Here is a 217,988-nt window from a genome sequence, read left to right on the forward strand (position 1 = left end):
TATCCCAGAGCCGGGGGCAGGTTGCCCACGTGTTACTCACCCGTTCGCCACTCATTCCCCACCGAAGCGGGTTCAGCGTTCGACTTGCATGTGTTAAGCACGCCGCCAGCGTTCGTCCTGAGCCAGGATCAAACTCTCCGTAGATGAATCGATCCGGGCGAGAACCGAGAACAGGCGCTCTCGAAATCCATCAACCCAAAGAAACCCACAAAGGGGTTACATACATGGCACTGACTTTCGGCACGCTGTTGAGTTCTCAAAGAGCGGACGCGCAGCGACTCGACCCTCTCGGGCTTCGTCTCTGGCGGCTTGTCCCACTGTACACCGCGCTCCGCATCGGTCGGACCTCGGGGTCCTACCGGCGGTTTCCCAGGCTTGCGGCCCGGTCCGTTCTCGCTCGGTGCAGCGAGAACAGTACACCAGCCTCAGGGGCCTCTGCAGGGGGGTCCCCGGAGGTCCCCTGAGCCGGCCGGTGACCGGGTCGCCCGGCCACCGGCACCCTCCCCGGGGCCATCGACCACGCGGGCCGCTGGGGTGGTCGCGACCCGGCCGACACCAGGCGGTGGGCGGCGGTCCCGCTCTGCGCGGTCGGCCCCCCGCGAGGCTCGACCGGCCGGGGCCGCACGGGCGACCCGCGCATCAGGCGACCCCGCGGGGCCGGAACTGGACGCTCACCCGGGGTCCTACCGGCTTGGCCGTCTTCGGGATGCAGTGCTCCCACGTGCGCTGGCACGACCCGCCCATGACCACCAGGTCACCGTGTCCCAGGGGGAACCGCAGGGCCTCCCCGCCGCCGACCGGGCGGAGCAGCAGCGGCCGCGGCGAACCGAAGGACACGATCGCGACCATCGTGTCGGCGCCGCGCCCACGGCCGAGCCGGTCCCCGTGCCAGGCGACGCTGTCACGGCCGTCGCGGTAGAGGCACATGCCGGCGCTGACGAACGGCTCGCCGAGCTCGGGGCCGTAGTGCGCGTTCAGCGCCTCCCGCGCCTCGGTCAGCGATGGGTGCGGCAGCGGTTCTCCGCCGCCGTACCACCGCAGCAGTCGAGGGACGGCGACCTCGCGCTCGTACATCTGCCGCCGGTCGGCCCGCCAGCCGATGTCCCCGAGCAGCACGTCGAGGACCTCGTCGGACCCCTGGACCCATCCGGGCAGGTGGTCGACCCAGGCACCGTGGCTGAGTGAGTGCCGCGTGAGCGACAGCGGTCCGAGCGTCGCCTCCTCGGCGAGGTCCCACATCGACGGCTGGTGCGCGAGCGACATGCGGGGAGGCTACGCGGGATCGAACGCGTGTACGAGTGGGAGCGTCGTCAGCCCCTCGGCCACGCCGTGACCCCGGCCCGAGCTCGCGAGTGGACGGGGACAGGGGGTCCCCTCACGAAGGGCGGGGAGGACGGGGTCCTTCCTCAGGCGGTCAGTGCCAGCGCGAAGGGCAGCACGCGGGAGGCGCCGGCCAGCCGCAGCTCCCGGCCGGCGACGGTCATCGTCCACCGCGAGTCGGCGAGGTCGTCGACGAGCAGCACCGGCACCGGGCCCAGCTCCTCCAGCCGCCGGCGCAGCTCCGGCCCGACGACGATCCGCTGCCACACCCCGGCGAGCCGGAAGGCGCTGTTGCCGCCGGGCTGCCCCGTCGGGCCGCCGTGCGCGAGGGACAGTTCCCCGAGGTAGGGCAGCCGGCCCAGTCCGGCCAGCCCCTGTGCCAGCCCGGTCACCAGTCGCGGCCGGCGTCGCGAGGGCACGGCGACGACCCCGGCCGGGCGCTCCGCCCAGTCCCAGGCGCCGAGCACCCGGGCGCACGCCCGCAGCAGCTCGTCGTCCGGCGGGACGTCCGACGGCGCCCGCCGCACCGGTACGTCGAAGGCGGCGTCCGGGTCCTCCTCCAGCCCTGGGGCCTCGAGGTCGACCACGCCGCCGACGCCGTCGTCCCCGAGCAGGGTGCGCAGCCGCTGACCCCAGCCCAGGTCGGTGAGCCGGGCGACGGACCGGCCCGGGTCGAGCTGCTCGCCGGGCGCGATCTTCCCCTTCACCTCGATGCCGAGGCGGTCGGCGCCGGTCGGCCACTGGGCGCGAGGGGCCAGCTCCACGCCGGGGCGGTCGAGCGCGGCGGAGGCGGCCTGGGCCGCGCCCTCCGGGACGTCGGTGGAGTACCAGGGGCCCGCGCAGACGTCGCAGCGGCCGCAGGGCGCGGCGGTCGGGTCGTCGAGGGCCTCCTGCAGGAAGGCCATGCGGCACTGCGCCTCGTCGACCGGGCGGGCGTAGGCGATCATCGCCCGCTGCTCGGCCTCGCGGGTGCGCGTCACGCGGGCGTACCGGTCGGCGTCGTACACCCACGGCCGGCCGGTGGACCGCCAGCCGCCCTGCACCCGCTCGACCGCACCGTCGACCGCGAGCACCTTGAGCAGCAGCTCCAGCCGGGAGCGGCGGACGTCGGCCACCGTCTCCAGCCGCGCCACCGACCACGCCTTCCCGTCGGCCATGGCCGACAGCACCGCGGCGGCGTGGTCCTCCCGCGGCATGGAGGAGGTGGCGAACCACTGCCAGATCGCGAGGTCCTCGGGGCCGGGGAGCAGCAGCACGTCGGCGTGCTCGACGGCGCGGCCGGCGCGGCCCACCTGCTGGTAGTAGCTGACCGGCGAGGACGGCGCCCCCAGGTGGACGACGAAGCCGAGGTCGGGCTTGTCGAAGCCCATGCCCAGCGCCGAGGTGGCCACCAGCGCCTTGACCCGGTTCTCCCGCAGCGCCTCCTCGGCGTCCTTGCGGTCGGCGTCGTCGAGCCGGCCCGTGTAGGCGCGCACCTCGTGGCCGGCGTCGCGCAGCAGCGCGGCGGTCTCCTCGGCGGCGGCCACGGTGAGCGTGTAGACGATCCCGCTGCCCGGCAGGTCGCCGAGGCGGGCGGCGAGCCAGGCCAGCCGCGCCCGGTCGGTGGGCAGCCGGAGCACGCCGAGGCGCAGCGAGTCGCGGGCCAGGGGGCCGCGCACCGCCGTCACGCTCACACCACCCGCGCCGAGCTGCTCGGCGACGTCGGCGACGACGCGCTCGTTGGCCGTCGCGGTGGTGGCGAGCACGGGCGTCCCGGCGGGGAGGGTGGCGAGCAGGTCGCGGATGCGGCGGTAGTCGGGACGGAAGTCGTGACCCCAGTCGGAGACGCAGTGCGCCTCGTCGACGACGAGCAGCCCGCAGCGGGCGACCAGCCCCGGCAGCTGCTCCTCGCGGAAGCGGGGGTTGGTCAGCCGCTCCGGGGAGACGAGCAGGACGTCGACCTCGTCGGCGGCCAGGGCCGCGGCTACGTCGTCCCACTCGGTGGCGTTCGCGCTGGAGATCTCGACGGCGCGGATGCCGGCGCGTGCGGCGGCGGCGACCTGGTCGCGCATCAGCGCGAGCAGCGGGCTGACCAGCAGGGTGGGACCGGCGCCGCGGCGGCGCAGCAGGGCGGTGGAGACGAAGTAGACCGCCGACTTGCCCCACCCGGTGCGCTGCACGACCAGGGCCCGCTCGGAGCGCTCGACCAATGCGGCGACGGCGGCGTCCTGCCCCTCGCGGAAGACCGCGTCGGGCCGGCCGGTCAGCTCGCGGAGGACGTCGAGGGCCTCGGTGGCCAGGTCGGCGGACGGCACGGCGGTGGTCATGGCACCCGACAGTAGGCAGCGACGACGACAGGACCGGCCGCCGCGCGGATCCTGGGGAGAGAGGGGGACAATCCACAGACCATGCGACCACCGGACAACCACGTGCACACCAGGTGGTCCTGGGACACCGCCGAGTCCTCCACGATGGTGCGCGCGTGCGAGCGGGCGGTGGCCCGGGGCCTGCCCGCCATCGCCTTCACCGAGCACCTCGACTTCACGACCTGGACACCGGAGGACCGGGCCACCGCCGACGGGCTGGTCGACCGGCACGCCTCCCGGCACCTGCCCATCGACGTCGAGGGCTACTCCGCCGAGCTCGAGGAGTGCCGCGAGCGATTCCCGGAGCTGCGGATCTGGTCGGGTGTGGAGACCGGCGAGCCGCACCTGTTCGCCGCCAGCGTCGCCGCCCACCTGCGGGACTCCCCCGTCGACCGGGTGCTCGGCTCGCTGCACTCGCTGAGCCAGGACGGCCGGCTCTACGGCATCGGCCGGCTGCTCTACCCCGACCCGGACAGCACGATGCGCCGCTACCTGGCCGAGGTCGTCGACATGGTCGAGAGCAGCGACGTCTTCGAGGTGCTCGCCCACGTCGACTTCCCGCGGCGGTACTGGCCCGGGGGCAGTGACCGGTACTCCGAGAAGGACTACGAGGAGGAGTACCGGGCGGTGTTCCGGGCGCTGGCCGGGACCGGCCGGGCGCTCGAGGTGAACACGACCAGCCCGCTGGCCTCGGTCGACCAGGTGCGCTGGTTCCACGAGGAGGGCGGCGCGGCGGTCAGCTTCGGCAGCGACGCACACCAGCCGGCCGGCGTCGGCCAGTACTTCGACCTCGCGGTGGACGTCGTCGAGGCGGCCGGCTTCCGGCCCGGGCGGGACGCCTTCGACTTCTGGCGCCGCTGAGCCGGGCGCTCAGGCTGCCATCCGATCCAGCGCCGAGCGCCAGGTCCGCGGGAACGCGAGGGGCCCGATCACACCCGGGGTCAGCAGCACGGCCCGGCCCCGCAGTCCCCGGTTGCCGCCGCCGTTCCGTGGCGCGATCAGGACCTCGCCGGTGACCCGGTCGGGAGCCGCCCACTCGTAGCGCAGCACCACCCAGAGGTGGACGCCGGCGCTGCCCTCCCGGACGACGGCCCAGCCCCCCCGGCTCGCGGACCTCGTACGTGGCCGGGTCGAGCGTCGTCGACCACACCTCGAGCCGCCGCTCGCTCACGTCGGTGAACGCCGCGAAGACCTGTTCCGGGCTCGCGTGCGTGTCCAGGCCGAAGTGGACGCGCATCGTCGTCTCCCCTCGGGACCCCGCTGCGGACAGATCCTCCTCTCCCGCCCTGATCGGAGGCGTGGACGAGCTCGTGCCAGGTACTTCACCGCTAAGAGAAAGGCGGATACGGTCGGTCGGTGACCTCCGGCCGCGTCGTGATCGCCCTCGGTGGCAACGCGATGACCGGCCCGGACGGCTCGGCCACCCCCGGCGCGCAGCGCGAGGCGATCGCCGCGGCCTCGCAGCGCGTGGCCGAGGTCGTGGCCACCGGCGTCCAGGTGGTGCTGACGCACGGCAACGGACCGCAGGTGGGCAACCTGCTGGTCAAGAACGAGCTGGCCGCGCACGAGGTCCCGCCGGTGCCGCTGGACTGGTGCGTCGCCCAGACCCAGGCGACCATCGGGTTCACGCTGGCCGACGAGCTCGACGCCGCCCTCGCCGCCCACGGGCTGCCGCAGCGCACCGCCGCCCTCGTCACCCGCACGCTCGTCGACGCCGACGACCCGCACTTCCGCGAGCCCTCCAAGCCGGTGGGGCGCTTCCGCCCGCGCGAGCAGGCCGAACGCTCGATGGCCCACGGGCAGGTGTGGGAGGACCGCGGCGAGCGCGGCTGGCGGCGGGTCGTCGCCTCGCCCGAGCCGCGACGGGTGGTCGACGTGCCGGGCGTCGAGGCGCTGCTCGCGGCCGGCTTCGCCGTAGTCTGCGCCGGCGGGGGCGGCGTCCCCGTGGTGGACGACGGGACCGGCGGGGCACTGCGTGGCGTCGAGGCCGTCATCGACAAGGACCTCACCGCCGCCCTGCTGGCCCGCGAGCTGGACGCCGGCACGCTGGTGATCGCGACCGACGTCCCCCACGTGCTCGTCGGGTACGGCACCCCCGCCGCCCGGCCGCTCGGGCGGGTCACCCCGGCCGAGCTGCGCGCGCACGCGGCCGCCGGGGAGTTCGCCCGCGGCTCCATGGCCCCCAAGGTCGAGGCCGCACTCCGCTTCGTCGAGTCGTCGGGCCCCGGCCACCCCGCCCGCGCCGTCGTCACGTCCCTCGAGCACATCGCCGACGCCGTCACGCGCGACGACGTCGGCACCGTCCTCCAGATGGGCCCTCCCGCCTCCGCGCACGAGGGCCACACCCGTCCCTAGAGAGAAGGAAGCCGTGCCCGCACCGATCGAGGTCCGCAAGATCCCGCTGCACAACGTCAGTGACGCCTCCGAGCTGGCGAAGCTGATCGACGACGGCGTGATGGAGGCCGACCGGGTGGTCGCCGTCATCGGCAAGACCGAGGGCAACGGCGGGGTGAACGACTACACGCGGATCATCGCCGACCGGGCCTTCCGCGAGGTGCTGCTCGAGAAGGGCAGCCGCTCCAAGGAGGAGGTCGCTCAGATCCCGATCGTGTGGTCGGGCGGCACGGACGGCGTCATCAGCCCGCACGCGACGGTCTTCGCCACGCTGCCCGAGGACGCCGTCGAGCGGACCGACGAGCCGCGGCTGACCGTCGGCTACGCGATGAGCGACGTCCTCCTGCCCGAGGACATCGGCCGGATCACCATGGTCGAGAAGGTCGCCGAGGGCGTGCGCCGCGCGATGGCGGAGGCCGGCATCGAGGACCCGGCCGACGTCCACTACGTGCAGACCAAGACGCCGCTGCTGACCATCGAGACCATCCGCGACGCCAAGTCGCGCGGCAAGGACACCTACTACGACGAGCCGCACGGCTCGATGGACCTGTCCAACGGGACGACGGCGCTGGGCATCGCGGTGGCGCTCGGCGAGATCGAGATGCCGCGCCAGGAGCAGGTCATGCGCGACCTGTCGCTGTACAGCGCGGTGGCCTCCTGCTCGTCCGGCGTCGAGCTGGACCGCGCGCAGATCGTCGTCGTCGGCAACGCCCGCGGGCACGGCGGCGCCTACCGGATCGGCCACTCGGTGATGCGCGACGCGCTCGACCAGGACGGCATCTGGAACGCCGTCCGGGACGCCGGGCTCGAGCTGCCCGAGCGGCCGCACCCCAGGGACCTCGGCGACCGGCTGGTCAACGTCTTCCTCAAGTGCGAGGCCGACCCGACCGGCTACGTCCGCGGCCGGCGCAACGCGATGCTCGACGACTCCGACGTCTTCTGGCACCGGCAGATCAAGGCGACGGTGGGTGGCGTGGCGGCGTCGGTGACCGGGGACCCGGCGGTGTTCGTGTCGGTGGCCGCGGTGCACCAGGGCCCGTCGGGCGGCGGACCGGTGGCCGCGATCGTCCGCGCGTGAGCCGCTCGGGTCACCCGGGGTGCGGCGCGCCTCAGTCCGCTCGGACCTCGAACTGCACCCGCGCGATCTCCTCGCAGACCGGGTCGAACTGCTCGCGCCGGATGCGGTTGTGCTCGGCCTCCGCGTCGTACGCGCGGTAGGCCTCGGCGTCGACGAAGTCGCTGGTGATGGCGAAGCTCCAGGCCCCGGGACGCAGGCCGGCGTCCAGGCCGACCCGCACGTCGACCAGCCCCGGCACGGGTAGGGCGACGATGGCGTCGAGCGCCTCTCGGACGTGGGCGAGGTCGGTGCCCGGGCGCACCCGGCCGACGACGACGTTGCGGATCACCGGGTCAGTCACCGCGACCGTCGGCGTCCGCGTTCCGGTCAGCCTGTCGGCACGAGATCTGCACAGTGGTGGCGATCAGGGCCCTGATGCCCGCCAGTGTGCAGATCTCGCGGGGAGGATCAGCGGGAGTAGTGCTCGACGACCAGTTGCTCCTCGCAGACCACCGGGACCTCGTCGCGGCCGGGCACGCGCTCGACGCGGGCGACCAGGTCGGCCAGCCGGACCTCGAGGTAGGCCGGCGCGGTGGCGTGCGCGCCGGACGCGGCGACGACGAACGGCTCCTTGCTCTTGGACTTCTCCGCGATCTGCACGAAGTCGCCGGGCCTGAGCCGGTAGGAGGGGCGGTCGACCCGCTTGCCGTTGACCAGCACGTGCTGGTGGGTGACGAACTGGCGCGCCTGGTAGATGGTTCGTGCGAAGCCGGCCCGCAGCACGGTCGCATCCAGGCGGGACTCGAGGTCCTGGATCAGCGTCTCGCCGGTCTTGCCGCCGGTCCGCCGGGCGCGGTCGAAGGCGGCGCGCAGCTGCGTCTCGCTGACGTCGTACTGGGCCCGCAGTCGCTGCTTCTCGCGCAGCCGGGTCGAGTAGTCGCTGTCCTTGCGGCGCTTGCGGCCGTGCTCGCCCGGCGGGTACGGACGGCGCTCGAAGTACTCGACGGCCTTCGGGGTGAGCGGGATGCCGAGCGCGCGGCTGATCCGGACCTTCGGACGAGGGGTGTTCACGGCGACCTCCAAGTTTGGTTAGGCTCACCTTATTCCATCGTCGAGCGTCATTGGGAGCCCCATGACCGCCGGTCCGACACCCCCGCCGGTGCCCGCCGCCCGCGACGCGGACGCCGCCGAGCGGGCGCGCACGGTCGCGACCCGGCCGGCCGCCTCGGTGCAGGCGCTGGGCCTGGGCACCAGCCGGCTGCTGGCCGCAGCCACGCTGGACGACGGGCGGGTGCTGGTCGTCGTCCCCCGGTCCGGTGGGCTGGCGACGGCGGTCCGCGACGCCCCCGAGGGTGACCTGCCGGCGCGGGTGAGCGTGACCTCGCGATCCGCCCAGCCGCTGCGCAACCCGCTGCGGGCCCGGCTGGAGCTGACCGGCTGGCTGACACCGGTGCCCGCCGGGGAGGAGGCCGGTCTGGTCCAGGCCTTCGCCGCCGTCCGCCCGGACGCCGTCCTGCTCGACGTGGGGCTCACCGCGACGCTGCTGCGCCTCGATCTCGCCGAGGTGGTGCTCCACGAGGGGGGTGGCTGGTCGGAGATCACACCCGAGGAGTACGCCGCCGCCCGTCCCGACCCGCTCGCCGCTGCCGAGGACGACCTGGTGGCCGAGCACGCCGGTCCGCTGGCCGCGCTCTGCGCCCGGGTGCAGGCGTGGACCGGCGACGACCCGGTGCACCTGCTCGGCCTCGACCGGCACGGGGTGCTGTTCCGGGTCGAGCCCCGCACCGGCTGCTACGACCTGCGGACGCCGTTCCCCGCCCCGCTCACCTCGACCGGGGAGCTGCCGGCCGCCGTCCGCACGCTGCTGGCCTGCACCCGTTGAGACGCCCGCCCCCCAGCCGGGCGAGATCGGCGATCTCGCACGGACACGGGAGCGCGAGCGTGCGAGATCGGCGATGTCGCACGCGAGCCGTGGCAGCTCAGCGCCGGGCGAACCAGCTGTCGTCGGGCAGGTCCGGCGGGGGCGGCGGCTCGCGGTGCGGGGGCTCCGGCTCCCAGGGCCACAACTCGACGACCTGCTCGGCGGCCCGCCGGATCGCGGTTCCGTCGAGCTCGGCCGACGTCTCCTCGATGCCGAGCTCGGGGCAGCGGACGACGACCCGCACCGGCCCCTCGGGCGGCAGCGGGGACAGCCACCACCTCTGATCGACCGAGGTCTCACCGCCCCCGCCGCCGCGGGAGTGGAGCAGGACACCCTCGCTGCTGCCCATGGGCAGGCTGCTGCCGCGCCGGCCGTCCGAGAACTCCACGCCCAGGAGGAAGCGGCCGCCGCGCGGGCCGTGGTTCCACACCAACTCGGTGAGGCGGTGGTCCACACGGCGCAGCGCAGCGGCGCGCGCCCGGACGGTCAGGTGGAACGACACCCCGGTCGAGAGGACGTGGAGATCCAGCAACGCCACCGCGACGTCGTCGGTTCGGGCCAGCAGCACGTTCTGCGGCAGGGCGACCGGGATCTCGTTCTCCGGTGGTTCGATCCGCCGGTGCAGCTCGTCGTCCGGCTCGCCGTACGGCCAGTGGCCCTCCATGTCCGCAGCCTGGCGGTTCGGCGTCCACCCCGGCAACCGACGGGTGCTCAGGCCGCGGCGCGCGCCTCCTGCGCCAGCGCGGCCAGCGCCTGCTCGAAGCACTCCTGCGGCGGCTGCACCAGCCCGGCGCCGACCTGCCCGGTGCCGGCCACCCGCCCGGCCATCCCGGTGTTGATCTGCGGCAGCCAGCCGGTGCGCGCCACGGCGAGGACGTCGATGCCGGTCGGCGAGCCCCGGAAGCCGAGGATCGGCACCTGCATCGCCGGGTTCTCGGCCAGGGTCAGCTGGTACATCCGCTCGGTGGTGGCCAGCGCGTCGGGCACGGTGCCGCCGACGAACCGGACGATCGCCGGGGCCGCCGCCATGGTGAAGCCGCCGACGCCGTAGGTCTCCATGATCGCGGAGTCGCCGATGTCGGGGTTGGCGTCGTCCGGGCCGTAGTCCCCGAGGAACAGACCCACCGGGGTGTTCGCCGGGCCGGTGAACCAGCGGTCGCCGGTGCCGGCGGTCTGGATGCCGAACTCGGTCCCGTTGCGGGACATCACGGTGACCATCGTCGAGCCGGGCACGTCCCGCGCGGCGTCGAGAGCCAGCTTCGCCGTCGGCATGCCGAGGTTGAGGAAGAAGTGCTCGTTGCCACCGATGAAGCGCAGCACCGCCGCGATGTCGGACGACGGCGCGTCGACCTCCACGATCGCCGGCGAGAGCTCGCGCAGGGTCATCAGCGAGCCGGCGCGGTTGCGGTTGTGCCCCTCGTCGCCCATCTGCAGCATCTGCGCGAGCACCGCCTTGACGTCCAACGGCTCGGCCGTCGAGCGCACCGCCGCCTGCAGCACCGGCCCCAGGACGTCGCGCATCCACCGCAGCCGCGTGAGCACCTCGTCGCCGTAGGCGCCCATCCGCAGCACCTTGCCGAGGCCCTCGTTGAGGTTGCAGAACGCCTGCCCGCCGGTGACCGGGTCCTCCAGGCAGTACACCCACATGGACGGCGAGGTCACCCCGGCCATCGGGCCGACCGTGCGGTGGTGGTGGCAGGGGTCGAGCGCCACCCCGCCGGAGGCCAGCAGCCCCTCGGCGTCCTCGACCGTGTCCGCCCAGCCCTCGAACAGGCAGGCGCCGATCAGCGCGCCGCGCAGCGGGCCGGACGCGTCGTCCCAGCCGATCGGCGGGCCGGCGTGCAGCAGCGTCCGGTCGGCGAGGCCGAGCACCTCGCGCGCGGGCCGGACGTCGACCAGCTGCGACCCGGCGGCCATCACCCGCTCGACCGCGGCGCGGTTGGCCGCGGCCCGGCGCCGGTCGAGCGCGAGGGTGGCGAGGTCGGCGGGGTCGCCGAAGCCGGGTGGGCGCCAGTCGACCTCGTGCACCTCGGCGCCCTGGGCGCGCAGCGCGGTGGAAAAGACGTCGACGCCCGCGGCGACGACGGTCGGCGGGCCGGAGAGCAGGTTCACCGGGCGGCTCCCAGCAGGTCGAGGGCGTGGCGCGTGGCGGCGGCGTCGGAGGAAGACGTCACTGCACCGCTCCCAACAGGCGCAGCGCATGCCGAGTGGCCTGGGCGTTGGACGCGAACACGTGGGCGCCGGCCGCGGCCAGCGCGTCGGCCTGGCGCGACCAGCACTGGGGGTCGGCCTCGGTGCCGATGAGGGCGACGACGGTGGGCAGGCCGGCGGCCCGCAGCGCCGCAGCCAGCGAGGCGGCCGGGTTCGGGTCGGCGCCGTACCCGAGGACGACGTCCAGCAGCAGCACCGCGGGCTCCCGCCGGGCGGCCAGGTCGCTGATCGCCTCGAGCCGCAGCGTCGGGTCGATCATCGGGTGCGCCCGGCCCACGGTCAGCGCGTCGTCCCCGAAGTCGACGACGACGTGGCCGCGGGCGGACAGGTCCGGGGCGGATGGGTCGAGGGCAGAGTCCAGCTCCGGCCGCAGCGGGGTGTTGGAGCGGATGTCGCCCAGCACGGGAGCGGCCAGCAGCATCGCCTCGTCGGCGAGGGTGCCACCGGAGTAGAGGCCCTTGAGAACGGCGCCCGGGGCGGCGGCGGTGCCGTCCCCCGGGCGCGAGGGCCAGGCCGGGACGGCGACCCCGAGGTCGCCCAGCACTCCCTCGACGGCGGCGGTGAGGTCCGGCGTCTCGGGCGAGAGCACCGCGGAGCGCACCGGCACCGGGAGCCCGCGGGCGGCCTCCGACACCGCGGCGGCCACCGCCGGCGCCGGCGGCTTGGAGACGACCACGATCCGCTCGGTCCCGTCGTCGGCGGCCAGCGCGGCCAGGGCGTCGAGCGTGGCCAGCCCGCCCACGGCCCCGGACAGGTCGCGGCCGCCCACGCCGAGCACGTGCGAGACCCCGACGCCGGCCGTGTCGAGCAGGCACGACACCTGCTGGGCACCGGTGCCCGAGGCGGCGACCAGCCCGACCGGGCCGCGGCGGACCACGTTGGCGAACCCGAGCGCCAGGCCGGAGACGATCGCCGTGCCGCAGTCCGGGCCCATGACGAGCACCCCGGCGTCGTGCGCGGCGCGCTTGAGCGCGACCTCGGCCTCCACCGGGACGCCGTCGGAGAAGACCAGCACGCTGCGGCCGGCGGCGACCGCGTCGGCGGCCTCGGCGACGGCGTACTGCCCCGGGACGCTGACGACGGCGAGCGCCGGGCCGTCGCCGTCCAGCGCGTCGAGACCCGCGCCGACGGTGCGCAGCGGCACGGCCTGCGCGGGGCCGGCGGCGCGCTCGCGGGCGGCCAGCGCGGCGTCGACGGCGGCGACCGCGGTGGCCAGCGTGTCGTCGTCCACGGCCTCGACGGCCACCAGGAGCTGGTCGGGCGAGGCGCCGTCCGCAGGGGCCAGGCCCATGCCTGCGGCGAGCTCGAGGTTCAGCGGCGTCCCCATCGCGACGAGCACCGCCGTGACCCCCTCGCGGGCGCCGACGTCCCGGCTGACCTGCATCAGCCGGACCGAGTCGGCGTACACGCCGCTGCGCAGGGAGACGTGCCGGACCGGCATCGCTGTCACCCGGCCGACCGTACAGCCGAGGTGTCTCAGCGGTAAGACACCGACGCAACGACGATTTAGCACTGAGGTACTTCCGCGCTGTCGGCCGGGCGTGTCAGATTGGCGCGTCCCTGGGTGCCGGAGACGTCCGTCGGGGGAACCGGCCAGGTGCCAGGGGCAGGTCGAGGAGGCGGTCATGGCGTTCGGCTGGAAGCTCTACGGGGACGGGAAGACCCCGCCGCTGGGCGAGGCGGTGGCTCCGGACGAACGACTCTCCTGGCCGCGGACGATCGGCATCGGCGGACAGCACGTGGTCGCCATGTTCGGGGCGACGTTCGTCTTCCCGCTGATCATGGGCCTCGACGCCAACCTCGCGATCATGATGAGCGGCGTCGCGACGATCATCTTCCTGCTCATCGTGAAGAACCGAGTGCCCAGCTACCTGGGCACCAGCGCAGCGTTCGTCGGGGGCGTGGCGGCGATCCGCGCCAACGGCGGCGACTCCAGCGACGTCGTCGGCGCCCTCCTGGTCGCCGGCGTCGTCCTCGCCCTCGTCGGCCTGCTCATCCACGTCGCCGGCCTGCGCGCGATCAACAAGGTGCTGCCGCCCGCCGTCACCGGCGCGGTGGTCATGCTCATCGGCTTCAACCTGGCCCCCGTCGCCGCCGCGGTGTACTGGCCGCAGGACCAGTGGGTGGCGCTCGCGACGATGGTCTTCGTCATCGTGGCCTCGCTGGCGTTGCGGGGCTTCCTCGCCCGCATCTCGATCCTGCTGGGGCTGGTCTTCGGCTACCTGCTGTCGGTCCTGCTGGACGTGACGGCCGGGCAGATCACCTCGCCCGACGCCACCGGTGACGTCGTCACCCGCGAGCGGATCAACTTCGACTCCGTCGCCGCCGCCGACTGGTTCGGCTTCCCCGAACCCACCTGGCCGAGCTTCTCGCTGAACTTCTCCCTGCTGGTCATCCCCGCCGTCATCGCCCTGGTCGCCGAGAACGTCGGCCACGTGAAGGCGGTCGCGGAGATGACCAAGCGCGATCTCGACCCGATGATGGGCCGCGCCGTGATGGCCGACGGCGTCGCCACGGTCGTCGCGACCTCGGTCGGCGGGTCCCCCACCACCACCTACGCCGAGAACATCGGTGTCATGGCCGCCACCCGCGTCTACTCGACGGCGGCCTACTACGTGGCGGCGATCGTGGCGATCCTGCTGGGGTTGGTGCCCAAGTTCGGCGCGCTGATCAACATCGTCCCCGGCGGTGTGCTGGGCGGCATCACCGTCGTCCTCTACGGGATGATCGGCCTGCTGGGCGCGAAGATCTGGAAGGAGAACCGGGTCGACTTCGCCAACCCGATCAACCTGGTGCCGCTCGCCGCCGGGATCATCATCGGCATCGGCCCGGTCAACCTGCAGATCACCGAGGACTTCTCGCTGTCGGGCATCGCGCTCGGCTCGATCGTCGCCGTCCTCGGCTGGCACGTCGCCCGGGCACTGGCCCCGGCGGAGATGAAGGGCGCGCTGCTCCGCGAGGGCACGCACCCGGCAGCGGGGACGACGTTCGGCCACGTGCACGGTGATGAGGTCAGCCCCGACCCCTCGTCGGTCGACGAGGTCGGCCGACCGGGCGCGACCGGCTCGGCGACGCCCGGGGAGACCCGCCGCCGGTGAAGCCCGCGCCCTTCCGGTACGCCGACCCCCGCTCGGTCTCCGAGGCCCTCGAGGTCCTCGCCGCCGAGGAGGGCGCCACGGTGCTCGCCGGCGGCCAGTCACTGCTGCCGCTGCTGTCCATGCGCCTGGCGGCGCCGACCACGCTGGTGGACCTCAACCGGGTGCCCGGCCTCGACGCCGTCGAGGTCACGGGGGACGGCGTGCGGGTCGGGGCGCTCGTCCGGCACGCCGGGCTGCTGGCGGACCGGGCCGCCGCGCGGGTGCAGCCGCTGCTCGCGCGGGCCACGGCGAACGTCGCCCACCCCGCGATCCGGAACCGGGGGACGACGGTCGGTTCGATCGCGCACGCCGACCCCTCGGGCGAGATGACGTCGGTGCTGGCGCTGACCGGTGGCTCGGTGGCGGTGGCCGCGCCGTCGGGCAGTGGCACCGTCGGCTGGCGGGACCTGTTCGTCGGCCCGCTGGAGACCTCGCTGCCGGCCGCTGCCGTCGTCACCTCCGCCTTCTTCCCGGCGCTGCCGCCGCGCTCGGGCACCGCCTTCGCCGAGGTGGCCCGCCGCAAGGGCGACTACGCGGTCTGCGGGGCGGGCGTCGTCGTCACCCTCGACGAGGACCGCCGCGTCGCCGCCGTCCGGGCCTCCTACGTCTCGGTCGGCCTGGTCCCGGAGGTCCACGACCTCACCGAGGCCGTCGCCGGCGCCCCGGTCGAGAAGGCCGACTGGGCCGCCGCCGGTGCGCTGGCCCGCACGCTGGTCGAGCCGGACGGCGACCTGCACGCCAGCGCCGACTACCGCCGGCTGCTGGTCGGCGTGCTGACCGAACGGACGTTGACCGAGGCCGCCGCCGAAGCCGCCGAGAGGACGCCATGACCAGCGTCGACACCGAGCGCACCGTCCGGCTGACCGTGAACGGTGTGCCACGTGAAACGACCGTGCCGGTGCGGCGGCTGCTGTCCGACGCACTGCGGCACGACCTCGGGCTGACCGGCACCCACGTCGGCTGCGAGCACGGCGTGTGCGGCGCCTGCACGGTGCTGGTGGACGGCGCACCGGTGCGCTCCTGCCTGGTGCTCGCCGTGCAGGCCGACGGCGCCGCGGTGACCACGGTCGAGGGGCTGGCCCGCGACGACGGCCGGGGCGGGCAGGTGCTGCACCCGGTCCAGGAGGCCTTCCGCGAGTGCCACGCCCTGCAGTGCGGCTTCTGCACGCCGGGCTTCCTGGTGACGATCGCCGCCGGACTGGAGGGGCGGGACCCGGCCGCGCAGATCACCGACGAGGAGGTCGACGACCTGGTCGGCGGCAACCTCTGCCGGTGCACCGGCTACGCGAACATCAAGGAGGCCGTGCGGCACGCGGCCGCCGCGATGGGGGACGCCGGATGACCACCAAGCTGTTCGGCGAGCCGGTCCGCCGGCGGGAGGACGCCCGGCTCATCACCGGCCGCGGCCGCTACCTCGACGACATCGGCGCCGGCGCGCTGGCCGCCGCCTTCGTGCGCAGCCCGCACGCCCACGCTCGCATCGTGGACGTCGACGTGGACGCCGCCCTCGACGTCGAGGGCCTGGTCGCCATCTACACCTACGAGGACCTCACCGGCCCGCTGGCCGAGCCGCTGCCCGTGCTCATCCCGCACCCGCAGCTGCACGCGCCGCGCACCGGCTACCCGCTGGCCAACGGCGAGGTGAACCACGTCGGCGAGCCGGTCGTGATGGTCGTGGCCACCGACCGGTACGTCGCCGAGGACGCCGCCGAGCGGATCGCCGTCACCTACGAGGAGCTGCCCGCCGTCGTCGGGGTGGACGCGGCGCGGGCCGCGCAGCACGCCGTCCACGAGGAGATCCCGGACAACGTGGCGGCCCGCCACCACCAGGAGACGGGGGACGTCGAGCCGGCGCTGGCCGCGTCGCCGCGCACGCTCTCGTTCACCCAGTACGTCGAGCGCAGCGCCTGCATGCCGCTGGAGGGCAAGGGCGTGCACGCGCGGTGGGACGCCGACGACCGCTCGCTGCGGGTGCACACGAGCACCCAGGCCTCGACGTCGGTGCGCGCCGCCATCGCCGCCAAGCTGCAGCTCTCGCTCGACGAGGTCGAGGTGGTCGCGCCCGACGTCGGCGGCGGCTTCGGCGTGAAGATCGTGCACCCGTGGCCGGAGGAGCTGCTGGTGCCGATGGCGGCGATCGCGCTGGGCCGGGAGGTGAAGTGGACCGAGGACCGCCGGGAGCACTTCATCTCCAGCGCGCACGAGCGGCAGCAGCGGCAGGAGGTCAGCGTCGGGTTCGACGACGACGGCCGGATCACCGCGCTCGACGTCCACGTCTGGCACGACAACGGCGCGTACACGCCGTACGGGATCATCGTGCCGATCGTGACCGCGACCCAGCTGGTCGGCCCCTACGTCATCCCCGTGTACCGGGTGGTCGTGGAGAGCGTCTACACGAACACGGTCATCGTGACGCCCTACCGCGGGGCCGGCCGGCCGCAGGGCTGCTTCGCGATGGAGCGGACGATGGACCGCATCGCCGACGCGCTCGGCCTGGATCGGGCCGTCGTCCGCGAGCGGAACCTCATCCAGCCCGACCAGTTCCCCTACGACCACCACCTGACGTTCCAGGACGGCCGCCCGGTCATCTACGACTCCGGCGACTACCCGGCGCTGCTCGGGAAGCTGACGGCGCTGGTCGGGTGGGACGGGGTCGACGCGCTGCGGGACGACGCCGAGGCGCGCGGGAAGCTGCTCGGCGTCGGGATGGCGCTGTACGTGGAGGGCACCGGGCCCGGCCCGTACGAGGGCGGGCACGTGCAGGTGCTGGGCAGCGGCAAGGTGCTGGTGTCGACCGGGCTGACGACGCAGGGCCAGGGGCACGAGACGTCGTTCGCGCAGATCGTCGCCTCCGAGCTCGGGGTGCCGATCGAGGACGTCGAGGTGACCACCGGGGACACCCGCCGCTTCCCGTACGCCGTCGGCACGTTCGCCTCGCGGGCCGCGGTGATGAGCGGCAACGCGATCGCGCTGGCCGCCCGTGGGGTGCGGGTGAAGGCGCTGCGGATCGCCGCCGACGTCCTCGAGGCCGATCCGGGTGACCTGGAGATCGAGGACGGCGTCGTGCAGGTCCGGGGGACGCCGGGCGCGTCGATCCCGCTGCGGACGGTGGCGGTGCTGTCCAACCCGTTGCGGTACGCGTTCGACGAGGCGGCCAAGCAGGCGACGCAGTTCGCGACGCACGACGACACCAAGCCGCCGGTGGCCGAGGGCGACGCCCCGGGGCTGGAGCACCGCGACTACTACTCGCCGCTGCGCTCAACGTTCGCGTCCGGTGCACACGCGGCGGTGGTGGAGATCGACCCGGCGACGTGGGAGATCGACGTCGTCACCTACGCGGTGGTGCACGACTGCGGCAACGTGGTGAACCCGATGATCGTCGAGGGCCAGGTGCACGGCGGGGTCGCGCAGGGTGTCGGTGGGGCGCTGTACGAGCGGATGGCCTACGACAGCGACGGGCAGCTGCAGAACGCGTCGTTCATGGACTTCCTGATGCCGTACGCCTCCGAGGTGCCCGACATCGTGATCGACCACCAGCAGACCCCCTCGCCGCTGAACCCGCTGGGCATCAAGGGCGCCGGCGAGGCCGGGGTGATCCCGGGGTCGGCGGCGCTGGCGTCGGCGATCGAGGACGCGGTGGGACGGCGGATCACCTCGATGCCGATCTCCCCCACCGAGCTGTACGACCTCATGCGTTCGGAGACGGCCGAGCGGACAGCGGCGTCGGGCCGCAGGACGGGAGTGGATGCGTGAACCTCGACGGCTCGGCGGTGCTGCACGGGTCGCCGGAGGACGTGTGGCGGGTGCTCACCGATCCGGCGGTGCTGGCGCGGACCATCCCCGGGTGCCTGGCGCTGGAGCGGGTCGGCGAGGACTCGTACCGGATGGACGTCTCCGTGGGCGTCGGTGCGGTGAAGGGGACGTACGCCGGCGAGGTGCACCTGACCGACCAGGAGCGGCCGACGTCGTACGTGATGCACGCGTCCGGGGCGGGGGCGCCGGGGCAGGTGCGGGCGACGGTGACGATCGAGCTGACGCCTTCCGAGAACTCGTCGACCGTGCTGACCTACTCGGCGGACGCCGTGGTGGGCGGTCCGGTGGCCGGCGTGGGCCAGCGGATGATCACCGGCGTCGCCAAGCGGATGGCCGCCCAGTTCTTCACCGCGGTGGACGCCGAACTGGCAGGTGCGGGCGTTGCCGCGGAGGCGCCCCAGGCGCCGGCGGCGGTGACCGGTCAGGCCACCGAGGCTCCCGCCGCTCCCCAGCCGCAGGTCTTCACCGGGCGTGCCGGCGTTCCCGCGGGAACGTCCGACCTCCGCACCCTCGCCCTCGGCGCCGCGGGCGGCAGCCTGCTCACCCTGCTCGGCGTCCTGGTCGGCTACCGCCTCGGCCGCCGATGAGGCCGTGCTCGAGGATGAGAAACCGCAGCAGACCGCCTGCGGTCCTCGACCACCGCTCTTCCCACCGCTCAGCCGCGAAGCGCTCGGAGCCCAGCGTCAGCCGGCGGTGGCCGGTCAGCCAGGCCAGCGAGCGCCAGAAGACCCGAGGGTGTCGGCCGAGCCTGGTGCGTCGGTGCCGATCCGGGCCGCAGCCGCCCGGGCGACGGGCACGTGTGCTTCGTCGTGGATGACCTGGCGACCGCCCGTCGACGGCTTCTGAGGGACGGCGCAGGGGAGGTCCTCGCCCTCGGTCCCGCTCCGGAGGAGGGGCCGGCTGGCACGGGTGCAGGAGCCGGAGGGAACCCGTTCGGGCTCGTCCCACCGCCACCCACCGGTCGATCTGCCCGGGACGGCGGTCACGTCGGTGGTCCTTGCCGCCGTCCGAGGACCGTTGTCACAGTGGCCGGGGCTGTGTCGATGCTCCGGCGCCGAACACGAGGAGAGACCGATGCCCGGTCGCCTGGACGGCAAGATCACGATCATCACCGGTGTCGGGGGGGCGGTCGGCCGCACCACGGCCCTGCTGTTCGCCGCCGAGGGCGCCACGGTCGTCGGCTGCGACCAGCAGGACGCGGCCGCTCAGGAGACGGTGGAGTCGGTACGTGCCGCCGGGGGACGGATGACCGCCGCGGTCGGTGTGGACCTCGGGGACGACGAGGCCGCAACAGCGTGGGTCGACTCCGTGGCCGACGAGCACGGCGGTGTCGACGTGCTGTTCAACAACCCGTCGGCACTCCGCTTCGGACCCGTGGACGAGCTGCCCGCAGAGGGCTGGCTGTTCACGATGCGCAACGAGCTGACCCTGGTCTTCTACACGATCCGGGCCGTCTGGCCGCACCTGCGGGCGCGCGGCGGCGGAGCGATCGTGAACGTCGGCTCCATCGCGGGCACCCGCGGATCGTGGTCCATGCCGCAGAGCGCCCACGCGGCGAGCAAGGGAGGGATCCTGGGACTGACCTACCAGCTCGCCGTCGAGGGCGGTCGCTTCGGCATCCGGGTCAACACGATCAGCTCCTCGCTGACCCGCACTCCGGCCACGGAGCACCTGCTCTCCAAGCCGGGCAGCCCCTTCGACCTGGAGAAGGCCCGGATCCCGCTGCGCCGCTTCGGCGAGCCCCAGGACATCGCCCGGGCTGCCCTCTTCCTCGCCAGTGACGACGCCTCCTACATCACCGGCGTCAACCTGCCCGTCGACGGTGGGACCGCGGCCGTCTTCTGAACGACGTGCCGGCGGTGGGTCCGCTCATCGGCGCGTGTGGAGACGGAGCCGCACCCGCAGCCGACACGAGACGCCTGGCCTCGCTGGCGGTCAGACGCCTCCGTCCACGTTGATGGTCTCGCCGCTGACGAACGCCGCGAGGTCGCTGGCGAGGAAGATGGCGACACCCGCCACGTCAGAGGCCCGCCCGAGCCGACGGAGGGCGACCCCGTGCTCGAACCTCTGGCGCGCCTCCGGCGGCATCGGCGCGTCGGACTCCATCGGCCCGGGAGCCAACACGTTCACCCGCAGCCCGCGCGGTCCGAGCTCCTTGGCCAGCGACCGGGCCAGACCGACCAGCCCGGCCTTCGACGCCGTGTAGTGCGCGCCCATCGGCAGGCCGACCGTGGCCACCCGCGAGCCGACGAACACGACGCTGCCCCCGGCGGACAACAGCGGCAGCGCCCTCTGGGTGACCGTGTACGCGGCACCGAGGTTGGTGTCCATGATCCGCTGCCACTCCTCGAGGAGGAGCTCGGGGAACGGCACACGACTGTTGACGCCCGCGTTGTGCACCAGGATGTCGAGCCCGCCGAGCGTCGCGCGACACTCGTCGACCAGGTGGTCGACCTCCTCGGCGTGCGTCACGTCCGCGATGAGCACGCGGTGCTGCCCACCGACGTCCTTCAGCTCGCGCGACAGCGACGTCAGCGCCTCGCTCGAGTGCCGACCACAGGTCACGACACTCGCGCCGGCCCGGGCGTACTCCAGCACGATCTCCCGACCGATGCCGCGCGATCCACCCGTCACCAGCGCCTTCTTGCTCTCGAGCAGCCCGTTCATGTCCCCTCCCCAGTTCGGGGCCCGGCCTACCTGTCCGTCGCGGCTCACGGCGGCGCCGCCACCGCCGGAAAGCCGCCAGCAGCGCTCCGTCGAGCCGCTGCGACACGCCGGCCCCAGGGCCACCCACCAGCCGCAGCCTGCAGGCTGCCCCAGAAGCGGCGTGCGCGGTGGCTGCAGGCCATCCCGATGATCCCGGCGCGCAACGCCCCTTGCCTGTCCTGACACCCCGTGAGCTCTCGTGTCCCCGACGTGTCACGGGCGCTCGCCTACGGCGACGCTGCCCGATCGAGCTCCGAGCAGCGGGAGCCCGACGGAGCTCACTGCGCACCGGTCCCGCTGAGGAGCCGGCACGTCGACGTCGCCCATCGTGCCTGCCGGCACGTGTGGAACTCATCGAGCGATCACGGGAGGGAACCCGCCGAGGCGACGTCCAACGGGATGCCGGTCTCGCGCTCGGAGACCTGCCACAGGACGTCGATCTGCTCCTGCAGGCCCCACCGCCGCAGGATCGGCCGGCGCACCGCTGGTCCGTGCGAGCCGTACCGCGGCGCGTACAGCTGTCCGCCCCGCGCCCGCGGGTCCGTTGCGGCCCGGAGCTGCGGCCGGGCCCCCTCGAACGGAGACATCCCCGACCGCGCGGTCAGCACCTCGAAGAACGCCCCCACCCGGCCGGCGCCGCCCTCCCGCACCGCGCGCGCCTGCAGGTCGGTGTTCGTCAACCCCGGGTGCGCCACCAGGCTCGACGCGCGGACACCGGCGCGGGCGAACCGCTGCTGCAGCCCCAGCCCGAAGTGCAGGTTGGCCATCTTCGACCGCGCGTACGCCGACCACGCCCCGTAACCCCGTTCGAGGTGGACGTCCGCCGGGTCCAGCCGCCCGGCCCGGTGCCGCGCCGTGCTCGTCACCGTCACCACCCGCGCCGCCGGTGCCCGCAGGAGCGCCGGCAGCAGGTGCGCGGTGAGCGCCCAGTGCCCCAGGTGGTTGACGCCGAACTGCACCTCGAACCCGTCGGCCGTCGTCCGCCGCGGCATCGCCATCACCCCGGCGTTGTCCACGAGCAGGTCCAGCTGCTCGTGCCGGGCCAGCACGGACCGCGCGGCAGCCGCCACCGACGACAGGTCGCCGAGGTCCAGCGACACCACCTCGAGCGATGCCGCGGGGTGGCTCACCCGGACCCGCTCCTCGGCAGCCGCCGTCTTCGCAAGGTCCCGGGCAGCCATCACCACGTGCGCACCCCCACCCGCCAGGACCAGCGCCGTCTGCAGACCCAGGCCACCGTTCGAGCCGGTCACCACCGCCGTCCGCCCGGTCAGGTCGGGGACGTCGCGCTCGGTCCAGGCCATGCACGAGTCCTACCCGCCGCGTGCCTCTGCCCGCATGGCGACCGCGGTGAGCAGCTCCCACCGGATGGCCGAGCTGCCCGGCCGGACGGCGAGCCAGTAGAGGCCGAAGCGCCGCCGCGTCCCCGCATCGGTGGCGGCCACCCGCGTCTCGCAGCTCAGCCGCGTGCCACCGATGGTCCGCGTCAGCCGGAACTCCATGCCGACCTTCACCCAGCCCGGCTCCGACCACTCCCGCACCCCGGCCGCGTCCAGCTCGGGCGGTCGCCGGCCACCGGTCAGCCGCCAGGCCTGCAGCACGCCGCCGAACACGACGTGCGAGGGCGGGTCGGAGGCCAGCTCCGGGATCGGCACCACGTCCAGGAAGGTCCGGTCGAGCCCGCGGCGGCGGCGTCCCCGGCCGGCCAGCAGCACCGGCAGCGCGCGTACCGCGCTGAACAGCAGGGTGACCGGCAGCGACGAGAGCCGCAGCCGGTGCAGCTCCTCCCACACCACGGACGGTGGCGCGTCGATCACCCGCGACTGCCGGGTCACGTGGTCGGCCACCGGGACGACGTCGTCGAGGTCCATGCCGCACTCCCCCCGAACCTCAGCCGAGCGCGGCGTACACCGCCCGGATGTAGGCCTCGCTGCGGTCCGACCCCAGGATCCCCGGTGCCATGCGGTTCATCAGGTAGCCGATGGTCAGCCGGCGGTCGAGGTCCATCACGATCATCGACCCGCCCCAGCCGCCCCAGAAGATGGTCCGCCCCTCGGGCACGTAGGGGATCAGCGGCGAGCCGAGGCAGTAGCCGATGCCGAAGCGGAACGGCGCCTCGAGCACCAGGTCCACGCCGTCGGACTGCTGGTCGAAGACGAGGTCGATCGTCGTCGGTGACAGCAGGTCGCCGCCGCCGAGGGACAGCACCCGCATGGCCCGCACCAGGCCGCGCGCGTTCGTGTGCCCGTTCAGCGCGCCGAGGTCCGCCCGGCGCCACTCCGGCGAGTTCGCCGCCTTCGCCGAGGCGACCGGGGCGGTGTAGGTCCTCACCATCACCGACCCCGGGTCCTGCTCCCGGGGGTCCTCCTCCGGCCGCGGCGGAGGGACGACGGGCGCGATGCGCTCCCAGTCCGACTCCCGTGCGCCGATCTGGAGGTCCGCGCCCAGCGGCCGGGCGATCTGGTCGGCCACGAACTGCTTGAAGGTGCGCCCGGTGATCCGCCGGATCAGCTCACCGACCAGGTGCCCCTGGTTGTTCGCGTGGTAGCCCGACGCCGTCCCCGGTTCCCACCACGGCGCCTGCGCGGCCAGCCGCTCGGTCGCGCTCTCCCAGTCGTACATGTCCCGGATCGAGAACGGCCGCTCCCAGCCCGAGACGCCCGACGTGTGCGACAGCAGGTGCCGCACCTCGACGTCCTTCTTGCCCTTGGCCGCGAACTCCGGCCAGTAGTCGGCGACCGGCGCGTGGACGTCGAGGTCCCCGCGATCGACCAGGAGCAGCGCGGCCAGCGCGAGCACCGTCTTCGTCGTCGACCAGCCGTTGACGATCGTGTCCTCGGTCCACGGGGTGGTCCGGTCGAGGTCGCGGTACCCGCCCCACAGGTCGACGACGGTCTCCCCGTCGAGGTCGACGGCGACCGACGCCCCCAGCTCGTCGGCGTCGAGCGCGCGCTCGAGCGCCTCCCGCACCCCGGTGAAGCGGTCGTCACACCTGCCGTGCACCTCGGCCATGGAGCCTCCTCGTCGCGGCGCGACCGCAGTGTCGCGCCGCGACGATCACATCACGGCCCGCTCAGGGAGCGGCGGCGCCGGCCGCTGCCACGAGCCCGACCGTCTGGTCGACGACGGCCCGGCGGTCGGCCTCGAACTCGGGACCGGTCAGCACCGCCGGGTCCTCCGGGTACACAAGCGCCGAGATGTGCAGGTGGCCGCCGGGGACGTCCTCCGCCTGCATGCCGATCCGCAGCCGGTTGGAGCGGTACATGCTCTCGTTGGAGAGGTAGTTGCCGCCCGGTCCGGACGCCGCCCGGGAGCCCTCGGACGGGTCGTCCTGGCAGCGCACCGCCGACGGGGCCGGGAAGGTCCCTGCGGGCCACTCGCAGATCCCGTCGTTGAGCACGACCGGCCAGGGGCCGGTCCCGGCGGCGATCATCGCCTCGTACGGCAGGGTCGTCTCGATCCACTCCGGGGAGTCGGCCGGCTGCGGCCAGTGCGACGGCCGGGAGATGGGCCCGAAGAGCGTGTTGCGGTTGTTGTCCGGGGAGCCACCGCGGGCGTTGGCGGCCCACTGCTCGACGTCCATCCGCCCCCGGCTCGTCTGACTGATGGTCATGATGAGGTCGGCGCGGTCCTCGTCCGGCCTCAGGACCTGGCCGAACGCGTCCTCGACGATGCCCTCGTCGAAGTCGGTCCAGTTGACGGGGAACACGACCGACTGGACGACGACCGGGCCCGCGTCGGTCTCGAGCGTGCGGCCGTCCAGCTGCAGGGCGGTGGCCCCGGAGGGGTTGGAGTTGCGCAGGCTCTGGTCGAGGCTGTAGGTGTCGAAGCCGCTGATCATCACGCGGGTCGCGTCGGCCGGGGCCTCCGGCCACTCGATGGTGGTGAGCCCCCGGGACGCGTGGTCGAGCAGGTGGACGAGCGCGTTGCGCTGGACGACGCTCACCTCGACCGGCGCCTCCCACTGGCGCACCGCACGCGTCATGTGCAGCCGGGCCCAGTACAGCGGCCGGTCGTCGTACCGGTCGATCGTGCCGGTGTCCCGCTCCCCCTGGGCCCGGGCCAGCGCCAGCTCCCACAGCGCCTCGCCGGAGCGGACGACGAGCTCCTCGGCCGCGGCCAGGTCCGGCGCCGCGCACAGGTCGGTGGCGAACTGCGCCACCGCCGCCTCGAAGCCGGCGGCCCGGAGGAACTGGGCCGCGGCCGACTCGCCGCCCTCGACCAGGGGCTGGCCGATGCGCTGCTCCTCCACCGTGAGCACCGCGTCCTCGGCGTAGCAGTCCGGGACGTCCGCGCCCACCGCGGCCCGCGAGACCGTCGACGACACCGCCCACAGCGCCGAGGAGGACAGCGCGATGGCGGCGGCGACACCGACCCGTGTGGCGAGCTCGGGGACCGACCTGGACCGTGACATTCCGACCTCCGGAGGTCGACGAGCGAGTGGTGACCCTTGTCACTGTCCCCGCGGGCCGCGCGCCGCGACACTCGGTCCCGGCGAGTCGTGCCCGGCCTCGGCGCGTCGGACGAGCAGCCGGACAAGATGGCGGTGCGCGGTCCTCCACCTACCCTGGGTGAGGAACGGATCGGTCCCGACCGAGGTGGTACCGCCTCGGGTGCAGGATGCCGATCACGAGGACGCGGGCGTCCGCTGGAGGGGTGCGTGCAACGCAGGAGGTCGGAGGCCGAGGCGCAGATCGCCCGGCTGCTGCGCACCGCGCGCCGCAAGCTGGACCTCAGCGTGGCGTTCCTCAGCCGCGTGGACGAGCGGGCGCGGACGATGCAGGTCGTCGACACGCTGCTGGCCGCCCCGGCCGACGGCTACAGCGGCCCGCGGGACAGCGGCTTCTGCCTCGCCGTCCTCGAGGGCCGGCTCCCCCGGGTCATGCCCGACGTCCGGCGCGTGCCCGAGGCGATGGCCCTGCACCCGGCCGACCTGCCGCAGATCCGCGGCCACGTCAGCGTCCCCGTCGTCCTCAGCGACGGCACCGTCTACGGCACCTTCTGCGCCTACGGCCTGGTCGGCGACCCCGAGGTCTCCCCCCGCGACCTGGCGCTGATGGAGGTCCTCGCCGACGCCGCGGCCCTGGTCATCGAGCCGCAGCTGCGGACCGAGCAGGAGCACGCCGAGATCCACCACCGCATCGACCCGGTGATCGACGCCGGCGGTCCCGTCGTCGTCCTGCAGCCCATCGTCAGCCTGTGCACCGGGGCGCGGGTCGGCGCCGAGGCGCTCAGCCGGTTCCCGGCCGCGTGGGGCGCAGCCCCGACGTCGTCTTCGGCGAGGCACACCGCATCGGCGCGGGCCACCGGCTGGAGCTGCTCGCCCTCGCCTGCGGCGCCGGGACCCTCGGCGACGTCGACGGCTACGTCTCGCTCAACGTCTCGGCGCAGACCCTGCTGACACCGCAGTGCGGCGAGCTGCTCGCGACCCTGCCGCTCGACCGGGTCGTGCTGGAGCTCTCCGAGCACGACCAGGTCGACGACTACCCCGCCCTCGAGGGGACCCTGGCCCCGCTCCGCCGCCGGGGGATGCGGCTGGCCATCGACGACGTCGGCGCCGGCTTCTCCAGCCTGCGGCACATCGTCATGGCCGACCCGGACGTGATCAAGATGGACCGCAGCATCGTCAGCGGCGTCGACTCCGACCCGATGCTGGCCCGGCTGGCCCAGTCGCTGGTCGAGTTCGCGCCCCCGGCGCCCGCCGCCGTCCTGGTGGGGACCGGCACCGTGCTGGCCCCCGCACCGCTCACCGCCTGACGACGCAGCAGAGCGGCCCCCTCCAGGCACCGCCGCGCGCCTGCGAGGGGTGGGGAGGAGGGGGTCCCTCCTCAGCCGGCCTTGAGCGTCGGGTAGTCGGTGTACCCCTCGGCACCGCTGGCGTAGAACAGGTGCGCCTTGGGCTCGTTCTCCGGGTGCTCGCCCCTCCAGCGCTCGACCAGGTCGGGGTTGGCGATGGCGGCCCGGCCCACGGCCACGGCGTCGGCGTGCGCGGCCTCGATCAGCCGCACCGCCTCCTCGCGCGTGGTGATCGAGCCGAAGCCGCTGTTGGCGACCAGGGGCCCGCCCAAGCGCTCGCGCAGCTCCTGCACGAGGTCACCGGCCGGCTCGGCGTGCAGCACCGACAGGTAGGCCAGGCCCAGCGGGCGGAGCTGGTCGATGAGCGCGCCGTAGGTGGCGCGGACGTCGTCCCGGTCGGTCTCGTAGGCGTCCTGGATGTCGTGCTCGGGCGAGATCCGCAGGCCGACCCTGCCGGCGCCGACGGCCGCGGCCACCGCCCGCACGACCTGGACGACGAAGCGCGCCCGGTTCTCCGGGGAGCCGCCGTACTCGTCGGTGCGCTGGTTGGACGCCGGGGAGAGGAACTCGTGCAGCAGGTAGCCGTTGGCGCCGTGGATCTCCACGCCGTCCAGGCCGGCGTCGATGGCGCGCGTGGAAGCGGAGACGAAGTCCTGCAAGGTCTGGCGCGCCTCCTCGACGGTCAGCGCGTGCGGCACCGGGTAGGGCTGCTTGCCCCGCTCGGTGTGGCCCTCGCCGTCGATCGCGATGGCGCTCGGGGCCACGACGCGGCGTCCGCCGTTGACGTCGGGGTGGGTCACCCGGCCGCCGTGCATCACCTGCAACACGACCTTGCCGCCGCGCGCGTGCACGGCCTCGGCGACGCGGCGCCAGCCCTCGACCTGATCGTCGGTCACGATGCCGGGCTGGCCGACGAAGGCCTGCCCCTCGTGGTCGGGGTAGGTCCCCTCGGTGATGACCAGCCCGAGCCCCGCGCGCTGGCGGTAGTGCTCGACGACGAGGTCTCCGGGGACGCCGCTGGCGCCGGAGCGCATCCGGGTCAGCGGGGCCATGACGACACGGTTGGCGATCTCAATGTCGCCCAGGGTCACAGGGGAGAACAGGTCCACGCCTGTGTCCATCGCCGGGATGACGGCGACCATTCCGGGCCGCGAGCGTCACGCCGCTCACAGTGACGCTCGGGTGCGCCGAGCCCCCTCCACTGTCGCGCTGTTCCACCTGCTCCCGCGCCGTTGCAGCCGCGCGGAGGCGTCAGGAACAGAGCGACAGTGGCCAGTGCCGGTGTTCCTTCAGGCGGCCGGTGAGCTCTCCCGGGTGACGAGGATGGCCAGCTCGGTCCGCGAGCGGATGCCGAGGCGGCGCATCGACGTCGTCAGGTGGCTCTTGACCGTGGCCAGGCTGAGGAACAGCCGGCCGGCGATCTCCTCGTTGCTGAGCCCCTGGGCCACCAGCTCGGCGACCTCGCGCTGCCGGTCGGTCAGCCGGTCGAGCGGCCGCAGCGTCGGGGCCGACGGCGGCTGCTGACCGGTGGTCAGGTGGTGCACCAGGTGGTTGGTGGCCGCCGGGTCGAGTGCGGACTCGTGCCGGGCCAGCGCCCGCACGCCGTCGACCAGCCGCTGCGCGCCCGAGCGCCGGGGCAGGTAGCCGCGGACGCCGGCCCGCAGGATCTCGACCAGCTCGTGATCGGACTCCGTCTCCGGCTCGGCGAGCACGAGGACCGACGTGTTCCGCCGGCACAGGGTGCGCAGCAGCGGCAGCGCGTCACCGGCGACCAGACCCTGCCGGACGACGACCACCACGGCCTCCTGGTCCCCGGTCGCCTCGAGGGCCTCGGGCAGGTGGGCGGTCTCGGCGACGACGGCCATGTCCGGCTCGGCCTCCAGGACGACGCGCAGCCCGGTGCGGAACACCTCGCGGTCCTCGCAGAGCAGGACGCACACCAGGCTCGTCGGCGGCCGGGTGGTGTGCGGTCGGGCGGGGACCGGCCCGCCGCACCGCGGAGCGGGTACCGAGCCCGCAGGGTGGAGTCGTGGGTCGCCCGGGCGCCCCGGTGCCGATCCGACATCGTGCTTGTCCATGTCGCCCCCTGTGCCCGGATCGACAGAGCTGTCGCCCCGCGAGCCGGCCTTCTCGACACGTGCCCGTTTCCTCCGGACTGGAGTGACTCTAGTGGCGGAGTGGCAGGTTGTGTCCAGAGGGTTCACAGCGCTTTCACAGGATCCTGCCCCAAGCTCCCGCACCCCGCCTCAGCAACCGGCGGGGAACACCCCCCGACCGTCGCCGAACTGCGGGTTCCGGTGCACGTGGATGGCGAGCTGGGTCCGGTCCCGCAGCCCCAGCCGGCGCAGCGCCACCGTGATGTGGCCCTTGACGGTGGCGCGGCTCAGCTGCAGGCGGTCGGCGATCTCCGCGTTGGTCAGGCCCTGGGCCACGAGCTCGGCCACCCCCTGCTGCCGGGCGGTCAGCGGACCGTGGCCGCGGGGCTCCCCGTCCTCGGAGCGCACCACGTCGTCGAGCCGGTGCAGCAGCTCGCCGGTGACGTCGGCGTCGAGGACGGTCTCCCCGCGGGCCACCGCGCGCACGCACTCGATGAGGCGCTGCGAGCTGACGGCCGCGTGCACGTAGCCACGAGCCCCCGCCCGCAGGACCTCCAGCAGGTCGCTCACGGCGCCGGACTCACCGAGCAGCAGGACGCGCGTTCCCGTCCCGGTCATCTCGCGCACCACGCCCGGGAGGGCCGCCCCCTGACCGTCGATACCCATCAAGGTGACGTCGGGGCGGGCGGTGGCGGCCAGCGGCAGCGCCTCGCCGACGGAGGCCGCCTCCGCGACGACGCTGAGGCCGGGGATGCGGCGGAGCACCGCCCGCAGACCGTGCCGGGTGACCTCGTGGTCGTCGCAGATGAGCACCCGGACCGGCCGCTCGGTGCCGGACACCGCGGAGGGGGGCACAGCGTCGTCCGGTTCGGCCATGCACCTCAACTCCGCTCCCCGTCCGGCCCCGCGGGGCGACCCCCAGCCTCCGGAAGCTAGGCCGCATTCGCGCAGGTCGCCACAGGGATCTGCGGGAGAGGCCCGATCCTGCGGCGAGTTCATACCCGGGTAGGGCCCCGGCTCCTCCGGCCGGGGGGTCGTACACCGTCGGGGTGGACGACCCTCCTCCGGCCGGAGGGGGACCCCTCGACGTCCGGACGCCCTCCCTGCTCCTCGGGGCGTGCCGGCCGGGTGCGCCTCCCCTCCTCCGGGTGTGCCGCTGAACTGGACCTGCGGCCGATGTGCCAGCCCCTGCCGCGTCCCTAATGTCGTCGTCCCGAGCCCCGCTGCGGGCCGCCGCGACGCTGGGAGACCCCGTGCACCAAACGATGATCATCGCGAAGATGGCGCCGGCCGACGCCGACAAGGTCGCTGACATCTTCGGCCGTTCCGACGCCACCTCGATGCCCCACGAGATCGGCGTGCGGTCCCGGTCCCTGTACCAGTTCCACGAGCTCTACGTGCACCTCATCGACTTCGACCGGCCCGCGTCGGAGGCGATGCGCATCGCGCAGTCGCTGCCGTCCTTCCGCGCCGTCAGCGACGAGCTCCGGCCGTTCATCGAGGCCTACGACCCGAACTGGCGCTCACCGCAGGACGCGATGGCTCGGCGCTTCTACCACTGGACGTCTTCCGCCGAGTGAGACCGCACGGGGGGACTGGGAGGCCGACATGACACGTTCCGCGCCGACTGCCACCGCGTCCGTCGCGGCCGCAGCGGACCAGGTGGGGTGGGTCAGCTGCCCCGACTGCGGGTGGCTGCTCTACCGCAAACGGCTCGACCGCAACCTGCACGTCTGCCCGGAGTGCGACCACCACCTCCGGCTCAGCGCGCGCGCCCGGATCGTGCTGCTCACCGACCCGGGCAGCTTCTCGGAGGTGGCGTTCCAGTTGGGCGCGCCCGACCCGCTGTCCTTCACCGACCTGCGGGACTACCCCGACCGGCTGGCCGACGCCGCGCGTCGCTCGGGCGAGTCGGAGGCCGTCGTGGTCGGCGTGGCCCGCATCGGCGGGTGCGAGACCGTCGTCGCGGTCATGGACTTCGCCTTCCTCGGCGGCAGCATGGGCGTCGAGGTCGGCCGCCGGGTGAGCGGCGCGGCCGAGCTGGCCCTCGAGCGCGGTCTGCCCCTGGTCACCGTGTGCGCCAGCGGGGGCGCCCGGATGCAGGAGGGCGTCTTCTCGCTGTTCCAGATGGCCCGCGTCAGCGAGGCGTTCGGCCGGCACCGCGAGGCCGGGCTGTTCTCGGTGTGCGTGCTGACCGACCCCACCTACGGCGGGGTGTCGGCCTCCTTCGCGACCCTCGCGTCGGTCCTGGTCGGCGAGCGCGGCGCGCACATCGGCTTCGCCGGGCCGCGCGTGGTGCAGGAGACCATCCGCGCCGAGCTGCCCGCCGACTTCCAGACCGCCGAGTTCCTCCTCGCGCACGGACTGGTCGACCGGGTGGAGAACCGGGCCGACCTGCGGCCGCTGCTCGCCCGCCTGCTCGCGCTGCACGGGCCCGGCATCCTGCCCGGGGAGCCGGACGACGACGCCGGGGACTACGAACTGCCGGCCGACGACGGCGTGGACGACGACCCGTGGGACGTCGTCCAGCGGGCGCGGGTCGTGGAGCGGCCCACCACCCTGGACTACCTGCGCACCGCGTTCGACGACTTCGTCGAGCTGCACGGCGACCGGGCCTTCGCCGACGACCCCGCGGTGGTCGGCGGGATCGCCGCCATCGGCGGCCGGACGGTCGTCGTCATCGGCCAGGAGAAGGGCCACACGGTCCGCGAGCGGGTCGCCCGCAACTTCGGGATGCCCCACCCGGAGGGCTACCGCAAGGCGCAGCGGCTGCTCGACCACGCCGAGGCCTTTGGACTCCCGGTCGTGACCCTCGTCGACACACCCGGGGCGCACCCCGGACCCGAGGCCGAGGAGCGCGGCCAGTCGCACGCGATCGCCGAGATCATCATGCGCAGCAGCCGGCTCCGGGTGCCCGTCGTGTCCGTGGTCACCGGGGAGGGCGGCAGCGGCGGCGCGCTCGCGCTGTGCACGTCCGACCGGCTGCTGGTCCTGCAGAACGCCTACCTGTCGGTGATCAGCCCCGAGGGGTGCGCCGCCATCCTCTGGCGGACGGCGGTGGCCGCACCGACCGCCGCCCGCGCCATGCGGCTGGGTGCGGCCCACCTCCGGTCGTCGGGCATCGCCACCTCGGTGGTGCCCGAGCCCCCCGGCGGCGCCCACACCGACCCCGCCGCGGCGGCCCGGCTGCTCCGCCGGGCGCTCATCCGCGAGCTCGACGAGATCTGCCGCCTCGACGTGGCCACGCTGCTGGACACCCGGTCCCGGCGGCTCGAGCGCATCGGCAGGGACGAGCGCCCCCTGCAGCCGGTGGAGGGATGACCGTGTCAGCCAGCGAGTTCCCCCCGCGGACGATCGCGACGACGCCCGCCCCCCGCCCGGACGACGAGGCTCCCGACCTGCGCGACGACGTCGTGGCGCTGGCCCGCGCCCTGCCCGGTGAGCTGCGCCGGCTCAGTGTCCGCGACGGCGACCGCGCCATCGAGGTCGAGTGGGCCGCACCGGCTCCCGCGGCCGCGCCCGCCGCGGCGCCGTCCCCGGTGTCCGCGGCCCCCGGCGACCGCGACGTCCGCCCGGCCGCCGGGCCCGACCCGGCGGCGGCCGCTCCGGAGGTGGCGGGGTCGGTCCGTTCGCCCCTCGTCGGCACCTTCTACACGGCGCCGTCGCCCGGGGCCGACCCGTTCGTCCGCGTCGGCGACGAGGTCGAGGCGGGCCAGACCGTCGGGATCGTCGAGGCGATGAAGCTGATGAACCCGATCGTCGTCGACGAGGCCGGCGTGATCGCCGAGATCCTGGTGGGCGACGCCGAGTCGGTCGAGTACGACCAGGTGCTCATGCGGCTGCGGCCCCCGGGACGGTCCCGGTGATCGGCCGGCTGCTCGTCGCCAACCGCGGCGAGATCGCCGTCCGGGTCACCCGGGCCTGCCGGGAGCTCGGCATCGAGGTCGTCGCCGTCTACTCGACCTCCGACCGCAACTCCGCCGTCGTGGACCTGGCCGACGAGGCGGTGCACATCGGGCCGGCCGCGCCCCGGCGCAGTTACCTGCACGTGGCCAACATCGTGGAGGCGGCCCTGCGCACCGGCGCCGACGCGATCCACCCCGGCTACGGCTTCCTCTCCGAGGACCCTGACTTCGCCGAGATCTGCGCCGCGGAGGGGCTGACCTTCGTCGGCCCGCCGCCGGCCGTGATGCAGCAGATGGGCAACAAGGCCACCGCGCGCCGGCTCATGGCCGAGGCCGGCCTGCCGCTGCTGCCGGGCGTCGTGGAGCCGGTCGGCAGCGTCGACGAGGCGCGGGAGGTCGCCGAGCGGATCGGCTACCCGCTGATCATCAAGGCGGCCGCGGGTGGCGGCGGGCGGGGCATGACCGTCGTCGGCGACCCCGCGGACCTGCCCGACGCGTTCACCGCCACCCGGGCCACCGCCCGCGCGGTGTTCCGGGACCCCGCCGTCTACATGGAGCGCCACCTCGCCCGCGCGCGGCACGTGGAGGTGCAGATCCTCTGCGACACCTACGGCAACGGCGTCTCCCTCGGCGAGCGGGACTGCTCGCTGCAGCGGCGCCACCAGAAGCTGCTCGAGGAGGGCCCGGCCGGCCACCTCAGCCCCGAGCAGCGCGCGGAGCTCGGCCGGCTGGCGGTGCACGGCGCCCTCTCGGTGGGCTACACCGGCGCCGGCACCATGGAGTTCCTGGTCGACGAGTCCGGGTCGGCCTACTTCATGGAGATGAACGCCCGGATCCAGGTCGAGCACCCGGTGACCGAGCTGCTCACCGGCATCGACCTGGTGCGCGAGCAGATCCTCGTCTCGGCCGGCCGGCGGCTGCAGCTGCACCAGTCCGACGTCGTGCCCCGCGGTGCGGCCATCGAGTGCCGGATCAACGCCGAGGACCCGGCGCGCGGCTTCGCCCCCGCCCCCGGCCGGCTCGACGTGCTGCAGGTGCCCGACGGGCCGTGGACCCGGTTCGACACCGGCTACCGGCAGGGCGACACGGTCAGCCCGGACTACGACTCGCTGCTGGGCAAGCTCGTCGTCTGGGCCCCCGACCGGGAGCAGGCGATCCGCCGGATGGACCGCGCGCTGGCCGAGCTACGGGTGGAGGGCCCCGGCGTGCACACCACCGTCGCGCTGCACCGGGCCCTGCTGCGGGACCCCGACGTCACCGCCGACCGCCACGACATCCAGTTCCTCGACCGGCAGCTGCCCGACGTGCTGGCCCGCGCGGCCGCGCTCGCCGACTCCCCCACCCCCGGGCTCCCCGCCTCCCGCGGCGCCCTCTCCCTCGTCCAGCCGGCCGCAGACGCGCAGCCGGACCCCGCCACCCCACCGGAAGGACCGACACCGTGCCCGACACGACCTTCACTCTCAGCGACCTCATGACCCTGCTCACCGAGAAGTCCGGGCTGCCCCCGTCGTCGCACACCACCGACCCCGACGCGCGCTTCTGCGACATCGGCCTGGACTCGCTGGCCTTCCTGAACCTGCAGACCGAGCTGCAGGACCGCTTCGGCACCGAGATGCCCGACGACAGCCCGGACCGCTACACGCTCGGCGAGATCGTCGACACGGTCAACGCGGCCCAGTCCTCGGCCGGCATGGCCTGAGAAAGGACCCCGCTGCCCCCGCCACTCGCAGGCTCGCGGCGGGCCCCTGCAGCGGGGCCGCCCGTCCTCCGCACCGCTCGCGAGCTCGTGGCGAGCCTCTGGACGGGGCCCACCGCCGTTCCATCTACCGACACCCCGAGGAGCTCCCATGAGCAGCAGCGTCGAGCCGGGCACCGCCACCGCCACCGCGGGGCACACGGACAACTCGATCCTCATCGACGCCCCCATCGACCACGTCTGGGCGATGACCAACGACCTGCCGTCGTGGCCGGACCTGTTCACCGAGTACAGCGAGGTGGAGATCCTGGCCGAGACGGAGACGTGGTTCCGGTTCCGGCTCAAGATGCACCCGGACGAGAGCGGACGCGTCTGGAGCTGGGTCTCCGAGCGCACGCTCGACCCGGCGACCCACGAGGTCCGCGCCCGGCGGGTCGAGCCGGGGCCCTTCGAGTTCATGGACATCTACTGGAGCTACGCCCCGGAGGGGTCCGGCACCCGGATGCGGTGGGTGCAGGACTTCCGGATGCGTCCGGAGGCCCCGATCGACACCGAGGGCATGACGCGGCGGATCGACGCGAACAGCAAGGTCCAGATGGCCGTCATCAAGGAGAAGGTGGAGGCGGCGGCCCCTGCCCCGACCGAGGAGCCAGAGAGGTGACCGGTCCCGCCGTCGTCCTCGCGGGCGAGGCCGGCGTCCGCGCCGGGGCCATCGACGCCTGGCTCGACGACGAGGCGGCCCGCGCGGTGGTCGACGAGGCCACCGCGGTGGTCGGGCGCGACGTGGCCTCCTGGTGGCGCGACCCGCTCAACCTGTGCTGCGACACCACCGCCGCGCACGTCGAGGTCGTGGTCAACGGGGTCGCCGGCTACCGGAGCCTGACCGCGCGCGGGCTGCGGCCGGTCGTCGTCGCCGGGCACGGGGTGGGTGAGTACGCCGCCCTGGTGGCCGCCGGCGCCCTGCCGCTCGACCAGGTCGTCGAGTTCGTCCACTGGCGGGCCGAGCTGCTGTCGCTGTCGCCGCGCCCGTCCTGTGCGGGCATGGCCGCGGTCGTCGGGCCCGGTGCCGGCGAGGTCGCCCGCGCGGTCGTCGCCGAGGTCGGCACCACCCGGGCGCTGACCGTCGCCGCGGTCGACGGTCCGGCGCAGGTCCTGCTGGCCGGCGACTGTGGGGCCATCGACCGGGCGCGGGAGGCCGTGCTCGCCGCCGGGCTGGACCTCGTCCGGCTCCCGGGGCGCAACGCCTGCCACGGCCCCCTGGTGGCGCCGGTCGCCCGGCACCTCACCGCCGCCCTGGCCGACCTCGAGTGGTCCGAGCCCGAGGTGCCCGTCGTCCCCAACGCCGACGGCCGGCCGACCCGCGACCCCGAGCAGCTGGCGCGCTGCCTGCGTGCCCACCTGACCTCGCCGGTGCAGTGGGAGGCGACCTCGCGCGCGCTGGTCGAGGCCGGCGCCACCTCGGTGGTCGAGGTGGCCGCCGTCCCCGTCCTGGGGCCGCTGGTCCGCCAGGTCCACCCGCACCTCCCGGTGCACCTGGCCTCCGGGCCCGGGACACCGCTCCCCCCCGACCCGCTCCAGCCCGCCCCCGCGGTGCCCGTCCCGACCCGAGGAGAGACATGACCACCATCCAGCACGCGCCGGCCACGCCGACGCGCTGCGGGCCGACCGTCCACCGCGCCGACACGCCCCCCAACCGCCGCCGCGGCGGGGACATCCGCGTCCTGCTCTCGCCGGCCAGCGTCGGCGCGACGGCCGGCTTCATGGGCACCCTCACCCTGGAGCCCGGCGAGATCGTCACCGAGCACTGGCACCCGTACTCGGAGGAGTACCTCTACTGCCACAGCGGCGACGTCCTGGTCACCCTGGACGGCGAGGAGCGCCGGCTGACCCCCGAGTCCGCCGTCCACATCCCGATCGGGGTGCGGCACCGCATCGTCAACGACTCCTCGACCACCGCGTTCTTCGTCTTCATGTGCGGCCCGCTGGCCCCGCGCCCGGAGCTGGGGCACGTGGACACCGAGCTCCCGCCGGGCGTGCGATGAGCGCCGACGGGCGGCGGGTCGTCGTCACCGGGATCGGGGTGGTCGCGCCCGGGTCGATGGGCCGCGAGGGCTTCTGGGACATGATCACCGCCGGACGGACCGCGACACGCCGGATCACCTTCTTCGACGCGAGCCGGTTCCGGTCCCAGGTCGCCGCCGAGGTCGACTTCGACGGCCGGCTCCTCGGGCTCACCGCCCAGGAGGTGCACCGCAACGACCGGTTCGTGCAGATGGCGATGGTGGCCGCCGACGAGGCCGTGGCCGACAGCGGCCTGCCCATCGGGTCGGACTCGCCCGACGCCCCGGACCCCGACCGGGTCGGGGTCACGCTGGGCAGCGCCGTCGGGGCCACCATGCGGCTGGAGCAGGAGTACGTGTCGGTCAGCGACGCCGGCCGGCACTGGCTGGTCGACCCCCGCTACGCCTCCCGCTTCCTCGCCCACGCCCTCGTGCCCAGCTGCGGTGCCACCGAGCTGGCCGTCCGCTTCGGCGCCCACGGCCCGGCCACGGTGGTCTCCACCGGCTGCACCTCGGGCATCGACTCGATCGGCTACGGCAGCCAGCTGATCGAGGACGGCGACGCCGACGTCGTGGTCGCGGGGGCCAGCGACGCCCCCATCTCGCCGATCTCGATGGCCTGCTTCGACACCATCCGGGCCACGACGGACAACAACGCCGACCCCGAGCACGCGTCGAAGCCCTTCGACGCCCGCCGCAACGGCTTCGTCATGGGTGAGGGCGCCGCCGTGCTCATCCTGGAGGAGCTCGAGCACGCCCGGCGGCGCGGCGCGGAGGTGTACTGCGAGGTCACCGGCTACGCCAGCCGGTGCAACGCCTTCCACATGACCGGCCTCAAGCCCGACGGCACCGAGATGGCCGAGGCCGTCGGCCAGGCGCTCGACCAGGGCCGCATCGACCCCAGCGAGGTCGGCTACGTCAACGCGCACGGCTCCGGGACCAAGCAGAACGACCGGCACGAGACCGCGGCGGTGCACAAGAGCCTCGGATCGGCGGCCGACCGCGTGGCGATGAGCTCGATCAAGTCGATGGTCGGCCACTCCCTGGGCGCGATCGGCTCGATCGAGGTCGCCGCGACGGCGCTGGCCGTGCAGCGCGGCGTCCTGCCGCCCACCGCCAACTACGAGGTGCCCGACCCCGAGTGCGACCTGGACTACGTGCCGAAGGTCGCCCGCGAGCAGAAGGTCGACGTCGCGGTCTCGGTCGGCAGCGGGTTCGGCGGCTTCCAGTCGGCCATCGTGCTGGCCGCCCCCTCGAGGAGGACCGAATGACCGGCCTGCTGGTCACCGGGATCGGGGTGGTCGCCCCGACCGGCATCGGCGTCGAGGCGCACTGGGAGGCGATGCTGCGCGGCGAGCCGGCGATCAGGCCGATCGAGGGCTTCGACCCCACGTCCTACGGCATCTCGCTGGCCGGCCAGGTCCGCGACTTCGACGTCGACGAGCACGTCGCGACGCAACTGAAGGTGCAGACCGATCGCTGGACCTGGATGTCGCTGGCCGCGGCCACCCTGGCAGCGGCCGACGCCCGCTACGAGCAGCCCGAGGACGTCTACGCCACCTCGGTGTTCCTCGCGTCGGGGTCGGGCGGCAACGAGTTCAGCCAGCACGAGATCCAGGGGCTGTGGGCCAAGGGCCCGCGCTCGGTGGGCGCCTACCAGTCCATCGCCTGGTTCTACGCGGCCAGCACCGGCCAGATCTCCATCCGCGACGGCTACAAGGGCCCCTCCGGCGTCGTCGTGAGCGAGGGCGCGGGCGGCCTGGACAGCATCGGGTGGGCGCGCCGCGTCGCGCGTCGCGGCACCCCGGCGGTGCTCGTCGGCGGCACCGAGGCCGGCCTGTGCCCGTACGCCCTGCTGTGCCAGGCGACCAGCGGCCGGCTCTCGACCGCCACCCGCCCCGAGGAGGCGTACCTGCCCTTCGACCGGCGGGCCAACGGGCACGTCGTCGGCGAGGGCGGCGCCATCCTGCTGCTCGAGGAGCCCGGCGCCGCCCGGGCCCGCGGGGCGGAGAAGGTGTGGGGCGAGGTCGCCGGCTACGGCGCCACGCACGACGCCCACCACCACGAGGACCCGGCACCCGACGCCACCCAGTACGCCCGGGCGATCCGGCTGGCCCTCGCCGACGCCCGCGTGTCGCCCGACGAGGTCGACCTCGTCGTCGCCGACGGGGCCGGGACGCCGGAGCTCGACGCGCTCGAGCTGCAGGCGATCGGCGCCGTATTCGGCGACCGGCGGACGCCGGTGCCGGTCACCGCGCCGTCGTCGTGGACCGGCCGGCTGATGGCCGGGGGATCGGCGCTCGCCGTCGCCACCGCGCTGCTCGCCGCCCGGGACGGCATCGTCCCGGGGACGGCGTTCCTCGAGCAGCCGATCGAGGCACCCGGCGTCGACCTGGTGCGGGACACCCGGGTGCAGGACGTGTCGACCGTGGTCGTCCTGGCCCGCGGCGCCGGCGGCTTCAACAGCGCCCTCGTGCTGCGCCGCACGCCGGGGGAGGCGCGGACGTGAGCGCCGGCGAGGAGCTCCCCGGCGTCCGGACGATGCTGCGGATGCGGACGCGCGAGGGCTGCGAGGCGGCGTTCGAGGCGGCCTGGCGGCGGGCGGCGGCGGAGATCGCCCGGGTGCCGGGCAACCTGCGCCAGGAGCTGGTGCGCGACGTCGAGGACCCCCGCACCTTCCTCATCACCAGCGACTGGACCGACCGCGCCGCGGTGGACGGGTTCGGGCGCAGCAGCGCCCGCGAGACGCTCACCGAGGCACTGCGCGACCTGCGCGAGGACGCCGCCCGCAACACCTACGAGGTGCTGGCCGTCGTCCCCGGCGCAGGGCGGTCGGTGGAGGTCCGCGCATGACGGCGGCGCCGGCGGACGGCGGCAGGGCGGCCGTGCGGACCCTCCTGCGGATGCGCGCGCGGGAGGGCTGCGAGGCCGAGTTCGAGGCCGCCTGGCACCGGGCCGCCGCGGAGATCGCCCGGGTGCCGGGCAACCTGCGCCAGGAGCTCATGCGCGACGAGGGCGACCCGCGCTGGTTCGGCATCGTCAGCGACTGGACCGACCGGGCGTCGGTGGACGCCTTCGGACGCAGTGCCGCCCGGGAGACGCTCACCGAGGCGCTGCGCGACCTGCGCGAGGACGCCACCCGCTCGACCTTCACCGTGCTGGCGACGGTGGCGGCCGAGCGGCCCCGGCCGGTGCGCATCGACTTCTCCACCAGCGTCAAGCCGGGCGAGCAGGTCGCCTTCGAGCGGGCGTACACCACGGTCACCCAGCGGATCGGGGACTCCCGCGGGTACGTGCGCGAGGAGCTGCTGCGCGACGAGTTCGGCCTGCGCTACCACATCTTCGCGGAGTGGGAGTCCGAGGACGACTTCGTGCAGTGGGTGGAGGACCCCTCGCACATGGACGCCGGCGCACCGCTGGCCCGGTGGCACTCGGTGGAGTTCCGGCGCGAGGTGCTGGAGATCCGCCAGCGACCGGACACGGACACGGACTTCACCCCGCTGGACTCGCCGGGCGGGGACGTCGAGGTGGAGCGGGTGCGCGTCGACACCGCCGTCGCCGTCGAGCCCTGGGAACAGGAGGCCTTCGAACTCGCCTACCTCGCCGCCGCGCAGCTCGCCCGCAGCGCCCCCGGCCACGCCCGCGAGGAGCTGCTGCGCGAGGCCGACGGGCGGCGCTACCACGTCGTCGCCGAGTGGGACTCCGAGCAGCGCTTCACCGACTGGGCGGCGGAGCCGGGCAACTGGACCACCGGACCGCTGGGCCGGTGGCTGGCCAGGGGCGAGGACCGCAGGGTCTTCGCGCTGCGCGCCCGACCGGCGACGCCCTCGGCCGCGGAGGCGACGCCCGGGCCCGCGCAGCAGCCGGCCGCCGTGGACGTCGGCGTGCCCGTGGCGCCGGAGCCGGACCTGGAGCTGGTGGCCGGGCCGCCGGTACGGGCGGCCGCGCCCAGCACGGTGCCCAGCGCCAGCGTGCAGGAGTTCGTGGAGAAGCCGGACGACGGGCACGCACCCGCCGCGGCGCTGCTGCCGGCCGACCTCGGGGAGGTCTCGCACACCCCCGGCCGGGCCGTCGAGGTGCTCGTCGTCGGCGCCGGACCGGCGGGCCTGACCCACGCCATCGAGCTGGCCCGCCGGGGCATCGCCGTCCGCGTCGTGGACAAGCGCCCCCAGGCGTCGACGCAGGCGGACAAGGCGATCGGCATCCATTGCCGGACGATGGAGATCTGGGAGGACCAGGGCATCGTCACCGAGGCGATGGACGCCGGGATCTGGCTGTACGGCCAGACGGTGTTCGTCAACGGCGTGCAGACCCACCAGGTCGACTGGGCCGGCCTCGACGAGCTGCCCTACGCCCACCTGGGGCTGCCGCAGTACGACACCGAGCGCATCCTCGGAGCCAAGCTGGCCTCCCTGGGCGTGGTCGTCGAGCGCGGGGTCGAGCTGGTCGGCTTCAGCCAGGACGACGAGGGCGTCACCGCGCAGCTGCGGCACGTCTCCGGCGAGGTCGAGACCACCCGGGCGCAGTACCTGGTCGGCTGCGACGGAGCGCACAGCGCCGTCCGCTCCGGGCTCGGGCTGGCCTTCGAGGGTGGGCTGTCGATGTTCCCGCAGCTGTTCATGCTCGGGGACGTCGACGTCGACTGGGACCTGCCGGCGGGGCACCTGGTGCGCTTCGTGCGCATCGAGAACGAGGACGACTTCACCGGGATGCTCGTCTGCGTTCCGCTCAAGGGCCGCAACCGCTACCGGATCGCGACCCTGGCCCCCCAGCGGTGGCAGGACGCAGTGGGCTCCGGCGTCGTCCCGCCCGGGTTCTGGCAGGAGTACGAGCCGCCGACGCTGGCCGACATGCAGGCCGCGATCGACGACCTCGGTCCCCCCGGGACGACGGCGAGCAACCTGCGCTGGTCATCGATCTTCCGGATCAAGCACGGCATCGTCGACCGCTACCGCGAGGGGCGGGTCTTCGTCGCCGGGGACGCCGCGCACCTGCACCCGCCGGCCGGCGGGCAGGGGATGAACACCGGCATCCAGGACGCCTGGAACCTCGGCTGGAAGCTCGCCCTCGCCGTCCGCGGGCTGGCCGCGCCCGGACTGCTGGACAGCTACGAGGCCGAGCGCCGTCCCGCCGGGAAGATGATCGTCGACCGGGCCGTGGCCATCGCGTTCACCGACGAGATGGACATGGCGGACGAGAAGGCGCAGTTCCTGCTCGAGATGCAGATGACCATGAACTACGCCGGCAGCCCCCTGGTCGGCGAGACGGCCCCCGGCGGCTTCCCCGCCGGACCGGAGTCCGGGCATCGTGCGCCGGACGTGCACGGGCTGCGGCGCTTCGGCGTCGCGCACCCGCTGCGGCTGTTCGACCTGACCCGCGGCACCCGCTCCACGCTGCTCCTGTCGGCCGACGCCACCGCATCGGAGGAGCAGGTGTCGGACCTGGAGAAGCTGGCCGTCGCCGTGCGGCAGCAGACCCGCGGCGAGGTGGGGGCCTACCTCGTCGCCGCGCCCGACGCCCGGGTGCCACTCCTCGTCGACCTGCCCGTCGTCCGCGATGCCGAGGGCACCTTCGCCGCCGCCTACGGCACCGCGGGCGCGGGGGCGGCCGCCTACCTGGTCCGTCCCGACGGCCACGTCGGCTTCCGCAGCCGCCCCCTGGACGAGGACGCCCTCCTCGACCACCTGGCGGGGGTGTTCGCGCAGTGACCGGCCCAGCCACGGCCCGCTCCCGATGGACCGCACCCGAGACCGTCCCACCCCTCAGGGAGACGACATGACCCAGACCGCACCATCGGCGTCTGCCGCACCCCCGGACGACGTCGTCCCCGGTCAGGAGATCTTCACGCCGGAGTTCCGCGCCGACCCCTACCCCGTCTACGCCCGGCTGCGCGCCGAGCGGCCGGTGGTGAAGGTGCGGACGCCGCGCTTCGACTCGTTCCTGGTCACCCGCTACGACGACGCGCGGCAGGCGCTGTCGGACCCGCGGCTGTCCAAGGACCTGTACCGCGCCGGAGACACCTACCTGGCGGTGTTCGGCGAGAAGGCGCGGCAGATCAACACCAACATGCTGAACTCCGACCCGCCCGAGCACAGCCGGCTGCGCCGGCTGGTGACCCAGGCGTTCACCCCGCGGCGGATCGAGGCGATGCGGCCGCGGGTGGAGGAGATCGTCGAGGGCCTCCTGGACCGCATGGCGCCGCACGGGCGGACCGAGTTCGTCGACGAGTTCGCGCTCCGGCTGCCGCTGGCGGTCATCGGCGACCTGCTCGGCATCCCCGAGGCCGACCACGAGGAGATCCTGGCCGGCACCCAGGTCATCCGGACCGTCGGCACCGGCGGGCGCAGCCCGCAGGAGGACCGGGCCGCCATCGGGCAGGCCCAGGAGCGGCTGCACGCCTACTTCACCGGTCTGGTCGCCGCCAAGCGCCAGGAGCCCGGCGAGGACCTGGTGAGTGCGCTCATCGCCGCGCGCGACGGCGACGGCCGGCTGTCGGAGGCGGAGCTGGTCAGCACCTGCTTCCTGCTGCTGTTCGCCGGCTACCAGACCACCTCGGACTTCCTGGGCAACGCCGTGGTCGCGCTGCTGACCCACCCCGAGGAGATGGCCAAGCTGCTGGCCGACCCGGACCTGCTGCCCGACGCCGTGGAGGAGCTGCTGCGCTTCGACGGGTCGGTGCCGGTGTCGAGCTTCCGGTTCGCGACCGAGGACCTGGAGATCGGCGGGGTGCCCATCCCGGCGGGCTCGATCGTCACGATCGTGCTCAGCTCCGCCAACCACGACCCGGCGCTGACCCAGGACCCCGACGCGCTCGACCTCACCCGCGGGGACACCCCGCACATGTCCTTCGGGCACGGCGTCCACTACTGCCTGGGCACCGCCCTGGCCCGCCTGGAGGCGACGACGGCGCTGCGCCGGATCCTCGTCCGCCTGCCCGACCTGCGCCTCGACGTCCCCGTCGAGGACCTGCAGTGGCTCCCGGCTGCCTCGGCCTTCCGAGGGCTGCTCGAGCTTCCGCTCCGCTTCACCCCCACTCCCACCGAAGGAGGCCCCCGATGACCCAGACGACACCCTCGGCCAACCCCGAGGCCACTCCCTCGGCCGACCCCGCGGCCGACGCCTCGACGACCCCCACGGAACCGCCCTGGGCGAACGACACCGTCGAGTTCGCGAACACCTCCTCGGCGCCTGCGACCTGGTACGGGGGCACCTGGCGCCCGTTCCGCAACGTCATCGTCTGCCGGATGGTCCCCGGCAGCGAGGACAAGGTCGGGCCGGTGTTCGCCTACTACGACCGGACCACCCGGCCGCAGGACCTCGGCGTCGTCGGCCGTGTCCTGCTCTCGTACGAGGGCCTCTACCTGCACGTCATCGAGCGCAAGGAGGACCCGGAGGTCTCCGGCCAGCGCCGCGGCCTGCCGGCGTTCCAGGCGATCGCCGAGGCCATCGCCCCCTACGTGACGCCCTACCCGAGCTACTGGCAGAACCCGTCGCACTCGGTGGCGAAGCACTTCTACACGTGGGTGCCCGAGGGCGAGGTCTCCCTCGACCGGGAGATGACCGTCATCGTCCAGCGGATGAAGCCGGGCACCGAGGAGGACATCGCCCGGGTGTTCGCCGAGTCCGACGCGGGTGGGCTGCCGACGGAGACCGGCGTCACCGGCCGTTGGCTGTACTCGATGGAGGACGTGTTCGTGCACCTCCTCGAGCAGGACCGGGTCAAGGCCGCGGCCGTGCGGGAGAACCACGAGTCGATGCGGCCGGCCTTCGCGAAGGTCATGGCGAACCTCGCCCCCTACGTCAGCCCGTACCGCCCGGAGACGTGGCAGAGCCCGCGCGACTCGGTGGCCCGGGTGTTCCACCGCTGGACGGCTCCGGACTGGAAGCCGGAGGCCTGACGGTGAGTCTGCGAGGGTTCTCGACGCTCATCTTCCTGGTGGACGACGTGGCCGCGGCCACGGACTGGTACACCGACCTTCTCGGCCACGCGCCCGTCTTCACCCGGCCCGGGCCGGGTGGAGGCGTCACGTACGCCAAGTTCCTCATCGGTGACCACCAGGGCGAGCTGGCCCTCGCAGACGGCACCCGGGCTCCCGTGGGTAGGGCGGCCGGGCCGGGCGGCGCGATCGCGCACTGGCGCGTCGATGACTTCGAGGCCACCTTCACGCGTCTGAAGGCGATGGGGGCGGAGGAGTACACGCCGGCCACGGCACACGGGCCGTTCGTCACCGCGGTCGTCGTCGACCCCTTCGGCAACCTGCTCGGCCTGCAGGGGCGCGCGGCCACACCGCACTTCACCGACGACTACCACGCCGTCACCACGGCGAACTGACCGCGGACGGTGGTGGCCGGCCCGGATGCATCCCGGGCCGGCCACCGGCTCGCGCATGCTGGCTACCGTGACGGCGTAGGTTGCAGCCACACGCGTCAACGCGGACACCATTCGTCACCGACTGGGGGGATCGAGCCGAGCGCGTCCCAACCGGAGCCTTAGTCCGCATGAGCCGGCGGAGAACCCCCGACGCGGCAAGGGGCGCCCCTGTCTTCCCCATCCGCAATTTTCTTTTGCGAGCACCTGCTAGTGCTCCGTCGCGGTGCTTCTTGATGTGATCTCACGGCCAGGGTGACCATTTCTCATGGCCGCGCTCGTGCGGGTGGTGCAGGTTCCCGACGCCGATCGGCGGGAGCTGCAGCGACGTGCTCGGGACAAGGGCGCACCGGCGCGGGTGGTGGAGCGGGCCCGGATCGTGCTGCTGGCCGCGGATGAGGTGCCGGGCAAGCAGATCGCCACGCTGGTCGGCTGCGCCGAGGGCACGGTGGTCACCTGGCGCGGCCGCTACGCCGAGCACGGGCTGGCCGGGCTGGAGGACCTGCCGCGGCCGGGCTCGCCCTCCCCGCTGCCGGAGGCCCTGCGGGATCGGGTGCTGGAGCTGACCCTCACCGCACCGCCGACCCAGTTCGGCGCCACCCACTGGTCCTCCCGCCTGCTGGCCGCGGCGCTGGCCGGCGAGGGGACGCCGATCTCGCACGCCACCATCGCTCGGATCTGGCATCGCTTCGGCGTGCAGCCGTGGCGGGCCGAGACGTTCAAGTTCTCCACCGACCCCGAACTGGAAGCCAAGATCCGCGACGTGGTCGGGCTGTATCTGGCTCCGCCGGAGCAGGCGGTGGTGCTCTGCGTCGACGAGAAGCCGCAGCTGCAGGCACTGGAGCGCACCGCGCCGACGCTGCCCGTGCGGCCGGGGCATCCGCAGGCGGCCAGCTTCGACTACGTCCGGCACGGCACCACCACGCTGTTCGCCGCGCTGGAGGTGGCCACCGGGCGGGTCACCGACGCCTGCACCGAGCGGCACCGCCACCAGGAGTTCCTCGGCTTCCTCAAGCAGGTCGCCGCCGCCTACCCCCGCCGGGAGCTGCACGTGGTGGTCGACAACTACGCCACCCACAAGCACCCGGCGGTGCGGGCCTGGCTCAAGGGTCATCCGCGGGTGACGCTGCATTTCACTCCGACCTCGGGGTCCTGGCTGAACCTGGTCGAGGCGTTCTTCTCGATCATCACCCGCCAGGCCCTGCGCCGCGGCAACTTCCCCACCGTCGCCGACCTCATCGCCGCCATCGGCCGGTTCATCGATGCCTGGAACGACCGCTGCGCGCCCTTCACCTGGACCAAGGACCCCGACACCGTCATCGCCGAAGCCATCGACCCGCGGCACCGCAAGGCGCCAACGACGTCAGATACGGAGCACTAGCACTACAACCGAGACCAGACAACGCACGACCCCGCCAGGCTAGCGGCGGGGTCGTGCCGTGCTGGCTAATCCATGCGCAACCGGTGGGGCTCTGCGCAGCGAATCAAAGTTCCACTAGCAACTCATCCCTTCATCTCGCCAGTTTGATGAGCCTTCACTTCTGCCCGCAGTTACTCCGGGTCTGCTCGGGAAGCGAAGTGCTTCACCAGTACGGCTATCAGCAAAGCTGCCACAGCGGGACTGGCAGCGACGCACAATGCAGAGATGACCGCAGATGACGATGCCAGGTTTATACCCGACAAGGCAACCGAAATGAGGTTGCCGTCGTAGCGGTAGGCCCAGCTGATGTCAGCAACTCAACGTAATTGACCGGCACCGCCGGCCGACCCCGGCGCTCGGATGCGGGCCGAGTCGCCGGCAGGTCGCAGACGCGAGGAAGCGGCCATGCGCATCGAGGACTGGGTCCTCGAGCGGGACGAGGTGGTGAGCCGGAGTCACGGGATCGAGCCCCGCGTCCCCTGCACCAACCGGGACAGCGAGCGTCCTGCGGCCCCGGTGGTCGCACACGGTGAGCTGACGAGCGCGCGTCCTGGCGTGTCGGCGGCCTGTCGCCGAGCAGTTGGAACCGAGTCGGCCGCGGCGATTGTCACGGAATGGTCACGGCCCTACGTTTCCCTGCGTCCGGCCGGTCGGCACCTCCCCGCCCGGGGAACCCGCGTCGGATGCCGCCGAGTCGCACCCCGCGTGGGTGCGAGCCGGGGACCCACCTTGTACCACCGGGGTGAGTCCCGCTCCCGGACACCTCCAGGGGCGGGTAGGGCCCTCCCAGCCCGAACCCGTCAGCTCACCCGGTAGGCGGCCAGGGGAGAACGGAGATCCACCGCGCCCGGGGCCTCGGAGCCCCGCGCCCGCAGGCCTGGGACGGCCGCGTTCCCGCCTGCCTTCCTGCCAGGACCAGCCACCGCACGACACCCGGCAGCCGGACCGAGCCCGTCGTCCGGCCGGTGCCGCGCGCCCGGCTGCCGACCCTGCACGTCCAGGCCTCGTGCCGCAGCTCGCCCCGTACGACCCGCCACCGGCGCCGCCGGCCATCGGCGCGCGCCCTCCGCAGATCGCACCCAGGAGGAACTGCCCTCATGCACGCACGCACCCGCCGCGCCCTGCACCTGCTGACCGCCACGGGCGCCATGACCCTCACGCTGACCTTCGCCGGGCAGTCGCTCGCCCAGGCCGACGAGCACGGACCGGACCGCGACCGCTCGTCGTCGTGGGACGGCCAGCGGGGGGACGGCGACCGCTCGCGGGACGACGCCGCGGCGCCGGCCCCCGCACCCCCACCCGCCCCCGCACCTGCACCTGCACCGGAGCCCGCGCCGGCCCCTGCGCCCGCACCCACCGGCACCGGGACGCAGGCCTACAAGGACTACGCGGCGGCCCAGGTCGGGGGCGGCGCCCAGTTCGACTGCCTCGACGCGCTGTGGCAGGCCGAGAGCGGTTGGCGGCCCACCGCGCAGAACCCGACGAGCACTGCCTACGGCATCGCCCAGTTCCTGAACGCGACCTGGGCCAGCACCGGCATCGCCAAGACGTCGGACCCGTTCCAGCAGATCGACGCAGGGCTGATCTACATCGAGGAGCGCTACGGCTCCCCGTGCGCGGCCTGGGCCTTCCACCAGGCCAACAACTGGTACTGACGCCTCCGCGCGCCCCGGCGTCCTGCAGCGCGCGGGACGCCGGGGCCCGCCCACCGGCAGCGCCGGTCACCGAGCGGCCCCCTCCAGGGCACCGCCCGAGCCCGCGAGGGGTGGGGAGGAGGGGGTCCTCCCTCAGGCGGCGACGGACTCCATGGCCTCCGCGGTGAGCTCGACCGACCGCAGCCGGCCCTCCTCCCCGGGGAACTGGTGGGCGACGATCAGCTCGTCGGCGTCGGCCTCGCGCGCGAAGCCGGTGAGGTACTCGCGCACCTCGGCCGCGGTGCCGACGGCGGTGTGGGTGAGCATCGTGTCGACGTGCAGCCCGGCGCCGCCGTCGAGCAGCAGCTGCGCCTCGTCGTCGGACAACTGCCGCCCCCGGCCGAACAGGCCGACGGCCAGCCGCCGCCGGGCCGCGGCGAACGCCTCCTCCGCCGCCTCGCGGGTGTCGGCCGCCACCGCGTTGACCCCGGCGATCACGTACGGCCGGTCGAGCTGCGCCGACGGCTGGAACTCTCGCCGGTAGGCCTCGACCGCGGGCTGCAGCATCGCCGGCGCGAAGTGCGAGGCGAACGCGTAGGGCAGGCCCAGCGCGGCGGCGAGCGTCGCGCCGAACATCGACGAGCCCAAGACGTACAGCGGCACGTCCGAGCCCTTGCCCGGGACGGCGTCGACGCCGGGCACCCGGGTCTCGCCGGTCAGGTAGCCCTGCAGCTCCAGCACGTCCTGCGGGAAGCGGTCGGCCGAGCGCGCGTCGCGGCGCAACGCGTACATCGTGTTCTGGTCCGAGCCCGGCGCGCGGCCCAGCCCCAGGTCGATCCGCCCGGGGTGCACCGCCTCGAGGGTGCCGAACTGCTCGGCGATGGTCAGCGGCGAGTGGTTGGGCAGCATGACCCCGCCGGCACCCAGCCGGATGGCCGACGTGTGCGCGCCGACGTGCGCGATCAGCACGCTCGTCGCCGACGAGGCGATCGACGGCATGTTGTGGTGCTCGGCGTACCAGACCCGGCGGTAGCCGGACTGCTCCGCGCGCTGGGCCAGCGCGACGCTCGCGGCGATGCTCTCGCCCGGCGTCTGACCTCTCGAGATCGGCGCCAGGTCGAGGACGGACAACGGGATGCTCATGTGCGCGATACCTCTCGACTGTGTTGTCCTGCGCAACCACCGACGTCCCGCCGTCCTTCCCTCCCCCCGACGGGTGAGGGGACTCCAACTCCCGTTCCGGACGGTCGATGACCGTCCGGGACGAGAGGAGGCCGCCCATGCGCAGGAAGCGAACGGCTGCCGACCAGCAGATCGCCGACCTGCTGGTGACCGCGAAGAAGTCGCTGGACCTCAGTGTCGCCTTCCTCAGCCGCCTGGACGGCACCACCCAACACCTGGAGGTCGTCGAGACCTCGGTGCCGGTGCTGGTCCAGGAGGGCGCCAAGGTGCGCCAGGACACCTCGTTCTGCCAGGCCATCCTCGACGGCAGGCTGCCCGCCGTCATCCCCGACGTGAAGAAGTACCCCGAGGCCATGAAGCTGCCCTCGGCGCGCATCCCGCGCATCCGCAGCTACGTTTCCACCCCGGTGCACCTGTCCGACGGCAGCCTCTACGGCACCTTCTGCGCGTTCGGATTCCGGTCGGACAAGGAGCTCGGCAAGCGCGACGAGGCGCTGATGAAGGTGCTCGCCTCCGCGGCGGCCGTCATCGTCGAGCCCGAGGTCCGCGACCAGGAACGGCGCACCGAGATCGAGGGCCGGCTCGACCCGGTCGTCGCCGACGGCGGCCCCGTCGTCCTGCTGCAGCCGATCGTCGACCTCGCCACCGGCGGCCGGGTGGGCGCCGAGGCGCTCTCCCGCTTCCCCGCCGAGTGGGGCCGCACGCCCGACGTCGTCTTCGCCGAGGCGCACAGCGTCGGCATGGGCCACGACCTGGAGCTGCAGGCCCTCGAGCGCGCCGCCGAGCACCTCGACCGCGTCGGCGGCTACGTGGCGATGAACGTCTCACCGGCCACCGTGCTCACCCCCGCGTGCGGGGAGCTGCTGGGCCGGCTGCCGCTGGAGCGCGTCGTCCTGGAGCTCACCGAGCACGACGAGGTCGAGGACTACGACGTCCTGCTCGCCACCCTGGCGCCGTTCCGCGCCGCCGGGCTGCGGCTGGCCATCGACGACGTCGGGGCCGGCTTCTCCAGCCTGCGGCACATCGTGGTGACCTCCCCCGACGTCATCAAGCTCGACCGCAGCATCGCCGCCGGCGTGGCCGACGACCACGTGCTCGCCACCCTGGTCGGCTCGCTGGTCACCTTCGCGCACGGCTCCGGCGCGCGGGTGGTCGCCGAGGGCGTGGAGACGGCGGACGACGCCGCGGCGCTGCGGGCGCTGGGTGTCGACTACGGCCAGGGCTGGCACTTCGGCCGGCCGGGCCCGCCCGAGGCGCTCGCCGTCCCGATGCCGCGGACGCCGGCCGACGACGCGGCCCCGGAGCCGGTGCTCAGCCGCTGACGGCGTCCTCGTACTCGGCGCCCATCGCGCCGGTCTCCACCTCGCCGCCCCGGCGGTAGGTGCACAGCAGCACGCCGGCCGGCGTGGTGGCCGACGAGGTCAGGCGCCACGACCGCGGAATCGCGCCGTCGCCGAACAGCCGCTTGCCCTCCCCCAGGACCACCGGCGCCACCACCAGGCGGAGCTCGTCGACAAGGTCGGCGCGCAGCAGCGTCTGCACCAGCCCGGGCGAGCCGTGCACCTGCAGCTCGCCACCGTCGCGGTCCCGCAGCTCGCGCACCGCTTCGACGACGTCCCCCTCCACGAGCCGCGCGCCGGACCAGTCGAGGGAGGTCAGCGTGCGCGAGGCGACGTGCTTGGTCCGCGTGTTCAACGCCTCCGCGACCGGGTCGTCCTCGGTCGGTGCCTGCGGCCACGCCGCGGCGAAGATCTCGTAGGTCCCGCGGCCGAGCAGGAAGTCCTCGACACCGGCGAACCAGGCGTCCATCTGGGCGCCCAGGGTCTCCTCGAAGAACGGCACCAGCCAGCCGCCGTGGGCGAAGCCGCCGGTGGTGTCCTCGTCGGGGCCGCCGGGCGCCTGCACCACCCCGTCGAGCGTCGTGAACTCGGTGACGACGAGCGGTCGCACGCTGCCTCCTCGGTGCCCGGCCGCCTCCGGTGGCGGCCACTGCCCCTATGACCGCGCCGGACCGCACTTCTCATCGGCCGACTCGGTCAACCCCCGGACCTGGGGGGACGAGGACTGCGGAGAGCACCCGTATCGCTCACCGTGGGTGATGACGCGAGGGACGGCCCCCTGTCCTGGGGGCCGCCCGAGATCGGAAACGGGGGGTGTCGGCCCCTTCGGCCGCCGGTCAGGGTCGGTCCAGCTCGACGGGGGCCGGGCCTGATCCGCCCCCGCACGTCCACTGACATCGGGGGTTGTCATGAAGCGCACCACCAGCCTGCTCACCACAGGGGCCCTGGGCCTCGGCTCGTTCGCCCTGATCAGCACGGTCGCACCCGGGATCGCCTCGGCCAACGGCTGCGGCGTCACCCCGCTCGACCTGGGGGGGCTGGAGGCCGCCTTCGACGGGCAGCTGACCGGCGTCGGCGGCGGCGCCACCGCCGAGATGCTGGCCGCGGGGCTGCACCTGACCATGCCGTCGGCCGAGGCCGACCCTGACGGCGCGGCGTACGCCTCGTACTTCATGGACGGGCTCGGGATCCCGCTGGCCGAGGCCACGGCCCAGTCGAACTTCGACCTCGACGCCACGCTCGCCGCGGGCCAGCCCGTCGCCAACCACCCGACCTACGAGCTGTACGTCGACCTCGACGGCCCGGCGAACGAGGACCCCGCGCAGGCCATCCTCGTGTACTGGGAGCCCGACGCCGGCGAGCCCACCGACCTGTGGTGGAGCGCGCTCGGCCCGCTGACGGAGCTCGAGTCGGAGAGCACCGAGGAGGCCAGCCTCGTCGAGGTCAGCGCGGCCTACCCCGACGCCGTCGTCACCAGCCTCGGGTTCCAGCTGCTCTACCAGCCGGGCGCCGACGTGGTCGTCCACGGCCTCACCTTCGGCTGCAACGAGTTCCGGCTGAGCTCCGGCTCGGGCGGCGGCCCCGGCGGCGACAACGGTGGCGACCCGGGTGGCGACCCGGGCGGGAACCCGGGTGGGAACCCGGCCAACCAGGCGCCGCTGGCCGCCGTCACGGCCACCAACACCGGCGCGACCTTCATCTTCTCGGCGGCCGGGTCGACCGACAGCGACGGCCGGATCACCGGCTACCGCTGGGACTTCGGCGACGGCTCCGCACCTGCCGAGGGCACCGACGTGACGCACCAGTACGCCGCCGCGGGCACCTACACCGTCACGCTGACCGTCACCGACGACGACGGCGCCACGACCACGGCCACCCGCCAGGTCGTCGTGCCCGCGGCCGACCAGGGCGGCCCGACCGACCCGGCCGAGCCCACCGAGTACGGCACCCCGCTGCCCGACACCGGAGCCGACGTGCTGGGGCTCGCCGCGATCGGCGGCCTGGTCCTCGTCGGCGGTGGCGCCGGGCTGGTCGTGAGCCGTCGCCGGAAGGCCGGCTCCGCGTCCTGACCGTCGTCCGTCGCGTCCCGCCCGCCGGCTCCCCGGCGGGCGGGGCGCCCTCGGTCAGGGGGACCGATGCTCCGCACGATCGTCCGCGGGCTCTCCGAGCTCGCCGTCACCGCCGGCGCGGTGCTGCTGCTGTTCGTCGTCTACGAGGTGTGGGTGACCGACCTGCTCAGCGACCGGGCGCAGGACCAGGTCGCCGAGGAGCTCCGCGAGGACTGGACGTCGGGCCCGCCGGAGGCGCAGCCCGACTTCGGGGAGGCCTTCGCCTTCGTCCACATCCCGCGCTTCGGCGCGGACTGGACCCGCGCCGTGGTCGAGGGGACCGACCCCGCGGAGCTCGAGGAGGGCCCCGGCCACTACGTCGGCTCGGCGATGCCCGGTGAGCAGGGGAACTTCGCCATGGCCGGCCACCGCGTCGGGCGGGGCAGCCCGTTCCTCGCCCTCGACGTCCTCGAGCCCGGCGACCCCGTCGTCGTGGAGACCGTGGACGCCTGGCACGTCTACCGGGTGACGACGACGACCGTCGTCGACCCGCGGGAGAGCAGTGTCGTCGCGCCCACGCCGGGCGGGTCGGCGAACGGGGCGGCGACCGGCGCCTTCCTGACGATGACGACCTGCCACCCGAAGTTCTCCACCCGCGAGCGGCTGGTCGTCCACGGCGAGCTGGAGTCCTCGGTCGGCAAGGCCGAGGCGCCGGACGGCCCCGCGGCCCTCGAGGAGGTCTGAGCCGTGTACCCCTGGATCTGGCGCCGCCTGCCCGGCCCGCTCCCGGTGCGGGTCGCGACGGCGGTCCTGCTGGTCCTCGCCGCGGCGGCGCTGCTGCTGTTCGTCGTCTTCCCGGCGCTGGACGGGCCCGGCGGGCTGTGGAGCCCGACGCTCTGAGCCCAGCTGCTCCGAGCCGGCTGCTCCGAGCCGGCTGCTCCGAGCCGGCTGGTCCGAGCCAGGCGGCGAGCGGGGCTACGCGGCCAGCGCGGGCTCCCGGTCGCCGGCGGCCACCAGCGCGGCGTACCGGCCGCCGCGGGCGACGAGCTCGTCGTGCGTGCCGCTCTCCACGACCCGGCCGGCGTCGAGGACGGCGATCCGGTCGGCGTGCCGCACGGTGGACAGCCGGTGCGCGATGGTGATCGTCGTCCGGCCCCGGCCGGCCTCGTCGAGCGCGGCCTGCACCGCCCGTTCGGTGCCGGTGTCCAGCGCGCTGGTGGCCTCGTCCAGCACCAGCACCCGCGGGTCGCGCAACAGCGTGCGGGCGATCGCCAGCCGCTGCTTCTCCCCGCCGGAGAACCGGTGCCCGCGCGCGCCGACGACGGTGTCGTAGCCGTCGGGCAGCGCGGCGATCACGTCGTGCACCCGGGCGCGGCGGGCGGCGTCCTCGAGTTCGGCGTCGGTGGCGTCGGGCCGGGCGTGCCGCAGGTTCTCCCGCACGGTCGTGTGCAGCAGGTAGGTCTCCTGCGCGACGACGCCGACCACCCGCGACAGCGTGGCCAGCGAGAGGTCGCGCAGGTCGACGCCGTCGATCGTCACCCGGCCGGCGGTCGGGTCGGCCAGTCGCGCGACCAGCGAGGCCAGCGTGCTCTTGCCCGAGCCGGTCTCCCCCACCAGCGCCAGGGTGCTGCCGGCGGGGACGGCGAGGTCGATGCCGTCCAGCGCCGGCCGGTGCCCGTCGGGGTAGGTGAACGAGACGCCCGCCAGCGCCACGTCGCCGTGCACGGCGGCCGGGTCCACCCGCACCGGGTCGGCCGGGTCGTCGACCTCCACCGGCAGGTCGAGGTACTCGAACACCCGGCTGAACAGCGCCATCGAGGCGGTCACCTGCACACCGACGTCCAGCAGCCCCATGAGCGGGCGGAACAGCGTGCCCTGCAGCGTGGTGAAGGCGACCAGCGTGCCGATCGTCATCCCGCCGGAGGTCGCCGGCAGGCCCGCGGCCAGGTAGATCAGCGCCGGGATGCCGGCGAAGACGATGCTCATCGTGGCCATCCGCCACCGCCCGGCCAGCTGCGCGCGCACCTCGAGGCCGACGAGGTCCTGCGAGGTCTCGGCGAACCGTCGCGACTGGGCCGGGCCGGCGCCGAGCGTCTTGCCGAGCAGCACCCCGCTGACGCTGAGGCCCTCCTCGACCTGCGCGTGCATGTCGGCCAGGTGCCGCTGGCGCTGCGCGGTGACCGTGCGGCGCATGCGGGCGACCCTGCGGGTCAGCGCGACGGCCGGCGGCAGGACGACCAGCGAGAGCAGCGACAGCCGCCAGGACAGCGCCACCATCGCGGCGACCGTGCCGACGACGGTGGTCGCGTTGGACGCCAGGGACGTCGCCGTCGAGGTCACCACCGACTGCATGCCGGCGATGTCGTGGGTCAGCCGCGACTGCACCTCGCCGCCGCGGGTGCGGGTGAAGAAGCCGAGCGACTGCCGCTGCAGGTGGCCGAACACCGCCGTCCGCAGGCCGTGCATGACCCGCTGGCCGACCGTCGTCGACAGCCAGGTCTGCACCACCCCGAGGACGGCGGTGGTCGCGGCGACGGCGAGCATCCCGAGGACCGCCCACACCAATAGCCGCACGTCCTGCCGCGGCAGCGCCTCGTCGATGACCAGCCGGACGAGGAACGGTGTCGCGAGCGCCACGAGGGACGAGGCGACGATGAGCACCACGACCGTGGCGACGGGCCGGCGGAAGGGCGCGAACAGCGCGGTCACCCGGCGCAGGGGCACCGGGTTGCGCTCGAGCTGGGCGCGGTCCGCGGGGTCGACCACGCGCCCCGAGCGCCCGCCGCCCGGTCCTCGGTTGTCGTCGATGGCGACCACCTCCCGTTCCTGAGGGTACCTCACCATGAGGCAACCGCGCGGTCACCGGTAGGATTCCCGGCATGCCGGACGACGACGCCGAGGCGCTGGGCGAGCTGCTCATGCGTGCCGCTCGTGGTCAGCGGCGGCGGTGGCGCGACACGCTGGCGCCCTGGGACCTCTCGCCGCACCACGCCCGCGCTCTGCGCGTGGTCACCGACCGCGCGGGCACCCGGCTGTCCGACCTCGCCGAGGCGCTGCACATCGCCCCCCGCTCGGCCACCGAGGTCGCCGACGCGCTGCAGACCCGCGGCCTCGTCGAGCGCCGTCCCGACCCCACCGACCGGCGGGCCGTGGTGCTCGCGCCGACGGAGGAGGGGCGCCGGGTGCAGGCCGAGATCGCCGCGGCCCGGGCCGCCGACACCCGCGACCTCTTCGGCCGGCTCGACGCCGCCGACCGCGCCGCGCTGGCCCGGATCCTCCGCAGCCTCGCCGCGGAGTGAGTCAGCGGCGGCCGCGCTCCGGCGCCGACCGGAGGGGCTGGGCCAGCATCGAGATGAAGGCCGCCAGCAGGCCGACGCCGGTGAGGATGAAGACGATCGTGAACAGCTGCCCCGGGGCGGTCGCCGGCGTGAGGTCGCCGAGCCCGACGGTGGCCAGGGTCGTCACGCAGAAGTAGAGGGCGTCGAGCCACGACCAGCCCTCCTGCAGCGTGTAGAAGACGGTCCCGCCGACGAGCTGGACGACCACCAGCAGCGCCAACGCACGCCCCTCCGGCTGCCGGACGAGCAGGACGACCGCCCGCACCAGCCGGTAGGTCTGGACGAGGAGTCCCAACATGCCTGCAGGGTCGTCCCGGCCGGCCGCCGAGGGCCAGCCCCAGCGCCGCGGGCACGGGCACCCTCCCGCGCGTCGCACCTCCCACGGCGGGCGGTCGCGGTGCCACGATCAGCGGGTGATCGAACCGGTGCACCCCGACGAATTGCGCGTGTCGGACGCCGAGCGGGCCGCCGTCCAGGAGAAGCTCCGCCGCTCCGTCGCGGCCGGGCAGCTGGACCTGCACGAGTTCGACACCCGCGTGCAGTCGGCCTGGGCCGCCCGCACCCGCGGCGAGCTGGGCCGGGTCACCCGCGACCTGCCCGAGCCGCCGTTCCCGCCGCCGCTGGGCCACCGGTTCTCCGACGACGACGCCGGCACCGCGATGCGGGTGCTCACGATCGTCTGGGCCAGCATCACCGCGGTGAACCTCGCGGTGTGGACCCTGGTCTCGATCACGACCGGGCAGTTCGTCTACCCCTGGTGGATCTGGCTATCGGTTCCCGGCGCCGCCCTGCTCGTCCTGTACGTCGTCGGCATCGGCCGGCCGCGGCGCTGACGTGGCCGACACGCTGACCCGCCGGCAGGTGCTCGACCTGCGGGTACACGCCCAGCAGCTCGGCCGCGCCGCGGGCGTCCTCGCGGCCACCGCCGTCCTCGACCTCGGCGTCCAGGACACCGGGCCGGACGGCGGGCTGTGGGCGCTCGCGCTGCGCGGCGTGGACACCGCGGCGCTGGACGGCGAGGCGCTCGCGACCGTGTGGACGGTCCGCGGCGCCCCGCACCTCTACCGGCGGGCCGACCTGCCCGGGGTCGCCGCGGCCACGGCGCCGTTCTCCGACGCCGACGCGGGCAAGCGCATCTTCGACGCGGCCAAGCCGCTCAAGGCCGCGGGGATCGGCAACCTCGAGGCGCTGGACGCCGTCGCCGCGGCCATGCGGTCGGTGGTCACCGCCCCGATGGTCAAGGGCGAGATGTCCGGCCGGCTGACCGCGCTCATGCCGGAGCCCTACCTGCGGCTCTGCCGGCCGTGCGACGCCACGCACATCCACGAGCAACCGTTCCGGCTGGCCGCGCTGCGCGCCGGGCTGGAGCTGGAGCCGGGCACCTCGCCGCCGGTGCTGCGCCCGGTGCCCGGCCTGGCCCCCGCGGCCACCGTGCCGCCGCACCTGGACGTCGTCCGCGGCTACCTGCGGCTGCTCGGCCCGGCCACGCCGAAGCTGGTCGCCGGCTACCTCGACGCCCCGGTCAAGGACGTGCAGGCCCGCTGGCCCGAGGACGCCGTCGAGGTGACGGTGGACGGCGAGCGGCGCTGGCTGCTGGCCGAGGACGCCGACCGGGTCGACGAGGTCCCGCCCGCGGCCGGGGTGTTTCTGCTCGGCCCGTTCGACCTGTTCCTGCAGGCCCGCGACCGGCCGATCCTGGTCGACGACCCGGCCCGGGCCAAGGCGCTGTGGCCGGTGCTCGGGCGTCCCGGCGCGGTGCTGGCCGACGGCGAGGTCGCGGGCACCTGGCGGCCGCGCAAGGCCGGCTCGTCGCTGACGGTGGCGGTCACGCTGTGGGCGCCGGTGCCGCGGGATGCGCTCACGGAGGCGGCCGAGCGGCTGGCCGCCTTCCGCGGGGTAGTGCTCAAGGACGTCCACACCGACTGAGGGAGAGCTCATGACCGGCCCCGACGACGCCTTCCTGGCTCCCGACGACGCGCTGCGCGGCTTCGACGACGACAGCGACGTCGAGTTCGGCACGGGCGGCGATGACCGCCCCGGGACCGAGGACGTCGAACGCCCCAACCCCGCCGGCGCCGCCGTCGAGGACGCCGGCCGCTCGACCGGCTCCCTGGACGGCGGGACCGAGGGCTAGCAGCCACCGGCGACACGGCCCGCCGTCCTGGCGGGTGCCCGCATGCCCGCGCCCCGGGACCCTGCCGCCGTCCGGCCGTGGACGCTGTGGACGCCGGTGGGCCTCGCCCTCGCCGTCGTGCTGTTCCTCGCGACCGTCGGCAGCCTGGGTGTCGGCTTCGGCGTGATGACGGACTGCACCGGCACCCACAGCTGCACGACGGCCGGGTGCGCGCCGTGCGCGACGTCCAGCGCCTGGCTCACGGCCGGGTGGGTCGGTCCGGGCGTGCTGCTGCCGGCCGCCGGAGTGCTCGTCCTCGCCGCCCGCCGCCGGCGGCCGCACGCCGTCCGGACGGGGCCCTCGTGCTCACCGCGCTCAGCGTCGCGCTCGTCGTGGGGACGACCGCGCCGGCGCTGACCGCCGGCTGACGCTTCCGCGGAGAGGTATCTCAGCCCTAAGGTATCCGCGTATGGAGCCGCGCCGCGTCCGCATCGGCATCGACACCGGCGGGACGTTCACCGACGTCGTCGCGCTCGACGAGGCGACCGGCCGGACGACGACCACCAAGACGCCGTCCACCCCGGCCGACCCGGCGGAGGGCTTCCTCACCGGCGTCCGCAGGGTGCTCGACCGGCTCGGGCTGGACGGCGACGCCATCACCGCGGTCAGCCACGGGACGACGGTCGCGACCAACCAGCTGCTCGAGGGGGAACTCGACCGGATCGGCTTCATCACCACCGAGGGCTACGAGTCGGTCCTGGAGATCGCCCGGCAGTCGGTGCCCGACGGCTACGGCAACAGCTACTTCTGGGTCAAGCCGCCGCGGATCGTGCCCGCCGACCTGGTGCGCACCGTGCGCGGCCGACTCGACCACCACGGGGCCGAGGTCCGTCCGCTCGACGAGGACGACGCCCGCGCCGCCGCCCGGTTCTTCCGGGCCTCCGGCGTCGGCACCGTCGGCGTCTGCCTGCTGCACTCCTACGCCGACGACGCCCACGAGCGCCGCGTCCTGGAGGTGCTGCGCGAGGAGCACCCCGGCGCGGTGGTCAGCATCAGCTCGCAGGTGCTGCGCGAGTACCGGGAGTACGAGCGGTCGGTGACCACGCTGGTCGACGCCGCGGTGAAGCCGCGCGTGGCCGCGTACGTGACGGCGATCCGCGAGCGGCTGGACGGCATCGCACCGGGCGTGCCGTTCTACGTGATGAAGAGCAACGGCGGCGTGCTGTCGGCCGAGGAGGTCGTGCACCAGCCGATCACCACGATGCTCTCCGGGCCGGCCGCGGGGGCTCTCGGCGCGGCCCTGGTCGCGGGCGCGGCCGGGTTCGACCGGGTGCTCACCTGCGACGGCGGCGGCACCTCCACCGACGTCACGGTCGTGGTCGACGGCGAGCCCGCGCTCACCACAGAGGGCTCGGTCGGCGCCTACCCGTCGAAGATCCCGATGATCGACGTCGTCACCGTCGGCGCGGGCGGCGGCTCGATCGCCTGGCTGTCGCCGGAGGGCACGCTCAAGGTCGGGCCGCGCTCGGCGGGCGCCGACCCGGGCCCGATGTGCTACCCCGGCGGCGGCTCGGAGCCGACCGTCACCGACGCCCACGTGGTGCTCGGCCGGATCCCGCCGCACCTGCTGGGCGGGGAGATCCCGCTGTCGGTGGACGCCGCGCGCGACGGGCTGGCGCAGCTCGGCGGCACGCTGGGCCTGGACCTGGAGCGCACCGCCACCGGCATCCTCGAGATCTCCGCGTGGAACCAGGCCAACGCGCTGCGCCAGGTCACGGTGGCCCGCGGCCTCGACGTCCGCGACTTCACGCTCACCACGTTCGGCGGCTCCGGGTCGCTGCTGGCCTGCCGGCTGATGGACGTCCTCGGCCTGCCCCGCACCCTCGTGCCGCCGGACCCGGGCAACCTCAGCGCCTTCGGCCTGCTCACCGTCGACGTCCGCAACGACCACGTGCAGACGGCGATCAGCCGGCACGCCGACCTCGACCTCGACCGGGTGCGCACCGTGTTCGGCGAGCTGGAGGCCCGGGCCCGCCGGGCGCTGGACGGCGAGGGCTTCCCCCGCGACCGGCAGCGGGTGCAGCGCAGCGCCGACCTGCGCTACGTGGGCCAGGCGTTCGAGGTGCGGGTCCCGGTGCCGGACGGCGACCTGGACGGCGTCGCCGCCGAGCACGTCGCCCAGGCCTTCCACGCCGGGCACCGCCTGCTCTACGGCTACGACTTCGCCGAGGACCCCCGGCAGGCCGTCGAGTGGGTCAACCTGCGGGTCAGCGGCATCGGGCCGATCCGCCGTCCCGACCTGGTGGAGCTGTCACCGGCCGACGCGCCCGTGACGGACCGGGCCGTCACGGGCACGCGGCCGGTGTTCTTCGACGACTGGACCGACACCCCGACGTACGACCGCCCCCGGCTGGCGCCCGACGACGTGGTCCACGGGCCGGCGGTGATCGAGGAGTTCGGCTCCACCGTGCCGGTGCACCCCAGCTTCGCCGCCACCGTCGACACCCACGGCAATCTGCTGATCGAGAGGACCGCCCGATGAGCACGGTGCAGACCGCCGACCCGGTGCTCGTGGAGATCGTGGCCGGCACGCTGGCCGCGATCGAGAAGGAGGTGGAGACCTCGATCGGGCGGACGTCGCGGTCGCCGATGATCCGCGACGCGCACGACTTCCGGGCCGGCATCCACGACCGGCAGCTGCGCAAGCTCACCGGCCGCTCGTACTCCGCGCTGGTGCACCCGGTGGTGCGCGACCACCCGATCGAGACGATGAACGTCGGCGACGTCTACTTCCACAACGACGTCTACCTCTCCGAGGGCGGCATCGGGCACCTGCCCGACCTGTGCGTCACCGTGCCGGTCTTCGCCGAGGTGGACGGCCCCGTCGGTCCAGAGGCGCGGGTCGTCGCGTTCGTGCAGGCCTTCGGCCATCACGACGACATCGGCGGCGCGGTCCCGGGCTCCATGCCGTCGGCGGCGACCAGCGTGTACGAGGAGGGCCTGATGGTCCCGCCGATCAAGCTGTGGGACCGCGGTGTCCGCAACGAGGCGGCCCTGGCCATCATGACCCGCAACTCCCGGATGCCCGACTCGCTGGCCGCCGACCTCGACGCCGAGTGCTCGGCCTGCCTGAACGGCGCGCGGCGGCTCGGCGAGCTGTTCGAGCGGTACGGGGTGGAGGCCGTCGAGGCCTGCTTCGACGCGATCCTGGCCAACTCCACCGAGGTCTACCGGCGGGAGGTGCTCTCGCAGATCCCCGACGGCACCTACGTCTGGGAGGACTACGCCGAGCACGACGGCGTGGAGCCGCCGAAGCTGCACCGGCAGCGGATCACGCTGACCATGGACGGCTCCGCCGACGTCCCGCTGGTCATCGACTTCACCGGTACCGGGCCGCAGGCCAAGGGTCCGATCAACCACTGCGGCGACTACGCCGACGGCAACTTCCTCAAGAAGTGGCTGGCGCCGATCCTGCGCAACCTCGCCGAGACGCCGCAGCGGATGGCCGAGCTCGACGTCAACGAGGGCGTCGTCCCGCTGATCGAGATGCGCTTCCCGGAGAAGGGCACGCTGCTCACGCCGGTCTTCCCGGCACCGACCAACGCGCGCACCTTCGTGATCCTGCGGCTGCTCGGGGTGCTGGCCGGGGTGCTGGCCAAGGCGACCGGCGGCCGGATGCCCGCCGACCAGGAGACGATCCGCTACACCGGCGTGTATGGCACCGACGCCGACGGCCAGCCCTACCTCATGCGCGAGGTGCTCGGCGGCGGCTCGGGCGGGCGGTACTACGCCGACGGCGAGGACACCATCCACGTCGTCCCCGACTCGCGGAACTTGCCGACGGAGTTCACCGAGTCCCGCTTCCCGCTGCGGGTGGAGCGGCTGGGCCTGGCGGTCGACTCGGGCGGGCCGGGCCGCTACCGCGGCGGGTGCGGCTACGAGAAGCACATCCGGGTGCTGCGCGACGCGCACTTCATGTCGATCGCCGACCGCTCGATCCTGTCCTGCTGGGGAGTCGCCGGGGGCCGCGCCGGGCGGCCGTTCCGAATCACCGTCGACCCCGGGGGGCCGGACGAGCACGACGTCGACGCCCTGGCCGACGCCGAGCCGCTGGCGGCCGGGACCGTCGTGCGCATCCGGACGACCGGCGGCGGCGGCTGGGGCGACCCGCTGGACCGGCCGGTCGAGGAGGTGCTCCGCGACCTCGCCTGGCGCAAGGTGAGCGTCGTCGGCGCCCGGGAGGACTACGGCGTGGTCCTGCTCGACGACGGCGCGGCCGATGTCGCCGCCACCGAGGCCCTGCGCACTGAGATGCGCGCGAAGCGCACCGGCGACGAGCCGTTCTTCGACCGCGGCCCGGGCTACGCGCGGCTGTCGGGCGGCGCGACGTCCAACGAGTTCGACGTCCTCTGAGGCCGGCGAGATCGGCGATCTCGCACGGCTGCACCCCCGCGTCCGTGCGAGATCGGCGATCTCGCCGGGGCGTCACTTCGCGTGAAGCCAGGCCAGCGTGGCGAGCACCCGGCGGTTGTCGTCCGGGTACGGGGCCAGGCCGAGCTCGGCGGCCGGGGGTCAGCGCGTGCCGAACTCGGTGCTCCCGGGCGGTGGCTTGACGTCGTCGCCGGTCTGGCCCTCGTCGCCGCCGTACGTCGGGTGATCCGTGTGGCGCGGGTCGTCGTCCCCCGCGTCCTCGACGTCCTCGGGGACCAGCGGCGTCTCGTGCAGGACGTTCTCGCGCGCCTCGTCGCGGTCGGTTCCCGGCACCTCGGTCATGGCGACCTCCTCATCTCGGGGTTGCTCACCTACCCGGCCCCCCGGGGCGGATGCGCCTGGCCGCTACGCCCGCGGCGAACGGCGGCGGCGCCACCAGCGGGCGCGCACCGGCACGGACGGCGGGGCCACCACCGGCCCGGCAGCCGACGGCGGCGGGCGGGTGGCGTGCCACAGCCGCACCAGCGCGTCCTCGTCGGCCAGCCCCGGGACGGCGTCGGGCCCGTCCGCCGGCCGCCGCCAGTGCTGCTCCACCCGCGCGTTGAACTCCGCCACCGTGGCGCGCACCGCGGCCTCGCTGGGCAGCTGCGGCACCCGCAGCGCGAGGTCCTCCCGCTCGCGGCGCAGCGCCATGCCCGGCGGCAGCAGGTCGCGCGGGTCGGCCTGCTGGCGACGCGCCCACTCCAGCGCCCACTCGTAGCTGGTCTGCTCCCTGTCCCGCCGCGGCAGTGGACGGCCGGCACCCTCGAGCCCCTCGAACGCCCCGCGCTGCTGCGCCTGGGTGATCTGGTGGTCGATCCAGGTCTCGAAGGCCATCCCCGGGGGCTTGCGCTCGGTCATCACCCTCCTTGGTACCCCGTCTCGTGCGGCCCCGTCAGCCGCTCGACGAGCCAGCCCGCCGCACGGTCGGCTGCCTGCCCCGGGGCGAGGAAGTGGACGAGCAGGAGGCCGTCGACGACCGCCAGCACACCCGCCGCGGCGTCCGCCCGCTCGCCGTCCGGCACGTCGAGCCGCGACCCCAACCAGGACGACCACCCCTCGGCCACCGCCGCCGCGACCGTCCGGTGCGGCTCCTGGCCGCGGGCCGCCAAGCCGCTGACCTCGACGTACAGCCGGAGCGAGGCCTCGGCGGCCGGCTCCTGCAGAGCCGTCGCGAGCCCGCGCAGCAGCGCCGCCGGGGACACCGGGTCGGCGGGCAGGGTCGCCGCGAACTGGGCCTGCAGCCGCTCCCCGACCGTGCCGAGGACGGCGGTCAGCAGCTGCTCCCGGGTGCCGAAGTAGTACAGCAGCATGCGGTCGCTGGTCCCGAGCGCCGCAGCGAGCGGGCGCAGCGACAGGGTGGCGACACCGTGGCGGAGCACGTGCTCCACCGCTCCCGAGAGGAATGCCTCGCGCTGCTCCGGCCGACCCCTTCCCCCTGTCATGTAGCAGACGCTACAGTCCCGGCCGTGTAGCACTCGCTACAAACGAGGAGGCGACCATGATCACGCAGCTCGAGATCCCGACCCGGGTGGGTCCCGTCCCGGTGCGGGTGACCGGCGACGGGCCGGCCGTGCTGGCCGTGCACGGGGCCCTCGTCGACGGCCGGCTGTGGGACGAGACGGCGCGACACCTCGCCCCGCACGCGCGGGTAGTAGTCCCCGACCTCCCGCTGGGCGCGCACCGGCGAGCGGTCCCCGACCGGTCCCGGCTGACACCGACCGAGGCCGCCGGCGCGGTCATCGACGTCCTCGACGGGCTGGGCCTGGACAGCGCCGTGCTGCTCGGCAACGACACCGGGGGCGCGCTGGCGCAGCTCGCCGCGGCTGCCGAGCCTGCGCGGGTCGCCGGCCTGGTGCTCGCCGGGTGCGACGCGTTCGAGCACTTCCCACCGCCGCTGCTCCGCCCGCTACCGGCCCTCGCGGCGATCCCGGGGACGACCCGGCTCCTGGTCCGCACCCTGGCCGTCCCGGCGCTGTTCGCCGACCCCGGCCGGCTCAACCCGTTCACCACGCGCGGCTTCGGCCGCGCGCTGGTCCACGACTGGCTGCGCCCGGCCCGCACCGACCCGGCGGTCCGCGCCGACCTGACCGCGTTCCTGCGCGCCATCCGGCCGGGACCGCTGCTGGCCGCCGCCGAGGCCCTCCCGGCACTGGCCGGACGGGCCGCCGTGGTGTGGGGACGCCACGACCGGGTCTTCCCGCCCCGCGACGCCGAGCGGCTCGCCGACCTCCTGGGCACGTCGGTCACCTGGCTGGACGACGCCCTGACGTTCGTCCCCCGGGACCGGCCGGACGCGGTCGCCGACGCCGTCGGGAGGGTGCTGACCACCGCCGCCCGCTGACCTGTCGCGCCGTTGCCGGATCGTGTCTTGACCTCCAGCACCGCTCGTGCGGGGACCCCGGCGTCCTCGCGGAGGGTGGCGACCTGCCACGAATGGGTGAACCAGCAGCTCAGCGACCTGTGCACGCGGCCGGGAGGCCCCACGCTGGCCGTCGTGCCGCTGTCCGTCCCCGGCTTGCCCGACGTGCCGCCCGAGCTGGCCGGACCGGTCGCGGTGGAGCTGGCCAAGCCGGTGCGCGACCTCCCGCGGGCCGACGCGCTGCCCGGCGGCGTGCTGTACGAGCCCAAGTGGGACGGCTACCGCCTGGTCGTCGTCCGCACCGGCGGCACCACCCGGGTCTGGTCCCGCCAGGGCCGCGACCTGTCGTCGCGCTTCCCGGACGTTGTCGCCGCGGCCGTCGCGCAGGTGCCGCCGGGCACCGTGCTCGACGGCGAGGTCGTCGTGTGGAACGGCTCGCGGCTGGACTTCGGGCTGCTCCAGCAGCGGATGGTCGCCCCGCGCGGCCGGGTCGGGACGCTCGCGGCCGCCGCGCCGGCCTCCTACGTCGCCTTCGACGTGCTCGCACTCGGCGGCGCCGACCTGCGCGGCCGCCGGCTGCGGGAGCGGCGGGCCGCCCTGGAGGAGCTCGCCGCCCGCTGGGCCCCGCCGATGCAGCTCTCACCGGTCACCACCGACCCCGCCGAGGCCCGGCAGTGGTCGGTCGACTTCCGCCCCGCCGGGGTTGAGGGCCTGGTCGCCAAGGGCGCCGGCAGCCGGTACGCGCCCGGCCGCCGCGAGTGGCTGAAGGTGAAGTCCTGGGAGTCGACCGAGGTGCTCGCCGGCGGCGTCATCGGGTCGCTCGAGCGGCCCAGCCAGCTGGTGGCCGGGCGGTACCGGGCCGGCGAGCTCGTCGTCGTCGGCCGGACCAGCCCGCTGGCGCCCGCGCAGTCCGCCGAGCTGGCCGCCGTCCTCGCGCCGGCCGGGCCGGACCACCCGTGGCCGGACCGGATCGGCACCGGCGCCTTCGGCGGCGGCCGGCTGTCGGTGCCGCTCACCCGCGTGCGCCCGGACGTCGTCGTCGAGGTCAGCGCGGACGCCGCGCTGCAGGCCGGCGTCTTCCGCCACCCGATGCGTTTCCTGCGGGTCCGCCCCGATCTCGCGCCTGACGACGTGCCCGGGGTCTGATCCCGGGCCTCTCGCGCCCCTCGACGGACGGCCGCGCCCCGATCAGCGCTGCCGGTCAGGGGCTCCGGCCCCCACCCATCGACGGCCACACCTCAGCTGGGCACGCGGCCGAGGGCGATCAGCAGCCGGCGCAGCAGGCCGGCGAGGGCGTCGAGGTCGTCGCCGGAGAGCCCGGCCAGCAGCCGGCGCTCGGTCTCCAGGTGGTCGGGCAGCGTGGCGTCGAGGGCCGCCCGGCCGGCCTCGGTCAGCGTGACGACGACGGCCCGCCCGTCGGCCTCGCTGCGCTCCCGGGTGATCAGCCCCTTCTCCTCCAGCCGGTCCAGCCGCTGGGTGATGGCGCCGGAGGTGACCAGCGCGGTCCGCATCAGCGCGGTGGGGGTCAGCTGGTACGGGGGCCCGGCCCGGCGCAGCGCGGCCAGCACGTCGAACGAGGGGACGTCGAGGCCGTGACGGGCGAAGGTGGCGCGCTGGGCGAGGAAGACCTCGCGCTGGAGCTGGGAGATGCGCCCGACGACCCCCATCGGGCTGCAGTCGAGGTCGGGGCGCTCGTGGGCCCACTGGGCCAGGATCTGGTCGACGGCGTCCCCCACGCCGGTACCTCAGCAGTGAGGTATCGACGCCGTCAAGCCGGGTGGAGGCGGGTGCTGAGCCGGACGGTGAGCCCGGCGGGGCCGGGCAGCAGGTCGACGGAGTCCCACAGCTTGCGGGCCAGCCACAGGCCCATGCCGCCGCGGCCGAGGTCGGCGCCGTGGGCCGGGCGGAAGCCGGCGAGCGGGTCGGCGAAGGAGTGCCCGGAGTCGGTGATGGTGCAGACCACCCGCTCGTCGTCGGCCCAGATCCGCGCCGACACCGGCCGGACGCCGTGCCGGAAGGCGTTGGCGGCGACCTCGGCGGCGGCGAGGTGCAGGTCCTCCCGCTGGTCGCGGTCGGGCACCCGGGCGGAGAGGGCGGTGCCGATCTCGTGGCGCAGCGCCACCAGGCTGGGGACGTCGTCGAGGGCCAGCACCGGGGCGCTGTCCTCGACCGGCTCGCGCGGCCAGGGCAGCTGCGCCAGGTAGTCGGCCGGGTCGCGGTAGGCCGGGCTGCGCGCCCACGCCCCGTCGTGGACCAGGTACGGGTGGGTGGCGGCGGCGGCCTCGACGACCGCCGCGGGCAGCCGGCGCCGGTCGTAGACGCACAGGCAGTCGATCGGCGCGTCCTGCATGACGCGGTTGGCCGCCGACTCGAACCGCAGCCCCTCGCGCCAGCCGGCGGAGGTGAACCCGAAGTCGACCAGGGAGAGCACCCGGAGCTGACCGGAGCTCGCCTGCTCGGCGGTCCGCCACGCGTGCGCCAGCGCATCGGGCGCCCGGGCACCCAGCAGGCTCAGCCCCGGGTCGTCGCGGACCTGCCGGGCCCGATCGCCGAGCTCGCCGCACAGCAGCGCCACGACCTCCGGCGGGCAGGCCAGGGCGACGGAGTTCCCGGCGCGCAGCCCGGCCTCGAGGAAGGGCAGGGCGACGGCCAGCAGGTCGGCCTCCCCGCGGACCACGGCGACCGCGTGCCGCGACAGCACCGGGGACCCTGCCGCGCTGCGCGGGTGCGGCGGGCACGCCCGGGGCTCACCCACCGCTCGGTCCACCTCGTCCGGTCCTCCCTCCGGCCGGGGGCTCCCGCCGGGTGCTGGCTCATCCTCGTACACGGCCACCCCCGCTCCTCGGCGGGGTACCCGGTGACCGCGCCGTCACGCGAGCGCTACGCCCGGGACGAGCTCGTCGACCCCGGCCAGGGCGAGGATCCGCGCCGGCGGCGTCCCCGGCCGGGTGCGCACCCGCAGCTCGACGCCGGCCTGCCGCGCCCGGGCCACCGCCTCCAGGACCAGCCCGACCCCGGCGCTGGCCAGGTAGTCGGTGGCCGTGAGGTCCAGCGTGACGACCGCCCCCGAGCCGAGCTGCCCGAGCCGGGCGAGCACCTGCTGGCGGACCTGCCGGGCGGTGGCCAGGTCGACCTCGCCGTGCACCGCCAGCCGCGTGCCCTCGGGTTCGTCGTGCACGGCCACGCTCGCGCCGCCGTTCCAGGGCGGCCGCGCCGGACCGGGCTCCGGGCGGGCCTGCGGGGCGGGGACGGGGGGCGCCATGCGGAAGCGGACGGTGGTGCCCTGGATCCCCGGGGCGTGCACGACCTCGACGTCGGTCCCCAGCGCCTCGATCAGCTCCAGGCCGCGGCCGCGGTAGCCCCGGTCGGCCGGCGGTGGCCGCCACACGCCGGTGTCGCACACCTCGACCCGCACGCCGCCGTCGGCCTCGCGGGCCACCACGTAGCTGCACTCGCCCTCGTCGGGGGACGCCGCGTAGGCGTGCTCGACCGCGTTGGCCAGCGCCTCCCCCAGCGCCAGCTGCAGGTCCTCGGCGGTCTCCTCGGGCAGCCCGGCCGCCGCCGCCCACGCCGTCACGGCGCGCCGGACGGCGGAGAGCCGGCGCGGGTCGGCGGCCAGCCGTTCCTCCAGCGGCTCCGGCACCAGCCGGGCGGCGATCAGCGCGACGTCGTCGGGCTGGTCGGCGTCGGCAAGGACCTCGACGAGCAGCCGCCCGGTCAGCGCGACCGGGTCGGCCGCCGCGTGGCGGGCGGCGGCGGCCCGGACCCGCTCGAGCCCGTCGTCGAGGACCTCCCCGCGGCGCTCGACCAGTCCGTCGGTGTAGAGCAGCAGCGTCGCGCCTGGGGCGATGTCGACGGTGCCCTCGGTGTAGGGACGACGACCGGGCGCGCCGAGGACGGTCCCGGACCCCTGGCCGTCGAGCAGCCGGGCGCCGTCGGGTGTCACCAGCAGCGCCGGCGGGTGACCGGCCCGGGCCCAGGTGACCGTGCCGGCCGTGCCGTCGACGACGAGGCAGGCCGCGGTGGAGGCCAGCGCGCCGGGCAGCCGGGCGGCGAACCGGTCCAGCAGCTCCAGCGCCTCCGCCGGGCCGCAGCCCTGCAGCAGCGCGGTGGACAGCGCGCTGCGCAGCTGGCCCATCACCGCGGCGGCGGCCGGCCCCTGGCCGACGACGTCCCCGACGGCGATCGCGATCCGGTGGTCGGCCAGCTCCACGACGTCGTACCAGTCCCCGCCGGCCTGGGTGCCCTCGGCGCCGGGCAGGTAGTGCGCGGCGAGCGCCAGCCGCTCCAGGGCGGGCAGCTGCGCCGGCAGCAGGCTCAGCTGCAGCGTCTGGGCGATGCCCCGCTCGGCCCGGTACAGCCGGGCGCGGTCGAGGGCCTGCGCGCACTGCTCGGCGACGGCGAGCAGCATCGCCCGGTCGGTGGCGGAGAAGCGCTGCACCTCCGGCCAGGCCACCGACAGGACGCCGACCACCCGGCCGGCCGCGATCAGCGGGAGGGCGACCACCGCGGCCAGCCCGAAGTCCCGCGCCGACGCGGCCAGCTCGGGCGCCAGCCCCAGGCCGGCCGCGGGCTGGGTCCGGACGTCCTCGATCCAGACCGCCTGTCGCTCGGTGACCGCGGTAGTGGCAACCAGCGGCGTCGACATCGGCACCGTCCGCCACATCTCGATCCCCGCCGGGCTGCCGCCGTCGATGGCCAGCACGGACAGGGCGCGGTGGGAGGAGTCGACCTCGTACACCGCGACCCGGCTGTGCGTGCCGGCCAGCGCGCGGACGTGGCCGCCGGCGGCCGCGGCGACCTCCTGCGGGGTGGTCGCCGCCGACAGCTCGGCGGTCGCCTGCTGCAGCAGGGCCAGCCGCCGTGCTGCCGCCCGCTCCTCGGCGAGCAGCGCCGCGTTGTCGACCGCCAGGGCGGCGCGCCCGGCGACCTCCTCGAGCAGCACCCGGTCGTCGTCGTCGTACGGCGGCGCGGCGCTGTCCCGCCCCAGCACCAGCACCGCCCGCAGCACCCCGCGGACCGCGAGCGGCACCGCGATCGCCGAGAGGGCGGACAGCGGCCAGCCCCGCTCGTCCTGGCCGGGCGGCGGCGGCCAGGACAGCTGCTCACCCAGCACGGAGGCGCCGGTGCCCAACACCTGCAGGCTCAGCCCGCTGTGCGGGTCGAGGGAGGCCATCGCGGCCTCGGCGGTGCCGTCCAGGCCCGCGATGCCGGCGAAGCGCAGCCGGCCGTCGTCCCCGAGCAGCCGCACGCTGCACAGGTCGGCCAGCCGCTGCTCGACGAGCAGCCGGGCCAGTGCGCCGAGCTGGCCGTCGACGGTGGTCTCCCGGTCCAGCGCGGTGCCCACCTCGGCGAGCAGCGTCTGGCGGGCCGTCTCGCGGGTCCGGGCGTTGATGTCGGTGCAGCTGCCCACGTACCCGGCGAACGTCTCGCCGGCGCCGATCGGCGCGGCCCGCTCCAGCAGCCAGTGGTACGTGCCGTCGGCGCGGTGCAGCCGGACGTCGACCTCCCAGCCCTCGCGGCAGGCGGTGGCCGCGGCGACCACCTCGGCGTAGCGGTCGCGGTCCTCGGGGTGCAGACCCTGCGCCCAGCCGTCGCCGACCTCCTCGCGGGCGGGCCGGCCGGTGAACTCGGTCCAGCCCCGGTTGACGAACACCCGCTGCCCGTCGGGGTCGGCCACCCAGATGAGCGCCGGCGCCACGTCAGCCATCGCGGTGAACCGCTCCTCCGCGGCGCGGCGGGTCCGGCCGAGCTCGAGGTGCGCGCCGACCCGGGCCAGCAGCTCCTGGGCCGAGAACGGCTTGACCAGGTAGTCGTCGGCTCCGGCGGCCAGGCCCTCGACGGCGGCCCCCTCGCCGGCGCGGGCGGAGAGCAGCACCACCGGGACCCGGGCGGTGCGCGGCTCGGCGCGCAGCGCCGCGAGCAGCCCGAGGCCGTCGAGCCCGGGCATCATCACATCGCTGACGACGAGGTCGGGCGGGTCGGCCAGCGCCGCCTCGAGCGCCTGCCGGCCGTCGGCGACCGCCCGGACCTCGTAGTGCGGGCCGAGCAGCCGCCGCAGGTACCCCCGCATGTCGGCGTTGTCGTCGGCGACCAGCACCCGCCCGGACACCGCGGCCGGACCCGGGACTGCGGGCGGCAGCTCGGCGCCGGGAGCCGCCTCACCGGCGGGCAGCCAGCGCAGCGCCTCGGTGACGAACGGGACGACCGCCGGTGAGACGGCGGGCGCGTCCCGCACGGGCTCGGCCAGCCGCTCGGGGGGCAGGTGGGTGGTGCCGAGCGGCAGGGTGACGGTGAACGTCGTCCCGGCGCCCGGGGTGCTCTCGACGTCGACGTCACCGCCGTGCAGCGCGACCAGCTCGCGCACCATCGCCAGGCCGATGCCGCTGCCCTCGCCCGACCGGCCGCGGGCGTCGGTCACCCGGTGGAAGCGCTCGAACAGGCGGGGCAGCTCGTCGGCGGGGATGCCGGTGCCGGTGTCGCTGACGGTCAGCCGCGCACCGCCGGCGTCCTGCCGCAGCCGCACGGCGATGCCGCCGGTGAAGGTGAACTTCAGCGCGTTGGAGAGGAGGTTGAGGACGACCTTCTCCCACATGTCCCGGTCGACGTGCACCGGCGCGGCCAGCGGCGGGCAGTCGACGGTGAAGTCCAGCCCCGCCCGGACGACGGCGGAGCGGAAGACGCTGGCCAGCTCCGCGGTGGTGGCGGCGAGGTCGACGGGCTCGAAGCGGGCCTCGATCCGGCCGGCCTGGATGCGGGAGAAGTCGAGCAGGGTGTTGACGAGCTTGCCCAACCGCTGCGCGTTGCGCTCGATCACCTCGAGCTCCTCGCGCAGCCGGGGGTCCGACGCCGCGGCCGGGGAGGCGCGCAGCTCGGCGACCGGGCCGGCGATGAGCGTCAGCGGCGTGCGGAACTCGTGGCTGACGTTGCTGAAGAAGTCGGTCTTGGCCCGGTCCAGCTCGGCCAGCGCCTCGGCCCGCCGCCGCTCGGCCTCGTAGCTGCCGGCGTTGGTGAGCGCGGCGGAGACCTGGTGGGCGACCAGGCCGAGGAAGCCGCGGTAGTCGTCGTCCCAGCGGCGGTGCGGGTTGAGGCCCACGACGAGGAAGCCGGCGAGCCCGGCCCGGTCGGGTGCCGAGGAGGCGATCGGCAGCGCGGCGCCCTGCACCGGTGGTGAGTCCCAGGCGCCGGTCGGCAGGCCGGGGCACCGCTCGCCGAGGTCGGGCACGAGCACGGCCTCGCCGCCCAGCAGCCGGGCCAGCGGCCAGACGCCGTCGTCGGTCAGCACCCGGGGGACGGCGGTCGACCCCGGCTCGATGCCCACCGCGCCGCCCAGCCGGGCGGTGCCGTCGTCGTCGAGCAGGTAGACCGCGCTGAACGGCAGGTCGGTGCGGTTGCGGGCGAGCTGTTCCTCCGTGCCGGCGAGCACCGCCTCCTCGGAGCGGGCCGCCCCGAGGGCCGCGGCGAGGTCGCGCAGCGTGCCCATCCGGCGCTCGCCGACGACCTGCTGGGTGGTCTCGGTGACCACGCAGAACAGGCCGCCGTTGCTCCCGTCGTCGGCGGGCAGGGGGCTGTAGGAGAAGGTGTGGTACGTCTCCTCCGGGTAGCCGCTGCGCTCCAGGAAGAGCAGCAGGTCCTCGTCCCAGGTGGCGGTGCCGTCGCGGAGCACCGCCTGCGTGCGCGGCGCGATGTCGGGCCAGATCTCGGCCCAGACCTCCGACGCCGGCCGGCCCAGCGCCCACGGGTGCTTGGCCTGCAGCGTGTCGTGCCGGTAGGCGTCGTTGTAGAAGAAGGCGAGCTCCGGACCCCAGCCGGCCCACATCGCGAAGCGCGACGTCAGCAGGATCCGGACGGTGTGGCGCAGCCCCGAGGGCCACTGCTCCGGCGGCCCCAGCGGCGTCTGCGCCCAGTCGACGGCGGCCATCGCGCGGCCGACCTCGCCACCGCCGGCGAACAGCGAGGCGCCGGGGTCCCCACCGTTCACTCCGCCATCACGAGGGGATCGTAGGTCGGGGGCCACCACGGCCGGTTGCGGGCGGGGCGACGCGCGCGGTCCGACCGGCGAGTCGGTCGAGGACGGCGCGGTCGACACCGGTCGCCGCGCGCACCTCGGCGTCGTCGACGGCCCCGCAGTCCAGGCCGCGCAGCACGACCGTGGCCAGCGCCCGCGCGGTCGCCGGCTCGTCGAGGACGCCGCCGTCCACCCGGTCCAGGTAGGCCGCCAGCCGGGCCGCCGCGGCGGGCAGCGCCGCCCGGAAGAAGGCGTAGGTGGCGGTGTAGCGGGGGACCAGCTGGGCCGGGTGCAGGTCCCAGCCCTGGTACAGGCCGCGCTCCAGGGCCCGGCGCACCAGCCCGGCGTGCAGCCGCCAGGCCGCCTGGACCTGCGTGCGGTCGCCGACCGGCAGCACGTTGCACGAGCCGTCGACCGCCACGGCCCCGGTGCCGGCGACGGCGACCTGCATCACCTGCTTGGCGAGGTCCAGCGCCGGGTGGTCGGAGGACTGGTGGGCTGCGGCGATGCCGAGCGCGGCGCTGTAGTCGTAGGTGCCCGAGTGCAGCCCGGTCAGCCGGGGTCCGGCCGCGTGCACCAGTCGCGCGGGGGTCACCGCACCGTCGGGGCCGACCACCGCCTGCGGCGTCTCGACCTGCAGCTCGAGGTCGAGGGCGACGCCGTGCACGGCCTCCAGCGCGTCGAGCACCGAGAGGAAGGCCCGCACCTGCTCGGCGTCGGTCACCTTGGGCAGCGTGACCGTGGCGCGGGGGACGCCGGCCAGACCGCCGAGGAACAGGTCGAGGGACCGGACGCTGCGGCGGCGGGTCGGGGGCTCCAGGCTCTTGGCCCGGATGCCGAGCTCCGGCGGGGCGGTGCCGGCGGCGACGTCGGCGGCCACGACCGCGGCGGCCCGCAGGACGTCGTCGTCCTCCCGCTCGGGTGGGCCCCGGTAGCCGTCCTCGGCGTCCACCCGCAGGTCCTCGACCGGCTCGGCGGCGAGCTTGGCGCGCACCCGGGGCAGCACCTGCTCGAGCAGCGCGTCGTCGTACCCGAGGTCGGGCAGGCCGTGCTCGTCGAGGGCGGCCAGCGCGGCGTCCCCCCAGGCGGCGGCCAGGCCGGGGACGACGGCGTCGGCGGGCACGTAGCAGGTGTGCACCGGCTGCCGCGTCGTCCGGTCGCCCGGGAAGGCGGCGGCGCGGGCGGCGTCGACCGGCGCGAGCCGCCGGTCGAGCTCGGCGAGGACGTCCTCCGGGAGCGGCATCCGTCGACCCTGCCACGGCGACCGCCGGCTGCCATCCTCGTCGCATGGCCGCCCTCGACGACTTCAACGCCGAGTCCGCCGACCGCGCCGTCCAGGCCCTCCGGACGTGCAACGCCGCGCCGCGGTTCGCCGCACAGGTCGTGGCCGGCCGGCCCTACCCGGACGTCGACGCGCTGGTTGCCCGCGCCGAGGAAGCCGTGCGCGGGCTGCCGTGGGAGGAGGTGGAGCTGGCGATCGCCGTCCACCCGCGGATCGGCGAGCGGCCGGAGGGCTCCTCGCCCGAGGCGGAGGCCTCCCGCCGGGAGCAGAGCGCGGTGGGCTCGGCCGACGACGCGACGCGGGCCGCCCTGGTCGAGGGCAACCGGGCGTACCAGGAGCGCTTCGACCGGGTGTTCCTCGTCCGCGCCGCGGGCCGGTCGCCGGAGGAGCTGCTCGCCGAACTGCGCCGCCGGCTGGGCAACGACGAGGAGGCCGAGCGCGCCGAGGTGACCGGCCAGCTCGCCGAGATCACCGCGCTGCGGGTGCGCGAGCTCGTCTCGTGAGCGAGCTCGCGAGCTCACGCAGGGGCACAGCAGCGTCACGAACCCGGCCGACGAGCGCCACCGAGGTGGACACGTGAGCGAGCTCGCGAGCTCACGCAGGGGCACAGCAGCGTCGCGAAGGCGGCCGACGAGCGCCAGCGAGGTGGACGCGTGAGCGTGTCGACGCACGTGCTGGACGCCGTGCTCGGGCGGCCGGCGATGGGGATGGCGGTGCGGCTGCTCGCCGGGGAGGAGCTGATGGCCGAGGGGGTCACCGACGCCGACGGCCGCTGCCGGCTGGTCGACGGGGCGACCGCACCGGGTGCCCACCGGCTGGTGTTCTCGACCGGCCCCTGGTTCGCCGACCAGGGCCGGGACACCTTCTACCCCGAGGTGGTGCTGGCCTTCGCCGTCCGCGAGCCGGCCGACTCCCACCACGTCCCGCTGCTCCTGGCGCCGTTCGCCTACTCGACCTACCGCGGGAGTTGACAGGCCCCTCCAGGGCACCGCCTGCCCGCGCTGTTCCACGTGCAACAGTGCGGCGCATGGCGATCCGGCTCGGCCCCAACCAGTACGGCAAGGCGGAGGTCCGCGTGGTCGCGGTGGACCGCAGCGGCCCGCGGCACACCCTGGTCGACCTGAACGTCAGCAGCAGCCTGCGCGGGGACTTCACCGCCGCGCACACCGCCGGCGACAACGCCCACGTGCTGGCGACCGACACCCAGAAGAACACCGTCTTCGCCTTCGCCCGGGACGGCGTCGGCTCACCGGAGGCGTTCGCGCTGCGGCTGGCCCGGCACTTCGCCGGCGCCTACCCGTGGATCTGCGGCGCTCGGATCGCGGTCGATTCGTTCGGCTGGCAGCGGATCGCCGTCGGCGGGCAGCCGCACGAGCACGCGTTCCGCCGCGACGGCGGCGAGGTCCGGACGGCGGTGGTCACGGTGGACGGCGCGGACGCGCACGTGCTCGCCGGGCTGCGCGACCTCGCCGTCCTCAAGACCACCGGCTCGGAGTTCTGGGGCTTCCCGCGCGACCGCTACACGACGCTGGCCGAGACCCGCGACCGCATCCTGGCCACGGCGGTCACCGCGCGCTGGCGCTACAGCGCTGCCGACCTGGACTGGGACGCCACCTTCGACGTCGTCCGGACGACGCTGCTCGAGACCTTCGCCGTCACGCACTCGCTGGCGCTGCAGCAGACGCTCTACGCGATGGGCGAGGCCGTGCTGGAGCGCTGCCCCGACGTCGCCGAGGTGCGGTTGTCGATGCCGAACAAGCACCACAACCTGGCGGACCTCTCGGCGTTCGGGCTGGACAACCCCGGCGTCGTGTACCACGCCGACGACCGCCCCTACGGGCTCATCGAGGGCACCGTGCTGCGCGACGACGTCCCTCCCGCCGAGGTCGCCTGGCTGGGGACGCCGGGCTTCTGCTGAGCGGCGGTGTGTGCACGCAGCGCAGTCTCGAGCGCGCCGGGACCGCGCTGCGTGCACACCGTGAGGCGCGGACGCCGTGCCCGGTCAGCGACCCCAGCTGTCGTCCTGCGGCGCACCCTCGATGCCGATGCCGCCCAGGAGCACGGTCGCGTGCACCCGCAGGTCGGCGCCGCGCTCGTCGTCGGTGTGCACCAGCCCGTCGTCCTGGGCGAAGCCCACCCCACCCACGCCCTTGCAGTCCCACCACACCTTCCAGCCGGCCGGCACCGTCAGCCCGACCCCGCCCATGAGCGCCCGGACGGTGAGGTCCACCCCGCCCGGCACGTGCGGGACGGCGCCGAGGTCGAGCTGGACGCCGCCCATCAGCACGTCCAGCCGCACCCGCGACAGCTCTGGGTGCACCGGCCGCAACTCGTCGCCGCCGACCACCACGACCCGCCGGATGCCGGCCGTGCTCTCGTCGCCCTCGTTCTTGCGCCGGGCCACCAGCCGGCCGACGACGGCGAGCGCGGCCTGCACCGCCCACCAGCGCAGCAGCCAGGGCAGCACCCTGCGGACGGTGGACGGCAGGGTGCGCGGGGTCGTCATGCCGTCAGCGTGCCCGCCGACCCGTCCGGTGCCCAGGCCCGGGCTCCTGGCAGCACCGACCGGCCTGGGCGGGCCCTCCTGCAGGGGCCCGCCGCGAGCCGGCGAGTGGTGGGGACAGGGGATCGGCTCAGTACTGGAAGCGCTGCACCGACGCGCTGAGCGTCGAGGCCATCCGGGCCACCTCGTCCATCGCCGTCCGGGCGTCGGTCATGGCGCGGGTCGTGGCGGTCGCGGCGCCGGCCACCGCGGTGATGTTCTCGGCGATCTGCCCGGCCGACTGCGCGGCCTCGGCGACGTTGCGGTTCATCTCCGTGGTGGTCGCGGTCTGCTCCTCCACGGCGGCGGCGATGGTGCCCTGCGAGTCGTTGATGTGGGCGATGATCTGCGCGATCTCCCCGATCGCCCGCACCGCGCCCTCGGTGTCGCCCTGGATCGCCTCGACCCGCGCGGTGATGTCCTGCGTGGCCTTGGCGGTCTCCTGGGCGAGCTCCTTGACCTCGTTGGCGACGACGGCGAAGCCCTTGCCCGCCTCGCCGGCCCGCGCGGCCTCGATGGTGGCGTTGAGCGCGAGCAGGTTGGTCTGCTCGGCGATGGCGGTGATCGTCTTGACGACGCTGGCGATCTCGAGCGAGGACTCGCCCAGCTTGGCGACGGTCGCGTTGGTCGAGTCGGCGACCTGCACGGCCTGACCGGCGACCCGGGCCACCTCGCTGGCGTTCTGCGCGATCTCGCGGATCGAGACGCCCATCTCCTCCGAGCCGGCGGCCACGGTCTGCACGTTGACCGACACCTGGCCGGCGGCGTCGGCGACCACGCCGCTCTGCACCGAAGACTCGTCGGCCAGCCGGGTCATGTCCTGGGCGGTCGCCGAGAGCTCCTCGGTGGCCGAGGCGAGCGTCCCGGTGGTCTCGCCGATCGAGGTCAGCACGGCCCGCACGTTGCCCATCGAGGTCTCCAGCGCGGCGGCCATGCGGCCGACCTCGTCCCCGCTGTTCACGCCGGTGGTGCCGCGCAGGTCGCCGTCGGCCATGGCGGCCAGCACCGCGCCGACGCGCTGCAGCGGGCGCACGACCGAGCGGGTGACCACCCAGCCGAGCAGGGCCAGCACGACCACCCCCGCGACGGCGATCGCCAGGGCCAGGGTGATGGCGGTGCTGCGCTGTCCGTCCGCGTGCGCGACCGCGCCCTCCGCGAACGCCGACACGGCGTCCGCGAGCACCGGCAGCTCGTCCTCGAGCGCCGAGAACGTCTGACCGAACGCGGGATAGGCGGCCTGCGCGGCCACCGGGTCCTGCCCGGCGGTGGTGACGATCTGCTGGGCGGCGAGGAGGTACGCGTCGACGGCGGGGGTCACCTCCTCGACCGCCGCAACGATCTCCGGGCTCAGGCCGTCCCCGGCGATCTCGGCGAGGAGGTCGCGGAAGACCCGGTCGTGCTCGGCCAGGTCGGCGACCGCGCCCCGGTAGAGGTCGCCCTGCCCGCCGCTGACCAGCGCCTGGAGCACGTCGCCGCGGACGGCGTCGTGCATCATGTCGGCCGTCAGCACGTCCCCGGTCACCTCGGCGCTGGCGAGCAGGTCACCCGCGGTGGTCTCGGTGCTCTGCAGCGCCCGGATGGCGATCAGGGCGAAGACGGCGAGGACGACGGCGCCTGCGGCGACCAGCGTTCCGAGCTTCACGCCGAGGGGACGGTCGGACCAGAGGTTGCGCGCCATGCCGGCACTCCTGCGGGGAGGGATCGGCGCGGAGGTGCGCACCGTTGACACGCAGTTCGGCGCAGGCGTCGGACGACTACAGCCGAACCGCCCCCGTGCCGAGTCCTTTCTGGTTCCGGAAGGTGGCCCGACTCACGTCTGGGCGCGCAGCCGGTAGAAGCGGAACATCTCGTGCTCGACGGGGAGGACGTCGACCCCGGCGAACCCGGCCTCGCGGGCATAGCGCTCCAGTGTGGCCGGCCGCATCACCGTGCCGGTGCCTGCCGACGGCCGGGTGGACAGCCCGTCGGGCAGGCAGCAGGTGACGCTGAAGCCGTACATCAGCCGCTCCAGGTCGTCGCCGGGCGCGGTGAACCGTTCGGCCACCTTCTCGTCGACGACCAGGACGGTGCCGCCCGGGCGGACCATGCGGCGCATCGCGGCGAGCACCGCCACCGGGTCGGCCAGGTCGTGCACGCACTCGAAGGCGGTGACCAGGTCGTAGCTGCCGGGCTGCCCCGCGGCCGCGGCGTCCACCGTGGTGAAGCGCACCCGGTCGGCGACGCCGGCCTCCTCCGCGTTGTGCCGCGCCTGCTCGACGGAGGGCTCATCGACGTCGAAGCCGTCGACGCGAGCCTGCGGATAGGCGCGGGCGATCCCGATCGAGGACCAGCCCATGCCGCAGCCGACGTCCGCGACCCGGCCGCCGGCCCGGAGCGCCGCGTCGATCTCGGGCACGGACGCGAGGTCCTGCGAGGCCATGGGGCCCAGGAAGTACGGCCGGTTGCCGGCGGCCTGGGCGTTCCGGGCCTCGCCCATCTCGGCCCAGGACAGTCCGCCGCCGCTGCGGTAGACCTCGAGCAGTCGCGGCACGTTGCGGCTGAACACCAGCGCCTGCTGCACGAACGGTGGCATGTAGGAGAGGTCGTCCCGGTCGACGAGGACGGGGCGGTACGCCTCGGGCAGGGTGTAGCGCCGCTCGTCGGGGGCGGCGGTCTCGTCGTCCACCGTGAGGAGGCCGGCGACGGCCTGCTGCTCCAGCCACTCGCGGGCGTAGCGCAGGGCGGTGCCGGTGCGCTCGGCGAGCTCGGGCGCGGTCGCGGGAGCCTCGGCGAGGGCGCGGTACCAGCCCAGCTCGCTGCCGAGGTGGACCGCGGCCAGTTCGAGGGTGGCGATCACCCCGTCGAACAGGCGCTCGGCCAGCGCGGTGGTGGCGTCGACGGGCGGGGTGTCGGTCGTCGTCATGCGCCCCGACGGTGGCCCTCCCCGGATGGCCGGGCCAGGGCCGTCGGGCCTCGGTGCGGGCTCACCGGCGCGTCGAGACCGTCACGGTGAAGTGCCGGTCGGACGCGGCGACCTGGGTGGGGCCGACGAGCCGGCGCAGCGCGGCCCGGTGCGGCAGCCGGTTGTTGTAGACGCACCACAGCTCGCCGCCGCGCCTCAGCACCCGTCCCGCCGCGGCGAACAGCCGGTCGGCCGCGCCGGTGACCACGGCCGCGCCGAGGTGGAACGGCGGGTTGCAGACGACCAGGTCGACGCTGGCATCGGGGATGGACGACGCCGCGTCGTCCCGCACCACCCGGACCCGCTCCGCGACCCCGTTGGCCGCCGCGGTCTCCACCGCCGAGGCCACCGCCGCCGCGGACTGGTCACCGGCCAGCACGGTCAGCTCCGGCCGGGCGAGCGCGAGCGCGGTGGCCAGCACGCCGGTGCCGCAGCCGAGGTCCAGCGCCGTCCGGGCGTCGGGGGCCATCCGGGGCAGCACGGCGAGCAGCGCGCGCGTGCCGGCGTCCACCCTCGTGCCGGCGAACGCGGCGCCGTGCGCGCAGACCGTGAGCCCCAGGTCGGGGTGCGCCTGCCGGCGCGGGGAGGACGACGCCACGCCCGGCCGGGGCCCGCGGGCGACCAGCACCCGCGACTTCTGCCGGGCCAGCGTCGCGTGCACGTCGCTGAACCCGAGGCGCAAGACGTCGTTCATCGCGTGGGTCATGTGCTTGACCCGGCCGCCGACCAGCAGCGTGACGTCGGGCGCGGCCGAGGAGGCCACCACCTCGGTGAGCTCGCGCAGCGCGTCGAGGGACTTCGGCGCCTTGGCCAGCACGAGCCGGGCGCCGTCCGCCAGCCCGGGGCCCAGCGGCAGTGAGCGGTACGTGCCGGTCAGGCCGGTGCGCTCGGCGTTGCGGGCCAGCGCCAGCTCGCCGACGAGCAGGTCCTGGTGCACCCGGACGTCGCGGGCACCGGCGGCAACCGCGCCCAGGGTCAGCGCGCCGTGGGAGTCGTCGACGACGGCGACCGCACCGGGACCGGCCGCGGCGAGCAGGCCGGCGGCCTCGTCTAGCAGCAGCCGGTCGGTGGCGTCGACGGCGACCAGTTCCGGCGCCTCGACGTCCGGCTCCCGCCGCAGCTGCTCGAGGAGCCCGAGGTCGGCCACGCCGGTCACCACGCCGGCGGCCCCGTTGCAGGGTCCCGCCGCGAGCCTGCGAGTGGCGGGGGGCAACGGGGTCCTTCTTCAGACGCCCGACAGGCCCACGGGGCAGGACACGCCCGTCGAGTGGATCGGGCAGTAGCCGTTGGGGACCTTGTACAGGTACTGCTGGTGGTAGTCCTCGGCGTAGTAGAAGTCGCCGAGCGGCGCGATCTCCGTGGTGATCTCGCCGTAGCCGGCGGCGGTCAGCCGCTGCTGGAAGGCCTCGCGGCTGGCCCGGGCGGCCGCCTCCTGCTCCGGCGACGCGTAGTAGATCGCCGAGCGGTACTGGGTGCCGACGTCGTTGCCCTGGCGCATGCCCTGCGTCGGGTCGTGGTCCTCCCAGAAGACCTTGAGCAGCTGCTCGTAGGAGGTCACCGCCGGGTCGAAGACGACCAGCACGACCTCGGTGTGGCCGGTCTGCGCCGAGCAGACCTCCTCGTAGGTCGGGTTGGGCGTGTGGCCGCCGGCGTAACCGGCCGCGGTCGAGTAGACGCCCGGCTGCTCCCAGAAGACCTTCTCCACGCCCCAGAAGCACCCGGCCCCGAAGACGGCGGTCTGCATGCCGTCGGGGAACGGCGGCTGGATGCGGTTGCCGTTGACCGCGTGCAGCTCCGGGACGGAGGGCAGCGGGGTGGAGCGGCCCGGCAGCGCGTTCGAAGGAGCCACCGGCTGGGTCTTGAACCGGGAGAAGAACATGCTCCGAGCGTAGGCCGGTACCGCAAAGAGACCGGGTGCCACGGGCAGCGACCGGGCGCCCGACCTCGGCGGACACCGTCCGGGCCAGGCCGCCGGCCGGGTCCGTCCGGACGGAGGACACGTTCCCGCGGGAACGCCGACGAGGGCGGGGGCCCGACGGCGGTCCCGCGGGAACGTCGGTCGACCGGGTGCAGGATCGGGGCATGTCTGCGACGACGCGCGAGTGGCACCTGGCGGCCCAGCCGCACGGCGAACCGACCCCCGCGGACTTCCGGCTGGTCGAGGTGCCCGTCCCCGAGCCGGCCGAGGGGCAGGTCGTCGTCCGGAACGTCGTCATGTCGGTCGACCCGTACATGCGCGGGCGGATGCGCTCGGGGCCCTCGTACGCGCCGCCGTGGAAGGTCGGCGAGGTGATGCGGGGCGGCGCCGTCGGCCGGGTGGTCGCCTCGCGCGCGCCCGGGCTGCCCGAGGGCTCGTTGGTCCTCACCGACGCCGCGTGGCGGGAGACCGCCGTCCTCGACGCCGCCCAGGCCACCCGGCTGCCCGCGGCGACCGACGTCCCGCCGTCCTGGTTCCTGGGCGTGCTCGGCATGCCGGGACTGACCGCGTACGCCGGGCTGTTCCGGGTCGGCGCCTTCCGCGAGGGGGACGACGTGTTCGTGTCCGGGGCCGCCGGCGCGGTGGGCAGCCTGGTCGGCCAGTTCGCGCGGCTGCGCGGGGCCGGCAGCGTGGTCGGGAGCGCCGGGTCGCCGGAGAAGGTCGCCTGGCTGCGGGAGCTCGGCTCCACCGCCGCCTTCAGCTACCGGGACGGGATCACGCGAGGGCTGGCCGAGGCGGCGCCCGACGGGATCGACCTGTTCTTCGACAACGTCGGCGGCGAGCACCTCGAGGCCGCGATCGGCGCGCTCCGGGTGCACGGCCGGGCCGCGCTCTGCGGGTCGATCTCCGGCTACAACGCCGTCGAGCCGCCGCCCGGGCCGCGCAACATGAGCCTGATGGTCGGCAAGCGGCTCACGCTGCGCGGCTTCCTCGTCAGCGACCACGCCGACCTGCGCCCGGAGTTCACCGGGACGGTCACCGGCTGGCTGCGCTCCGGCGACCTCGTCGTCCGGGAGACCGTCCGCGAGGGGATCGAGCAGGCGGTGCCGGCCTTCCTGGACCTGCTGCGCGGGGGCAACGTCGGCAAGATGGTGGTCCGCCTCGCACCCGACCCCGACTGAGGTTCCCGCGAGCACCATCAGGGCAGACTGCCGATCATGTGGTTCCTCCTGATGAGCCGGGTGCGCACCTGGCTGCTGCTGACCGTCGTCGTCCCCCTCGCCACCGGCCTGCTGCGCCGGGCCGCGCGGGCTCTCGAGCGGCGCACCGGGTCCACCCAGGTGACCCGGGGGCTGTACAAGGCCGGCGACCTCGGCGACCGCGCCCGCGCGACGCTCCGCGGCGGACGCCGGCGCCGGCGCCGGTGACCACCGGCGGCATCCGCCCGGGCCTGGACCACGAGCCCGCCCGAGGACCGACCCGGGCGCTCGCCGTCTTCTGCCACGGCGGCACCGTGGCCAGCGTCCAGCCACCGAAGGAGCGGGCGCTGTCGCTGCTGCGGATGCGCGCCATCGAGCAGTTCGTGCGCGCCTCCGCGGCCGACCGCGGCCTGGGCACCTACGTGCTGCGCTACCGGGTGGCCGGCTGGAACGGGGTGGCCGCCGACGCGCACGCCGACGTCCGGTGGGCCCTCGGCGAGGTGCGCGAACGGCACGGCGACGACGTCCCGGTGGTGCTGGTCGGCCACTCGATGGGTGGTCGCGCAGTGCTGCGCGCCGGGGACGACGCCTCGGTGCGGGCGGTCTGCGCGCTCGCGCCGTGGACGCCGCCCGGCGAGCCGGTGGACCACCTGCGCGGCCAGACCGTGGCCGTCCTGCACGGCCGCGGTGACCGCTGGGTGCCGGCCGCACTGTCGGCCGACTTCGCCCTCCGCGCGGAGCAGGCCGGCGCGCACATCGCGCGGTTCACGATCGCCGGCGGGCACAGCATGGTGCGCCGGGCGCCGGTCTGGCACGCCTTCGTGCGGGACGTCGTCCTCGCCGGGACCGGGCTGGCGCCGTGGCGCGCCGACCTGCGGGCGGCCCTGGCGGGCCGGGAGCTCGCAGTCCCTCTTTGAGCCTCCGCCCCCTCCTTCCTCCTGCCAGTTGATCATGGCGATGATGCGACCGACCACGACGTGTCCGCGCGTGTCGCCGGCAACATGCCCATGATCAACGCGGCGTCGGGATCAACGCGGCGTCGGGCGGAGGGGTCCGCCGCTCAGGAGAACAGGGCGCTGTAGCCGTTGAGCGCCGGCTGCCCGCCGAGGTGCGCGTAGAGCACGGTGGACGACGGGTCGATCTCCCGGCGGCCGACGAGGTCGATGGTCGCGGCCATCGACTTCCCCTCGTACACCGGGTCGGTGACCACGCCCTCGGTGCGGGCGGCGGTCTCCATCGCGCGGATCGTCGTCTCGTCGGGGATGCCGTAGACGCCGGCGTGGTAGCGCTCGTCGAGCTCGACGTCGTCCAGGGTGAGCTCGCGCTGCAGGCCGATGGCCCGCGCCGTCCGCTGGGCGATCCGCAGCACCTGGTCGCGGGTCTCGGCGGGCTTCGCGGAGGCGTCGACGCCGAGGACCCGGCGCGGCCGGCCGCCCTGCTCCTCCAGCTGGGCGAAGCCGGCGACCATCCCGGCCTGGGTGGAGCCGGTCACCGAGCACACGACGACGGTGTCGAAGAAGACGCCGAGCTCGGCCTCCTGCGCGGCCACCTCGTACGCCCAGCCCGCGAAGCCGTGCCCGCCGAGCGGGTGGTCGCTCGCCCCGGCCGGGATCGCGTAGGGCGTGCCGCCGCGCTCCTCGATCTCCGCGAGCGCCGCCTCCCAGCTCTCCTTGAAGCCGATGCCGAAGCCGGCCTTGACCAGCCGCACGTCCGCGCCGGCCAGCCGGCTGATCAGGATGTTGCCGACCTTGTCGTAGACGGCGTCGGGCCAGTCCACCCAGCTCTCCTGCACGAGCACGCACCTGAGCCCGACCCGGGCGGCGACCGCGGCGACCTGGCGGGTGTGGTTGCTCTGGACGCCGCCGATCGAGACGAGCGTGTCGCAGCCCTTCGCCAGCGCGTCGGCGACCAGGTACTCGAGCTTGCGGGTCTTGTTGCCACCGAAGGCGATGCCGGAGTTGCAGTCCTCGCGCTTGGCCCAGACCGCGGCGCCGCCGAGGCGCTCGGTGAGCCGGTCGAGCCGGTGCACCGGCGAGGGGCCGAACAGCAGCGGGTACCGCGGGAAGTCAGACAGGGCCATCGGGGGTCTCCTCCAGCTCGGACAGCAGCGCCGTCCAGATCTCGGTGGTGGTGGTGACGGCGGCGTCGGCGTCGTGGTCGGCACAGGCGGCGATCAGGCGGTCGTGCAGGTCGACGGACTCCGCGCCGTGCGCCGCGGCGAAGCGCCGGCGCTCCAGCCGGCGGACGGCGGGGGTGAACCGCTCGACGGTCGCGGTGAGCGCGGTGTTGCCGCAGCGGACCAGGAGCACGCCGTGCAGGTCGTCGTCGGCGGCCAGCGCGGTGTCGACGTCCCCGGTGCGCACCGCGGCGGCGAAGCGCTCGTTGGCCGCGCGCATGGCCACGACGTCGTCCGGGGTCACCGCGGGCACGGCCTCGCGGACCGCGAGCTCGTGCATCGCCCGGATGACGACGGCGGCGTCGCGGACCTCCCGCACCCGCAGCGGGGTGACCCGGGTGTGGCTCTGCGGCTTGGCCTCGACCAGGCCCTCGTCGGCCAGCCGGGCCAGCGCCGCGCGCACCGGGGCGACCGACAGGCCGAGCCGGGCGGCCAGCTCGGCGTCCTTCACCACCGCGCCGGGCTCCAGGTCGCCCGAGACGATCGCCGCGCGGATGCGCTCGAGGGCCACGTCGCGCAGGAGCACGCGGGGGACGGGGGCGAGGACCACAACTGACATCTCAGATGTCAGCCTGCGTCACGTCAAGAGGCTGGCCGATCCGGTGCGGTCGTTGGCGGGTCGGGATCTCGTGACGGGCGGGCCGCGGCCGGACAGTGCTGGCATGTCCACCGACTGGACCTCCCCCGCCGACGCGGCTGCCCACTTCGCGTACCGGTTGTCAGTCGGGACCGACGTCGGCGACGTGGAAGAGGCGCTCGCGTCGGGGACCCGGGCTTCGTGCTGGTCGACAGCCGCAGTCGGGAGGCCGGTGGGACGCCGGCCACGTGCCCGGCGCGGTACACCTGCCCGGCCGGGAGGTCGCCGAGCGCGCCGCGGCGGAGCTGGACCGCGCCGTCCCCGTCGTGACCTATTGATGGGGCCCGGGCTGCAACGGCGCGACGCGAGCGGCGCTCGCGCTCCCGCTGCTGGCTAGCGGGTGCGGGAGATGCTCGGCGGCTTCGAGTACTGGGCGCGGGAGGGCCTGCCCGTGGCGACGCCGGACGGCGTCCGCACCCCGGCGGTCGACCCGCTCACCGCCTGCGGCTGCTGAGGTCGGGCGCGGGGTCGTCGGCGAGCCGGCTCCAGATCAGCTCGTCGTGCCGGGCGCCGTCGCCGTAGCGGTACGAGCGGCGCAGCCGCCCCTCGAGGGTGAAGCCGGCCTTCTCCGCCACCCGGCCGGAGGCGGTGTTCTCCACGGCGTGGCAGAGCTCGACCCGGTCGAGCGGCACGGCCGCGAAGGCCCACCGGCAGGCCACGTCCACCGCCCGGACGGCGACCGCCCGCCCGCGCGCCGGGGGGACGGTCCAGTAGCCGACCTGCGCGTTGCCCTGTTCCCGGTCGAGGGAGTGCAGCGTCACCGAGCCGAGCAGCCCGCCGGTCGCGGCGTCGGTGACGGCCCAGGAGGCGTGGTCGCCGGTGCTCCAGTCGCCGCGCCGACGCAGGAAGGCCAGCGCGTCGGGGCGGGTCGTGGCCGGCAGGCCGTTCCACCGCCGCATGACCGGGTCCTGCATCGCCGCGACGACATCGTCGGCGTCGTCCTCGCGCCAGGGCCGCAGCAGCAGCGCGCCGGCGGCGAGCTCGACCGGGTCCACGGGGAGCCATGGTCCCCGCAGGGAACGGCCACCCTCCCGGGCCCCGCCCTGAGCTTGTGAAGGGTGGGGAGGAGGGGGTCCTTCACGGGGAGGACGGGGTCCTCTCTCAGGCGGGGACGGAGACCCCTACGCCGCCGCGGGTGTCCGCGCCGTATCGTGCGATCTCGCGATCGAGGTCCAGCGGAGCGGTCATCGGCGCGCCCTCGGTGAGCTCCGGGGTGACGAGCGCGGCCGGCAGCAGCCAGGAGACCTCGAACTCCAGGCCGTCGGGGTCCTGTGCGTAGAGGGCCTTGGTGGTGGCGTGGTCCGACGCCCCGACGAGCGCACCGGCCTGCAGCAGCGCGTCGCGGACGCGGGCCAGCTCGGCGAGCGTGTCGACCTCCCAGGCCAGGTGGTACAGGCCGACGGTGCGGCGACCGGCCTCCGAGGCGCCGGCGCCCTCGCCGACCCGGAACAGGCCCAGGTCGTGGTCGTTGGTCGACCCCTCGGCCTGGAGGAACACCGCGGCGCCGGGAATCTCCGTCTTCACGCGGAACCCGAGGACGTCGCGGTAGAAGGCGAGGCTGCGCTCCACGTCGCGGACGTAGAGGACGGCGTGGTTGAGGCGCTGGACGGGCACGGCGGGCTCCTGACGGGTCGGGGGGACGCCGTCCAGTGTGCACCCATTTGTTTGAGAGTTCAAGCATCTGCGCCGAACGCCCGGGTACGGGCTCCCCGTGGCCGCCTCGTCCGCCCCGGTGGTCGCCGTCCGGGTGCCACCCGAGCTGGCCTTCCTGCTGCGCCCGCGGGACCGGGCGGCGCGCGAGCGGCGGCTCGGGTACGACCCGGACGCGACGGTGGCCCACGTCGTGCAGGCGGCCGGGGTGCCGATGACCGAGGTCGGCGGGCTGCGGCTGGACGGCGTCCCGACGCAGCCGACCGCGCGGCCGGGACCCGGGAGCGTGGTGCAGGTGGCGGCCGTTCGTCGGCCGCAGCCGGTGCCGTCCGGCGGGTTCCTGCTCGACGTGGGCCTGGGCGCGCTCGCCCGCCGGCTGCGGCTGCTCGGCCTGGCCGCCGCCTGGTCCAACGACGCGGCGGACGCCGACCTCGCCGCGCGGGCCGCCGCCGAGGACCGCGTGCTGCTCACCCAGGACCGCGGCCTGTTGATGCGCCGGGGCGTGCGCGGCGCGCTCGTGCGGGGCGGCCGGCCCGACGACCAGCTGGCCGACGTCCTCGATCGGTTCGCCCCCGCGCTGGCGCCGCTGACCCGCTGCACTGCCTGCGGCGCCGGGCTGGAGCCGGTGGCGAAGGCCGACGTCGCCGACCGGCTGCCGCCGGGCACCCGCCGGACCTTCGACGACTTCGCCCGCTGCCGGGCGTGCGGCCGGGTCTACTGGCACGGCGCGCACGCCCGGCGGATCGAGCAGCTCGTCGCGCGATACAGGTGAGGCTCACCTCGGCCCCCGGGGGCCACGGCTTGGCCCCGGTGTGACACCGGCGGCGGGCAGGACAGGAGCGACCGCTCACCCGATGCGCGCACACCCGCCCGACCCACCCCTGCGAGGCCGCCGTGTACCTCTCCAAGACCGAGGCCGCCGTCCTGCCCACCACCCTGGTCGGCACGCCGAGACGACCGGCCCCGGCCACGGGCCGGCGGCGCATCTGGCCGCTGCTGGGCCCGGCCTTCGTGGCCGCCGTCGCGTACGTGGACCCGGGCAACTTCGCGACCAACTTCTCCGGCGGCGCCGCCTTCGGCTACACGCTGCTGTGGGTGATCGTCGCGGCCAACCTCATGGCGATGCTCATCCAGTCACTGACCGCCAAGCTGGGCCTGGCCACCGGCCGCGACCTGGCCACCAACTGCCGCGAGCAGCTGCCGAAGCCGGTCACCCGGGCGCTGTGGCTGCAGGCCGAGGCGGTCGCGATCGCCACGGACCTGGCCGAGATCGTCGGCGGCGCGGTCGCGCTGTACCTGCTGTTCGGCGTCCCGCTGCCGATCGGCGGGCTGATCACCGCCGTCGTCGCCTTCGTGCTGCTGGCCGCGCAGTCCCGCGGGCACCGGCCCTTCGAGCGGGTGATCACCGGGCTGCTGCTGGTCATCGGGCTGGGCTTCGGCTACACGCTGGTCGGGTCGGGCGTCGACGTTGCCGGGCTGGCCGGCGGGCTGGTGCCCTCCTTCGCCGGCCCGGACAGCCTGGTGCTGGCCGCCGGCATCCTCGGCGCGACGGTGATGCCGCACGTCATCTACGTGCACTCCGCGCTCACCCCGGGCCGCTACGGCGACGTGGTCACCGCCGGGAGGACCGAGCAGGGACGGCGCCGGCTGCTGCGCGCCCAGCGGCTCGACGTGCTGCTGGCCATGGGGCTGGCCGGGCTGGTCAACGCCGCGATGCTGGTCATCGCCGCGCAGCTGTTCACCGGCAGGGACGACGCGAGCTCGCTGGAGGGCGTGCACGCCGGACTCGGCGCCCAGCTCGGCTCCGGGGCGGCGCTGGCCTTCGCGCTCGCGCTGCTGGCCTCCGGGTTCGCCTCGTCGTCGGTCGGCACGCACGCCGGCCAGGTGGTCATGGCCGGGTTCCTGCGCCGGCACATCCCGGTGCTCGCCCGCCGGCTGATCACCCTCGCCCCGGCGCTGCTGGTGCTGGTGCTCGGCGGCGACCCGACGACCGCGCTGGTCTGGTCGCAGGTGGTGCTCTCGTTCGGCATCCCGTTCGCCCTCGTGCCGCTGCTGTGGCTCACCAGTCGGCGCGACCTCATGGGCGGCTGGGTCAACCGGCGGGTCACCACGGTCGCCGGCGCCGTGGTGGCGGCGCTGATCATCGGCCTGAACGCCCACCTGCTGCTGGGCTTCGTGCTCGGCTGAAGAAGGACCACGAGGCCTCACGCGGGTTCGGGGACACCGCCCGGGTCACCGCCCGGGTCACCGGGCGTCGGCTCGATCGGCGGGGGCGGGAGGGGCTCCGGTGCGTCGGGCAGCAGCTCGCCCGGATCGTCGGGCACCGGTTCGGTGGGATCGATGCTCGGGTCCGGCTCGGGGATGGGCGCGACCATGCGGGCAGTCAACCAGCGCGGCCCGCCGGAGGGTGCTGCAACGGCCCCGCGTCAGGGTCCCGTCCCGAGCTCGCGAGGGATGGGGGGACGCGGGGTTCCGTGTGGAACCGGCCGGTCAGGCCCCGCGCCAGGCGGCGTCGAAGAAGCCGACCTCGAGCCGCATCGCCCGCCGGTAGGCCGACCGCACGGCGGGGACGTCGTCCGCGTGCCGGTCGAGCAGCCGCTCCAGGGTGGCAGCCAGCTCCTCGAACCCGGGGTCGGCGTAGGTGGTGACCCACTCGGCGTAGTCCCCGGCGCGGTCGGCCGACAGCGACCGGCCCAGGTGCGCGTAGAGCCGCATGCACGGGGTCATCGCCGCGGCGGTCAGCGTGATCCCACCGAGGAAGGCCGTCGAGAGCAGGAACTCGGTGTAGGCCAGCGTCGCCGGGAGCGGCTCGACCGCCGCCAGGTCGATCCTCCAGCGGGCGGCGTAGCCGGCGTGCAGCGCCAGCTCCCGCCGGACGCCGGCCAGCAGGTCGGCGAACGTGTCCAGGGTGGCCCGATCGGGGCTGTGCGCGATCCCGACGGCGTAGGCGCGGGCGAAGGACTCGAGGAAGAACGCGTCCTGGGCGACGTAGCCGGCGAAGACCGCGCGGGGCAGCGTCCCGTCGCCGATCCCGGCGACGAACGGCGAGGCGAGCGCCTCGGCGGCGAGGTCGGCGTTGGCCGCCCACAGGTCGGCGGAGAGGCTCACGCCGCCTCCACAGCCATGTCCCAGAAGGCCACCTCGGCCGCGACCACCTCGGTGAACACGGCGTCGGCGTCGGCTGCGGGGACGCCGTCCGCGGCCGCCTCCAGCCCGGCGACGTAGCCGGCGAACCCCGGCTGGGTCCAGTGCTCGACGAACCCGCGGTACTCCGGCGCCCCGGGCCGCGCGGCCGACCAGGCGTCGAGGTAGGTCCGCTCGATGGTCCACAGCGCGGTCAGCGCCGTCCCGACGTCGGTGGCGTCCAGCCGCCCGAGCAGCCCGGCGTAGGCGGCGGTGACCGGCAGCACCGCCGCGTCCAGGTCCAGCCCGCGGACGGCGGCCTGCTCCTCGAACCACGACAGCTCGTCGACCAGCGCGACCAGACCGCCGGCGAGGACGGCCTGCGCCGGGCGGGGCGCGCGGGCCAGCAGCCGCGCCTGGAAGGCCAGCAGGTCGGACACGAAGCGGGCGTCCTGCACCAGCCAGGTGTCGAAGGCCGCGGCCGGGACCGTCCCGTCCCGGACGGCGTCCAGGAACGGGTGGCGGGTCGCGGCCCGCCAAGGGTCGGGGTGGCGGGAGGGGAGCTCGGCGACCGGCACGGCGGGGACCGTACGCGTCGGGTCTACTGTGGTCACAGCCATGTGCGGGAGCTCGGGCGAACCGGGCTGAGAGGGCGGCTGGACGCGTCGCCGACCGCTGGAACCTGACCGGGTAATGCCGGCGTAGGGAGCAGCCATGAGCACCTCGGACGTCCGTACCGGCGCGCCTGCCGGCGATGCGCCGCTCACCCTCACCGAGGCCCCCGCCCCGGTCCTCGGCCTGCGCGACGCCTTCGGGCTGTGGGCCAACCTCGGCGTCAGCCTGCTGCTGCCGGTCGCCGCGGTCTTCGTCGTCCTCCCCGGGCGGCCGCTGTCGACGACGCTCGGCGCGATCGTCGTCGGCGCGGTCGTCGGGGCCACCCTGCTCGGGCTGGGTGCCGCGGCCGGCGCGCGCGAGCGGGTGCCCACGATGGTGCTGCTGCGCGGGCTGCTCGGCCGGCACGCCTCGGCCCTGCCCACCGCGATCAACCTGGTGCAGTGCATCGGCTGGGCGACCTTCGAGATCGTGATCATCGCCGAGGCGGCGTCCCGGGTGCTCGACGCGCCGCGCTGGCCGTTCGTGCTGGCCGCGGGCGTGCTGGCCACCGCGATGGCGCTGCGCCCGCTCGGCGTGGCCCGGGTGCTCGCCCGCTACGCGATCTGGGCGGCGCTGGCCGCACTCGTCTACCTGTTCGTGAACGTGCTGGCCGAGCCGCTGCCGCCGCTCACCGAGGGCGCGGCGATGTCGTTCTGGACGGCGGCCGACATCGTCATCGCCCTGCCGGTCTCCTGGTTCCCGCTGGTCGCCGACTACACCCGGCACGTGCGCAGCGGCCGGGCCGCGTTCACCGGCGCGGCGGCCGGCTACGGCCTGGCGACCATCGTGATGTTCACCCTGGGCGTGGTCGCCCTGGCCGCCTACGGCAGCGCCGGGTTCGACGTCATCGACGCGCTGCTCGCCGTCCCGCTGGGCGCCCTGGCCGTGCTCGTGCTGGTCTCCGTCGAGCTGGACGAGGCCTTCGCCAACGTCTACTCGACCGCGGTGTCGGCGCAGAACATCGTCGCCCGGGCCGACCGCCGGGTGCTCGCCGTCGTCGTCGGCGCGGTCGCCACGCTGCTCGCGCTGACCTTCGACATCGCCGCCTACGAGCCGTTCCTCTTCCTCATCGGCGCGGTGTTCGTGCCGCTGGTCGGCGTCTTCGTCGTCGCCTACCACTCGACTCCCCGCGGCGCGTGGGACACCTCCGACACCGCCCCCGCCCGGCCGGTGTTCCTGCTGCCGTGGGCGGCTGGCTTCCTGGCCTACCAGCTCACGCTGCCGACGTACTTCTCCGGCCCGGGTGCGGGCTGGACGGCGTGGTGGGGCGCCCGGCAGGCCGAGCTCGGCATCGACCCGGCGAACGGCTGGTCGGCTTCGCTGGTGGGCCTGGGCGTCGCGGTGCTGCTCACCGCGCTCGTCCGCCTGCCGGCGATGCTGCGGGCGAGGCGGTCGTGAGTGACGTCGCGGTCGCCGGCGGGGGGCTCATCGGGCTGGCCACGGCCTGGCAGGCGGCCCGCCGGGGGCTCTCGGTCACCGTCGTCGACGACTCCCCCGGCACCGGCGCGTCGGCCGCCGCGGCGGGGATGCTCGCCCCGGTCACCGAGGCCGGCTACCGCGAGGAGTCGCTGCTGCGCCTGGGCCTGGCGTCGGTGCAGCGCTGGCCGTCCTTCGCCGCGGACGTCGAGCGGGCCTCCGGCACGTCCATCGGGCTGCGCACCGCCGGCACGCTCGTCGTCGGCTTCGACGAGGACGACGTCCGCGAGCTCACCGCGCTGCACGCCTTCCAGACCGAGCTCGGCCTGGCCGCCGAGCGGCTCACCCCGGGGGAGGCGCGCCGCCGCGAGCCCTCGCTGACCCCGCGGGTGCGCGGGGGGCTGCTCGTGGCCGGCGACCACTCCGTCGACGGCCGCGCGCTGCACGCCGCGCTGCTGGTCGCTGCGCAGGCCGCCGGGGTGCGCCTGGTCCGCGACCGGGTCACCGAGCTGTGCGTCGTCGGCGGCCGGGCGGTGGGCCTGGAGACGGCGGACGGCGGTGCCCTCACGGCCGGCAGCGTCGTCCTGGCGCTCGGCGCGCACAGCGGGCGGCTGCCCGGGGTGCCCCCGCTGCCGGTGCGCCCGGTCAAGGGCCAGATCCTGCGGCTGGCCGGGGCGGCCGGCCTGCTGGAGGGCACGGTGCGCGCGCTGGTCCGCGGCCGGCAGGTCTACCTGGTGCCCTACGGCGGCGACCGGCTGGTCGTCGGCGCCACGACGGAGGACCGCGGCTTCGACCCGACCGTCACCGCCGGCGGGGTGCACGACCTGCTCCACGACGCGATCGACGTCGTCCCCGGGATCAGCGAGCTGGAGCTGGTCGAGACGCTGGCCCGGTGGCGTCCGGGCACGCCTGACAACGCCCCGCTGCTCGGCCCCGGCCCGCTCCCGGGCCTGGTGCTGGCCACCGGGCACCACCGCAACGGCGTGCTGCTCACCCCGGTCACCGCCGAGGTCACCGCCGAGCTGCTGGCCACCGGCGTGCTGCCCCAGCTCGCCGCCCCCTTCACCGCCGACCGCTTCGGGAGGTAGCCGTCGTGCAGGTCACCGTCAACGGCGAGGACACCCAGCTGACCGCGGGCACCACCGTGGCCGACCTGGTCGCCGCCCGCAGCGGCGGGCACGACCGGGTCGCGGTGGCGCTCAACGGGGACGTCGTCCCGCGCAGCAGCTGGCCCGAGACGCGCATCTCCCCCGGCGACGCCCTCGAGGTGCTCGCCCCGACCGCAGGAGGCTGACCATGTCCACGTCCGAGCTCGCCCCCGCCCTCGCCCGCGAGGAGGCCACCGACCCGTTCGTGATCGCCCGCGAGACGTTCACCTCCCGGCTGCTGCTCGGGACCGGCGGCGTGCCCAGCCTGGAGACCCTCGAGGCGGCGGTGCGGACCTCGGGTACCCAGCTGGTCACGGTGGCGCTGCGCCGGGTGGAGGCCTCCACCAGCGCGTCGATGCTCAAGGTGCTCGACCGCTGCGGGGTGCGGCTGCTGCCCAACACCGCGGGCTGCCGCACCGCCCGCGAGGCCGTGCTCACCGCCCGGCTGGCCCGGGAGGCGTTCGGCACCTCCTGGGTGAAGCTCGAGGTCATCGGCGACGAGCACACCCTGCTGCCCGACGCCGTGGAGCTGCTGGACGCCGCCGAGCAGCTGGTCGCCGACGGGTTCACCGTGCTCGCCTACACCACCGACGACCCGATCCTCGGCCGCCGGCTGGCCGACGCCGGGTGCGCCGCGGTCATGCCGCTGGGCTCGCCGATCGGCAGCGGGCTGGGCATCCGCAACCCGCACAACATCGCGCTGCTGCGCGAGGGGGTCGACGTCCCGGTGGTGCTCGACGCCGGCATCGGCACCGCCTCGGACGCCGCCCTCGCGATGGAGCTCGGCTGCGACGCCGTGCTGCTCGCCTCCGCCGTCACCCGCGCCCGCGACCCCGAGCGGATGGCGCTGGCCATGCGGCAGGCGGTGGAGGGCGGCCGGCTGGCGAGGCTCGCCGGGCGCATCCCGCGCCGCTGGCACGCCGAGGCCTCCACGTCCTTCGAGGGCCTGCCCGCCCTGTGAGCGAGCTCGCACGAGGGCACAGCAGCCTGGCGCACGCGTCCGACGAGCGCCGGCGAGGCGGACACGTGAGCCTGCCGCGGCTGCTCGTCGTCACCGACCGGACGCAGGCCGCCGGTCCGCTGGTCGACGCGGTGGCCGAGGCCGTCGACGCCGGGGCCCGCGCGGTCCTGCTGCGCGACCGGGACCTCCCGGACGACGAGCGGGCCGCCCTCGCCGCCGAGCTCCGGGCGGTGCTCCACCCGGTGGGCGGGCTGCTGGTCACGGCGGGGACCGGGACCGACGCCGTCCACCTCGCCGCGGCCGAGCCGTTCCCCGACCCCCGCCCGGCGCTGGTCGGCCGCTCCTGCCACTCGGCCGCCGAGCTGGCGCGGGCCCGGGCGGAGGGCTGCGACTGGGCCCTCCTGTCGCCGGTCTTCCCCACCGCGTCCAAACCCGGCTACGGCCCGGCCCTCGGCGTCGAGGGGTTCGCCCGGCTGCGTCCCCCGGGCCCGCCCGCCCACGCGCTCGGCGGCGTGCTCCCGGAGCACGTGCCCGACCTGCTCGCCGCCGGCGCGGCCGGTGTCGCGGTGATGGGCCCGGTCATGCGTGACCCGGCTGCCGCCCGGGACTACCTGGCGGCCCTGGCCTGACCCGGAGAGCGCCGCTGGGACGCCGGTGCCCACGGCGGATGGAGCCGGCCCGTGCGTGCTGTGACTCCTGTCTCACGATGTTTGAGACCGTCCTCGGGGACCCATACGCAAGTGTTCGGCTCGCCCGCGAGCCATCGGTCGGTCGCGCCCGCCGGGCGAGGGCCAGGGGCGCCTCCGGGCGGTACGAGCACGTGAGGGGACGACGGCGTGACAGGCGAGACGGCCAAGCAGCTCTGGCCGTCCGCCCGGCCGCCCGCCGCTCCCGACCGCTTCGCCTGGGACCTCGACAGCGTCGCCGAGCTGCCCCTGGTCCGGGCCCAGGTGCGGGCCCACCTCGCCGGCCCGCGGCAGGGCGACCTGCGGGACCGGCTGGTCCTGGCGCTCGACGAGATGGCCTCCAACGCGCTGCGCCACGGCGGCGGCCGGGTGCGGGCCACCGTGCGACCGCTCGCCGGCGCCTGGCTGGTCGAGGTCCGCGACGGCGCACCGGACACCCCGCCGACCCCCGCCGTCGGCCGCGACCCCAGCGAGGGCGGTCTCGGGCTCTACCTCATCGCGGAGCTGGCCGCCGACCACGGCTGGTACGTCACCGGCGGGACCAAGTACGTCTGGGCCGTGCTCGCGCCCTGAAGGAGGGCCCCTCTGCCCCCACCCCTCGCTAGCTCGCGGCGGGACCCGCAGAGGGGCCGGGCGAGAGATGCCACCTGCTGCGGCACCCTCCGGATCGCGCCCGGTCGTGCCGACCGGTAGGACAGGGGACGGGACGCCGGCCTCGGTGTCCGTCCCGTTGCCGGACGACGCGAGCGAGGACCGTACGTGACCGCCCCGACCCTGGACGTCGACCCGTGGCTGGTGCGCGAGCCGGACGTGGACCCCGGGACGATCCCCGTCGCCGAGTCGCTCTTCAGTCTCTCCAACGGCTACGTCGGGACCCGGGGGACGCTCGACGAGGTCGAGCCCTCCGCCATGCGCGGCACCTACCTCTCCGGGGTCTACGAGACCCACCCGCTGTCCTATCCCGAGGGCGGTTACGGGCAGCCCGAGGTGGGGCAGGCGATGCTCACCGTCGCCGACGGCACACCGCTGCGCCTGCTGGTCGACGGGGTCCCGCTCGACCTGCGCGAGTTCGAGCTGGACGTCCACGAGCGCACGCTGGACCTGCGCGCCGGCACGCTCGACCGCCGCGTGCGCTGGAGGACGCCGTCGGGCACGTCGGTGGAGGTGTCCTCGCGGCGGCTGGTCTCCCAGGTCGAGCGGTCGGTCTGCGCGGTGCGGTACGAGGTCCGCGTCCTGGACCGGCCCGCGCACGTCGTCGTCCGGTCCGAGCTGGCCGCCGGCGAGGTCACGCCCGCGGGCGTGGACAACGACGACCCGCGCGTCGCGGAGTGCCTGCACGAGGCCTTCGAGCCGCGCGCCCAGATCGGCAACGCGAACGGTGGCGCCCTCGTGGAACGGACGCGCCGCTCGGGCATCACGGTCGCGGCCGCGGGCGCGCACGAGGTCGACGGCGGGCGGGTGAGCACGCACGTCGACGAGCAGCACGTCACCACCACGGTCGCCGCCGACCTGCGCCCCGGGGAGGGCCTCACGGTCGTCAAGGTCGTCGGGTACAGCTGGTCGCACGACACCGGGTCCGACTCCGTCCTCGCCGAGGCGTCGGCGGCCGTGAGCTCCGCCTTCGACCTCGGGTGGGAGGGTCTGCTCGCCGGCCAGCGCGCCGCGCTCGACGAGCTGTGGGCGACGGCGGACGTCGAGGTCGACGGCGACCCCGAGCTGCAGCAGGCGCTGCGCTACACCGTCTTCCAGCTGTTCTCCTCCGCCGCCTGCATCTCGGGTGCCGCTGTCGGCGCGAAGGGGCTGACCGGCATCGGGTACAGCGGCCACACCTTCTGGGACGTCGAGGGGTTCGTCGTCCCCGCCCTCACGCTGCTGCGCCCGGACGCGGCGGCACGGCTGCTGCGGTGGCGCGCCGCCACGCTCGACCTCGCGCGGGAGCGGGCCGGGACGCTCGGGCTGGCGGGCGCGTGCTTCGCGTGGCGCACGATCAGCGGGCGCGAGGTCTCCGCGTACTGGCCGGCGAGCACGGCCGCGATGCACGTCAACGCCGACATCGCCCGCGCCTTCTGGCTCCACCAGAACGTCACCGGCAGGGACCTCGACACCCTCGGGGGCCTCGCGGTGCTCGTCGAGACGGCGCGGCTGTGGATGTCGATCGGGCACGAGGACGCCGCCGGCGGCTGGCACCTGTTCGGCATGACGGGTCCGGACGAGTACACCGGGGTCGTCGACGACAACGTCTTCACCAACCTGATGGCCCGGGCCCACCTGCGGCGCGCCGCCGAGGCGTGCCGGCGCTCGGCGGCGCGCGCGTCGGAGCTGGGCGTGGACCACGCCGAGACCTCCGCCTGGCGCTCCGCGGCGGACGCCGTCCACGTCCCGTGGGACGAGGGCCTGCGGGTGCACCCGATGAACGCGAACTTCACGACCTACCGGGAGTTGCCGTTCGAGGACGAGCGGGACTCCTACCCGGTCCAGGAGCACCAGCACTACGCCACCTTCTACCGGCGGCAGGTGCTCAAGCAGGCCGACCTGGTCCAGGCGCTGTGGTGGTGCCGCGACGAGTTCACGGCCGAGGAGGTGGCGCGTGACCTCGCCTACTACGAGGCGCGCACCGTCCGGGACTCCTCGCTCTCGGCCGCCGTCCAGGCCGTCGTGTGCGCCCAGGCGCAGCACCCGGACCTCGCTCTGCGCTACCTGCGGGAGGCCGCCCTCGTCGACCTGCGCGACGTCCGGGGCGACACACCGAACGGCCTGCACCTGGCCGCCGTGGGCGGGACGTGGCTGGCGTTCGTCGCCGGCCTCGGTGGGCTGCGGGAGGACCACGAGGACCTCGAGCTCGCCCCGCTGCTGCCGTCCTCGCTCTCCCGCACCGCCTACCACGTGACCTGGCGCGGCAGCCTGCTCCGCGTCGAGACGACGCGGGAGGGCACCACGGTCACGCTGGTGCGCGGCGCGGAGCCGGTGACCGTCGTCGTGGACGGCGCCCGGCTGTCGGTCACGGCCGCCACCCCTGCGCACGCGCCGCTCCGCGACCCCGACCCGTTGCTCGACGAGCCCAGCCAGCCGGCCGGTCGCGAGCCGCGCACCTGAGGGCGTCGGCGACGCGCGACGGACCCGGGGACGTCGCCGGGAAGCGGCACCGGATGCTGTACCCGTGGTGATGCACGCAGGGCAGGTGGACCTGACCGCAGCCGAGGTCCGCGTGCTGGTGGACCGGCAGTTCCCCGCCTGGCGGGACCTGCCGGTCGAGCCCCTGCCCCTCCGGGGCACGGTGAACGCCCTGTTCCGCCTGGGGCCCCGGCTGGTCGCCCGGTTCCCGCTGGTACCGGACGACGCCGACGTGGTCCGGGCCCGGCTGGAGTCCGAGGCGGCCCTCGACCTCGTCGCCGCCTGGCACCTGCTCGACGCGGGCCCCCGCGGCGCGCTGCGGGCCGACCTGGGCAGCGGCGACCTCGAGTGGGCGCGCGGCGCGGCGTGGGCCCTCCAGCAGGCCCTCGGCGCGGGCTGGTACTACGTCGACAGCAACCCGGCGATGAGCGCGATGGGCCTGCGGACCCTGGAGCGGCTCGTCACCGACCCCCCGGCGGTGCCGTGAGCCGATCCGCTCAGCCCTGGGGACGCAGCCGGATGGCGACGAGGGCGATGTCGTCCTGCAGGCCCTCGGGGCGCAGCCGCTCGATGAGCGCGTCGCAGAGCCGCTCCAGCGGCTGGTCGCCGAGGTCGGCCAGCGCGGCCGCGAGCCGGCCGATGCCCTCGTCCAGCGGCAGGTCGCGGCCCTCCACCAGCCCGTCGGTGTAGAGCAGCAGGGTCGTCCCGCGGCGCACGGTCAGCACGCGCTCGTGCCGTCGTGCCGCCGGGTCGACGCCGAGCATGAGGTCCGGCCGCTCGGCGGCGAGCGCCTCCACCCGGCCGTCGGTGTGCAGCACCAGCGGCGGTGGGTGCCCGGCGTTCGACCAGCGCAGCGTGGTCAGCCCGGCGTCCCGCTGCTCAGGGGTCTGCTCGACCTGCGCCACCGCCGCGGTCGCCATCGTGCGCATGCCGAGGCCCTCCATGGCGGCGTCCAGGTCGCTGAGCACCTGCGCCGGACCCACGCCGTCGCGGTAGGCGATGCCGCGCAGCAGCCCGCGCAGCTGGCCCATGGCCGCGGCGGCCTCCGTGTCGTGGCCGACGACGTCACCGATCACCAGCACCGTCGGCCCCGAGGGCTGGACGAAGGCGTCGTACCAGTCGCCGCCGACCTGGGCGACCTCCATGGCCGGCCGGTAGCGGACGACGATCCCGGCGGCGTCGGGTGCCGGCGGGGCGCTGAGCAGGCTGCGCTGCAGCCCCTCGGCCAGCCGCCGCTGCTGCTCGTAGAGGCGGGCGTTGTCCACGGCCAGCGCGATCCGCGCGGCGACCTCCTGGGCGGTGGCGACGTCGTCGTCGTCGGGGGCCGGCCGGCCGGCCGAGCGGTAGAGGCTCAGCGCGCCCAGCGTGCGCCCGCGGGCGACCAGCGGCAGCGTCACGCCGGTGCGCGGGTCGAGGGTCCAGAACACGTCGCTCACCTCACCCGGCGGGAGGGCGCGCCCGACGGTGCCGCCGACGTCGGCGACGGTCAGCGTCCGGCCCGAGGCCAGGGCCCGGAGCACCGGGGCGTCTGGCGGCAGGGCGGCCAGGCGCAGCTCGGCGTAGCGGGCGACGGTCGCCCGCTGCCCGGGGTCGGTGTGCCAACTGCCGACGTCGCGCAGCCGGCCGTCGGGGCCGGCGAGGCTGACGATGACCCAGTCCCCCAGCACGGGGACGACGGCCTCGGCCAGCCGCTGCAGCGCGGCGCCCTCCCCCCCGCCGGAGCTCAGGGTCTCGCCGGTGACCGCGCCGACCTCGGCGATGAGGGCGAGCCGGGCGGCGCCGGCGCGGGCCCGCTCCTCGGCGGCCCGGCGCTCGGTGACGTCGAGGAAGTAGACCGACAGCCCGTCGGGCACCGGCCAGGCCCGCACCTCGTACCAGGCGTCCAGCGGCGCCGGGTAGTAGGCCTCGAAGACCCGCTCGCGCCCGGTGGCCGCGGCCCCGCGGTAGTGCACCTCGAAGTCGCTGCCCAGGGCGGCGGGGAACAGCGCCCAGATGTCACCGCCGAGCAGGTCGCCGCGCGGGCGCTGCAGCACCCGCTCGGCCTCGCCGTTCACGTAGGTGAAGCGCCAGTCCCGGTCGAGGGCGAAGAAGGCGGCGTTCATCGACTCGAGCACCCGCGCCACCCGGGCGTCGGCCCGGCGGTGCTCGGTGGTGTCGTACCCGGCACCCAGCAGGCGCACGGACCGGCCGGCCTCGTCGGCCAGCGCCCGGCCCCGGCCCTGCACCCAGCGGGTCTCGCGGGTGGGCAGGACGACCCGGAACTCGGCGTCGTACTCGCCCTGGGTGTCGATGGCGTGCTGCAGCGCCTCGAGGGTGCGGGTGGCGTCGTCGGGGTGGAGCCGCTCGGCGAAGGCCTCGATCGTGCCGGGCCAGCTGGCCCGGTCGTAGCCGAAGATCTCCAAGAGCCGGTCGTCCCACTCCAGCCGGCCCGTGACCAGGTCCCAGTCGAAGCTGCCGATGCCCGCGGCGTCGATCGCCAGGCCGAAGCGCAGCCGGGTGGCCAGGGCCTCCGGGTCGGCGTCCCCGGTCTCGGTCGGCGACTGCTCCAGGCTCACTCACATCCTCGGCAGGGTTCGGGCACGGACGTCGGTGCTGCGTCCACGTTGCCCGGCCGGTGCACCGGGGCGCGCGATCACCCTTTCTCTCACGCCGGAGGCCTCCGGGGCCAGCCGTCGTGCCGGATGTGACGAGCAGGACCGGCCCGTGCCGGGAGCGCCGGACGCCGACGGCGGGCGCCCCGGGCCGGAGGGGCGCCCGCCGTCGGCGGGGTGGACGGTGTCACCGTCCGCGGCACGGTCGCGCTCCCGTGCGGGGTCGTCCTGCGGCGCACCGGCTCCTGGCTGCGGGTCGTCTCCTGCGGTCGACTCCCGGGCCGGCAGCGGCCGGGCGCCCGCCCGCAGCGCCGCCGGGCCAGGTCGGTGCCGGTCAGAGACCCGGGGAACGGGTACCGGCGCGGACCTGTCGTCCCGCTGGACGGACCGCGTCGCCGGCCAGCCGTGCCGCGCTGCGGTCGCCGCCTCCCTGGAGGGTCCGCGCGCTGCGCTCGGGGGCGCAGTCGGCGGGGGGTCGAGGCGGGTACCGGTGGAGCAGCGACGTCTGGGGCGACGGGAGGAGCACCGTCGGAGGGGACAGCCAGGAGCAGTTGCGGGTCGGTCGGGAGGAGCGGAGACCACCGGGCTGCGGCCGTCGGAGGGGCGGCGGCCGGTGCCGGGGGGCGGTGCGGGGGACGGCGTCCGTTTCGGGGAGCGGCCGGTCCAGAGGCTCACCGTGAGCCTGCGAACGGTGAGGAGGACGGCTCCTTCACCAGCAGGGTGGTGGCTGCCCACGGGCCGGAGGCGGGCGCGGGTCGCCCCGGCTCCGGGCCGGGGCGGAGGCCCGGGCGGCTCCCGGCGGGCGGCCTCCCTGCGCGGTCCTCGGTGCGGGGGCAGGCCGCGGTGCCGGCACCTGCCGGGCGAGCGGGGCGACCACCGGGACGCGGGGGCGGGCAGCCGGCCGGGGGACCCGGACCGGGGGTAGCGCCGCGGCGGGGGAAGGCGCCGCGGGCTGGACCGTGGGGGTGTTCGGCAGCTCGGTGAGCACCACCGGGCCGTCGCGGCGGGGGGCCGGCGCGGCCGGGCGCCCCCACGCGAGGTGGGCGCCGTCGGGGCCGGCGCCCCAGAGCGCGAGGCGACGGACCAGTCCGCGCATCCGGGCCCGCAGGCCGTGGCGGACCGCCGGGGCAGGGGCCGGCGCGGTCCAGGCCGGGGCGGCCGGCGTGGCGGCCGGGGCGGCCGGCGCCGGGACCAGCGGCCGGGGGCGCGCGGCCGGGACGGGGACGGGCCGGACGGCGGCCGGACGGCGCGCCGCACCGGTGCGGTGCAGCGCCGCGCGGCCGGACCGGGAACCGCTGCGGACGGGCTGCGGCTCGGCCCGGTCCAGGACGTCGAGCAGGCCGCTGAGGGTCAGGTCGTCGGTCACGCGGGACGGACGCGGAGCCACTGCCCGGTCGTTCGCCATGACGTCCTCCTCAGGTCGGTGCCGCGGTCGCTGCGGACAGGGAGAACGGTAGGGACGGCGGCGCCTCACGACGGCCTCCTGCGACACCTCCCGGAACGCGCGTGACCGAACCGTTGCGGCGGCCCGCCGCGGCGGCCGGTGACCCCTCCTCCCGGGCGCCCGCTTGTCGACACGACCACCCCCGCCGAGCGTGGAATGCGCTGGCCAGGGCATCGGTGACCTCGGGGCACGGCACGACGCGCACGGCGTGTCGGGTTCCGGACCATCCGGTCCGCTCCGGTTGCCAGGCCGTGCGGCCCTGCCCAGACTCGACCGGTGACAGACCAGGCCGCACCCCCGGCAGACCGGACCGACACCCGGCTGCGCCGGGCCGTCACCGGGCCGCTCCTGTTCCTCTTCATCCTCGGCGACGTCCTCGGCGCCGGCGTCTACGCGCTGGCCGGCCAGGTGGCCGCCGAGGTCGGCGGGGCGATCTGGGTGCCGCTGCTCGTGGCGCTGCTGTTGGCGCTGCTCACCGCGACCTCCTACGCCGAGCTGGCCACCAAGTACCCGCGCGCCGGCGGCTCGGCGGTGTACGCCGAGCGGGCGTTCCGGCAGCCGCTCGTCGCCTTCCTCGTGGGCTTCTGCATGCTGGCCGCCGGGGTCACCAGCGCGGCGGGCCTCGCGCTCGCCTTCGCCGGCGACTACCTGGGCGTCTTCCTGGACGTGCCCGCCACGCCGGCCGCGCTGGTGTTCCTGCTGCTCGTCGCGCTGCTCAACGCCCGCGGCATCCGGGAGTCGCTGCGCGCCAACCTGGTGATGACGCTGGTCGAGGTGTCGGGGCTGGTGCTCGTCGTCGTCCTGGGTGCGCTGGTGCTCGGCCGCGGAGACGGCGACCTGGGCCGCACCGTGGAGTTCCCGCCCGGCGTCGCGCCCGCCTCGGCCGTGCTGGCCGCCGCGCTGCTGGCCTACTACTCCTTCGTCGGCTTCGAGACCTCGGCCAACCTCGCCGAGGAGGTGCGCGACGTGCGCCGGGTCTACCCGCGGGCGCTGTTCGGCGCGCTGCTGGCCGCCGGCGTGGTGTACGTGCTGGTCGGCCTGGCGGCATCGGTGGTGCTGCCGCCGGAGGAGCTCGCCGCCTCCAGCGGGCCGCTGCTCGAGGTGGTGCGGGCCGCGGATGCCGGGGTGCCCGACTGGCTGTTCAGCGCGGTGGCGCTCGTCGCGGTGGCCAACGGCGCGCTGCTCACGATGATCATGGCCAGCCGGATGGCGTTCGGCATGGCCGAGCAGCGGCTGCTGCCCGCCGTCCTCGGCCGCGTGCTGCCCAACCGCCGGACGCCGGGGGTGGCGATCGCCGTCACCACGCTGGTGGCGATGGCCCTGACCCTGGTCGGGGACCTCTCCACGCTGGCCAACACGGTGGTGCTCCTGCTGCTGTTCGTCTTCCTCAGCACGAACACCGCCGTCCTGGTGCTGCGCCGCGACCCGGTCGGGACCGGGCACTTCCGCGCCCCGACGGTGCTGCCGGTCCTGGGCATCGCCTCCTGCCTGCTGCTGCTGTGGCAGCAGGAGGCGCGGGCGTGGGGCCTGGCCGGCCTGCTGCTCGCCGGCGGGGTCGTGCTGTACCTGCTCACCCGCCTGGCCGGAGGCCGTCCGAGCGCGCCCGGGGCCGCCCGGCGCGACTGACAGGATCGGGCCCCGTGGCGACCCCCCTCGTGATCGACACCGACCCCGGCATCGACGACGCCCTGGCCATCCTGCTGGCGCTGGCCAGCCCGGAGGTGGACCTGCGGCTGGTCACCACGGTGCACGGCAACGTCGAGCTGGCCCAGACCACCGACAACGCGCAGCGGGTGCTGCACCTGGCCGGGCGCGCCGACGTCCCGGTGGCCGCCGGCGCCCGCGACTCGCTGGTCTACCGGCAGCCCGAGCGAGCCGGTCACGTGCACGGCAAGACCGGCCTGGGCGGCGTGGACCTGCCGCCCTCGCCGGCCGCGCTGGACCCGCGCCCGGCGGTGGTCGTGATGGCAGAGGTGCTGCTGGCCGCGGAGGCGCCGGCGACGGTGGCCGCGATCGGCCCGTGGACAAACGTCGCGCTGCTGCTGGCCACCTACCCCGAGGCCGCCGAGCGGATCGGCCGGCTGGTGCTCATGGGCGGCTCGGCCGCGCGCGGCGGCAACGTCACCGCGGCTGCGGAGTTCAACGTGTGGGCCGACCCGGAGGCCGCGCAGCGGGTGCTGGGCTCGGGCGTCCCCACCGTGCTGGTCGGCCTCGACGTCACGCTGCCCACCGTGCTCGACGTCGAGGGCATCGCCCGGTTCGCCGCGGCCGGGCCGGTCGGGGCGACCGCGGCCGCGATCCTGCAGCAGTACGTCGACCACGCCCGCACCAGCTACGGCACGACCGGGGTGGTGCTGCACGACGCGCTCGCCCTGAGCGAGGCGATCGTGCCGGGCACGCTGGGCACCGTGCGGCGGGACGTCGTCGTCGACACCACCCTGGGCGCCGGCCGCGGACAGACGCTGGTCGACCGGCGCTCGGTCGCGGACTCGCCCACCGCGGTCGAGGTGGCCGAGACGGTGGACAGCGACGTGGCGGTGGAGTTCCTGGTCAGCCGGCTCGCGCAGCTGGCCCGGTCGGTCGGCTGACCCCCGCTACCGCGGGCCTCCCTCGCTGGCGGACTGCACGATGCCGGACGCGATGTCGCGCAGCTTGCGGTTGTAGCGCTGCGAGGCCTCCCGCAGGACCTCGAACGCGGCCTCGGCGTCCAGCCGCCGCTGCGCCATGAGCACACCCTTCGCCTGCTCGATCACCGCGCGCGACTCCATCGCCAGCCGCATGTTGCGGGCCTGCTCGGCGAGCCGGTCCTGCGCGTCGGCGTTGGCCACCAGGACCGCGACGGCCTCGGCCACCGTCGTCGCCGCCTCCTCCGACTCCCGGGAGGAGAAGGCCGCCGGCCGGGTGGAGTAGATGTTCAGCGCGCCGATCGCACTGCCCTGGTAGGGCAGCGGCATCGACAGCGAGCTGCGGACCCCCACCTCGAGCACGCGGGGGGTGTAGTCCGGCCAGCGCTGCTCGGTGCGCATGTCGTCGATCCGCAGCACGACACCGGCCCTGCCGGCGTCCATGCACGGCCCGTAGCCACGCTCGTACTGCAGCTCGTCGGCGGCCAGCGCCATCTCGCCGGTGTGCGCGGCGGTGAACGCCCGGTCACCGCGGACGAGGGTGATGGAGGTGGACTCCGCGCCGGGGACGCCGCGGGCGGCGATGCCGGTGACCTCGCCGAGGACGTCGTCGAGACGCCGGTCGGCCAGCACCACCTGGCTCAGGTCACGCCAGAGCTCCTGCACGCGGGCCAGTCTGCCCCACCCGCGCGGCCGGGAGCCCGGAACGACCTCCGGGGGGTCGCCGCTGCAGGAAACGGGCCTTTCGGTCAGGATGGAGGAGCGGGTCGGGGTGGGGGCACTCCGGTCCGGTCGCCCAGCGACGGCGGAGGAGGTTGCCTTGGGCCAGGAGCCGTGGCCGCACGCACCCGTGCCGTCCCTCGCGGGCGACGTGTGGCACTGGCAGCTCGAGGCGATGCACGTCGTCTCCCGCGTCCGGGCCGACCTCCGGGCCCGGATCGCCCACCCGTCGGTCTGCTCGACCTCCACCGACGACGCGCGCGACGGGCTGCTGCTGGTCTTCGAGGAGCTGGCGTCCAACGCGCTCCGGCACGGCGGGGGTGCGGTGCGCGCGCTGGTGGTCGCCGGCACCGACGGCTGGCTGCTCGACCTCAGCGACGAGGCCCCCGAGCGGCCGCCCGTCCCCGCCGTCGACCGCGACCCGGCGCTCGGTGGCATGGGGCTGCACCTGGTGGCCCAGCTGTCCAACGACTACGGCTGGGAGAGCCGGCCGGGTCGCAAGCACGTCTGGGCGATGCTGCCCAACGGGCTCGCGCCGCTGGAGACCGGCCACGTGCCCGAGCCGCGGGCCGGGGAGCAGTCCCGCGACTGAAGAAGAACCCGTCCTCCTCACCCCTCGGAGAAGGACCCCGTCCTTCCCACCCCTCGCAAGCTCGCGGCGGGACCCGAGACGGGGCCGGAGCCTCTGGACGGGGCCACGCCGCGGCCAGGTGCCGTCCCCGGCTGACGCTGAGCCGCTGCCCGTGTCCCGGTCGGGGGACCCTCCGGGCCCCGCGACCGATCCACCGTGGCCACGAGCGGTCCCCGACCGCCTATTCACCCCTCGATCTCCGCCCCGCTACTTCCTGGCGCGGGTCACGGCGGCGCAGTAGCGGGCGTGGTCCTCGCGGACCTCGGCCATCGGGGCGAGCACCTCCTCCTGCCCGACGACGTCGACCGCCGCGTACAGCCGCTGCTCGGCCCGCCGCGCCCGCCGCCTCGCCCGCACCCCGACCAGTGGCCGGGCGACCAGCGCTAGCAGCGCCCCCGCCAGCAGCCCGCCGACCAGCAGCAGCGTGGGCAGCGGCAGGCCCTCCACCCGGGGCAGCGGGACGACGTCGTCGAGCTGGAAGAACCCGAGCACGACCAGCGCCAGCAGCCAGAGCGCGCCCGCGAGCGCGACCAGCGCGAGCAGCCACTGCAACCCACCGACCCCCCGCTGCCACAGCGGGGTGCGCTGCGGGCCGAGGTCGGTGCCCGCGACGGCCCGGTCGAGCCGGTCGGCCAGCAGCTCCTCCGACACCTCGACGGTCCGCCGCAGCTCGTCGCGCCACGCCTGAGGCAGCCCCTTCCCGGCCGCCTCCCGCGCGGCACGCACCGCACGGGTCACCCCGGCCCGCTGCACCGCCCCCGCGGCCGGCAGCGACGTCCGGGCCACCACCTCGCCCTCGCCCTGCCCGAGGTGCAGCCGGTCGAGCGGGTCGGGGCGCAGCTTCCGGGTCCAGCGCACCAGGGGCCAGCCGGTGGCCGCCGTCCCGCTGCGGCGCACGGACCGCTCGACGGCGGCGGTGACCGCCGGCACCCCGGCGGCCTCGGCCAGCGCGTCGGTGAGCTGCTCGCGCTCGGCACGGCCCACGCCGCCCCCGGCGTCGCCACCGCAGTGCGCCGCCAGCGCCGTCGCGACCCCGCGGACGTCGGCGGCGAGCCGGTCGGTCGCCGCCCGCCGGGCCGTCACCCGCCGGGCCAGGTCGGCGCGCAGCTCCCCGACGCCGGTACCGGCGCGCGCGGAGACGGCCAGCAGCGGCGTGTCCGCGAGTCCCTCCCGGTCGAGCAGCCCGCGCAGGTCGGTCAGGCAGGCCCGCGCGGCCGCGGCGTCGAGCCGGTCGATCTGGTTGAGGACGACGAGCAGCACCCCCGCGTGCCCGGCGAGCGGCACCAGGTAGCGCTCGTGGACGGCGGCGTCGGCGTACTTCTCCGGGTCGAGCACCCACACCAGCACGTCGACCAGCTGCACCAGCCGGTCGACCTCCAGCCGGTGCTCGAGCCGCACGCTGTCGTGGTCGGGCAGGTCGAGCAGCACCAGGCCGTCGAGCGCCGGCTCGGGCGCGTGCCGGTGCCGGCGCGGCACCTGCAGCCAGTCGAGCAGCCGGTCCTGCGGCTCCCCCCACACGGTGGCGTGCGCGACGCCGGTCGTCGGACGGCGGATGCCCGGCGTGCTCACCTCGGCCCCCGACAGCGCGTTGAACAGCGTGGACTTGCCGCTCCCGGTGGCCCCGGCCAGGGCCACGACGGTGGCGTCGCCGAGCGCCTCGCGGGCGCCGGCCTTGGCCAGCAGCGTCCGGGCCGCGGCGAGCTCGGGTACCTCGAGGCGGCCGTCCGAGACCTCGACCGCCTCGCGCAGCGCCCCCAGCCGGTCGGCCAGCGGCGGCGTCCGTCCCCTCATGCCCGGTCTCGCGCCGCGGTCAGCGCGGTGGCGGCGGCGCGCAGGTCCGCGGCGGCCTCGGGCCCCGGGCCGGCGGCGTCGACCAGCGCGTCGAACCGGTCCTGCTCGTAGCGCAGCAGCGCGTCGGCGCGGGCCTGCAGGTCCTCCCGGGCGCGGGCGGCCAGCGAGCGGACGGCGGCGTCGCCGAACACCGCCTCCAGCAGCCGCTGCCCCAGCGCCGTCGTCCCGCCGGCGACGGCCACCTCCCCGCCGGTGAGCCCGCCGGTGTGCGCGAAGACGGCGACCATGACCGCGGCGCCGGCGCCGTTGACCCCCCACGAGAGCACCCGGGCCTGGGTGCGCTTTCCTGCGCCCTCCTCGCGGACGAGGTCCAGCACGTAGCCCTGCCAGTCGCGGACCTGCGCCGCGGCGGCCTCGGGGAAGTCGGGCGACACCCGGTCCAGCGGCTCGTCCCCCGCGGCCAGCAGTGGCGGCCCGCCGGGCAGCGCCCGCCACGCGGTGACGGTGCGCTCGGCCGCGCGGTCGGCCTCGGCGCGCAGCAGCGTCTCCACGCTGGTCTCCAGTGCGCCCTGCAGCTCGTCGGCGGGCGTGGGGCGGCCGGTGACCGCGGCAGCCACGCGGTCGCGCAGCCGCCCGATCGAGCTCTGCAGCGACCGCATCCACTCGCCGGTGCCCACGAATTCCTGCCAGCGGGCCAGCACCTCGCCGCGCAGCAGGCTGCCGCTGCGCACGCCCTCCTCGATGCCCTCGTAGGCGGCGGTGTAGGACGCGGCGGCCGCCTCCCGCAGCGCGCCGGCGGCCCGCGCCTGCTGCTCGACCTCGGCGGCGATGCCCGCCACCCGGTCCTCCAGGCTGGCCAGGGCGCCGGTGAGGGTCTGCCGGACGACGGCGGCGCGCTGCTCCTGGTCGGCGGCGAGCGCGTGCAGCCAGCCGCGCAGCGGGGCGACCTGGTCCTCGGTGAGGAAGCCGTCGACCAGCGGCCGCTCCTCGACGACGAACAGCCGCACCCCGGTCAGCCCGGCCCGGTCCAGCATGCCGGCGAGGTCGGGGGCGATCTCGTCGGCGGCGCCCGGGGGCACCCGGTCCAGGACGACGGCCAGCGCGGTGCCCCGCTCCTGCGCCGTCCGCAGCACGTCCCAAGGGACGGCGTCCGCGTAGCGGGCCGCGGTGGTGACGAAGACCCACAGGTCGGCGGCGGCAAGCAGCTGCGCGGCCAGCTCGCGGTTGGACTCCACGACCGAGTCGACGTCCGGCGCGTCGAGCAGCGCGAGGCCGGGCGGGACGTCGTCCCGCGGCACCAGCTGCAGCGTGCCGGGGCCGCCGGCCCCGCCGGTGACCCGGGCCAGGCCCGGCAGCACCCGCTCGCCCTCGAAGGCGGCGACGTCGGCGCGGGCGCAGACCAGCACCGGCGCCCGGGTGGTCGGCCGCAGCACGCCCGCGGTGGTCACCGGTGCGCCGATGATGCTGTTGACCAGCGTGGACTTGCCCGCCCCGGTGGAGCCGCCGACGACGGTGAGCAGCGGGGCGTCCAGGTCGCGGAGCCGCGGCAGCAGGTAGTCGTCCACCTGCTCGACCACCCCGCGGGCCGCGCGGCGGGCGGCCTCGCCACCGGGCGTGGTCAGGCCGAGCGGCGCGGCCGCGACGACGTCCCTCAGGGACGTCAGGGCCTCGGGCAGGCGAGCGGGCGCGGTCACGCCCCGGGACTATCCCGCCGGGGCAGTTCCTAGTCGGCCTGGCGGAGGCGCTCGAGCCGCAGCGCCTCGAAGACCCGCCGCCGCAGCCGGTCCTGCTCCTGCTCGGTCAGCTCCGGGAACTTCACGGAGATCAGCCAGCGCGGTCCCCGGGGTTCCACGCGCACCACCTCACCGGCCGCGGTGAAGGCGCCGTCCCCGAGCTCCAGGGTCGCGTCGATGGGGGTGCCCGGCGGCGGCTGCAGACCCCAGCCGTCGAACCAGGCACGGGCGCCGGCCTCGCTGAGGTCCACGGTCTCACCGGTGATGAGCACCGATCCGCACCGGGCCACGACCGGGACCTCGACGCGGGCACGCACCGACTGACGTCGCTGGCTGGCCTCGGCCGGCCCCGTGATCTGCAGGCTCCAGCGCAGCTCCGGGTCGGACCGGACCTCGGTCACCTCCGCCGGGAGCGACCGCCCGCCCGTCGGGCCACCCCACAGGACCTCGACGCGGTGCCCCGGCTCGACCTTGAGCTGCTCGGCGTACTCGGCGAGCACGAGCCGGACCCGCAGGTCGGTCCCGTCCGAGACCTCCACGGAACTGGGCAGCGCGACACCGCGGGCCAGCGGGATGACCTCGGCTGCACAGCCCGGCTCGGGCCAGTCCACCCCGGCAACGCTCATCTTCGTCTCCCCGATCGAGTCCACCGCCCCGGGCGGACTGCGGCCGGAGGTGTTCCGGCCGCACGACCCCGGGGATGCACGACGGTCCTGGGATCGGCCGGGGAGGCGTCGGGGTTTAGCGGAACCGCGGACCCTCGTTCCCCCGAGGGGTGACGGGCTCAGATCGCGCGGGCCCGGTCCTCGCGCATCGCCCGGAACACGCGGCGGCGCAGCCGGTCCTGCTCCTTCTCCGGCAGGGCGGTGAAGCGCAGGGACAGCGTCCATCGACCACCCCGCACCTGGTACCAGACCACCTCGGCCGGGGTGACCAGCGCGTCGTCCTCGAGCTGCAGCACGACGGCGACCGTGGCGCCCGGCGACGGGGGTGGGCCGTAGGCGTCGACGACGACGCGGATGCCGGTCTCGCTGAGGTCGAGGACGTCACCCTGGAGCTCGACGCCGTCGACGGTCACGGTGAGCGGCAGCACGAGGCGGCCGCGGACGGCCTCCCGGCGCTGGACCGGCTCGGCGGGTGCAGTGACGTCCAGGTGCCAGCGCGGCACGGCGCCGCGCCCCACCGTGGTCACCTCGGCCGTCAGCATCCGGACGTCGAGCGCGTCGTGCCAGACGAGCCGCACCTCCTCGCCGACGCGGACGACCTGCTGTCCGGGGAAGTCACCGACCGACGGGCGGAGGACCACCGTGGCCGCGTCGGCGACCTCGACCCTGGCGCTCACGGACACCCGGTGCTCGGGCAACATCACCTCCACCTCACCGTCCCGGTGCGGATGGTCGACTCCGGGCGTAGTCATGGTGTCCCTCCGTTCACGTGTCGCGACGGGCGGTCACAGAACCCGTGCGGCGGAACGGTAACCCGCCGTCCGTCCCGCCCACGGCGGAGGACCGCTGCACCGGCGTGCCGTCCGACGACGGGCCCGGTCCTCGCCCCGGTGCTGCCTACGCGGATCGGACCGGCCTGACTCCACGCCGCGGTCCGCTCCTCGCTCGCACAGCTCGCTGCGATGCTCCCGCGGCTGTCGTCAGGCCTTGCTCACGGGCCCGACTCCGCGCCGCGGTCCGCTCCTCGCTCGCAGAGCTCGCTGCGATGCTCCCGCGGCTGTCGTCAGGCCGAGTCGCGGACCGGGGCGTCCCCGTGCTCCTGCCGGGCGCAGTGGGCGCAGCAGTAGAAGTGCCCCTCGACGACGACGCCATGGCCGACGACCTTGACGCCGCAGTGCTCGCAGATCGGCGCCATCCGGTGGATCGCGCACTCGAAGCTGTCGAAGGTGTGCCGCGCCCCCTGGGCGACCACCTCGAAGCTCAGCTCGTAGTCATTGCCGCAGACCTCGCAGACCGCCATGACCCCTCCTCGCGGGTGTGGTCCCCTCCCCGTTCCCCGTTCCCCGGCGCGGGCCACGGGACACCGGCGGGCCCGCCCGGCGCCTCGTCGAGGGAGACGACCTCGTGGTGATCAGCGTCCGATGGCCACGAGTTCGGCGCACCCGACGAGCGGGCCGCGGCGGCGGGACCACGGCGGGTCAGCGGCGGCGGGTCAGCGAGCCGCGCAGCCGCGGCCGGAAGCTGCGGCGCACCCGCTGCCACCGGTTGGGCGTCCGCTCGGCGTCGAGCAGCTCGGTGTCGGCCAGGGCCTGCTCCACCGGGTTGAGGTCCGGCGGGGTGAAGGGCACCAGTGAGCGGCCCACCGGACGGCGCAGGCTCTCCACCGCCCGCAGCAGCGACCCGCCGCAGGCCACCAGCGCCTCGGCGACCGCGGACGGTGGCACGCCGAGGTGCTCGCCCAGCAGCCGGTCGCGAAGGCCGGTGACCGCGGCGCTCTTCTCGGCCGCGCGCGGGTCGCCGGGGCGCACCTCGATGGAGACGTCGCACTCGGTGTCCAGCCCCATCGACCGGTTGTTCAGGTTGGAGGACCCGATCCGCAGGAACCGGTCGTCGACCACCGCGACCTTGGCGTGCACGTAGATCGGCCGCCGCCCCTCGGTCACCGGCACGTAGAGCTGGAACCGGCCGTGGACGTCGGCCTCCCGCACCAGGGCGAGCAGCTTGGCGCGGGCGGTGCCCATCGCCTTCTCCTGCAGCCACCCCTCGGCGCTCTCGGGGTTGACGACGACGACGTCGGGGCCGTCGGGCTCGCGCAGCCGCTGGGCGATGGCCTCGGCGATCCGGCGGTTGGCGAAGTACTGGCTCTCGATGTAGACGCTGCGCCGGGCCCCGGCGATGACGGCCAGCCACAGCAGCTCGATCTCGTGCACCAGGCTGGTGCCGCCGTGCTCGGGCCGGGTGCGGGAAACGGCGACGTCCACGTCGGTGAGCAGCGGCTCGACGCCCGGCGGCCAGCAGGCCTCGACGTCCTCGACCGGCTCCAGCGACCGTCCCGTGCCGCTCTCCCACCGCTCCCGCGCCAGGTCGCCGATCGCCCGGGCGGCCGGGCCGGAGACCAGGCTGGTCACGTCGTGCCACGGGCCGGTGAGCTGGTGCGACGAGGGACGGCGGCGCAGCGGGTGGCGGTCGAGGTGCTCGGAGGTGTCCCAGCGGTCGGCGGTGACGTCGATGCCGCCGGCGAAGGCCAGGCAGTCGTCGACCACCACGATCTTCTGGTGGTGGGCCCCGCCGACCGGGTGGTGCGTGTCGACCGTCATCCGCAGCCGGTCGGGGGTGCGCCGGTCGAGCAGCACGACCGGCACCAGGCCGCGGCCGAGCGCGCCGATGACGCCGTAGTCCCAGACCAGGACGCCGATCTCCAGCTGCGGGTTGGTGCGGACCGCCTCCTCCAGCACCCGCCCCAGCTTGTCCGGCCGTCGTCGCCCGCGGCGGTGCCGTCCGGCACCGCGGGGGTCCATCCGGATCCGCGGGTCGAAGTCCCAGCCGATGAACAGCACCCGGCGCTGCGCCCGCAGCACCGCGCCGCGCAGCGCGGCGAAGTAGTCGGCGGCGTCCACGAAGACCGCGTGCCGCTCGGCCCGTTCGATCCGCCAGCAGGTCTCCCCGGGGACCAGCAGGTCCTCGGTGGCGACCGGCCCGGCGCCTCCGTCGGCCACCCCGGTCAGCCGTTGCGGCGGACGTAGGAGCTGACGAAGTCCCGCAGGCTGCGGGTGGGCCGCAGCCAGGCGCCGTCCGGCGGCAGCGCGTCCAGGCGGACCCGGTCCAGCGGGACGGCGAAGGCGCCGGGCACGTCCTCGATGTCGATGAACTCGAGCAGGTCCGAGCCGATGGCGTAGCCGGCGACCTCGCTGAAGGCGACCACGGTGACCTGGGTGCCGGCGCGGGCCAGCTCCTCCAGCGGCTCGGCGAAGTTGCGGCCGTCGCCGGAGAAGACGACCAGCCGGCGCAGCCGGTGGCTGTGCTGCCGGACCTCGATGTGGTCGAGCATCGCCTGGTCGATGTCGTCGTCGGGCTGCTGCTTGGGACGGGCGAAGACGGCGAAGCCGAAGCTGCGCAGCGCCTCCACCCAGCGCTGCAGCGTGCCCACCACGGGCGGGATGTTGGCGAAGACGCAGGCCTCGACCTCCGGGGCGTCCGGTGCGCCGGGGTCGCCCGCCGCCTCCACGAACCAGGCGGCGATCGCGTCGAAACGGGGGCGGGAGGCCGCGGTGGGCCGGGCGCCGATCACCGTCGAGAGGGTCATGTCGATGTTCGGCGCGTCCCAGATCAGCAGATCCAGCGCCGGGCGTGCCCGCCCGTCGAGCACGTCGGCGCCGGCAGTCCCCGCGGCGGCGTCCAGGTCGGTCACGTGCCCTCCTCGCTGCGCTCGTCGCACACGTGCCCGACGGCGGTGCTGTCTTCGTGCGGGACCTCGCCAGCCCGGTCCCGGTAGGGCAGTCTGCCCGGCCGGGGCCGGAACGGGGGACGGCGCACCTGCGGCGCGTGGCGGACCGGCCGGGGACGCGGCCCGTCGCGGCGTGCGGCGGCGCAGCCTGCGGGCCGGGGCCGGGGCGTTCAGCGACCGCGGCTCTGCAGCGCGAAGGCGCACGAGTCACCACCCGCCGCCCGCACCCGGGATGCCCACCGCATCACGTCGCAGGCCGGCATCGGCTGGGCGAACAGGTAGCCCTGGGCGAGGTCGCAGCCGGCGTCGCGGACCATCTGCAGGTGCTCGGCGGTCTCCACGCCCTCGGCGACCGAGCGGATCCCGAGCGTGCGGGCCAGCGAGACGATCGCGGCCAGCACCGGCCCGGTGCCGCCGGCGGCCAGCCGGGCCGCGGCGGCGAGCAGGGAGCGGTCGATCTTGAGCGTGCCGATCGGCAGCGCCAGCAGCTGGGCGAGCGAGGACCAGCCGGTCCCGAAGTCGTCGATCGCCACCCGCACCCCCACGTTGCGGAGCACGGCGAGCTGGTCCTCGGCGCGGGTGGGGTCCTCGGCGACGCTGGTCTCGGTCAGCTCGAGCACCAGGTTCTCCGGGGCGAGCCCCGAGTCGTGCAGCGCCACCCGCACGTCGCGCACCAGCGTCTCGGCGGAGAAGTGCCGGGCGCTGATGTTGACCGACATCCGCAGCGGCAGCCCCTGCTCGGCCCATTCGGCGGCCTGCCGGGTGGTCTCCCCGAGCAGCCACCGGGTGATCGGGATGAGCTGGCCGGTCTCCTCGGCGACGGAGAGGAAGGCGTCGGGGGTGAGCAGTCCGCGCTCGGGGTGCTGCCAGCGCAGCAGCGCCTCGACGCCCTCGATCTCTCCGGTGTCCACGCGGACCAGCGGCTGGTAGTGGACGACGAACTCGTCGACGGCGCCGTCCCGCAGCCGGTTGGCCACCTCCAGCCGCCACCGCGCCGCCTCGCGCAGCCCCGGCGAGAAGACGTGGACGCGGTCCCGACCGGCGCCCTTCGCGGCGAAGACGGCGGTGTCGGCGTCGCTGAGCAGCTGGTGCGCCCGGTCGGCGCCCGGCGTCGCGGCGGCGACGCCGATGCTGGCCGACAGCGGCACCGAGATGCCCTCGGCCTGGAAGGGCCGGGAGAAGGAGTCCTGCAGCCGGAAGGCCAGGGCCGCGGCCTCGGCGGTGTCGCAGTCCCGGGCGAGGACGAGGAACTGGTCGGCGCCCAGCCGCCCCACGGCGTCCCCCGGCCGGACCTGCTCGACGAGCCGGCTCCCGACCTGCCGCAGCAGCTCGTCCCCGACCTCGTGGCCGAGGGAGTCGTTGACGGTCTTGAACCCGTCGAGGTCGAGGAAGAGCAGCGCCGCCCGGCCCCTGCCGTCCGCCAGCGCCTCGCCGACCAGCTGCAGCAACCGGGCCCGGTTCGGCAGTCCGGTGAGGTCGTCGTGGCTCGCCTGCCAGGCCAGCGCCTCCTGGTCGCGGACCCGTTCGGTGATGTCGGTGTGCGTGACGATCAGCCGGTCCGAGGCGGCCACCCGGGCGGCCTGCAGCCGGTACCAGGTGCCGTCCGGGTCGTGCTGCTGCGGGTAGTCGTGCGTGAAGGTGGTGGCCGCGACGGCGTCCCGCAGGCGGCGCAGGCCGGCGGCGATCGACCCGTGGTGGCCCCTGTCGAGGTAGCGGGCCATCGCCGCCAGGTAGTCCTCACCGACGCCCGTGGCCGCCTGCCCGCTGCGCTCCAGCGCCGCTCCGTTGAGCTGCCACGCCCGATTGACCATCTCGATCCGGCCGGCCACGTCGAGCAGCACCGTCGCCGACGGCAGGGCGTCGAGGACGGCGGTCAGCTGCCGCAGCTCGGCGGACTGCTGCCGCTCTCTGCGCCGCCGCTCGTCGACGTCGCGGAGGAAGGCCGTGAGACCCTCCGCGTCGGCGAAGGCGCGGATCTCGTACCAGCGGCCGTGGGGCTCGGAGAAGTACTCGAACGCGCGGGGGCTGCCGTCGGCGAGCACGGCCCGGTACTGCTGCTCGAGGACCGAGCCGAGCGTCTCGGGGAAGCACTCGAACGCGTGGCGGCCGATGATCTCGTCGGCGCGGCACCCCAGCGCCTGCTCGGCGGCGGCGTTCAGGTAGGTGAACCGCCACCGGCGGTCGATCCGGTAGACGGCGTCGGTGACCGCGGAGAAGGGGTCGGCCGGCGCGACCTGCCCTGCCACAACGTGTCGGTGCACCCTGCCCGCTCTCTCTCCCCCTGCGGCTCACGTCAGGTCCCCGTGGCGGGGACCGCACCCCACCGCCGTCCCCTTCCGGCGGCGCCGGGTGCCCGACGTACGACCGAGGGTAACCACACGGATGCAATTCAGGCAGGGGAGACCCTCGCCCGCTCGACGAGCGCGCGCACCGGCGTCCCGCCCGGCAGGGTGCCGAGCACCGCGCCCCAGTCCCCGGCCAGCCGGGTCGCGCAGAAGGTGTCGGCGACGGACGCGGGGGCGTGCCGCAGCAGCAGCGAGGCCTGCAGGCACAGGGCCAGCAGGCCGGCGATGCGGCGGGCGCGCACGGGGAGCTGCTCGGGGTCGGCGAGCTCGGCGGTCAGCCGGCCGACGGCGGCGTCGAGCCGCGGGTCGGCGCCGCGGGCGAGGTCGATCTCGGCCCGGACGGCGGCCAGGGACGCCGAGGAGCGGCCCATCGCGCGGAGGACGTCGAGCGCGATGACGTTGCCCGAGCCCTCCCAAATGCTGTTCAGCGGCGCCTGGCGGTAGAGCCGGGGCATGCCCGACTCCTCGAGGTAGCCGTTGCCGCCGAGCACCTCGAGCGCCTCGGCGACGGCTGTCGGGGTGCGCTTGCAGACCCAGAACTTCGCCGCCGCGCCCGCCAGCCGGAGCAGGTCGGACTCACCCGCGTCGACGGCGGCGGCCAGCCGGACCGCGAGCGCGGTGGCGGCCTCGCTCTCCACGGCCAGGTCGGCGAGGACGTTCTGCATGAGCGGCTGGTCGGCGAGCAGCGCACCGAAGGCCCGCCGGTGCGTCGCGTGGTGGATGGCCTGGGTGAGGGCGGCGCGGATGGTGGCGGCCGAGCCGAGCACGCAGTCCAGCCGGGTCGTGTTGACCATCTCGATGATCGTCGGGACGCCGCGACCGGGCTCGCCGACCAGCCAGGCCGCCGTCCCCTTGAACTCGACCTCGCTGGAGGCGTTGGCGCGGTCGCCGAGCTTGTCCTTGAGCCGCTGCAGCCGGAAGACGTTGCGGGTGCCGTCGGGCAGCACGCGCGGGACGAGGAAGCAGGTGACGCCCTCGGGCAGCTGGGCGAGGACGAGGAAGAGGTCGCTCATCGGGGCGCTGGTGAACCACTTGTGGCCGGTGAGCGAGTACGTGCCGTCGGCGGCGGGGACGGCGCGGGTGGTGGTGGCGCGGACGTCAGACCCGCCCTGCTTCTCGGTCATGCCCATGCCGGCGACCAGGCCGCGCTTGCCGGTCGGCTCGGTGAGGCCGAACTCGTAGGCGGTCGCGGTGAGGCCGGGCTCGTACCGCTCCGCGAGCTCGGGGCGGCGCGCAGCGCGGGGACGGCGGCGTAGGTCATGGTCACCGGGCAGCCGTGGCCCATCTCGACCTGCGTCCAGCCGAGGTAGCCGACCGCGCGGCGGACGTGCGCGTGCGGCTCGGGGGATCTCCACGGGGTCCCTGCCAGGCCGTGCTCGACCGCGGTGCGCAGGAGGTCGTGCCAGGCGGGGTGGAACTCGACCTCGTCGACCCGGTGGCCGTAGCGGTCGTGGGTCCGCAGGCAGGGCGGGTGCTCGTTCGCCAGCCGGCCCCACTCCTGGGCCTGCTCGCTGCCCGCCAGGGCGCCCAGCGCCTTGAGCGAGTCGAGGGTGGCGACGTCGGCGTGGCGGACGCAGGCCTCGGCGAGGGCTGCGTCGCCGGCGACCGGGTCGTGCCCGACCAGCGGCGGGACCTGGTTGGTGACCTCGTGCGTGGCGCCCATGGCGGCAAGATGACACCGCGGTCCTCCGGACCGCACCGCGTCCAGGTGCCGTCCCCGTGACGCGCTGAGCCCCTCGTCGTTCTGCCCGGGACTCTCCGGGCCCCACTCGATCACGACACCCGGGCGGGGACCGCCTCCTCGCCGGCGTGCGCGACGTGCGCGAGCTGGCGCCAGATGAGGGCGAGGACCAGCGCGGAGCCGACGAACCCGAACCAGAACGGGCCGGTCACGCCCCAGGCCCGGGCGACCAGGCCCCCGGCGAGCTGGCCGAGCAGGATGCCGCCGAAGACGCCCATCGCGTACAGGCTGCCGACGCGCCCCTGCAGGCCGAGCGGGACGGCCCGCATCCGCACCGTCCGGGACGTCGTGCTCCAGACAAAGGCGTGCGCGCCGAAGACCGCCATGACGACCATGGCCACCCAGGCGGTGGTGGTCAGCGCGAGGGCCAGGTGAGTGAGGGTCTCGAGCACCAGGCCGACACGCATGAGGGTGGCCAGGCTGGCGTGCCGCTCGAGCCAGTCGTAGGACGCCGTCCCGGCGATGCCGCCGACCGCGGTGGCCGTGCTGAGCACCCCGAACCCGACGGGACCGAGGTCGAGCCGCTGGTCGGCGTAGAGCACCAGCACCGACCAGGCCGCGCCGTAGGTGACGTTGAAGCTGACGATGGCGAGCGTCAGCGTGCGGACGGCGGGGTTGCCCCAGGTCCAGCGCAGACCCTCCGCGATGTCCTGCCGGACGTGCGAGCGCTCGACCGGACGCGCGCGCGACGGCAGCCGCATGCGAGAGAGGAGCAGTGCACCGAGGGCCACCAGCACGGCCTGGGTGACGAACGGCCAGGCGGTGCCGGCGAGGAAGAGCGCGGCGCCCACCGCCGGCCCCGCCAGCTCGTCCATGGTGAGCGCCCCGGCCGTCAGCCGGGCGTTGCCGATCCCGAGATCGGCGCGCGCGACGACCATCGGCAGCAGCGTGCCGGTACCGGTGTCGACGAAGACCTCGGCCACGCCGAGGACGAACAGCGCGGTCAGGACGACGGTGATGCCTACGTTCCCGGTCAGCAACGCGGCCGCGAGGACGACGAGGACGCCGGCGCGGGCGAGGTCGACGGCGATGACGAGCCGCCGGCGGTCGACCCGGTCGGCGAGGACCCCCGCGTGCAGGCCGAACAGCAGCCACGGCAGCCGCTGCAGCAGCGCGCCGAGGGCGACGAGGAGCGGGTCCTGGGTCTGGCTCGCGACCAGCAGGGGCCCGGCGGCGAGGGCGATGCCGTCGCCGAGGTTGCCCACCCACGAGGACCCGACCAGCCAGCGGAACGGCGTGCCCATCCGGGCGGGCAGCGCGACCTCGACCAGCCCCCGCACGGGTACGGACTGTAGGCATGGCGCCCCATCGCGTCCGCCCTATTTCCAGTCCGGCCAACTCTCGCATTTACGCGCCCACCCCCATCCGCGTGCACGGCAGCCGCGCGTTCCACGTGGAACGCGCCGCGGCGGAGTCGTCGGTCGGGTCAGGCGGCTGTGGTGAGGGGTGCCCCTGTCCGCTGCGGTCCGGTCAGGATCTCGGTGCCGTCCGGTCGCCAGGTGCGCCACCGGCCATCCGGTTGTCGCTCGACCCGGAAGCCGTGGTGGACCTTGGTGTGGTGCCGTTCGCACAGCAGCGCGGAGTTCTCCAGGTTCGTCTCGCCGCCGTTGATCCACTCCAGCAGGTGGTGGACGTCGCACCAGAACGTCGGGGCCCCACAACCGGCGAACACGCACCCAGCGTCGCGGACCTCGGCGGCGCGGCGGACGTGGGGTGGGACCAGGCGCAGGGTGCGGCCGTAGTCGAGCGGCATCCCGTCCGGGCCCATGACGATCCGGGTGACAGCCCCGTCGCAGGCCAGCCAGCGGGCACGAGCCGCGGAGATGGTCGCGCCGAACCCGGTCCCGGCCGCCCCCGGCCCGGTGGCCGGGTCAGCCAGGTCCTCGACGGCGATCTTCACGATGACCTGCGGCTTGTGGCCGCGCAGGATCGGCAGGGTGCCGGCGGCCAGCTGGTTGTCGCACAGCTGCACCAGCGCATCGGCCGACTGCTGGGTGCGGGTGCGCTCGTCCCCGGCGCACCGGCCGACCTGCACCACCGACTCCAGCGCCGTCTGCAGCTTCTCCCCACCCACGGCGTCCAGATCGAACCGGCCGGTGATGCTGCCGTCGGCGTGCTTGATGATGGCCAGCCGCCGCCCTTCGGTGGGATCGGGCTCCGGACCGTCTGGATCGAGCATCGCCAGATAACGGTCCACCGCCTGCCCGAGCACCCGGTGCGGCTGCGGGACGGCGATCGCCGTCAGTGCCGCGTCGACCTCGGCCAGGTCCACGCCCTGCTCCGCGGCGGCGACCCGGTGCGCGTCACGCGCGATCGGGGCGATCGCGGCGACCTGATCGGCGGTCACGTCCCCGGCCGCGAACGCGGCCGCCAGTACCGGCAGGTGCGCCAGCGCACGTCCGGACCGGACCAGCTCCGCCGCCGCCGCGGCCGAGAGCCGGGAGTGGTTCCGCAGCCACGACGGCATCGTCTTCAGCCCGTCGTGCTCGCATGCCTGCCGCGCATCCGCGACACGGATCGTGCGGGTCAGCTCGGCGTCGATCCGATTCCGCTCGCGGACCAGCTCAGCGGTGCGGTCGAGCAGTGCACGGTCCCCCAGAGCGTGCAGGTCGTCGTCCGCCAGCACCAGCAACCTGGCCACGACACCTCCCACCGGATCGATCAGGTGTTCGAAGTGTAGCCGATCCGCAAGCTCCCGACCACGTGAATCCGCAGCTCAGATGCCTGTCCACGGATGTGGCGCGCTCCTTGACAGCAGCTCTGCGGCATCCATCCCCAGCTATCGTCCGGGCGTGCACCTGGCGACCGAGCGTCTGCTCATGCCGCCGCTCGGCGTTGAGCACACCGAGGCACTGGCCGGGGTGTACGCCGACCCCAGATGTCGCCCGCCACATCGGTGGAGCCGCGCTCGACGCCGAGGGCACCGCAGCCCAGGTGGCCCGCTTCCAGACCGTCTGGCGCGAGCACGGCTTCGGCTAGAGCGCGCTGGTCGACAGGGCCTCCGGAGCCTTCCTCGGCCGGGCCGGGCTGCACCCCTGGCCGCAGTGGGCGAGGTCGAGCTCGGATACGTCATCGCCCGGCACGCGCAGGGCCGCGGCCTCGCCACCGAGGCCGCACGGGCCTGGCTCGACGTCGCGTTGGACGAGCTCGGCCTGCGCCGACTCACCGCCGTCGTTCACCCCGACAACGCACCGAGCCAGGCGCTGGCCACCCGGCTCGGCTTCCGCATGCACCGCGAGGACGTGACGCCGTCCGGCGTCCGGGTCCTGGTCTACGAGCGGCTCGCGGGGTGACCGGTCAGTCCTCCTCGAGCAGTCGCCGCAGGGCTGCCGCGGCGAGTGCGTCACCACTGGCGGCGCCGAGCCGCAGGTGGAACTCGGCGCGGTCCAGGTCACCGCGGTCCAGGAGCAGCACGGCCAGGTTGTGGTGGCTGTGGCCGTCCCCCGCGGCGATGCCGCTGCGGTAGGCGGCCTCCGCAGCGTCCGGGTCCCCCAACTCGTTTGCGTACAGGTTCCCGAGCGGGAGCCAGCTCGCCACCTCGCCCCGCGCAGCGCCCGTCTCGAGCACCTCCCGGGCCTCCTGCACCCGGCCGGTGGTGCGCAGCAGGTCGGCGAGGCCGGCACGCGCGGAGCCGTAGTGGTCGGCGCCCTCGCGCAGCGCCCCTCCAGGGACGACGGGTCGAGGGTCCGGTCCCAGCGCCAGCAGGCGACCAGCCCGACGGCCCTCAGGTATTCGGCCTCGGCGGCGCGGACGGCGACGCGCTCGGCCTCCTGCAGATCCCCGAGCTCACGGAGCAGGAAGGCGAGCTGGAGGGCTCCCTCGAGGTCCCCGCCGGCCTCCGCGGCACGGAACGCGTGCAGCGCACCTGCCAGGTCGCCGAGCCCCGGAGCGCGGTGCCGATCGGGGCCTGCGCGCCGTCGTCCCCGTTGGCCAGGGCCGTCTTCAGTACCGGCAGCGCCTCTGCCCAGCGTTCGAGGTCCAGCAACACCAGGCCCAGGCTCAGCCGGGCGTCCTCCTCCCCGCCCTCGACCGCGGTCGCGAACGCGTCGAGCGCCTCGTCGAGGAGGCCGAGCTCTCTCAGCACGTTGCCGAGGCCGAAGGACGCCACGGCCGAGCCCTGCGCGGCCGCCTCCTCGAAGCAGCGCCGAGCACCGGAGAGACGACCGGCCTCGGCGAGGTCGTAGCCCAGGTGGTACAGCTCGTCGGCGTCCCCGCTCCCGAGGGAGCGGGCCAGCCGCGCGTCCAGACCATCCACGAGGACACGATGACGTGCCGGGGCCGCGCCGACCGACGGGTCCGCCGGCTCGTCGTCCCTATGGGGTCAGCGCAGCGGGCGGACCAGCCTGCTGATCGCCAGCTGGGCCGGCGGGGCGTAGCCGACCACCAGTGGCGCCGGACCGAAGACCCGCAGTCCCGTGGTGCTGCCGCCGTCCGGCCCGTCGGTGACCCAGTGCAGGAGGTGCAGCCGCACCGGCCCGAGCGACACCGTCCAGGACCACCGCCGGGCCGCCTCGTCCAGCGTGTCGACGACGAACGGCAGCGTCACCCCCAGCGGCGCGCGCACCCGTCCCCGCACGCCGGCCGCCAACCGTGCCACCGGCAGCTCCACGCCGGTGATCTGCGGCGCCCAGTCCGGCCACCGCGCCGGGACGGCGTAGCGCTCCCACACCTCGTCCGGTCCGAGGGGCCCCGTCGCGTGCAGCGTCAGCGTGGTCACGCCGGCGGCCCGCCGAGCAGCAGCTGGCGCAGCAGCTGCATCGCCAGGCTCACCGACCGCTGCCGCACGGCCGACCGGGAGCCGGGCAGCACGACCGAGCGCGACAGACCCTCGGAGGACGGCCCCACCGCGCAGAGGTGCACCGTGCCGACCGGCTTCTCGGCGGAGCCCCCACCCGGTCCGGCGATCCCCGTGATGCCGACGCCGACGTCCGCGCCGAACCGCGCCCGCGCCCCCTCGGCCAGCGCCGCGGCGACCTGCGGGCTCACCGCGCCGTACGAGGCCAGCAGGTCCGGGGGGACGCCGACCAGCGCCTCCTTCGCCGAGTTGGCGTAGGACGCCACCCCGCCGAGCACCCACGCCGAGGACCCGGCCCGCTCGGTCAGCCGCGCCACCAGCAGTCCGCTGGTGCACGACTCGGCCGTCGCGACGGTCAGCCCGCGGTCCGCGAGCGCCGAGGCCACCAGGTCGTCGACCGTCGGCCCGGTCGAGAACAGCTGCGGCCCGTGCGCCTCGCGCACCACCGCGACCAGCCGGTCGTACTCGGGCTGCACCTCCGTGCCGTAGCGGGTGACGATCTCCAGCTCGCCGTCCCGCAGGCAGGTGGTGACCTCCAGGCCGGGGAACTCGTGCTCGCGCAGCGTCGCGGCCAGCTGCGACTCGAGCGTCCCCCACAGCCGCAGCGTCTCCTGGCGCAGCTCGCTGCGGTCGGCCAGCGCACGCTGCACCGCCTCAGCGGCCAGCGCGGCCGGCCACATCCCCTGCAGCTCCGACGGCGGCCCCGGCAGGACGACGACCACGGGTCCGTCCCGCCCGTCGGCCGGGGGGACGACGAGGCCCGGCGCCGTCCCGACCGGGGGCAGCACCGCCGCCCCCTCGGGCACGAGCGCCTGCTTGCGGACGCCGGCCGCCGTCGCCTCCGGGTCGGCCCGCCAGCCGCGACCGTCCATCAGCCCCTCGACGATGCCGGCGATCTGCCGCTCCAGCCCGGGGTCGACCGACGACGGCCGGCCCTGGACCTCGCCGACGATCTGCGCGGTCAGGTCGTCGGCGGTCGGGCCGAGCCCGCCGGTGGTGAAGACGACGTCCCGGCCGGCGAGGAAGCGCAGCGCGGCGCGCAGGTCCTCGGGCCGGTCGCCGACGACGACCACCGAGCCGACGTCCACCCCCAGCTGTCGCAGCTGCTCGGCGACCCACGGGCCGTTGCGGTCGCCCACCCGGCCGGTGAGGACCTCGGTCCCGGTGACGACGATCCCTGCGCTCACGGCCACCCGGCCGACCCTAGTGAGACCTCGGCCCGCCCGCGTTTCCTGCCGGGCGCCCGGCCGCCGCGCCACTAGCGTGCGGACGGACCGGTCCGGCGCGCGCCCGCGTCCCGAGCGAGGAGGAACCGTGACCCACCCGAGTCCCAGCCCCGAGCCACCCGCGCCGCGCGACCCGGGCATTCAGCAGATCGCCTTCGCCTCCTCCGGGGCGACCGCCGCAGGCACGCACCAGTTCCCGCGGGTGGACGGCGAGCCGCTGTCCGGCGGGGTCCAGCCGACCGGCCCCGTCGGCTCGCTGCCCGGACCGCCCGGCGCGGGGACGCCGTCCCCGGCCGCCGACGCTCCCGGCTCCCCGCTCGCCCCGCCCCTGGCCGCCGGAGGGCGCCCCCGCCGGACCCGGACGCCGCGCCCGCCCCGCGTTCCCCGCACCCCCGGCACCGCCCGCTCGCCGCGGAGGCGTGCCGTGCGCGCCGGCGCCGGCCTGACCGCGCTCTCCCTGCTGCTGCTCCAACTGGGCCTCGGCCTGGGCTTCGGCGAGGTGCCGCTGTGGTCGACCGTCACGCTGTGGTCGGTCTTCGCGACCCTCGCCGTCCTCGTCGGGGCGCTGCCGTTCACCGGCCGCGTCGTCCCTGCCGCCCGGCAGCACCCCGACGCCGTCTGGAAGGTCGCGGCCGCCGGGCTGACCGGCCTGGCCGTGTTCTGGGTGCTCGTCGTGCTGCCGAGCGTCGACAGCGACCGCGGCTTCGTGCTCACCGCCGCGCTCGCCGCCCTCGGCGCAGCGCTCTGGATCTCCCCCGGCCGCAGCCGGGGCTGACGCGGCGGCCGGCCGCCGCGGGACCGCGAGCGGGCGCCGCGGGACGGCGCCGGGCCACCACCGGACGCGGCCGGGCCGCCGGTGGGGTCAGCCCCGCCCGTTCCCCCTGCCGGAGTTGTCCGGCTTCGCCCGGTCCCTGCCCCGCTCCTCGTCGTCGCTCCGGCCCGGCCCCTCGTCGGACTCGTCGTCGTCCTCGACGAGGACCGGGGCGGGCTCGGGGACCACCGGTGCCGGCGGGGCCACCGCGACCGTCAGCGTGACCAGGTCGCCCGGCTCCAGCGCCCCCACCGGTCGCAGCTCGACGACCGAGCCCGCGGGGGCGTCGGCGCGCACCACGGACTCCCGCTGCACCCGCAGGCCGAGCGCCGCCAGCTCCGCCTCGACCTCGTCGGCCGGCCGGCCGACGTGGTCGGCCGCGGTGACCAGCAGCGACGCGACCGGTGCGACCGGCGCCTTGGTCGGCGCCTCGGCCTGCGCGACGGGCACCGGCGTCCCGGCGTCCCCGCCGCCGACCAGCTCCAGCGCCCCCACCCCGAGCCCCACGCCGAGCAGCAGCGCGGCCACCGGGACCAGCAGCCGTCGGCGGCGGGGGTCCGCGCCCGGCAGCGCGGCGATGGCCGGCGGCAGCGGCGCCAGCGGCCGGCCGGCGCGCACGGCGTCGGCAGCGGCCCGGAAGGCGGCGCCGTCCGGGAAGCGCCGGGTCGGGTCCTTGACCATGGCGCGGGCGACGAGGGTGCGCATCGCCTCGGGGACGTCATCGGGCAGCGGCTCGGGCTCGTCGCGGATCTGCGCCAGCGCGATCTGCACCGGGCTCTCGCCGTCGAAGGCGCGCCGGCCGGCCAGGCACTCGTAGGTGATCGCGCCCAGCGCGTAGACGTCGCTGGCCGGGCCGGCCTTGCCGCCGTCGGCCTGCTCCGGTGACAGGTAGTGCGCGGTGCCGACCACCTGGCCGGTGCGGGTGAGCGGCACGCTCGACGCCGACCAGGCGATCCCGAAGTCGGTGATCTTGACGACGCCGTCCCAGCCGACCAGCACGTTGCCCGGCTTGACGTCGCGGTGCACCACCCCGGCGGCGTGGGCCACGGCCAGCGCCGCGGCGGTCTGCCGGACGATGTCCAGCGTCCGGTTCGGGTCCAGCCGGCCGCAGCGGGTCAGCAGCGCCGACAGCGGTTCCCCCTCCACCAGCTCCATCACCAGGTAGGCGAGGCACTCCCCGTCGGCCGCCACGACCTCGCCGTAGTCGTGGAGGGCGGCGATGTTCGGGTGCACCAGTCGCGCGGTGTGCTGCGCCTCGGCGCGGAACCGGGCGAGGAACGTGGGATCGCCGGTGTACTCGCTGCGCAGCACCTTGACCGCGACGAAGCGGTCCAGCAGGGCGTCGGAGGCCCGCCAGACCTGGCCCATGCCGCCGGTCGCGAGCAGCGAGTGCAGCGCGTAGCGGCCGCCGAGCGTGCGCACCCCCGGCTCAGCCACCCGTGCCTCCCGCGCGTCACCGCCGGCGGCCATCCCCCGGCGGGCCCCCAGCGTGCCACCCGGGGCCCGCGTAGACCCCCGGGAGCGGAACGGTCACCCGTCCGGGGTCGGTCAGCCGTCGCTGCGGTCGCGGCCGCGGTCGCCGTCCCCGTCACCCTCGCCGTCCCACGACGGCGAGGAGGAGGACGTCGACCCGCTGGGCGTCGTCGGCACCGAGGCCCCGGACCGACTCGGCGCGCTGGTCGTCGGCTCGGGCTCCACGGTCGTCTCGGGGGCGCCCGACGTCGACGTCGGGGCCGGCGGGGTGCTGGCCGGCAGCTCCTCCTCCACCGTCGCGGTCGGCGGAGCCGCCTCGGTGGGCTCGGGCTTCGGCTCGGGCTGCCGTGGGGGCTGCTCCGCGTCGTCGCCGGTGTCCTCGGACACCCGGGTGGCCGGCGCGGAGTCGCGCTGCCGTGGTGCCGGCTCGGGTGCCACGGCGTACAGGACCCGCACCGTGTCGCCGGGCCGCAGCTGCGCGCCGGCCGGTTCGACGGCGGTCACGACGCCCGGCGCGACGTCCCCGGTGACCTCATCGACCCGGTGCACCAGCAGACCCAGTGCGGACAGCGCGAGCGCCACCTCGTCGACCTGCCGCCCGACGTAGTCCTCGGCGGCCAGCTCGATCCGGGCGTCCTCGGTCTGCGCGGCGACGACGGTCGGGCCGGGCTGCTCGTCGCCGGAGACGGCCACGAAGACCCCGGCGGCCGCGGCGGCGCCCAGCAGCAGCGTCACCACCGGCACCAGGATGACGGCCACGCCGCGGCGGCGGGGTCGTGGCGGACCGGCGGTCCGGGCACTGGAGGCGGTGCCCGCGACGGCCCCCGCGGGCGGCCCCGCGAGGACGTCGACACTGCGGGTGGGCGCGGGCTCGGCCACGGGGCGGCCGGCGCGGACGTCCTCGACCGCGGCGACGAAGGCCGCGCCGTCGGGCATGCGGGCCGCCGGGTCCTTGGCCAGCGAGCGGCGGATCAGCGAGCGGACGTCGCCGGGCAGGTCGTCGGGCAGCGGCTCGGGGTCGTCGCGCACCTGCTTGAGTGCGATCGTGACGGCGTTGTCCCCGTCGAAGGCCGGGCGGCCGGTCAGGCACTCGTAGCCGACGAGGCCCAGGGCGTAGACGTCGCTGGCCGGGGTGGCGTGGTGGCCCTCGGCGACCTCCGGGGCCAGGTACTGCGGGGTGCCGATCACCTGGCCGGTGCGGGTGAGCGGCACGCTGCCGGCCGACCAGGCGATGCCGAAGTCGGTGATCTTCACGCTGCCGTCGTCGCGGACCAGGATGTTGCCGGGCTTGACGTCGCGGTGCACCAGCCCGATCCGGTGGGCCTCGGCCAGCGCGGAGGCGGTCTGCTCCAGCAGCGACAGCGTCACGGCGGCCGACAGCCGGCGCTCGCGCTGCAGCACCGCCGACAGCGGCTCGCCCTCCACCAGCTCCATCACCAGGTAGGCCAGCGTCTCGCCGCTGCCGTCGGTGGCCTCGGTCTCGCCGTAGTCGAAGACGGCCGCGATGTTGGGGTGGGAGAGCCCGGCGGCGTGCTGCGCCTCGGCGCGGAAGCGGGCGCGGAAGGTCGGGTCGCCGGTGTACTCGCTGCGCAGGACCTTCACCGCCACGGGACGGCCGAGGAGGACGTCGGTGCCGCGCCAGACCTGCCCCATGCCGCCGGCGGCGATCAGCTCGGCGAGCTCGTACCGCTCACCCAGGTTGCGCCGACCCGGCTCCACCACCGTGGTTCTCTCCTCGCCTGTGACTCAGCGTCGTCCGCGGCCCGGGAGCGCCGGTGCTCCTGGGTCTGGATGTCCCGCGCCCCTGTCGGCTACACGTCGGCGCAGGACGCCGGGCGTGTCGCCCACCGGGGGGACGGCGCCGCGCGCTCCGGCCCGCGCCGCGTCCGCCCGCCGCCCATCCTCCCAGGTCCGGGGTCTGCCGCGCCCGGACTGTTCCGTCACGATCCGGCCACGGTCGGGTGGCCGTGAGGCGTCTGCGGTGAACAGCGGGCGGCCACCAGTCGTCGCCGCGGACACCGGGCGAGATCGCCGATCTCATACGCTCCCGGTCCCAGAGCCGCGCGAGATCGCCGATCTCGCCGTGCGTGGGGACCGACGACGAGGAGGGGCGACGATGCCCGAGACCGTGACCCGCGAGGACGCCGGCGGGGTCGCCACGATCACGATGCTGCGGCCGGGGCTGACCCACCAGTCGCGGCGCGAGCTGCTCGACGTCGTCCGCGAGGTGGCGGCCGACGACTCCGTGCGGGCCGTGCTGCTCACCGGCACCGGCCGGGCCTTCTGCGTCGGGCAGGACCTCGGCCAGCACGTGGAGGCGCTGCGCGGGGACGCCGCCACGTCGCTGTCGGTCGTCGAGGACGAGTACAACCCGCTGGTCCTGGCGCTGGCCGCGCTGCGGGTGCCGGTGGTCGTGGCGGTCAACGGGGCGGCGGCCGGCGCCGGGCTCGGCATCGCCCTCGCCGGCGACCTGCGGGTGGCTGCCGCGGGCGCCAAGTTCACCACCGCGTTCGCCGGCATCGGGCTGTCCAGCGACTCGGGCCTGGCCGCCCGCCTGGTGCACTGTGTCGGCGGTTCTCGAGCGGCCGAGCTGCTGCTGCTGCCCGAGCCGTTCCCGGCGGAGCGGGCCGCCGAGTGGGGCCTGGTGCACCGGGTCGTGCCCGCCGAGCAGGTGCCGGCCGAGGCGCTGGCGCTCGCCGCGCGGCTGGCCGCGGGCCCGACCGCCGCGTACCGGGCGATCAAGACCGTGCTCGCCACGGCGGCCACCGACCGCCTCGAGGAGACCCTGGCGCTCGAGGCGCGGCTGCAGACCGACCTGGGACGCACCGCCGACCACCGCGAGGCGGTCGAGGCCTTCCTGGAGAAGCGCGCCCCGCAGTTCACTGGTGACTGAACGCATCCCCGGCACTGCTGCCGGTACTGACACGAGGACATCCGCGCAGCTGGGCCGGGAGTGCTCCCGAGCACGGCACCGCGCGGTGACAGGCTGCCACGGTCCGGCGGTCAGGCCACGGGGGGAGCGGCACGTGACGGGGTCCACCAGGTCCGACCAGGCGCCGACGACGGCACAGCGCCCCCTCCCACGGCGGGTCGTGCTCACCGGCAACGTCGCCGCCCCGCCGCCGCCCGCGCGGCCGGCGGTGACCAGCGACCTCGCGCCGCCACTGCCCCGCACCCTGCCGCCGCTGCCCGCGACCGTGCGGGCGGCCACGGCGCTGTGGTGGGCCGCCTGCCTGGCGGCCGTCACCGGCATCTCCGCGGCGCTGCTGGACCTCGGTGCCCTCCGGGACCGGCTGGCCGTGCTCGCGACCGCCGAGGACCCCGCCGCCCCCGCCGACCTGGTCGCCGACGGCGTGCGGGCGACCATCGCGCTGGTCCTCGGCGGGACCGGCGCGCTGATCCTCGTCTCCCTGGTGTGGACGGCGCTGGTGCTGCGCGGCCGCCGGTGGGCGCGGTGGGCGCTGCTGCTCACCGCGGTGCCCACCCTGCTGGCCCTCGACGTGGCGCAGACCGTCGTCGCCGGTGGCGCCGACCTCGACCGGTGGGCGCTGGTTGCCGCCGCCGGGCTGGTCGTCCTGGCCGTCGTCCCGCTGCTGACCCGCTCAGCCCACGCCGCGTCCCGCCGCTGACCCGTCGAGCCCGGCGAGCAGCGCCTCGCAGGCCCGGACGACGACCTCGGCGGCGTCCGCGGTCGCCCGGCCCGCCAGCGGGTCGCCGGCGGCGGTCCGCCAGCGGGCCAGGGCCCCGAGCGCCGCCTCGCGCAGCTCGTCGTCCGGCGTCCCCTCCGGCAGCCCCAGCCGTGCGGTGGGGCCGGTGCCCTCGGCGCCGAGCAGCCGCTCCCCCTCGGCCCGCAGCGGCGCCTGCAGGGGGCCGTCGGCAGCCCGGGAGCGGGCCAGCAGGTCCAGCTCGGCCAGGTCCGGGGTGGCCAGGCGGAGCCGCTCCAGCCCGGCCCGCAGCCCGTCGTCCCCCGCCACCGGGTGCTCGGCCAGCACCGCCTCGAGCTGCCGCAGCGCCGTCCCGGCCCGCAGCTGCGTGCCCCGCTCGGTGAAGTGCACGCGGAGCAGCCGCCGGAGCTCGGCCAGCCCGCTGCGCTGCAGCAGCTCCTCGGCCAGCGCGGTGGCGTCCGGGACGCCGGCCCGGACCAGCGCGATCGACAGCCGGATGCCGAACAGGCCCAGCCGGTCGAGCAGCGCCGCCCGCACCTCCGCCGCGAGCGGCACCGGCGCCTCCGGCCGGGTGAAGCGGTCGGCGGTCAGCAGCATCCGCGACACCTGCGACTGGTCGGCGTCGGCGAGCGCGCGCAGCGCGACGAAGTCGCCGTGCCGCAGCGTCCGGCCGGCCAGCGCCAGCAGCCCGGCCACCGGCACCACCGCCGAGCTGACCGCCGCGACCCGCGGGTCGGCCGACATCCGCCGCGCCACGGCCTCGGCGGCCAGCAGCGCGTCCAGCCGCCCGGCCCCCACCTCGTCGGCGCGGGACAGCACGGTGATCGTCGTCGTGAGCGCGCCCTCCCCGGCCGTGCCGGCCTGGAAGGCGGCGAGGACGGCGACGTCCTCGGGCTGCGGCTGGCGGGTGAGGAACACGACGGCGTCGGCCCCGGCCGGGCCGTCGTCGGCGCCCAGGAAGCCGTGGGTGCGCGCGCTGGTGCCGGTCGACAGCGACGCGATCCCCGGGGTGTCGACGACGGTCGCCGGCAGCAGGTCGTCGGTCGGCCAGTCGACGACCAACTGCGCGACCTCCTCCGGCGGGGTGCCGCCGAGCTCCAGCCGCAGGCCGCCGTCCGCGCGGCGCACCGGCAGGGTCCGCCGTCCGCCGTCGGTGCCGTGCAGCTCGACCCGCGGGGTCGCGCCGTGCCGGTAGACGGTGACCACACGGGTGCACTCGCCGGCGTCGGTGGGCGCCACCCGGGCGCCGACCAGCGCGTTGAGCAGCGTCGACTTGCCCGACTTCACCCGGCCGACCAGCGCCAGGCGCAGCGGCTCGTCCAGCCGGCGCCGTTGCGCCTCGAGCCGGGCGGCGGCAGCGGGGACGTCGGCGTAGTGCGCCAGCGCGTGGTCGAGCAGGGCGCGGACCTCGTCCAGGGCCGCCGCTCCCGTGTCCCCGCGCGACCCCACCCCCTCGGTCACGGAGCCTCCCTGCGTGACCTCGCCCGCTCGGTCACGGAGCCGCCACGGCGTCCCGGCCCAGCGCGCGGACGTCGGCGGCCAGCCGGTCGAGCTGGTCGCGCCGCTGGCGCAGGGAACGGATGCGGGAATCGCGCTCGGCGGTGGCCTCCCGGGTGGCCCGCTGGGCGGCGGCGACCGCGTCGGCCAGCGACCGGGACATCTCCTCGGCGGTGTCGGTGATCAGGTCGCGCAGGGTGCGCGACACCGTGCGCAGCCGGTCCTTGAGGTGCTTGGCGACCTGGAACACCACTTCGTCGAGGTGCCGGCGGACGACGGCCTTGGCCTCCGACCGGCGCCGCTGCAGGCGTTGCTGCTGGTCGTCCCGGTAGGCCTTGCGCCCGAGCAGGACACCGGCGACCACCGAGACCGGGTTGATGATCGCCATGCCGGCCAGGCTGGTGACCAGGCCGGTCATGAGCACGCCGGTGTAGGAGCCGCGCAGCCCGATGAGGGTCCGCTCGCGCAGCGTCATCGCGCCGTCGTCGACCGCCGGCAGGTCCACCAGGCCCGCCAGCGCGTCCCCCGCGGCACCGACGGTCAGCGCGGGGACCGCACCCCCGCCGTCCCGGGCGAACTGCTCGATGACCCGCTGCGCCAGCCACTCCGAGCGCTGCTCGGCCCAGACGTAGCTGTCGGCGACCGCCGCGGCGATCCGCCGGTCCAGCCATTCGGACAGCTCGGGCCACATCGGCCCGGGGTCCTGGGCGTCGATCGCCTCCTCGGCCTCCCGCACCACGACCCGGGAGCGGTCGCGCAGGTCGAAGTCGATGTCGGCCACGAGGTCGGTGACGCCGTCGGTGAGCACCTGCTGCCAGCGCGACGAGCGGCGGCGCAGGTCGTCGGCGGCGGTCCGGGCCTCCTCGAGCCCGCGGACCAGCGCGTCGCGCGCGGCGGGGTCCTCCAGGCCGGCCAGCTCGGTGCGCACCGCCAGGGAGAGGTGCTCGGTGACCGCGCCGAGGTCGTGCACCAGCGCGCGGCGGCCGAGCACCTCCGCGCGGTCGACCACCTCGCGACGCAGGTGGGTGACCAGCGCGCCGATCCCGGACTCCTCGTGCAGCTCGCGGTCGCGGTGCTGCACCGCCAGCTGGGCGAGGGCGGCCGAGACGGCGAACAGCGGCACCTCGAGGCCGCGGCGGGCCAGGTGGCCCCGGTCGAGCTCGGCCACCTCCCGCCAGTGCGGGCAGGCGTCGGTCTTGGTCAGCACGCAGACGACCGTCGGGCAGAGCGCGGCGGCCTGCTCGAGGAAGGCCATCTCGGGGGCGGTGAACTCCTGGCTGGCGTCGGACACCACCAGGACGGCGTCCGCGGTGGGCAACAGGTCGACGGTGCGCAGCGCCCGCTGCGCCCCGACGCCGCCCACGCCGGCGGTGTCGACCAGCTCGAGCCCGTCGAGCAGCCGGCGCGGCAGCTCCACCTCGGCCTGCACCAGCCGGTCGGTCCCCTCCCCGGTGACGCGCGCGGCGACCTGGTCGACGGGAACCGGCACCCGCTCGGTCGGCCCGTCGTCGTCGGGCGAGTCCCCACCGGACCCACCCGGCCCCGTGGCCAGCACCAGGCTGGCGCGCGGCGCCGCGCCGGCCCGCACCAGTGTCGGCACGACGGTCGCGACGTCGTCGGCCACCGGGCAGACCGGCGCGCCGACCAGGCCGTTGACCAGCGAGCTCTTCCCCTGCTTGGGCTCGCCGACGACGAGGACGCGCACCCGGGGGTCCGCGCTGCGGGCGCGGGCCTGCAGCAGCCGACGGCGCAGGTCCGGCCGCTCGCACGCTTGCGCGAGTGCCAGCGCCCGCTCGAGCAGCTGTGCTGGGGTCCCCATGGGTCACACACCTCCTGACGCCTCGGTCCTACCACCGGGACGCCGGCCGGGACAGCCACGGCAGCCGGGTCCCGGCCGCCCCCGCGGAGCGACCGGGACCCGGGGTATCTGCGGGGTCAGCCGCCGATGGTGACGTCCTCGGTCTCGGTCTCGGCCTCGGCGCCGTCGTCGGCCAGGGCGTTGCCGTTGAGCGACCCGTTGAGCGAGTCGTCCAGGCCGTCGTCGTCGGAGTTGAAGCTGTCCTCGGTGGTGATCGAGTCGTTGTCCTCGTTGCCGTTGAACGAGGAGTCGACGCCGTCGTCGTCGGACAGGTCGTTGCCGTTGAGCGAGCCGTTGAACGAGTCGTCGACCCCGTCGTCGTCGGACAGGTCGTTGCCGTTCAACGAGTCGTTGACGCTGTTGTCGGTCTGCGAGTTGTCCGAGTAGTCGTTGCCGACGTTCTCGTTCGACAGCTCGTTGCCGTTGAAGCTGTCGTCGACCCCGTCGTTGTCCTGCGACAGGTCGTTGCCGTTGAACGAGTCGTCGATGCTGTTGTCGGTGTTATCGCCGACCTGGCCACCGCGGTCGGCGATGACGTCGTTGTCCTCGTTGCCGCTGCCGTTGCCGTTGAACGAGTCCTCGGCGCGCTCGACGTCCAGGCCGTCGTTGTCCTGGTTGAAGCTGTCGACCGCCTGGTCGCCACCGATGTTGATCGGGCTGTCCTCGATGTCGACGTCGACGTCGGTGTCGTACGAGTCGCTCACCGAGTGGTCGCTGTTGTCGACCGCGGACTCCTCGACGTCGTCGCCGGCGACGATGCCGCCCTCGTTGTCGATCTGGGTGACGTCACCCTCGACGTCGCCGAAGATCGCCTGCGCGTCGCCGCTCACCCAGATGCTGTGCGAGGCGTCGATCTCGACGGTCGTCTCGTTGTGCGTGTAGTGCACCTCCTGCAGGTGGGTGATGACCACCGTCTCGGTGCCGCCGGCCGGCGCGGGGGCGTGGTGGTGCCCGCCGCCGCCGGCGTTGCCCTCCTCCTCGGGCTCGTCCTCGTCCCGGTCCACCGGCGCGACGCCGCCGCCAGAGTGCCCCTCGTCCTCGTCGTCCACCGGCCGCGCGTGGCCGCCCCGGTCGTCGTCGCAGTCGCGACCGCGGCCGCCCTCGTCGTCGCGGTCGGAGCCGCCGCGGTCGTCGTCCCGGTCGCCGCGGCCGTGGTGGCCGCCGCCGCTCCAGCCGGTGACCGTGGCGTAGTCCGCCACCATCGGCGCGAGGTCGGCCACGTCCTCCGGCGTGGCGTCGCGCAGGCCGGCGGCGTCCAGCATGCCCCGCGGGTCCGCCTCGTAGGCGGCGGCCTTCTCCGGGTCGCGGAACAGGCCGATGAGGAAGTCGAGCAGCGTGCTCGCGACGGTCGACATGACTGCACTCCTGGGGTCCCGAGCCGTCCACCCGTCGGCCGGCTGCTGCGGCGCAGTCGACTCCGGGGCGCCGTCCCCCGGCATCGGGGAGCCGCCCCCCATCGCCGGACCGGGATGGGGGATGTCCGCTGACGCTCCGTTAGGGGCTGCGGGGTGTCGCCCCCTCCGCACCGTCCGCGGCCGATCACGAACGGCGACACGCGGGACAGCGCGGACGGGCCCGACATACGTTGCGGCGACCCCGACCGGTCCGCAGGCGGACCCGGGGGGACGCATGGACAGGGGGACCTGTGCGCAAGGGCGAGTACGGGTTGGGAGTCGACGTCGGTGACGGCGCCGTCTCCGCGGCGGTTTGCGGGCCGGACGACGGGGCGGTGCCGCTGCGGCTCGGCGTGGGCCCAGTGGCGGCGGCGATCGGGGACGACGGGCGGGTCGCGCTGGTCCCGGCCGGCGGGACGGCCGCCCGCGCGCCGATGGTGGCACGCGTCGGCGACCCGGTGCCGGTGTACGCCGGCGGCCGCGCCGTGCCGGCCGCCGAGCTGGTCGCCGACGCCGTCCAGCAGGTCCGGGCGCTCGCCGCCGAGCAGGAAGGTCGGCCCGATGCGTGGACGGTGGTGACCGTGCCGCCGTCCTGGGCCGGGCACCGCTGCGCCGCGCTCGCCGACGCGCTCACCGCGGCCGGCGTCCCCCGCTTCTCCCTCGTGTCCTCCGCCGTCGCGGCGGTCGCCGCGCACGTCGTGGCCGGGGACCTGCCACCCGAGCCGACCGTCGCCGTGTACGACCTCGGCGCCGGCACGCTGGACACCGCCGTCGTGGGCCCGGGCGAGGACCGGCTGCTGGAGCACCTCGCCGTCCCGCCGGCGCGGCTGCCCTGGGGCGGCCGGGACGTCGACGACGTGGTCCTCGCCCACGTCCTCGACTGCCGAGGCACGCCGGACGGGGACCCCGGGGCGCTGCGGGCGGCCTGCCGCGCAGCCAAGGAGGCGCTGTCGACGGCCACCGTCGTCAGCGTCGACGCCGGTGGGGTGGACGGACCGGTCCGGCTCACCCGGGAGGAGCTCGACGAGGTGCTCGCCGGGCCGGTTCGGGGGTCGGCCGAGGCGCTCGCCGCCGCCGTGGCGGCCGCGGGGCTCGCAGCCGACGACCTGGACGCCGTGGTGCTGACCGGCGGCGGCGTGCGGGTCCCGCTGGTCGCGGAGGCCGTCAGCGACGCGCTCGGGCGGCCGCTGGTCGTGGCCGGGGACCCCGCGCTGACCGCCGCGCTCGGGGCGGCCGCACTGGCGGCCGACGCCCTCGCCGCCGAGCCGCCCGCCGGCGCGGCACCTGCCGACGGGCCGCGGGCGGTGTCCCCCACCGTCGAGGGGACGCCGGCCCTCCCGCAGCCCCGGGCCCCCCGCGGCCGGACCCGCCCGGGGTCCCCTCCGCGGGCGGCGACCCGGCCGGGACGGCGGCGGGGCAGCCGGCTGGGCCGCGGCGCGGTCGTGGCCGGCCTGGCGCTCGGGCTCCTGATCCTGGGGCCGGCGGCGGCTGGGCTGTTCGACGCCGTCCTGACGCCCGGGCCCGCGGGCCAGGAGGCGACCGCCCAGGCCGACGACCACTCCGGCGACGGGGCCGTGGTCGCCCGGGGGTCGGCGGCCGTGGGCGGGGACGCGACCGCGCGCGCCGGGGGGAGCGCCGGGCGAGGCGCGCCGCGGTCGGCGGCCGAGCCCACGAGCTCCCCCCGGACCAGTCTCGCCGCCGCCATCGCCACCGCGGCCCGCACCGGCGCGCCGTCCGCAGCCGACAGCGCGGCGCCCACGAGGGACCGCCCGGCGCCCGGGACCACGGCGCTCCCCGCGGCCCCGTCCCCGACCCCCGACGGCGAGACGCCGTCCAGCCCGGCGTCGACGGGCGCCCCGGCGACCGGGCCGACGGCGGGACCGTCCACGTCGGCCCCCGCCGAGCAGCCGACCGGGAACGGGCGGCCCCCCACCTCGCAGCCCCCCGTCTCCCAGCCGCCGACCCCCCAGCCCCCGGTGTCGCAGCCCCCGGTCCCGGAGCCCCCGGTCTCCCAGCCGCCGGTCTCCGAGCCCCCCGGGTCGCAGCCGCCCGCCTCGAACCCGCCGGCCCAGCAGCCGCCGACCTCCGAGGCACCCGTGGAGGAGTCGGCGCCGGTGGTGGAACAGCCGGCGACCGGGCAGACCGATCCGGGGTCCGCGCCGACCGACGCCCCCGCGACCGGATCGACTGCCTCGACGGGGGGTGCGGCGTGAGCGCGGCGACCGGGTGGGGCCCGGAGCTGGTGCGCGAGCTGACCGCCCCCTCCGGCCGGGTCCCGGCGGTCGTGACCGTGGTCGGACCGGGCGGCACCGGCAAGTCGCTGCTGCTGGCCGAGCTGGCGACGGCGCACGAGCGGGCCGGGCTGGCCGTGCTCGACGCCGTCCCCGAGGACCCGGCCGCGCTGCCGGGCCCCGTCGCGGTCCTCGTCGACGACGCCCACCACCTGGACGACGCCGAGGTGGCCCGCCTGGGCGTGCTGGTGCGCTCGCCCGCCGCCCGCGTGGTGCTCGCCCTGCGCCCGTGGCCGCGGCCGCCCGCGCTGGGCGCGCTGTTGGCCGAGGCCGGGCCGGCCCGGCGCACCGTCGGCCTCGCGCACGCCGACCGCGGCCGGCTGCGCGAGTGGGCCCGCGAGCTGCTGGGCGAGGCGCTGGCCCCCGATCTCGCCGACGCCGTCCTGACCCAGACCGGCGGGTTGCCCGCCTTCGCCGTCCCCCTGCTGCGCGCCTGGGGCCGGCGCGGACTGGGCGCCGCCGCGCAGCCGGGGCGCCTCGCGGTGCCCGAGGAGGTCGCCGACCGCGTCCGGGCCGACCTGGCCGCGGTGGAGGAGCAGACCCGTGCGCTGCTGCACGCCCTCGCGGCCGGGGCGCCCCTCGACGAGGACGTGCTGGGCGAGCTACTCGGGGTGCCGCCGGACCGGGCGGTCGGGCTGCTGGACGCCGGCCGGGCCACCGGGCTGCTGCTGGGCACCGGCGAGGTCGTGCCGCTCGCGGCCCGTGCGCTGCTGGCGGTCACCCCGCCCGACGTGACCCGGCGGGTCCGCCGCCAGGTGCTGGCACTCCTGGTCGAGCGCGGCGAGGAGCCGGTCGAGCTGGCCCGGCGGCTGGCCGCCGAACAGGTGCGCGACCGGCACGCAGCCCGGCTGCTGGAGCGGCACGGGGAGGCGGCGCTGACCCACGACCCGGCGCTGGCCGCGCAGCTGCTCGGGGAGGCGGCGCGCAGCGGGGCGCCGGTGGCGTCGCTGGCCGGCCGGCGCGCACAGGCCGCCGCGCTGGCCGGGGACCTCGACGGCGCGCTGCAGTGGGCCGACACCGCACTGGCTGACGAGTCCGCGCCGGACCGGGCCCGCGCGGCCGGGGTGACCGCGGCCGTCCTGGCCCAGCGGGGTCTGCTGTCCCGCGTCGCGGGGCTGTGCCGGCTCGCCGGGAGCGAGCGCGCGGGGTCGGCGGCGCTGGCGCTGGTAGCGACCGGCGAGCCCGACGCGGCGGCCGCCGCCCTCGAGGCGGCGCGCACCGCCCGGGAGCTGCCCACGGTGCTGTCGGTGAGCGAGGAGCTCACCGCGCAGGGGGTGCTGCAGTCGCTGCGCACGGGGGACGACGCCGCCGCGGACATCGCCGCCGCGCTGTCGACGCTCACCCGTGCGGCCGCGCTGCTCGAGCCGGTGGGCCGCACCGCGCTGTTAGTCGACTCGCCTGCGGCGCTGGCCGCGCTGGTCGCGCTGCACAGCGGAGAGCTGGGGGTGGCCGAGTCGGTGCTGCAGCGGGCCGTCGGTGCCGACCTCGGCGGACCGCCGTGCCGGCGCCGGCACCGGCTGCTGCTGGCGTGGATCGCGATGCTGGCCGGCCGGGTGACGCAGGCGCGGGAGCACATGGCCTGCGCGCAGGAGGACGGCGGCCCGCTGGAGCCGCGTGACGACGTCGTCCTGCAGGCCCTGGAGGTGGGGCTGGCGCGGCGCGGCAGCGACCTGCCGGCCCTGGTGCGCGCGTGGGTGCGGGCGCGGGAGGCGGTGGTCCGGTACCCGGTGGACCTGTTCACCCTGCTGCCGTTGGGCGAGCTGGTGGTCGCCGCGGCCCGGCTGCGGGACGGCGAGCGGCTGCGGCCGCACCTGACCGAGGCGCAGGCGCTGCTGGCGCGGCTGGGCGACCCGCAGCTGTGGGCGACCTCGCTGCACTGGAGCGGCGCGCAGGCGGCGATCCTGGCCGACGACCCCGAGGGCCTGAGGCCGCACGCGGCGGCGCTGGTGGCGGCGGCCCGGACCAGCCCCTACGCGGCCACGCTGGCGCGGGCCGGGCGGACCTGGCTGCACGTGCTGTCGGGGGACGTCGACCCCGACGCGGTGGTGAGCACGGCCGAGCAGCTCACCGCGGTGGGGCTGGGCTGGGACGGGTCGCGGCTGGCCGGTCAGGCGGCGGCGCGGGCGACCGACGCCCGGGCCCGCTCGGTGCTGCTGGGCTGTGCGCGGTCACTGGCCGACAGCGCCGGCTGCGAGACGGCACCGGCGGTGCCGGTGCCGCGGTCGGCCGGCCGCGACGCCGCCCCGCCCGGCCCGTCGGCGGTGGTCACCGGGACGCTGAGCGACCGGGAGCGCGAGGTGGCCCGCCTGGTGGTGGCCGGCCAGACCTACCGCGAGATCGGCGGGCGCCTCTACATCTCCGCGAAGACCGTGGAGCACCACGTCTCCCGGATGCGCCAGCGGCTGGGGGCGGGCACCCGGTCGGACCTGCTGGCCCGGCTGCGCGCCGAACTGGCCGAGGAGCCGGCCTGAGGGAGGACCCCCCTGCTCCCCACCACTCGCGAGCTCGCAGCGGGTCCCTGCAGGGGAGCCACCCCGTCAGCTCGTGAGGACCACGCAGGCGGGGCAGACGTCGCGGGCCGGCGTCGGCCAGGACTGCTCGACGTCGATGCGGGCCAGCGAGCCGCAGAGGGTGAGCTCGCAGGCGCCGTCGACCTCGGCGGTGGGGCGGTGCAGCTCGACGGCGTGCCAGAGGGCCGACGTCGGGCCGTGCGCGCGGCTGCGGGCGGCGACGAACGTGGTGGCGGCGAGGGTGGAGGCGCTCATGTCCCAGGGTGTCGGCAGGACGCCGCCGCAGGGTCACTGCCGGTGGCGGCGTCCTCACCCCTCCGGGTGAGCCGCTCACCCGGAGGCGGGCCAGGCGGGTCTCGCGGGCCGGGGGCAGGATGCGGGCATGGAGCTGACCAAGCACGGCCATGCCTGCGTCGTCCTGAGCGAGGACGACCGGCGGCTCGTCATCGACCCGGGCGGGTTCACCGACCCGTCGGTGCTGCAGAGGGCGAGCGCGGTCCTGGTGACCCACGAGCACGCCGACCACTTCGCCCCCGACGTGCTCAGCGCCGCCATGGACGCCGATCCCGCCCTCGAGGTGTGGACCAACCCGTCGGTGGCCGGCCGGCTCGACGGCGCGGCCGGCCGGGTGCACGCGGTCGGGGACGGCGACGCGCTGACCGTCGCCGGCTTCGACGTGACCGTGCACGGGGAGCTGCACGCGGTGATCCACCCGGAGATCCCGCGGGTGGCCAACGTCGGCTTCCTGGTCGGCGGGGTGGTCTTCCACCCCGGGGACGCGTTCACCGTGCCCAGCGAGCCGGTGGCCACGCTGCTGCTGCCGGTGCACGCGCCCTGGTCCAAGACCGCCGAGGTGATCGACTACGTGCGGGCCGTGGACGCCGACCAGGCGTACGCCATCCACGACGGGCTGCTCAACGACGCCGGTCTGGGCATCGTCGGTGGCCTGCTGGGTGAGCGCGGGCCGGGGACGCCGACCCCGTTCGGCCGGCTGGCACCGGGCGACTCCGTCGAGCTCTGAGGTCTGCCGGTGTCCGGCGTCAGTGGACGGCGCGGTTGCGGCCGGCCGCCACGGCCTCGGCGATGCCGACCACCAGTACGGCGGCGAGGAGGGCGAAGACGAAGCCCCAGGAGTTGAGCTCGGTGATCGAGCCGACGTCCAGCCAGTCGGCGATGAGTCCGCCGATGACCGCGCCGACGACGCCGAGCAGCATCGTGGCGAGGACGCTCATCGGCTGGCGGCCGGGCTGGAGCAGCCGGGCCAGGGCCCCGATCACCAGGCCGACGGCGATGAGGCCGAGGATCTGCACGGTCTACTCCCTCGTGCTCACGGGCCGTGGGCGCCGACCCCGACCAGCCGGCTGACCCCGGGGGACTCCGTCGAGCTGTGGAGCCCCCCGGGGACCGGCGTCAGCGGATGGCGCGGCTGTTCCGGCCGGTGAGCGTCGATGCCGCCACCACCAGCACCGCCGCCAGGATGATGGAGATGATCCACCTCATCCAGTCGATGCCTGGAGTGGCCGCCACACCCAGCGCGCCGCTCACGTAGTACCCGATGAGCACCCCGCCGATGCCGCACAGCAGCGTGAGCCACAGGGGCGTGTTGTCTCGCGCGCCGGGGGCGACGAACTTCCCCAGCAGGCCGATGATGAGCCCCGCGATGATCAACCCAATGATTTCCATAGCCAACTCCTCGGTAGCCCGCCCGGAGCGCGTACACCCGGCACAGCGCCGGGTGCTGCACACCGAATCATGGCGCTCCCGTACCCGGCGGTCGAGGAGACGATGCGCGCGTCGCCCAATCTGATGATCACTCCTGCAGGCGGGCGACGTGCGCGGGCAGCCGATCCAGCTCGCCGTCCACCGTGCGCTGCACCATCTCGCGCACGCCGCCGCGCATCAGGCGCTGGGTGAGCCGCTGGGTCAGGCGACCGCCGGCGTGCGGCTCGTGGCTGACGGTGATGGTCACGAGCGTGGCGCCGGGTGCGGCGTCGGCGAGCCGGATCGTCGTCGTCCAGGTCTCGGGGGTCAGCCGCAGCCGGGTGGTGACCCGCTCCCGCGGCACCCACTCGACGATCTCCCCTTGCGGTGCGCCCGCGGGCGGCGCCACGCCGTCGTCCAGGCGGCCGGGCACGCACACGAAGCGGGTGCCGCGGCCCGGCGCGCCGTCGCCCTCGACGACGTAGGAGACGTCGCAGACGGCGCAGTACGGCGCGAGCACGGCCAGCGCCTCCCACACCCGGCGCCGCTCGTGGGGCAGCTCGCGGCTGCCGCTCGCGGTGACCGGCTGCGGCATGGGACCTCCGGGGACGACGGGTGCTGCCGCGCCGACGGTAGCCCGCGCCGGCCACCCCCCAGGGCTCGCCGGCCTGCTGCAGGGTCCCGTCGCGAGCCTGGTGAGGTGCAGGCACGACCCCCTTGCAGGGTCCCGCCGCGAGCCTGGTGAGGTGCTGGAACGGCCCCCTTGCAGGGTCCCGCCGCGAGCTTGCGAGGGGCGGGGGGCAAGGGGGTCCTTCTTCAGCGGCCGCTGACCGAGACCTCGAACTCGACCTGGCTGACGTCGGGCCGCAGCCGGGAGAAGCTGTGCACGAGCGGGTGGCCCGCGCTGTCGCGGACCGTCGTCCGGACGACGAGCAGCGGCGAGCCGGCGACCACGCACAGCAGGTCCGCCTCGTCCGGGGCGGCGGTGCCGACGTCCACGACGATCCGCGCGTGCGCCAGGTCGGCCGAGTACTCCCGGCGGAGGAACTCGTACAGCGAGCCCTCGCTGAGGTCCGCCTCGGCCGCCCGGGGGTACGTGGCGGCGGGCAGGAAGCTGTGCGCCACGTGGTTGGGGGTGCCGTCGACGCTGCGGAGCCGGACCAGCTCGACGACGTCGGTCGCCGCCTCGAGCCCCAGCTCCGCGGTGACCGGCGGCTGGGCGGGGACGACCCGCTGGGTGAGCACCGTGGTGCCCACCTGCGCGCCCTGCTCGGTCATCACCGAGCTCCAGCCGGCGATGCGGTGCACGAAGCTCTCGCGGTACTCGTGGCGGATCGCCGGGCGGGTGACGTAGGTGCCCCGGCCCTGCTCGCGCACGAGGTGCCCGTCGGCCACCAGCCCGTCGACCGCGCGGCGCAGCGTGATCCGGCTGACCCCGTACTCCTCGCACAGGACCGGCTCGGGCGGCAGCAGCGTGTGCTCGGGCAGCGCGGACACCCGGCGGCGCAGGTTCTCGCGGACCGAGAGGTACTTCGGTCCCGACACGGCGCTCGTCACGCATCAAAGGTACTGCCTGTGTAGACGTCTGGTCGTCTACAGACGTCTCACTCACCCGGCCGTGTCCCGCAGCCGCCACGCGGTCGTGGGACGGGGCGTGCGGAAGTCCCGGGCGCCACAGATGATGTGCTGGCCTCTCGGCGTTCGCGCCCGCTCACTGTCAGAAGTGACCGAGCGCCGGGGGCGCCGAGCACCGGAGGGGGGACCGACTGTGGCCCAGGACCACCGCGCCCGTCAGTACGCCTCCACGCACCAGCGGATCTACGACGCCGCGATGGAGCTGTTCACCGAGCTGGGCTACGAGGAGGTCCCGATCTCCCGCCTGGCCTCGGCGGCCGGGGTCTCGGTGCAGACGTTCTACGCCCACTACGCGGGCAAGGACGAGCTCATCATGGCGCTGCCGGAGCGTGCCGACGTCGACGCCCTCATCGCCAGCGTCCCGGCCGACCGGCCGCTCCGCGAGCGGACCAGCTCGGCGATCCTCGGCTTCGTCCGCGGGCTGTCGGGTGACCGCTACGCCGACGCGCTGGCCCGGTGGCGGCTCATCGCGCGGACGGCGCGGTTGCGCTACCGGGCGGCGGAGTACGAGCGCGCGACCGCGCAGCTGTTCCTCGACTCCCTCGGCGTGGCCGCCGACCCGGCCGCCACCGTCGTCGTCACGGCCCACCTGTCGGCCTACACGCAGGCGCTGCTGCGCTGGGGGGAGTCCGGCGGCGAGCTGGCGTTGGCGGCGGTCGTCGAGGAGGCCCTGGACGCGCTGCGCGGGCTGTGAGCCTCACGGGGCGCGCAGCTCGACCACGGCCACCTCGGGCCGCGCGCCGATCCGCATCGGCGGCCCCCAGAAGCCGGCGCCGGTGGTGACGTAGAGCTGGGTGTCCCCGACCCGCGACAGCCCCTGGACGGCCGGCTGGTCGAGCCGCACCGCGTAGTCGAAGGGCCACAGCTGGCCGCCGTGCGTGTGCCCGGACAACTGCAACCCCACCCCGGCGGCCGCCGCCTGCGCCACCTGCACCGGCTGGTGGGCCAGGAGCACCACCGGGACGGCGTCGTCGCGGCCGTCCAGCGCGGTGTCGAGGTCGGCGCCGTGGCCGGGCACGCCGGAGCTGATCGCCGTCCGGTCGTCGATGCCGGCGAGATCGACCGACGCGCCGCCGCGCACGATCGGCACCCGCTCGTTGCGCAGCACCCGGACGCCCAGCGTGGGCAGGTGGCGCAGCCACGCGGTGGTGTCGACGAAGTACTCGTGGTTGCCGGTCACGAAGTAGACGCCCTGCTCGCTCACCAGGTCGGCCAGCGGGGCCACCTCGTCGCGCAGCTCCCCCAGCTCGCCGTCCACCAGGTCGCCGACGATCGCCACGACGTCGGGCCGCTGCTCGTTGACCAGCTCGACCAGCCGCTCGAAGCGCCGGGTGCTCGACATGGCCGAGAGGTGGCCGTCGGAGAAGGTGACGATCCGCAGGCCGTCCAGGGCCGGGTCCAGGCCGGCCAGCGTCACCGGCACCCGGCGGACGACGGGCGCGCTGTTGGCCAGGTAGGCGCCGGTGCCCGCCGTGCCGAGCGCGACCACCCCGGCGGTCGCCGCCAGCCCCCGCGCCAGCAGCAACCGCCGCGACGGGAGAAGGACCGTGTCATCGCCGTCCCGCCGGTCGGCACCGCTTCCAGGTGCGATCCCGGCCGCCGTGGAGCCGCTGCCCGTGTCCCGGTCGGTAGGAGGACCTCCCTGCCCGCCACCGCTCGCAAGCTCGTGGCGGGACCCTGCAGGAAGGCCGCCCGGGCCCCCGCGACCGGTCCACACCGGCTCAGGTGCCGTCCCCGACTGCTCTCCGGCCGTTGCCTCCCTCCGGGCCCCACTCGCGACGACCCGGTCGTCCTCGGCCACCGTCGTCGGGCTCGCCGCGCTCCGGAACCGGCGGCGGAGGAGCAGCCGGACCGGCTCGAGGGCGAGCAGGGTCAGGAACAGGTAGAAGGCGACGCCGAGCCAGCTGAACCCGACCCACTGCACCACGGTGCTCAGCAGCGAGTCCTGGCGCCGCAGCACGACCGCGCCCACCGGCAGCACGGCGACGACCACGAGGCCCAGCGTCAGCAGCCGGCGCGTGCGGCCCGGCCGGGTGGTGCTGCGGACCAGCCGCCACCACAGGTAGCCGTGCAGCAGCAGCACGGCCAGGAGGACGACGGTGGCGAAGCCCAGCAGGCCGATCAGGGACAGGACGGACTCCTCGTGCTCGTGGGGACCTCACGCGTCGGGCCGGTCCCGTTCGCGACCTCCTTGCAGTGTCCCCGGCCCCGCCACCAGCCCGGGAGAACGGACGGGGACGGCCGCCCTCCAGGGGTCCGCGCCGAGCGTGGCGGCTGGTCCTCAGCCCAGCGAGGCCACCGCCTTGACCGCCCTCCGGAGATCGCGTTCCTGCGTCCAGAACCCCGCCTCGGCGGCCTCGGCCCGGGCCTCCTCGAGACCGTGTAGCCGGCCGTAGGTCCAGGCGTTCTCGCCCGCCGCGAAGGCGGCCCGCCCGACCCGCACCGCGACGTCGCGGGTGACCACGGTGTCCTGCGCGGCGCCCAGCAGGTCCTGCACCTGCTTGGTGCAGTCGACCAGCGCCGTCGCCGGCGCCCCGAACTCGGCCTCCGCGACCTCCGCGGTGTACCGGACCCGCTTGGCGGCCTTCCGGACCTCGTGCAGCAGGTGGTGCCGCTCGGCCCCCTCGGCCTCGCGGGCCGCGTCGACGATCCGGCGCAACCGCTTGCCCGTACGGCGGACGGCGTCGGCCAGCTGCGCGGGCGCGGGCGCTGCCGCCAGCTCGGTCACCGGCGGGTCGGCCAGCAATGCGTCGAGGGCGTCGAGCAGCCGCAGGTAGCGCCGGTCGGTGAGCGTGCGGGTGACCCGGCTGGCCCCGGCCTGGTGGTCCTTGATCTCGGTCTGCTGCAGCCGGGCGGCGACCGGTCCGAGCACCAGCTCGACCGGCTGGGCGGCGACCAGCTCGCGCAGGTGGGAGAGCGCCACCTCGGTGTCCCGGGCGCCGGACAGCTCGGCGCCCACCCACTGCAGCTCGGCGCGCAGCGGGTCGGTGTGCTCGCGGTCGAGCACCGAGCGGAAGGCGGCCAGGATGCTGCGCAGCCGACGGCAGGCGACCCGAAGGTCGTGCACGCCCTCGGGCTGCTCGGTCCGCACCGCCAGGTCGGCGTTCCGGAGCGCCTGCAGCTGCCCGGCCACCGCCCCGAGGACCACCTCGCCCGCCGTGCGGACCGGGGCCTTCACCTTCCTGCCCTTCTTGCCCTCGCCCTTGCCCGCCTTCCCGTCGACCGCCGCCGGTTCCGGAGCGGGGGCCGCCGGCGCCGGCAGCCGCCCGCCGAGCACCCGGCGGAGCTTCGAGGGGACGGCGGAGGGCCGGGCGCCGGCCGCGACGAGCCGCTCGGTGACCGCCTCGAGCAGCGCCTCGTCGCCGTCGACCAGCTCGACCTCGAGCTCGCGCCAGGTGGTCACGGTGGCCGGCTCGCCAGGGTCGGTCGCGAACGCCGTGCCGACGACGGCGTCGTCGGCCACCTCGGCCAGCACCCGGCTGCCCTCGTCGAGCAGCCGGTGCACCACCCGGCGCGTGGAGATGGTCGCGACCGGCTCGGCTGCGGCGGTGCCCAGCAGGCCGAGCACGGGGGCGACGACGGCGCGCGGGGCGGTGCGGGCCGCCCGCCCGACCGGCTGGTGCAGCTCACGCCGGGCGCCGTCGGCGCCCGGCAGCTTCACGTGCCAGCCGGCGTCGGCCCCGCCGGTGCGCCGCCGCAGCGTCACCCGGGAGCGCAGCAGCCGCAGGTCCGGGGTGTCGTAGTAGGTCGCCTCGAGCGACTGCTCCTCCGGGTCGCCGACCCCGGCGACCTCTCCGACACCGGTCAGATCGGGGAGGGAGAAGCCCTCGTCGGCCTCGAACTTGCGCTCGACCTCGATGTGCTCGCTGGTCACGGTGCCACGGTAAGCAGGGAGGACCGCGTCAGCACACCGGCGGACGCCGCGCAGCACCCCATGTTCGGCCGGTGTCCCGGGTGGGCACGCTGGACCCGGCGGGTCCCGCGGGGGACCTGCGAGGACGAGGGGAGCCGACCCGGTGTTGAGCGAGCGAGAACTGTCCGCGGCGATCGGCAGCGCGGCCTACGGCCCGGACGGCGAGAAGATCGGCACGGTCGAGCACTTCTTCACCGACGACCGCACCGGCGCCCCCACCTGGGTGGCGGTCTCCACCGGGCTGTTCGGCACCCGGCACTCCGTCGTCCCCGCGACCGACGCCACCTTCTCCGAGGGCAGCGTGCGGCTGCCGGTGACCAAGGAGGCGGTCCGCACCGCCCCGCCGGTCTCCGACCAGCACCTCGACCCCGACACCGAGGCGCTGCTGCGCCGGCACTACGGCCTCGACAGCGGGACGGGGACGACGGCGCCGGCGGCGCCGGCGGCACCGGCCGGCGACGACACGACCACCCGCGACCTCTCCCAGCCGCCGTCCGACGCGACCGGGCCCGGCTCCCAGCAGGACACGGTGAGCACCGACCAGGCGGCCGCCGGCGGGCACACCGTGCCGGTGGCCGCCGTCCCGGGCCCTCAGGCCGCGACCACCGACGGCGCCATGACCCGCAGCGAGGAGCAGCTGCGGGTCACCACCGAGCGGTACGCCGCCAAGCGGGTGCGGGTGGTCAAGTACGTGGTCACCGAGGAGGTTCAGGTCACCGTCCCGATCCGCCGCGAGGAGATCCGGATCGAGGAGCTGCCCCTGGACGACGACGCGCCCGCGGCCGCCGGCGCTCTGGGTGCGGTGGGCACGGGCGGCCTGCCGGAGACGATCGTGCTGCACACCGAGCGCCCGGTGGTCGCGACCGAGGTCGTGCCGGTGGAGCGGGTGCGGCTGCGCACCGAGTGGGTGGAGGAGCAGGCGCAGGTCCGCGACCAGGTGCGCCACGAGCGGGTCGACGTCGACGAGGACCGCCTGGGCCGGGAGCGCGCGGAGCACGACCGCCCGGGCCGGCACCGCCTGGACCGGGACCGCCTCGGCTAGGCGCGTCGGTCGGCGAGTCCCTGCTGTCAGCGCCTGTCGGCGAGGAACTGCAGCCGCTCGCGGGTCGCCGTCACCTCGGCCGGGTCGACGTCGGCGACGAGCACCGTCTCGACGCCGGCGGCGGTCGCCAGCAGCTCTCCCATCGGGCTGACGATGCGGCTGTCACCGGTGTGCTCGGTGCCGTCGCCCGCGGTCCCGACGCGGTTGCAGCCGACGACGTAGGCCTGGTTCTCGATCGCCCGGGCCTGCAGCAGCGTCTGCCAGTGCAGCCGGCGCTGGGCGGGCCAGTTCGCCGTCACCAGGAAGACGTCGGTGTCGAGCGCGGCGGACCAGAAGACGTCGGCGAAGCGCAGGTCGTAGCAGACGAACGGGGTCACCCGCAGGCCGCCGACCTCCACGGTCACGGGCTTCTCGCCGGCGCGGAAGCGCTCGTGCTCGCCGCCGTGGGTGAACGGGTGCAGCTTGCGGTAGCGGTGCACCGTGCCGTCGGGGCCGGCGAGGACGAACGAGTTGTAGGGCAGGTCGCCGTCCGGGGCCACCTCCGGGCAGCTGCCGGCCACCCAGACGCCGTGCTCGGCGGCCCGCTCCTGGAGGAACTGCGCCGACGGGCCACCCTCGGGCTCCCCGATCCCCGGCGTCATCGAGAAGCCGGTCGAGAACGTCTCGCTGAGCAGCACGAACTCCGCCCCGGCGCCGACCGCGCGGGCGACCAGCGGCGCCAGGCGCGCGAAGTTCGCCTCCCGGTCCTCCCAGGCGATGTCGTGCTGGACCACCCCGAACCTCATGCCGACCTCCTCATGCCCCCGCCCGACCCATCCCCGTCAACCTGTCGACCGCCTCGGCCAGCACGGCGTCGCCCTTGCAGAACGCGAACCGCACCAGGTGGCGGCCGAGGTGCGCGTGCTCGGACGAGTAGAAGACCACCGTCGGGACGGCGACCACCCCGGCGCGCTCGGGAAGCGACCGGCAGAAGGCCAGACCGTCGCCGTCGGTCTGCACCGGCCGGACGTCGACCGTGGCGAAGTAGGTCGCCTCCGGGCACACCACCGGCAGGCCCGCGGCGGTCAGCCCGTCGACCAGCACGTCGCGGCGGTGCTCCAGGTCGCGGGCGATGCCGGCGAAGTACTCGTCGGGCAGCCGCAGCCCGGCCGCGACCGCCGGCTGGAACGGCCCGCCGTTGACGTAGGTGAGGAACTGCTTGGCCGTGCGGACGGCGGACACCAGCGGCGCCGGCCCGCAGATCCAGCCGACCTTCCAGCCGGTGACGTTGAAGGTCTTCCCGGCGCTGCCCACGACGAGAGTGCGCTCGCGCATGCCGGGGACGGTGGCCAGCGAGGCGTGCCGGCTGCCGCTGAAGACCAGATGCTCGTACACCTCGTCGGCCAGCACCAGCAGCTCGTGCTCCATGGCCAGCGCGGCGAGCGTGCCGAGCTCCGCGCGGGTGAGGACCTTGCCGGTGGGGTTGTGCGGGGTGTTGAGCAGGAGCAGCCGCGCCCGCGGGGTGACCGCCGCGCGCAGCTCGGCGGGGTCGAAGGTCCATGGGCCGGTGCCGGATGCCGGGGGCCGCAGCGGTACCGGCCGCGCGACGCCGCCGGCCATCGCGATCCCGGCGGCGTAGTTGTCGTACATCGGCTCGAACAGCACGACCTCGTCCCCGGGCTCGAGCAGCGCCAGGAGCGTGGCGGACAGCGCCTCGGTGGCGCCCGCGGTGACCAGCACCTCGGTGTCGGGGTCGTAGCCGTGGCCGCCGAAGCGCTGCAGGTGCTCGGCGACCGCCTGCCGCAGCTCGGGGATGCCCGGCCCGGGCGGGTACTGGTCATGGGCGGTGCCGATCGCCGCGCGGGCGACGTCGAGCACCTCGGGCGGGCCGGGGTAGTCGGGGAAGCCCTGCCCGAGGTTGATCGACCCGGTGGAGACGGCCAGCGCGCTCATCTCGGCGAAGACCGTCGTCCCGAAGCCCTGCAGCCGGGACGACAGATACGGCGCGCGCGTCATGGGAACAGCGTTCCACGTGGAACCCAGCCGACGACGACGCCGGTCGGCTTCCCGGCCCCTTGCAGGGTCCCGCCGCGGGCGTGCGAGTGGCGGGGGGCAGGGAGGTCCTCCAAGGAGAGGACGGGGTCCTGCCACGGTCGGGGCAGGCGGTCCTCTCTCAGCCGATGCGGACGTCCGCCATGCCTTCCACGCTCACCACGTCACCGCGCCGGAGCTGCCGGCCGCGCCGCTCCTCGGGTTCGCCGTTGACCCGCACCGTGCCGGTGAGCAGCACGTCCTTGACCTGGGCGCCGGTCGGGACGGCGTCCACGAGCTTCAGCAGCTGACCGAGCCGGATGGACTCCTCGCCGGGCCGCAGGTGCACGGTGCGCACGCTCACCACCCGCTCAGCTCGTCGCCGACCACGACGGTGCCCGGCCGGGTGACCAGCGCGCCGACCGCCAGGAACCCGTCCCGCTCGCGGTGGATGGTCTTGAGGACGCCGGTGTCGCGGCCGACCCCGCCGGGCTGCGGGCGGGTGACCATGACGCAGCGGTCCACCTGCTTGACGACGTCCAGCTCCGCGCCGCCCAGCCGCACCCGCCGCCCGACCAGCGCGTCCTCCCCCGCCCCGTCGAGGACGACGTTGGCGCGGAACCGCCGACGGTCCCAGCTGCCCAGCGTGCCGGTGGAGACCAGCGAGACGCGGGTGCGGGAGCTGTCGTGGAAGGCCCCGCGGGCGCCGGGGAACGCGTCCCAGTCGTACTCGCCGGCCTCACCGACCTCGTCGGGGTTCTCGTACAGCCGCTCGCCGGTCGCCTCGGCCGCGGCCCGCAGCGCCACCGGGCGCCCCAGCCGGCCGGACAGCACCGCGTCGTCCGCGGTGACCGACCCGTCCGGCAGCACGACCTCCGCGCGGCCGTCGGCGCGCAGCCGCCCGGTGAGGAACAGCAGGTCGGGCAGCCGCCGGGCGGTGAGGCCGTAGCCGGTCGCGGTGTCGAACAGCGCCCACTGCCGGTCGCCGGCGAGGCCTTCCGGGCCGACCTCCGCGCGGGTCAGCCGCTCGCCCTGCAGCGACTTGACCGGATAGCGCCACAGCTCGGCGACCCGCACGTCAGGCCTCCCAGCCCAGCGTCCAGGTGCCCGACCAGTCCGCGCCCGGCTCGAGGACGACGAGGTCGACGTGGTCGGCGAGCGCGTTCGGCGGGCAGGTCATCGGCTCGACGGCCACGCTGCGCCGGCGCTGCCCGGGCTTGAGCGTGTCGCCGGTGAAGACCTGCAGCCACGGCCACGACCCGTCGGCGGCGAGCTCGAGCGTGCCCAGCGCCGCGCTGCGCAGCCGCACCCGGGCCCAGCCGTCGGCGTCGCGGTCGAGGTCGGTGACCGGGGTGTCGAGGCCGCGGTCGCCGATCCGGCCGATCGCACCGTCGAAGGGACGCCGCTCCCCCGTCGGGAGCCCGGCGTCGTCCACCACCAGCTCGGTGTGGACGGGCAGCTCGAGCTCGGCGTCGGCGATGCCGCCGTCCTCCTGCGCGCCGACGGCGAGGTACGGGTGGAAGCCGGCACCGAAGGGAGCGGGCTCGGCACCGGCGTTGCGGACCCGCATCGTCACGGTGAGCCGCCCGGGCTCGAGGGTGTGGTCGATCGCCGCAGCCAGCCGGAACGGGTAGCCGGACCGGGCCTCGACGACGGTGCCGACGGTGACCGCGTCGTCGCCGCTCTCCAGGACGCTCCAGGGCTGCCAGCCGACCAGGCCGTGCATCGCTGTGGGCTTGTCCGGGCCGGCCAGCTCCAGCTGCAGGTCCCGGCCGCCCCAGCTCCAGCGGCCGTCGCGGATCCGGTTGGGCCAGGGCAACAGCACCCGGCCACGGCTGGCGCCGGGCACCGTGCCCGCGGGGTAGCCGTCGAGCAGCTCGCGGCCGCCCGCGGTCAGCGTCCGCACGGCGCCACCGCGCAGGTCGACCGCCAGCCGCGCGTCGCCGGCGGTGATCTCGACCTCGGTGGGCTCGGTCGCGGGCCAGGCAGCGCTCATGGGCTCCAGCCCACCACACCGGGGCGAAGCCGGCGGCCACCTCCCGGGACGACGGCTCCTCGTCGACTCGCGGGTGGCCCGCGCACCTCGCTCGGGGAGTCCTCCACCCTCGCGCTCGGACGGTTGGCCCGTGCTGTCCCTCGGCCCGTCGACGCCTCGCTCACGACTGCTGTTTTGCCTGCGTCAAGGCCTCCGCCACATCTGTGGACGAGCGCATGACCTGCGGATTCAGGTGGTGGGGCATCGGCGGATCGGCTATGCTTCGAACAACTGATCGATCCGGCGGGGAGGTGTCGTGGACGAGCTGACCGCCGCACTCGACGCGCTCGCCGCCGAAGACCTGGCGCCGCTGTTCGGCCCGGCGCTGCTCGACCGGCTGCGCCCGCTGCTGGCCGCGCAGAACCGGCTGGCCGCCGAGGTCGCCCGCACCGTGCGCGAGGCCGAGCTGTCCGGCGCACCGGAGGTCGACGGGCTCACGACCATGACCTCCTGGCTGCGCGGGCACGCCCACCTGGCCGACGCAGAGGCGGCGCGGGTGGTGCGCACCGGGCGGGCGCTGGCCCACCTGCCGGGCCTGGCGGCGGCGTTCGCCGCCGGGCAGGTCACCGGCGGGCAGGCCGGGGTAATCGCGCGGGTGGCCGAGTCCGAGCACCGCGCGGCCGCCGCGGAGCAGGGTGTGGACCTGGCCGTGGTGGACGGGCTGCTGACCGGCGTCGCGACCTCCCACCCGTATGCCGACACCGCGCAGGCGGTGCACCACTACCTCGACCGGCTCGACGCCGACGGCCCGGAGCCCGATCCGACCGAGGGCCGCCGGCTGGTGCTCACCACGCACGCCGACGGGTCGCTGTCCGGCCGGTCCGAGCTGGACCCGGTGGGTGGGGAGAAGCTGCAGACCGCGCTGGAGTCTCTGGTGCAGGCCGGCCGGGCCGCCGGCGACGACCGGACGAGAGCCAGCAGTCGGCCGATGCCCTCGTGCAGCTGTGCGACAACCAGTTGGCCGCCGGGGGCCTGCCCACGCTGCGCGGCCACAAGCCCAAGGTAATCGTGAAGGTCGCCCGCGACGACCTGGCCGACCCCGCGGTCGGCCGCGGTACGGCGGCCATGGGGTTCGGCGCTCAGGTCTCCGCGGCGCGGGCTCGCTGGCTGGCCTGCGACGGGCAGGTCAAACGCATCGTGGTGGGCCCCGACGGGGTGCCACTCGAGCACGGCCGCACGCTGCGGCTGTTTCCGGCGCACGTCCGCCGCGCCGCGGAGGTCCGGGACGGGGGCTGCGTGTTCGCCGGCTGCGGGGCACCCACCTGGTGGTGCGACGTGCATCATCTGCTGGCCTGGATAGACGGCGGCGCGACCGACCTGGCCAACGCCGCGCTGCTGTGCGAACAGCACCACACCAAGGTCCACCACGGCTTCCGCCTGCAACGACAACCCGACGGCCGCTGGCGCACCCGGCGACCCGACGGCACCGAGACCTCATCGGACCCGGCCGCACCGGCCCGCCACTGGTCACCGCCGCCTGACCGACCGCCACACCACGACCCCGGCAGCACCAGCGCCGGCAGCCGACCGACGCCTTCTGCGGGCACCGGCCGGCTGCCGGCTGCCGTCATGTCGAGGGGACGGTCGGCCGCGCCGCGACGGAGTGGTGGAACGGGGCCATGGGGCTCCGGCCGGATCGAGCACCCCCTCGTAGAACAGCGAGTAGTCGGCGTCGTCAGCGTCGTCCCGGGCCGAGAGCGCCAGCTGCGCAGGGAGCACCGCCCGACCGTACTGACGCGTTCCACGTGGAACCCGTGACGTCCGTCAGTACCGCCCGGGACCGCCCCCGCGGAAGACTGGAGCCCCGACCCGAGGAGGCCATCCCGATGCCCGAGCCGCACCTGCGCGCCGCCGACGCCGACCGCGTCGCCGTGGCCGCCCAGCTCGGCGAGCAGATGAGCGCCGGACGGCTCACCGTCGCCGAGTACGACGAGCGGCTCGCCCGCGCCTATGCCGCGCGCACCTACGGCGAGCTCGAGACGCTCACCGCCGACCTGCCGCGACCGGCCCCGCAGCCCGCGCCGGCCCCGTTCGGCGCCGTCCACGGTGTCCCGGCGTGCGGCTGGAGCGGCGGTCCGTCCCGCGCGGCGGCCTGGCGGAACTGGGCCGTGACCGCCGTGATCGTGCTCGCCGTCTGGGTCGCCACCGTCATTGGCTCGGGCGAGCTGCAGTACCCCTGGCCGGTCTGGGTGATCGGCCCCTGGGGCGCGGTGCTGCTGGCCCAGACCATCGGCCGGGGCCGCCGCGACGACGACCGGCGCCGGCTGACCTGACGGCGCGGGTGACGGTCCCTGGAGTGGGTACACCGATGCCGACCACACACGCCGGAGGACCGGGGGACCGATGCACTCCATGACCGAACGCTTCACCGATGCGCTGCACCGGATCGACAGCGACCGCGACGTCCAGCCCATGGTGGACCTCACGGGGGACGACGCCGAGCTGGTCAAGCTCGACGAGCACCACCAGACCAGCGGCAAGGACGGCGCGACGACCTTCTGGGAGGACTACCGCAACGTCTTCGGCGACCTGGAGACCACCTTCACCCACACCGTCGTCGGCGAGGACAGCGCCGCGCTGGAGTGGACCTCGACCGGCACCCTGCGCAGCGGCAAGCCGTTCCGTTACCGCGGGGTGACCGTCATCCAGGGCGACGAGGAACGCCTGACCGGCGTCCGGACCTACTACGACAGCGCCGCCTTCCTCCAGGAGCGCGGCGGCACCGCCTGAAGAAGGACCCCTGCCCCTACCGCTCGCAGGCTCGCGGGGGGGGACCCTCATGGGGGCCACCGACGACGGCGAGGGCCCCGGGGAGATCTCCCCGGGGCCCTCGCCGCGCCTGTGGGCAAGGGGGGAGTTGAACCCCCACGTCCTTTCGGACACACGGACCTGAACCGTGCGCGTCTGCCATTCCGCCACTTGCCCTGGCGAGAACCGACAGTAGCAGCCCCCCGCGCGGGGCCCAGGGAGGGGTCGGTCGTCGTCCCGGCGGGCCCGGCACCCACCCTGGGACGTGAGTCGGTCCCCGGCTGGCCGCTCCGTGGACGGCTACGATCATCGGTGGCAGACCGGACGACCGCGCGAGTGCAAGGGAGCGACTGTGGGTGTGCTGCAGCGCTTCGAGCGGCGGCTGGAGGGCATGGTCGGACTGGCCTTCGCCCGGATCTTCAAGGGCAAGGTCCACCCCGCCGAGATCGCCAAGGCCCTCACCCGCGAGGCCGACGAGCAGCGTGCGGTGATGGGCGAGGGCCGCGTCCTCGCGCCGAACATCTACGACGTCCGACTGGGCCGCACCGACTACGACCACCTCGCCGAGTGGTCGGAGCAGCTGGCCACGCAGCTCGCCGACATGGTCACCGAGCACATCCAGGGCGAGGGCTACCAGGTCTTCGACGCCGTCCAGGTGCGGCTGGAGCGCGACGACGAACTGCCCACAGGTGTGTTCGAGGTCAGCTCGCATGTCGCCGACCCGTCGGCGAAGCCGGGCCCGCGCATCGAGGAGCCGGTCGGCCCGCGCAGCGGCGCCGTCCCCCCGCTGCCCCCGCTGCAGGGCCGCATGGCCACCGACACCGGCCGGCAGTCGCCCTCGACGATGGTCGGGCGCGCCGGCAGCCGGCCCGGGGTCACCCACGTCCTCCTGGTCGACGGCCCGGGCACGCGGCACGAGCTGACCACCGGGCGCAACGTCATCGGCCGCGGCACCGACGCCGACATCCGGCTCCCCGACACCGGGGTCAGCCGCAAGCACGTCGACGTCGTCCTGGACAGCGGGACGGCGATCGCCGAGGACCTCGGCTCGACCAACGGCACCCTCGTCAACGGCCGGCGGATCACCCGCCAGCCGCTCGCCGACGGCGACGTCATCCGCATCGGCCACTCGGTGCTGGTCTACCGGCAGGACGGGACGTGACCGGGCTCGCGAGGTCACGCATGAGCAGAGCACGCCCCGGCCCGCGGCCGACGAGCGCCGGCGAGGCGGACGCGTGACGGCCGAGATCGTCCTGCAGATCTTCCGCTTCGGCTTCCTGCTGCTGTTGTGGCTGTTCATCTTCGCCGCGTTCCGGGTGGTGCGCGCCGACCTGTTCGGCGGCCGCGCCGGGCGGGTGGCCTCGGTGCCGCCGCGCGCGGCCGCGCCGGCCAAGAAGAAGGCGCGCGGCGCCCCCAAGACCCTCGTCGTCACCGCCGGCCCGCTCACCGGCACGAAGATCACGCTGGGTGACCAGCCGATCCTCATCGGCCGCGCCGACGACTCGACCCTGGTGCTCACCGACGACTTCGCCAGCTCCCGGCACGCGCGGCTGACCAACCGCAGCGGCCAGTGGTACGTCGAGGACCTCGGCTCGACCAACGGCACCTACCTCGACCAGCAGCGCGTCCAGGGCCCGCTGCTCGTCGCGCCGGGCCAGCCGATCCGCATCGGGCAGACCGCGCTGGAGCTGCGCTCGTGACCCGCCGCACGCCGGGGAGCCGGCCTCGATGAGCCTCGCGCTGCGCTACGCGGCCCGGTCCGACCGCGGCCTGGTCCGCGGCAACAACCAGGACTCGGTGTACGCCGGGCCCCGGCTGCTCGCCGTCGCCGACGGCATGGGTGGCCACGCGGCCGGCGACGTCGCCAGCAAGGTCGTCATCGCGGCGCTGGAGCACCTGGACGACGACGCGCCCTCCGGCGACATGCTGCAGGCGCTGCGCGAGGCGGTGTTCGACGGCAGCGAGCACCTGCGCGAGGTGATCCGCGAGTCCCCGCAGCTGGAGGGCATGGGCACCACGCTCACCGCCGTCCTGTTCGCCGGCGGCCGGCTGGCGCTGTGCCACGTCGGCGACTCGCGCGCCTACCTGCTGCGCGACGGCGTCCTGCAGCAGATCACCCACGACGACACGTTCGTCCAGACGCTGATCGACGACGGGCGCATCACGCCCGAGGAGGCCAACCACCACCCGCAACGCTCGCTGCTGCTGCGCGCGCTCAACGGGCAGGACGTCGACCCCGACCTGTCGATGCGGGAGGCGCGCGCCGGCGACCGCTACCTGCTCTGCTCCGACGGCCTGTCCGGGGTGGTCAGCGAGGAGACCCTCGCCGAGGCCCTGCAGGACCCCGACCCGCAGTCGACCGCCGACCGGCTCGTCGAGCTGGCGCTGCGCAGCGGCGGACCGGACAACATCACCGTCATCGTGGCCGACGTCGTCGAGGACAACGGCGGCGCGCTGATGGACCCGGTGGTCGACGGCGCCGCGGGCGACAACGTTGGTCAGCGCGCGGTCGACCCCCGCTCGGCCGCCGGGCGGGCCGCGCTGGCCGACCCCCGGCCGGAGCCCCCCGCCTCCGCCGCGCCGGTGGCGGTCGCGCCGCCGCCGGGCCGCCGCCGGCGCCGGCTGCTCGGGGCGCTGGCCACCGTCGTCCTGCTGGGCGCCGCCGCCGTGGGCGCCTACCTGTGGGTGCTGTCCAACTGGTTCGTCGGCGTGCAGGACAACGCGGACGGCGTGCGCGTGACCGTCTTCCGGGGCCTGGACACCTCGCTGCTGGGCATGGACCTCAACCGGGTCGCCGACGTCACCGACCTGCCCGTCGCCGACCTCACGCCGGCGGCCGCCAGCAAGGTGCAGCGCGGCATCGACGCCACCGACGGCGAGCACGCCGAGCGCATCGTCTCCATGCTGCGCGAGCAGCGGCTGCCGCTGTGCCCGAGCGGCGAGGAGGAGCCCGAGCCGCCCGCGCCGACCACGGCACCGGCCCCCACGCCGGCGCCGGACGGTGCGGCGCCGACCGACGCCGCACCCACCCCGCCCGAGCCGACGACCCCCGCGCCGACGTCGCAGCGCGCCACGGCGACGCCGGAGCCCGGGGTGGACTGCCGGGAGGAGGAGTGACGGCCGGCCCGACGACCGACCCGCGCGCCGCGGCGCCGGGGACGGCGACCCCGCCCAAGCGCCGCAACACCGAGCTGGCGCTGCTCGGCTTCGCCGTCGTCATCACGCTGGTCGCGCAGGCGATCGTCGACCTCACCGTCACCGGTTCGCTGACCGCGGAGCTGGCCACCTTCGGGCTGTGGTTCACCGCCCTGTGGGCCGTCGCCCACCTCGTCGTCCGCCGGTGGGCGCCCTACGCCGACCCGCTGCTGCTGCCCTCGGTCGCCCTGCTGGTCGGCCTCGGGCTGTCGTTCATCCACCGGCTCGACCTGGCCGCCCAGCAGGCCGGCAGCTCGGTCAGCCGGGAGGACGCCCCGATCCAGCTGGTGTGGGCCACGCTGGGCATGGTCCTGTTCGTCGGCGTGCTGCTGGTGCTGCGCGACCACCGGCTGCTGTCCCGGTTCGCCTACACGCTGGCTCTCGTGGGCCTGGTGCTGCTGGCGATCCCGGCGGTGCTGCCGTCGTCCCTCTCGGAGGTCAACGGCGCGAAGATCTGGATCCGGGTGGCCGGCTTCAGCATCCAGCCGGGCGAGTTCGCCAAGATCTGCCTGACCGTGTTCTTCGCCGCCTACCTGGTCGACAAGCGGGACGTCCTGGCGCTGGCCAGCCGCCGGGTGATGGGCCTGGAACTGCCGCGGGGACGCGACCTCGGCCCGGTGCTGGTCGCCTGGATGCTGTCGATCCTGGTGCTCGTCTTCGAGCGCGACCTGGGCAGCTCGCTGCTGCTGTTCGGCATCTTCGTAGTGATGCTCTACGTGGCCACCGAGCGGGCCAGCTGGCTGCTCATCGGCCTGGGCCTGTTCGCCGCTGGCGCGCTCGTCGCGTACCAGATCTTCGGCCACGTGCAGCAGCGCGTGGACTCCTGGTTGGACCCCTTCGCGTACTACGACGGCTCCGGCTTCCAGGTGGCGCAGGCGCTGTTCGGCCTGGGCACCGGCGGGCTGTTCGGCGCCGGGCTGGGCGGCGGCCGCCCCGACCAGGTCCCGGTCGCTAAGAGCGACTTCATCGCCGCCGCGGTCGGTGAGGAGCTGGGCCTGTTCGGCCTGGTCGCGGTGATCATCGTCTACCTGGTGCTCGTCGAGCGCGGGCTGCGCACCTCGCTGATCTGCCGGGACGCGTTCGGCAAGCTGCTGGCCGCGGGCCTGGCCTTCGCGATCGCCTGGCAGGTCTTCGTCGTCCTCGGCGGGGTCACCGGCCTGCTGCCGCTGACCGGCCTGACCACGCCGTTCCTCGCCTACGGCGGCTCGTCGCTGGTGGCCAACTTCGTGCTGGTCGCCCTCCTGGTGCGGATCAGCGACGCCGCCCGCCGCCCGGCCGCCCCCACCGGCCCGCCCAAACCCGCGCTCGGTGACGCCCCGACCGAGGTGGTGCAGACGTGAACGCCCCGCTGCGCCGTGTCGCGATCAGCGTGCTCGTGCTCTTCACGCTGCTGATCGTCAACGTCAACGTCATCCAGGTCGTCCGCTCCGACGAGCTGCGCTCCGACGGCCGCAACACCCGCGTGCTCGTCGAGGAGTACGACAGCGAGCGGGGCTCGATGGTCGTCGGCGGTACCGAGGTCGCCAACTCGGTCCCGACCGACGACCAGCTGACCTACCTCCGGCAGTACGCGAACGGCCCGGTGTACGCCCCGGTCACCGGCTACTACTCCCTGGTGTACGGCAACTGGCAGTTGGAGCGGGCCGCCGACGACGTGCTCTCCGGCGACGACGCCCGGCTGTTCACCCGGCGGCTGGCCGACCTGTTCACCGGGCGGGACCCCTCCGGCGGCGACGTCGTCCTGACCCTGGACACCGCGGTGCAGGAGACGGCGATGGCCGGGCTCGAGGGGGTCACCGGCGCGGTCGTCGCCCTGGACCCCTCGACCGGGGCGGTGCTCGGCCTGGCGAGCACCCCGACGTACGACCCGAACCAGCTCTCCAGCCACGAACCGGCCGCGATCCGCGAGTACGCCGAAGGGCTCGAGGCGCTGGAGATCGACCCGCGGCTGAACCGGGCGATCGACGCGCGCTACTCACCCGGCTCGATCTTCAAGGTGGTCGTGTCGGCCGCTGCGCTGGCCGACGGCCAGTACACGTCCGACACCGTCATCCCGGCCCCTCAGGAGCTGGTCCTGCCGGGCACCTCGACGCCGCTGGAGAACTTCGGCGGCTCGGCGTGCGACCCGAGCGGCCGGCAGAGCCTGCTGGACGCCCTGACCGTCTCCTGCAACACCGCCTTCGCCCAGCTGGGCATCGACCTCGGCGAGGACCGCGTGCGGCAGATGGCCGAGGCGTTCGGCATCGACGGCGAGGGCTTCGACATCCCGCTGACCGTCGCGGACAGCACCCTCGGCGAGATCGAGAACGACGCCCAGCTCGGGGTCAGCTCGATCGGCCAGCAGGACGTGCAGCTCACCCCGCTGCAGGCGGCGATGATCGCCTCCGCGGTGGCCAACGACGGGACGCTGATGAGCCCCTACCTCGTCGACCAGGTGCGCGCGCCCGACCTGTCGGTCATCGACCAGACCGACCCCGAGGAGCTCAGCGAGCCGGTCTCGGCCGAGGTCGCCGACCAGCTGACCGAGATGATGACCAGCGTCGTGGAGAACGGCAGCGGTCGCCGGGCCCGGATCCCCGGCGTCACGGTCGCCGGCAAGACGGGGACGGCGGAGAACGCCGGGCCCGATCACAACTGGTTCATCGGGTTCGCCCCCGCCGACGACCCGCAGATCGCCGTGGCGGTCTTCGTGGCCAACGGCGGCGGCACGGGCGGCGACGTCTCCGCCCCCATCGCCCGGGACGTCATGCAGGCCTACCTCGACGGGCAGGGCGGCTGATGACACTGTCGACCGGGACGATCCTCGCCGGCCGCTACGAGATCACCGCACCCATCGCCACCGGCGGTATGGGCGAGGTGTGGCGGGCGCGGGACCGCGTCCTCGACCGCGAGGTCGCCGCCAAGGTGCTCCGCAGCGAGTTCACCGGCGACCCGAGCTTCGTGGCCCGCTTCCGCAACGAGGCGCGGCACACGGCGGCGCTCTCCCACCCCAACATCGCGTCGGTCTACGACTACGGCGAGACCCTAGACGAGCGCGGCAGCCAGCTGGCCTTCCTCGTCATGGAGCTGGTCGAGGGCAAGCCGCTGGTCACGATCCTCCACGAGGAGGGCAAGCTCCCGGTCGACTGGACGCTGCACGTGCTCGGCCAGGCGGCCGACGGGCTCTCGGCGGCCCACCACGCCGGCGTCGTCCACCGCGACATCAAGCCGGGCAACCTCATCGTGCGCCCCGACGGCGTGGTGAAGCTGACCGACTTCGGCATCGCGCGCGCCCGCGACGCCACACCGCTGACCCGCACCGGCATGGTCGTGGGCACCGCCCAGTACCTCTCCCCCGAGCAGGCGCAGGGCTTCGAGGTCACCGCCGCCTCCGACGTGTACTCCCTCGGCGTCGTCGGCTACGAGTGCCTGACCGGCGGCCGGCCCTTCGACGGGACGTCGCAGGTGGCCGTCGCGCTGGCACACATCAACCGCCCGCCGCCGCCGCTGCCGGCCAACGTCCCGCCGGCCGTGCGGCTGCTCATCGAGCGCGCCCTCGCCAAGGACCCGGCCGACCGCTTCGCCGACGGCGCCGCCTTCGCCGCCGCGGTCCGGTCGGTGGCCTCCGGCAACGGCCTCGCCCCCGCCGCCGGGGCCGCCACGACCCCGCCGTACCCGCAGGGGGCGGGCACCGCGCAGACCGAGGTCGTCGACGACCTCGCCGACTCCCGCACCCAGGTGCTGGGTGCCGCCTCCGCCGGCGGAGCCGCCGTGACCGGCGCGCGCACGTCGGCGGGCGCGATGCCACCGCTGCGCCGTACCAGCGACGACGACGAGGACAGCCGGTACGCCGCACCGCCTCCGGACGACGACCGCCGTCGCGGGCCCTGGGTGTGGCTGGTCGCCGGGCTGCTGCTGCTCGCGCTGCTGGGTGGCGGGGTGTGGGCCCTGACCCGCGGCGACGACGCCGCGACGAACGACGACGCCGCCCCCACCACCTCGGCGCGCGCCACCTCGGACCCGGCCGCCGAGACCGTGTTCGTCGACAGCGCCGGCTACGTCGGCGAGCCCGTCGACGACATCGAGCAGGCCCTCACCGACGATGGACTCCAGGTCGTGACGGAGGAGGCCACCGCCGCGCAGCTGGCCGAGCTGGGCCAGGCGCTGGACGCGGGCGACGTCGTCACCACCGACCCGTTCGCCCAGGACGTGGCGCTGGGCTCCACCGTCACGCTCTACTACGCCGCCGACGACTTCGCGCCCGGCACGGGGGACGAGGACCCCGGCACCACGGACGAGCCCCCGGCCCAGCAGACCACCCAGGCCCCGCCGCAGACGACCGCCCCGGCCCCGAACACCTCGCGTGGCAACGCGACGACCTCGTCCGCGCCCGCGCCTGCGCCGAGCACGTCTGCCTCCACCGCCACGACGCCGAGCCGGCCCGCCGACGAGGACGAGGAGGACGCAGCGCCCGGCACGCCGGCGCCCGAGCCCCAACCGGGTGCGCCGGTCCCCGACGGTGCGGGTGGCGGCGCCGGCCGGGGTCCGGACGAGGACCCGGGCCAGGCAGCGGGGCAGCTGGACACGGACCCGGCCGGGTGACCGTCCTCCCTCGCGCCGCCCAGGTCCGGCCGGCCGCGGCGGTTACGCTGCCCGGCGGCCCGCCCGTCCGCTGCGCTCGGCCGGGCCGCGCCCGGACGCAGGACTGCACCGCCCGAGAGGACCTCCGATGACCACGCCTCCAGTGCTCGGCGAGCGCTACGAGATCGGCGGGGTGCTCGGCCGCGGCGGCATGGCCGAGGTGCACCGCGGCCGCGACCTGCGCCTCGGCCGCGAGGTGGCAGTCAAGGTGCTCCGCAGCGACCTCGCCCGCGACCCCTCCTTCCAGGTCCGCTTCCGCCGAGAGGCGCAGGCCGCGGCCTCGCTGAACCACCCGGCGATCGTCGCCGTCTACGACACCGGTGAGGACCGCTCGTCGAGCGGCGCGACGCCGTACATCGTCATGGAGTACGTCGAGGGCGAGACCCTGCGCGACGTGCTGCGCCGGGAGGGCGTGCTCTCCCCGGAGCGGGCGATGACCTTCGCGGCCGACATCTGCGCCGCCCTGGACTTCAGCCACCGCAACGGCATCGTGCACCGCGACGTCAAGCCCGGCAACGTGATGATCACGCCCGAGGGCACGGTCAAGGTCATGGACTTCGGCATCGCCCGCGCGGTGTCGGACTCCGCGGCCACCATGACCTCCACCGCCGCGGTGATAGGGACCGCCCAGTACCTCTCCCCCGAGCAGGCCCGCGGCGAGAGCGTCGACGCCCGCTCGGACGTCTACTCGGTCGGCTGCCTCCTCTACGAGCTGGTCACGGGCGCCCCGCCGTTCACCGGCGACTCCCCGGTCTCGGTGGCCTACCAGCACGTCCGCGAGGACCCGAGGCTGCCGTCGTCGGTCAACCCGGGGATCCCCGCGGACCTCGACGCCATCCTGCTCAAGGCGCTGAGCAAGAACCCGGCCAACCGCTACCAGTCGGCCGCGGAGATGCGCAACGACCTGCTGCGGTCGCTCGCCGGCCAGCGGGTCGAGGCCACGCCGGTGATGGGCGACGCCGAGAAGACCGCCATCATCGGTGCCCCGCCCGGCGGGTACGGCGACGGCGACTGGGACGACGAGGACGACGGCAAGCGCCGGCGCAACCGCGTCATCGCCGCGGTGATCGCCAGCCTGCTGATCATCGGCGGCGTCGTCGCCGTGGCGCTGCTGGTCAACTCCGGCGACGACGAGCCCGCGGCCGAACCCACGGCGACGCAGGTGAGCGTGCCGAACGTCGCGGGGCAGGACCAAGCGACGGCGACCCAGAATCTCGAGGCCGCCGGGCTGACCGTCGGCGAGGTGACCCAGCAGGTCACCCAGGACGTGTCCCAGGAGGGCACCGTGCTGGGCACCGACCCGTCCAGCGGCACCCAGGTGGCCGAGGGGACCGCCGTCGACCTGGCCGTCGGCGTCGGACCGGACACGGTCGAGGTCCCGGCCGTCGTCGGGCTGGACGTCGACCGCGCCGAGACGACGCTGGGGAACGCGGGCTTCTCGGATGTGCAGACCGAGGAGATCGACTCCCTCTCCCCCGCCGACCAGGTCGTCGACGTCAGCCCCGGTGAGGGCCAGTCGGTCGACCCGAGCACCACCGTGACGCTGCAGGTGTCCGACGGCGACGCCGAGGTGCCCGACGTCACCGGCCAGCAGCAGGCCGCCGCCACCCAGGAGCTGCGGAGCGCGGGGTTCACCAACGTCACGCCCGAGCAGGTCGAGTCCCCGCAGCCCGAGGGCACCGTCATCGGGACTGACCCCTCCCCCGGCGAGCAGGCCTCCGCGGACGACCCGATCACGCTGCAGGTCTCCAGCGGCCCGGCCGAGGACCCGCGGCCGACCGTGCCGGTCGTGACGAACCAGCCGTCTGCCGCGGCGGCCGTCAGCGCACTCAGGGCGGCCGGCTTCACGAATGTCGGCGTGGTCGACACCGCCGGGAACGAAGCCGACCCGTCATCGGCGACCGCGATCGTGGGCACCGACCCGCCTGCCGAGAGCCGGGCCGATGCGAACGACCGCATCCTGCTGGTGATCCAGGTGCCTGAAGCACCCACCCCTGGCGGTGACCCGGGCATCGAGGACTAGCGGCAGGACGAGGGCAGGACCCTTCCCCGCAATGGGGAGGAGGGCCCTTCCCGCACCGGGGGAAGGGCCCTGCATCGTCCCGGCCCCGTCCAGGGGCCCGCCCCGAGCGTGCGAGGGGTGGGGAGGACGGGGTCCTCTTCAGCCCGTCGTGGCGACCGTGGTCAGCCGGTGGGCCGCGGCGCCGGCCGCCTCGACGACGGCCGGGTCGGGCGCCAGGCCACAGGCCTCCAGCCAGGTGGCGAGCATCCGGTGGCCGCCCTCGGTGAGCACCGACTCGGGGTGGAACTGCACGCCCTCGATGGGCAGCTCGCGGTGCCGCAGCGCCATCACGATGCCCGAGGGCGTCGTCCCGGTGACCTCCAGCTCGGCGGGCACGGTGTCGCGGTCGACGGCCAGCGAGTGGTACCGGGTGGCGGTGAACGGCGAGGGCAGCCCGGCCAGCACGCCGGCGCCCTCGTGCACCACCTGGCTGGTCTTGCCGTGCAGCAGCTCGGGCGCGCGGACGACCTCCGCGCCGAACGCCTCGCCGATCGCCTGGTGGCCCAGGCAGACGCCCAGGACCGGCGTGCCCGCCTCCGCGGCGGCCCGCACCATCGGCACGGTCACGCCCGCGTCGGTCGGCGTCCCCGGCCCCGGGGAGAGCAGCACCCCGGCCACGTCGAGGTCGGGCAGCTCGTCGACGGTGACGGCGTCGTTGCGGCGGACGACGCACTCGACGCCCAGCTGGCCCAGGTACTGGACCAGGTTGTAGACGAAGCTGTCGAAGTTGTCGACGACGAGGACGGGACGGCTCACGCCCCCTGTCTACCAAAAGGACCCCGTGCCCCCCACTGCTCGCAAGCTCACAGCGGGACCCTGCACGGGGCCTAACCGGCAGCCGCTGTGGCGTACTCCATGGCCGGCGGGCCCTCGTAGGCCGGCAGCGTGAGCTCCCCGCGCTGCTGGACGGCGAAGCCCAGCCCGAAGTCCTCGACCGCCTGCTGGAACACCTGGACCTGCGGCGACGCGGCCAGCTGGGCGCGGATCGCGTCGACGTCCCCGATGGCGGTGACCACGAACGGCGGGGACCAGGTGCGGCCGTGCAGCAGCAGCACGTTGCCGACGCAGCGGACGGCGCTGGTCGCGATGAGCCGCTGGTCCATGATCGCCACTGCGTCCGCGCCGGCGGCCCACACGGCGTTCACGACGGCCTGCACGTCGGACTGGTGGATGACGACGTCGTCGGGCCGGGCGCCCATGGGCAGCGAGCCGTCGGGCCGCCGCGGGGCGTCGTCCAGGGTAATCTGCACACCCAGGCCGGTGAGGGCCACCAGACCCGCCGAGAGGGCCCCGGCGTCCCCGGCGTCGCGGGCGGCCGCCACGTCGCCGTCGCGGGACGCCGCCTGGTCGGTGAGGGCCTGCACCTGCGCCTGCAGCGCCTCCAGCTGCTCCTCCTGCGAGGCGACGGCCTCCTCCCGGGCGGGGATGAGGGCGGACAGCTCGGTGGCCTCCCCGCCGCGGAGGTCGGTGCCCTGCGCGGTCTGGCTGGAGGTGGCGAACAGCAGCCCCGCGGCCAGCGCCACCACGGGCACGAGGGCGGCCCAGGCGGTACCCCCACGGGTCATCCGCAGGCGCAGGGTGCGGGCTGTGGCCACACCCGCAGCTTAGGCTGGGGAACCGTCACGGCCGGTCGCGACGGACCGGCCCCGGAGGGAGTCCATCGGTGCCGAAGTCCAAGGTGCGCAAGAAGTCGGTCTACACGCCGCCGCAGGGCACCCTGCAGTCGGGGACGGCGAGCGCGCGGGCCGTCCAGCCCAGCCCGCGCTGGTACGCCCCGCTCATGGTCACCCTCATGCTGCTGGGGCTGCTGTGGATCGTCGTGTTCTACGTCGCGGGTGACCGGATCCCGGTCATGTCCGGCCTGAACGCCGGGAACTTCCTGATCGGCTTCGGCCTCATGGTGGCCGGCCTGGTCATGTCGATGCGCTGGCGCTGAAGACAGGACCTGCTGCCCCCACCGGTGAAGGACCCCGTCCTCCTCAGCCCTCGCGAGCTCGGGGCGAGCCTCGGGCCAAGGCCCGCGGCGGGCCCCTGAAGCAGGGCCGGTGAGCATCCTCCGCGGCCCCCGTCCCACCCGGGACGGGGGCCGTTCACTTGTGACCGCCCGGATACGCACAGTGCTGTACACAGGCCGCGCTGTGCACAGCCGGCCGGCGCTGTCCACAGGTCGACAAAGCGCTCAACCCCCAGGGTTGTCCACGACGTGTGGAGAACGCCTGTTCGACCACACGCCGCTGACCTGCGGTTCCACCACGAGTGGGACAGATGTGACGAGAAGGGCGGCCGGGTAACTACAGCGGTGCAAGTCCATCCCCAGCTGTGCACACAGCTGTGGACGAGTCGACATGGCGGCAGCCGGCGGACGGCCCCGCGCTCGCCGTCCGGCTCGCGCTGTGGTAGCGCGACACGCGGCCTGACCACGGCGAATCCGCTCCTCCACCGGCGCCGTCCCCGCGGACGGCGACGGCCCCCGGTCCACGCGGGACCGGGGGCCGTCGTCCGGGGGGACTGTGGACTACTGCGGCAGGAGCTCCAGGACGGTCGCGTTGGCCATCCCCCCGCCCTCGCACATCGTCTGGAGGCCGTAGCGGGTGCCGGTGGCGAGCATGCTGTGGACGAGCGTGGTCATGATGCGGGCGCCCGACCCGCCCAGCGGGTGGCCCAGCGCGATCGCGCCGCCCCGGGGGTTGAGCCGGTCGGCGTCCGCCCCGGTCTCCACCCGCCAGGCCAGCGGCACCGGTGCGAAGGCCTCGTTGACCTCGAAGACGCCGATGTCGTCGACGGACAGGCCCGAGCGCTGCAGCACCTTGTGCGTGGCCGGGATGGGGGCGGTCAGCATGACGACCGGGTCGTCGCCGGCCATGACCGTCGTGTGGATGCGCACCAGCGGGCGCAGGCCGAGCTCGCGGGCCCTCTCCGAGGTGGTGACCAGCAGGGCGGCCGACCCGTCGGAGATCTGGCTGGCGTTGCCGGCGCTGATGACGCCGTCGGCCTTGAACGGGGTCTTCAGCGACCCCAGCTTCTCCACCGTGCCGCCGGGGCGGATCCCCTCGTCGGCGCCGACCACCGTGCCGTCGGGCGTGGTCACGGAGACGATCTCCTCCTCGAAGGCGCCGTCGGCCTGGGCCTTGGCCGCCTTCTCGTGCGAGGCGAGGGAGTACTCGTCGAGCTGGGTGCGGGAGAAGCCCCAGCGCTCGGCGATCATCTCCGCACCCGTGCCCTGGTTGGGGAAGACCCCGTCGTAGCGCTCGAGGAAGCGCGGGCCCAGCGGCGCCCCCGCCCCGATGGCCTGGGCGTACGTCGAGCCCATCGGCACCCGGCTCATCGACTCGACGCCGCCGGCGACCACGACGTCGGCCTGGCCGCTGATCACCGTGGCGGCGGCGAAGGCGACCGCCTGCTGCGAGGACCCGCACTGCCGGTCGATCGTCGTCCCGGGCACCGACTCCGGCCAGCCCGCGGCCAGGACGGCGTTGCGGCCGATGTTGAACGTCTGCTCGCCGACCTGGCTCACGCAGCCCCAGAAGACGTCCTCGACCACGGCCGGGTCGATGCCGGTCCGCTCCACCAGGGCGTCGAGCACGGTGGCCGACAGGTCGACGGCGTGCACGCCGGACAGTCCACCGCCCCGCTTGCCCACCGGGGTGCGCACCGCGGCGCAGATGACGGCATCTCGCATGACCACTCCTCGTCGACGTGGGCGGCGTTCCACCCACCGTGGGGCCGATCGTAGGACGTCCACACACCCGTCCCCTGGCCCCGTCCAGAGGCTCGCCGGCCCCCTGCAGGCACAAGGACCCCGTCCTGCTCACCGGAGGAGGACCCCGTCCCCCTCATCCCTCGCAGGCTCGGGACGAGCCTCTGGACGGGGCCTGCGGCGAGCCTCTGGACGGGGCCTGGCGCGGGCCTGCGAGTGGCGGGGGCGAGGGGGTCCTCCCCCTGGGAGGCTGCACGGCGTGGAGTGGTCGCCGCGCACCGGGGAGTCGGCGGTCCTGGCGGGCGTGGGCGCTGTCCTGGGCGGAGCCACGGTGCTCCTGGACCCGCTCGGCCGGGTGCTGGTCGGCGCGGCCGCCGTCCTGCTGCTGGCCCTGGCCGTCCGCGACCGCCTGCTCCGCCCCCGGCTGGCCGCCGGGCCCGACGGGGTCGTCGTCCGCCGGCTGACCGGCGCCACGGTGCTGCCCTGGGCGCGGCTGGGGGTGCAGGTGCGGGAGAGCCGCCGGTGGGGGCTGCGCTCCCGGCTGCTGGAGCTGGACACCGCCGGCGGGCCGGACGACGACGGTGAGCTGGTGCTGCTCGGCCGCCGGGACCTGGGCGCCGACCCGGGCGAGGTCGCCCAGGCGCTGACCGCCCTGCGGCCCTGGTGACGGACCGGAACGGCCACCCTTCAGGGCCGCGCGCCGAGCCCCGACGGCCCCCTTGCAGGCACAAGGACCCGTCCCCCTCACCACTCGCAAGCTCGCGGCGAGCCTCTGGACGGGGCCTGGCGCGAGCCTGCGAGTGGCGGGGGCAAGGGGTCCTTCACGGGGGAAGGGTGGTCCTTACCCGAGGACGACGAGGGTGGACACGGTCAGCGCGACCACCACGAGCGCCGCCGTCAGCAGCATCAGGCCCAACACCTGCAGCTCGGTGCGGCGCCGGGCGAGCACGACCACCCCGGTGGCGGCGAAGCCGGCCACCAGCCCGCCCAGGTGCCCCAGCAGCGAGACGCCGGGCAGGAAGCTGATCAGCACGTTGATCGCCAGCAGGGTCAACAGGCCGCGGAGGTCCTCCCGACGGGCGATCATGGTGACGGCGAGGCCGCCGAGCAGGCCGTATATGGCGGCCGAGGCCCCCGCGACGGGACGTCCGGGCTCACCGAACAGCTGCAGCGCCACCGCACCGCCGAGCAGCGACACCAGGTAGACGGCGAGGTAGCGCCACCGGCCCAGCTGGCGTTCCAGCTCGGAGCCGAAGACCAGCAGCGCGAGCATGTTGAGCACCAGGTGCAGCACGCCGATGTGCAGGAACGCCGCCGTGACCAGCCGCCAGTCCTCACCCAGCTCGACGAGCACGGGGATCTGCGCCAGCTGCACGAACAGCGGGCTGAGCTGGTTGTCGAGCGGGTCGGACCCGGCCAGGCCGGCGGAGACCGCGGTGGCGACGAACACCGCGAGGTTCAGCCCGATGAGGGTGACCGTGACCGCGCCGAAGCGCCGGCCGGCCCGCTGCAGGAACGAGGCCTGGCGGGGACGGCGCACGGAGGCGTTGCCGGCCCGGACGTCGTCCGGGCACTGGAAGCCGACCGAGGCCGGGGTCATGCACTCCGGACAGATCGGCCGGCCGCACCGGGTGCACGCGATGCGGGTCGGCCGGTCCGGATGCCGGTAGCAGGTGGGTGGCGGGGGCGCCGGCTGCGGCTGGCCGGCGCCCCCGTCGTCCGGGCTGGTGGTCAGCTGCGCTGCACCTCGACCGACTGCAGCACCACGTCCTCCACGGGGCGGTCGCCGCGGCCGGTCCGCACCTTGGCGATGCGGTCGACGACGTCCCGGCCGGCCTGGTCGGCCACCTCGCCGAAGATCGTGTGCTTGCCGGTCAGCCAGGTGGTCGGCGCGACGGTGATGAAGAACTGGGAGCCGTTGGTGCCGGGCCCGGCGTTGGCCATCGCCAGCAGGTAGGGCTTGGTGAAGGCCAGTTCGGGGTGGATCTCGTCGCCGAACTGGTAGCCCGGACCGCCGATGCCCTGACCCAGCGGGTCACCGCCCTGGATCATGAAGCCGTCGATGATCCGGTGGAAGACGGTGCCGTCGTAGAGGCGGTCGGTGGTCTTCGCGCGGGTCTGCGGGTGGGTCCACTCCCGGCGGCCCTCGGCGAGGTCGGCGAAGTTCGCGACCGTCTTCGGAGCGTGGTCGGGGAACAGGTCGACGGTGATGTCGCCGTGGTTGGTGTGCAGGACGGCGCGGCGCGCAGGAGTCGCTTCAGTCACGACGTCCACTCTCCCACTGGTCCGCGCCCCGCGAGCACGGGGAGCGGGCCGGTGGGCGCCGGCGTCAGGGCCGCAACACGCGGACGACGTCGAGGTCGCGGTAGGACGCCTCCCCTTCGGTGACCTCCTGCATCCGCTTGGCGAAGTCCGCGGTCACCGGGTGGTCGGAGTTGCGCATCGCCGAGGTGTGGTCGGGGAAGGCGACTATCTCGACGTAGGTGTCGGCGCGGTGGCGGTCGGCAGCGACCACGCCCCAGCGGATGGTGGTCTCCTGCCCCATCCGCTCCCGCCACTCCTCCACGATGCGGCCGAAGCCGTCGAGGTCGCGGGCGTGGAACTCGATGAGCTGCAGGAAGGAACCAGGCTCGGCCAGGAGCCCCTCCTCGTCCCGCAGCCCGGCCCGCAGCCCCTCCCGCAGCTCGGCGCCGTCGGTGTGCCCGTGCGCGGCGACGGCGTGCGCCACCGCCAGTTCGAGGACCTCGTCCTCCTCGCCGGAGATCTGCACGGTGCAGCTGCGCTCGCCGGGGATCGTCCGGCAGTCCAGGCTCTTGCGCGCCACGGCTCCTCCTCCGTCGCGAGGCCCCGGCCCGCCCGGCCGGTGGGCCAGTGGCCGGGGCGACGGTGGCGCAGGGAGGGAGCGGCGTCCAGTGCCGGAGGTCCTGGTCGCGCGGGTGCCTCAGCGCGGGGTGCAGGCGGCCGCGAGCTCCCCGTGGTAGGCGAGCACCAGGGGGGTGCCGGTGCACACGACGCTGCGCCCGGGCTCGCCTGCCACCGCGCCGACACCGGAGGGGCCCACCGGCCACTCGGCGCCGAGGAGGGACTCGACGAACCCCGGCGCCACCATCCGGTCCACGCGGGTGTCCTCGGGGTCGACGCCGTTCATCTCGGCGGCGTACCGGTAGGCCTCCTCGCGGCCGAGGACCCGGTCGACCAGGCCCCGGTCCACGGCGGTGTAGCCGTCGAAGACGAAGGCACCCAGCTCGTCGACGATCGTCTGCGGCGGGATGCCCCGGGTCTGGGACACCCACCCGACGAACGCCTCGTACTCCCGGTCCAGGCCGCGTCCCAGGACGGCCCGCTCCTCTTCGGTCATGTCGCGGTAGGGGTTGCCGAGGTCCTTGCCGCGGCCTCGGGAGAGGTACTCCTCGGTGACACCGCCGTCGGTGGTCACGCCCGGCTCCAGCAGCGAGCCCGGGATGCCGGTGACGTCGCGGAACCGCTGGAACGGGCCCATGACCACGCCGATGCTGCCGACGAGGCTGCCGTGGTCGGCGACGATCTGGTCGGCCCCCGCCATGGCGTACACCCCGCCCGAGGCCGACATGCCCTGCACGTGGGCCATCACCTGGTTGCCGGTCCGCTTCTGGTAGCGCTCCACGGCGTCGGCGATGGCGCGGGAGCCGTAGATCGTCCCCCCGGGGGTGTTGAGCTCCAGGATCAGCCCGTCGGCGTCCTCGGCCTCCAGGGCGTCGATGGTGTCGGCGACGTCGTAGCCGTAGGTCGCACCGCCGAAGGTGACACCGTCGCTCTCGCCGCCCAGGATGACACCGGTGACCGGGACGGCGATCAGCCGCGCCGAGGCACCCGCTGCGCCCCACACGGTCTCGGTCGGCGGCCCGGGAGGAGAGCTGTTGTCGGCCCCTGCGGTCAGCCCGACCAGGGCCAGCACCATCACCACGGTCAGCCCCAGGGCGACCCCGCCCAGCGCCAAGCCGGCGCCCAGGGCCGCCCCCAGCCCGACGGCGAAGCCGCGCCGGAAGTAGCCGGGCCCCCACACCCGCGGTGGCAAGGGCACCGGTACCGGCCGCGCCGCCGGCGGCGGGGTCGCCGGCGGCGGCGCATCGGGTGGTGGCAGCTGCGTGCTCACGTCGGGGCCCCCCGGGATGTCATGACAGCGGAGCGGCGACCCTAACCACGGACATCGGCCACGGACAGTCACCGCGCCGCGTCGTCAGCAGCCCGTGACCGGGCCGACCGGGGAAGGGGGACGGGTACCCACCGACCGGCAGGAGCGCAGGTCGGACCCTCGCTGGGCTGGTGGAGACGAGGGGAATCGAACCCCTAACCCCCGCCTTGCAAAGGCGGTGCTCTGCCAATTGAGCTACGTCCCCGGGGTGGGAGGCGGGGCCTCCCGGCGGGTCAGCGAGCGGCCGGCGTGCTGACCGCCTGGGGGCCGCGGGTCGCCTCGGCCCAGAGGTCAGCCTCTGCCCTGCCCGCCGAGCGCCGGCGGACGGCGGCGAGGGCGGTCGCGGCGGCGGCCGCGAAGACCAGCTTCCTGAGCACGCGGGGTACCTCCTCGAGGGGAGTCCCCCTCCTCGAGAGGGGGCCGGAGGCCGACCCCGGGACCGGGGTGGGCCGGTGGGGCCAGTACACGGGTGGGCCTGGGAGGACTTGAACCTCCGGCCTCATCCTTATCAGGGATGCGCTCTAACCGCCTGAGCTACAGGCCCGTGGACCTCGACCAGCGTACCTGCCGCCGGTACGCCGTCCGCAGGGGGGTGGTGCGAGGTCGACCTCGCGGGCCGGCTGCGGATACACGTCAGGCGCCCCCTGAGCAGGTGCGAGAGGACGCCTGTCGCGTGTTCGCCGAGGACGGGGTCCTCTGTCAGTCGCGCTCGGAGAGGGTGACCTCCAGGCCGCCGACCAGGTCGGAGCACATGTTGTAGATGAACGCCGCGACGGTGCACAGGGCGGTCATCAGCACGATGTTGATGGCCCCGATGACCGCGGCGCCACCGAAGACGATGCCCGGGGTGATGACCTCGCTGCGGCCGTCACCACCGGAGGCGCTACCGAGCTGGCCGAAGAGGTCGTTGAGGGTCTCGAAGACACCGAGGCCGGAGAGGATGCCGTAGAGCAGGCCGACGGCGACCATCCAGATGAAGAACATCGCGATCGACAGGACCAGCGAAATCTTCAGCGCGGAGAACGTGTCGATGTGCCGCAGCTGCAGCCGGGCGCGGCGCGGGCCGCGGGCGGACTTGCCGGCACCCCCACCACTCGCAGCGGAGGCCGCCACCGCACCCGCGGCGGGCTGCGCGCCGGTGGACGGGGAGGCGGCGGGCTGCGTGCCCGACGCCGGGCCGGTCGCGGCCGGGGCCCCGTCGGCGGCCACGGCCTGGCTCCGGGCGGTGTTCGCGCCGGGGATGGTCTGCGTCGACCCCACCGAGGGCGGATCGTCAGCCGCGGGCTGCTGACCGGTCGCCGTCCCCTGTGCCGGGGAGGTCTCCCCGGTCCGGGACCCGGTGCGCACCGAACCCTGCGTCCGGTCGCTCATGCGAGTCTCCCGTTCCCCAGCGGCCCTCGCCGCTGCCTCACACCCGGGGTACCCGGCGCGCGGCCGGGAGCACCCGGGCGCCGGTCAGATCCCTGGTGGCTGTGACGGAGGAGCGGGGCGCCCACACCCGGGAGTGCGGACGCCCCGCCTCTCCGTCATCGTCCCCAGACTAGGCGGCAGGCTCGTCGTTGTCCGTCGTACGGGCGATCGCCACGATCGACACGTCTTCCGGCAAGTTCATGAGCTTGACACCCATGGTGGCGCGGTCCTTGTTGTGCCGGACGCCGTTGACCGGGGTCCGGATGACGCCGCCGCCGGAGGTGATGGCGTAGAGCTCGTCGCCGAGCCGGACCGCCAGGGCCCCGACCAGGTTGCCCTTGCGCGCCTTGGGATCGGCGGTGAGCACGCCCTTGCCGCCGCGGCCCTGGGCCGGGTAGTTCTCGATCCCGGTCCGCTTGGCGAAGCCGCGCTCGGTGGCGACGAGGACGTCGACGCCCTCCTCGACCACCATCATCGACAGCAGCGAGTCGTCCGAGAACAGCGCGATGCCGCGCACGCCCTCGGTGGCCCGGCCCATCGGCCGCAGTGTGGCGTCGTCGGCCTTGAACCGGATCGACATCGCCTTGCGGGTGACCAGCAGCAGGTCCTGCTCCGGGTCGATGAGCGCGGCGCCCACCAGCTCGTCGCCCTCGCGCAGGTTGATCGCGATGACGCCGCCGCTGCGCGGGGAGTCGAAGTCGGTCAGCCGGGTCTTCTTGACCTGCCCGTTGGCCGTGGCCAGGACCAGGTACGGGGCGACCCGGTAGTCCTTGATCTGCATGACCTGGGCGATCTTCTCGTCGGGCTGGAAGGCCAGGATGTTGGCCACGTGCGCACCACGGGCCGTGCGGTTGGCCTCGGGCAGCTCGTACGCCTTGGCCCGGTAGACGCGGCCCTTGTTGGTGAAGAAGAGGATCCAGTCGTGGGTGGAGCCCACGAAGAAGTGGTCGACGATGTCGTCCTGCTTCAGCGCCGCACCCATGACGCCCTTGCCGCCGCGGCGCTGCGACCGGTAGAGGTCGCTCTTGGTCCGCTTGGCGTAGCCGGTGCGGGTGATGGTGACGACGACCTCCTCCTCCGCGATGAGGTCCTCCATGGAGACGTCGCCGTCGTTCGGCACGAACTTCGTGCGGCGCTCGTCGCCGTACTTCTCCACGATCTCGGCGAGCTCGTCGTGGACGATCTGCCGCTGCCGCTCGGGCGAGTCGAGGATCGCCTGCAGGTCGGCGATGCGGGCCTCGAGCTCGCCGAGCTCGTCGAGGATCCGCTGCCGCTCCAGGGCGGCGAGCCGGCGCAGCTGCATGTCCAGGATGGCGGTCGCCTGGATCTCGTCGATGTCGAGCAGCTCCATCAGGCCGCTGCGCGCGGCGTCGGCGGAGGCGCTGGACCGGATGAGGGCGATGACCGCGTCGAGCTGGTCGAGGGCCTTGGCCAGCCCGCGCAGGAGGTGCGCCCGCTCCTCGGCCTTGCGCAGCCGGTAGCGGGTCCGCCGCTGGATGACCTCGATCTGGTGCAGCACGAAGAAGCGGATCAGCTCGTCGAGCCGCAGCGTCCGCGGGACGCCGTCGACGATCGAGAGCATGTTGCAGCCGAACGTCGTCTGCAGCTGGGTGTGCTTGTAGAGGTTGTTCAGCACCACCTTGGCGACGGCGTCCCGGCGCAGCGTGATGACCAGCCGGCGGCCGACGCGGTCGCTGGACTCGTCGGCGATCTCGCTGATGCCCTGCAGCCGGCCGTCGCGGACGGCCTCGGCGATCGCCTCGGCCAGGTTGTCCGGGTTGACCTGGTAGGGCAGCTCGGTGACGACCAGCTGCACCCGGCCCCGGGCGTCCTCCTCGACGGTGACCACCGCGCGCATGCGGACCGAGCCGCGGCCGGTGCGGTAGGCCTCCTCGATGCCCTCGCGGCCGACGATGAGGCCGGCGGTCGGGAAGTCGGGGCCCTTGACCCGCTGCATGCAGGCGGTCAGGGCCTCCTCCGGCTCGGCGTCGGGGTGGTCGAGCACCCAGAAGACGGCCTCGGCCACCTCGCGGAGGTTGTGCGGGGGCATGTTGGTGGCCATGCCGACGGCGATGCCGGCCGAGCCGTTGATCAGCAGGTTGGGGATGCGCCCCGGCAGGACCAGGGGCTCCTGGTTCTTGCCGTCGTAGTTGGGCTGGAAGTCGACGGTGTCCTCGTCGATGTTGGCCAGCATCTCCATGGCCAGCGGGGTCAGCCGCGCCTCGGTGTAGCGCATGGCCGCCGCCGGGTCGTTGCCCGGCGAGCCGAAGTTGCCCTGGCCGTCGATCAGCGGGTAGCGCATCGACCACGGCTGGGCCAGCCGCACGAGGGCGTCGTAGATGGCCGAGTCGCCGTGCGGGTGGTAGTTACCCATGACCTCGCCGACGACGCGGGCGCACTTGACGTAGCTCCGGTCGGGGCGGAAGCCCTGGTCGTACATCGCGTACAGCACGCGGCGGTGCACCGGCTTGAGGCCGTCACGGACCTCGGGCAGCGCGCGGCCGACGATGACCGACATCGCGTAGTCGATGTAGCTGCGCTGCATCTCCTGCTGGAGGTCGACCGGCTCGATGCGGTCGCGGGCAGGGGTCTCGGTCACGGTTCAGGTCTCCAGGTCGTGCACAGATGGGAACGAAGTCGCGGGTCGGGCCCCTGCAGGACCCGACGCCGGCCCGCGTGCAGGTGGAAGGACCCCGTCCTCCCCACCCTCCGCGAGCTCAAAGCGGGACCCGGGACGGGGCCGGGAAGAAGACGCTGCGGGGGGCACGGGGTCCTCTCTCAGACGTCGAGGAAGCGGACGTCCTTGGCGTTGCGGGTGATGAAGCTGCGGCGGGCGTCGACGTCCTCGCCCATGAGCACGCTGAACAGCTCGTCGGCGGTGGCGGCGTCCTCGAGGGTGACCTGCAGCAGGATCCGCGTCTCCGGGTTCATGGTGGTCTCCCACAGCTCGGTCGCGTTCATCTCGCCGAGCCCCTTGAACCGCTGGATGCCGTCGTCCTTGGGGATCTTGCGGCCGGCCTCGGCGCCGGCCTTGAGCAGCGCGTCCCGCTCGCGGTCGGAGTAGGCGTACTGGTCGCCGACCTTGCCGCCCCACTTGATCTTGTACAGCGGCGGCTGCGCCAGGTAGACGTGCCCGGCCTCGACCAGCGGCCGCATGAAGCGGAACAGCAGGGTCAGCAGCAGGGTCCGGATGTGCTGCCCGTCGACGTCGGCGTCGGCCATCAGCACGATCTTGTGATAGCGCAGCTTCGACAGGTCGAACTCGTCGTGGATGCCGGTGCCGAACGCCGTGATCATCGACTGGACCTCGGTGTTCTTGAGCACCCGGTCGATGCGCGCCTTCTCGACGTTGATGATCTTGCCGCGGATGGGCAGGATCGCCTGGAACATCGAGTCGCGGCCGGACTTGGCCGAGCCGCCGGCGGAGTCGCCCTCGACGATGTAGACCTCGGAGTTGCGCGGGTCGGTCGAGCGGCAGTCGGCCAGCTTGCCGGGTAGGCCGGTCGAGTTCAGCGGGTTCTTCCGCGCCAGCTGGCGGGCCTGCTGGGCGGCGCGGCGGGCGCGCGCGGCCGAGCTGGCCTTGGTGATGATCTGCTTGGCCTCGGCCGGGTTGGCCTCGAACCAGTGCCCGAGCTGCTCGTTGCAGACCCGCTGGACGAAGCCCTTGACCTCGGTGTTGCCGAGCTTGGTCTTGGTCTGGCCCTCGAACTGCGGGTCGCCGAGCTTGATCGAGACGATCGCGGCGAGGCCCTCGCGGATGTCCTCGCCCGTGAGCTTCTCGTCCTTGCCCTTGAAGAGCTTCTTCTCCTCGGCGTAGCGGTTGACGATCGAGGTCAGCGCCGCGCGGAAGCCCTCCTCGTGGGTACCGCCCTCGTGGGTGTTGATGATGTTGGCGAAGGTGTGCACCGACTCGGAGTAGGCCTCCGACCACTGCATCGCGATGTCCACCGACATCGCCGTGTCGTTCTTGCCGGTGCCCTCGGCCGCGAAGCCGATGACCGAGCGGTGGATGCCGGTCTTGGTCCGGTTGAGGTGGGCGACGTAGTCCTTGAGGCCGCCTTCGTAGAAGTACGAGATCTCGGTGGGCTCGAAGGCCGGCTCCTCGTCCTGCGGGGCCGGGGCCTCCTCGGCGAGCGACACCTCCTCGGCCATGCCGGTCTCGGCCTTGCTGTGACCGGGGCGCTCGTCGCGCAGGATGATCCGCAGGCCGGCGTTGAGGAACGCCATCTCCTGCAGCCGGCGGCTGATCGTGTCGAACGAGTAGGTGGTCGTCTCGAAGATCGCCGGGTCGGCCCAGAAGGTGATCTGCGTGCCGCGCTTCTTCGTCGGACCGATCTTCTCCAGCGGGGAGGGCTTGGCCTCGGCGTAGTGCTGGTGCCACTCGGTGCCGTCGCGCCAGACGCGCACGTCGAGCTCGCTGGACAGCGCGTTGACGACGGTGACGCCGACGCCGTGCAGGCCGCCGGAGACGCCGTAGCTCTTGCCGTCGAACTTGCCGCCCGCGTGCAGGACGGTCATGACGACCTCGACGGTCGGCCGCTTCTCGACCGGGTGCATGTCGACCGGGATGCCGCGGCCGTTGTCCTCCACCCGGATGCCGCCGTCGGCGAGCAGCGTCACCCGCACGGTGTCGCAGTAGCCGGCCAGGGCCTCGTCGACGGCGTTGTCGACGACCTCCCAGACCATGTGGTGCAGGCCCCGCTCACCGGTGGAGCCGATGTACATGCCGGGGCGCTTGCGCACCGCCTCGAGACCCTCGAGGACGGTGATGGAGCTGCCGGAGTAGGCGTCAGCCTGGGCGTCGGTCTTCGGTCGAGCGACCACGTGGGGCCCTTCTGTCGCGCACCCGGTGGCTGGCGCCCCGAGTGTGGACAGGGGCGCAGAACGGCTCTCAGCCGGATGCTGGCGGTTTCTGCTCTCCAGGATACCGGGTGGTACGACAGGAATGCCGTCGTCCCGGCCCTCACGTCGTGTCTGCGCCACTCGCAGCTCGTCTGCCACCACCGGTGTTGCCCCCGGGGTCGACACGCCGTCCCCGGGACGCTGGCGGCCCCGTCCCGGGCAGGCCCCGTCCAGAGGCTCACCGCGAGCTCGCGAGCGGTGAGGAGGACGGGGCCTGCTACTGCGAGCGGTGGGGGGCGGAGGGGTCCTTCGTTCAGTTGTGCGGTCCCGTCGGCCCCTCGCCGGTCAGGTGGGCCGGGTCGAACCGGGGCACCGCGGCGCCGGTCCGCCGGTTGACGAGGACCGTCACACCCCACAGGACGACGCCGATCGCCAGGAGGACCCCGGCGATCCGGTACTGCTCGGCCGGCCGACCCGCCCACGGGGTGGCGAGGTAGGCGCAGGCCAGAGCGCCGACGACGGGCAGCACCGTCGGGGTGCGGAAGTGGTCGGCGTCGACCCGGTCCCGGCGCAGCACGAGCACGGCGACGTTCACCACGGTGAAGACCATGAGCAGCAGCAGGGCCGTCGTGCCGCCGAGGGCCGGCACCGCCCCGACGAAGGTGATGAGCCCGAACGCGAGCGCGGTGGTGAAGAGGATCGCCGTGGTCGGGGTCCGGCGGCGGTGGTGCACCCGGCCCAGCAGGGGCGGCAGCACCCGCTCACGGCTCAGCCCGTAGACCAGCCGGCTGGCCATGAGCATGTTGATCAGCGCGGAGTTGGCGACGGCGAACATCGTGATGACGCCGAACAGCCCCAGGGGGAACCCGGGCGCCCCGGCCTCGACCACCTGCAGCAGCGGGGTGTCCCCCTGGCTGAGGTCACCCGCCGGCACCAGCGCGATCGCCGAGATGGACACCAGCACGTAGATCAGGCCGGTCAGGCACAGCCCGGCCAGCAGCACCTTCGGGAAGATCCGCCGCGGCTCCTTGCACTCCTCGGCCATGTTCACCGAGTCCTCGAAGCCGACCATCGCGAAGAAGGCCAGCCCGGTGGCGGCGATGACCCCGCCGACGACCGAGCGCTCGCCGGTGTCGAACTCGGTCACCCGCGAGAAGTCGCCGTCCCCACCGGCCAGCGCCCACACGCCGACGCCGATGACGATCAGCAGCCCGGTCAGCTCCACGCAGGTCAGGACGACGTTGGTCTTGACGCTCTCGCCCACCCCGCGGAGGTTGACCAGCGCGACCAGGGTCATGAAGCCCAGGCCGATCAGCGTGATGCCGATGCCCTCGCCGAGCCCGAGGCCGGTCACGCTCGCGAAGTTGGCGCTGAACGCCCGCGCGGCGGTGGACGCCGAGGTGATGCCCGAGCTCATCACCGCGAAGGCGACCAGGAACGTCACGAAGTGGACGCCGAACGCCTTGTGCGTGTACAGCGCCGCGCCGGCCGCCTGCGGGTACTTGGTGACCAGCTCCAGGTAGCTGAACGCGGTGACCAGCGCGACGAGGAAGGCGACCAGGAAGGGCAGCCACACGACACCGCCGACCTGGGCGGCGACCTGGCCGGTGAGGGCGTAGATGCCGGTGCCGAGGACGTCGCCGACGATGAACAGCAGCAGCAGGCCCGGGCCCATCACCCGCTTCAGGGCGGGCTGGCCGTCGGACGTGCGGTCGGGTGCAGCGGTGGTGTCGGCCATCGGGGACCCCCTGCTCGACGGGTGCCGGTCGACGCGACCGCCGTTGGTCTGAGCGGACCCTGCCGATGGTGGCGGGTCGACCGGGTGTCCTGCGACCCGAGCGCGCGCGGGGTCCACGGCCGACACTCGGGACATGGCCGAGAGCGACGGCACCACCAGCGTCCCCCCAGCGAAGACCTGCCTCGTCACGGGCGCCACCGGCTACATCGGCGGGCGGCTCGTGCCCGAGCTGTTGGCCGCCGGGCACCGGGTCAGGGTGATGACCCGCGCCCCGGAGCGGCTGCGCGACCACCCCTGGGCCCGCCGGGTCGAGATCGCCCGGGCCGACGCCGCCGACGAGGAGGCGGTCGCGGCGGCCTGCGCCGGGGTCGACGCCGTCTACTACCTGATCCACGCCCTGGGCGCCGGTCCGCAGTTCGAGGAGACCGACCGGCGGACGGCGCAGGTGATGGCCCGGGCGGCGCGGGAGGCCGGCGTGGGCCGGCTGGTGTACCTCGGTGGGCTGGAGCCTGACGGCGAGGAGCTCTCCCCGCACCTGCGCTCGCGGGCCGAGGTCGCCGAGATCCTCCTTGGCTCCGGCGTCCCGACGGCCGTGCTGCGGGCCGCGGTGGTGCTGGGGTCGGGGTCGGCGTCCTTCGAGATGCTGCGCTACCTGACCGAGCGGCTGCCGGTGATGGTGACGCCGCGCTGGGTGCACAGCCGGATCCAGCCGATCGCCATCCGCGACGTGCTGCGCTACCTGGTCGGCTGCGCCACGCTGCCGCCGGAGGTGCACCGGTCCTTCGACATCGGCGGCCCGGACGTCATGACCTACCTCGACATGATGCAGCGGTTCGCGGCGGTGGCCGGGCTGGCCCGGCGGCGGATCCTGCCCGTCCCGGTGCTCAGCCCGGGGCTCTCCAGCCACTGGGTCGGCGTCGTCACCCCGGTGCCGGCGTCCATCGCCCGGCCGCTGGTGGAGTCGCTGCGCAACACCGTCGTCTGCTCCGAACACGACATCGCCCGGTACGTCCCCGACCCGCCGGAGGGGCTGCTCGGGTTCGACGAGGCGGTACGGCTGGCGATCCAGCGGGTCCGGGACGCGACCGTGGCCACCCGCTGGTCGTCGGCGTCCACACCCGGTGCGCCGTCGGACCCGCTGCCCACCGACCCGGACTGGGCCGGCGGCACCCTCTACCTCGACGAGAAGACCCGGGAGACCTCCGCGTCACCGGAGGCGCTGTGGCGGGTGGTCGAGGGCATCGGCGGGGACGCCGGCTGGTACTCGTTCCCGCTGGCCTGGGAGGTGCGTGGCTGGCTGGACCGCGCGGTCGGCGGGGTGGGGCTGCGCCGGGGACGACGGTCGCCGTCGGACCTCTACGTCGGTGACGCGCTGGACTTCTGGCGGGTCGAGGAGCTGGAGGAGGGCCGGCTGCTGCGGCTGCGCGCCGAGATGCGGCTGCCCGGGCTGGCCTGGTTGGAGTTCCACGTGGAACAGGAGGACGGGCGCACCCGGCTGCGGCAGAAGGCGACGTTCAAGCCGAACGGCCTCTTCGGCCACCTGTACTGGCGGGTGCTCGTACCCTTTCACGGCCCGATCTTCGGCGGCATGGTGCGCAACATCTGCCGCGCCGCGGAGCAGGGCACGGCCGCCGCGGCGGGGCAGCAGCGCGCCCACGCGGCCTAGCGGCGTGACGGTGATGATCAGCTGAGCTCACCGTTCCGCGTCCTGGCTCAGCACCGGTGGTGAGCCAGGAACCGCGGTGATCAGCTCACCTGATCACCGCGGAATCAGACCAACAGTTGGGCGGCGGCGAGCTCGCGGTAGAGCGGGCTGGTCTCCACCAGCTCCTCGTGGGTGCCGGTCGCGACCACCCGCCCGGCGTCCAGGACGACGATGCGGTCGCTGTCGAGCACGGTCGACAGCCGGTGCGCCACCACCAGCAGCGCCCGGTCGGCGGACGCCGCGGCCAGGGTGTCGCGCAGCAGCGCCTCGTTGCGGGCGTCGAGGCTGGCGGTCGGCTCGTCGAGCAGCAGCAGCGCCGGGCGCGACAGCAGCGACCGCGCGATCGCCAGCCGCTGCCGCTCCCCGCCGGAGAGCAGCACGCCGTCGTCCCCCACCGGGACGTCGAGCCCGCGCGGCGAGCGCTGCACCACCTCGGTGAGCCCGACGTCGGCCAGCACCGCCCACAGCTCGGGGTCGGTCGCGTGCGGCGCCGCCAGCAGCAGGTTGTCGCGCACCGACCCGGCCAGCACCGGCGCCTCCTGCTCGACGTAGCCCAGCCGGGCGCGCAGGCCGGCCCGCGGCAGGTCCCGGACGTCGGTCCCGGCCCACCGCACCGCCCCGCCGGTCAGCGGGTAGAAGCCCTCGACCAGCGCCAGCACCGTCGACTTGCCCGCACCCGACGGGCCGACCAGCGCCACCCGGCTGCCGGCGGGCACGGCCAGCGACACCCCGCGCAGCACCTCCGGGCCGTCCGGGTAGCGGAACGAGACGTCGTCCAGCTCGAGCAGCGGCACGTCGTCCCCCGGCGACGACGCGGGGACGGCGACGGCCGCTCCGCCCCGCTCGGGCCGCGCGTCGTCCTCCGGGTCGAGCGCGAGCACCTCCCGCACCCGCGCGAGCGCGCCCAGCCCGTTCTGCAGCTGGGTCCACGCCCCGATCGCCTGCCCCAGCGGCATGACCAGCAGGAACAGGTACAGGATGAACGCGACCAGGTCGGCGACGGCGATCGAGCCGGCCGCCACCCGGTACCCGCCCAGCCCGAGGACGGCGAGGAACGCCCCCTGCACGGCGATCGAGCCGGCCGGGCTGACCAGGGCCTCCAGCCGGGCCACCCGCACGCCGGCCTCGTAGGCCCGGCCCGCGCTGGCCGCGACGACGTCCACCTCGCGCGCGGTCGCCCCGCTGGCCCGGATGGTGCGCACCGCCGACAGCGCCCGCTCCACGGCGGCGGTCATCGCGCCGACCTCGTCCTGGGCCTGCCGGGAGAGCCGCTGCACGCCGCGGGCCACCGAGACGACGACCGCGAGCCCGACGGCGACCGACGCGACGGTGACCAGGAGCAGCCACCCGTCGACCAGCGCCATCGCCACGACCGCGCCCACCGCCACGACCGCGGACCCGGCCACCTCGACGACCCCGGAGGTCACGGTGGCCCGGAGCAGCGTGGTGTCCGCACCGACCCGCGACATCAGGTCCCCGGTGCGCCGCCGGTCGTACTCGGCGACCGGCAGCCGGAGCAGCCGGTCGGCCAGCGTGCGCCGGGTGGAGAGCACCACGCCCTCGGCGGTCCGCTGCAGCAGGTACCCCTGCACCGCCCCGAGCGCCGAGGAGGCCACCAGGACGACGACGAGCAGGCCGACCGCGGGCAGCAGCTCCCGGCCGGCGCCGACGGCCTCGATCACCCGGGCGACCAGCACCGGCTGGGCCAGGGCACCGGCCGCGGCGACCAGCGAGAGGACAGCGGCTGCGGCCAGCGGGCGCCGGTGCGGCCGCAGCAGCGGCAGCAGCTCGCGCAGCGTCGCGGGAGGAGCGGCCGCTGTGGGGGTGGTGCTCACCGGCCCGGACGCCGGCTCAGAGGGCGGGGGCCAGGGCGCTGACGATCGCGGTCAGCAGGCGGGCGTGGTGCTCGATCAGCTGCGGACGGTGCCCGTCGGGACGGATCGCCGCGATGTAGCCACCCGCCAATCCACCCCCATCAGCCCCCGCCGCCGTCCAGAACTCGTCGCCGTCGTCGGTCCCCAGCAGGAGGCCGCGCACCGTGGCGTCGCCGACCAGCGCGCGGGCGGCCGGGCCGTCGTCGGCGGCCAGCAGCACCCAGCGGGTGTCGAAGGCAGGGTCGCCGCTGGGGACCTGCACGAGCCCGCCGGTGCGGTGCTTCCAGAAGCGGGCCGGCGACAGCCGCAGCGGCGGGAGGATGCCGAGCACCGGAGCGGCGGTGACCGCATACTCCGGCACCGCGTACCGCCCGGAGGCGTACAGGACGTCGAAGGCGACCAGGTCGAGCGTGCCGTGGCGGCCGCGCATCACGCCGGCGGGGCGGTGGTCCCTCGTGGCGCGGACCGGGGCCGTGCGCACCAGCTCGGCGAGGACGGCGTCCTCCGGCGCGGTGCCGTCGGAGATGGCCCAGCCCTGCTGGACGGCCCAGCCCTGCGCCCCGACGGCGTCGCCCTGGTAGGCGAAGACCTGCTCGAGCTCGCTGGGCCGGCGTGGCCGCCGGCTGCCGAAGAGGCCGCCGGGGACCGGCTGCTCGCCGGCGGTCTGCGGGCCGGCGGCCGGGGGCTGCGCCGGGCGTTCCGGGGCGGCGGGCGGCAGGTCCCAGCCCGGCGGCTGCCAGGCGGTGCTGCCGCCGCTCTCACTGCCGCCGCTCTCGGCCGGGCGGTCGGCGGCCGGCCCGTCGGCGGGCGGCTGCTGTCCCGGGATCTGCTCGGCCGGCGGCTGCCCGCCGGAGCCGCCGGCCCCGCCGAGGTGGCCGGGCTCGCGCCAGCCGCTGCCGTCGTCGGGGCGCTGCTCGAAGCCGTCGCGGTCGCGCGGGCTGCTCATCGCTGCCTCGTCTCCATGTGGGTCGTCCTCCCGGAGCCCCCGCGCCGGGCGGCTCCTACCCGTACGTGTCCCGCGGTCCGCGGCCGCGGACCGAGCGGGGGCCCTTCTTCCAGCTCGGGGCCGTCGGACCGACAACGCGCAGCCGGGTCACGACGTCCCCGCCGACCGACGCGTGCAGCTTGGCGAGGATCGTCGGGGCCAGCAGCCGCAGCTGAGTGGCCCACGCGGTGGACTCCGCGACCACCAGCAGCTCGCCCTCGGTGAGGGTCTGCGGCGCGCAGTGGGCGGCGATGTCGGGACCGACCAGTGCCGACCACCGGCCGAAGACGGTGCCGACCTTCGTGTGCTCGGTCCAGTCCTGGGTCCTGACGAGGTTGTCCACCAACCGGGCCAGTGGCTGCGGGTCGTCGTCCCCCGGCCGGGGCCCGCTCCAGGTGCGCTTCGGGCCGGCGATCCGCCGCCGGGTGGGGCGGGGCCGGGACGCCGACGCCGCGCGCGCCGCCTCCAGCGCCGCGCGGGCGATGTCGCTGGGCCGCGCCGGCCGCTCCTCGCTCATGGGACCTCCTCCCGCACGGCCCCATCCTCGGCGGCCTGCGGGTCGAGCGGTACCGCCTGCCCGCCGGCGACCTGCACCACCGTGCCGCGCAGCTCCGCCGGGACGTCGTCGAGCACCGCCGCGGTGACCAGGGACTGCTCCGCGCCGCGCGCCACCGCGGCCAGGGCCGCCCGGCGGTCGGCGTCCAGCGTGGCGAAGACGTCGTCGAGCACGAGGATCGGCTCGTCGCCGTCGGCCCGCAGCAGCGCGAAGCAGCCGAGCTTGAGCGCCAGGGCCAGCGACCAGGACTCCCCGTGGCTGGCGAACCCCTTCGCCGGCAGCGACCCCAGCGAGATGACCAGGTCGTCGCGGTGCGGGCCGACCAGCGTCATGCCGCGGTCGACCTCGTCGCTCCTGCGCTCCGCCACCCGTTCCCGCAGCGCGACGGAGAGCTCCCCGGCCGTCGGCAGCCCCGTCCCCTCGCCGACCGGCGTCCCGTCCCCGGCCAGCGGCACCGTGCTGGCGTAGCCGAGCGCGGCGACGGCGGCATCGGCGCCGGCGACCTCCGCGTAGGCGCGGGCCATGTGCGGGGCCAGGTCAGCGACCAGCCGCAGCCGCGCGGCGAGCAGCTGCCCCCCGAGGTCGACGAGGTGCCCGTCCCAGACGTCGAGCGTGGCCAGCGCGTCGCCGCGGGCCATCCGGGCGGTCTTGAGCAGGGCGTTGCGCTGCTTGAGCACCCGGTCGTAGTCGTTGCGCACGCCGGCCAGCCGCGGGGTGCGGCTGACCAGCAGGTCGTCGAGGAAACGCCGCCGTTCGGCCGGGTCGCCGCGGATGAGCACCAGGTCCTCCGGTGCGAACAGCACGGACTTCACCAGCCCGAGCAGCTCGCGGGGCCGCGGCAGCGGCGCCCGGTTGACCCGCACCCGGTTGGCCTTCCCCGGGTTGATCTCGATCTCGACCAGCAGCTCGCGGTCCTCGCGGCGCAGCGCCGCCCGGACCACCGCCTGGGACGCGCCCTGCCGGACCAGTGGGCCGTCGCCGGCGACCCGGTGGCTGCCCATCGTGGCCAGGTAGCCGACCGCCTCGACGAGGTTGGTCTTGCCCTCGCCGTTGCGGCCGACGAACACCGTCGGCCCCGGCTGCAGCGCGAGGTCCACCCGGTCCCAGTTGCGGAACGAGCCCAGCTGCAGGTGTCGCAGGTACACCTCAGCATCCCCGCGGTGAGGTGCTGGAACGGCCCCCCGGTGACCGGATGGAACGGCCCCCTTGCAGGGCCCCGCCACGAGCCTGCGAGTGGTGGGGGGCAAGGGGGTCCTTGTTCATGCGGGGCGCTCGGCCTCCTGCTCGCGGACGGCGTGCACCGCGTGGCCGCCGAACTGCTGGCGCAGCGCGGCGACGGCCTTCATCGTCGGCGAGTCCTCCTGCCGGGAGGAGAACCGGGCGAACAGCGAGGCGGCGATCGCCGGCATGGGGACGGCGTTCTCGATGGCCTGCTCGACGGTCCACCGGCCCTCGCCGGAGTCCTCCGCGTAGCCGGTGATCTTCTCGAGGGCCGGGTCCTCCTCCAGCGCGCGCACCAGCAGGTCGAGCAGCCAGGAGCGGATGACGGTGCCCTGGGTCCAGGACTTGACGACGCCGGGGACGTCCTCGATGAGGTCGACGGCGGCCAGCAGCTCGTAGCCCTCGCCGTAGGCCTGCATCATCGCGTACTCGATGCCGTTGTGGACCATCTTGGAGAAGTGCCCGGCGCCGACCGGCCCGGCGTGCACGAAGCCCGCGCCCGGCATCTCCTGCCCGGACTCGTCCTTGGGCGACGGCGGCTTGAGCGCGTCGAAGACCGGCTGCACCTTGGCGACGTCCTCCCGGGTGCCGCCCACCATCAGCGCGTAGCCGTTCTCCAGGCCCCAGACCCCGCCGGAGACGCCGGCGTCCAGGTAACCGATGCCCTTCTCGCGGCACAGCACGTCGTGGACCTGGTCGTCGGTGTACTTGGAGTTGCCGCCGTCGACGATCACGTCGCCCGGCTCGAGCAGCCCCGCCAGCTCCTTGACGGTGGCCCGGGTGGGCTCACCTGCCGGGACCATCACCCACACCACCCGCGGCGCGGACAGCGCCTCCACCAGCGCGGGCAGGCTGTCGACGTCCCGCCTCTCCGGGTGGTGGTCGAAGCCGACGACCTCGTGACCGGCGCGGCGCACCCGCTCGGCCATGTTGCCACCCATCTTGCCCAGCCCGATCAGCCCCAGCTGCACGACGCAGTCCTCTCCTCAGCAGTTGACGGACCCCCTGCCCCACGGCTCGCGTGCTCGCGGCGGGACCCCTCGGGAGGGACGTGCACGCGCCCGCGCTCGAGGGGGCCTGGGTCCATCTTTCAGCCTGGCAGGCGCACCGGCATGATCAGGTACCGGTAGCTCCCCGGCCGCTCCGCCGGGCGGGACGCCGCCTCGTCGCCGTCGGCCGCCGGCTCCAGCACGCCGGAGAGGACGGCGGGCTTCAGCGGGCTGGTGAAGTCCATGCGCGCCCGCGGCGTGTGCACCGCGGCCAGCCCGTCGAGCAGGAACGTCGGGTTGAAACCGATGGTCAGCGGATCGCCCTCGAACTCGACGTCGCAGCGCTCCTCGGCCTGACCCTCGTCGTCGGTGCCACCGGCGCGCAGGGTGACCTGGCCCGGCGTGAACTCGCAGCGCAGCGGCGTGCCCCGCTCGGCGACCAGCGCGACCCGCTTGGCGGCGTCGGTGAACGGCCCGACCGGCAGCGTGGCGTTGCTGGCCGACTCGGTGGGCATGATCGCCCGGTACTTGACGAACTCGGCGTCCAGCAGCCGGGTCGTGGTCTGCCGGTCCTTGCCGGAGAGCCCCAGGATGCCCTCCCCGGAGCCGCCCGAGGACAGCGACAGGGTGATCTCGGGCCCACTGGTCAGCGTCTTCGCCGCGTCCGCCAGCGTGCGGGCGGGCACCAGCACGGCCGCGGTCAGGCCCGGGGTCTCCGGCCGCCAGGCGAACTCGCGGACGGCGAGGCGGTAGCGGTCGGTGGCCGCCAGCGTCACCAGGTCGTCCTCGATCTCCAGCCGGACGCCGGTGAGCATCGGCAGGGTGTCGTCACGCCCGGCGGCGACGGCCACCTGACCGACGGCCTCGGCGAAGACGTCGCTGTCGACGACGCCGGCCGACGACGGCATGGCCGGCAGGGACGGGTAGTCCTCGACCGGCAGCGTCGGCAGGCTGAACCGCGCGTTGCCACAGGAGATCGACAGCCGCGGGCCCTCGGCGGTGAGGTCGACCGGGTGCGGCGGCAGCGCCCGGGTGATCTCGGCGAGCAGCCGGCCCGGCACCAGCACCCGGCCGCTCTCGGAGGCCTGCACGTCGACCTCCGCGCGCGCGGAGACCTCGTAGTCGAAGCCGGACACCGACAGCTGACTGCCGTCGACCTCGAGCAGGATCCCGGCCAGCACCGGCACCGACGGCCGAGGCGGCAGGCTGCGCGCCGTCCACGCGACGGCATCGGCGAGCACCTCACGTGCCACCCGGAACTTCATGACCCGATCCACCCCAGCTGTCGTCGACGTCCCTCGTGGTGCGCTGCTCATCGTGCCCTCTAGGGGGGACATCGAGGTAACCGCTGTCCTCGATCAGGTCACTCCCAGCGCAGCGTCCCCACCCAGAGTGTGGTTCGAGAAGCCCCGATCTATCTCCCTCATCCTCGTCATCACCGGTGTGGATCCTGGGGATCGAGGCCGTCCGCGCAGGTCAGCCCACAAGTCGACGTGTTGACCGGCTGTGGGGGGATCGGCGGACTCCCGTGTCGACACGTGGACATCTCGACGGTTGCCCACACCGGCCGCCGTCTCTCCACGCCCTGTCCCCTGCTTGCCCCAGCTCCGTCCCCAGTCGGTACCCAGGCGCGGGCGCCCGGCGTCGCGACGGCCGGCCCCGACGGCGCCAGAGCGAGGAAAGCCGCAGGTCAACGCGTTCCCCAGGTGGATCCCCAGGCGTGGACGGCGCCGCGGGTGTCCCGGGCACGTCGTGACGGCTCGTGACCGAACGAGGAGAGATCTCCCCAACCTGTGCACATCGCTGGGGACAACTCCTCTCCGAGTCGATACCGGTCACCGGTACGGGTGACCTGCTCACCGCGCCGGGCGGGGACGGCGACCGCGCGTCCACCCACAGACTTGTGGACACACCGCGGCCCGGTGGGGACGCAGAGGTGGACGACCGGGAGTCGCCGCTGCCGCTGACGGCGGTTCCCGCGGGGACCGCCGGGAGACCTCGGTCAGGCGGACGGGGGACGACGCCCAGCGCCCCCCGATCCGCCTGACGACGTCGGCCGTCGACCGCAGGTCTGCGGCGGAGGGCCGGATCACCGTCCAGCCGGCGGCGACGAGCCGCCGGAGCCGGACGCCGTCCCGAGCGACCTGACGGCTCTCGACGCGGCGCTGACGCTCGTACCGAGGTGCCGGGCCGACGGAGGTGCCGACAGGGGTCAGGAGCGCGCGCGGCTCTTGATCCGGGCCGTCAGCTCGGTGACCTGCGTGTACGTCGCCCGCCGCTCGCTCATCAGGTTGGTGATCTTCTTGACGGCGTGCATGACCGTGGTGTGGTCCTTGCCGCCGAAGGAGGCCCCGATCCGCGGCAGGGACAGCTCGGTGAGCTCCCGGCACAGGTACATGGCGATCTGGCGGGCGTTGACCAGCGTGCGGCTGCGGTTGGCGCCCTGCAGCTCCTCCATCGTCACGGAGAAGTACTCCGCGGTGGCGGCCATGATGATCGCCGCGGTGATCTGCGGGCCCTGCTCGTCGCTGATCAGGTCCTTGAGCACCAGCTCGGCCAGCGGCAGGTCGACCTGCTGCTTGTTCAGCGAGGCGAACGCCGTCACCCGGATCAGCGCGCCCTCGAGCTCGCGGATGTTGGTCTGCACCTTGCTGGCGATGAACTCCAGCACCGGGTCGGGCACCTGCAGCCGCTCGCCGTAGGCCTTCTTGCGCAGGATCGCGATGCGGGTCTCGAGGTCCGGCGCCTGGACGTCGGTGATCAGCCCCCACTCGAACCGCGTGCGCAGCCGGTCCTCGAGCGTCGTCAGCTTCTTCGGGGCGCGGTCGGACGTGATGACGATCTGCTTGCTGGCGTTGTGCAGCGTGTTGAACGTGTGGAAGAACTCCTCCTGCGTCCGCTCGGCGCGCTCCAGGAACTGGATGTCGTCGATCAGCAGGAAGTCGATGTCCCGGTAGCGGCGGCGGAAGTCCTCGGCCCGCCCGGAGTGCACCAGGTTGATGAACTCGTTGGTGAACTCCTCGGTGCTCACGTAGCGCACCCGCACGTTGGGGAACATCCGCGCCGCGTAGTGGCCGATGGCGTGCAGCAGGTGCGTCTTGCCCAGCCCCGAATCGCCGTAGACGAACAGCGGGTTGTAGGCGCGCGCCGGCGCCTCGGCGACGGCGACGGCCGCGGCGTGGGCGAACCGGTTGCTGTTGCCGATGACGAAGGAGTCGAAGACGTACTTGGGGTTCAGGCCCGGGTCCTGGGCGCCGGCCGGAGCGCGGCGTTCGCCGAACAGCGGGACGGCGTCCCCGGCGCCGCGGACCCCGCCGCGCCGGCCGCGGGACGGCGGTGCGGCCGGCTGCCCTGCGTCCCCGGCGGTGTCGCCGGTGTCCAGGTCGAAGGGCAGCACGGCCACGCCGTCCTCGTCGAGGTCGGTGCCGCCCCAGTCGCGGTCGGCCGCACGGGTGCCGCGGGGGGCGGGGCGACGCGCCGGCGGGCTCCAGTCGGTGGGGGACCACTCCTCCGCGTCGCGCTCGGCGGGCCGGGCGTCGGGGGCACCGGCACCCGGGTCCTCCCAGGCGGGCCTGACGTCGGCGCGCACCCCGAACGCGCTGCGCCCGTCGTCGGCGCGGTCGCGGGTCTCCCGGTCCTCCTCGGCGCGCTGCGCCTCGACCACCGACCAGGGACGGCGGGTCGGCACCTCGGGCGCGGGCGCGGGTGGCGGCGGGGCCGGGCTGTCCTCCACCTGGACGGCGACGCGGATGTCCCGCCCGAGGTGCTCCGACAGCGCCTCGGCCAGCACCCGGCGCATCCGCGACTCGAGCACGGTCTGGGTGAACTCGTTGGGCGCCGACAGCACCGCGGTGTCCTCGAAGACCCCGACCGGGCGGGTGAGGTTGAGCATCGCGTTCTGCTGCGGGGACAGGCTCGTCGCCAGCCGCTCGCGGATCTGGTCCCAGACCGTCGCCAGGTCCACCGTGGCATCGGCCATGGCCCTCGTCCTCCCAGGTTCCCGTGTGTCGTCGGCCCCCGCCGCGGCCGCCCGCCGTCGGGTCCGTCGTCCCCGGTCGGTGCCCCACTGTGGACATCCGGACACACGGAGTCCACACCGGTGTCCACAGGCTGTGCACGATCGGCGACGGATGCGCACCGGCTGCCGAACGTGTCCGCCGGACTGGGGCATCGCCGCTGGTCAGAAGAGAGTCGTCGTTGATCTCCGGAGTGCGTGGTGGTCGGTCGACACCAGCGGGGCGGCCCCTGCGCCGGACGTCGTTGTCCGGTGTGGAGCGACGGCGACGCTAACAGCCCCGTCCACAGCCCGGCAACGAGCCCGGCGGCGCCCGACGGCGCGCCGCGTGGCGTGTCGCGACCGTCCGCGGCGCGGCAGCGCCCGTCCGGTCCGCCGCAGGGGGAACCTGAGGAGTCGGCGTCCGGGCCGCCGGTCCCCGCGTGTCCTCGGCTATGCTGGCGGGAGATCCGTGGACGGGGAGCCGGCTCCCGCCGTGTGCCCGTCCCTGTCGCGTGCGCCCGCCTGCCGGTGGGCGCGCCCCGTCGATGTCGTGTAGTGGGAGTACCTCGTGAGCAAGCGCACGTTCCAGCCGAACAACCGCCGCCGGTCCAAGACCCACGGCTTCCGGCTGCGGATGCGCACCCGCGCGGGTCGGGCGATCATCGCCGGCCGTCGGCGCAAGGGCCGCGAGAAGCTCTCCGCCTGAGGTGCTGCCCGCGCAGGCACGCCTGCGCCGGCGTCCGGAGTTCACCGCGGTCGTCCGGTCCGGCAGGCGTGCCGGACGGCCGACCATGGTGCTCCACTACCTCCCCGAACGGCCCGTGACCCCGACCCCCCGCGACGACGCCGGGACGGTCGGTGGTCCACGGGCCGGCCTCGTGGTGGGCCGCGCCGTGGGGAACTCGGTCGTCCGTCACCGCGTGACCCGGCGGCTGCGTGCGGTCGTGCTCGACCAGCTCGACCGGCTGCCCCCCACCGCGGACCTGGTGGTCCGCGCCCGGCCGGAGGCGGCCGCCGCGAGCTCGGCGGAGCTGCGTCGCGACCTCACCGCCGGGCTCGACCGGCTGCTCCGGGTCCGCACCCCGTGACCGCCGACCCGCCGGCCCCCCGCGCCGGACGACGTCCGGTTGCCCGGGCGCTGCTGGCGGCCGTCGGCTTCTACCAGCGGGCCATCAGCCCGGTCTTCCCGCCACGCTGCCGCTTCCAGCCCACCTGCAGCGCCTACGCCGCGGAGGCGATCGCCGTCCACGGTGCCGGCCGCGGCAGCTGGCTGGCCCTGCGGCGGTTGCTGAAGTGCGCCCCCTGGCACCCTGGTGGCCTCGACTTCGTGCCGCCGGCCCGCACGACCTCGCCCGGAACCGCTCGACCCGTCCCGTCGGCACCCCGCCGGGCCCCGCAGGAGGAGTCCCCCGTTGCTTGACTGGCTGTACACCGCCATCTCGTGGGTGCTGGCCCGGTGGCACTCGCTGTGGAGCCTCGTCTTCGACGACCCGGCGGCGGGGACGGGCCTGTCCGGGTTGACCTGGGCGCTGTCGATCGTCTTCCTCGTGGTCACCGTCCGGGTGATCCTCTTCCCGCTGTTCGTCAAGCAGGTCAAGTCACAGCGGGCGATGCAGGAGCTGCAGCCGGAGATCCAGCGGCTGCGCAAGCAGTACGGCAGCGACCGGCAGGGCTTCGCCGTGGCCATGCAGAAGCTGCAGAAGGAGCGGAACGTCAGCCCGCTCGCCGGCTGCCTGCCGATCCTGCCGCAGATCCCGATCTTCCTGTCGCTCTTCCACGTGCTGCGGCGGCTCGCCCCCGACGCGCAGGGCCTCTACAGCTGGGACGACCAGCTCACCGACGAGGCCGCGCGAGCGCCGTTCTTCGGGGCCCCGATCTCCTCCTCGTTCTTCATGAGCGGGGCCAAGGAGGAGGCGATCCTCGGGATCACCGGCGGCTACGGCCAGATCCGGGTCGTCGCGTTCCTGCTCATCCTGATCATGAGCTTCACGACCTTCTTCACGCAGAAGCAGATCATGCGCCGTTCCGGGCCGGTCGAGGGCCAGGCCGCGATGGTGCAGAAGATGCTGCTCTACGTGATGCCGATCGGCCTGTTCGTCTCCGGCTTCCTCTTCCCGATCGGCGTCCTCCTCTACTGGTTCACCAACAACCTGTGGACCCTGGGCCAGCAGTTCTTCATCCTGCGCAAGATGCCGCCGCCCGGCTCGGACGCCGCCAAGGCCAAGGCCGCCGCCGACAAGCCGGCCGTCGACCCGAAGACGCTCGCGCCCCGGCCCGGTGCCAAGCCGGTCCGCCCGAAGAGCGGCCGCACCGCCGCCCCGGAATCGACGGTCGACGGCGGCAACCCGACCGGCGACACCACCGCCGACGACCCCCCCACCCCGACCGGCGCCACGGCCGCGGGCTCCGACGGCACGTCGGCCACCCGCTCGTCCAGCGGTCGCCCGCGGAGCGGGACCAGTCGCGGCAGTCAAGGGCCGGCCAACCGCGGCAAGCGCAAGCGCCGTTGAGCCGGCGCGCGCGGCGCCCCTGCGGGCGCCCGCGCCGGCGACCGACCACCGGGGGCGACCCCGGACGCCCGCACCGACTGGAGGACACGCCATGAGCGCCCCGCAGCACCCCACCGAGCCGGCCGGCCCCGTCAGCGAGGCCACCTCCGGCGCGGTCCTGAGCCCGGTGCCCGCCGACGTCGGCGTCCCGGCGCAGCCCGACCTGCCCGACCCGGACGCCGACGGCGCCGACGCGACCGTGGAGCCCGTCGACGTGGCCGGCGATGAGGACGACGACGGCGCCGACGACCTGCTGGTCCGCGAGGGGGACGTCGCCGGGGACTACCTGGAGCGGCTGCTCGACATCCTCGACGTGGACGGCGACATCGACCTCGACGTCGAGGGCGACCGGGCCTCGGTGGCCATCGTCGGCGGCGAGCTGGCGGACCTCGTGGGCACCGACGGCGCCGTGCTCGAGGCGTTGCAGGAGCTCACCCGGCTCGCCGTCGCGCAGGCCACCGGCGTCCGCAGCCGGCTCATGCTCGACATCAGCGGGTTCCGCGCCCGGCGCCGGGCCGACCTGACCTCGCTGGCGGCCGAGACCGCCCGCCGGGTGGCGAGCAGCGGGCAGCCGGAGCGGCTGTCGGCGATGAACCCGTTCGAGCGCAAGGTCGTCCACGACGTCATCGCCGGGGTCGCCGACGTGCACAGCGAGTCCGAGGGCGAGGAGCCCAACCGCCGCGTCGTGGTGCTGCCGGACAGGTGAGCGAGCTCGCGAGCTCACCAGGAGACAGAGCAGCGTCGCGATCGCAGCCGCCGAGCGCCAGCGAGGTGGCTGGCGGGAGCGAGCTGGCCGGGGACCCAGCAGGGCCGCCGTTCGGCCCGCCGGGCGGCGGCGCCGCCTCACCCGACGCGGACGCCCCAGCCGTCCCACCGGCCCCGGAGGTCGCTCGCTCGGTTTTCGGGCCGGGGCTGGCCGACGCCGAGCGCTACGTGGCCCGGCTGGCCACCGACGGGGTCACCCGCGGGCTGATCGGGCCGCGGGAGGTGCCCCGGCTGTGGGAGCGGCACGTCCTCAACAGCGCCGCGGTCGCCGACGCCGTCCCGCCGGACGCCCGCGTGGTGGACGTCGGCAGCGGCGCCGGCCTGCCCGGCATCCCCCTGGCACTGGCCCGGCCGGACCTCCGGATCACCCTGCTCGAGCCGATGGCGCGCCGGGTGGAGTTCCTCGAGGAGGTCGTCGCCGAGCTCGGGGCACCGTGGCGCGTGCTGCGGGGCCGCGCGGAGGAGCGGTCCGTGCGGACCGCGGTCGGGCCGGTGGACGTCGTCACGGCGCGCGCCGTCGCCGCCCTCCCCCGGCTGGTCGCGTGGTGCCGCGGGCTGCTGCGCCCCGGCTCCCAGCTGGTCGCCCTCGTCGGCTCCCGGGCGCTGGAGGAGCTCCCGTCGCTGGTGCCCGAACTGGAGGCGGCGGGGATGCGCGACGTCCACGCGCGGGCTGTCGGTGCGGGGCTGGGGGAGGCTGCCACTACCGTGGTGGTGATGACGCGAGGGACGCGGTGACGCGCGTTCCACGTGGAACCCGTACGACTTCCCGCGTCCGTTCCACGTGAAACGGACCGGCAGGAAGGACTCCAGATGACCGACCCGGGCCAGCGGCTGCGGAGCAGTCTCACGGCCGAGCAGTCGGCCTCCGCCGTCGAGTTCGACAGCCCCATCGCGATGGAGGCGCTCCGGGCCACCCAGGTCCTGCACGCGGCCGACCAGGAGCCGTTCCCCGCCCCGGGCCGCATCCGGGTCATCACCATCGCCAACCAGAAGGGCGGCGTCGGCAAGACCACGTCCTCGGTCAACCTCGGGGTCGCCCTCGCGCTGTACGGGCTGCGGACGCTGGTCGTCGACCTCGACCCGCAGGGCAACACCAGCACGGCCCTGGGCGTCGACCACAGCGTCGGGACGCCGTCGGTCTACGACGCCCTGGTCGGCGACAGCTCGCTCACCGAGGTGGTGCACCCGACGACGGCCACGCCGCTGCTGTCCTGCGTGCCGGCGACGATCGACCTGGCCGGCGCGGAGATCGAGCTCGTCTCGGTGGTCGCCCGGGAGTACCGGCTGCGCCGGGCCATCGAGACCTACCTGCAGGAGCTCCCGCCGGAGCAGCGCCCGCACTACGTCCTCATCGACTGCCCGCCGTCCCTCGGCCTGCTCACGCTGAACGCCCTCGTGGCCGGTGACGAGGTGCTCATCCCCATCCAGTGCGAGTACTACGCGCTCGAGGGCCTGGGGCAGCTGCTCAACAACATCGACCTGGTACGCCGACACCTCAATCCGGGGATCGCCGTCCGGACCATCCTGCTCACGATGTACGACGGGCGGACCAAGCTGGCCGACCAGGTCGCCGAGGAGGTCCGCAACCACTTCGGCAGCCTCGTCCTGGACACCGTCATCCCACGGAACGTCCGAGTCTCGGAAGCCCCCGGCTACGGGCAGTCCGTGGTGACCTACGACCCCGGCTCGCGCGGCTCCACCAGCTACGTCGAGGCCGCGCGGGAGCTCGCCCGCCGCGGCGTCTCCCTGCCCCCACTGCCCTCGCGCCCGACCCCCGGCACCCCCGTCGCCGCACCTCTGGGGGCGGCGTTCCCCGACACCGACGCGGCAACGGTCCCCGTCCTACCGTCTCCTGAGGAGAACAAGGCATGAGCAAGCGTGGCGGTCTGGGCCGAGGGCTGGCGGCGCTGATCCCCACCAGCGCGCCGGACGACGAGCAGCCGGCGCTGCCCGCGGTAGACGAGAGCGCAGGTCAGCCGGCCGATCAGGAGGCCGCACCGGCCGCGGCGCCCGTTCCTCCGGTGCACCTGCTGCCGCCGGCGGCCCAGGCTGCAGCGACGGTGGCCGCGCAGGCGGAGGCGGCCGTCGGCGTCCCCGGCGCGCAGCTGCGCGAGGTCGCGGTGATCGACGTCGTCCCGAACCCCAAGCAGCCGCGCCAGGTGTTCGACGACGAGGCGCTGGAGGAGCTCACGTACTCCGTGCGCGAGTTCGGCCTGCTGCAGCCGATCGTGGTCCGCGAGCGCGCCGAGGGCGGCTACGAGCTCATCATGGGCGAGCGCCGGCTGCGCGCCGCCCGGGCCGCCGATCTGAAGTTCGTGCCGGCGATCATCCGGGACACCACGGACGACGCCCTGCTGCGCGATGCGCTGCTGGAGAACATCCACCGGGTCCAGCTCAACCCGCTGGAGGAGGCCGCGGCCTACCAGCAGCTGCTGGAGGAGTTCGGCGCCACGCACGAGGAGCTGGCCAGCCGGATCGGCCGCAGCCGCTCGCAGGTGACCAACACGATCCGGCTGCTCAAGCTGCCGGTGAAGGTGCAGACCCGCGTCGCCGCCGGGGTCATCTCGGCCGGCCACGCCCGGGCGCTGCTCGGCCTGCCCGACGCGGAGAAGCAGGAGGCGCTGGCCGCCCGGATCGTCGCGGAGGGGATGTCGGTGCGGGCCACCGAGGAGGCGGTCGCGCTGGCCGTCGCCGAGGAGCCGACGGCCAAGCGCCGGCCGCGGAAGTTCAGCGCGCCGGGCGTGGAGGACCTAGCCGGCCGGCTCTCCGACGCCTTCGAGACCAAGGTGAGGATCCAGATCGGCCGCGCGAAGGGTCGCATCGTGGTCGAGTTCGGCTCGGTCGACGACCTGCAGCGCATCATCGGTCAGATGGCCCCGGACATCACCGGACGCCGTCCCGAGGAGTGATCAACACACAGCGGCCCGGTTCCGTCACCGACGGAACCGGGCCGCTGTGGTGAGCGACGGGTGCGGCCCCGTCCAGAGGCTCGCCGCAGGCCTCGTCCCGGGTCCCACCCTGAGCCTGCGAAGGGTGGGGAGGACGAGGTCCTTCCACGGTGAGGAGGACGGGGTCCTTCTTCAGCGGGCGGTGGCCCGCCGGGTCAGCAGCCGGGCGAGGACGTCGCCGAGCGAGGACCCGGCCGCCTCGACCGCCATCGGGAACATCGAGGTCTCGGTCAGCCCGGGCGAGACGTTCACCTCGAGGAAGTGCACCTCGCCGTCCGGCGTGACGATCGCGTCGGTACGGGAGAGATCGGCCAGGCCGAGCACCTGGTGCACGCGGACGGCCATCTCGGCGGCGCGGGTGGCCACCTCCGTCGACACCCGGGCCGGCGCGTGGTACTCGGTCAGGCCGGGGGTGTAGCGCGCGGTGTAGTCGAAGACGCCGGATTCCGGGGCGATCTCGACGGCCGGCAGCGCCTCCGGGCCGTCGCCGAGGTCGACCACCGCGAGCGCCAGCTCCACCCCGTCGACGTAGCGCTCCACCATCACGGTGTCGCCGTAGGCAAAGCAGCTGACCATGGCGGCGGGCAGGTCCTCGACCCGGCCGACCTTCTGCACGCCCAGGGCCGACCCGCCCGAGGCCGGCTTGACCATCAGCGGCAGGTCCAGCCGGGCGACGATGAGGTCCAGCACCGCACCGGCGCCCAGCTCCCGGAAGGTGCTGTGCGGCAGGGCCACCCAGTCCGGCGTGGCCACCCCGGCGGAGCGCACGACGGACTTCGCTGCCGGCTTGTCCCAGGCCAGCCGGCAGGCCGCGGCCGGGGACCCGACGTAGGGGACGCCGGCCAGGTCGAGCACCGCCCGCAGCGCGCCGTCCTCACCCGTGGCGCCGTGCAACGCGATGAACACGGCGTCCGCCGGGGCGGCGGCGAGGCCGGGCAGCAGCTCGGCGTCGGCGTCGCGCAGCTCGGCCTCCACGCCGGCGCGGGCGAGCTCCTCGGCCACCTGGGTGCCCGAGGAGAGGCTGACCTCCCGCTCGACGTTCAGGCCGCCGGCGAGGACGACGGCGCGCAGCGGGTGCGCGACCGCCCCGGGCTCCGCAGCGGGGACGGCGGTCGGCTCGCTCATGCGCGGTCCTCGTATCGGTCGCTGTTGGCCGGGCCGACGATGGTGCCGGCACCCGGCGCCGCTCCGCCGTGCGGACCGGGAACGGCCCGGAAGGTGCCGGTGTCCACGGCGTCGAAGGTCGAGTGCAGGTCCAGCTCGGCCTCGATGACCCGGGCCAGCCGGCGCACCCCCTCGCGGATCTGGTCCGGCTCGGGGTAGCAGTAGGACAGCCGCATGAACTCCGAGCCCGACCCGTCGGCGTAGAAGCCGATGCCGGGGACGTAGGCCACGTGCGCGTTCACCGCGCGCGGCTGCATCTGCTTGGCGTCGAGCCCGTGCGGCAGCTTCAGCCAGACGTAGAAGCCGCCGTCGGGCCGGGTCCACGTGGTGCCCGCCGGCATCAGCGCCTCGAGCGACTCCAGGGTGGCGTCGCGCCGCTCCCGGTAGAGCTCGACGAAGTGCTTGACCTGCTCCCGCCACGGCTGGGTGTCGAGGTAGCGGGCGACGGCGTACTGGGTCAGCGAGGGCGGGCAGAGCACCTGCGCCTCGGTGGCCAGCACCAGCTTCTCGCGGACGGCGAGCGGCGCGAGCACCCAGCCCACCCGCAGGCCCGGCGAGAACGTCTTGGAGAACGAGCCGAGGTAGATGACCCGCCGGTCGTCGCGGGCCCGCAGCGCGCGCATCGGCTCCCGGTCGAAGCCGAGCAGGCCGTAGGGGTTGTCCTCGATGACCAGCAGGTCGTAGCGCTCGGCGATCTCCATGACCGCCTGCCGCCGCGGCTCGGACAGGGTGACGCCGGCCGGGTTGTGGTAGTTCGGCACGGTGTAGAGGAACTTCACCCGGTCGCCGTCGGCCCGGCACTCGAGCAGCGTCTGCTCCAGGGCCTCGGGGATCAGCCCGTCGTCGTCCATGGGCACGTGCCGGACGCGCGCCTCGGCGGCCTGGAAGACCCCGAGCGCGCCGACGTAGGACGGGCCCTCGGCGAGGACGACGTCGCCGGGGTCGCAGAAGACGCGGGTCACCAGGTCCAGCCCCTGCTGGGAGCCGACGGTGACGACGACCTCGCTGGGCGAGGCGTCGGTGATGCCCTCGAGGGCCATGACGTCGCAGATCCGCTCGCGCAGCCGCGGGTCGCCCTGGCCGGAGCCGTACTGCAGCGTCTGGGCGCCCATCCCGGACACCAGCTCGCCGATCATCGAGCCGACCGCGTCCAACGGCAGGGCGGTCACCGCGGGCATGCCGCCGGCCAGCGAGACGACCTCGGGGCGGCTGACGACGGAGAACAGCGCACGGATCTCCGAGGTCTTCATGCCGTGGGTGCGTGCTGCGTACCGGTCCGCCAACGGGTCCAGCCGCGGGTGTCGCGGAGCAGGGTGGTGCACACCGGGGCCCGGGGGTGTTCCGGGCTGGAGATCGGCCACGCTCCGAGTGTAGGGAGCCACACCGGGCGGCCCGCCGGGGACACGGCGAGGGGACGGACTGGTCCCCTCCCGCCCGTTCCACCCGGCGCGCCACCCCGGCGAGATCGCCGATCCCACACGTCTGGAGGGCCTGGACCGTGCGAGATCGCCGATCTCGCCGGCCACGAACCCCTCAGCGCTTCGCAGGCAGGATGAAGGTGCCGGTCGGCGGGTCGGCCTCGGCGGGCAGGAACAGCCGCTGGACGGCGGCCAGGACGGCGCTGGCGACCGTGCTGCGCAGCCGCGCGTCGAGCAGCAGCAGCCGGTCGACCGGGTGGGACAGGTAGCCGACGTCGAGCCGGACGGCGGGCATCCGGCTCATCCGCAGCAGGTCCCAGGTCTTCGGGTGCGAGCCGAGGTCCAGCATGCCGGTGCGCGCGACGACCTCCCGGCGCACCAGGTTGGCGAACTGCTCGCCCACGGTGGACGAGGCGCCCGAGCCGGTGCCGTAGTAGTAGCTGGCCACCCCGCGGGCGTGCTCGGAGCTGTGGGCGTCGGTGTGCAGCGAGAGGAACAGGTCGGCGCGGGCGTCGTTGGCGAACGCCGTCCGCTCCGCCGGCGAGGGGTCCTGGTCGCGGCCGCGGGTCAGGTAGACGGTGGCGCCGGCCGCGGCGAGCCGGCCCTCGATGCGCGAGGCGAGGTCGAGCACCAGGTCGGCCTCGGTGGTCTCCCCGACGGTGTTGCCGGTGTCGGTGCCGCCGTGGCCGGGGTCGACGACGATCCGCCGTCGGATGAGGTGCGGGCCGCTCTCCACGAAGCTGGCGCTCTGCCGCAGCAGCTGCGGCCGCCCGCCGGTGACCTTGCGGCCGAGCTGGCGCAGCGCCCGGAGGGTGGCCGGCCCGCAGGTGCCGTCCGAGGTCAGCCCGTAGTCACGCTGGAAGGCCCGCAGCCCGACCTCGGTCTCGGGGCCGAAGACGCCGTCGACCGGGCCGGCGTCGTAGCCGAGCTCGTGCAGCCGGTCCTGCAGGTTGGTGACGTCGTCCCCGCGCATGGCGCGGACCGGGTCGTGGTGCAGCAGCCGGTCACCGAGCGACCAGCGCGCCTCGGACAGGGCGCGGTACGTCTCCTCGCCGACGCGGCCGTCGACGGTCAGCCCGCGCACCTGCTGGAAGTGGCGGACGGCGAGCTCGGTGGCCGGGTCGTAGACCGCCTGGTCCAGCGACGCCTCCTCTGCGGCGCCGGCCGCCGGCAGGAGGGTAAGAGCGCGCAGCGCGGCGTGCACGTCGGCCACGGCGGGGCCACGGTCGCCCGGCCCCAGGGGCTGCATGCTGTCGTCGGTTGCCATCGTGGGTCGATTGTGGTCCCCGGGCGGCGCCGCGGCCCGACGGGGGCCCACACGCGCGAGGGCCTCCTCCGCCACCGGCGGAGGAGGCCCTGGTGACCGGTTGGAACGGCCTCCCTGCAGGGTCCCGCCCCGAGCCCGCGAAGGGGGGAGGGCGGTCCTCCCGTTACAGGTAGTCCGCGAGGTCGGAGAGGATCGCGCCCTTCGGCTTGGCGCCGATGATGCTCTTCACCGGCTTGCCGCCCTGGAACACCGTCATGGTCGGGATCGACATGACCTGGTAGTCGCGCGCGATCTGCGGGTTCTCATCGATGTTGAGCTTGGCGATCGTCAGCTTGTCGGCGTGCTCGGCGGCGATCTCCTCGAGGACCGGGGCGACCATCTTGCACGGCCCGCACCACTCGGCCCAGAAGTCGACGAGGACGGGCTTGTCGCTGCCCAGGACGTCATCGGCGAAGGTCGCGTCGGTGACCGTCACGGTGTTACCTGCCATGGGTCGTTCTCCCTCTCGGTCTGCTGGTACCCGTCGGCTCCAACCGGACGGGAGGTCGGTGTATGCCCCGGACCGGGCGCGGCCCCCTGCAGGGTCCCGCCGCGGGCCGGGGGGCGCCTCTCAGCGCTCGCCGAAGGCGGCGGCCAGCCAGCGCTCGGCGTCGATCGCCGCCGCGGCGCCGGTGCCGGCCGAGGTGATGGCCTGGCGGTAGATGTGGTCGACGACGTCGCCGCAGGCGAAGACGCCCTCGATGTTGGTCCGCGTGCTGGGGTGCTCGACCTGGACGTACCCCTCGTCGTCGAGCTTGAGCTGGCCGGCGAAGAGCTCGCTGCGGGGGTCGTGGCCGATCGCGACGAACACCCCGGAGACCGGCAGCTCCTCGGTCGCGCCGGTGCCGACGTCGGTCAGCCGGACACCCGAGACGGTCTGGTCGCCGAGCACGTCGGTGACCTGCTTGCCCAGCGCCCAGCGGATCTTCTCGTTCTCCTGTGCGCGCTGCTGCATGATCTTGGAGGCGCGCAGCTCCTCCCGCCGGTGGACGACGGTCACGGTCTTGGCGAACCGGGTGAGGAACGTCGCCTCCTCCATCGCCGAGTCGCCCCCGCCGACCACGACGATGTCCTGGTCGCGGAAGAAGAAGCCGTCACAGGTGGCACAGGCCGAGACGCCGCGGCCGAGCAACCGGGCCTCGTTGTCCAGGCCGAGGTACCGGTACTTCGAGCCGGTGGCGACGATGACCGCGTGGGCGCGGTGCACCTCGTCGCCGACCGTGACGATCTTCGGCTCGGCGGTGAGGTCGACCTCGGTGACGTCGCGGGCGACCAGCTCGGCGCCGAAGCGCTCGGCCTGGGTGCGCATGTCGTCCATGAGCTGCGGGCCCTGGACACCCTCGGCGAAGCCGGGGAAGTTCTCGACCTCGGTGGTGGTCATCAGCGCGCCGCCGAACTGCGAGCCCTCGAACACCAGGGGGTGCAGGTTCGCGCGGGCGGCGTAGATGGCGGCGGTGTACCCGGCCGGACCCGACCCGATGATGATCAGGTCACGGACGCCGTCCTGCTCGGCGGGCGGGATCGCGGGCTCCACGTGCTCCGCCGTCACGGCGGGGCCGGGGGTCGGGTGGTTCGTCGTCACGCGCGGCACAACGGAGATCGTAGGGGCTGCATTCCCAGGTCCACGGCCCCGCAGGGGGTGTCAGCCGCCACCGCCGGCCCCGTTCAGAGCACCGCCCCGAGCTTGCGAGGGGTGCGGAGAACGGGTCCTTCTCCGAGGCGTGGGGAGAAGGGTGGTCCCTACTTCAGCCCGCCGGCGTGAGGGTGACCTCGGCGACCTCGGCGGAGAAGCCGCCGTCCGACGGCGCCAGCCCGGTCAGCCACAGCAGCACGTAGCGGGTGGTGACCGGCTCGTCGAAGGAGAGGTCGGCCGCGTCGCCGAGCTCGCCGTCGGCGACCACCTCGTAGGAGTCGAGGTCGCCCTCGGCCTCGTCGCCGACCCGGACCTCGACGGTCGCGCCGGCGGTGCCGGTGACGCCGAGGCCGGTCAGGGCCTGCTCGGAGCCGAGGTCGTAGAGGACGCCGATGCCGTCCTTGAGGTTGCCGAACGCCGCCGACCCCCGGTAGGTCACCGTCGACCAGGCGGTGGACGGGTCGCCGTCGAAGGACAGCGGCACGTCGTCGGGGTTGTCCGGGTCCCCGTCGCCGAACGGGTCGTACACGCTCGCGCCGGAGATGGTCAGCGCGGGGGTGTCGTCGGGCTCGGCCGTCCCCCCCGCGGGCGGCGCGCTGGACGACGGCGTGCTGGGGACGGGTGACTGGTCGCCGGTGACGTCGTCGGGCGAGATCACGTTGCCCAGGTAGACCGCGAGCGCGATCACGACGGCCAGCGCGGCCAGCGGCAGCCCGACGACGAGCAGCCGCCGCCGTCGCTCCTGCGCGGGGGCGTGGTCGCGGGCGTGGACCGCGCCGTCGCGGTCGTCGTCCCGGTCGGCCGACAGCGGCAGCAGGTCGTCCTCGTCGTCCTCGTGCCGGCGGGCGGGGACCGGCGGCAGGCCGCGGGCGTCCAGCGGCGGGGAGGCGGTGCCGGAGGCGTCGCGGGTCGGCGCGGGGTCGACCGCGACGTCGTCCCGGGCGCCGGCCGAGCGCTCCTCCTCGCGGCGCTCGCGCAACCGGCGCAGCCACCCGCTGTCGGACTCGTCCGGGGCGCGCTGCGGGTCGGCGGTGTGCCCGGTGCGCGGGCGCTCGGCCAGCAGGGCGGCCATCGCGGCGACGCTCGACAGGCCGGCGCCGGGCTCGGTGGACCGGGCGCGGCGCACCAGCGCGGCGAGGTCCGGGGGCATCCCCGCCGTCCGCCCGGCCGGTGCGGTGCCGGGGCGCCGGCCGGTGAGGCAGTACTCGAGCAGCTCGCCGAGGGCGGCGACGTCGCCCTGGACGCTGCCGCTGGCGGCCGGCACGGACCGCAGCCCGACCAGGCCGTTGGGCCGCAGGACGACGGTCTCCGGGGTGAGCCCGCCGACGGCGAGTCCCACCCGGTGGGCCGCGGCGACGCCCTCGGCGAGCCGGCGCAGCACGGTGCGCGCCTCGCGCTCGGGCATCGGACCCTCGGCCAGCCGCTCGGCGAGGGTGCGGCCCTCGATCCACTCGTTGACGACGTAGGCCGCGCCGCCGGGTGCCGCCCCCTCGCTGCCCTCGGCGGCGTCGTAGACCATGGCCAGGGCGGGTGTGGCCAGCCCGCCGGCGGTGAGCGCGCGGGTGATCCACTCGCGGGCGGCCGGGCCGCCGGGGGTGTGCACCCGGATGGCGACGTCGCGGTTGAGGATCCGGTCCTTGGCCCGCCAGCAGTGGATGACGCCGGTGGCGGTGGTCTCGGTGGGGCCGACCTCGTCGAGCGGGCGGTACCGGTCGGGGAGACCGATGGCTGTGGACGTCATCGGTGCGTCCGGCCCCCTGTCCCCTCCGTGCCGGCGGCTGGGTTGCCCCGGCGGCGGCGCCACGCCGCTCACCTGCGCCCCAGCCGGGCCCGGACGGCGGCCAGGGGCTCCTGGACCTCGGGGACGCGGGCGAGCACGAACCCGATCAGGGTCGCGACGCCGATGACCACGGTACCGAGCAGCACGGTGCCGAGCGAGCCTGCCACCGACGGTCCCAGTGCGCCGTCGGCCAGGGACACCGCCAGCCAGCCCAGCAGGCCGGCGACGACCGCGACCAGGGTGACGCGCAGCACGGGGACCAGCGTGGCGCGGTTCTCCAGCGTCCCGAGCCGGCGGTGCAGCACGGCGTGCCCGATCAGCCAGCCGGCCACGTACGTGACGCTGGTGACCAGCATCAGCCCGGCCACCACCCGCTCGGGCGGGACGACGACCGGCACGAGCAGCAGCAGCGACACGCGGACGGTGACCATCCCCACCTGGATCAGCGTGGGGGTGCGCGAGTCCTTCATGGCGTAGAAGACCCGCAGCTGCAGCAGGGTCACCGCCATCGGGAGCAGCCCGAACGCGCCCACGGCGAGCGCGAGGCCGATGGCGCGGGCATCGTCGGCGCCGGTGTTGCCGCGGGCGAAGACGACGACAGCCAGCGTGGGGCCGAGCACGGTCAGCGCGGCGCTGAGCGGCAGCAGGCCGAGGGCCGACAGCCGCGTGCCGAGGGAGAGGTCGCGCACCACACCGGGGACGTCGGCGCGCGCGGCGGCCCGGCTCAGGCGCGGGACCAGCGCGGTCAGCAGCGCGACACCGATGATCCCGTAGGGCATCTGGAACAGCAGGCTGGCGTTGGCGAACCCGATCGAGCCGAGCCCGCCGGCGCGCCCGGCGGCGTTGGCGATGCGGGTGGCCACCACGACGCCGACCTGGCTGGCCGCCACGTAGCCGATCACCCAGAGGCCGAGCCTGGCCGCCTCGCCCAGCCCGGTGTCGCGGAGCCCCCAGCGGGGACGCAGCGGGACGCCGGCCCGGCGCAGCAGCGGCAGCAGCACCAAGGCCTGGACGGCGATGCCCAGCGTGGTGCCGGCACCGAGGAGCCACACCTGGCCGTCAGTGATGGTCACCGGCGTGAGCTGACCGGGGCCGGTGGCGGCGAGGAACAGCAGCCCGGTGGCGATGACGACGACGTTGTTGAGCACCGGCGCCCAGGCCGGCGGGCCGAACACCCCGCGGGAGTTGAGGATCGCCTGCGCCAGGGCGCCGAGGCCGTAGAAGACGATCTCCACGAGCAGGATGCGGGCCAGCCAGGTCGCCAGCCGGTACTGGTCGGGGTCCTCGTCGAGGCCGTACAGCGCGGTCAGCAGGGGCGCGGCCAGGATCGCGAGTCCGGTGACCAGGACCAGCCCGGCGGTCGCGACGGTGGCCAGCCGCTGGGCGTAGGCGGTCCCGTCGTCGTCGTCCCGCTCCTGGGCCCGCACGAGCAGCGGGACGACGACCGAGGTGAGCACCCCGCCCAGCAGCAGCTCGTAGACGATGTTGGGCAGCGTGTTGGACGTGTTGTAGGCGTCGCCGACCAGGCCGACGCCCAGCGCCGCGGTGAGCACCATGGTCCGCAGCAGTCCGGTGATGCGGGAGACGAGCGTGGCCACGGCCATCGTGCCGGCGGCGCGCAGGATGCCGCCGCTGGCGCCCGGCCGGCCCTCGCGGGCCTCGACCTCCTCGTCGGTCTCGTCGACGCGGCGCGGCACCGCCGGCAGCACCGGGATGAGCTGGGTGTCGTCGGGCCCGGGGACCCACCGGGAGGCGCGCCGCGGCGGCGGCACCGGCGGCAGGTCGCGGACGCGCGGTGCCGGCGGCGGGACCGGCGGCAGCGGCCGCCCCCCGGGCGGCGCCTTGGGGTACGGCGGCGGGGGCAGCGGCAGCGCCGGCGGGGTCCGCGGACCGCCCACCGGCGGCGGCTCCCCGCGGCCGTCGCCCGGGGCCCGGGTGCGGTCGGCGGGGCGGGGCGGCGCGGCGGGCGGCGGCGGGACGGGGGGCAGCGGCCGACGGGGCTGCTCCCCCGCGCCGCGATCGCCCCGGGGCCGGCGCTCGGCGGCCCCGTCCGCGGGGCTGCGGTGCTCCTCGTGCGAGCTCGTGACCTCGCTCACACCGGACTCCGCGTGGGCGGCAGCGGGACGGCCGCGCCCTCGGGGGCCGGGCCGGGCAGGTCGCCGTCCTCGTCGCCGGGGACGCCGCGGCGGCGGCGCAGCACGAAGCGCACCAGCCGGCGCAGGAAGAGCAGTCCGAGCAGCGCCGCGGCGCCGATCGTGATGACCACCGAGATGGTGCCGTACGCGGTGCTCTGCACCTGCAGCTGCACCGGGTCGCCCAGCGGGGCGCCGTCCGGGGTGACGAGCGTGGCCGCGACGCCGAAGCGGCCGGACTGCCGCACCTGCGCCGGGACCTGCAGCGTCGTTCGCTGCTCGGGGCCGAGCACCTGGTCGCCGAGGTCGCCCACCGACAGCGCGTTGCCGCGGCTCTGCACCCGCAGCTGCACGCGGAGGGCGAAGGGCAGCTCGTTGCTGACGGTGAGCACGAGCGGGGAGTCGCTGGAGGCCAGGCTGTAGATGCCGGCGGCCGGGGCGAGCAGCGTGACCCGCTCGAGCAACCGCCGGACCGTCGTCCGCAGGTCCGCGGCGGCCGAGAGGAAGGCGGCGGGATCGTCCCGCCACGCGGCGGAGGTGGTGCGGGCGACCGCGGCGTCCCAGGGCGCGAGCACCGCGTCCGCGTTCCCGACGACCGCGCCGGCGAGCTGGTCGCGGACGCGCACCGCTTCGGCGACGTCGGCCAGCCCGGCGGCCTCGAGGCCACCTGGGTCCTCCGGGGCGGCCAGCTCGCCGGTGTCGGCGACCGGGCCGTCGCCGAGCTGGGCCACCGACAGCGGCCGCAGCCCCGGCAGTGTCGCGGCGGCGGCCATCACCGCGCTGACCGTGGCCGGGTCGGGGTCGACCTCGCGCGGCGGGGCCACGAGCAGGGTCTGCCCGGTGGCGGCGTCGCCCGGCTGGAGCGTCTGCAGCACCAGCTCGGCGACCGAGCGCTGCTCGGCGGCGCGGGGTCCGCCGGCGACCGGCGCCCCGCCCGCCAGGCCGCTGAGTGCGGGATCGGCGACCAGGGCGTCGACCGCGCCGTCCCCGGCGGGCACCGTCGTCCGGGCGACGGCCGGGCCCTCGAGGCCGAGTGCGGCCGCGCCGTCGATGAGCCCGCCGGGGGCCAGGACGACCTCCTCGACGCCGCCGTCCCGGAGGACGTCGAGCGTCTCCGGGCGCAGCGCGCCGCCGACGGCCCAGGCGAGGTCGGTGCGGGCTTCCACGCCCAGCACCTCCCGGAGGATGTCCGCGCCGGCGGTCCCGTCGGCCTCGGTCTCGGCCGGCGCGCCGGTCGGTGGCGCGGCGGGCGCGTCGGGGTCGTCCTGTGCCGTCCCCTCGGCACTGCCGGGGAGGCTGCGGCTGACGACCGCGGAGAGGCCCGCGCCGGTGAGGGAGTCGGCGTCGACGTCGCCGTAGGGCAGCGCGACCACCGGGTGGTCGGCGGCCACGGCGCGCAGCCGGGTGAGCCAGGCGGCGGCCTCGTCGCTGCCGGAGCCGGCGTCCTCCTCCCCGCCGACGGGATACGGGCCGTCGGCCATGACCTGCAGCTCCTCGACGAGCGCGGGGTCCACGGCCAGGGTCACCGGCACCACCGGCGCCGGCTCGCCGCCCTCGGGCGGGGCGGTCTCGGGGAGCCGCTCCACGGTAGCCAGTGCCCGGTCCAGCCGGCCGCCGGCCGCCACCTCGTCGGTCAGCCGGTCGTCGACGAAGGTGCCGGAGGCGTCGCGGTGGGTGCGCTCGACCAACGGCCAGAGCCAGGCGACGCCGGTCGGCGTCGCGGGCACCGCCGGCGGCTGCACGAGGTAGGTGGTCAGCTCCCCGACCCGGCGGCGCTCCCCGTCGGCGCCGATGCCGTTGAGGTTGAGCAGCACCGGGTGGACGCCGTCCCGGTCGATCGCCAGCGCGTCGCTGGTCGTGGTGAGGCTGAAGGGGACGGCCCCGCCCGGGGGCAGCTCAGCGGTCACGTCCTGGAACGGCGTGGTGGCGACGGCGACCGGGTCGGGGTCGCCGTCGACGGCCTGCAGCTCGCCGCGCGTGTCCAACGGCTCGCCGCGCTGCAGCCGCACGTCGAGGTCGGTGAGCGTCTCCGTGCCGGTGTTGGTCAGCTCGCCCTCGATGGTGACCGTCGCGCCCGGCACCAGCGTGCGGGGGTCCAGGCGGGTGAGCCGGACGCCGACCGGGCGCTCGTCGGAGGTCGCTTCGGTCGTGGCGGGTTCCCGGGGCGCGGCGGCCGCGGCCGGCGCCAGCGTGACGAGCGGGGCGGTGAGCACGCCGGCCAGCGCGGCGGCGACCGTCGTCCCCCGGGCGGTGCGGCCGGGGCCCCGGGCGGCGGACCGGCCGCCGGTGCGCCCGGCAGCCGGCCGGCTCACCGCAGCTCCTCGCCGGTCGTCGCCACCGCGACCCGGTCGGCTGCTGTGCCCCCCGGTGCGCTCGCGAGCTGGCTCACGCGCTGTCGGCGAGGAGGGCGGGGGCCCGCTCGACCAGCGCCCGCTCGTCGGCGTAGGCCAGCCGGGTGCTGAGCTCGTCGAGCGGCACCCAGGCGACCTCGGTCACCTCGATGTCGGCGTCGGACAGGGCTCCGCCGATGGCGCGCAGCAGGAAGTGGTGCACCGTCTTGTGCACACGGCGGCCGTCGGCGACGAACCAGAAGTCGATGATGCCCAGCGGGGCGACGACCTCGCCGATGATCCCCGTCTCCTCGGCGACCTCCCGGACGGCGGTGTCCTCCGGGGTCTCGCCCTCCTCGATGTGACCCTTGGGCAGGGACCAGAGCAGCCGGCCGCGTCGGTCGGTGCGGCCGATGAGGGCGGCGCGCGGCCCCGTGACGGGGTCGTCGGCCACCACCAGGCCCCCGGCGGAGGTCTCGTCGACCCGCCGCAAGCGGCGGCCGGGGCGCCCGCGCCCGCCCGTCCCAGCCATGCCAGGAGGGTAGCGCGCGCCACGGCAGTACCCTGGATCGTCGTGTCCGGTGAGCCTTCCCCTCCGACGGCGGCTGCTGCCCCCGTGCCGCCCGCCGTCCAGGAGACGGTGCGCGAGCTGGTCGACCTCTCCCCCGTGCTGACCCGGCTCGGGGAGCGCTTCACCGCCGCCGGGTTCGAGGTGCACCTCGTCGGGGGCTCGGTCCGCGACGCGCTGCTGTCCGCGGGCTCCGGGGGTGGGCGGGGAGCCGGCACGGTGCCCGGCGACCTCGACGTCACCACCGACGCCCGGCCCGAGCAGGTGCTGCAGCTGCTCCGCGGGTTCGCCAGTTCCACGTGGAACACCGGCATCGCCTTCGGGACGGTGGGGGCCGAGGTGGGCGGCGTCCGGCTGGAGATCACCACCTTCCGCGCCGACCGCTACGACCGGGAGTCGCGGAACCCGGAGGTGGCGTGGGGCGACTCGCTCGTCGACGACCTCGCCCGTCGCGACTTCACCGTGAACGCGATGGCGGTCTCCCTGGGGCCCGACCGCACCGTCACCGACCCCTACGGAGGCCTGGGTGACCTGCTGGCCGGTCGGCTGCGGACGCCGGGCACGGCGGTCGAGTCCTTCGCCGACGACCCGCTGCGGATGCTCCGCGCGGTCCGGTTCGTCTCCCAGCTGGGCTTGACGCCGGTCGACGAGGTGGTCGAGGCGATGACCTCGCTGGCGCCCGAGCTGGGCCGCATCACCCCGGAGCGGGTCCAGGTGGAGCTGTCGAAGACGCTGCTGCAGCACTCCCCCCGGGCGGCGCTGGAGCTGTTCGTCGCCACGGGCCTGGCCGACGTCGTCCTGCCGGAGCTCTCCGCGCTGCGCATGGAGATCGACGAGCACCACCAGCACAAGGACGTCTACAGCCACTCGCTGACGGTGCTCGACCGGGCGATCGCCCTGGAGGAGGCCGACCCGGACCACGAGTCGCCCGACCTCGTGCTGCGGCTGGCCGCGCTGCTGCACGACATCGGCAAGCCGGCCACCCGCCGGCACGAGCCGCGCGGCCGGGTCTCCTTCCACCACCACGAGGTGGTCGGCGCGAAGCTGGTCCGCAAGCGGCTGCAGGCGCTCCGGTACTCCAAGGAGGTCGTGGAGGCGGTCGCCCGGCTGACCGTCCTGCACCTGCGCTTCCACGGCTACGGCCGCGGCGAGTGGACCGACTCGGCCGTCCGCCGCTACGTCACCGACGCCGGGGACCTGCTGCTCCGGCTGCACAAGCTGGTGCGCTCGGACTGCACGACCCGCAACCGGCGCCGGGCGGCCGCACTGGCGGCGACGTACGACTCGCTGGAGCAGCGGATCGCCGAGCTGTCGGCGGCCGAGGACCTCGCGCGGGTGCGCCCGGACCTCGACGGCAAGGCGATCATGGCGATCCTGGGGATCGGGGAGGGCCCCGACGTCGGCGCGGCGTGGCGGTTCCTCAAGGACCTGCGGCTCGAGCGCGGCCCGCTCGACCCCGACGCGGCCGAGGCCGAGCTGCGCGCCTGGTGGGCCACCCGCCACGGCTGACCCGGCTACAGCCCGGGCCGCCGGCTGCCGACAGGAGACACGTGCGCGACGAGGACGGCCCGGAGCCGCGGTCGGGGCTGCCCACCTCGCCGAGCGGACGCACGCCGCAGTGGGTGGTGGACGAGGCACTCGGCCTGCCGGTCCGGCCGGTCCCCTGGCGTGCCGCGGAGCCGCCCCCGCGCCGGCGCCGCGGCTCGGGCCTGCTTGGCCTGCTCGCCGTCCTGCTGGTCGTCGGCGGCTCGCTGGGGGCCGCCCTCCTCACCGGGACCGTGCAGTGGCCGTGGGACCGCGTCGTCGCGGCCGACCCCGCACCGGGCGCGGGCGTCCCGGTGGCGGCCGCCCCGTCGGACCGCCCCACCCCCGGCGTCGACGCGAGCGGCTCGCCGCGGGGGGTCCCGCAGCCCGTCCCCGAGGGTGGCGGACCGCACGCGTTCTCGCTGCTGCAGGCCGACGGGACGACGCCGGTGGCCTACGACCCGTGCCGCGTCGTCCGCTACGTCGTCCGGCCCGACGAGTCCCCCACTGGCGGGGAGGAGATGGTGCACGCGGCCGTCGCCCGGCTCGGCCGGGCGACCGGCCTGGTGTTCGTGTACGACGGCCCGACCGACGAGGTGCCGTCCCTGGAGCGGGCGGCGTACCAGCCCGACCGCTACGGCGACCGCTGGGCCCCGGTCCTGGTCAGCTGGCGGACGGCGGCCGAGGCGCCGGGGCTCGCGGGCGACACCGTCGGCGAGGCCGGCAGCCTGGCGGTGTCGCTGGGCGAGGGCGCCCGGGTCTACGTCACCGGCACGGTGACCCTCGACGCCGAGCAGTTCCCCGAGATCCTCGCGCAGCCCGGCGGCGCGGCCACGGCCTCGGGTGTCGTGCTGCACGAGCTGGCCCACCTGGTGGGCCTCGACCACGTGGACGACGACTCCCAGCTGCTCTACCCGGAGACCGTGCCCGGCGTCACCGACTACGCCGCCGGGGACCTCGCGGGCCTGGCCCGCCTCGGCCAGGGACCCTGCGTCCCGGAGCTCTAGGCCCCCGGCCGGTCAGCGCCGCAGCAGGGCGCGAGCGGCGTAGAGGGCCGTGAGGACGTAGGCCGTGCCGACGGCGACCACGGCGGGCGGGGAGACGCCGTCGGCCGGCAGCAGGAACGCCGCGGCCAGCAGCGCGACGACGTAGCCGACGTTGACGAGCACGTCGTAGACCGAGAACACCCGGCCGCGGACGTCGTCGTCCACCGCCTGCTGCAGGGTCGCGTCGACGCAGATCTTCACGCCCTGACCCAGGAACCCGAGCACCGCGCCGGCCAGCACCACCGTGACCGGCAGGAAGGGCAGCGCGAGTGCGGTCAGCAGCACGCCCCCGAGCGCCAGCAGCAGGGTCACCCACCGCGCCGTCCCGAGCCGGCGCACCGCCCCGGGGGTGACCGCGGCGGCCAGCAGCGTGCCGACCGCGCCGGCGGCCACCGCCGTCCCCACGCCCAGCAGCCCCGCCCCGGGCGGTGCGGTGGCGCGGGAGAACAGCAGCGTCATCAGTGTCAGCACGCCGAAGCAGAGCCGGTGCACGGTGATGACGGCCAGCGCGGGGACCGCCGGTGGGCGGGCCCGCACGTGGCGCACGCCGGCGACCAGGCCGACGAGCACCTGGCGGGCGGACGAGTCCGCGGTCCCGTCCGGGCCGAGCGCGCCCGGGGGGAACCCGGCGGCGGCCGCCGCGGCGAGCAGGTAGGGCCCGGCCGCGCCGAGGGTCAGCAGCGCGTACCCGGCGTCACCGGCGATGCCGGCGACCTGCTGCACCGCGACCGCGGCCGCCCCGCCGACCACCGTGGCCACCGCGCCCGACGTCGTGGACAGCGCGTTGGCCGGCACCAGGTCCACCGTCGTGTGCGGCAGGGCCGCCGACAGCGCCGACAGCACGAAGCGGGCGACGGAGAACAGCGCCAGCCCGGCGAGCAGGAACGGCAGACCGGTCGACCCGCCCGCCACGAGCAGTGCCAGGACGCCGACCAGCGCCGCGCGCAGCAGGTCGGCGTGCACCAGCACCTGCCGCCGGCGCCACCGGTCCAGCCAGACGCCGGCGAAGGGCCCCACCAGCGAGTACGGCAGGAGCAGGACGGCGAACGCGGCGGCGACCGCGACCGGGTCGGTGGCCCGCTGCGGGTTGAACAGGACGGTCCCGGCGAGGGTGGCCTGCAGCACGCCGTCCCCGAACTGGGCGGACAGCCGGGTGGCCAGCAGCCGTCGGAAGTCGGGGCGGGCCAGCAGCGAGCGCACGGTCGTCCCCGCCTGCCGCACCCGGTCACCCTACGATGGCCTCCCCTCCCCTCAGGGTGGACGACGGGCCGAAAGACCCTTCCCCGCGGGGAGAGTTCCGCCCGCCGGTCGGCGTTCCCGTGGGGCACACTGGAGAGCGATGACTCCCCCGTCCTCGCCCGATCCCGAGTCGGGGCCGCCGGCCCGGCCCGCGACGGGCCGACGCCGTCCGGACCCGGTCCCGGCGCTCTCGACGGGCACCCTGGACGACGTCCGCCCCGGCTCGCTGCTCGTGGCGATGCCGGGGCTCACCGACCCCACCTTCGCCGGCACGGTCGTGTTCGTGCTCGACCACAACGACAGCGGCACGCTGGGCGTCGTGCTGGGCCGGCCGAGCCAGGTGGAGATCGGCGACGTGCTGCCCGGCTGGTGCGACCTCGCCGTCGACCCCGGCGTGTTCCACGTCGGCGGCCCGTGCGAGACGGACACGGCGCTGTGCCTCGCCGTCTGCACCACCCCGAGCGGGGACTGCGGCCTGCGGCCGGTGGCCGGCGACGTGCACCTGGTCGACCTGGACGCCGACCCCGACGAGCTGGTCGGCCGGGTGCGGGGCCTGCGGGTGTTCGCCGGCTACGCGGGCTGGTCGCCGGGCCAGCTGGCCGCCGAGGTCGCCGAGGGCGCCTGGGCCTGCGTGCCGGGCCGCCCGGACGACGTGCTCAGCGAGCTGGCCGGCCCGGAGCTGTGGCGCCGGGTGATGGGCCGCCAGACCGGGCCGCTGGCGGTGCTGTCGACGGCACCGGCCGACCCGACCGTGAACTGACCGGCGCGTCGGTGGGTGCGGGGACGCCCCGCGTCTGGTAGGAACGTGCCCGGAGGGGGCGGTCTGGGGAAGAGGCCGCCCCCTCCCCTCATGTCCCGGATCCTGCAGGCCCCGCCCCCTGCAGGGTCCCGCCCCCTCCCCTCAGGTCCTTCCATGGTGGGGGGCAGCGGGTCCTTCGACTACAACCCGACGGTCGCCGCCACGTCCGGGTGCGCCTCGCCGTCCACGGACTCCCCCTCGGCCGGCAGCGTGATCTCCCGCGGGCCGTGGTCGGACAGCGTGACCGTCACCTCGAACTCCTGACCCGGCAGCGGGGTGCGGTACTGCACCAGCAGGTCGGTGGAGCGGTCGACCGCGACCGACCAGCCGGCCTCCGAGGCGTAGAGCTGGGCCAGCTCCCCGTCGATCGAGCGGTCGCCCGCCCACGTGTAGCCCGCGGCGCGGAAGTCGCCGGTGTCGTCCGGCTCCTCGGCGGCGAGGTTGAGCACCACCCGGGTGAGGACGTCCACCAGCGGCGCCTGCTCCCCCAGCGCGACGGGACGGCGCACGTAGGAGGCCTCGGGCAGACCCTCGGCGCCCAGCGCGGCCGGGAGGCCCGGCACCTCGCCGAACCACAGCTCGTCGGCGGTGAAGAAGAGGGTTCGGGTCTCGTCGGCGCGGTCGTCGCCGTACGTCGTGACCGCCTGTGCGCGCCCGGCACCGCCGGCGAGGTCGACCTCCCCGGTGAGGGTGAGCACGGTGTCCTCGCCGTACGGGGCGGTGACGACGAAGTCCGCGCCGCCCCGGTCGTGGGTGTCGGCCAGCAGCTGGGCGAGGAGGGCGGCCTCCTCCTCGGTGACCGGCGCGCCCTCCGCACGCTCGTCGGTGCCGCCGCAGCCGGCCAGCAGCGCCACCGTCAGCCCCAGCGCGGGCAGCAGCGGACGGCGGCGGGCGGGCATGCGGTCAGCGTAGGCATCCGGGCAGGTCGCCGGCGCCGTCCCACGCGGTAGGAGGACCCCTCTGCCCCCGCCTCTCGCCGGCTCGCGGCGGGACCCTGCGGAGGAGCCGGCCGGCCCCTCCGCAGGGGTGTCCTCACCGCTCCAGGTCACCCCGGATGAACGCCTCGACGGCGTCGCGGGCCTCGCTGTCGCTGTATTGCACCGGCGGGCTCTTCATGAAGTAGGACGACGCGGAGAGGATCGGGCCGCCGACCCCGCGGTCCTTCGCGATCTTCGCGGCCCGGACGGCGTCGATGATGATGCCGGCCGAGTTCGGGGAGTCCCAGACCTCGAGCTTGTACTCCAGGTTCAGCGGGACGTCGCCGAACGCGCGGCCCTCGAGGCGCACGTAGGCCCACTTGCGGTCCGACAGCCACGGCACGTGGTCCGAGGGGCCGATGTGCACGTTGTCGGTGCCCATGTCCCGGTCGACCTGGCTGGTGACGGCCTGGGTCTTGGAGATCTTCTTGGACTCCAGTCGCTCCCGCTCGAGCATGTTCTTGAAGTCCATGTTCCCGCCGACGTTGAGCTGCATGGTGCGGTCGAGCTGCACGCCGCGGTCCTCGAAGAGCTTGGCCAGCACCCGGTGGGTGATGGTCGCGCCGACCTGCGACTTGATGTCGTCGCCGACGATCGGGACCCCGGCCGCGGTGAACCTGTCGGCCCACTCCGGCGTCCCCGCGATGAAGACCGGCAGCGCGTTCACGAAGGCCACGCCGGCGTCCAGCGCGCACTGCGCGTAGAACTCGGCGGCCTGCTGCGAGCCGACCGGGAGGTAGCAGACCAGCACGTCGGCACCGGACTCGCGCAGCGCCGCGACGACGTCCACCGGCTCCTCGTCGGACTCCTCGATGGTCGCCCGGTAGTACTTGCCCAGGCCGTCGAGCGTGGTGCCGCGCTGCACCGTCACGCCCAGCGGCGGGACGTCGCAGATGGTGATCGTGTTGTTCTCGCTGGCGACGATGGCCTCGGAGAGGTCGCGGCCGACCTTCTTGGCGTCGACGTCGAACGCGGCGACGAACTGCACGTCGCTGACGTGGTAGTCGCCGAAGCGCACGTGCATCAGGCCCGGCACCGACGTGGTCTCGTCGGCGTCGCGGTAGTAGTGCACGCCCTGCACGAGCGAGGCGGCGCAGTTGCCGACGCCGACGATGGCGACCTTGACGGATCCCATGGACATCTCCTTGTTCTCGGACCGGGTGCGGCCGGTGGACGCGGACCGCTGACGGTCCTGCTGGGGGTGGCGGGCGCGGAGCTCTCCCGCCGGGTCGTCGGGAGGTGCTGGTCAGGGCTCGGGTGGCGCCTGTGCCGGCGGGTCCCCCTGGGCGGCGCCGTCGTCTCGGCGCCCTTCGCTGTCGGTCAGCTCGCGGTCGATGAGCTCGGCCAGCCAGCGGACCTCACGGTCGACGGAGTCCAGACCGTGGCGCTGCAGCTCGAGGGTGTAGCGGTCCAGCCGCTCGCGGGTCCGGCTCAGCGAGGCCCGCAGGCCCTCGCGCTGCCGCTCGACGGTGCGGCGGCGGCCCTCGAGGATCCGCAGCCGGACGTCCGCGGCGGTGTGCCGGAAGAACGCCAGGCGGACGCCGAAGAGCCCGCCGTCGTCGTACGCCTCCGGGCCGGACTGGCTCACCAGCTCGTGGAAGCGCTCCTTGCCCTCGGCGGTGATCGTGTAGACCACCTTCCCGCGGCGGCCGGTCAGCGGCGGTGCGTCCGCCGGCAGGGGTGCGCGCGGGTCCGGCTCGTCGGTGGTGACGTAGCCGGCGGCGTACAGCCGCTTGAGCGCGGGGTACAGCGACCCGTAGGAGATGCTGCGCAGCCCGCCGAGCACCTGGGCAAGCTGTTTGCGCAGCTCGTAGCCGTGCATCGGCGACTGGTGCAGCAGGCCGAGGATGGCGAACTCGAGCACGTCGCCCCCTCGTCGTCTGCGGATCGATGTATCGGGACGATACATTAAGGACCCCGCTGCCCCCCGTGCCTCGCTCCGCTCGGCCCG

The 217,988-nt window shown here is 75.1% G+C and carries 202 protein-coding genes, 3 tRNA genes, 1 rRNA gene, 2 pseudogenes and 2 riboswitches; of the genes and pseudogenes, 95 read left to right on the plus strand and 113 right to left on the minus strand.

Annotation, left to right across the window (positions count from 1 at the left end):
- From BLW63_RS15215 to BLW63_RS15225, 3 genes are all read right to left on the minus strand, one after another.
- Positions 1-144 (minus strand): 16S ribosomal RNA (locus BLW63_RS15215); the annotation flags it as partial.
- Between the two features lie 495 nt (positions 145-639).
- Positions 640-1,263 carry an alpha-ketoglutarate-dependent dioxygenase AlkB gene (locus BLW63_RS15220; RefSeq protein ID WP_091158026.1) on the minus strand — a complete coding sequence of 208 codons (624 nt, stop codon included), beginning with the start codon at positions 1,261-1,263 and terminating at the stop codon, positions 640-642.
- Between the two features lie 143 nt (positions 1,264-1,406).
- Entirely contained in the window at positions 1,407-3,626 is a 2,220-nt protein-coding gene (locus BLW63_RS15225; RefSeq protein WP_091158029.1) for a RecQ family ATP-dependent DNA helicase, read from the minus strand.
- A gap of 81 nt (positions 3,627-3,707) precedes the next feature.
- On the opposite strand from BLW63_RS15225, the gene BLW63_RS15230 reads away from it, so the two are divergent.
- Positions 3,708-4,526 (plus strand): PHP domain-containing protein, encoded by an 819-nt coding sequence (locus tag BLW63_RS15230; protein ID WP_091158032.1) that lies wholly within the window; start codon positions 3,708-3,710, stop codon positions 4,524-4,526.
- Between the two features lie 9 nt (positions 4,527-4,535).
- On the opposite strand, the gene BLW63_RS15235 is transcribed toward BLW63_RS15230, so the two are convergent.
- A complete protein-coding gene (locus BLW63_RS15235; RefSeq protein ID WP_139263574.1) occupies positions 4,536-4,715 on the minus strand; it encodes a hypothetical protein in 180 nt (59 codons plus the stop codon).
- A 306-nt stretch (positions 4,716-5,021) separates the two neighbouring features.
- Between BLW63_RS15235 and BLW63_RS15240 the strand changes: the two genes are divergently transcribed.
- Both BLW63_RS15240 and bar read left to right on the plus strand, forming a co-directional pair.
- Positions 5,022-6,020, plus strand: a complete 999-nt coding sequence (locus BLW63_RS15240) for a carbamate kinase (protein ID WP_091158037.1) — start codon at positions 5,022-5,024, stop codon at positions 6,018-6,020.
- Between the two features lie 13 nt (positions 6,021-6,033).
- Entirely contained in the window at positions 6,034-7,137 is a 1,104-nt protein-coding gene (gene bar / locus BLW63_RS15245) for a barbiturase (protein ID WP_091158039.1), read from the plus strand.
- A 31-nt stretch (positions 7,138-7,168) separates the two neighbouring features.
- On the opposite strand, the gene BLW63_RS15250 is transcribed toward bar, so the two are convergent.
- Both BLW63_RS15250 and rpsD read right to left on the minus strand, forming a co-directional pair.
- Positions 7,169-7,477: a Dabb family protein gene (locus tag BLW63_RS15250; protein WP_244522594.1), complete on the minus strand. Its 309-nt coding sequence runs from the start codon at positions 7,475-7,477 to the stop codon at positions 7,169-7,171.
- Between the two features lie 107 nt (positions 7,478-7,584).
- Positions 7,585-8,187 (minus strand): 30S ribosomal protein S4, encoded by a 603-nt coding sequence (gene rpsD, locus BLW63_RS15255; protein ID WP_091158371.1) that lies wholly within the window; start codon positions 8,185-8,187, stop codon positions 7,585-7,587.
- A gap of 61 nt (positions 8,188-8,248) precedes the next feature.
- Here rpsD and BLW63_RS15260 point away from each other — a divergent pair, with 61 nt between their 5' ends.
- The gene (locus tag BLW63_RS15260) at positions 8,249-8,998 is read left to right on the plus strand and encodes a hypothetical protein (RefSeq protein WP_091158045.1); all 750 of its coding nucleotides are present in this window, start codon (positions 8,249-8,251) and stop codon (positions 8,996-8,998) included.
- 97 nt (positions 8,999-9,095) lie between these two features.
- On the opposite strand, the gene BLW63_RS15265 is transcribed toward BLW63_RS15260, so the two are convergent.
- From BLW63_RS15265 to BLW63_RS15275, 3 genes are read right to left on the minus strand one after another with little or no spacing between them, the layout of a single operon-like run.
- Positions 9,096-9,701, minus strand: coding sequence for a hypothetical protein (locus BLW63_RS15265; protein ID WP_091158047.1), 606 nt, complete (start codon positions 9,699-9,701; stop codon positions 9,096-9,098).
- 47 nt (positions 9,702-9,748) lie between these two features.
- A complete protein-coding gene (locus BLW63_RS15270; protein WP_091158050.1) occupies positions 9,749-11,149 on the minus strand; it encodes a YlbE family protein in 1,401 nt (466 codons plus the stop codon).
- Between the two features lie 58 nt (positions 11,150-11,207).
- The gene (locus BLW63_RS15275) at positions 11,208-12,689 is read right to left on the minus strand and encodes an AllF/FdrA family protein (RefSeq protein ID WP_091158052.1); all 1,482 of its coding nucleotides are present in this window, start codon (positions 12,687-12,689) and stop codon (positions 11,208-11,210) included.
- A gap of 184 nt (positions 12,690-12,873) precedes the next feature.
- Between BLW63_RS15275 and BLW63_RS15280 the strand changes: the two genes are divergently transcribed.
- From BLW63_RS15280 to BLW63_RS15305, 6 genes are all read left to right on the plus strand, one after another.
- Complete coding sequence (locus tag BLW63_RS15280; RefSeq protein ID WP_091158055.1) at positions 12,874-14,346, plus strand: uracil-xanthine permease family protein; 1,473 nt, start codon at positions 12,874-12,876, stop codon at positions 14,344-14,346.
- Positions 14,343-15,215, plus strand: coding sequence for an FAD binding domain-containing protein (locus BLW63_RS15285; RefSeq protein ID WP_091158058.1), 873 nt, complete (start codon positions 14,343-14,345; stop codon positions 15,213-15,215). Before BLW63_RS15280 ends, BLW63_RS15285 begins: the two co-directional genes overlap by 4 nt.
- On the plus strand, positions 15,212-15,727 hold the full coding sequence (locus BLW63_RS15290) for a (2Fe-2S)-binding protein (RefSeq protein ID WP_091158061.1): 516 nt from the start codon (positions 15,212-15,214) through the stop codon (positions 15,725-15,727). The genes BLW63_RS15285 and BLW63_RS15290 overlap by 4 nt, the downstream gene beginning before the upstream one ends.
- Positions 15,724-18,138, plus strand: a complete 2,415-nt coding sequence (gene cutA, locus BLW63_RS15295) for an aerobic carbon-monoxide dehydrogenase large subunit (RefSeq protein WP_091158063.1) — start codon at positions 15,724-15,726, stop codon at positions 18,136-18,138. Before BLW63_RS15290 ends, cutA begins: the two co-directional genes overlap by 4 nt.
- Complete coding sequence (locus tag BLW63_RS15300) at positions 18,135-18,785, plus strand: SRPBCC family protein (protein WP_091158066.1); 651 nt, start codon at positions 18,135-18,137, stop codon at positions 18,783-18,785. The genes cutA and BLW63_RS15300 overlap by 4 nt, the downstream gene beginning before the upstream one ends.
- A 487-nt stretch (positions 18,786-19,272) precedes the next feature.
- Positions 19,273-20,043 (plus strand): SDR family NAD(P)-dependent oxidoreductase, encoded by a 771-nt coding sequence (locus BLW63_RS15305; protein ID WP_091158069.1) that lies wholly within the window; start codon positions 19,273-19,275, stop codon positions 20,041-20,043.
- A gap of 90 nt (positions 20,044-20,133) precedes the next feature.
- Here BLW63_RS15305 and BLW63_RS15310 read toward each other — a convergent pair whose 3' ends face one another.
- The 5 genes from BLW63_RS15310 to BLW63_RS15330 form a co-directional block, all read right to left on the minus strand.
- Positions 20,134-20,865 carry an SDR family NAD(P)-dependent oxidoreductase gene (locus tag BLW63_RS15310; RefSeq protein ID WP_091158071.1) on the minus strand — a complete coding sequence of 244 codons (732 nt, stop codon included), beginning with the start codon at positions 20,863-20,865 and terminating at the stop codon, positions 20,134-20,136.
- 401 nt (positions 20,866-21,266) lie between these two features.
- A complete protein-coding gene (locus BLW63_RS15315; protein ID WP_091158073.1) occupies positions 21,267-22,208 on the minus strand; it encodes an oxidoreductase in 942 nt (313 codons plus the stop codon).
- Positions 22,209-22,217: 9 nt separating this feature from the next.
- Positions 22,218-22,775 carry a hypothetical protein gene (locus BLW63_RS15320; protein ID WP_091158075.1) on the minus strand — a complete coding sequence of 186 codons (558 nt, stop codon included), beginning with the start codon at positions 22,773-22,775 and terminating at the stop codon, positions 22,218-22,220.
- Positions 22,776-22,794: 19 nt separating this feature from the next.
- Positions 22,795-23,916 (minus strand): serine hydrolase domain-containing protein, encoded by a 1,122-nt coding sequence (locus tag BLW63_RS15325; RefSeq protein WP_091158078.1) that lies wholly within the window; start codon positions 23,914-23,916, stop codon positions 22,795-22,797.
- Positions 23,917-23,977: 61 nt separating this feature from the next.
- Positions 23,978-25,318, minus strand: coding sequence for a hypothetical protein (locus BLW63_RS15330; protein ID WP_091158081.1), 1,341 nt, complete (start codon positions 25,316-25,318; stop codon positions 23,978-23,980).
- Positions 25,319-25,564: 246 nt separating this feature from the next.
- Here BLW63_RS15330 and BLW63_RS15335 point away from each other — a divergent pair, with 246 nt between their 5' ends.
- On the plus strand, positions 25,565-26,305 hold the full coding sequence (locus tag BLW63_RS15335) for a GAF domain-containing protein (protein ID WP_244522595.1): 741 nt from the start codon (positions 25,565-25,567) through the stop codon (positions 26,303-26,305).
- A gap of 17 nt (positions 26,306-26,322) precedes the next feature.
- The gene (locus BLW63_RS28005; protein ID WP_342028715.1) at positions 26,323-26,661 is read left to right on the plus strand and encodes an EAL domain-containing protein; all 339 of its coding nucleotides are present in this window, start codon (positions 26,323-26,325) and stop codon (positions 26,659-26,661) included.
- 71 nt (positions 26,662-26,732) lie between these two features.
- Here the strand turns inward: BLW63_RS28005 and BLW63_RS15340 are convergent, their stop codons facing one another.
- From BLW63_RS15340 to BLW63_RS15350, 3 genes are all read right to left on the minus strand, one after another.
- Positions 26,733-27,821 (minus strand): alkene reductase, encoded by a 1,089-nt coding sequence (locus BLW63_RS15340; protein ID WP_244522596.1) that lies wholly within the window; start codon positions 27,819-27,821, stop codon positions 26,733-26,735.
- 168 nt (positions 27,822-27,989) lie between these two features.
- Positions 27,990-28,640: a LuxR C-terminal-related transcriptional regulator gene (locus BLW63_RS15345; RefSeq protein WP_244522597.1), complete on the minus strand. Its 651-nt coding sequence runs from the start codon at positions 28,638-28,640 to the stop codon at positions 27,990-27,992.
- A gap of 306 nt (positions 28,641-28,946) precedes the next feature.
- Positions 28,947-29,672 (minus strand): LuxR C-terminal-related transcriptional regulator, encoded by a 726-nt coding sequence (locus BLW63_RS15350; RefSeq protein WP_091158086.1) that lies wholly within the window; start codon positions 29,670-29,672, stop codon positions 28,947-28,949.
- A gap of 377 nt (positions 29,673-30,049) precedes the next feature.
- Between BLW63_RS15350 and BLW63_RS15355 the strand changes: the two genes are divergently transcribed.
- The 17 genes from BLW63_RS15355 (at position 30,050) to BLW63_RS15435 (ending at position 47,900) form a co-directional block, all read left to right on the plus strand.
- Positions 30,050-30,376 carry a TcmI family type II polyketide cyclase gene (locus BLW63_RS15355; protein ID WP_091158376.1) on the plus strand — a complete coding sequence of 109 codons (327 nt, stop codon included), beginning with the start codon at positions 30,050-30,052 and terminating at the stop codon, positions 30,374-30,376.
- 28 nt (positions 30,377-30,404) lie between these two features.
- Positions 30,405-32,117 carry an acetyl-CoA carboxylase carboxyltransferase subunit alpha gene (locus tag BLW63_RS15360; protein ID WP_091158089.1) on the plus strand — a complete coding sequence of 571 codons (1,713 nt, stop codon included), beginning with the start codon at positions 30,405-30,407 and terminating at the stop codon, positions 32,115-32,117.
- Positions 32,114-32,662, plus strand: a complete 549-nt coding sequence (gene accB / locus BLW63_RS15365; protein ID WP_244522598.1) for an acetyl-CoA carboxylase biotin carboxyl carrier protein — start codon at positions 32,114-32,116, stop codon at positions 32,660-32,662. Before BLW63_RS15360 ends, accB begins: the two co-directional genes overlap by 4 nt.
- Entirely contained in the window at positions 32,659-34,176 is a 1,518-nt protein-coding gene (locus BLW63_RS15370) for an acetyl-CoA carboxylase biotin carboxylase subunit (RefSeq protein WP_244522599.1), read from the plus strand. Before accB ends, BLW63_RS15370 begins: the two co-directional genes overlap by 4 nt.
- Positions 34,140-34,400 carry an acyl carrier protein gene (locus BLW63_RS15375; protein ID WP_211517126.1) on the plus strand — a complete coding sequence of 87 codons (261 nt, stop codon included), beginning with the start codon at positions 34,140-34,142 and terminating at the stop codon, positions 34,398-34,400. Before BLW63_RS15370 ends, BLW63_RS15375 begins: the two co-directional genes overlap by 37 nt.
- 148 nt (positions 34,401-34,548) lie before the next feature.
- Positions 34,549-35,058 carry an SRPBCC family protein gene (locus tag BLW63_RS15380; RefSeq protein WP_091158092.1) on the plus strand — a complete coding sequence of 170 codons (510 nt, stop codon included), beginning with the start codon at positions 34,549-34,551 and terminating at the stop codon, positions 35,056-35,058.
- Positions 35,055-36,017: an ACP S-malonyltransferase gene (locus BLW63_RS15385; RefSeq protein ID WP_091158094.1), complete on the plus strand. Its 963-nt coding sequence runs from the start codon at positions 35,055-35,057 to the stop codon at positions 36,015-36,017. The genes BLW63_RS15380 and BLW63_RS15385 overlap by 4 nt, the downstream gene beginning before the upstream one ends.
- Complete coding sequence (locus BLW63_RS15390; protein WP_091158097.1) at positions 36,014-36,439, plus strand: cupin domain-containing protein; 426 nt, start codon at positions 36,014-36,016, stop codon at positions 36,437-36,439. The genes BLW63_RS15385 and BLW63_RS15390 overlap by 4 nt, the downstream gene beginning before the upstream one ends.
- Positions 36,436-37,728 (plus strand): beta-ketoacyl-[acyl-carrier-protein] synthase family protein, encoded by a 1,293-nt coding sequence (locus tag BLW63_RS15395; protein ID WP_091158100.1) that lies wholly within the window; start codon positions 36,436-36,438, stop codon positions 37,726-37,728. The genes BLW63_RS15390 and BLW63_RS15395 overlap by 4 nt, the downstream gene beginning before the upstream one ends.
- Positions 37,725-38,966: a beta-ketoacyl synthase N-terminal-like domain-containing protein gene (locus BLW63_RS15400; protein ID WP_091158102.1), complete on the plus strand. Its 1,242-nt coding sequence runs from the start codon at positions 37,725-37,727 to the stop codon at positions 38,964-38,966. The genes BLW63_RS15395 and BLW63_RS15400 overlap by 4 nt, the downstream gene beginning before the upstream one ends.
- Positions 38,963-39,310, plus strand: a complete 348-nt coding sequence (locus tag BLW63_RS15405) for an antibiotic biosynthesis monooxygenase family protein (RefSeq protein ID WP_244522600.1) — start codon at positions 38,963-38,965, stop codon at positions 39,308-39,310. The genes BLW63_RS15400 and BLW63_RS15405 overlap by 4 nt, the downstream gene beginning before the upstream one ends.
- 50 nt (positions 39,311-39,360) lie before the next feature.
- The gene (locus tag BLW63_RS15410) at positions 39,361-42,165 is read left to right on the plus strand and encodes an FAD-dependent monooxygenase (RefSeq protein ID WP_244522601.1); all 2,805 of its coding nucleotides are present in this window, start codon (positions 39,361-39,363) and stop codon (positions 42,163-42,165) included.
- 67 nt (positions 42,166-42,232) lie between these two features.
- A complete protein-coding gene (locus BLW63_RS15415; RefSeq protein WP_091158107.1) occupies positions 42,233-43,516 on the plus strand; it encodes a cytochrome P450 family protein in 1,284 nt (427 codons plus the stop codon).
- Entirely contained in the window at positions 43,513-44,355 is an 843-nt protein-coding gene (locus BLW63_RS15420; protein ID WP_091158109.1) for a TcmI family type II polyketide cyclase, read from the plus strand. Before BLW63_RS15415 ends, BLW63_RS15420 begins: the two co-directional genes overlap by 4 nt.
- 2 nt (positions 44,356-44,357) lie before the next feature.
- Entirely contained in the window at positions 44,358-44,789 is a 432-nt protein-coding gene (locus BLW63_RS15425; protein WP_091158112.1) for a VOC family protein, read from the plus strand.
- A 304-nt stretch (positions 44,790-45,093) separates the two neighbouring features.
- Positions 45,094-46,206: an IS630 family transposase gene (locus BLW63_RS15430; protein ID WP_091158114.1), complete on the plus strand. Its 1,113-nt coding sequence runs from the start codon at positions 45,094-45,096 to the stop codon at positions 46,204-46,206.
- A gap of 716 nt (positions 46,207-46,922) precedes the next feature.
- Positions 46,923-47,079: riboswitch (cyclic di-AMP (ydaO/yuaA leader) on the plus strand.
- A gap of 263 nt (positions 47,080-47,342) precedes the next feature.
- Entirely contained in the window at positions 47,343-47,900 is a 558-nt protein-coding gene (locus BLW63_RS15435; RefSeq protein ID WP_091158116.1) for an aggregation-promoting factor C-terminal-like domain-containing protein, read from the plus strand.
- Between the two features lie 132 nt (positions 47,901-48,032).
- Here the strand turns inward: BLW63_RS15435 and BLW63_RS15440 are convergent, their stop codons facing one another.
- Positions 48,033-49,022 (minus strand): LLM class flavin-dependent oxidoreductase, encoded by a 990-nt coding sequence (locus BLW63_RS15440; RefSeq protein ID WP_091158119.1) that lies wholly within the window; start codon positions 49,020-49,022, stop codon positions 48,033-48,035.
- 137 nt (positions 49,023-49,159) lie between these two features.
- On the opposite strand from BLW63_RS15440, the gene BLW63_RS15445 reads away from it, so the two are divergent.
- Positions 49,160-50,383: an EAL domain-containing protein gene (locus tag BLW63_RS15445; RefSeq protein WP_091158122.1), complete on the plus strand. Its 1,224-nt coding sequence runs from the start codon at positions 49,160-49,162 to the stop codon at positions 50,381-50,383.
- On the opposite strand, the gene BLW63_RS15450 is transcribed toward BLW63_RS15445, so the two are convergent.
- Positions 50,373-51,011, minus strand: a complete 639-nt coding sequence (locus BLW63_RS15450; RefSeq protein ID WP_091158125.1) for a dihydrofolate reductase family protein — start codon at positions 51,009-51,011, stop codon at positions 50,373-50,375. The genes BLW63_RS15445 and BLW63_RS15450 overlap by 11 nt on opposite strands.
- Before the next feature lie 298 nt (positions 51,012-51,309).
- Here BLW63_RS15450 and BLW63_RS26890 point away from each other — a divergent pair, with 298 nt between their 5' ends.
- The 3 genes from BLW63_RS26890 to BLW63_RS26895 all read left to right on the plus strand — a co-directional run bounded on the left by BLW63_RS26890 (position 51,310) and on the right by BLW63_RS26895 (position 53,349).
- Positions 51,310-52,470 (plus strand): PKD domain-containing protein, encoded by a 1,161-nt coding sequence (locus BLW63_RS26890; RefSeq protein ID WP_170856795.1) that lies wholly within the window; start codon positions 51,310-51,312, stop codon positions 52,468-52,470.
- A 66-nt stretch (positions 52,471-52,536) separates the two neighbouring features.
- On the plus strand, positions 52,537-53,193 hold the full coding sequence (locus BLW63_RS15460; protein ID WP_091158127.1) for a class E sortase: 657 nt from the start codon (positions 52,537-52,539) through the stop codon (positions 53,191-53,193).
- A gap of 3 nt (positions 53,194-53,196) precedes the next feature.
- Positions 53,197-53,349 (plus strand): hypothetical protein, encoded by a 153-nt coding sequence (locus BLW63_RS26895; protein WP_091158129.1) that lies wholly within the window; start codon positions 53,197-53,199, stop codon positions 53,347-53,349.
- A 75-nt stretch (positions 53,350-53,424) separates the two neighbouring features.
- Here BLW63_RS26895 and BLW63_RS15470 read toward each other — a convergent pair whose 3' ends face one another.
- Positions 53,425-55,293 (minus strand): ABC transporter ATP-binding protein, encoded by a 1,869-nt coding sequence (locus BLW63_RS15470; protein WP_211517127.1) that lies wholly within the window; start codon positions 55,291-55,293, stop codon positions 53,425-53,427.
- 35 nt (positions 55,294-55,328) lie between these two features.
- On the opposite strand from BLW63_RS15470, the gene BLW63_RS15475 reads away from it, so the two are divergent.
- Positions 55,329-55,748 (plus strand): MarR family winged helix-turn-helix transcriptional regulator, encoded by a 420-nt coding sequence (locus BLW63_RS15475; protein WP_091158133.1) that lies wholly within the window; start codon positions 55,329-55,331, stop codon positions 55,746-55,748.
- Position 55,749: 1 nt separating this feature from the next.
- Here BLW63_RS15475 and BLW63_RS15480 read toward each other — a convergent pair whose 3' ends face one another.
- Positions 55,750-56,085 carry a potassium channel family protein gene (locus tag BLW63_RS15480; RefSeq protein ID WP_091158135.1) on the minus strand — a complete coding sequence of 112 codons (336 nt, stop codon included), beginning with the start codon at positions 56,083-56,085 and terminating at the stop codon, positions 55,750-55,752.
- Between the two features lie 115 nt (positions 56,086-56,200).
- Here BLW63_RS15480 and BLW63_RS15485 point away from each other — a divergent pair, with 115 nt between their 5' ends.
- From BLW63_RS15485 to BLW63_RS15510, 6 genes are read left to right on the plus strand one after another with little or no spacing between them, the layout of a single operon-like run.
- Positions 56,201-56,620, plus strand: a complete 420-nt coding sequence (locus tag BLW63_RS15485) for a DUF1707 SHOCT-like domain-containing protein (RefSeq protein ID WP_170856796.1) — start codon at positions 56,201-56,203, stop codon at positions 56,618-56,620.
- Between the two features lies 1 nt (position 56,621).
- Complete coding sequence (locus BLW63_RS15490) at positions 56,622-57,713, plus strand: DNA glycosylase AlkZ-like family protein (RefSeq protein ID WP_091158140.1); 1,092 nt, start codon at positions 56,622-56,624, stop codon at positions 57,711-57,713.
- 10 nt (positions 57,714-57,723) lie between these two features.
- The gene (locus tag BLW63_RS15495; protein WP_091158143.1) at positions 57,724-57,921 is read left to right on the plus strand and encodes a hypothetical protein; all 198 of its coding nucleotides are present in this window, start codon (positions 57,724-57,726) and stop codon (positions 57,919-57,921) included.
- Positions 57,922-57,963: 42 nt separating this feature from the next.
- A complete protein-coding gene (locus BLW63_RS15500) occupies positions 57,964-58,317 on the plus strand; it encodes a hypothetical protein (RefSeq protein ID WP_091158145.1) in 354 nt (117 codons plus the stop codon).
- Positions 58,318-58,369: 52 nt separating this feature from the next.
- Positions 58,370-60,442 (plus strand): hydantoinase/oxoprolinase family protein, encoded by a 2,073-nt coding sequence (locus BLW63_RS15505; RefSeq protein ID WP_091158147.1) that lies wholly within the window; start codon positions 58,370-58,372, stop codon positions 60,440-60,442.
- A complete protein-coding gene (locus BLW63_RS15510; RefSeq protein WP_091158150.1) occupies positions 60,439-62,313 on the plus strand; it encodes a hydantoinase B/oxoprolinase family protein in 1,875 nt (624 codons plus the stop codon). Before BLW63_RS15505 ends, BLW63_RS15510 begins: the two co-directional genes overlap by 4 nt.
- A gap of 159 nt (positions 62,314-62,472) precedes the next feature.
- Here BLW63_RS15510 and BLW63_RS15515 read toward each other — a convergent pair whose 3' ends face one another.
- The 3 genes from BLW63_RS15515 to BLW63_RS27380 all read right to left on the minus strand — a co-directional run bounded on the left by BLW63_RS15515 (position 62,473) and on the right by BLW63_RS27380 (position 63,815).
- Positions 62,473-62,673 carry a hypothetical protein gene (locus tag BLW63_RS15515; RefSeq protein ID WP_091158152.1) on the minus strand — a complete coding sequence of 67 codons (201 nt, stop codon included), beginning with the start codon at positions 62,671-62,673 and terminating at the stop codon, positions 62,473-62,475.
- Between the two features lie 63 nt (positions 62,674-62,736).
- A complete protein-coding gene (locus BLW63_RS15520; RefSeq protein ID WP_091158155.1) occupies positions 62,737-63,231 on the minus strand; it encodes a DnaJ family domain-containing protein in 495 nt (164 codons plus the stop codon).
- Complete coding sequence (locus tag BLW63_RS27380; RefSeq protein ID WP_211517128.1) at positions 63,231-63,815, minus strand: TetR/AcrR family transcriptional regulator; 585 nt, start codon at positions 63,813-63,815, stop codon at positions 63,231-63,233. Before BLW63_RS27380 ends, BLW63_RS15520 begins: the two co-directional genes overlap by 1 nt.
- Before the next feature lie 56 nt (positions 63,816-63,871).
- On the opposite strand from BLW63_RS27380, the gene BLW63_RS15530 reads away from it, so the two are divergent.
- Positions 63,872-64,714, plus strand: coding sequence for an alpha/beta fold hydrolase (locus BLW63_RS15530; protein ID WP_170856797.1), 843 nt, complete (start codon positions 63,872-63,874; stop codon positions 64,712-64,714).
- Between the two features lie 96 nt (positions 64,715-64,810).
- On the plus strand, positions 64,811-65,878 hold the full coding sequence (locus BLW63_RS15535) for an ATP-dependent DNA ligase (protein ID WP_244522602.1): 1,068 nt from the start codon (positions 64,811-64,813) through the stop codon (positions 65,876-65,878).
- 92 nt (positions 65,879-65,970) lie between these two features.
- Here BLW63_RS15535 and BLW63_RS15540 read toward each other — a convergent pair whose 3' ends face one another.
- The 4 genes from BLW63_RS15540 to BLW63_RS15555 form a co-directional block, all read right to left on the minus strand.
- The gene (locus tag BLW63_RS15540) at positions 65,971-66,468 is read right to left on the minus strand and encodes a MarR family winged helix-turn-helix transcriptional regulator (protein ID WP_091158160.1); all 498 of its coding nucleotides are present in this window, start codon (positions 66,466-66,468) and stop codon (positions 65,971-65,973) included.
- Positions 66,469-66,500: 32 nt separating this feature from the next.
- Entirely contained in the window at positions 66,501-67,487 is a 987-nt protein-coding gene (locus BLW63_RS15545) for a sensor histidine kinase (RefSeq protein ID WP_170856798.1), read from the minus strand.
- A 114-nt stretch (positions 67,488-67,601) separates the two neighbouring features.
- A complete protein-coding gene (locus BLW63_RS15550) occupies positions 67,602-72,713 on the minus strand; it encodes a SpoIIE family protein phosphatase (protein WP_091158165.1) in 5,112 nt (1,703 codons plus the stop codon).
- A gap of 7 nt (positions 72,714-72,720) precedes the next feature.
- Positions 72,721-73,983: a DUF6986 family protein gene (locus BLW63_RS15555; protein WP_211517129.1), complete on the minus strand. Its 1,263-nt coding sequence runs from the start codon at positions 73,981-73,983 to the stop codon at positions 72,721-72,723.
- A 44-nt stretch (positions 73,984-74,027) separates the two neighbouring features.
- On the opposite strand from BLW63_RS15555, the gene uraD reads away from it, so the two are divergent.
- The 3 genes from uraD to pucL all read left to right on the plus strand — a co-directional run bounded on the left by uraD (position 74,028) and on the right by pucL (position 75,940).
- Entirely contained in the window at positions 74,028-74,525 is a 498-nt protein-coding gene (gene uraD, locus BLW63_RS15560; protein WP_091158168.1) for a 2-oxo-4-hydroxy-4-carboxy-5-ureidoimidazoline decarboxylase, read from the plus strand.
- 150 nt (positions 74,526-74,675) lie between these two features.
- The gene (gene uraH, locus BLW63_RS15565; RefSeq protein WP_091158170.1) at positions 74,676-74,993 is read left to right on the plus strand and encodes a hydroxyisourate hydrolase; all 318 of its coding nucleotides are present in this window, start codon (positions 74,676-74,678) and stop codon (positions 74,991-74,993) included.
- A gap of 56 nt (positions 74,994-75,049) precedes the next feature.
- Entirely contained in the window at positions 75,050-75,940 is an 891-nt protein-coding gene (gene pucL, locus BLW63_RS15570; RefSeq protein WP_091158390.1) for a factor-independent urate hydroxylase, read from the plus strand.
- Positions 75,941-76,024: 84 nt separating this feature from the next.
- On the opposite strand, the gene BLW63_RS15575 is transcribed toward pucL, so the two are convergent.
- From BLW63_RS15575 to msrA, 5 genes are all read right to left on the minus strand, one after another.
- Positions 76,025-76,528 (minus strand): hypothetical protein, encoded by a 504-nt coding sequence (locus BLW63_RS15575; protein ID WP_091158173.1) that lies wholly within the window; start codon positions 76,526-76,528, stop codon positions 76,025-76,027.
- A 127-nt stretch (positions 76,529-76,655) separates the two neighbouring features.
- Complete coding sequence (locus BLW63_RS15580; protein WP_091158175.1) at positions 76,656-78,242, minus strand: methyl-accepting chemotaxis protein; 1,587 nt, start codon at positions 78,240-78,242, stop codon at positions 76,656-76,658.
- Between the two features lie 132 nt (positions 78,243-78,374).
- The gene (locus tag BLW63_RS15585) at positions 78,375-79,466 is read right to left on the minus strand and encodes a class I SAM-dependent methyltransferase (RefSeq protein ID WP_091158177.1); all 1,092 of its coding nucleotides are present in this window, start codon (positions 79,464-79,466) and stop codon (positions 78,375-78,377) included.
- 61 nt (positions 79,467-79,527) lie between these two features.
- Positions 79,528-80,652, minus strand: coding sequence for a class I SAM-dependent methyltransferase (locus BLW63_RS15590; protein ID WP_091158392.1), 1,125 nt, complete (start codon positions 80,650-80,652; stop codon positions 79,528-79,530).
- Between the two features lie 78 nt (positions 80,653-80,730).
- On the minus strand, positions 80,731-81,384 hold the full coding sequence (gene msrA, locus BLW63_RS15595) for a peptide-methionine (S)-S-oxide reductase MsrA (RefSeq protein WP_091158180.1): 654 nt from the start codon (positions 81,382-81,384) through the stop codon (positions 80,731-80,733).
- A 203-nt stretch (positions 81,385-81,587) separates the two neighbouring features.
- Here msrA and BLW63_RS15600 point away from each other — a divergent pair, with 203 nt between their 5' ends.
- The 3 genes from BLW63_RS15600 to BLW63_RS15610 are packed head-to-tail and all read left to right on the plus strand — an operon-like array spanning position 81,588 to position 83,539.
- The gene (locus BLW63_RS15600) at positions 81,588-82,604 is read left to right on the plus strand and encodes an NADP-dependent oxidoreductase (protein WP_091158182.1); all 1,017 of its coding nucleotides are present in this window, start codon (positions 81,588-81,590) and stop codon (positions 82,602-82,604) included.
- 36 nt (positions 82,605-82,640) lie between these two features.
- The gene (locus tag BLW63_RS15605) at positions 82,641-82,850 is read left to right on the plus strand and encodes a hypothetical protein (protein ID WP_091158185.1); all 210 of its coding nucleotides are present in this window, start codon (positions 82,641-82,643) and stop codon (positions 82,848-82,850) included.
- Positions 82,847-83,539 (plus strand): alpha/beta fold hydrolase, encoded by a 693-nt coding sequence (locus BLW63_RS15610; RefSeq protein ID WP_091158188.1) that lies wholly within the window; start codon positions 82,847-82,849, stop codon positions 83,537-83,539. Before BLW63_RS15605 ends, BLW63_RS15610 begins: the two co-directional genes overlap by 4 nt.
- A 143-nt stretch (positions 83,540-83,682) precedes the next feature.
- On the opposite strand, the gene BLW63_RS15615 is transcribed toward BLW63_RS15610, so the two are convergent.
- The 4 genes from BLW63_RS15615 to BLW63_RS15635 form a co-directional block, all read right to left on the minus strand.
- Complete coding sequence (locus BLW63_RS15615; RefSeq protein WP_091158191.1) at positions 83,683-84,702, minus strand: 1-aminocyclopropane-1-carboxylate deaminase; 1,020 nt, start codon at positions 84,700-84,702, stop codon at positions 83,683-83,685.
- Entirely contained in the window at positions 84,689-85,357 is a 669-nt protein-coding gene (locus tag BLW63_RS15620; RefSeq protein ID WP_091158194.1) for a GntR family transcriptional regulator, read from the minus strand. Before BLW63_RS15620 ends, BLW63_RS15615 begins: the two co-directional genes overlap by 14 nt.
- A gap of 512 nt (positions 85,358-85,869) precedes the next feature.
- Positions 85,870-86,430, minus strand: coding sequence for a GNAT family N-acetyltransferase (locus BLW63_RS15630; RefSeq protein WP_091158196.1), 561 nt, complete (start codon positions 86,428-86,430; stop codon positions 85,870-85,872).
- A gap of 106 nt (positions 86,431-86,536) precedes the next feature.
- Entirely contained in the window at positions 86,537-87,049 is a 513-nt protein-coding gene (locus tag BLW63_RS15635; RefSeq protein WP_091158198.1) for a VOC family protein, read from the minus strand.
- A 97-nt stretch (positions 87,050-87,146) separates the two neighbouring features.
- On the opposite strand from BLW63_RS15635, the gene BLW63_RS15640 reads away from it, so the two are divergent.
- Positions 87,147-87,857 (plus strand): Mut7-C RNAse domain-containing protein, encoded by a 711-nt coding sequence (locus BLW63_RS15640; RefSeq protein ID WP_211517130.1) that lies wholly within the window; start codon positions 87,147-87,149, stop codon positions 87,855-87,857.
- A gap of 122 nt (positions 87,858-87,979) precedes the next feature.
- Positions 87,980-89,272, plus strand: coding sequence for an Nramp family divalent metal transporter (locus BLW63_RS15645; protein WP_091158200.1), 1,293 nt, complete (start codon positions 87,980-87,982; stop codon positions 89,270-89,272).
- Between the two features lie 17 nt (positions 89,273-89,289).
- Here the strand turns inward: BLW63_RS15645 and BLW63_RS26900 are convergent, their stop codons facing one another.
- The 3 genes from BLW63_RS26900 to BLW63_RS15655 form a co-directional block, all read right to left on the minus strand.
- Complete coding sequence (locus BLW63_RS26900) at positions 89,290-89,460, minus strand: hypothetical protein (protein WP_170856799.1); 171 nt, start codon at positions 89,458-89,460, stop codon at positions 89,290-89,292.
- A 115-nt stretch (positions 89,461-89,575) separates the two neighbouring features.
- A complete protein-coding gene (locus BLW63_RS15650) occupies positions 89,576-90,193 on the minus strand; it encodes a TenA family protein (RefSeq protein ID WP_091158203.1) in 618 nt (205 codons plus the stop codon).
- Positions 90,190-90,786 carry a TenA family protein gene (locus BLW63_RS15655; protein ID WP_091158204.1) on the minus strand — a complete coding sequence of 199 codons (597 nt, stop codon included), beginning with the start codon at positions 90,784-90,786 and terminating at the stop codon, positions 90,190-90,192. The genes BLW63_RS15650 and BLW63_RS15655 overlap by 4 nt, the downstream gene beginning before the upstream one ends.
- Before the next feature lie 34 nt (positions 90,787-90,820).
- Positions 90,821-90,933: riboswitch (TPP riboswitch) on the plus strand.
- On the opposite strand from BLW63_RS15655, the gene BLW63_RS15660 reads away from it, so the two are divergent.
- The 8 genes from BLW63_RS15660 to BLW63_RS15695 all read left to right on the plus strand — a co-directional run bounded on the left by BLW63_RS15660 (position 90,923) and on the right by BLW63_RS15695 (position 98,671).
- Positions 90,923-92,260 carry a purine-cytosine permease family protein gene (locus BLW63_RS15660; protein WP_091158206.1) on the plus strand — a complete coding sequence of 446 codons (1,338 nt, stop codon included), beginning with the start codon at positions 90,923-90,925 and terminating at the stop codon, positions 92,258-92,260. Its footprint overlaps the riboswitch before it by 11 nt.
- Positions 92,257-93,366 (plus strand): glycine oxidase ThiO, encoded by a 1,110-nt coding sequence (thiO, locus tag BLW63_RS15665; protein ID WP_091158208.1) that lies wholly within the window; start codon positions 92,257-92,259, stop codon positions 93,364-93,366. Before BLW63_RS15660 ends, thiO begins: the two co-directional genes overlap by 4 nt.
- Before the next feature lie 5 nt (positions 93,367-93,371).
- A complete protein-coding gene (thiS, locus tag BLW63_RS15670; RefSeq protein ID WP_091158211.1) occupies positions 93,372-93,572 on the plus strand; it encodes a sulfur carrier protein ThiS in 201 nt (66 codons plus the stop codon).
- Positions 93,573-93,574: 2 nt separating this feature from the next.
- Positions 93,575-94,387 (plus strand): thiazole synthase, encoded by an 813-nt coding sequence (locus BLW63_RS15675; protein ID WP_091158214.1) that lies wholly within the window; start codon positions 93,575-93,577, stop codon positions 94,385-94,387.
- A gap of 65 nt (positions 94,388-94,452) precedes the next feature.
- Positions 94,453-95,016, plus strand: coding sequence for a thiamine phosphate synthase (locus tag BLW63_RS15680; RefSeq protein WP_091158219.1), 564 nt, complete (start codon positions 94,453-94,455; stop codon positions 95,014-95,016).
- Between the two features lie 207 nt (positions 95,017-95,223).
- Positions 95,224-95,646, plus strand: a complete 423-nt coding sequence (locus BLW63_RS15685; protein ID WP_091158221.1) for an ATP-binding protein — start codon at positions 95,224-95,226, stop codon at positions 95,644-95,646.
- 186 nt (positions 95,647-95,832) lie between these two features.
- The gene (locus BLW63_RS15690; RefSeq protein ID WP_091158223.1) at positions 95,833-98,166 is read left to right on the plus strand and encodes a glycoside hydrolase family 65 protein; all 2,334 of its coding nucleotides are present in this window, start codon (positions 95,833-95,835) and stop codon (positions 98,164-98,166) included.
- Between the two features lie 64 nt (positions 98,167-98,230).
- Positions 98,231-98,671 (plus strand): hypothetical protein, encoded by a 441-nt coding sequence (locus tag BLW63_RS15695; RefSeq protein WP_211517131.1) that lies wholly within the window; start codon positions 98,231-98,233, stop codon positions 98,669-98,671.
- A 10-nt stretch (positions 98,672-98,681) separates the two neighbouring features.
- Here the strand turns inward: BLW63_RS15695 and BLW63_RS15700 are convergent, their stop codons facing one another.
- On the minus strand, positions 98,682-100,739 hold the full coding sequence (locus BLW63_RS15700) for a SpoIIE family protein phosphatase (RefSeq protein ID WP_091158225.1): 2,058 nt from the start codon (positions 100,737-100,739) through the stop codon (positions 98,682-98,684).
- Between the two features lie 745 nt (positions 100,740-101,484).
- Complete coding sequence (locus tag BLW63_RS15705; protein ID WP_091158227.1) at positions 101,485-102,180, minus strand: hypothetical protein; 696 nt, start codon at positions 102,178-102,180, stop codon at positions 101,485-101,487.
- 315 nt (positions 102,181-102,495) lie between these two features.
- Here BLW63_RS15705 and BLW63_RS15710 point away from each other — a divergent pair, with 315 nt between their 5' ends.
- Together BLW63_RS15710 and BLW63_RS15715 are read left to right on the plus strand one after the other, a co-directional pair.
- Positions 102,496-103,845, plus strand: a complete 1,350-nt coding sequence (locus BLW63_RS15710; RefSeq protein ID WP_091158230.1) for an APC family permease — start codon at positions 102,496-102,498, stop codon at positions 103,843-103,845.
- Between the two features lie 14 nt (positions 103,846-103,859).
- Positions 103,860-104,807, plus strand: coding sequence for a nucleoside hydrolase (locus BLW63_RS15715; protein WP_091158233.1), 948 nt, complete (start codon positions 103,860-103,862; stop codon positions 104,805-104,807).
- A gap of 6 nt (positions 104,808-104,813) precedes the next feature.
- Here the strand turns inward: BLW63_RS15715 and BLW63_RS15720 are convergent, their stop codons facing one another.
- Complete coding sequence (locus BLW63_RS15720; protein WP_244522603.1) at positions 104,814-105,509, minus strand: GAF and ANTAR domain-containing protein; 696 nt, start codon at positions 105,507-105,509, stop codon at positions 104,814-104,816.
- Between the two features lie 154 nt (positions 105,510-105,663).
- On the opposite strand from BLW63_RS15720, the gene BLW63_RS15725 reads away from it, so the two are divergent.
- Entirely contained in the window at positions 105,664-106,155 is a 492-nt protein-coding gene (locus tag BLW63_RS15725) for an ATP-binding protein (protein WP_244522604.1), read from the plus strand.
- Positions 106,156-106,401: 246 nt separating this feature from the next.
- Here BLW63_RS15725 and BLW63_RS15730 read toward each other — a convergent pair whose 3' ends face one another.
- The 12 genes from BLW63_RS15730 to BLW63_RS15780 all read right to left on the minus strand — a co-directional run bounded on the left by BLW63_RS15730 (position 106,402) and on the right by BLW63_RS15780 (position 120,846).
- Positions 106,402-107,985 (minus strand): GTPase, encoded by a 1,584-nt coding sequence (locus BLW63_RS15730; RefSeq protein ID WP_091158236.1) that lies wholly within the window; start codon positions 107,983-107,985, stop codon positions 106,402-106,404.
- Positions 107,982-109,679, minus strand: coding sequence for a GTPase family protein (locus tag BLW63_RS15735; protein ID WP_091158239.1), 1,698 nt, complete (start codon positions 109,677-109,679; stop codon positions 107,982-107,984). The genes BLW63_RS15730 and BLW63_RS15735 overlap by 4 nt, the downstream gene beginning before the upstream one ends.
- A gap of 29 nt (positions 109,680-109,708) precedes the next feature.
- Positions 109,709-110,344 carry a flagellar brake protein gene (locus BLW63_RS15740; RefSeq protein WP_170856800.1) on the minus strand — a complete coding sequence of 212 codons (636 nt, stop codon included), beginning with the start codon at positions 110,342-110,344 and terminating at the stop codon, positions 109,709-109,711.
- 158 nt (positions 110,345-110,502) lie between these two features.
- The gene (locus BLW63_RS15745) at positions 110,503-111,135 is read right to left on the minus strand and encodes a flagellar brake protein (protein WP_091158244.1); all 633 of its coding nucleotides are present in this window, start codon (positions 111,133-111,135) and stop codon (positions 110,503-110,505) included.
- Between the two features lie 311 nt (positions 111,136-111,446).
- On the minus strand, positions 111,447-111,683 hold the full coding sequence (locus BLW63_RS15750) for a hypothetical protein (RefSeq protein WP_091158246.1): 237 nt from the start codon (positions 111,681-111,683) through the stop codon (positions 111,447-111,449).
- 178 nt (positions 111,684-111,861) lie between these two features.
- Complete coding sequence (locus BLW63_RS15755) at positions 111,862-113,379, minus strand: phospholipase D-like domain-containing protein (RefSeq protein ID WP_091158248.1); 1,518 nt, start codon at positions 113,377-113,379, stop codon at positions 111,862-111,864.
- 5 nt (positions 113,380-113,384) lie between these two features.
- Complete coding sequence (locus tag BLW63_RS15760; RefSeq protein WP_244522605.1) at positions 113,385-114,071, minus strand: NYN domain-containing protein; 687 nt, start codon at positions 114,069-114,071, stop codon at positions 113,385-113,387.
- 206 nt (positions 114,072-114,277) lie between these two features.
- A complete protein-coding gene (locus BLW63_RS15765; protein ID WP_244522606.1) occupies positions 114,278-116,353 on the minus strand; it encodes a putative bifunctional diguanylate cyclase/phosphodiesterase in 2,076 nt (691 codons plus the stop codon).
- A gap of 143 nt (positions 116,354-116,496) precedes the next feature.
- Positions 116,497-117,576: an acyl-CoA dehydrogenase family protein gene (locus BLW63_RS15770; protein WP_244522607.1), complete on the minus strand. Its 1,080-nt coding sequence runs from the start codon at positions 117,574-117,576 to the stop codon at positions 116,497-116,499.
- Positions 117,573-118,115, minus strand: coding sequence for a hypothetical protein (locus BLW63_RS28010; RefSeq protein WP_244522608.1), 543 nt, complete (start codon positions 118,113-118,115; stop codon positions 117,573-117,575). The genes BLW63_RS15770 and BLW63_RS28010 overlap by 4 nt, the downstream gene beginning before the upstream one ends.
- 110 nt (positions 118,116-118,225) lie before the next feature.
- Positions 118,226-119,473: an MFS transporter gene (locus tag BLW63_RS15775; RefSeq protein ID WP_211517132.1), complete on the minus strand. Its 1,248-nt coding sequence runs from the start codon at positions 119,471-119,473 to the stop codon at positions 118,226-118,228.
- 146 nt (positions 119,474-119,619) lie between these two features.
- The gene (locus tag BLW63_RS15780; protein WP_091158254.1) at positions 119,620-120,846 is read right to left on the minus strand and encodes an HNH endonuclease signature motif containing protein; all 1,227 of its coding nucleotides are present in this window, start codon (positions 120,844-120,846) and stop codon (positions 119,620-119,622) included.
- Between the two features lie 166 nt (positions 120,847-121,012).
- On the opposite strand from BLW63_RS15780, the gene BLW63_RS15785 reads away from it, so the two are divergent.
- Positions 121,013-121,486 carry a GNAT family N-acetyltransferase gene (locus BLW63_RS15785; protein WP_244522622.1) on the plus strand — a complete coding sequence of 158 codons (474 nt, stop codon included), beginning with the start codon at positions 121,013-121,015 and terminating at the stop codon, positions 121,484-121,486.
- A 4-nt stretch (positions 121,487-121,490) separates the two neighbouring features.
- Here the strand turns inward: BLW63_RS15785 and BLW63_RS28015 are convergent, their stop codons facing one another.
- The 5 genes and pseudogenes from BLW63_RS28015 to BLW63_RS15800 form a co-directional block, all read right to left on the minus strand.
- Positions 121,491-121,760 carry a hypothetical protein gene (locus BLW63_RS28015; RefSeq protein WP_244522609.1) on the minus strand — a complete coding sequence of 90 codons (270 nt, stop codon included), beginning with the start codon at positions 121,758-121,760 and terminating at the stop codon, positions 121,491-121,493.
- Between the two features lie 24 nt (positions 121,761-121,784).
- Positions 121,785-121,925 (minus strand): annotated as a pseudogene (locus BLW63_RS28775) (hypothetical protein); the annotation flags it as partial.
- Entirely contained in the window at positions 121,918-122,448 is a 531-nt protein-coding gene (locus BLW63_RS28025) for a tetratricopeptide repeat protein (RefSeq protein WP_244522610.1), read from the minus strand. The pseudogene BLW63_RS28775 and the gene BLW63_RS28025, both read right to left, overlap by 8 nt.
- Positions 122,449-122,514: 66 nt before the next feature.
- Positions 122,515-122,910, minus strand: coding sequence for an SRPBCC family protein (locus tag BLW63_RS15795; RefSeq protein WP_091158260.1), 396 nt, complete (start codon positions 122,908-122,910; stop codon positions 122,515-122,517).
- On the minus strand, positions 122,907-124,181 hold the full coding sequence (locus BLW63_RS15800; RefSeq protein WP_091158263.1) for a competence/damage-inducible protein A: 1,275 nt from the start codon (positions 124,179-124,181) through the stop codon (positions 122,907-122,909). Before BLW63_RS15800 ends, BLW63_RS15795 begins: the two co-directional genes overlap by 4 nt.
- Positions 124,182-124,302: 121 nt before the next feature.
- Here BLW63_RS15800 and BLW63_RS15805 point away from each other — a divergent pair, with 121 nt between their 5' ends.
- Positions 124,303-124,989 (plus strand): hypothetical protein, encoded by a 687-nt coding sequence (locus tag BLW63_RS15805; RefSeq protein ID WP_091158266.1) that lies wholly within the window; start codon positions 124,303-124,305, stop codon positions 124,987-124,989.
- Positions 124,990-125,076: 87 nt separating this feature from the next.
- Here BLW63_RS15805 and BLW63_RS15810 read toward each other — a convergent pair whose 3' ends face one another.
- The gene (locus BLW63_RS15810; protein ID WP_244522611.1) at positions 125,077-126,462 is read right to left on the minus strand and encodes a Stk1 family PASTA domain-containing Ser/Thr kinase; all 1,386 of its coding nucleotides are present in this window, start codon (positions 126,460-126,462) and stop codon (positions 125,077-125,079) included.
- 111 nt (positions 126,463-126,573) lie between these two features.
- Positions 126,574-128,220 carry a serine/threonine-protein kinase gene (locus BLW63_RS15815; protein ID WP_091158271.1) on the minus strand — a complete coding sequence of 549 codons (1,647 nt, stop codon included), beginning with the start codon at positions 128,218-128,220 and terminating at the stop codon, positions 126,574-126,576.
- 394 nt (positions 128,221-128,614) lie between these two features.
- Between BLW63_RS15815 and BLW63_RS15820 the strand changes: the two genes are divergently transcribed.
- The gene (locus tag BLW63_RS15820) at positions 128,615-129,391 is read left to right on the plus strand and encodes an enoyl-CoA hydratase-related protein (protein ID WP_091158274.1); all 777 of its coding nucleotides are present in this window, start codon (positions 128,615-128,617) and stop codon (positions 129,389-129,391) included.
- Between the two features lie 133 nt (positions 129,392-129,524).
- Positions 129,525-130,127, plus strand: coding sequence for a hypothetical protein (locus BLW63_RS15825; protein WP_139263576.1), 603 nt, complete (start codon positions 129,525-129,527; stop codon positions 130,125-130,127).
- On the opposite strand, the gene BLW63_RS15830 is transcribed toward BLW63_RS15825, so the two are convergent.
- The 3 genes from BLW63_RS15830 to BLW63_RS15840 all read right to left on the minus strand — a co-directional run bounded on the left by BLW63_RS15830 (position 130,101) and on the right by BLW63_RS15840 (position 134,873).
- Positions 130,101-131,624: a dynamin family protein gene (locus BLW63_RS15830; RefSeq protein ID WP_244522612.1), complete on the minus strand. Its 1,524-nt coding sequence runs from the start codon at positions 131,622-131,624 to the stop codon at positions 130,101-130,103. The genes BLW63_RS15825 and BLW63_RS15830 overlap by 27 nt on opposite strands.
- A 31-nt stretch (positions 131,625-131,655) precedes the next feature.
- On the minus strand, positions 131,656-133,479 hold the full coding sequence (locus tag BLW63_RS15835; RefSeq protein ID WP_091158279.1) for a dynamin family protein: 1,824 nt from the start codon (positions 133,477-133,479) through the stop codon (positions 131,656-131,658).
- Positions 133,480-133,595: 116 nt separating this feature from the next.
- Positions 133,596-134,873: an IniB N-terminal domain-containing protein gene (locus tag BLW63_RS15840; protein ID WP_091158281.1), complete on the minus strand. Its 1,278-nt coding sequence runs from the start codon at positions 134,871-134,873 to the stop codon at positions 133,596-133,598.
- A 290-nt stretch (positions 134,874-135,163) separates the two neighbouring features.
- Here BLW63_RS15840 and BLW63_RS28600 point away from each other — a divergent pair, with 290 nt between their 5' ends.
- Together BLW63_RS28600 and BLW63_RS15850 are read left to right on the plus strand one after the other, a co-directional pair.
- A complete protein-coding gene (locus BLW63_RS28600; protein WP_091158283.1) occupies positions 135,164-137,125 on the plus strand; it encodes an Hsp70 family protein in 1,962 nt (653 codons plus the stop codon).
- Positions 137,122-139,674: a helix-turn-helix transcriptional regulator gene (locus BLW63_RS15850; protein ID WP_091158286.1), complete on the plus strand. Its 2,553-nt coding sequence runs from the start codon at positions 137,122-137,124 to the stop codon at positions 139,672-139,674. The genes BLW63_RS28600 and BLW63_RS15850 overlap by 4 nt, the downstream gene beginning before the upstream one ends.
- A gap of 66 nt (positions 139,675-139,740) precedes the next feature.
- Here the strand turns inward: BLW63_RS15850 and BLW63_RS15855 are convergent, their stop codons facing one another.
- Positions 139,741-139,968: a hypothetical protein gene (locus BLW63_RS15855; protein WP_091158288.1), complete on the minus strand. Its 228-nt coding sequence runs from the start codon at positions 139,966-139,968 to the stop codon at positions 139,741-139,743.
- A 127-nt stretch (positions 139,969-140,095) separates the two neighbouring features.
- Here BLW63_RS15855 and BLW63_RS15860 point away from each other — a divergent pair, with 127 nt between their 5' ends.
- On the plus strand, positions 140,096-140,734 hold the full coding sequence (locus tag BLW63_RS15860; RefSeq protein ID WP_091158291.1) for an MBL fold metallo-hydrolase: 639 nt from the start codon (positions 140,096-140,098) through the stop codon (positions 140,732-140,734).
- Positions 140,735-140,753: 19 nt separating this feature from the next.
- Here the strand turns inward: BLW63_RS15860 and BLW63_RS15865 are convergent, their stop codons facing one another.
- The 4 genes from BLW63_RS15865 to BLW63_RS15880 form a co-directional block, all read right to left on the minus strand.
- Positions 140,754-141,023, minus strand: coding sequence for a GlsB/YeaQ/YmgE family stress response membrane protein (locus BLW63_RS15865; protein WP_211517133.1), 270 nt, complete (start codon positions 141,021-141,023; stop codon positions 140,754-140,756).
- 100 nt (positions 141,024-141,123) lie between these two features.
- Positions 141,124-141,396: a GlsB/YeaQ/YmgE family stress response membrane protein gene (locus tag BLW63_RS15870; protein ID WP_091158295.1), complete on the minus strand. Its 273-nt coding sequence runs from the start codon at positions 141,394-141,396 to the stop codon at positions 141,124-141,126.
- 127 nt (positions 141,397-141,523) lie between these two features.
- Positions 141,524-142,009: an SRPBCC family protein gene (locus BLW63_RS15875; protein WP_091158298.1), complete on the minus strand. Its 486-nt coding sequence runs from the start codon at positions 142,007-142,009 to the stop codon at positions 141,524-141,526.
- 221 nt (positions 142,010-142,230) lie between these two features.
- On the minus strand, positions 142,231-142,971 hold the full coding sequence (locus tag BLW63_RS15880; RefSeq protein ID WP_244522613.1) for a GntR family transcriptional regulator: 741 nt from the start codon (positions 142,969-142,971) through the stop codon (positions 142,231-142,233).
- A 211-nt stretch (positions 142,972-143,182) separates the two neighbouring features.
- Between BLW63_RS15880 and BLW63_RS15885 the strand changes: the two genes are divergently transcribed.
- Positions 143,183-143,743 (plus strand): TetR/AcrR family transcriptional regulator, encoded by a 561-nt coding sequence (locus BLW63_RS15885; protein ID WP_170856802.1) that lies wholly within the window; start codon positions 143,183-143,185, stop codon positions 143,741-143,743.
- Positions 143,744-143,746: 3 nt separating this feature from the next.
- On the opposite strand, the gene BLW63_RS15890 is transcribed toward BLW63_RS15885, so the two are convergent.
- Both BLW63_RS15890 and BLW63_RS15895 read right to left on the minus strand, forming a co-directional pair.
- Positions 143,747-145,132, minus strand: coding sequence for a metallophosphoesterase (locus BLW63_RS15890; RefSeq protein ID WP_244522614.1), 1,386 nt, complete (start codon positions 145,130-145,132; stop codon positions 143,747-143,749).
- 198 nt (positions 145,133-145,330) lie between these two features.
- Positions 145,331-146,923 carry a CYTH and CHAD domain-containing protein gene (locus BLW63_RS15895; RefSeq protein ID WP_091158303.1) on the minus strand — a complete coding sequence of 531 codons (1,593 nt, stop codon included), beginning with the start codon at positions 146,921-146,923 and terminating at the stop codon, positions 145,331-145,333.
- A gap of 142 nt (positions 146,924-147,065) precedes the next feature.
- Here BLW63_RS15895 and BLW63_RS15900 point away from each other — a divergent pair, with 142 nt between their 5' ends.
- Complete coding sequence (locus BLW63_RS15900; protein ID WP_091158304.1) at positions 147,066-148,004, plus strand: DUF2382 domain-containing protein; 939 nt, start codon at positions 147,066-147,068, stop codon at positions 148,002-148,004.
- A 26-nt stretch (positions 148,005-148,030) separates the two neighbouring features.
- Here the strand turns inward: BLW63_RS15900 and BLW63_RS15905 are convergent, their stop codons facing one another.
- The 5 genes from BLW63_RS15905 to BLW63_RS15925 form a co-directional block, all read right to left on the minus strand.
- Positions 148,031-148,789: a nitrilase-related carbon-nitrogen hydrolase gene (locus BLW63_RS15905; RefSeq protein WP_091158305.1), complete on the minus strand. Its 759-nt coding sequence runs from the start codon at positions 148,787-148,789 to the stop codon at positions 148,031-148,033.
- Between the two features lie 10 nt (positions 148,790-148,799).
- A complete protein-coding gene (locus BLW63_RS15910; RefSeq protein WP_091158306.1) occupies positions 148,800-149,999 on the minus strand; it encodes a pyridoxal phosphate-dependent aminotransferase in 1,200 nt (399 codons plus the stop codon).
- Positions 150,000-150,156: 157 nt separating this feature from the next.
- A complete protein-coding gene (locus tag BLW63_RS15915; RefSeq protein ID WP_091158418.1) occupies positions 150,157-150,372 on the minus strand; it encodes an RNA-binding S4 domain-containing protein in 216 nt (71 codons plus the stop codon).
- Between the two features lie 2 nt (positions 150,373-150,374).
- Positions 150,375-151,091 carry an MOSC domain-containing protein gene (locus BLW63_RS15920; protein WP_091158307.1) on the minus strand — a complete coding sequence of 239 codons (717 nt, stop codon included), beginning with the start codon at positions 151,089-151,091 and terminating at the stop codon, positions 150,375-150,377.
- Position 151,092: 1 nt separating this feature from the next.
- Positions 151,093-152,010 (minus strand): aldose 1-epimerase family protein, encoded by a 918-nt coding sequence (locus BLW63_RS15925; protein ID WP_091158308.1) that lies wholly within the window; start codon positions 152,008-152,010, stop codon positions 151,093-151,095.
- 295 nt (positions 152,011-152,305) lie between these two features.
- On the opposite strand from BLW63_RS15925, the gene BLW63_RS28780 reads away from it, so the two are divergent.
- The 4 genes from BLW63_RS28780 (at position 152,306) to BLW63_RS15940 (ending at position 154,779) form a co-directional block, all read left to right on the plus strand.
- Complete coding sequence (locus tag BLW63_RS28780) at positions 152,306-153,055, plus strand: DUF222 domain-containing protein (RefSeq protein WP_342028713.1); 750 nt, start codon at positions 152,306-152,308, stop codon at positions 153,053-153,055.
- Entirely contained in the window at positions 152,986-153,807 is an 822-nt protein-coding gene (locus BLW63_RS28785; protein WP_342028714.1) for an HNH endonuclease signature motif containing protein, read from the plus strand. Before BLW63_RS28780 ends, BLW63_RS28785 begins: the two co-directional genes overlap by 70 nt.
- A 68-nt stretch (positions 153,808-153,875) precedes the next feature.
- Positions 153,876-154,322: a DUF1707 SHOCT-like domain-containing protein gene (locus BLW63_RS15935; protein WP_091158309.1), complete on the plus strand. Its 447-nt coding sequence runs from the start codon at positions 153,876-153,878 to the stop codon at positions 154,320-154,322.
- A gap of 79 nt (positions 154,323-154,401) precedes the next feature.
- A complete protein-coding gene (locus tag BLW63_RS15940) occupies positions 154,402-154,779 on the plus strand; it encodes a nuclear transport factor 2 family protein (protein WP_170856803.1) in 378 nt (125 codons plus the stop codon).
- 112 nt (positions 154,780-154,891) lie between these two features.
- On the opposite strand, the gene BLW63_RS15945 is transcribed toward BLW63_RS15940, so the two are convergent.
- Positions 154,892-154,974 (minus strand) — tRNA-Leu (locus BLW63_RS15945).
- Between the two features lie 175 nt (positions 154,975-155,149).
- Between BLW63_RS15945 and BLW63_RS15950 the strand changes: the two genes are divergently transcribed.
- The 7 genes from BLW63_RS15950 (at position 155,150) to pknB (ending at position 164,635) form a co-directional block, all read left to right on the plus strand.
- Entirely contained in the window at positions 155,150-155,959 is an 810-nt protein-coding gene (locus BLW63_RS15950; RefSeq protein ID WP_091158312.1) for an FHA domain-containing protein, read from the plus strand.
- Between the two features lie 73 nt (positions 155,960-156,032).
- Positions 156,033-156,497: an FHA domain-containing protein FhaB/FipA gene (locus BLW63_RS15955; protein WP_091158313.1), complete on the plus strand. Its 465-nt coding sequence runs from the start codon at positions 156,033-156,035 to the stop codon at positions 156,495-156,497.
- Between the two features lie 28 nt (positions 156,498-156,525).
- Positions 156,526-157,914, plus strand: a complete 1,389-nt coding sequence (locus tag BLW63_RS15960) for a PP2C family protein-serine/threonine phosphatase (RefSeq protein ID WP_091158314.1) — start codon at positions 156,526-156,528, stop codon at positions 157,912-157,914.
- Positions 157,911-159,332 carry an FtsW/RodA/SpoVE family cell cycle protein gene (locus tag BLW63_RS15965; protein ID WP_170856804.1) on the plus strand — a complete coding sequence of 474 codons (1,422 nt, stop codon included), beginning with the start codon at positions 157,911-157,913 and terminating at the stop codon, positions 159,330-159,332. The genes BLW63_RS15960 and BLW63_RS15965 overlap by 4 nt, the downstream gene beginning before the upstream one ends.
- A complete protein-coding gene (locus tag BLW63_RS15970) occupies positions 159,329-160,771 on the plus strand; it encodes a peptidoglycan D,D-transpeptidase FtsI family protein (protein WP_091158315.1) in 1,443 nt (480 codons plus the stop codon). The genes BLW63_RS15965 and BLW63_RS15970 overlap by 4 nt, the downstream gene beginning before the upstream one ends.
- Entirely contained in the window at positions 160,771-162,573 is a 1,803-nt protein-coding gene (locus BLW63_RS15975) for a serine/threonine-protein kinase (protein WP_091158316.1), read from the plus strand. The genes BLW63_RS15970 and BLW63_RS15975 overlap by 1 nt, the downstream gene beginning before the upstream one ends.
- Before the next feature lie 127 nt (positions 162,574-162,700).
- Positions 162,701-164,635, plus strand: a complete 1,935-nt coding sequence (gene pknB / locus BLW63_RS15980) for a Stk1 family PASTA domain-containing Ser/Thr kinase (protein ID WP_091158317.1) — start codon at positions 162,701-162,703, stop codon at positions 164,633-164,635.
- 138 nt (positions 164,636-164,773) lie between these two features.
- On the opposite strand, the gene BLW63_RS15985 is transcribed toward pknB, so the two are convergent.
- Positions 164,774-165,430, minus strand: coding sequence for an aminodeoxychorismate/anthranilate synthase component II (locus BLW63_RS15985; protein ID WP_091158318.1), 657 nt, complete (start codon positions 165,428-165,430; stop codon positions 164,774-164,776).
- 71 nt (positions 165,431-165,501) lie between these two features.
- Positions 165,502-166,269 (minus strand): DUF881 domain-containing protein, encoded by a 768-nt coding sequence (locus BLW63_RS15990; protein WP_091158319.1) that lies wholly within the window; start codon positions 166,267-166,269, stop codon positions 165,502-165,504.
- 68 nt (positions 166,270-166,337) lie between these two features.
- Between BLW63_RS15990 and BLW63_RS15995 the strand changes: the two genes are divergently transcribed.
- Positions 166,338-166,610, plus strand: coding sequence for a cell division protein CrgA (locus tag BLW63_RS15995; protein ID WP_091158320.1), 273 nt, complete (start codon positions 166,338-166,340; stop codon positions 166,608-166,610).
- A 579-nt stretch (positions 166,611-167,189) separates the two neighbouring features.
- Here the strand turns inward: BLW63_RS15995 and BLW63_RS16000 are convergent.
- Positions 167,190-168,353 (minus strand): thiolase family protein, encoded by a 1,164-nt coding sequence (locus BLW63_RS16000; RefSeq protein ID WP_091158321.1) that lies wholly within the window; start codon positions 168,351-168,353, stop codon positions 167,190-167,192.
- A gap of 277 nt (positions 168,354-168,630) precedes the next feature.
- Here BLW63_RS16000 and BLW63_RS16005 point away from each other — a divergent pair, with 277 nt between their 5' ends.
- The gene (locus BLW63_RS16005) at positions 168,631-169,038 is read left to right on the plus strand and encodes a PH domain-containing protein (RefSeq protein ID WP_091158322.1); all 408 of its coding nucleotides are present in this window, start codon (positions 168,631-168,633) and stop codon (positions 169,036-169,038) included.
- Between the two features lie 174 nt (positions 169,039-169,212).
- Here the strand turns inward: BLW63_RS16005 and BLW63_RS16010 are convergent, their stop codons facing one another.
- The 12 genes and pseudogenes from BLW63_RS16010 to BLW63_RS16055 form a co-directional block, all read right to left on the minus strand.
- Positions 169,213-169,971, minus strand: a complete 759-nt coding sequence (locus BLW63_RS16010; protein ID WP_091158323.1) for a rhomboid family intramembrane serine protease — start codon at positions 169,969-169,971, stop codon at positions 169,213-169,215.
- 6 nt (positions 169,972-169,977) lie between these two features.
- A pseudogene (locus tag BLW63_RS28960) lies at positions 169,978-170,106 on the minus strand (hypothetical protein); the annotation flags it as partial.
- A complete protein-coding gene (locus tag BLW63_RS16015; RefSeq protein WP_091158423.1) occupies positions 170,103-170,636 on the minus strand; it encodes a peptidylprolyl isomerase in 534 nt (177 codons plus the stop codon). The gene BLW63_RS16015 and the pseudogene BLW63_RS28960, both read right to left, overlap by 4 nt.
- Positions 170,637-170,700: 64 nt before the next feature.
- Positions 170,701-171,195 (minus strand): DUF1059 domain-containing protein, encoded by a 495-nt coding sequence (locus BLW63_RS16020; RefSeq protein WP_091158324.1) that lies wholly within the window; start codon positions 171,193-171,195, stop codon positions 170,701-170,703.
- A gap of 117 nt (positions 171,196-171,312) precedes the next feature.
- A complete protein-coding gene (locus BLW63_RS16025) occupies positions 171,313-172,503 on the minus strand; it encodes a S49 family peptidase (RefSeq protein ID WP_139263583.1) in 1,191 nt (396 codons plus the stop codon).
- A gap of 168 nt (positions 172,504-172,671) precedes the next feature.
- Positions 172,672-172,747 (minus strand) — tRNA-Ala (locus BLW63_RS16030).
- A 28-nt stretch (positions 172,748-172,775) separates the two neighbouring features.
- The gene (locus tag BLW63_RS26905; RefSeq protein WP_170856805.1) at positions 172,776-172,919 is read right to left on the minus strand and encodes a DLW-39 family protein; all 144 of its coding nucleotides are present in this window, start codon (positions 172,917-172,919) and stop codon (positions 172,776-172,778) included.
- 93 nt (positions 172,920-173,012) lie between these two features.
- Positions 173,013-173,086 (minus strand) — tRNA-Ile (locus BLW63_RS16035).
- Between the two features lie 155 nt (positions 173,087-173,241).
- The gene (locus BLW63_RS16040; protein WP_091158326.1) at positions 173,242-173,913 is read right to left on the minus strand and encodes a DUF3566 domain-containing protein; all 672 of its coding nucleotides are present in this window, start codon (positions 173,911-173,913) and stop codon (positions 173,242-173,244) included.
- Between the two features lie 169 nt (positions 173,914-174,082).
- A complete protein-coding gene (gene gyrA, locus BLW63_RS16045) occupies positions 174,083-176,551 on the minus strand; it encodes a DNA gyrase subunit A (RefSeq protein WP_091158327.1) in 2,469 nt (822 codons plus the stop codon).
- A 179-nt stretch (positions 176,552-176,730) separates the two neighbouring features.
- Positions 176,731-178,776 (minus strand): DNA topoisomerase (ATP-hydrolyzing) subunit B, encoded by a 2,046-nt coding sequence (gene gyrB, locus BLW63_RS16050; protein ID WP_091158328.1) that lies wholly within the window; start codon positions 178,774-178,776, stop codon positions 176,731-176,733.
- 331 nt (positions 178,777-179,107) lie between these two features.
- Positions 179,108-180,532 (minus strand): APC family permease, encoded by a 1,425-nt coding sequence (locus tag BLW63_RS16055; RefSeq protein ID WP_091158329.1) that lies wholly within the window; start codon positions 180,530-180,532, stop codon positions 179,108-179,110.
- A 133-nt stretch (positions 180,533-180,665) separates the two neighbouring features.
- Here BLW63_RS16055 and BLW63_RS16060 point away from each other — a divergent pair, with 133 nt between their 5' ends.
- Positions 180,666-182,198 carry an SDR family oxidoreductase gene (locus tag BLW63_RS16060; protein WP_091158330.1) on the plus strand — a complete coding sequence of 511 codons (1,533 nt, stop codon included), beginning with the start codon at positions 180,666-180,668 and terminating at the stop codon, positions 182,196-182,198.
- A 104-nt stretch (positions 182,199-182,302) separates the two neighbouring features.
- Here the strand turns inward: BLW63_RS16060 and BLW63_RS16065 are convergent, their stop codons facing one another.
- The 7 genes from BLW63_RS16065 to dnaA all read right to left on the minus strand — a co-directional run bounded on the left by BLW63_RS16065 (position 182,303) and on the right by dnaA (position 191,841).
- Positions 182,303-184,072, minus strand: a complete 1,770-nt coding sequence (locus BLW63_RS16065) for an ABC transporter ATP-binding protein (RefSeq protein WP_244522615.1) — start codon at positions 184,070-184,072, stop codon at positions 182,303-182,305.
- A gap of 16 nt (positions 184,073-184,088) precedes the next feature.
- A complete protein-coding gene (locus tag BLW63_RS16070) occupies positions 184,089-185,057 on the minus strand; it encodes a hypothetical protein (protein ID WP_091158331.1) in 969 nt (322 codons plus the stop codon).
- A gap of 55 nt (positions 185,058-185,112) precedes the next feature.
- Complete coding sequence (locus BLW63_RS16075; RefSeq protein WP_091158332.1) at positions 185,113-185,613, minus strand: DciA family protein; 501 nt, start codon at positions 185,611-185,613, stop codon at positions 185,113-185,115.
- The gene (gene recF, locus BLW63_RS16080) at positions 185,610-186,797 is read right to left on the minus strand and encodes a DNA replication/repair protein RecF (protein WP_091158333.1); all 1,188 of its coding nucleotides are present in this window, start codon (positions 186,795-186,797) and stop codon (positions 185,610-185,612) included. Before recF ends, BLW63_RS16075 begins: the two co-directional genes overlap by 4 nt.
- 114 nt (positions 186,798-186,911) lie before the next feature.
- Positions 186,912-187,844 (minus strand): phosphogluconate dehydrogenase (NAD(+)-dependent, decarboxylating), encoded by a 933-nt coding sequence (gnd, locus tag BLW63_RS16085; RefSeq protein WP_091158334.1) that lies wholly within the window; start codon positions 187,842-187,844, stop codon positions 186,912-186,914.
- 119 nt (positions 187,845-187,963) lie between these two features.
- Positions 187,964-189,127: a DNA polymerase III subunit beta gene (gene dnaN / locus BLW63_RS16090; RefSeq protein WP_091158427.1), complete on the minus strand. Its 1,164-nt coding sequence runs from the start codon at positions 189,125-189,127 to the stop codon at positions 187,964-187,966.
- Between the two features lie 947 nt (positions 189,128-190,074).
- Positions 190,075-191,841: a chromosomal replication initiator protein DnaA gene (gene dnaA / locus BLW63_RS16095; RefSeq protein WP_091158335.1), complete on the minus strand. Its 1,767-nt coding sequence runs from the start codon at positions 191,839-191,841 to the stop codon at positions 190,075-190,077.
- Between the two features lie 586 nt (positions 191,842-192,427).
- Between dnaA and rpmH the strand changes: the two genes are divergently transcribed.
- The 8 genes from rpmH (at position 192,428) to BLW63_RS16135 (ending at position 198,082) form a co-directional block, all read left to right on the plus strand.
- Entirely contained in the window at positions 192,428-192,565 is a 138-nt protein-coding gene (gene rpmH, locus BLW63_RS16100) for a 50S ribosomal protein L34 (RefSeq protein ID WP_089305879.1), read from the plus strand.
- Between the two features lies 1 nt (position 192,566).
- On the plus strand, positions 192,567-192,947 hold the full coding sequence (gene rnpA, locus BLW63_RS16105) for a ribonuclease P protein component (protein WP_091158336.1): 381 nt from the start codon (positions 192,567-192,569) through the stop codon (positions 192,945-192,947).
- Positions 192,944-193,279 carry a membrane protein insertion efficiency factor YidD gene (yidD, locus tag BLW63_RS16110; protein WP_091158337.1) on the plus strand — a complete coding sequence of 112 codons (336 nt, stop codon included), beginning with the start codon at positions 192,944-192,946 and terminating at the stop codon, positions 193,277-193,279. The genes rnpA and yidD overlap by 4 nt, the downstream gene beginning before the upstream one ends.
- Entirely contained in the window at positions 193,272-194,369 is a 1,098-nt protein-coding gene (gene yidC / locus BLW63_RS16115; protein ID WP_091158338.1) for a membrane protein insertase YidC, read from the plus strand. The genes yidD and yidC overlap by 8 nt, the downstream gene beginning before the upstream one ends.
- Before the next feature lie 91 nt (positions 194,370-194,460).
- The gene (locus tag BLW63_RS16120) at positions 194,461-195,114 is read left to right on the plus strand and encodes a Jag family protein (protein WP_170856806.1); all 654 of its coding nucleotides are present in this window, start codon (positions 194,461-194,463) and stop codon (positions 195,112-195,114) included.
- A 65-nt stretch (positions 195,115-195,179) separates the two neighbouring features.
- Positions 195,180-195,908: a 16S rRNA (guanine(527)-N(7))-methyltransferase RsmG gene (gene rsmG / locus BLW63_RS16125; RefSeq protein WP_244522616.1), complete on the plus strand. Its 729-nt coding sequence runs from the start codon at positions 195,180-195,182 to the stop codon at positions 195,906-195,908.
- 75 nt (positions 195,909-195,983) lie between these two features.
- On the plus strand, positions 195,984-197,045 hold the full coding sequence (locus tag BLW63_RS16130; protein ID WP_091158339.1) for a ParA family protein: 1,062 nt from the start codon (positions 195,984-195,986) through the stop codon (positions 197,043-197,045).
- Positions 197,042-198,082, plus strand: coding sequence for a ParB/RepB/Spo0J family partition protein (locus BLW63_RS16135; RefSeq protein ID WP_091158340.1), 1,041 nt, complete (start codon positions 197,042-197,044; stop codon positions 198,080-198,082). The genes BLW63_RS16130 and BLW63_RS16135 overlap by 4 nt, the downstream gene beginning before the upstream one ends.
- 171 nt (positions 198,083-198,253) lie before the next feature.
- Here BLW63_RS16135 and BLW63_RS16140 read toward each other — a convergent pair whose 3' ends face one another.
- From BLW63_RS16140 to BLW63_RS16180, 9 genes are all read right to left on the minus strand, one after another.
- Positions 198,254-199,246: a D-alanine--D-alanine ligase family protein gene (locus BLW63_RS16140; RefSeq protein ID WP_091158341.1), complete on the minus strand. Its 993-nt coding sequence runs from the start codon at positions 199,244-199,246 to the stop codon at positions 198,254-198,256.
- Positions 199,243-200,535: an aminotransferase-like domain-containing protein gene (locus BLW63_RS16145; RefSeq protein ID WP_244522617.1), complete on the minus strand. Its 1,293-nt coding sequence runs from the start codon at positions 200,533-200,535 to the stop codon at positions 199,243-199,245. The genes BLW63_RS16140 and BLW63_RS16145 overlap by 4 nt, the downstream gene beginning before the upstream one ends.
- A 283-nt stretch (positions 200,536-200,818) precedes the next feature.
- Entirely contained in the window at positions 200,819-201,970 is a 1,152-nt protein-coding gene (locus tag BLW63_RS16150) for an N-acetylmuramoyl-L-alanine amidase (protein ID WP_244522618.1), read from the minus strand.
- Positions 201,971-202,133: 163 nt separating this feature from the next.
- Positions 202,134-202,460 carry a thioredoxin gene (gene trxA / locus BLW63_RS16155; protein WP_012951035.1) on the minus strand — a complete coding sequence of 109 codons (327 nt, stop codon included), beginning with the start codon at positions 202,458-202,460 and terminating at the stop codon, positions 202,134-202,136.
- A 120-nt stretch (positions 202,461-202,580) separates the two neighbouring features.
- A complete protein-coding gene (gene trxB / locus BLW63_RS16160) occupies positions 202,581-203,600 on the minus strand; it encodes a thioredoxin-disulfide reductase (RefSeq protein ID WP_244522619.1) in 1,020 nt (339 codons plus the stop codon).
- A gap of 154 nt (positions 203,601-203,754) precedes the next feature.
- On the minus strand, positions 203,755-205,383 hold the full coding sequence (locus BLW63_RS16165) for a protein kinase family protein (protein WP_091158344.1): 1,629 nt from the start codon (positions 205,381-205,383) through the stop codon (positions 203,755-203,757).
- Between the two features lie 68 nt (positions 205,384-205,451).
- Positions 205,452-207,518: a murein biosynthesis integral membrane protein MurJ gene (gene murJ / locus BLW63_RS16170; protein WP_091158348.1), complete on the minus strand. Its 2,067-nt coding sequence runs from the start codon at positions 207,516-207,518 to the stop codon at positions 205,452-205,454.
- Positions 207,515-209,866, minus strand: a complete 2,352-nt coding sequence (locus BLW63_RS16175; RefSeq protein ID WP_091158350.1) for a DUF6049 family protein — start codon at positions 209,864-209,866, stop codon at positions 207,515-207,517. The genes murJ and BLW63_RS16175 overlap by 4 nt, the downstream gene beginning before the upstream one ends.
- 73 nt (positions 209,867-209,939) lie before the next feature.
- On the minus strand, positions 209,940-210,416 hold the full coding sequence (locus BLW63_RS16180) for an NUDIX hydrolase (RefSeq protein WP_091158352.1): 477 nt from the start codon (positions 210,414-210,416) through the stop codon (positions 209,940-209,942).
- Between the two features lie 84 nt (positions 210,417-210,500).
- On the opposite strand from BLW63_RS16180, the gene BLW63_RS16185 reads away from it, so the two are divergent.
- On the plus strand, positions 210,501-211,961 hold the full coding sequence (locus tag BLW63_RS16185) for a CCA tRNA nucleotidyltransferase (RefSeq protein WP_091158354.1): 1,461 nt from the start codon (positions 210,501-210,503) through the stop codon (positions 211,959-211,961).
- A gap of 41 nt (positions 211,962-212,002) precedes the next feature.
- Complete coding sequence (locus BLW63_RS16190; protein WP_091158357.1) at positions 212,003-212,983, plus strand: peptidase; 981 nt, start codon at positions 212,003-212,005, stop codon at positions 212,981-212,983.
- A gap of 12 nt (positions 212,984-212,995) precedes the next feature.
- On the opposite strand, the gene BLW63_RS16195 is transcribed toward BLW63_RS16190, so the two are convergent.
- Complete coding sequence (locus tag BLW63_RS16195) at positions 212,996-214,243, minus strand: MFS transporter (protein WP_091158360.1); 1,248 nt, start codon at positions 214,241-214,243, stop codon at positions 212,996-212,998.
- A gap of 118 nt (positions 214,244-214,361) precedes the next feature.
- Here BLW63_RS16195 and BLW63_RS16200 point away from each other — a divergent pair, with 118 nt between their 5' ends.
- Positions 214,362-215,021, plus strand: a complete 660-nt coding sequence (locus tag BLW63_RS16200) for a YqgE/AlgH family protein (protein WP_244522620.1) — start codon at positions 214,362-214,364, stop codon at positions 215,019-215,021.
- A 179-nt stretch (positions 215,022-215,200) separates the two neighbouring features.
- Here BLW63_RS16200 and BLW63_RS16205 read toward each other — a convergent pair whose 3' ends face one another.
- The 3 genes from BLW63_RS16205 to BLW63_RS16215 all read right to left on the minus strand — a co-directional run bounded on the left by BLW63_RS16205 (position 215,201) and on the right by BLW63_RS16215 (position 217,901).
- Entirely contained in the window at positions 215,201-215,959 is a 759-nt protein-coding gene (locus BLW63_RS16205; RefSeq protein ID WP_091158363.1) for a hypothetical protein, read from the minus strand.
- Positions 215,960-216,092: 133 nt separating this feature from the next.
- The gene (locus tag BLW63_RS16210; RefSeq protein ID WP_091158366.1) at positions 216,093-217,172 is read right to left on the minus strand and encodes an inositol-3-phosphate synthase; all 1,080 of its coding nucleotides are present in this window, start codon (positions 217,170-217,172) and stop codon (positions 216,093-216,095) included.
- Positions 217,173-217,283: 111 nt separating this feature from the next.
- Positions 217,284-217,901, minus strand: coding sequence for a PadR family transcriptional regulator (locus BLW63_RS16215; protein ID WP_091158369.1), 618 nt, complete (start codon positions 217,899-217,901; stop codon positions 217,284-217,286).
- Positions 217,902-217,988 lie beyond the last annotated feature (87 nt).

Origin of the sequence: Geodermatophilus africanus, assembly GCF_900107105.1 — a bacterium.
Taxonomy (GTDB): Bacteria; Actinomycetota; Actinomycetes; order Mycobacteriales; family Geodermatophilaceae; genus Geodermatophilus; species Geodermatophilus africanus.

Excerpts from the sequence above, each read along its gene's own strand:
- BLW63_RS15855 (WP_091158288.1), bottom strand. The coding sequence starts at position 139,968 with ATGAGCGCCTCCACCCTCGCCGCCACCACGTTCGTCGCCGCCCGCAGC.
- BLW63_RS16180 (WP_091158352.1), bottom strand. The coding sequence starts at position 210,416 with ATGGCTGGGACGGGCGGGCGCGGGCGCCCCGGCCGCCGCTTGCGGCGG.
- BLW63_RS16150 (WP_244522618.1), bottom strand. The coding sequence starts at position 201,970 with ATGGCAACCGACGACAGCATGCAGCCCCTGGGGCCGGGCGACCGTGGC.
- BLW63_RS15480 (WP_091158135.1), bottom strand. The coding sequence starts at position 56,085 with ATGTTGGGACTCCTCGTCCAGACCTACCGGCTGGTGCGGGCGGTCGTC.
- BLW63_RS15400 (WP_091158102.1), top strand. The coding sequence starts at position 37,725 with ATGACCGGCCTGCTGGTCACCGGGATCGGGGTGGTCGCCCCGACCGGC.
- msrA (WP_091158180.1), bottom strand. The coding sequence starts at position 81,384 with ATGTTCTTCTCCCGGTTCAAGACCCAGCCGGTGGCTCCTTCGAACGCG.
- BLW63_RS15870 (WP_091158295.1), bottom strand. The coding sequence starts at position 141,396 with ATGGAAATCATTGGGTTGATCATCGCGGGGCTCATCATCGGCCTGCTG.
- BLW63_RS28010 (WP_244522608.1), bottom strand. The coding sequence starts at position 118,115 with ATGGGCGCCACGCACGAGGTCACCAACCAGGTCCCGCCGCTGGTCGGG.
- BLW63_RS16130 (WP_091158339.1), top strand. The coding sequence starts at position 195,984 with ATGACCGACCCGGGCCAGCGGCTGCGGAGCAGTCTCACGGCCGAGCAG.
- BLW63_RS15925 (WP_091158308.1), bottom strand. The coding sequence starts at position 152,010 with ATGAGCGCTGCCTGGCCCGCGACCGAGCCCACCGAGGTCGAGATCACC.
- BLW63_RS15555 (WP_211517129.1), bottom strand. The coding sequence starts at position 73,983 with ATGCCGCTCCCGGAGGACGTCCTCGCCGAGCTCGACCGGCGGCTCGCG.
- BLW63_RS15505 (WP_091158147.1), top strand. The coding sequence starts at position 58,370 with ATGGAGCCGCGCCGCGTCCGCATCGGCATCGACACCGGCGGGACGTTC.
- BLW63_RS15435 (WP_091158116.1), top strand. The coding sequence starts at position 47,343 with ATGCACGCACGCACCCGCCGCGCCCTGCACCTGCTGACCGCCACGGGC.
- BLW63_RS15500 (WP_091158145.1), top strand. The coding sequence starts at position 57,964 with ATGCCCGCGCCCCGGGACCCTGCCGCCGTCCGGCCGTGGACGCTGTGG.
- cutA (WP_091158063.1), top strand. The coding sequence starts at position 15,724 with ATGACCACCAAGCTGTTCGGCGAGCCGGTCCGCCGGCGGGAGGACGCC.
- BLW63_RS16135 (WP_091158340.1), top strand. The coding sequence starts at position 197,042 with ATGAGCAAGCGTGGCGGTCTGGGCCGAGGGCTGGCGGCGCTGATCCCC.
- BLW63_RS15315 (WP_091158073.1), bottom strand. The coding sequence starts at position 22,208 with ATGGCCTGGACCGAGCGCGACGTCCCCGACCTGACCGGGCGGACGGCG.
- BLW63_RS15390 (WP_091158097.1), top strand. The coding sequence starts at position 36,014 with ATGACCACCATCCAGCACGCGCCGGCCACGCCGACGCGCTGCGGGCCG.
- BLW63_RS15410 (WP_244522601.1), top strand. The coding sequence starts at position 39,361 with ATGCGCGCGCGGGAGGGCTGCGAGGCCGAGTTCGAGGCCGCCTGGCAC.
- BLW63_RS26890 (WP_170856795.1), top strand. The coding sequence starts at position 51,310 with ATGAAGCGCACCACCAGCCTGCTCACCACAGGGGCCCTGGGCCTCGGC.
- BLW63_RS16070 (WP_091158331.1), bottom strand. The coding sequence starts at position 185,057 with ATGAGCAGCCCGCGCGACCGCGACGGCTTCGAGCAGCGCCCCGACGAC.
- BLW63_RS15415 (WP_091158107.1), top strand. The coding sequence starts at position 42,233 with ATGACCCAGACCGCACCATCGGCGTCTGCCGCACCCCCGGACGACGTC.
- BLW63_RS15530 (WP_170856797.1), top strand. The coding sequence starts at position 63,872 with ATGATCACGCAGCTCGAGATCCCGACCCGGGTGGGTCCCGTCCCGGTG.
- BLW63_RS16165 (WP_091158344.1), bottom strand. The coding sequence starts at position 205,383 with ATGACGTCCACAGCCATCGGTCTCCCCGACCGGTACCGCCCGCTCGAC.
- BLW63_RS16200 (WP_244522620.1), top strand. The coding sequence starts at position 214,362 with ATGACTCCCCCGTCCTCGCCCGATCCCGAGTCGGGGCCGCCGGCCCGG.
- BLW63_RS15745 (WP_091158244.1), bottom strand. The coding sequence starts at position 111,135 with ATGACTACGCCCGGAGTCGACCATCCGCACCGGGACGGTGAGGTGGAG.
- BLW63_RS15225 (WP_091158029.1), bottom strand. The coding sequence starts at position 3,626 with ATGACCACCGCCGTGCCGTCCGCCGACCTGGCCACCGAGGCCCTCGAC.
- BLW63_RS15340 (WP_244522596.1), bottom strand. The coding sequence starts at position 27,821 with ATGGACACAGGCGTGGACCTGTTCTCCCCTGTGACCCTGGGCGACATT.
- BLW63_RS15835 (WP_091158279.1), bottom strand. The coding sequence starts at position 133,479 with ATGGGGACCCCAGCACAGCTGCTCGAGCGGGCGCTGGCACTCGCGCAA.
- BLW63_RS15520 (WP_091158155.1), bottom strand. The coding sequence starts at position 63,231 with ATGACCGAGCGCAAGCCCCCGGGGATGGCCTTCGAGACCTGGATCGAC.
- BLW63_RS15360 (WP_091158089.1), top strand. The coding sequence starts at position 30,405 with ATGACACGTTCCGCGCCGACTGCCACCGCGTCCGTCGCGGCCGCAGCG.
- BLW63_RS15305 (WP_091158069.1), top strand. The coding sequence starts at position 19,273 with ATGCCCGGTCGCCTGGACGGCAAGATCACGATCATCACCGGTGTCGGG.
- BLW63_RS16060 (WP_091158330.1), top strand. The coding sequence starts at position 180,666 with ATGGCCGAGAGCGACGGCACCACCAGCGTCCCCCCAGCGAAGACCTGC.
- BLW63_RS16140 (WP_091158341.1), bottom strand. The coding sequence starts at position 199,246 with ATGAGCGAGCCGACCGCCGTCCCCGCTGCGGAGCCCGGGGCGGTCGCG.
- BLW63_RS15785 (WP_244522622.1), top strand. The coding sequence starts at position 121,013 with ATGCCGCCGCTCGGCGTTGAGCACACCGAGGCACTGGCCGGGGTGTAC.
- BLW63_RS15320 (WP_091158075.1), bottom strand. The coding sequence starts at position 22,775 with ATGGACCTCGACGACGTCGTCCCGGTGGCCGACCACGTGACCCGGCAG.
- BLW63_RS15440 (WP_091158119.1), bottom strand. The coding sequence starts at position 49,022 with ATGAGCATCCCGTTGTCCGTCCTCGACCTGGCGCCGATCTCGAGAGGT.
- BLW63_RS15310 (WP_091158071.1), bottom strand. The coding sequence starts at position 20,865 with ATGAACGGGCTGCTCGAGAGCAAGAAGGCGCTGGTGACGGGTGGATCG.
- BLW63_RS15660 (WP_091158206.1), top strand. The coding sequence starts at position 90,923 with ATGAGCACCTCGGACGTCCGTACCGGCGCGCCTGCCGGCGATGCGCCG.
- BLW63_RS27380 (WP_211517128.1), bottom strand. The coding sequence starts at position 63,815 with ATGACAGGGGGAAGGGGTCGGCCGGAGCAGCGCGAGGCATTCCTCTCG.
- BLW63_RS15740 (WP_170856800.1), bottom strand. The coding sequence starts at position 110,344 with ATGAGCGTTGCCGGGGTGGACTGGCCCGAGCCGGGCTGTGCAGCCGAG.
- BLW63_RS15515 (WP_091158152.1), bottom strand. The coding sequence starts at position 62,673 with ATGACCGAGGTGCCGGGAACCGACCGCGACGAGGCGCGCGAGAACGTC.
- BLW63_RS16145 (WP_244522617.1), bottom strand. The coding sequence starts at position 200,535 with ATGAAGACCTCGGAGATCCGTGCGCTGTTCTCCGTCGTCAGCCGCCCC.
- BLW63_RS15580 (WP_091158175.1), bottom strand. The coding sequence starts at position 78,242 with ATGGCGCGCAACCTCTGGTCCGACCGTCCCCTCGGCGTGAAGCTCGGA.
- BLW63_RS15330 (WP_091158081.1), bottom strand. The coding sequence starts at position 25,318 with ATGTCACGGTCCAGGTCGGTCCCCGAGCTCGCCACACGGGTCGGTGTC.
- uraD (WP_091158168.1), top strand. The coding sequence starts at position 74,028 with ATGGCCGCCCTCGACGACTTCAACGCCGAGTCCGCCGACCGCGCCGTC.
- BLW63_RS15675 (WP_091158214.1), top strand. The coding sequence starts at position 93,575 with ATGTCCACGTCCGAGCTCGCCCCCGCCCTCGCCCGCGAGGAGGCCACC.
- BLW63_RS15705 (WP_091158227.1), bottom strand. The coding sequence starts at position 102,180 with ATGGCGAACGACCGGGCAGTGGCTCCGCGTCCGTCCCGCGTGACCGAC.
- BLW63_RS15910 (WP_091158306.1), bottom strand. The coding sequence starts at position 149,999 with ATGACGCGCGCGCCGTATCTGTCGTCCCGGCTGCAGGGCTTCGGGACG.
- dnaN (WP_091158427.1), bottom strand. The coding sequence starts at position 189,127 with ATGAAGTTCCGGGTGGCACGTGAGGTGCTCGCCGATGCCGTCGCGTGG.
- pucL (WP_091158390.1), top strand. The coding sequence starts at position 75,050 with ATGGCGATCCGGCTCGGCCCCAACCAGTACGGCAAGGCGGAGGTCCGC.
- BLW63_RS15290 (WP_091158061.1), top strand. The coding sequence starts at position 15,212 with ATGACCAGCGTCGACACCGAGCGCACCGTCCGGCTGACCGTGAACGGT.
- BLW63_RS15730 (WP_091158236.1), bottom strand. The coding sequence starts at position 107,985 with ATGAGGGGACGGACGCCGCCGCTGGCCGACCGGCTGGGGGCGCTGCGC.
- pknB (WP_091158317.1), top strand. The coding sequence starts at position 162,701 with ATGACCACGCCTCCAGTGCTCGGCGAGCGCTACGAGATCGGCGGGGTG.
- BLW63_RS16040 (WP_091158326.1), bottom strand. The coding sequence starts at position 173,913 with ATGAGCGACCGGACGCAGGGTTCGGTGCGCACCGGGTCCCGGACCGGG.
- BLW63_RS15820 (WP_091158274.1), top strand. The coding sequence starts at position 128,615 with ATGCCCGAGACCGTGACCCGCGAGGACGCCGGCGGGGTCGCCACGATC.
- BLW63_RS15770 (WP_244522607.1), bottom strand. The coding sequence starts at position 117,576 with ATGACCGAGAAGCAGGGCGGGTCTGACGTCCGCGCCACCACCACCCGC.
- BLW63_RS15620 (WP_091158194.1), bottom strand. The coding sequence starts at position 85,357 with ATGTCAGTTGTGGTCCTCGCCCCCGTCCCCCGCGTGCTCCTGCGCGAC.
- BLW63_RS15470 (WP_211517127.1), bottom strand. The coding sequence starts at position 55,293 with ATGGTGAGGTACCCTCAGGAACGGGAGGTGGTCGCCATCGACGACAAC.
- BLW63_RS15445 (WP_091158122.1), top strand. The coding sequence starts at position 49,160 with ATGCGCAGGAAGCGAACGGCTGCCGACCAGCAGATCGCCGACCTGCTG.
- BLW63_RS15265 (WP_091158047.1), bottom strand. The coding sequence starts at position 9,701 with ATGGAGGGCCACTGGCCGTACGGCGAGCCGGACGACGAGCTGCACCGG.
- BLW63_RS16075 (WP_091158332.1), bottom strand. The coding sequence starts at position 185,613 with ATGAGCGAGGAGCGGCCGGCGCGGCCCAGCGACATCGCCCGCGCGGCG.
- BLW63_RS15350 (WP_091158086.1), bottom strand. The coding sequence starts at position 29,672 with ATGGCCGAACCGGACGACGCTGTGCCCCCCTCCGCGGTGTCCGGCACC.
- BLW63_RS15600 (WP_091158182.1), top strand. The coding sequence starts at position 81,588 with ATGTCTGCGACGACGCGCGAGTGGCACCTGGCGGCCCAGCCGCACGGC.
- BLW63_RS16010 (WP_091158323.1), bottom strand. The coding sequence starts at position 169,971 with ATGACCCCGGCCTCGGTCGGCTTCCAGTGCCCGGACGACGTCCGGGCC.
- BLW63_RS15275 (WP_091158052.1), bottom strand. The coding sequence starts at position 12,689 with ATGCCGGTCCGGCACGTCTCCCTGCGCAGCGGCGTGTACGCCGACTCG.
- BLW63_RS15585 (WP_091158177.1), bottom strand. The coding sequence starts at position 79,466 with ATGACGACGACCGACACCCCGCCCGTCGACGCCACCACCGCGCTGGCC.
- BLW63_RS16055 (WP_091158329.1), bottom strand. The coding sequence starts at position 180,532 with ATGGCCGACACCACCGCTGCACCCGACCGCACGTCCGACGGCCAGCCC.
- BLW63_RS15875 (WP_091158298.1), bottom strand. The coding sequence starts at position 142,009 with ATGCCGCAGCCGGTCACCGCGAGCGGCAGCCGCGAGCTGCCCCACGAG.
- BLW63_RS16210 (WP_091158366.1), bottom strand. The coding sequence starts at position 217,172 with ATGGGATCCGTCAAGGTCGCCATCGTCGGCGTCGGCAACTGCGCCGCC.
- BLW63_RS15280 (WP_091158055.1), top strand. The coding sequence starts at position 12,874 with ATGGCGTTCGGCTGGAAGCTCTACGGGGACGGGAAGACCCCGCCGCTG.
- BLW63_RS15750 (WP_091158246.1), bottom strand. The coding sequence starts at position 111,683 with ATGGCGGTCTGCGAGGTCTGCGGCAATGACTACGAGCTGAGCTTCGAG.
- dnaA (WP_091158335.1), bottom strand. The coding sequence starts at position 191,841 with ATGGCCGATGCCACGGTGGACCTGGCGACGGTCTGGGACCAGATCCGC.
- BLW63_RS15420 (WP_091158109.1), top strand. The coding sequence starts at position 43,513 with ATGACCCAGACGACACCCTCGGCCAACCCCGAGGCCACTCCCTCGGCC.
- BLW63_RS15495 (WP_091158143.1), top strand. The coding sequence starts at position 57,724 with ATGACCGGCCCCGACGACGCCTTCCTGGCTCCCGACGACGCGCTGCGC.
- BLW63_RS15840 (WP_091158281.1), bottom strand. The coding sequence starts at position 134,873 with ATGTCGACCGTCGCGAGCACGCTGCTCGACTTCCTCATCGGCCTGTTC.
- BLW63_RS15380 (WP_091158092.1), top strand. The coding sequence starts at position 34,549 with ATGAGCAGCAGCGTCGAGCCGGGCACCGCCACCGCCACCGCGGGGCAC.
- BLW63_RS15575 (WP_091158173.1), bottom strand. The coding sequence starts at position 76,528 with ATGACGACCCCGCGCACCCTGCCGTCCACCGTCCGCAGGGTGCTGCCC.
- trxA (WP_012951035.1), bottom strand. The coding sequence starts at position 202,460 with ATGGCAGGTAACACCGTGACGGTCACCGACGCGACCTTCGCCGATGAC.
- BLW63_RS15615 (WP_091158191.1), bottom strand. The coding sequence starts at position 84,702 with ATGGCCCTGTCTGACTTCCCGCGGTACCCGCTGCTGTTCGGCCCCTCG.
- BLW63_RS26900 (WP_170856799.1), bottom strand. The coding sequence starts at position 89,460 with ATGGTCGCGCCCATCCCCGAGCCGGACCCGAGCATCGATCCCACCGAA.
- BLW63_RS15230 (WP_091158032.1), top strand. The coding sequence starts at position 3,708 with ATGCGACCACCGGACAACCACGTGCACACCAGGTGGTCCTGGGACACC.
- BLW63_RS15460 (WP_091158127.1), top strand. The coding sequence starts at position 52,537 with ATGCTCCGCACGATCGTCCGCGGGCTCTCCGAGCTCGCCGTCACCGCC.
- BLW63_RS16120 (WP_170856806.1), top strand. The coding sequence starts at position 194,461 with ATGAGCGCCCCGCAGCACCCCACCGAGCCGGCCGGCCCCGTCAGCGAG.
- BLW63_RS15975 (WP_091158316.1), top strand. The coding sequence starts at position 160,771 with ATGACACTGTCGACCGGGACGATCCTCGCCGGCCGCTACGAGATCACC.
- BLW63_RS15510 (WP_091158150.1), top strand. The coding sequence starts at position 60,439 with ATGAGCACGGTGCAGACCGCCGACCCGGTGCTCGTGGAGATCGTGGCC.
- BLW63_RS15260 (WP_091158045.1), top strand. The coding sequence starts at position 8,249 with ATGACCGCCGGTCCGACACCCCCGCCGGTGCCCGCCGCCCGCGACGCG.
- BLW63_RS15940 (WP_170856803.1), top strand. The coding sequence starts at position 154,402 with ATGACCGAACGCTTCACCGATGCGCTGCACCGGATCGACAGCGACCGC.
- BLW63_RS15220 (WP_091158026.1), bottom strand. The coding sequence starts at position 1,263 with ATGTCGCTCGCGCACCAGCCGTCGATGTGGGACCTCGCCGAGGAGGCG.
- BLW63_RS15395 (WP_091158100.1), top strand. The coding sequence starts at position 36,436 with ATGAGCGCCGACGGGCGGCGGGTCGTCGTCACCGGGATCGGGGTGGTC.
- BLW63_RS15605 (WP_091158185.1), top strand. The coding sequence starts at position 82,641 with ATGTGGTTCCTCCTGATGAGCCGGGTGCGCACCTGGCTGCTGCTGACC.
- BLW63_RS15325 (WP_091158078.1), bottom strand. The coding sequence starts at position 23,916 with ATGGCCGAGGTGCACGGCAGGTGTGACGACCGCTTCACCGGGGTGCGG.
- BLW63_RS15960 (WP_091158314.1), top strand. The coding sequence starts at position 156,526 with ATGAGCCTCGCGCTGCGCTACGCGGCCCGGTCCGACCGCGGCCTGGTC.
- BLW63_RS15430 (WP_091158114.1), top strand. The coding sequence starts at position 45,094 with ATGGCCGCGCTCGTGCGGGTGGTGCAGGTTCCCGACGCCGATCGGCGG.
- BLW63_RS15475 (WP_091158133.1), top strand. The coding sequence starts at position 55,329 with ATGCCGGACGACGACGCCGAGGCGCTGGGCGAGCTGCTCATGCGTGCC.
- BLW63_RS16000 (WP_091158321.1), bottom strand. The coding sequence starts at position 168,353 with ATGCGAGATGCCGTCATCTGCGCCGCGGTGCGCACCCCGGTGGGCAAG.
- BLW63_RS15905 (WP_091158305.1), bottom strand. The coding sequence starts at position 148,789 with ATGAGGTTCGGGGTGGTCCAGCACGACATCGCCTGGGAGGACCGGGAG.
- BLW63_RS15935 (WP_091158309.1), top strand. The coding sequence starts at position 153,876 with ATGCCCGAGCCGCACCTGCGCGCCGCCGACGCCGACCGCGTCGCCGTG.
- BLW63_RS15860 (WP_091158291.1), top strand. The coding sequence starts at position 140,096 with ATGGAGCTGACCAAGCACGGCCATGCCTGCGTCGTCCTGAGCGAGGAC.
- accB (WP_244522598.1), top strand. The coding sequence starts at position 32,114 with ATGACCGTGTCAGCCAGCGAGTTCCCCCCGCGGACGATCGCGACGACG.
- BLW63_RS16205 (WP_091158363.1), bottom strand. The coding sequence starts at position 215,959 with ATGCCCGCCCGCCGCCGTCCGCTGCTGCCCGCGCTGGGGCTGACGGTG.